This window comes from Indibacter alkaliphilus LW1 (genome assembly GCF_000295935.2).
GTDB lineage: Bacteria > Bacteroidota > Bacteroidia > Cytophagales > Cyclobacteriaceae > Indibacter > Indibacter alkaliphilus.
Genome location: NZ_ALWO02000052.1, coordinates 288357 through 519042, shown reverse-complemented (window position 1 = coordinate 519042; position 230686 = coordinate 288357). Strand labels below are relative to the sequence as shown.

Below are 230686 nucleotides of genomic sequence, written 5' to 3'. Positions count from 1 at the left end.
TCACTGGGGATTTGAGGCCCAAAAATATTGGTCTGAAAAAATCCTCCTCCAAAATACCCTGTATGGGAGTCTGATGCAGCCCTTTGCATTCTTGCCTCAAAGCCGGTTTTTACCCATTCTCCCTGTGCAAAGTTATATTCCCATATAAAATCCGTGGATTGGTTGCCACTATCTCTTCCCATTCCTGCAAAAAACCTTTCTCCTTGCTGGAAATAAATATTTTCCACAATTGACAGCCCCTCTAAAGCATTTGCATCCAATAGGTTGAATTTTCCCACTGCATACCTGAAGGGAGTTTCCACTTCCAATTCAATCCCTCTCGTAACTACTCTGATTTGCTCAGAAATACTCGAAGCGATGGGAGGCACAGTCACACGTACCTGAAACCCGAATATCACCTCTCTTACCTCCGCCTCTCTGTCACCAAAAAACACCCTAGTATCATCCGCCAGATTGATTCCTGTAATGATAACTTCACCCCCACCAAACTGAACAAGAGGTTCATACCTTAATATGGACGGGTTTAAAGTTTCAAAGCTCAAGGTATTAGCAAAAATCATTTCTCCTGCTCTGACCACAAAAGCTTTAACAAAATAATTTTTTCCTAATTGCAGCCCACTCACTTCACCGACAAATCTCCCAGGTCTTTCAGTTGCACCAAGAGAAATGATGATGGGATCTAAAAAGCTCTCCTCTTCTGCAAAATAAAACCCATGATCCTCTACCGGAATATTTTCAAAAGCAATAATTCTACCCAGGACAACAGCGCGCTCTCCACTGACATTGACTATTTCTTCTGTCAAAAGATTCAGCGTACCTACTTCTTCGATTTCACAGGAAAAAGTAAACAAAAGCAATTTCAGAAAAAGAATTTTTGTAAAACGTCCTTTCATAAGCAACAATTTAAGGTTATCTGTTGGGATTCCAATCTGCCGGAGGAATCTGAGGATCATTTGGCCTGACAATTCCTATTCCCACCACATAGGCCCTGCAGTCAGTCGGGAATAAGGTTTGAGGCCTAAAAACAAACTCAAGTCTTTCTGGATGAATGTAGGTTTCCAATGGAATCTCATCAGAAGCAAAGAAATATCCCAATGGTGTATCCTCCGGATCATCCAAATTGATCAGATTCCCTCTGATATTGGCTGGGGGCGGATCAAATACACTACCTGTAAGTCCCACTTGTTGTCCTATCAATGTTAAATGCCTGTAAGCATTTTGGGAAACAGAAAGGTGCTGAATTTTTGCTTTGTAAATTCCTTTGAATCTTAATCCATTGTCCCGGATATAGGCGATTGGTATATTTTGGTAAAGGCCATTGAAATCCGAATCTTCCGCTGTATTGACATTTGGTGGACTCGGTCTTTCGCTGAAATAGCATATTCTGCAGCACTCCAGAGGGTTTGGACAGCGGGGACATGTTGGGTGAAAAGGGCTGTTCAAATTCAATTCCGGTTCCGCTACCAATTGAAAATCAGACGGAAGCATATTCCAGAAATAATAATTTTGCTGATCTGGAGGATCTTGAAAATGGGCAAATATCCTCACCCCAACTTCATCTATAAATGAATTTTCAGAAGCCGTCCTAACCGCTCTGTAGCTCAATGAATCCACCAAAGGAGCAGGAGCTACTGTTTCAGGCCTTGAAATAAAGCGACGGCCATCATTAAGGATTATTTCAAGATTGTAGGTTTTGCCTACTTTAGCTGCAAAATTTTCTTGTGTCAAGTAGACCCCTGCGGTGGATTCGGTCAAAACCTCCACATTCCCTAGGTTGTCCTTAATGAGAACCTTGGCTAAGGTCTCAGGTCGATTGAGCCCATTAAAATCAGGAGAAAACCTATCCGCTCGGGATAGACGGATGCGATGCACTTTTGGAATGGTTGTGATATACCCTTCTAATGCAAGGATAGGCTCAGGCCTTTCATTTTCGAAAGGAAAAACATCTATACAGGCATAAATCAAGAACAAAGAAAACAAGATCAATATGTAGGACGAAAGCTTTTTCATCAGTTCCTTGGTGGATTCCAATCGGAAGGCGGTGTGGTAGGAACCAAAGGAGCCACATAGCCTGTCCTAGGATCTTGATAAAGAAAATGAATGCAGCATCGGGGAACAATTGTTTGGGGTCTTCTAAAAAACTCCAATTTGCTTTTTTGAATGTAAACTTGAACTTGTTCCATATCCACTGCAAAAAACTGCCCCAAAACCAACTCATCTGGATCATCCAAACTGATCATGTTACCTCTAATATTCGCTGGTGGAGGGTCAAAAACAGAGCCTGTCAACCTAAGTTGTTGATCTATTAATTGAAGATAACGCTGTGTTTCCTGGGTCACGGACATGTGCTGCAACTCTAATCTATAAGTATCTTTGAACCGTAACCCGTTATCCTCAACAAATGCTATAACCCTGCTTTGGTACAAACCATCAAATTCAGTGTCATCTACAGTAAAAATGTTTCCTGGTTTAGGAAGGTCTTTGTGGTAACAAATTTTTTCACAACATGGAGGACAGGGGGGAAGTCCAGCGGGACCACCACCAATATTTTCTAAATCCGGTTCTGCTATTAACACAAAATCTGATTCCATAGTCCTCCAAAAATAATAATTATCTTGTCCTTTGGGATCTTGAAAATGCCCCAATACCTGAACACCATAATCATCATTTAGCAGGTCAGTACTAGGTATTCTTACAGCCCTATAAGTTACTGAATCAAGCTTTGGTACTTCCCTTACCAACTCGGCTTTTGAAATGTAGCGTTTTTTATTTTGTGTAATAATTTCCAGATTATAGCTTCTACCTATCTCTGCGGCAAATATTTCTTCTGTAAGGTATAGGCCTCTCTGCTCCTGCTCCACCAATCGTGTCACCCTTCCCAAGTCATCTTTGATGAGAACTGTAGCCAAACCTTCAGGCCTATTGACTCCTATGTAGTCAGGGCCGAAGACTTCTGCCCTTCTCAATCTTATTTCTTGATGGCCAGGAATGGTTGTAATATATCCTTCAACAGCAAGTGCCTGCTCACCTAATTCTGCATTGAAGCCATAAGGGTCAATGCAAGTGCTCAAAAGCACAAGCAATACAAACGGAAAAAAAAATCTTTTCATCTAAACTAAGTCACTTCCGAAAAGCAATATAATTTTTTTACACACAAACTACCTCATCAAATCAAATAAATCACTGATTACCATACAATGTCCTTTGGATAAGACTACAAGTTGAATTTAAACTTTTCCAAAGTTGGATTAAAAGTAAAACAAACATTGTTTACAAATCTGAACTTTGGAAAAGTTAAACTAAACGACATTGGATTACCATATATCATTAGCTTTTCAATGTAAGAAAAAATGGTTTGAAGGATCTCAAAATGTTAAAAATTGCAACATATACGAAAAAAATCGTACAAATATTTGGTTTGAAATCAAGCTTTTATAATTTTGTACGAAATGAATCGTACTAAAACATATGAACACTAAGCCTACTGAATCCGAACTGGAAATTTTGTCCCTCCTCTGGCAGCTAAAAAAAGCCACAGTCAGGGAGATCCACGAAAAGCTTGCAGAATCAAAAGACACAGGCTACACCACCACCCTCAAGCTCATGCAGATCATGCATGCTAAGGGGCTGGTTTCACGGGATGATGCCAGCAGAACACATATTTATTTTCCATCAGTAGATGAAAAGGCAACGCAAATGGGCTTAGTCAACAATTTCATGCATGCTGCATTCGGTGGCTCTGCCAAAAACCTGGTCATGCAGGCTTTGGGTCAGGGCAACCCTTCCAAGGAAGAAATAGAAGAAATCCGTGCTTTTCTGGATCAACTTGAAAATGAAAAATAATGGAATGGCTTAACCAACTACTTTCTGAAAAGTACCTTTTTGCTTTGGGCTGGGTACTGATTCATGCACTATGGCAGATCGCTGGCATTGGCATATTGCTTTGGGCTTTACTCAAAATCCAACACAGCAAAACTGCTGCCTACAAATACAAGCTCAGCATGTTTGCCCTTTTGATGATCCCCCTTCTAGCCATGCTCACATTCTCTTATGAGCTAGCTTATCAGCAGGATGCTTTTATAGCATCGGGTTCAACAGAAGTAGAGCAGAGTCAATTGATGTTTTTGTTGCAATCAGATGAACAAAGTCCGCTGTCTGCAGATTGGAAGACTAAACTTCAACCCTATATTCCTCAATTGGTCAATTTATGGTTTGTAGGTGCCATACTATTTTTGATTAGATTGGCAGCAGGTCTATCTGACATCAACCAACTAAGAAGAAAAAACCATACAGCACTATCAGATGAGTTTCAGAATTTTCTAACTGAGAAAGCCATACAGCTAGACATCAAAAGACCTGTAAGCTTGCTTCACTCCATTCATGTGGATATGCCAATCACTTTCGGAACCTGGAAACCAATCATCCTCATTCCCACAAGCTTGCTTTTGCAAATCAGTCCTGCACAGCTCGAAGCCATTATCAGCCATGAATTGGCCCATATCAAAAGGCATGACTACATCTTCAATATGATCCAACGTTACCTTGAGGTCCTCTACTTCTTTCATCCCGTATTTTGGTGGATCAATAATGAAATCAGAAAATTCCGTGAAATGGCCTGTGACGAAATGGCTCTTCATCATGGAACCGAGCCCAAAGCTTTGGCTTATGGATTGGCCAATGTGCTCAATCATGCTAAAAATAGCAGTCCGGAATTGGCTTTGGCGGCTGCCAGAAAAGACCACCCTACACTCATGAGAATCAAAAGAATCATGGGCATTCAATCGGAATATTCACAACCAACTATATTAACCAGCATCACCATGATTCTAACACTATTGATCGGCGCCACCTTGATGGTCAGTGCAGAAAAAGAAACACCTGCCCAACCAGAGGAGATACAACCACAAATCAGCCTTTCTGACACTACAAAAAATGAAAAAACCATCATTACGGATGAAGGCATAATCTTTCGGTTAGATAAAAATACTAACCTTACCATCATAGATACGACCAGGATAAAGGGCAGTAAAAAACTCTATTTGGATTCACTATTCGCAGAAAAGCACCAATTGACCCCTGAAGAACTGGAAAGAATTCAAAAAAGCTTCAAATCTGAAGGAGACTGGTTCATTCCTTTCAAGGATCTAGATTTTGAAGCGGAATTTTTTAGCAATATGCCAAGATTGAAACTGGAAGACCTTCCAAAACTTGAGTTGGGAGAGATGCCTCATTTTGACTTTGATGAAGAGGCATTTGAAAAAATGCTTCCAGGTCCTGATTTTTATGACAAAATGCCCAGAATAGTAATCCCAAGAGATTCTGCAATGAGGTTTTACCGCATGCCTACTTGGCCATTTGAAGGAGATACTACGAAGATGGATAGGGAACAATTGGAGCAATTCAAAAAGGAAGTTCGTGAAAAAACAGCCGCGCTTCGCCTAGCTATTCAAGCCCAAAATGAAGAGCGCAAAGCCAAAATTGAAGAATGGAAAAGTGAGCATCAGGAAGAGTTGGCTGAATGGAGAGAGAAACAGCAAGAGTGGCGGGAAAAGCAGCAAGAATGGCGTGAACAAAACCTCGCTCAAGTAAGAGTGTGGAAAGATCAAAACCAGCCTATGTTGGAGAAGTACAAAATCGAAATTAAAAAATGGGAAGAAGAAAATGGTCCACAATTGGAAGCTTATAAAAAAGAAATGGAAGCGTGGAGAAAGAATTATGAAACCGAAATGCTGGAACTCAAAAAACAACTCAAGGAAATGCAAATGAAGCTCAAAGAGCAATCAGAGAATCAGTAAAACCATATTGATTTTTAAAACAAAAACGGCCCGATTCTCTGAACAGGCCGTTTTTGCTGGTTTTAGACCTGTCAGATTTTGAAAATCTGAAAGGTCTAATCTTATTGTTATGATAATTTCTTTAACAAGTACTCCTTAAACTGACCATAATCATTGCCTAGGGAATCAGCATTTTTCTCCCCTTTCATAAACTCCTTCAACCTCTCTGGCAATTCCAAGTCAATTCCCAAAATCTGATCTACGGTGGACTTAAATTTGCCGGGATGGGCTGTCTCCAAAAATACTCCTACATATTCGCCAGGAAACATCCTCATCAGATTTCTAAGGCCCAAATAGCCTACTGCACCATGAGGATCCATGATATAGGTTGTTTGGTCTTTTATACTCCGCATTACCCTTGCCGTATCGGCATCATCAAAATAAAATCCCTTGACCTTTTGCCTAAATACAGCTTCGTCATTTCCGTACAATGCCAGCAACCTGTAAAAATTACTTGGATTGCCTACATCCATAGAATTGCTGATCGTAGAAACAGAAGCCTTGGCCTGAAATGCATTCCCATGAAGAAAATCCGGGACTACTTTATTGACATTGGTACTCGCCACAAAAATATCTATAGGCAAACCCATCCTCTCCGCTAAAATACCGGCGCCCAAATTACCGAAATTTCCACTTGGAACGGAAAAAGCCAGTTTTTTATCACTTTTCGGAAGTCTGGAATAGGCATAAAAATAATACAGACACTGCGGAATCCATCTGGCTATATTGATGGAGTTGGCAGAAGTGAGCAGCATTTTATCATTAAGTTCTTCATCTAAAAAAGCCTGTTTTACCAAACTTTGGCAATCGTCAAAGACACCATCCACCTCAAGGCAACTGATGTTTTCACCCAAAGTTGTAAACTGCTTCTCCTGCAATTCTGACACTTTCCCCTTTGGATACAAAATCACAACCTCCACACCTGGCACTTTATAAAAGCCATTGGCAACCGCAGAACCTGTATCACCTGAAGTAGCTACCAATACCCTCACCTTTCTTTTTTCCCCTTCCATCAACATAGACATCAGCTTGGAACAAAACCTGGCTCCAAAATCCTTAAATGCCAAAGTAGGTCCATGAAATAGCTCAAGGCTATAGATATTCTTCTCTAATTCGACCAAAGGTGCATCAAAAGTTAGGGTATGATCTACCAATTGATTGATCTGCTGAGATGTCAATGTCTTTCCAAAAAGTGCACCGATGACTTGATAGCCAATTTCCCGAAAAGACAGACTAGGAAGTTCTTCGAAAAACTCATGAGGCAGTTTTGGTATTTCTACCGGCATGTAGAGACCTTGGTCGGAGGCCAGTCCTTTGATTACTGCCTCTTTGAGGTTTACGATGTGTTCAGGATTGTTGGTACTGTAAAAATTCATAATTGCTTAATTAAATTTTTTCCTCTTTCAGATATGCTCCATTGTTGTTGATTTCGGAAATGTATACATCAAGTCCAAGCCCGATTTTACCAAAAACATCTTCAGAAACTTTACCGGCCATAATTGCAATTTCTTTATCAGGAGACAAAACAAATATGGTGGGGCCGGAGCCTGAAATACCGGAACCCAGAGCTCCAATGGCTTTAATGTTTTCCCTTAATTCATAAAACCCTGGGATCAACAAGGCACGGGAAGGTTCAGCAACAACATCCCTCAAAGAACGGCTGATTAATTGGAAATCACTGAGAAAGAGCCCCGAAATCAACCCAGCAATATTCCCTGACTGAATTGTAGAGTCCTTAAGAGAAATCTGTTTCCTAAGCACGGACCTTGAATCAGATGTGTTGAGCTCTAGGTGAGGGTGCAACAAGGTACAATGCAATCCTGCCGGAACAGGCAGCTTGACCAAATCCAGTGGTTGGTAATCCCTGATCAAAACAAAGCCGCCCAAAATCGAAGGAGCTACATTATCTGCATGTGCAGCACCACAGGCTACCCGTTCTGCCTCCATCGCAAAAGGAACCAGTTCTTTTTTTGTAAAAGGCTCATTCAACAAAGCGTTGGCGGCAACCAATGCAGCTGCTGCACTTGCTGCCGAGGAGCCCATGCCAGAACCTAGCGGTAAGCCTTTTTCCAAGATAATTTCCATTCCTTGGGCTATCCCAAGTTGATCCAACATGGCCTGAATAGCAACCGAGCAGGTGTTCCTTTCTGCTTCATAGGGTAGCTTGCCCCCATCACCGCTTATTGCAGTAACTTTCAATCCAGGGCTATCGGATCGCATAACAGTCACTTGATCTCCCAATTCGTCAATGGCAAAACCAAGGATATCAAATCCACAGGATACATTGGCCACAGTAGCCGGTGCAAAAGCAGTAACCTTTTTCATGTTATCTGGAGAAATTACCCAAACGAATCACATCAGCAAATACTCCAGCTGCTGTAACGTCAGCACCTGCACCTGGCCCCCTGATAATCATAGGAAAATCATGATACCGCTCTGTAGTAAATAGGATCATGTTATCGCTTCCTTTTAAAGTATAAAAAGGATGACTTGAGTCCAGGGAATTAAGTCCTACTTTAGCTTTCCCATTTTCCAAAGTTGCCATAAACCGCAGTTTTTCACCTTTTTGCTTGGCTTCTTCCAGTAGCTTTTCAAATTCTTTGTCATGAGTTTTCAGCTTATCAAAGAACTCCTGCACGTCCTTGATATCCACGCAGTCTTCAGGCACCATACTCTGAATACTGATATCTTCAAAATGAAGCTCCTGCTCTGCTTCTCTTCCCAGTATCAGAATTTTCCTTCCTACATCCATGCCGCTCAAGTCGTCCCTTGGATCGGGTTCAGTATAGCCTTTTTCTTTGGCTTGCTTGACTACCTCAGAGAAAGGAAGTCCATTTTCAAATTCAGAAAAAATATAATTCATAGAGCCGCTTAAGACGGCCTCAATCCGAATCACTTTATCCCCGCTCAACATCAAGTCTTGCAAGGTACTGATGACCGGAAGACCTGCAGCCACATTGGTTTCATAGAGAAATTTAACTCCACGCTTATAGGCCAACCTTTTTAACTCTCTGTATTTTTCCAAGGATCCCGAATTTGCCTTTTTGTTAGGCGTCACTATGGCAATCTTTGCCTCTAATACCCTTTCATAGATCTCCGCCACGTCCTGACTTGCTGTACAGTCCACAAAGACTGTATTGGAAAAATTCATTTCATCCATTTGGGAGATAAACTTATCAAGGTTCATTTTTTGTGCATCAGAAGCATCTTCGGGAGCAGGGCAATTACTCAAATCAAACCCATCTTCATGAAATGCCATATAGCGGGAGTTGGCAATCCCGTGGATTTGAATATCCAAATCATTGTCCCTTTGCAGTTTTTCGCTCTGAATGGCAATCATTTTGATCAGGGCTTTTCCGATAAGGCCTACTCCTACCAAAAATAGATGTAGCACTTTATTGTCAGAGAGGAAGAAAGCTTCGTGAAGTGCATTCAATGCTTTTTGTAAATCTGCCTTGGAGACCACAGCTGAAATATTCAACTCAGAGCTTCCCTGCGCAATGGCAAAAACATTGACATTATTTTGTCCCAATGCCTGAAACATCCTGCCGCTTGCTCCGGGGTTTCGCTTCATATTTTCTCCTACTGCGGCCACTACAGCCATATCTTTCATCACTTGGACAAGGTCCATTTCTCCATTTTTGATTTCATAGAGAAATTCCTTTTCTATTGCTTCTTTGGCAAGGAAGGCTTCAGTAGACCTTACTGCGACACAAATGCTATGTTCTGAAGAAGCTTGGCTGATTAGAATTACATTGACAGAAGCCTCAGCCAAAGACCCAAACACTCTCCTGCTCACTCCTACCACTTCGATCAGCCCTGCCCCCTGAATATTCAATAGTGAAATATCAGAAATAGAAGATATCCCCTTGATGAGTTTACCATTGGGAGGATCATTATTGATCAAAGTCCCAACGTCCTCCGGCTCAAAGGTATTCTTAATATAAACAGGAATACCTTTTTTCATTGCCGGCTGCATGGTGGCAGGAAAGATTACTTTTGCGCCAAAATGAGACAGCTCCATGGCCTCTGAATAGCTGAGCTGGGGAATGGTAAAAGCTGAATAAACCAACCTTGGATCAGAAGTCATTACCCCCGAAACGTCAGTCCAGATCTCAAGCGCGTCGGCATTCAGGGCTGATGCAAAAATAGCTGCTGTATAATCTGACCCGCTCCTTCCCAGTGTGGTGGTCTCTCCCTTTTCTGTAGAAGCAATAAAACCTGTGATCACTTTTAGACCTGGGTTTTGATGGAAAAAATCCTGAATCAGGTCATTACTTATTGAAAAATCAACTTTTGCATTCCCAAAGCGGTCATTGGTTCTGATTACCTTTCTGGCATCCAGGTAGACCGCTGGAAAACCTTCCAGTTTCAACAATTCTGTCAAAATATAAGCCGAAAGCCTTTCTCCAAAGCTCCCGACATAATCCAAAGTCCTTGGCGAACATTCCTTGATCAAAAAGATTCCATGGAAGAGATCTTCAAGTTCATTGAACCTGAGCTTGATATATGTCAAAACTGGAGATTGCAGCTGAACAGGCATCATGGTTTTAACGATTTCAAAATGCCTTTCTTCCTGGAATTTGATATCATCCAAATAGGTTTTATCTCCCGTTTTTGCCTTTTGGGCAGATTGCAACAACACTTCTGTGACTCCTCCAAAAGCAGAAAAAACAACTGCAAAATCACCCTGACTGTTTTTTTGATGCAGTATTTCAAAAACCTTCTTGATATTTGTCTGATTGGCTACAGATGAGCCTCCGAACTTGATTATTTTCATAGTTGAATGTTGAGGATTTAAAGTATGGTTCAATGATTTTTAAAGTCCATAACAATGGACCTTTGATGACCGGGCTATATGGATTTTAAATACGGGATTACCCCGTAATGGTAGTTGCTGTGGTAAAAAAGAAAAACAATAGCACACACATAGAAGTCCCGCGCCAAACAACTGATTGAGCCATGGATTTGAGGTGTCTATGTGATTTAAAAGAATTCATCATTTGAAAATTGACTTGACAATCTTAATCACAAAATATCATAATCCAAAAGGGATTTGCTGTTTTTTTAAAATACTCGGAGTTTTATTGATACTTTAACAACAAATAGAGCCATAGATTATATAGAAAGTAAGGTTTATGCCAATATTTTATTCTGGATGGAACTACTGAGTTATTGAAATTTATTCCTCAGGGATAAAAAAAGCCGGTCGAAATGGACCGACTTTTTATTTCAAATGGCTAACAGCCAGTTTTTCTCCTTGTATCTATTATATAAGTGATTTTCCATTGACCTCCAGTTTTGATCAACTGAAAAGAATTTACACCGCAATGGCTAAATCCATCATTGACATAAAATTCATAGGGTGTCCATGCGGAAGCCATATCCCCATCTACCTTAATTTGAAAATCCAGAATTCTCTCGTCCAATATAGTGGTATCGGGAGTCGTAGCAATTCTGTTCACAAAATCAGCAACTGAATTACCTCCCAAAATAGAACCTTCTTCCCCTGTAGCCACTGTATGCATGATAGCCTCTGGGTGAAATGCATCTTGAATTAGACCTGGGTCTTTTGTTTTCATGCCTTCAAATAATGATGCAATCAAATTCTGAACTTTTTGCTCCTCTTGGGCTGAGGCAGATACTGCAAACAAAAAGAATAACGCCGAAAATAGAATTACTTTTATCATCTCTTTTGAACACTTCCTCCTGTACTTGTTTTCACTTCCATAGAGCTCGGCCTTCCTCCATAATAAATCTTAGCTGCCGTAGCAGCTGAACCTACAATACTTCCACCGGTATTGAAATGTACAGTTGCTGCTGTATTGGCTACTACGTCTACATCATTTGCGTCTAGTTTTTTGCCGTCTATCTCAGCATTGGTGTAAGCCTTGATATTCAACTCATCCACTTCTCCTTCCACGACTATTCGGGAATTGGTCGCAGCTTCTAAATGCAAAACATCAGAAATCACATCAGCTTCTATATAACCATTGGTAGCTGCAAAAAGGTAAGCCTCGGCAGCTTCAATCTGGTTTTTGGCCACTACACTTGCACTTGTGGTCGCCTCTATCCCTTGAATATCCTTATAGGTAATAACTACATTGACGGAGTGATTTCTGAAATTCCCTCTACCTAATTTTACCTCAAGTGTTCTATCCGAAACTTCAGTCACAATCTTGTCCAGTTCTATCCCTGTGACATTGATTTCTATTTTGTTTTCATCTCCCTGTACCAATTCTGCTTTTATGGAAGTGCTTACCTTCACTGCATTGAAGTTGTTCAATCGCCTTGTTTCAGAGTTGGTTTGAGCCTCAAGCGTGCCTAAGCTCAATAAAAAAATCAGGACAGTAAGTAGTTTGCTATATTTTTTCATATGAATGATTTATTTGGTTTATACGCCTCCATAGAGCTTGAAGGTCATATTACGAAGTGCCGGATTATTTACGGCATAGTGCATAGCCTCTGCAATTTCTGAGGGGGCCACCCAGTCGGCAAAATTAGCATCAGGCATTGCTTCTCGGTTTTCAGGAGTGTCAATAATACTTGGCACAAACACATGCGACCTGACATGGCTGTCTTTTGCCTCCTCTGCTACGTAATCTGCAAGCTCAATCACCATTCTTTTACTCAAAGCATATGCCACAACTCCTTGCCCATCAGAAGGCTGCAATGCAGGCCTTGCTCCGACAAATAAAAAACAACCCGAATTTGCCTTTTTAAGCATTGGAAGAAAGCTTTTGACCATATTATATGCCGAATAAAAATTAAGATTTATCATTTTATGGATTTGATCCAAGCTGGTTTCCTCAATGGTCCCCATGGCAAAACCGCCCACCAATAGTCCGATAGCGTCCACTTCTCCATATTGTAACTGATACTCTTTGGCAAATTCCACTACGGATTTTTCATCAGTCACATCGACTTCATACACCGCTTCAACCCCCTCTACCTCCTCCTCGGAGTCCGGCAAAATCGTTGCAATCACTCTATATCCTTCCCTTTTGAATTTTTCAACCACTGCTTGGCCTAAATTTCCGGCCGCACCTGTTACAATTATATTTCTTTCCATATTTACATTTATTTAATTTTATATTTAATTCCTGTTTGAATCTAGTACACCCGTCATGCCCCAAGCTAAATCTGTATTACGTATATCCGAAAACCGCAAATTGCGGCTTTTTATTGTTAAGCTATTTCTATTCGGTATATTATTTTACCTCCATAAGGTGTCCGTACCTTTTAGTCTTTGGGCTGAAAACATCTCGGGTCTTCCCAGTATTTTGGGTGCTTTGTTATTTCTCCTAGGAGGCAACATTCTGATTTCCCTAGCCCGAATGCTGACTGCCCGCATATACATGCGTAAGCAAAAAGACGAAGATTTTCAGATTAATTTCCTTCTCGGCATTACATGGATTTCCAATATACTAAATTCAATTGTATTCCTCAGCGCACTGATAATGGCATTTGGAATCCGCCCTTTTGAATTTCTGACCAGCTTAACCATCGTTGCGGCTGCCATTGCAATCATATCAAAAGAATATATCACCAATACCATCAATGGACTGATTATCATGTTTACAGATCAGTTTTCATTAGGCGATACGATCAAAATCAATGAACAAAAAGGCATCATCAAAGATATAACATTACTCAACACCGTTCTAAAAAGAGATGACGGATTGACTATGATGATTCCCAATAACCTGATGCTTAGCACACATGTGATCAATTATAGATTTACAGACCGAAAAGATGTAGAGTTTATATTTGAAGTACCTGTGGAAACCAAAATGAGCCTCAAAGAAATAAGAGAAAAAATTGAACCAAAATTAGCCAAAAGACTGGAATCCAAAGAAATCTCTAAATTCATTGTTGGGCTCAGTGGCATCTATAAAGAAAAAATAGCCATTAAAATTATCGTGGGAATAGCCCCAGAAAAAGAACCTGAAATCCGGGAGGAATTTGATGAAATCTTATTGGAATTGATGTATGAAAAACAGTAAAACAAATCATTTTGACCTGGTTTACCAGGTTGTAAGACTGATACCTCGGGGAAAAGTAACCTCATATGGGGCCATTGCAAATTACCTCGGATTAAAAAGTGGGGCAAGGATGGTCGGTTATGCCATGAATGCTTCCCATACTGTCCCGGATATTCCCGCACATAGAGTAGTAAACCGAAACGGTGTCCTAACAGGAAAACATCACTTTGGCCACCCAGAAGAAATGCAACAACTGTTGGAAGCCGAGGGATTGAAGATCATACAAGATCAGATCCAAGATTTCAAAACATATTTTTGGGATCCAAATGAGCTGGAAGCACGACTTTAAATACCATTTTTAAGTTATTTTTTTACAAAATCAATCTTTTTTGACTTTTTTTATGCGAGTTTGGGTAAATGTGTATGCTTTTTGCAAAGATTATATCCAAACAGTAAAACATATGGATACAGCCCTAAAAAGTCACATAGCAGAAAACCTCAGAAAACACAGAGTATTAAGAGGTTACACACAGGAATACATTGCAGAATATTTAGGAAAAAAGGATTATACAGCCTATTCAAGATATGAGCAGGGTAGATCCAATCTGAAAATGGAAGATGCGATCAGACTTGCTGAACTTTATGAAGTAGATGTCCAGGAATTGATATCTATTGCACCAAGTGTAAACCACTCCTATGATTTTTCTAAAAAAGTAAATGGTAATGGCCAAAGTGGTCAAATATCTGTCCTTGTGGACCTAGATGGGTCTAGCAGTAATTTAGAAAACAGCATTTCCAGACTTAAAAAAATCAATGACCTGATCGCCAGACACGAACTCTGATCAAGCCTTTTTTCTTAAAAGATAAAGTCCGGCAAACATCAAAAGTCCATTCAATATCAATACTTCAAATCCAAACTGGTAGCCCCATAGTAATTTTTGGGAATTTTGGCTTATAATAAAAGCCAACACAGGAGCAGCTACAGCAATGTAGGGGACGAATTTGTCCCTGACTTTCCATGAAGTAAATAATCCAAATGAATACAGCCCCAACAAAGGGCCATAGGTATAGCCTGCAATGATGAATACTGCGTTGATTACAGATTGGTCATTGATCCAGCGAAACATAAGGATTACAAAAAACATCAATGCCGTAAAGAACAAGTGGACTTTCTTTCTGACTTTAACCTGATCTTGTTTTTGATACTTCTTTTCTATTTCCAGAAAATCATAACAAAAAGAAGTAGTCAAAGCAGTCAGAGTGGAGTCGGCACTGGAATAAGCTGCGGCAGTGATCCCGAGAACAAACACGATCCCTGCAAATGCTGAGAATTCCGTAGTTGCCAATAAAGGGTAAAGGTCATCGGTTCTGACAGGAATTTGAATACCTTTTGCCTCAGAGTATAGGTAAAGTAGCACTCCCAAAGACAAAAAAAGCAGGTTTACAAATACCAGGATGGTAGTAAACCAGAACATGTTTTTTTGAGCATCACCTATGTTCCTGCAGGTCAGGTTTTTTTGCATCATATCCTGATCCAAGCCCGTCATTACTATGGTAATAAATGCACCGGAGGCAAATTGCTTGAAGAAATTAGTTCCTGATTTCCAATCCCAGTTGAAAATTTCAGATCTGGAATCATTAGATACAGTGCTCACAAAATCTGTAACATTGAGAATCCCTAGATCTTTACAAACCAGATAAATACTGACCACCACGGCCAGCAACATAAAAAAAGTCTGTAAAGTATCCGTCCATACCACAGTCTTGATTCCTCCTCTATGGGTATATAGCCAAATAAGAGATACCGTTATCAATACAGACACCCAAAATGGGATACCCCACTGATCAAATAAGATCAATTGAAGCACGCCTGCCACCAGAAAGACGCGTATCGAGGACCCTAAGGTTCTGGAAAGGATAAAAAAGAAAGCCCCTGTTTTATAGGACCAAAAGCCAAACCTGTCTTCCAGGTAGGCGTAAATAGAAACGAGGTTTAGCCGGTAATAAAGCGGCAAAAGAACTTTGGCAATAACAAAATATCCAAGTGTGTAGCCCAATACAACTTGGAAATAATGAAAACTGCTATTGCCCACCTCTCCAGGTACTGAAATAAAAGTCACCCCTGAAAGAGATGCGCCAATCATTCCAAAAGCAACCAAAAACCAAGGCGATTGCCTATCTCCAGTGAAAAAAGTGTCCTTGGAAACATTTCTGGAGGTAAGCCAGCTGATCAAAAACAGCAGGACAAAATATGATGTTATTACAATTAAAACTAAATTTGAATTCATAAGGAGCTATGGAACAATTCGCTAAATTGTCAATATTAATTAAATTTGCAAAATGAATCACCATACACAAGCTTACCCCGCAGTAGAAGAGGCCGAAGTGTTGTTGGAAGAGTTGATAGATACTGATGAGTGTGAACTGGTCGTATTCAACGATGATATCAACACATTTGACCATGTCTCAAAAATCCTGATTAAAGTCTGTCATCATTCTCCTGAACAGGCTGAACAATGTACATTGATCATTCACTATAAGGGTAAATGCACCGTCAAAAAAGGAAGCAGAAACAAACTTAAACCTATGTGTGAGGCCATCCTTGACGCAGGAATTCAGGCTGCTATCGTATAATCCCGTTTTCTGTGAACTTCCCTTCCAAACTTATAGAAGATGCTGTCAATGAAATCAGCAGACTACCTGGTATAGGTAAAAAAACCGCATTAAGATTGGTATTGCATCTTCTCAAGCAAAAAGAAAATGTGACTGAAGACCTAAGCCAGGCACTTCTGGCTTTGAGAAAGGATATCAAATACTGCAGTAAATGCCACAACGTATCAGACGAAACTGTCTGTTCGATATGTAAAGGGCTAAAAAGAGACAAATCAATCATTTGCGTAGTAGAGGATATTCCTGATGTTCTTGCCATAGAAAACACTTCCCAGTATCAAGGTCTTTATCATGTATTGGGAGGGGTGATTTCGCCCATGCAAGGTATAGGACCGGATGAATTAAAGATAGAATCACTTTTTGAAAGGGTCAGAATTGCCCCAGACGATGAAAAAGTCCAAGAAGTCATTTTGGCTTTACCTGCCACAATGGAAGGTGACACTACGGCATTTTACATTACCAGGCAATTGAAAGATCTTGGTGTGAAGGTCAGCACCATTGCCAGAGGTATTCCTGTGGGCGGAGAATTGGAATACACAGATGAAGTCACATTAGGAAGAAGTATACTCACTCGGGTAAATTATTCTGCAGATTGAAAAAAAGATTTGTCCAATTAGAATCCCTTTCTATATTTGCAGACCCAAAGGGGGATTAGCTCAGCTGGCTAGAGCGTCCCGACACAGGTCGGGATGGTCAACGGTTCGACTCCTCCAAAATATAAATAGTGTTGGAGATAGGCTCCACTAAAATGTAATACCGGGGGATTAGCTCAGCTGGCTAGAGCGCTACACTGGCAGTGTAGAGGTCATCGGTTCGACTCCGTTATCCTCCACCAAGGTTTGCAAATAATTGCAAACCTTTTTTAATTTTAGATATGTATACTGTTTACATTCTATATTCCTCCAAAACAAGTAAATACTATATTGGGTCAACAAATGACATTCAAGCTAGACTAAGACATCATAATTGTGGAGCAACTCCCTCAACTAAATCAGGAGCCCCTTTTTTGGTGATTAAATATACCGAAATACAACCTGATAAAAGTTCCGCAAGAAAAAGAGAGTTGGAAATAAAGAATAAAAAATCACGAAAGTATATTGAATTTCTGATCAACTCAGCTGGCTAGAGCGTCCCGACAAAGGTCGGGATGGTCATCGGTTCGACTCCGTTATCCTTCACCAAGGTTTGCAAATAATTGCAAACCTTTTTTAATTTTAGATATGTATACTGTTTACATTCTATATTCCTCCAAAACAAGTAAATACTATATTGGGTCAACAAATGACATTCAAGCTAGACTAAGACATCATAATTGTGGAGCAACTCCCTCAACTAAATCAGGAGCCCCTTTTTGGGTGATTAAATATACCGAAATACAACCTGATAAAAGTTCCGCAAGAAAAAGAGAGTTGGAAATAAAGAATAAAAAATCACGAAAGTATATTGAGTTTCTGATCAACTCAGCTGGCTAGAGCGTCCCGACAAAGGTCGGGATGGTCATCGGTTCGACTCCAGGCCCAGCCGGACAGACTATCAGTTCGACTCCCTACCTAACAGCAGGCAGGCATTATCAACCACAATAAATTTAAGACTTGCAAATTTGCAGGCCTTTTTTTTGACATCTTTGCTCGGATCTTATTTCTCAAATCTTTCACATTTCATTTCTGAAACCTGATTTTTATCAGTTTTTGATCAGATTGCCATCATATTTTTTGATCCAAATCCTTCTGAAATTTGAGTTTAAATTCAAATGGCATGCAAAACTCAAAGGCTTCTCTCATAGAAAAATACAATATCCCTGCTCCAAGGTATACCTCATACCCTACAGTTCCTCTTTGGGCAAATGACCTGAAACAACAAAATTGGACTTCATTTGTCAAGCAAGCTTTTGATGACTTTGGAGAAAAGGAAGGCGTTACACTCTATATTCACTTGCCTTATTGTGAAAGCCTTTGTACCTATTGTGGTTGCAATAAAAGGATTACCAAAAACCATAAAGTAGAAACCCCATACATTGAATCCATTATTTTGGAATGGAAAAAGTATCTGGAAATATTTGAAGGCATCCCCAAACTAGCTGGCATACACCTAGGTGGTGGAACACCAACATTCTTTTCGGCAGATTCCCTCAAAGAAATGCTGGGATTTATTCTGAAGCATGCTCAGGTCATGGACAATGCGGAATTCAGTTTTGAAGGTCACCCAAACAACACCACTAGAGAACACCTTCAAACACTTTATGATTTAGGATTCAGAAGAGTTTCCTATGGCATACAGGATTTTGATCCATTGGTTCAAAAAACCATTCACAGAATCCAGCCTTTTGAAAGGGTAAAAGAAGCCACAGAAGTAGCAAGAGAGATAGGCTATACTTCTATTAATTTTGATTTGATATATGGATTGCCGCACCAGTCTCTGGAAACTATTACAGATACTTTTGAAAAAGTATCTCTGCTCAAGCCTGATAGGATAGCCTACTATAGCTACGCACATTTGCCTAGTGTATTCAAAGCACAAAGGAGTTTTGAAGAATTTCTTCCAAACGAACAGCAAAAGAGAAGCTTCTATGAAAAAGGCAAAGAGATACTTTCGGAAATGGGATATTTTGAAATAGGGATGGATCACTTTTCCTTAGAAAAAGACCCTCTCTATCAAGCCAAAACCCAGAGAGGGCTTCACAGAAACTTCATGGGCTACACGACATCTCCCTCCAAGATCCTTTTGGGACTGGGCAATAGCTCAATCTCCGATGTCTATTATGCCTATGCACAAAATGACAAAAATATAGAGTCTTACAAAGCACAGATCAATGACTTTGGAATTGCTATCCAAAAAGGGCACATCATGTCTGAGGAAGATTTACAAACCAGAGACCTGATACTGAAACTTATTTGTAACCATAAAGCAGATTGGAACGCTGAATTCTATCAAGGGCTTGAAGCCAAACATCTTTCAAAACTTAGACAGTTTCAAGCAGAAGGGTTATTGGAGTATGATGGCAAAGGCATAAAAATTAAAGCAGAAGGAATCCCGTTTATCAGGATCATTTGCATGACTTTCGATAAAAGGATGCAGGCCAAAGAAGAAATGCAGTATGGATTCAGCAAAGCGATTTAACCCAAATAACCCTTTTTGAATACGGCCCCGCAAGGGGCTTTTTCTATTGACACATAGTCATCTCAATACTTTCGGCCCCATAATCAAAAACCTGCAGTTTAGGGCTGACATAATGAATCCCCAAGCCCAGGCCTCTTACAATGAAAAGTATACCGATGAACATGGCAAAGTAGGGCAGCATCTTATTGATCTTCACTCTGAGGTTGATGGACAACATTTTTCCTGACAGCATTACTGCCAAAAGCATGGGAATCGTCCCTATCCCAAAAAAGAACATATAGATTGCTCCCTGCAGGGGATCCTGTAAGGCCAAGGAAGCAATCAGCGCAATATATACCATACCACAGGGCAACAATCCATTGAGAACACCGGAAGCAAAAAATGCCTTGCTCCCTCCTTTTTTGAGAAAGTATCCTAAGGAGGATTTAAGACGATAAACCAGGCCAAAAAGCCCCGATTTGGTAATCAATTTTTCAGAACTTTTGTAAAAAAATGCCATGATCAAAATCAATACCCCCATCCCTATGGAAAGCCATTGTTGAATTCCTGCCAAAGCTAAAGTAAAACCGAGCAAGCCAACCATTCCTCCCAATACTGTATAAGTCATGGCCCGCCCAAAATTGTACAGCATTTTATTGGCCAAATATTTGGAATTATCCTTGCTTGAGACAGCCATGGCAATTGGGCCACACATTCCCAAACAATGGAATGAACCAAGAAAACCTAATAAAAATGCAGTCCAAAGCATGGTTTAAATATTTATTTTTTTCTCCACATAATAATCCTTCCCTCCTTCAGTCCAGGTAAGTTTAACTCTCCAGTAACCAGCTTTGAGACTTGTTACATCAACAGCATTGGCCTGCAAATCAGTAATATCAAATTCTATTTTCTGATCTAATCTGGCATCTGACGGACGAAAAAGATGGAGAGTTCCCTTAGATCCAATATTGAGGTTCAATGTCAACAATTTTTGAAATTCATTGTAGACCAAGGCATCTGAGGAAAGGTCACTAGCATTGATCATCCTGTCAATCTGCTCCTGATATTTGATTTCCTGTTCGTAATAATCCTGTGTCACCAAATGGATATCATCCTGTTTTACACAGATGACTACCATACTTATCATAATCGTAGCAAAAGCTACCAATGTCAAAACAATTCCTTTTCCCCAATCCATATTTTTTAATTTAAAGTTTTGTTATTTCTGAGCTAAAGGCCCCATAAAATTAGTCTCAATTTTATCAATCACTTTCCCATTCTGAGTCAAAAGTAAAGTGACTTTTTCCTGAACAGCAGTGATTTCCTCAGCTCCTTTGACAAGGAAAAACCGTCCTTCAAATTTCGCCTGTTCTTCCAATGTCCAATTCTGATCTCCAACAACTTCTAACCTGTAAGCAGGGTTCTCAGGCTCAAGCTTGACCTCCTGTTTTTCAAATGTTTTATTGATAAAAGTCACCTCATAGAGGTTACTGATGTCGCCCGTATCTCTTGCCTGATAAGTCATTCCCCTAAACCTTGTCACCGTGGCTGCCAAATCATCTCTTGTAGCCAATAAAGCTACAAATGCACCTACCAAAACCAGTAACAAAAAAGAATAAAGCTTGACTCTAGGAGTTATTAACTTCTGAGTTTGCTGCATCACGCTATTATCTGAAGCATAGCGGATAAGTCCTGTGGGCCGATCCACTTTCAGCATTACCTCATCGCAGGCATCAATACAAGCAGTACAGTTGACACATTCCATCTGCACTCCATTTCTGATATCAATTCCTGTAGGACAAACCTGCACACATAAAGTACAATCCACACAATCCCCTTTGGGCTCTTTCTCAATTTTATTCTTCCGAATAGGTGCTCTAGGCTCTCCTCTGACGTGGTCGTAGGTCACATTGATGGAATTGGCATCCAACAAAACACCTTGTAATCTGCCATAGGGGCAAACGACAATACAAGCTTGTTCTCTAAACCACGAGAATACAAACAGGAAGATTCCGGTAAAGGCCATCAAGCCCACAAAGCCAGCCAAATGCTCAGAGGGAGGTTGACTTACAATTTCCACAACCTGATCAACACCAATCAAATACGCCATTACCAAATGTGAAATTATCAGTGAGATCAAAACGAAAATGGACATTTTAGTGACTTTTTTTCTCACCTTCTCCCCATTCCACTGCATGGAATTCAGCTTCCTCTGCTGATTGGCATCTCCTTCTATCCAGTATTCAATTTTCCGGAAGACCATTTCCATAAATAAGGTTTGCGGACATGCCCATCCACAAAACACCCTCCCGAAAACAGCTGTGAAAAGAATGATAAACACAAAAAAGATCAAAAGTAGGAATATCAGTAAATGGGTATCCTGCGGCCAAAAAGCTGCTCCGAATATGATGAATTTTCTTTCGAAAATATTGAATAGCATATACGGTCGCCCATTGACTTCAATAAAAGGCCCAATAAACAGTATAGCCAATAAGACCCAAGACAAGTAGGTCCTCCACTTGTAAAATTTACCGTTAACTTTTTTAGGGTAAATCCAATTTCGTTTACCGTCTTCTTGGACTGTACCTAAGGAATCCCTAAAATTCTGCGGCGATGTATTTGAGTTTTTACCGGCCATACTATTGCATTTTAAATGCAGAGTCTGAAATGATTCCCAAACTCTGCAAAATTTTAATTATTGCTCTGCTTCCTCTACACCCAATTCTTCTTCAGTCAAAGCATCGATTGGCTCTTCTATAGCAGGCTCGTATTTGTCACCCTGAGGCTCTTTAGGATTTGCTGGAGTAGTATTGGTCAGCGTCATGATATAACTGGATACCTGCTGCATTTCTTCGGGACTCAATTGATCCTGCCAAGGTATCATACCTTTTTCCACTACCCCATATTTGACGATTTTGAAGATATCTTCAATACTTCCTCCATGGATCCAGTATTCATCCGTTAGGTTCGGTCCTACACCACCTCCTCCATCAGAAGCATGACAGGCAGCACAATTGGCATCATAGATGTTTTTCCCTGATGTGAGAGCTTCTCGTGTTGCATCAAAAACCACATTGGTTTCATCAATTGAACTTGCAGCTTTGGATTTATACTCTTCGATTTGAATGGCTGCAATACGCAATTCTTCCTCATATTCTTCCAACTGGGTTTTTCCCAATCCCAAAACAGAATAATAGGTAAAGTAAGCCACAGCAAAAGCAATGGTTATGTAAAACACATTGGCAAGCCATGGTGGCATATGGTTATCCAATTCCACTATTCCGTCATAACTGTGATCGAGTTGAAGATCTTTTTCCTCCTTACTTCCAACAGGTTTCATCCTACCCACAATATAGTTGAGCTTAAACTCTTCCCACCAACTAGGCTGGTCGGCAAGCTCTGGATTTTGTTTTTTAAATACCTCTGCCATAAATGACATCAGGTACACCATCAGGAGCAATAAGATCAAAATCACTCCCAAAATGATCCCTAAAATCACCAGTAAAGTAAGCTGCGAGCTGTCCATCTGCTGGAGATTTTCTACCCATTGCAATTCGCTGCTTTGGGCAAATGTGGGAATGCACATCAACATCCCCATCAATATCAATACAAAGGCTTTAAACTTTTTCATAGTTGCTGTCATTTTGCGTCTCATCTTCGAAAGGAAGGCCCTTCATACGATTGATGTAATTTTTATCTGCTCTGACTACCCATATAAACATCCCGAGGAAGAAGATCACAAAGATCAGCAGGGATATGATAGGATAGATTTCTATGTTCTCTATGGAACTTAAAATGTCCTTTTTCATTGATTTAAGATTTATGGGTTAGTAGCGGTGGTCTTTTTGATATCGGTACCCAGGCGCTGCAGATATGCGATCAATGCAACAATTTCAGAATCCGGCATTACTTCAACCCCTGATGATTTCAGGTTGGCAACAATCTGATTGGCCTGGGTTTCCAAATCGGCATTGGCCTGTGCATCATACCCTTCGGGATAAGGCACCCCAAGTTTTTGAAGAGTTCTGATTTTGGCAGGTAGATCTTTATGATCCATAATATTGGTTGCCATCCAAGGATATGGAGGCATTAATGAGCCTGGGGACATACTGCGTGGATCTACCATGTGGTGGTAATGCCAGCTATCAGGATATTTCCCTCCAACTCTATGCAAATCCGGACCAGTACGTTTGGATCCCCAAAGGAATGGCCTGTCATACACAAACTCTCCAGCTTTGGAATATTCTCCATAGCGTTCTGTTTCGGATCTGAAAGGTCGGATCATTTGGGAATGACAGCCCACACAGCCATGGGAAATGTAAAGGTCCCTACCTTGCAACTCAAGCGGTGAATAAGGTTGTACACTACTAATTGTAGGCACGTTAGACTTCACAAGTAATGTAGGGATGATCTCTACAGCACCGCCTATTGCAATTGCTATTGTAGCCAAAATGGTAAAGAAGACAGGCTTTCTTTCCCATGCCCTGTGCCAGAATTCACCTTTTTCACTTACATGAGCCTTAAATGCCGGAGCTTCATCGGCTTCCTCTTCCATGAACTTACCTTGCTTGGCAGTCTTTACCATATTGTATACCATCAAGAATGCACCTGATAAGTATAACAAGCCACCAAATGCCCTTAGCATATACATCGGAACAATTTGGATCACAGTCTCCAGGAAGTTAGGGTATGCCAATCTTCCAGCTTCAGAGAATTCTTTCCACATCAATGACTGGGTCAAAGCAGCCACATACATAGGCAAAGCATAGAACAAGATGCCGATAGTACCCATCCAAAAGTGCGTATTAGCCAATTTGGTAGAGTAAAGCTTGGTTTTCCACATCTTTGGCCACAACCAGTACAGCATAGCAAAAGTAAAGAATCCATTCCATCCCAATCCCCCAATATGCACATGAGCTACGATCCAGTCAGTATAGTGCGCTATTGCATTGACATTTTTCAAAGAAAGCAATGGCCCTTCAAAAGTTGCCATACCATAGGCTGTCACAGCGACCACCATAAATTTCAAAACCGGATCTACACGGACCTTATCCCAAGCTCCTCTCAATGTCAACAAGCCATTGACCATACCACCCCAAGACGGAGCAATCAACATAACGGAGAATACCACACCCAATACCTGAGCCCATTCCGGCAAAGCAGTGTATAGTAAATGGTGAGGTCCGGCCCAAATGTATAAGAAGATCAAAGACCAAAAGTGAATAATCGAGAGCTTATAGGAATAAACAGGTCTATTGGCGGCTTTAGGCAAATAATAATACATCAAGCCCAAGAATGGAGTAGTCAGGAAAAATGCCACAGCATTGTGACCGTACCACCATTGTACCAATGCATCCTGCACACCTGCATAGGCTGAGTAACTTTTGAAGAAAGATACCGGTAACGCCAATGAGTTGAAAATATGCAATACTGCTACTGTGACAAAAGAAGCCAAATAAAACCAAATGGCTACATACATGTGCTTCTCTCTTCTTTTGATGAGTGTCCCGATCATGTTGGCTCCAAAGGCCACCCAGACCAGGGCAATCAAAATATCAATTGGCCATTCCAGTTCGGCATACTCCTTGGAAGAGGTAAGACCTAATGGCAGTGTAATCACTGCCAACAAGATAATGAGTTGCCAACCCCAGAAATTGATCCAACTGAGGGTTTTGTTCCACATAGGCGCTTTAAGCAACCTTGGCATTGAATAATAGATACCCGCAAAAATTGCATTCCCTACAAAAGCAAAGATCACTGCATTGGTATGCAAAGGCCTGATCCGTCCAAATGTAGTGTAGGGGTTTCCCAAATTTGCTTCCGGTAGAAAGAGCTGGGTAGCTGCAATCACACCTACCAGCATTCCGATGATGCCCCATGCTATGGTGGCGACACCGAAGTACTTTACGATCTTATTGTCGTAAGCGAACTTTTCCAGAGTTGTTCCTGACATTTTACTTTGATTTAGGTGTTGGTATTTTTTTCTTTTTTGATTGTTGATTTTCGAATAGTATCCTAATGGCAGGCGTGTGACTGTCCTCAAACTGACCGTCTTTCATTGCCCTGAAAAACAGGAATAAAAAAGAGCCTGCCAGAATTAAACTGATTGCGATGAGTACAAATATTACTTCCATGCTTATAGGATTTTATCTTTGAGCCCCCGCTTATAGGCGAGGTAATTGGTTGTTAATGTGGTGAATATCACCACTGAAATGCTGCTGATCGGCATAAGTATAGCGCAAAACACGGGACTTACAAGTCCCTGTACTGCGAAGAATACTCCTACTGAATTATATGTAAAGCTTAGACCAAAGCTGGCTTTGATGATTTTTCTACTTGTTTTGGCAAATTTCAGAAATGCCGGAAGCCTGTTGATGACAGAGGCATCCATGATACCATCTGAAGCTGGAGAAAAATTGGTGACTTTGTCTGTAATAGCAATACCCACATGACTCTCCTGCAAAGCACCGGCATCATTCAACCCATCCCCAACCATCAATGTCTTGGATCCATTGTCATTAAGGTTTTTCAGATAAGTCAATTTATCTTTTGGACTTTGATTGAAATTCATCTCCAGAACATCTCCGAAAAGCTTTTTTAGGTAATTTCTTTCGTGATCCTGATCCCCAGAAAGCAAGTGAACTGACCTATCTCTGGATATTTCAGAGACGATTTCTGCAACATTTTCCCTTAATCCACTTTGAATAAAAAAGTACCCCAAAACATTCCCTTCTACTGAAAAGAAAACCAAATTACCTCCTTCAGGCAGATCAGAAAGAGAGGAAGCTACAAATTCTGCAGAGCCAAGCTTCACTTCCTGACCTTTGTAAAATGCTTTAAGTCCTTTTCCCTGAATCTCCTCAATTTGATCCAAGGAGAAAGTCTTAACCCCTGCCAAGTATGAGTTGATTCTATTACTCAGTGCATGAGTAGATTGGCTGACCATTCCTTTGATGATCGCTTGGGATTCTTCAGATAGCAATTCTCCAAAATATTGAACTTTGGCTTTTGCTGGAGCTGTAAGCGTGCCTGTCTTGTCAAAAACCACTGTATCAGTTTTTGCTAGCTTTTCTATAACATGGGCATTTTTGAGGTAAAACTTCCCTTGGCCCATCACCCTGAGTGTATTCCCCAATGTAAAAGGTGTAGACATGGCAAGTGCGCATGGACAGGTTATGATCAAAACAGAGGTGAAAGCCAATACCCCTAATGAAATCTGGCCCTGGTAAACCCAGAACGCAAGTGCGGCAAATGCTATACCTAGAACTGTAAGCGTGAATTTTCCCGAAATTCTGTTAGCAAGTGACTCTAATCCTTTACTTTTCTCTTTTTCAAAAGCATCATTATTCCACAAATCGGTAAGGTAGCCTTGAGAAGGCGATTTCTGCACTGCTAGGGTAATAGCTCTGCCCTTTTGTCTTCCTCCTGCATAAATCAGCTCGCCTCTTTTCTTGATAACAGGCACCTCTTCCCCAGTCACAAAACTGTAATCTATCGCTGCATCGCCTTCCAATAGGATACTATCCGATGGAATCAGTTCTTCGTTTCTGACTTTGATGACATCACCTACATTGAGCTTGACCAATGGAATTACATCTTCTCTCTCCCCTACCAATTTGGTCACGGCTACCGGGAAATAAGATTTATAATCGCGATCAAAGGAAAGCGTGTCGTATGTTTTTTGTTGGTAATATTTCCCTATCAAAAGGAAAAAAAGCAACCCCCCTAGTGTGTCCATATAGCCCTCATTGCCAAGAGCAAAGATGTCATAGAGGCTATAACTGAAAAGCGTCACAATCCCAATTGCAATAGGCACATCCATATTGACCGCCTTATTGCGAAGAGAAATCCAAGCTGATCTATAATAGTCTGTAGCAGCATAGAAAAATACTGGTAATGCCAACAATACATTGAGGTAGTTGAATGTCTTTTTGAAACCGTTTCCCAATAATTCTGCTTCTGCAAAATATTCAGGAAGGCTAAACAGCATCATGTTACCGAAGCAAAAGCCTGCAACGGCCAGTTTATAAATCAGCTTTTTATCTGTTTTTGATACAGCTTTTTTCTCTACGTCAGCCAGATTGATACTAGGTTCATACCCGATTTTTGAAAGCAAAATGACCAAATCCCTAAGGCTGATATTATTTTGCCTGAATTTGATTTGCACCTTCTTTTTGATGAAATCCACTCTCCCGGAAATAACACCTGAATCAAGTTTATGTAGATTTTCCAAAAGCCAAATACAGGAAGCACAGTGTATGAGAGGAATTGTAAAAGTGATATGGGACTCTTCTTCATTTTGAAAATCCACCAATTTTCTGATAATATCCGCATCATCCAGATAGTCAAACCGGTTGTCTCTCTTGGAGGCATCTTTTTGACTGGAGCCTGGTTTTTCTGCTATATCGTAATAATTGCAAAGGTCATTTTCACTGAGCACTTCATATACAAGCTTACAGCCTGTACAACAAAATTCCTTCTCTTCGAAATGAAGGAGTTCATCTTTGCATGGCTCGCCGCAATGGTAGCATGTAGATGTTTGTGTAGCTTGCTTGGTATGTAAAGGCTTACTCATTGAATGGAAGAATAAAAGATTCTAAAATGACAGGTAAAAGGAAAGCCTGTTGTACCACATCCCTCCTTTGTAAAAATGAAATAATACTTTCGCCAGATCTGCCTGGTAATTTTTGGTCGTTACTAGAAGTGTGCACTTATGCTTTACTGCATAAGACCAAAAATCTCCGATTCTATTGAAATTGAACTTTATAAAGGAAGTTTCAGCCGTTTTAGATGTCAAAAGCTGTACGATTTCCTGTTCCTCCCTTTGTTTGGATTTGGGAATAAAGCAGGGTGAAATAATAGTCGCCTTGCTGTTGGATATGTTGTCTTCAAACAATTCCACAAAATTTCTGATCAGCCTCGCAGAAGCCGGTGTACCATCATAATGGAATAGTAATTTTTCCATGGATACCTCTTTATCGTAGAGTAGGACGGGAATATTACAAGGGTCTTTTTCCAAAGGAAGGGGCTTTTCCAGTTCATGGAGCCAATCCAAAACCTTTGGCAAATGCGCAGTGTATAGGGTAGGGCCTTTTTCAGGACTGCATTGAATTCCTACTCCCTCTTCATTCAAGTGCTCTGTAAACCCCTCAGGAAGCCTTCCACAATAATGTGAGGAGACGATTTTTTCCGGAAAGGTGAAACCGTGTCGATTTTCTACTTTAGCCACCATGACATTCAAAATGATTTATACAAAACTAGACAGCTTACCTAGGGAATGCAGTGACATTTAGAAGGTGTAAACATGATAAAAATCATGTTTTGACCCATTGCTTTTATGTGGATTTCTACTTGTGGGAGATTTCGCCAAATTCATTTAAAAAACTACTGGTTGCTTTTATCCCATTGGCTTTCAGACATTTCAAAACATGAGTAAAAAAGCTTCGAAAAAAAATTTTCCAAGAATTTACAGGATAGTACTCCTCTTGAATACAAAACATGTAATCTCAAAAAAGGGCTGTAACCTGCATCCTACCAATATGAACCAGTCTTCCCAGTCCCTCAGAATTCCTGCCCTCGTAAACCATATTCATCTGTAGCCCTTCTCCGATTTTTTGAAGCCAGTTAAATGTCCAGGTAACATTACTCCCAACAGTAAGGGCCTGTAGCATTTCATAACCTGCGGGAGAATTGGGCACCCCGTTGTAATTGATGAAAATGTATCGAAAATTAGCATTGACAGTGGTTTTGATAGCTTTTGCATACCTAAAATCCAGACCTGTCTGATGCAAGTTAGCCCTCTCCTCCAGTTCGGTATTGGCAATATTCAACTTATCCGTATAGTTGTAAGAAACTGTAGTCCTAAAGATACTGCTTGGCTGCCAAGCCAATTCCGGTCCCATCCCAAATTGCTCGACATTATAATTTCTATTATCCAAAAAATCAGAATTTGCAATTCTGGCACCCGTTTGTGCAATTAGTCTGAGGTTAAGGTTTGGGTTGAAGTTATAGCGAGTATTCAGCCGAAGATCCTTTTGTATCAGGTCATCAAAACCCCCTGCCAACAACTGCTTATTTTGGCTGTCGAAAACAGAAAAATCAAAACCGTATTTAGCAGAGGACCTATTAAAGAAAAAAGAAGACCTAATCACCTGTCTCACCGAAATCAGATCCTCATCAGCAAAACCACCTACAAAGGGGTTGATCCGGTCCCAAAATTCGTTGGAAGTGATTTTTTTCTCAATACTCACGCTACTCGTATTGGAGAAGCGCTGAAGGAATTGCCTGAACCCACCTTCTTTTCTCCAGGCATCCGGAAATTTGGCATTGAGCCTATAATTGAAAATTGTAGTAAATGCCTGCACAAAATCAGTGGTGGGAACAAATACTTTGATGAAGTTTTTTTCTTCAGGATTGATCGCTATGTAAAACTCATTCAGCTGCTGAATCCCATCTCCATTGTCATCTCTCCAAGCATGGGTGCCTTCTCCGGTAGGCACTGGCAAAAAAACAAATTCCCTTCTAAATTCCCGACCATTCCCAAGTGCATAGCTGAGCTCATTTCTTACATTTCCTTTCCACATTGTCCCCAGGTAATCCACTTTACCCAAAACAGTCGTCTCTTTTTCTTGATCTGTTCTCAAAAACTCCAATTCCCGGTAAGTAAATGTTGCACTCAGGTCATGGCCTTTAAACCTGCGCTTTAAGCCAAACATGGTCTGAAAAGCCTCTGTGTCAGGAGTCAGCTCTCCCAAAAGCGGGAATTTATCTTCTCTTACCGTTGCATTGACAAAGAAAGAGTAGGGAAGAGTATCATTACTATTCAAATAAACCATGTGTTCAAGGAAGTTCATTGCCGTGCTGACAACAGAATCCCGATCTGTATCTCTCACTGCATTCCTGTCCAGCATTACCCTGTAACCTGGCACCAAGACCTTGGATCTGTACTGCAGGTCCCCGGTGTACCTTATCCAAGAAGAATTAAAATCCCTTACATCTGAATCCAACAGAAAAAAATCATTCTTGACAAAAAAGCGTTTACCAATCTGCTGATTCCATTTGGCCATATGCTGCGTTCCCGACAGGATATTGCCCCGGTTTCTAAAGTTAAATCTATATGTCGCAAGGTTATTCAGGTCTTTTTGAAATTCCAGCTGTGTATTAAAAATCCGCTCATGACCAGCCGTTGCAGCATCTTCGGGAGTCAAACTCCAATCCCGATCAAATTCTATATACCGCAAGCGATCAATGAAACTGAAATTACTGGAGTTATATTCAAATTCAGTCAGTGCATTGAATTTGTACCCTTTTAACTTATCAAAAGTCCGATTTTCGGAAATAACTCCTGACTTGATACCAAAACCCTGATTGGTTTCATTATCCAATTCGGAAAAGAGGTTGTCATCCCTATTTGAAAATGCCAATTCTGTGTAGGCTTCTTCAAAAGCTGACAGCTTTACTCTTGCTCCTGTTGTAAACATCTGCCTTTTGTTGGGGGCAGGCAAAGGAGATAAGATCGAGTAATTCCCTTGTTGCACGCCATTGACTCTTGGTCTAAATGAAAAAACAGGACCATTGGCAATTTGCCTATCCCTGACATAATCTCCATTTCCCTGCCCTACCTCACTAAAAGCTACCGCAAAATGTGCCTCTTCAGGATTAGTACTGTATTCATAATACACTATAGGCAGACCTTGGTCATCTACATCCTGCACCCTTCTGTACAACACCCTATTGGTATCAAATGCAACACTATCTACCCTTGGAACGGATGCTGCATCCAGATCATTCCCGACCGAAGCCAATAGCCTCTTATCTGCATCTGAAAATTCAAAAAATAAAGGCCTGTTTCTATTATCCTGTTCCCTATAAAAATTCATATACAGAGTGATATTATCTGTTTCCTGTATATGATTGGCTGTGAGGATGGACCTGGAAAAATTTCGCTCTGCATATTCAAAGTCTACCCTTACCCTAGAATATTGGGTAATCAGTACATTGGGTGTAAAAGTGATTTCCCCTTGGTTGTAATCAATGACGTAATCATAATTAAACCCCCTCTGTAATTGCTTTCCATCCAAAAATACCCGCTCAGAATTAGCCATGATAATAACAAAGCGCTCATTTTGGGGTCCAGGAATTCTATAAGGGCCCAGTGTGCCTTCACTGATTTCAAGTATGATAGAAGCGAATTTACCTTTTGCTACGGAAGCTGATCCTTGGGAAGACGCTCTCCATTTTTCACCAATGGTATAATTGGAGGTTAGCTGGGCTCCTTGGACATTTTTGTAATACCTTAAAAACTCAGATTTCCTTTGTTGAAGCACAACATCTCCTGCGGCAAGGTTGATTTTGTCATTATAAAGCTCCACCAGCACATTATCGAAATCCTGAAGTTGCTGAGTATTACCCTCGGGCTGGAAGGGAACGTTTTGGTCGGTAATACTTGCCCGGATATTCAGGTTATCAGAAAGCTGTCCATTCATTTGAAGGTTCAGTGAGCTATTGACAAAAAGATTCTGGGTATTTCCAAAGGACACACCTCTGGTAAGGTTCCCAGACTTATTCAGATTGGTGCTTGGAAAGAGCTCCTCTCGAAAATCAAAGGCAGGAGCGGCTTGAACTCTATTGTCCTTAAACATAGCCATTGAGTCATAATCGACCATGAGTGTACGCTTGGCCGACCCTTGGTGAAAGGCATATGGGAAAGTCCTGTAGCAAAGCAATAATGAATCAGGGCCTGCTTCTTCAAGCTTAATTTTGATCTCGCCTGTGCTTAAAGAGTATTCAAATGAAAAAGTCTCGCCATTACTATCTGAGATTTTGATGGATTCTTGCTGGACACTAAGCGAGTCCAGTAAAAATGAGTCTTTTGCTTCAGAAAGGGGCAGCCACCTGCAAGTCTCAGACTGGCCATTTGCCCCGGCAACAATCCCGCAAAAAGCCAGCACCAGAAATCCAAGAAAGTACCCTAACCTTATCATAATCACACGCAAAGCACTCGCTAAGGTAATATTTTAAGTGAAAAAAAATCAAGCACTTGCTTTTAATCAGCTATTTGACCTTTCACCAAGTCAAAAGCTAGATAAAAACTGGTACCTACCCCTTCTTTAGTTTCAAACCAAATCTTTCCTCCAGCTGTCTCAACACCTCTTTTTGCAATGGCCAGCCCTAATCCAGACCCCTCAGACTTAGTACTAAAATTTGGAATAAATATCTTATCCTTTAAGCTTTCAGGTATCCCCTTTCCATTATCTTTTATTTCCAGCAAAACCTGGCCTCCCAAGGTTCTTAAGTAAACATCTACAATAGGCTTTTTCCTTCCATCTACAGCTTGTATACCATTGATGATCAAATTGGAAATCACTCTTCCAAAAAGCTGATCATCTCCCATCACATATAAAGGCATGTCTTCCGTAAAGTCCTCAAAAGTCAGCATACCTCTTTCTCTGTTTTTGAATAATTCAAGTGTACCTTTTACGACCTCCCTAATATCCATCTGTTCATTTTTGGGAAGTGGCATTTTAGCAAAAGTAGAAAATGAGGTGGCGATATCGCTGAGAGTGTCTACCTGAGTAATCAAAGTTTCTACAGGCTTTTTAAGCTTTTGAGGATCATCAAGTTTTCCTTCAGCCTGTAAACGAAGTAAGTGTTGAAGGGTAAGCTTCATAGGGGTAAGTGGGTTTTTGATTTCATGCGCCACCTGTTTGGCCATTTCTCTCCATGCAGTTTCCTTCTCTGTACTTGCCAATACATTTTTACTGGCTTCCAGCTTATAAAGCATGTTGTTGTATTCATTGACTAACAAACCGATTTCATCCTTGGAAGGCCAAAACATGGGTTCATTGTTTTCCAAATCTGTAGCTTTCAGTTTTTGGGTCAGTAGTTTGAATGGAAAAGTCAGGTTTTTGGACACAAAATAGGATACAAAAAGGAAGATAATAAAAACAAGGACGAAAATATTCAGAATATTGCTGAGCACATCTGCAATTAATACATCAAGCTCACTTTCGGACTCAAAAAAAGGAATGGAAATAATGGCCTGAATGGATTGTCCATCCGAGGACCTGATCGCTGAATAAACGGCCTTATAATTCAGCTGCCCAATATTTTCTTCCAATAAAGTCAGGTTGTTTTGAAACTCAACCAACTCTGAAATAGCTCTGGGGTTAATACGTCTGGTCACAATTCTTTTGTCAAAAATATTAGGTTGTGAACTGATTAATAGATATCCCGAATTGTCAAACACATTGATTTCTATGTTGGCAGTTCCCGCTAGGTTATTAACCTCTTCAAAAAAATCATCCCTATCCACTACTCCAGCACTTTGTTTTTCCATCATTGCTGAAAGGTTGTCTTTTACCAAAGTAGCCTTTTGGAAATATTGTCTGTGAAGTTCGTCTTGGTACGAGTTGGCCAGAAGTCCCAAAATGATTGCGGAGATAATGAGAATAGGAAAAAAGAAAGCAAAATTCAAATACATCTGCAGCTTGGTAGCGTAATTGAAGTTGAAGTTTTTCAGCCCCTTCAAAAGTGCATAAATCACCATGCTCAGCAAGGTCAATAAAATGTAAAAAAGAAAGAAAAGTGAAATGTCGGCTAGAATATAGTAGACAGAATAAATAGGGGAGGAAACGATCACCACTTTTTCCTCATTCTGCACACCAAGGTGATGATATTGCTTCTTGTAAATCCCTGTGGTAAAAAGACTGTTGTTTTCCAGGGAATTATAAAGATCGGAAGCTCTGTAGTTGAATACACCTACACCATACTGTAACTCTCCATCCTGGTATATTGCAAAATCGTAATTTCTGTCATTCAAGGAAGCCTGATAGTTTTGATCCATCAGAAGTTTGGGGAAAACCGAACCTGGCAATACTCTGATTTGGTTTAATTCAAGAAAAACGGTTCCCAAAAAAACATCATCCCTGTAAAGAGGAATAAATGCAAAATATTGGTTACTCCCTATTTCTTCTGTACCCTTTAAGAAATAAAGGTCTTTGACTGAAGTTATGTAATCGCTTTTTACATAATTAACTCTCAGGTCTTGCAGTTTTTCCTCATCATTCCTCTGAAGAACATTATCCCCAGAGGGATTGAATACTCTTATTCTAAGCGCATACTGATCAAAATAATTAGTCATGTGAATCCTTCTGATTTTTCTTTCAATTGGTTCCTTAGACTGCAAAGGGTCAGTGAGCGCATTTTTGATAAATATATCCTCAGAAATTCTGTTCATGATGTCAGAGAGAAAAAATTCAGCCATCACGTCGTTTTCTACCAACTGTTGATTGGCAAATCTCAATTTGGATTGGATCTGCCTCTCCAAGTAAACCTGATGTGCAGCAATTCCGGTTACGATTGCAGAAATTAGGCACCCAAAGAAAAAAGTAAGGAAGGTATTGAGTCCAAGCCGGAATATATTTTTATGCAATTCAAAACTGATAATTGAAATTAGAAATATCAAATGGGTCAGATAAACCAGTAGGTATATCCAGTTTATGATGGATAACCCAATTACAATTGGAAGAGAAAACAGCACCAATACTTTGAGTGCGTAGCCCTTGCTAAATGGCTGATTTTCGAGAACAAGACTCAGGGCAATTATGGAAAAAAGCAGGTATCCCGCACTCCCTAAAAACACCATCAATAAACTGATCCCTTTAAAATAATCAAATGAAGGAATACTCAGAATATTCAAATCCCACTGTGCGTTGCTGAGAATATTGATATAAAGCGAGAAAAATCCAACCAGAAGAACTGTAGAAACTAAGTAAGCCAATACAAAAAAATGCCACCTTTTGTATTTAAGACTGAAATTTTGAAATCTTTGTGTGAAAGATTTCCCCAAAAGGATCGCCAAAACCATGGAAAATGGCACTATCAGGCAGATCATATTGAGCATCAGATCACCTAAGCTAGGGTTAAGCAAAGAAGATGCATACCTGCTGGAGTCGAAAAGGTTGAAGTCAAAGTAATCTTGAGGAAACCCAAAAAAGAGCATAAATCCCCTAATGGAGAAGAGGATCAAAGTTGCGTAAAAAGTAGCTATAAATTTTTGGCCCTTCTTCCAGATAGTCTTTACGAAATCATATCCTGAAATAAGAATCAAAAACAACAGAGAAAAGAAGAATACCATCAATGGGACATTGTTGGTCTGGCCTATAGCCTGATAACCTTGCTCAAAATCTATGGAAAAGAGGTACTCTCCTTTTTGTCCTTGGACATCAACGAAATTTGTTCGTCTTTCGGGACTAAGGACCAACATGTCATTGCCAAAAACCGATTTATTGAAGCCAGACTGTAAATACTCGTTTTGAATTTCCCTGTTATGGTAAAGTGGAAAGGTATGAACTAACCAATAGCTCCTCTCATTTCTATTAAACCTCCTGACCTTGGTAAAATATATACCCGCCCTATCTTCCAGAATTCTTTGATTTTCCTGCGTTCTTATATTTTCAAAATCCGGAACATGAGTAAAATCAGACCAATAAATCAATTCACCGGATTCATCAAAAAGATAATACGAGTGGTTAGAATCCAGATTGAGATTGGCAAATGTAAAAGGCTCGTCTGGCCTATTTCGCATCAGGACTTCAATGTAATCCAAATCAAATTCTGCCTCTACCTGATTGATCTTTTGGGTAATTGGCTTTAAGAATTTTTCATCTCCCTGCCTGCTGCTCAGAAAAAAATTCATGGCAAGCAAAATCCCAATTCCTAGGATTGCCATTAGGAGAATAAATCGCTTTTTCTTTAGCATAGGTGGAATAAAAGTAAAAAAGCAAAGTTTATATTCAAACTTTGCTTTTCAATTCAGAACTTCTCTCCTTGAAAGAGAAACTTGGATTTCCTTTTTTTAGCATTTCTATACCACATATACCCAATTACCATTGCAATCAAATACGGCATGATAAATAAATAAAGTATCCCTGTATTCAATCCTGCTCCAACAGTAGTCTCACCTGTACTCAGGTTGTTTTCTACGGTGGCCCGGCACATGGCACATTGTGCCCAAGAATTGGCTTGGACAAGAAAAAACAAGAAGAATACAGCTATGGTATTTTTTAATCCTTTCATATCAAAACAACGTCTCCTTTTCAAAATTAGTTTAGAAGTTATAGTAAGGACTGATCATCAGGTAAACCAATACTCCGGAAACAGTAACATACAACCAAATTGGATAAGCAAACTTCACCACTTTTTTATGTTTTTGTCTTTGGTCAGTATATCCATAATAATATGCCAGAAGAATCGGAAATAATGCTACAGCTGCCAAAATAATATGGGTAATCAGAATAAAATAATAGATTGACTTGATCAAACCTTCGCCGCCAAAAGAAGTGCTTTCAGCAGAAGCATGATAGATGACATAAGAAACCAAAAATATTGCCCCTAACCCAAATGCTGCTGTCATGGAGGCTCTGTGAAGTATGATGTTTTTTTGTTTGATAAAAATCAAACCCATAATCAATGCTACAGTAGCTGCGGAATTGATTACTGCATTGAGATGAGGTAAGAAATAAACCCACTCAGTTGCCAAATCCAATTTTGCCGGCATAAATAAGAGTACGGCCACGACAACAGGAACTGCTATGGCAATACCTGTTATCCACTTGATAATTCCCTTATCCTGAGAATTTTCCATCAGATGATTACTTTCCATATAACAATATTTTTGTCTCCAAAATCAACCTATCTACTTCATCTCTATTGGTCCCACTGTAGTAACCTCTAATCCTGCCCTGATCATCTATGAGGACAAATTTATCACTATGAATAAATTCCTCAGGGTCACCATAGCCATCAAAAGTAGGAAGAATAAATCCACACCTGGCAAGATTATAAATATCACCTTTATCTCCGGTCAGGAAAAACCACTTATCCGGATTAGCATTGTGCCTTTCGGCATATTCTGCCAATACCTCAGGGGTATCATATTCCGGATCTATGGATATTGAATAAATCTGCACTTCATCATCATTTCGAAATGCATCATCTACTCTTTCCATTTCAGTGGACATTACCGGACAAATACTTGGACAAGAAGTAAAGAAGAAATCTACAATGGTAATCTTACCTCCCATTTCTGCTCTACCACGCTCTTGCTCTAAGTGAGTAGTCAACCTAAACTCAGGGATATAGTGCTGTCCATTTTCTTCCACATCGCATTCCTGAAAGGGGTTTTCAACTCCATTCTCAAAAAGAATAGGAATATCATAATGATTGGTCCCGAAAGATTTGAGAAACACTATAATCAGGACAGGCACCAGAAGTACACTCAATAACACAAAGCCCTGCAAAATTCTAAGTCCCTTCATTTTCTTTTTTTGATTAAACAAAAAAGTAGGTTGAAGTGTCTCACCCCAACCTACTTTTTTTAATAATATTTTATGGTTTTACCATCTGATCATGAAGATATCACTACCCTCTCTCATCAGCGCGATCACTAACCATACCAGAAATATCAAAGGAACGATAATGGAATAAAACAATGGCTTGGCTTCTTCACCAAGGTGCATAAATTCCATCATGATATATTTAGCTTTCCAAATTGTCAATCCAATAAAGATCGCGTAAAGCAAAAGACCTCGGGGCAAGGTAAATGCAAATACGAATTCAATGGAAGTAAGTACCAAAAGGATACCTGCTGTTTTCCAGATCTTCTTTATTTTTTCTTCATTTCTTGGAATAACTTCCAATGTAGATTTATTCTCTTCAGCTGCCATAATGCTTTATTTTTATAAATATTTTAAATCAAATAGAAGAATGTAAATACAAACACCCAAACAAGGTCTACAAAGTGCCAATAAAGACCAATTTTTTCAACCATTTCATAATGACCTCTTCTCTCATATACTCCCACGGCTGCTTGATAGAAAGCCAAAAAGAGCAAGAAAACACCTATTGTAACGTGAAATCCATGGAATCCAGTTATGAAGAAAAACAACTGGGCAAATGCCGCCGGACCATATTCATTCACTGCAAGGTTTGCGCCATATACGGTTTCAGAAACTACCTGGCCTAATTTATTGACATAGGTAATCATAGATCCACCATCTGTTCCGTGGATAAAGTGAGACCATTCCCAAGCTTGACAGCTAAGGAAAGTAATTCCCCCTAATAAGGTCCAAAGCAACCATTTTACAACGTCAGGTCTGTCATTTCTATGTCCGGCTTCTACAGCCAGTACCATAGTAACTGAACTCATAATCAAAATGAAGGTCATCAAACCTACAAAAGCAAGTGGAATATGAGCGCCATGGAAAAACGGTATGGCATCAAAAACCATCTCTGGAACAGGCCAATATTCATTTGATCCTACAAAAACATCTTCAGGACCAGCGTATCCAGGATACGATACTCTAATTGCAGCATATGCTGTCAAAAAGGCGGCAAAGGTAAAGATATCTGAAAGAAGGAAAAACCACATCATCAGTTTTCCATAGCTGGCCTTCAGTGGTTCGTTACCACCTCCCCAGATTCCTCTTTTGGAGCTTACTCCAACAGCAGTCGCAGTCGTTGACATATGAATTAAAATTTACTTTATTTTTAATGATTCAGTAACAAGAACATAAACAGGTACAACCAAAGCCCTCCAAGGAAGTGCCAGTAAGTGACACACATTTCCATGGTGTCCATACTCTGGGAGTGTACCTTGTATCTAAAGGACGAAATTAACACAATAATTAGAAATATCACACCGCTCACTAAGTGTAATCCGTGTAATCCAGTGAAAACATAAAGAAATGAACCTGCAGGATTACCTACAAAAAACACATCTCTATCTACTAAAGCTATCCAGCTATACCATTGACCAATTAAGAAAACAATAGCCAAAACTGCAGTCAAACCCATTCCAAGCCTCAATTTGGGTAAGTCGTCTTTTTTAGCTGAAATATAGGCAAAATGCAAGGTAATACTACTCAGCACTATGATTCCAGAAGTATAATAGAAAATATCCGGCAAATCAAATTCAAGCCAGTTTCCTTCAGCTTGGCGAACTATATAAGCACTTGTAAGAGAGGCAAATATCATCACCACAGTCACTATAAAGAGCCAAAGGGCAAACTTCTTTGGGTGCATGGAGATAGGTTGTTCTGCCCCTTCTATATAAGCAAATTTTTCTTCCATGATTTAGATTTTATCTAGTAAATATGCAATCTGAACTATTGGAAGATAAAGAAATGATCCAAACATGATTTTAAGCGCTGATTTTCTCGAACAGTCTCTCATTAACGAGAATGTCTGAGCCAAAAACAATACACCACAAATAGTAACTACAACAGCAGAATTAATTCCGGTCAAACCAAAATACATAGGTAAAAGACCCAAAGGAATCAAAAACAATGTATAAATCATAATTTGAATAGCCGTGTTAAGATCTTTTTTCCCACCGCTTGGCAATAATTTGAATCCTGCTCTCTTGTAATCTTCATCACTTACCCAAGCAATCGCCCAAAAGTGAGGAAACTGCCAAATAAATTGGATTCCGAATATGATCAAAGCTTCAACACCTATGTTTCCAGTCGCAGCAGTCCAGCCCAATAATGGAGGCATAGCTCCAGGGATCGCACCTACGAATACCGCTACAGGCCCTACTCTCTTAAGTGGAGTATACACAAAAATGTATAGCACCATACTCAATATACCAAGTAAGGTTGTAAGGGGATTAGTGAAAATCCAAAGAATAGCTATTCCTAGAGTACCAATAATCAGAGTAAACCAGTACGCTTCAGAAACCGAGATCTGCTTTAAAGGTAAAGGACGGTTTTCTGTCCTTTTCATCAGTTTATCGTATTCTCTTTCAAGAATCTCATTAGCCGCTCCGGAAGCTCCGGTAATCAGAAAACCTCCTATCATCAAAGCAAAGAAAGCTCCCCACGAAAATATGGCACCTGTATCCCCCAAAATAAACCCAAACACAGCAGAGAATGTAACCAATGCTGATAACCTTAACTTGATCAATTCAAGATAAGCTTTACCTCTAAATGCCAAGGCATCTAGAAAAGATTGCTCTGAAATATTAATAGTTCTCATGAACTGCTTTTTCTATTTGTATTTTTTTTTGATCATTCAATTGCAACAGAAGTACAAATTGAATCCCGATAATTAAAGAGCCAAAGAGAAGATGCAAAGGTTGCAGAAAAGCAGGAATAGCAAAGTAGGCCATCCCAATTCCTGTCGCAATCTCAAGACCTATGATAAGTATCAGAATCAAAGACCAATTGTACAGCATTGTTTTCCTCATAGAAAACTTAAACACCTTATAAATAAAGAGAAGATGAATCCCTAATAGAACCAGAGAATACGATCTGTGAATTAGAAAAGGAAAACCCAATTTATCAATCCATTCAGATCTCAATAAGTATCCAAATTCAAATGCAACTTTATCAATTTCTTCCCTGACCTGTGTTCCTAATACGATCTGTATTAACATCAAGACAAATCCAACAATTAAGATATTGAATAGCCTATTTGGTTTTTCAGTAGCAAACTTTGTTCTGATGGCAAGTCTATATGACCTGTAATAAGTATACAGCAAAAGACATACGATCAACAAAGCCAATACCATGTGAAGCGTAATCATCCAAGGAAGCAAATTGGTAGAGACCACTATTGAACCAATCCAAGCTTGAAACAAAACAAGCAATAAGTTGAATACAGCAATTATGGTAATTACCTTATCTTCTTTCCAAAGCGGTAGGGAACTATAAACGGTAATCAAAACCAAAATTCCAATAACTGCTCCAACTAACCTATTAAGATATTCAATCCATGTTTTGACAGGATTAAACTCCTCTTCTATTAAGATGGATTTATCATTCTTAATTTTTTCAGCCTTTGTTCGAAATCCAAGTTGTTCTAATTGAGCAACAAACTTCTCATTCTTCTCAACCCTTTTGGCTAAGTATATGTCCTGATAATCGTTTGGGAGCTGATCCACGCTAGTTGGCGGAATCAAACTCCCAAAGCATTTTGGCCAATCGGGACAGCCCATTCCGGAACCTGTGCTCCTGACTATCCCTCCGACTAATATCAGAAAGTAAACAGCAATCACAGTAATCAAACTGATACTGCGAAAGCTGTTAATAGATTTAAGATTTACTTGATTCATTAGCGACTAATACAGCCTCTTCTTCTGCAATAATTTCCTTCTCCAATTTTACGAGTTCCTGCTCATGAGGAAGATTGGACTCAGGAGTAGCAGACAATGGAACAGTTTGAGGAATGAAATCCTCTGCTGCACCTGGCTTGGAATAGTCATAAGGCCATCTGTAAACAGCAGGAATTTCTCCCGGCCAGTTGCCATGTTGAGGATGCAATGGCGTAGTCCATTCCAAGGTAGTTGATCTCCATGGATTGAGAGAAGCTACACGTCCTCTATACATAGAATAGAAGAAATTGAACAAGAAAATCAACTGTGCACCGAAAGTAAGAATTGCCGCAACAGATACAAACATATTCAAATCTGTATACATATTGGAGAATTCAAACCCTGTCCAAGAATAGTACCTTCTTGGGAATCCAGCAATCCCTATATAATGCATTGGGAAGAACACCAAATAAACCCCGATGAAGGTTGCCCAGAAGTGAATATACCCTAATCTTGCATCCATCATTCTTCCAAACATCTTGGGGAACCAGTGATAAACACCTGCCATCAATCCGAAGAAAGAAGCCGATCCCATTACTAAGTGGAAGTGAGCCACGACAAAATATGTATCATGCAATTGAATATCAATAGCCGAATTTCCAAGGAAAATACCTGTCAATCCACCAGAGATAAAGAATGATACCAAACCTATGGAGAATAACATCCCAGGCGTGAAAATCAAATTACCTCTCCAAAGCGTAGTGAGATAGTTGAAAACCTTCACAGCAGATGGAATAGCAATAATTAATGTTAAGAACATGAAGATAGATCCCAAGAAAGGATTCATACCTGATACAAACATGTGGTGAGCCCATACAACAAATGACAGTATAGTAATACCCAGCATTGAAATGATCATCGCTTTGTATCCAAATATCGGTTTTCTGGAGTTGGTAGCAATTACCTCTGAAGTGATACCTAGTGCTGGCAACAATACAATATATACTTCAGGGTGTCCCAAGAACCAGAACAAATGTTGATACAATACAGGACTTCCTCCAGTATTTGGCAATGCTTCTCCACCAATATATATGTCAGCTAAATAAAAACTAGTACCGAAACTTCTGTCAAATACAAGTAGCAAAGCGGCTGAAAATAATACAGGAAATGATAGCAAACCAATAACTGCAGTCAAGAAAAATGCCCAGATGGTCAGGGGAAGCCTTGAAAAAGACATACCTTTTGTTCTAAGGTTGATCACAGTCGTAATATAGTTGATACCTCCAAGTAAGGATGAAGCAATAAAGAAGGTCATTGAAACCAACCATAAAGTCATACCCAGTCCTGAGCCAGGAATAGCTTGCTCTAGAGCAGACAATGGGGGATATACCACCCAGCCACCTCCGGCAGGTCCAGTTTCTATAAATAGTGATATGAACATGATAACACCGGATACAAAGAAGAACCAGTATGACAGCATATTCATAAAACCTGAAGCCATATCTCTAGCACCGATTTGTAGAGGTATCAAGAAATTAGAGAATGTTCCTGAAAGACCAGCGGTCAATACAAAGAATACCATAATAGTACCGTGCATTGTAACCAAGGCGAGGTAAAATTCAGGATCTAATTTTCCATCAGGAGTAATCCATCCACCAAGGATAGGTCGAAGCCACTCCAGATCCATATCAGGAAAACCAAGCTGAAGCCTGAAAATCAATGACAGGAGCCCTCCAATGATCGCCCAAAAAATACCGGTAACAAGAAATTGTTTACCAATCATTTTATGGTCAGTACTGAAAATGTACTTAGTAATAAAATTGTCGTGATGCTCATGATCGTGGTGATCATGCGCCGCATCACTGTGTGAAGCTACACTAGCTGTTGCCATAATAATTATTATTTAATTACTTATACTCGCTGATGGTAATTTCAGCCAACTCTTTCAATTCTTCTGGTAAATCTGAAACCAATGCAGGATTGTTAACAATGTATGGTTTTTGATCTGCCATCCATTTTCTAAATTCCTCTGGCTCAACTACTCGAATTTCTTTCCTCATTGCATTGTGACCTCTTCCGCAGATTTCAGTACAAGCAATTTCATATACAAATTCATCATTACCAGTCTCCCTCCTCATTTCGTCTGTTGTCTTGGTTGCGGTAAACCAAAAACGAGTAGGCATACCTGGCACTGCATCCATTTTCAACCTCATATGGGGTGCAAATACTGAATGCAATACGTCTCTAGCTCTGATTTTAAATAAGACAGGCTCTCCTTTGGGAATTACAACCACCGGAGAAGTAAAATCATCAAGTGAGTTTTTATCTGTAAAATCAACACCAGAAACATTTGTTGCAGATGTTAACCTATAGTCATGCTCACCCAGCGTATTATCCATACCTGGATATCGAACTTCCCAAGCAAACTGATAACCTAATATTTCAACTACATGTGAGTTTTCAGGAGCGGGAGCAGTGATATCTGACCAAGCTTTCCAGCCACCAATAACTAGCACCGTAAGCGCAATTGCAGGCACTATAGTCCAAATAACCTCCAATTTGTTATTATCCGGATAGAAAGCAGCCTTCCTTTTTTCATCATACTGATATTTGTAAGGAAACCAGAATAAAAGGACATGGGTAATAAGAAATACAACACCGGTCACTGCCATAGTAATCCAAAACAACCTGTCAGTTACCTCACCATGTTCGGAAGCGATGGGTAGTTGGTAATTGTCAAATTCTTTAATAGAGTACCAAAACATTAGAATAGTTGCTCCCACAAGAAAGAGAACAAACATCAAAGCATTGATTTTGTTGCTTCCGGAGGCAATCTTTTTGTCACTTCCTTTGACAACTGATACAAGTGTTTGGATCCTGTAGACCATCCAAATGATGGACATCAATAACAGAACACCAACAGCAATAAGAAATCCGTACATAATTTTTAACTTTTCGGATAATTAAATATGATGATGATAACTCTCCTCTAACATTGGATGGTTCTTAGCAACAAGTGGTTTCTTCGCTAATGCTCCCATTACTACTAAAGTAACTGCTGAAGCATACACCAACAACATTCCTATTTCCATCAAACCAAAACCTCCGTTTTGCCCAAGTGTTCCTGGCTGGACCATTAAGAAGAAATCAAACCAGTGACCAAGGATAATAAGTGAACAAACTACCTTCAAGAAGATTGCATGTCTTTTAGCATCTCTCGTCATAAGAACAAGGAATGGCAGGAAGAAGTTTAGCACTAGATTTACAAAAATGAACGGGCTGTACACGTCGCTTTCCAATCTTTCGACAAAGTAAACAGACTCCTCAGGAATATTGGCATAATAGATCAAAAGGAACTGAGAAAACCAGATGTAAGTCCAGAATATAGAAAAGGCAAAAACAAACTTTCCCATGTCATGGATATGGTTTTCATTTACCATTTCCAAATATCCTTTATCTTTCAGGAAAACTACTACTAATGTAATTGCAGATAGTCCTGCTACAAACCAAGAGGCAAAAACATACCATCCAAACATTGTAGAGAACCAGTGGGTGTCAATTGACATAACCCAATCCCAAGCGGAAATAGAAGAAGAAACTGCAAAGAAGATCAAAAACAAAGCCGACCAAGTCCTAATCTTTTTCCAGTAATCAGTTCCGCCATGAATATCCTCTTCATATGACAAGTTTTTAAGTTTGTTGAAAAAGAATACCCAAAAACCAAAGAAAACAACTAATCTGATCACAAAAAAGATTGGAAAACTTCCCTTCTCCATAGGCCAATAAAAATATCCGCCTTTTCCATCAATGATCTTATCATAATGAGAATCATTTGGATCAAATAGATCACTGTGTGTCCAATGGAAAATATCATGGTTGACAACAAAGAAACTTACTATCATCAAACCAGCTGCAAATGGCAACCAGTAACCAAAAGAAAGCATTACTCTCAGGATTCCAGCTGACCAACCTGCCTGAGCAGCATATTGTATAGCAAAGAAGAATACACCTATTATGGCAATCCCCGTAAAGTAAACATTGTTGATCCAGATATTGGCAAATAGCCTTTGATACCAATGATAAGCATGATCTCCACCTTCGGCATGATCATGACCACCCATCATGGCTGTAATAATACCTATGGCTAAAACCACGGCACCAATAACAAGTACCGTCATGATTGACTTCTTCAGCGCTGCTGTGAACTCAAATTTTTGATCCAAATTGTAGTTTGTAGTGCTATGAGCCATGATTATTGTTTCTGAATTTCTTGTTTAACATAGTGAACAATTTTCCAAATTCTCTCTTGTGGAATTTGAGAACCGTGAGCACCCATACGACCTTTACCTTTCATGATGACATGGAAAATATGGCCCTCAGGAAGATCTATGTAGGCACCACCTTTTAGGTTGGCAACACCACCGACAACTTCACCTGCTTTTCCATCTCCTTCACCACCTGCGCCGTGACAGGTTGCACAGTATTGCTGATAAAGAACTCTACCTGCTGCGATAACTTCGTCGGTTGCTTCTATTGGGCTTTTTAACTCAGCTGCTTTTTCTAGCTCAAATGCTTTAAGTCTATAAGGCAAATAGCCATTATTGTTTCTTGGAACAGTATTTTCTACAGGCTCCCTCATATTCATTCCATGAGGATTGTTAGGGTTACTGTTGAAAAACTCACCTTTACCGTCTTCACGGCTGGAAAGCCACTGTCCTTCGTCCTCATTTTTGATTTGGGTAAGAGGCTCATAAGCTACTGAATTATACATCTGGGGAGCGTATTCATATCCTGGATGATCTCCGGAAGCTCCACAGGATACAATTCCAAAGGCCAAACCGGCCAAAGCGATTGTATTTATGTAATGTCTGATTTTCATAACTTCTATTTACCTATTCAAAACTTTTTTTATTGACTTCAGTAGCACCTGAATCTTTAAGAACTTCTGCAAGCCTTTCTTCTCCTAATCCTGCATTGGTAGCTAAATCAATAGCCATTACATGTTTGTCATCAGTAATTCTATTGTCAAATATTCTGGCTTGTCCCCAAGGCTTAAGGTTACTAGAAACCATAAATACACCAACCATTCCGAAGGCTGCCAATAGTACCGTCAATTCGAAGGTTACTGGGATAAAAGCTGGAAAAGCAGCATGGTCTTTACCACCAATGATCATAGGCCAATCGATTTTCATCATGTAAAACTGCATAGTCAAAGCTAGGGTAGTTCCCAAAAGCCCGAACAAGAACGCAGCTATTGGAAGCCTGCTTCTTTTGTAACCTAAGACTTCATCCAATCCGTGAACAGGAAATGGTGAATATACTTCGTGGATTTTAACACCACTTTTTCTAATTCTGGTTACTGCGTCTAGCAATACATCCTCATCGTCAAACACCCCGAGGATGAAATTTTTATCTCTTTCCATGCTTATTTTGATTCTTTAGTGGATGAAGATTTAATGATAGATTTGATTTCGAACATGTTGATTACGGGGAAGAACTTCGCAAATAGGAAGAAAAGTGTAAAGAACAATCCGAAAGTGAAAAGGTAAACACCCACATCCGCCCATGTTGGATAAAACATTGCCCAAGATGATGGAAGGAAGTCTCTGTGTAGAGAGGTTACGATAATTACAAATCTCTCAAACCACATTCCTATGTTTACTATCAGGGATAGTATAAAGGTAAGTACTATTGAGGTTCTGATTTTCTTGATCCAGAACAACTGTGGAGAAATCACATTACAAGTCATCATAGACCAATATGCCCACCAATAGGGTCCAAACGCCCTATTGACAAAAGCGTACTGTTCTGCAGCAACTCCTGAATACCAAGCAATGAAGAACTCAGTAATATAGGCTATACCTACAATTGAACCTGTAATGATGATTACAATATTCATCAATTCTATGTGACCAATTGTGATATAATCTTCAAGTTTGAAAACTTTCCTGGTTACAATCATCAATGTCAACACCATAGCAAAACCCGAGAATATAGCCCCCGCCACAAAGTAGGGAGGGAAAATCGTGGTATGCCATCCTGGAATTACTGATGTCGCAAAGTCAAAAGATACAATGGTGTGTACAGAAAGTACCAATGGAGTTGCCAAACCGGCAAGAATCAAAGATACTGTCTCAAACCTGCTCCATGTTTTGGCGGCACCATCCCAGCCAAATGCCAACGCACTGTAAATGGTTTTTCTCAAACCTGTGGCCCTGTCTCGGATAGTAGCAAAATCGGGAATCAAAGCGATGTACCAGAATACCAACGAAACAGAGAAGTATGTAGAGATTGCAAACACGTCCCAAAGCAGCGGTGAGTTGAAATTAACCCATAGCGATCCGAATGTATTTGGAAGCGGAAGTGCCCAATAAGCTCCCAACCATGGACGCCCCATGTGTATGATAGGGAACATCGCAGCGCAGATCACAGCAAAAATTGTCATCGCCTCTGCAGCTCTGTTGATGGCCATTCTCCATTTCTGTCTGAAAAGCAACAAAACGGCTGAGATCAAAGTACCGGCGTGACCAATACCAACCCACCAGACGAAGTTGGTAATATCCCAAGCCCAACCGATGGTTTTGTTAAGACCCCACATACCTATACCTTCCCAAAGAGTAGCTGCCAAAGCAATAAATCCAAGACCTAAAGCACCTACTGAAACAAGAAGAGCCAAAAGCCATAACATACTTGGCTTTCCTTCTACCTGCCTGGAGATATCGTGGGTGACGTCTTTGAGGGTCTTCCCGCCGGTAATCAGCGGCTCACGTACGGATGAAGTAACTTGCATATCTTATAAAATTATTATTACGCTTCTGTTTTTTCCTTATTTCTGATTTTGGTAAAATACCAAACGTTTGGACTCACATTGATTTCCTCCAATACGTGATATGCTCTCTCTTCATTCACTTCCTTCAAGGCAGAAGTAGTGTTTTCTTCGATTTTAAGCATTTCGGTAATTTTACTGTTTGGATCATTCATGTCACCGAATACGATCGCATCAGTCGGACATGCTGTAGCACAAGCTGTGTTGATTTCTCCATCCTTGACTTTTCTAGCTTCACGCTTGGCGGTCAATTTACCGGATTGGATTCTCTGTACACACATAGAGCATTTCTCAATGACTCCTCTTGCTCTTACAGTTACATCAGGGTTCAAAACCATTTTACCTAAATCATCATTCTGAGCTACGTTCACAGCTGAGAAATCCTTATTGTCATGGTATTTGAACCAGTTAAATCTTCTTACTTTATAAGGACAGTTGTTGGCACAATACCTCGTACCGATACATCTGTTATAAGTCATTTGATTAAGACCTTCAGAAGAGTGCGTGGTGGCAGCAACAGGACATACAGTCTCACAAGGAGCGTTGTTACAATGCTGGCACATCATGGGCTGGAAAGTAACTTCAGGATTATCAGCAGCTCTTTCCAATTCGCTGTTTGAACTTGAACCTTCGGGAGAGCTGTAATAACGATCAATCCTGATCCATGCCATCTCTCTTCTGTTCAACACTTCCTGCTTTCCTACTACAGCAACATTGTTCTCTACTTGACAGGCTACCGTACAAGCACCGCAACCAATGCAAGAATTCATATCAATTGCCAATCCCCAGTGGTGTTGGCTGTATTTATGTCCTTTCCACAAAGAAACTTTTGAAGGTTTCATAAACTCACCTTCTTTATAAATTTGTGGTTTGTACCTACCAGCAGATGCATCTTCTTTGTAATCTGCTAATGTTGCTTCCTGAATCACAAACTCTCTGCCCATGTAAGTTTGATGGGTCTGTGTCTGAGCAATTTTATAGGAATCAGAAGTGATTTCAACAGTAACTCCTTCAGTGATATCGTAATTGGTAAAGCCTTTTGAGGCATCCAATAACGCGTAGGCATTTACACCAACACCGTCTGCAACCCTGCCGGACTTGGTTCTTCCATAGCCTAAGGCCAAACCTACAGTTCCGTCTGCCTGACCTGGCTGTACTAATACCGGTACGGTAAGAGATTTATCTCCAATGGTGATTTTAGCTTTCTTTGTAGCGCCTTCGACCATTTTCACTCCATTGTCTTTGGCCCATTTTTGAGAAACTGTCAGATAGTTATCCCAAGTTGCTTTGGAGATAGGATCAGACATTTCCTGCAACCAAGGGTTGTTGGAAAATGCTCCGCTACCAATTCCCACTTTGGTATAGATAGCTAATTCAGTACCTGGGTTATCAGCTTTGTAGGTTCTTCCTATCGCTGTAGCAGCGCTAGAAATATCTAAGTCTCCGCTGACACTCGAGCTTTCTGAATTTACAGAGTACACACCATTGTACAATGATCTGTCCCAGAACTCCTGAAAGTCGGAAGTTTCAGATTGATTCTCAAAAAGTGAAGTTCTCCAGTTATCCTGAAGGAAATCATAATAATTGCTGTCATCTCCAGCCCAAGCTAAGAAAGAATCTTGAGCCTGTCTGGTATCAAAAAGTGGTGAAATTGTCGGTTGAGATAAACTGTATTCGCCACTCCTTGGATTGAAGTCATTCCATGACTCCAAGTAATGGTGATCAGGAGCAATATATTGAACCTTGGAAGCCGTCTCATCCATAGAACCATTAGTAGCTACGGAAACTTTTGCTTTAGCTATTCCTTCCTCGATTTCTTCTCCTCTGGCAAAATCATAAACAGGATTACAGTTGTAGAAAACAACTCCTCCAACTCTACCAGCTTTTAGATCAGCGACAAATTTATTCATTTTATCGTCATCACCTTTTCTAAAGTAAGATGGCCTGGAGAAATCAACAGTAGCACCATTGTTATTTAATAGATCATTGATTGCGTTGATGACTATCTGAACATTTGGATCATTAGAACCGGAAACCACAATTGATTTCCCTCTATTAGCCCAAAGTTCATTTGCAGCCTGATCCAAGTGTGCTACTTCTACAGCAGCTCCGGAAGCAGATGCAGCACCCGCTTTTTTGGCAATAGCATTGTACAACGCCAAAACAGCCAAACCAGATTGTGAGGGCTTGACCGGAGTTCTATAATCAGCATTCGCACCAGTCAATGACAGATTAGATTCAAACTGAAAATGTCTTGACATGGTAGGACTTTCTTTGCTGATCTTTCTTCCTTTACCATATTGTCTGGCATATTCTATAGGTGAAATCCAAGTTCCTAAGAAATCAGCACCAAAGCTGACAATCACATTTGCTTTGTCAAAATGGTAAGTAGGAAGTCCCTGAACTCCGTAGGAAGTTTCAGCAGCCTTACGGATACCATAATTAGAAACAGGATCATAGGTAATGATTTCAGCGCCTCCAAAAGACTCAGCGAAAAGGTCTAAAGCTTTTTGTGTGGAAGGTGAAAGTACTGTATTGGTCACTATTTTTACAGTACCTGCTGAAGCAAGCTTTGATTTCACTTCAGAATCAAGGCTTGACCAATCAGCTTTTTCGCCGTTGATGTAAGGACCAGTCAATCTTTGTTTGTCATAAAGAGACAAAACTGAAGCTTCAACTATGGCGCTCACACCTTTACCATTGATTGGAGAAAGGTCATTACCGTCAATTTTTATAGGTCTACCTTCTCTTGTCTTTACAACAATGGAAGCATAATCACCACCTGAAGCAAAAGTAGATGCATAATAATTTGGTATAGAGGGATTGATGTCAACTGGTTTGTTGACATATGGGATAGCCTTTCTGACTGGAGCTTCGCAAGCCGCCAATGAAGCTGCTGCTAAACTGAATCCCATCAATTTGAGGAAATCTCTCCTAGAAGAACCTTCTTCACCACCAAGTACTGAGGGGGCTTCAGGAAATTCTCTTTCCGCATTTTTTACAAACTCAGGATCATTTGTAAGTTCCTCTAACCCTTTCCAATAGGTCTTTTTATTTTCCTTCATTTTATATTCAAGAAAAGTAAGTTCTGAATTTATTTAAATTAATAATGGCACTTCGCACATTCCAAGCCACCGATATCTTTCACTTTCAGTGCAGCTTTGGAATCACTATGTAATTGTACCAACTTATCGTAATATTCATTTCCGGCAGCTCGGATGTCTGTCTGTCTATGACAGTCAATACACCATCCCATAGTCAGGGAGCTGTGCTGATAGACTACTTCCATCTCTTCGATAGGGCCATGACAAGTCTGACATTCAACCCCACCTACAGCCACGTGCTGTGCATGATTGAAGTAGGACAGATCAGGAAGGTTGTGAACCCTTACCCACTCAATCGGCTGGTTGTTGTCAACAGCATTATAAATCTTCTGAATTTCAGGGGAAATACCATCCTTTCCATCGACATTTTGGATGTGCATGTGGCAATTCATACAAATATTTGCTGAGGGAATATTGGCTGATTTACCCAACTCTACACCCGTATGGCAATACTGACATTGCATTTCATATTGGCCTGCGTGAAGCTCATGGGAAAATGCAATAGGTTGCTTTGGAGCATATCCTTGCTGAACGCCGATAGTATAAAGTTCATCAATTGCTGTTTTGGCAACCAATGCTATCACAATGGTGGTAACTATTATAATAAATGCATCGGATTTGAAGATCTTGGCAAATTCAAATTTTTGATTGATGAACTGTTCATCGTCCTCTTCAAGCTTTTGCGTATTGAGATATTTGGTCAGAATAGAAATGATCAGTCCCAATACCACAAGAATTAGGAAAAGTACCAAAACCAATACCCCTAATATGATGGTAAGGTATTCACTTGGTACACCTGAACCACCAGCAGCAGCACCTTCGCCACTACCTCCATCAGCAGCCGCGGCGGAAGCATCTACTTTATCTCCATATTCTATGTATGCAAGGAGATTCATCAAGTCATCATCACCCAAAAACTCATGGGCAGGCATAGCCAATTGATTATACTCGTTGTAGATGGCGACTGCTTCGGCATCACCTGAAGCTATCAGAGCCTGGGAGTTTCTGATAAATCTTTTTGTCCAATCTATAGAATGACGGTCAGTAACACCTCTCAATGCCGGTCCGACATTTTTCTGGTCTAATCTGTGACATGTTCTACAGTTGGCGTTGAAAATCGACTTACCTGCTGCAACTGCTTCTTCAGCATCAGAAACATCAGGGTTAGCCGCAAAGACTTGTGTTCCTACACTCAGGAAAAATAGCATCACCAGGGTGCTAATTCTCAATGGAACACTTGATAACGAGCGTTTGATCGACATATTTATACTTAATTAAACAGTTTAATGCACGGTTTTTGAATAAACATTGCAAATGTACTACCCCAATTCTATTTTTCAAACTTGGATGTAATGCAAGCAAGTTTACTGTAAATATGCGCATTATTATTGTAAGTCTTTGTTTTACAGTTTTTTATAACTGTTGAATTTTACCTAAAATCAATTTAGAATCATTATAAATAAATCTATATTTGGTGATTGGTCGCCAAAGCTTATGACCTGTAAGAAAAACCGTATCACATTGGATTTTCTGATTTTTCTTTTTTGAAGAAAATCAGGCGATAAACATAATTTTTTAGTCTACTTTTGTATTAAAGGCGAATATCCATACATTTGCATTCCAATTAATCAAGGTCGCGTGGCCGAGTGGCTAGGCAGAGGTCTGCAAAACCTTGTACAGCGGTTCGAATCCGCTCGCGACCTCCAATTCAAAGCATCTCCTTTAGGGGATGCTTTTCTTTTTTCCTTACTTCAGGCAAGTTGCCAAAGAGCAGGATTTTTTCACTAAAACTGCCCCACCATTAACAGATAAAAGTACTTGGCTGAGGCTTGACACAGTAGTTAGGATCACACAATTAATAATCCGTAAAGCCTAATCACTCAATTGCAGGCTTTTAAGACAGATATATTGGTTAATTTTCATCTAGACTTAATGATCTGGACAATGAAAAAACTGGCCTTTACCATTTCAATATTATTTATTTTCACATCCTGTGAACTTGTAGAGGAATTGTTAAACACTTCCTATTCGACAACGTTCAAAGAATCTTTTGATGTCCAGATACCTGCTGGAGATTACACAGAGGATTCTCCGTTTTTGATACTGAAAGAGGAGGATATAGATTTAACTGACGATGAATTCCCTCAAGAAGTCAGAACAGGTGTTTCTGAGTTGCTGGACATCCAATTCCGTTCCGTTTTGCTGCTTTTTGAAGGGCAGTTGACATCAGAAAATGAAAAATTATTGGAAAATCAAGGAGTAATCAGTGGAACAATCCTTTTTTCAAATCCTGAAGACCCAACACAAAACGTAGAGGTCGTGGTACCTCCTGTTTCTTCATTGAATACGGAACCCGTAAGTCTTCCACTTCCTGATAATGTGGCCAATTCCATTACGCAACTGTTTTTGGAAAGCCCACGAATACAGTTCATCATGAATCTCAGGTATGTAGGCCCTGCTCCATTTGAAGGAGAAGTAATCATGGAAATTCCCATGGATATTTCCATAGGCTTGATTTGATAAGTTTTTTATGCTAATGGTCAAAAGTTAAGCCCATCCGTACTAAACCTTTTGGATACCGCCTTGATAATCCCTAATTTATCAAGAGACTAATTTGACCTATCATGGCAATCAAACTAAAAGTCAATGGTGTATCCCTAACCATTGAAGCAGATCCTGAAGAGCCTCTTTTGTACATTTTAAGAGAGGAATTTGGATTTAATGGAGCCAAATTCGGTTGTGGACTACAACAGTGTGGCACGTGTATGGTCTTGGCAGATGGTGAAGCACTAGCTACATGTGTTCAGCCCTGCCAAAACTTTGAAGGGATGGAAATAATCACCATTGAAGGGCTTTCCGAAGGAGACAAGTCCCACCCGCTTCAAGAGACTTTTTATTCAGAACAGGCTGCACAGTGCGGTTATTGTGTCAATGGCATGCTCATCGCAGCACTGGCACTACTCCGAAAAAACCCAAAACCCAATGATGAAGAAATCAGGCTTTCATTAGACAAAGTAATTTGTCGATGTGGCACGCACAGCAGATTTATCAGTGCTGTGAAAAAAGCTGCTGACCAAAACTCAAGATTTTAGGCCATGGAACCCTTAAAAACAAACAGAAGAGGATTCATCAAAGCAACAGGGCAACTTTTGATAGGCTTCAATTTATTCCCCCTTACTTTTTGTGGGACAAAAGAAGGAGATGGCTACGCAATTTCCCCATATCAAGGAATACCGGAAAGGCCGCATGTAGACCGAAGCCTGATTGATTCTTGGATTCGCTTGGATGCAGAAGGTCATGTTACCATTCTTACAGGAAAACAGGAGCTTGGACAGGGTATACGGACTGCACTTATGCAAATTGCAGCAGAAGAGCTAGATGTAAATATGGATATCTGCCATATTATCAATGGAGATACGGGACAAACAGCCAATGAGGGCTACACAGCAGGAAGCAACTCTGTGGAAGGAAGCGGAAAAGCCATCAGGGAGGCTGCTGCTGAGGCAAGAGAATTTTTGGTCAAAAAAGCAGCTTCTGATTGGGGTACTAAAGTCAATGAAATAAATGTACAGAACGGAATAATTTACGGCCCGAATGACCAGAAAACAAGTTATTGGGAATTGGTGGATGGGAATTTCTATGAAGCAAAAGTATCTGGAAAAGCAAAAGAAAAAGAACCTAAAGACCATCAAATTGTAGGTAAAGCAATACCTCGGGAAGACATTAAAAACCTGGTAAAAGGAGTTGCTCATTTTGTACATGATCTCAGACTGCCTGGCATGGTGCATGCACGCGTGCTTCACCCGCCCTCCTATTCATCTCAAATCATCAAAACAGACCTTTCTTCTGTTAATGAAATGCCAGGTGTCCTGAAGGTAATTCAAAACGGTAATTTTCTGGCTGTAATCGCCACAAGAGAATATCAAGCAGTCAAAGCTTGGCAAAAGCTCAGAGAAGTAACTGACTGGGAGGCAAAAAATATTAATATTCTTCCCGAACAGCTTTTTGACGACATGATAAAAAGCTCTGAAAAAGCTGAGCTAATTGAGGACAGTCCCGGTATAACTCAACAAATCCGGCAATCTCTGCAAAAGCTAAAGTCTACATACATGAGACCCTATCACATGCACGGTTCTACAGGTCCTTCTTGTGCACTTGCCAAATGGGAAAACAACCAGCTTACAGTCTGGTCGCCGACTCAGGGTGTATATCCGCTTCAGGTCACCTTAGCGGATCTTTTTGATTTGGAAACAGAAAATATCAGATGCATAGGAATGCCCGGATCGGGATGCTATGGGCACAACGGTGCAGATGATGTATCGGCAGAGGCCGCTCTGGTTGCCAAAGCCTATCCTAAGGCTCCTGTCAGGCTCCAATGGATGCGGGAAGATGAGCATATGTGGGAGCCTTATGGCTCTGCTATGCGGATAGAGCTTGAAGCCGGTATAGATCAAGAAGGCTTGGTTACAGCTTGGGATACACAAATCTGGTCTGACACCCACAGCACCCGTCCCAGAGGTGATGCCGGGCATTATATTTCTGCCAGGCACTTGGAAGAACCCTTTGAATTTAAAAAAGGGAATTTCTCAGGTGGGGCCTACAGGAATGCCACACCTTTATATAACATATCATCGAAAAGGTTACGCTTGTATAACTATGATGGGCCTTTGCGCACATCAGCATTAAGAGGACTTGGGGCCTATGGAAACATATTCGCATTGGAATCATTTATGGACGAAATGGCGAACCTTGCAGCAGTGGATCCATTGGAATTCCGAAAAAACAATCTGGACGACCCACGTGCAATTGCAGTATTGGACAGATTGGCCAAGGAAAGCAATTACCATAACCGAATCCAACAAAGCAATACAGGTTACGGATTAGCCTTTGCCAAATATAAAAATTCCGCTGCCTACTTTGCTGTGCTGGCAGAGGTAGAAATCAACCAGGAAAATAAGAGCTTTCACCTCCAAAAACTAACCGGAGTTATTGACGCAGGCCAGTGCATCAACCCTGATGGGCTGATCAATCAAACTGAGGGCGGAATGATACAATCTGCCAGTTGGACATTATTGGAAGAAGTAAAATATGATGAAAAAGGAGTCTTGAGTAAAGACTGGATCACCTATCCAATCTTGCGCAGCAAAGAGACCCCCGAAGTAATAGTCCATATCATCAACCGTCCTGAGGAAAAACCACTTGGAGCTGGGGAGGCAGCCCAAGGTCCGGTTGCGGCGGCTATTGCCAATGCTGTTTTTGACGGAACAGGAACAAGGGTGAGGGACTTGCCAATTAAGGCTGAGAAGATTGATTGGTAAAAAACTGAATCTTTCTCTTTAGAGATCAGCCCACAAATGATTGGACCTTTGTTATTCCACTTTTCAAAAACCCATTCATTTTCTTTGCAAGTGCAACTTATAAAAAGTGATGTAATCCTGTTCTTCTCCAAGAAAATCATCATCACGGACCGCATAAAAGGGTTTATCCCAAGCTTCAATGTTAAGGATCGCCCCAATTTTATAAGGCACTACTATTTCATTTGAAAGTGTAGAATCCTGAAGAACTATTTTCATAACCTTATTCTGGAAATTACATATTATCCCCCAAAAACGCCCTACATAGTTCTTTTTTATCATGTTTTGAATTTATCCTTTTTAGTAAAATCAATCAGGTAAAAAAATAATCCTTCGATGTTTCTAAATCCTCATAGGATATATGAAAAGACACAAAAAAAGTGGCCGCCTTTCAGCAGCCACTTTTGTCATATACTACTTAACTCATCTTGTTTCTTGAGTCTAGTATCTTGCTTCTAGAATTTTATTTCTTTCCGCCTTCCATCTTCTCCTTCAACTCAGCAAGAGCGTCAAGATCTCCAAGGGTTGATTTCTCTTCCGGAGTGCTTTCTGCTTTCTTCTTAGGAGTTGCTTTCTTAGGAGCTGGAGCTACTTTCGCTTCTTCCTTGAACATTGCTGTATGAGAAAGTACAATTCTCTTGTCTTCTTTAGAGAATTCAGTTACTCTAAAGTCCAAAGATTCACCTACTTCTACAGAAGATCCGTCTTCTTTCTCAAGGTTTTTGTTGGTTGCGAAACCTTCCAAACCATAAGGAAGCTCAAGAACTGCTCCTTTGTCATTTTTGGAAACAACAGTACACTTATGTACAGAACCTACAGGGAATACGGATTCGAAAGTATCCCAAGGATTTTCTTCCAATTGCTTATGACCCAAGGCAAGTCTTCTGTTGTCTACATCAAGTTCCAATACAGCTACATCCAACTCATCACCTACTTTCACAAACTCAGAAGGGTGTTTGATTTTCTTAGTCCAAGAAAGGTCAGATACGTGAACCAAACCATCTATACCCTCTTCCAATTCAAGGAAAAGACCGAAGTTGGTCAAGTTTCTTACCACACCTTTGTGCTTGGTTCCCACAGCGTACTTAGCGGCCATGTCACCTTTTGTCCAAGGATCTTCAGTTAGTTGTTTGATACCTAGAGACATTTTTCTTTCGTCTTTGTCCAAGGTCAATACAACTGCTTCGATTTCGTCACCTACTTTTACAAAGTCAGCTGGGTTTCTCAAGTGCTGAGACCAGCTCATTTCAGAAACGTGAATCAAGCCTTCCACACCAGGAGCAAGCTCAAGGAATGCACCATAATCTGCTACATTGACGATCTTACCTTGTACTTTGGAACCAACTTCAAGGTCAGCAGACAAAGCATCCCAAGGATGAGCTGTCAATTGCTTCATACCCAAAGAAATTCTCTTCTTGTCATCATCAAAATCAAGAACAACAATCTGAACTTTGTCATCAAGATTAAGTACTTCTTCCGGATGGTTGATTCTGCCCCAAGAGATATCAGTAATGTGAAGCAAACCATCAACACCACCCAAATCGATAAATACACCAAAGTTGGTCATGTTTTTGATCACACCTTCAAGTACTTGACCTTTCTCAAGGTTGTTCAAGATCTCAGCTTTTTGCTTCTCAAGATCTTTCTCGATCAAGACTTTGTGAGAGACTACTACGTTATCGTTAGAGTGGTTGATTTTCACCACTTTCACTTCCATTTTCTTACCCACATAGATATCAAAATCTCTGATAGGCTTCACATCAATCTGGGATCCTGGCAAAAATGCTTCTACGCCGTAGATGTCCACTATCAAACCACCTTTGGTTCTCCTTTTCACAAGACCTTCGATGATGTTATCATGTTCTAGGGCATCTTCGATATCCTGCCATGCGCGTACCATTCTGGCTTTCTTTCTGGAAAGCACCAACTGGCCCAATGCATTCTCCTGCTCTTCGATAAACAATTCCACTTCATCACCGATCTTAAGATCAGGAAGGTCACGGAATTCAGAAACAGGAACCAATCCATCAGATTTGAAGCCGATATTGATGATCACATCTTTGTCATTGATACCTACTACAGTACCTTTGATGACTTCTTTTTCTGTGATTTCATTCAGAGTACCTTCGTAAAGGGCCTCCATTTCAGCTCTTTTTTCCTTGGAATAGCCTTCACCAAATCCTTTGGTGTCGAAATCGTCCCAGTTAAAATCTTTTTGATTTGACATAATATTTTACAACTCTGACTTTCAACAATCCTAGAGTCATCGGATTGAGGTTTTTGTTTTTAGATAAAGTCCCTGATTTTCAAGCGCAAGGACCCCGTTCACCCGAACGGATTGCAAAGGTAGGAATTTTTATCAAAAATAGAATTTACAGTAGCAAAAATCGCAAGGGACTTCCAAGCTTTTTCCCGATATTCAAACAAGATTTCTAACTTGGTTTGGAAACTAATCTTATTGAGGTCAAAAGTAAAATGAAGTAATTTGAAAGTTTACAAAACCCCAAGACCTATGAAAGCCTTTTTAACTCTTTCAATTATCTTCTTATTAAGTACGGAGCTTTCCGGTCAACAATGGGGCTTAGGTTTTCAAAGTAACCTGGGATTTCCTGTTGGTAAGCTTAAGGAGGGTTCGCCGGGAATTGTTATCCCCGAATTCAGCACTGTTGGATATTATGAATTCTGGAACCTTCCTATCAATCTTGGACTGAGTATTGGCTATGGAATCTATGGCACTGAGCTCGAAAAAAGAAGGGATTTATATGCAGGATTCAATGACCAATTGAGGCTAAGGAGAAATAATAATTCTCTTACTATCATGGCCTTGTTTAGGTACTTACCGGAAGTCAGTTGGAAGCTCAAACCATTTGTAGAGTTACAAGGTGGAACAAACTACCTTTATACCAGATATAAAATCTCAGAAAGCAGATTTGAAGAGCCTATAGAAGAAGGGAGGGATCACGCAGACTGGATTGGTGCTCTAAGATTTGGAGGAGGGTTTAAAATCCCCTTTAAAAATCCTGAATTTGGTTTTTTTGAATTTAAAGTGATCTACCAGGAAACTAAGCCAGTTGAATATCTTCGCAGGGGAGATGTAGAATTTGTACCGGATCGAGATGGCGGTCAATTCAACTTTCAAGTCAGAAAATCAAATTTTAATTTTATCCAACCGGGAATTGGGTTCGTCCTCTATTTTCATGAAGAATTTTAGAATAAATGGTTCATTGGCACAGTACTTGATCAATTTCTAAGTACTAAACCAACTATTAATTCATAAAAAAAGGACTGTGGCCTAGGCCGCAGTCCTTTTCTTTTTTTTAGATCAATAAACATTATCTGGCAAAAAGACCTAAAATCAAGTAGGTAGTCAAGTTTGTTGTGCTCAGATCCTGTGTTGGGTCATGCACTACAAAGAAACCTTCGTAATTTCTGGTCAATTCATTGAAAGAAATCTCTAAATCATTGCTTGCAGAAACAGTACCTCCATTCCCTGTAAGCATAGCTGCAAATATATCACCATTAGGCGTCTCATCGTATGGAGTACCGTTAGGAGTAGTGGAAGGATCAGCTGCATCATGAGAGTGTACCGGATACATTTCCCCATCCAAAGTGTTGTCCAATGTAACTGTTACTCTTGAGGTACCATCAACTCTCTCCTCTACAGTTATCTTAGCCATCAAGTCTCTAGGGTGCTCACCTTGATAGGCAATGTCAGGGTTATCTAAAACCTGACCTTCATTAAAGGCATAATCGAATTCAACGGTTCTAAGTGTAGGCGTAGCTTCAGGCAGATCCTGAGCAAAAATACCCAAGACCAGGTATGTGGTCAAATCAGTAGTACTGATTGCCTGAGTAGGGTCGTGTACAACAAAGAAACCTTCGTATTCATTGATCAGAAAATCATAGCTCACGTTCGTTTCTACAGACCTACTTCCAGACCCATTGGATATTGTGATCATACCTGCAAAAACATCACCATTTGGAGTCTCATTATAAGGAGTCCCATTTGGTGTAGTAGATGGATCAGCAGCATCATGGGCATGCACTGCATATTCCAATCCGTTAATTCCATTTTCCAAAGTTACTGTTACTCTAGCCATTCCGTTTTCCATTTCCTCGATGTCGAGTCTGGCCGAAAGGTTTCTTGGATGGTCACCATCTCCATCGCCATCGTATGCTGTTCCCGGATTGTCAAGCAACTGACCTTCATTGAATCCGTATTCAAAGGACTCCATTCCCGGCATACTTGGCATTGGTTCCATTTCATCATCATTACAAGATGAAAAAGCAAAACTTGCTGCGGCAATAAAAAGGGCCGTTGCAAATCTGTTTAGTTTTGTTAAATTTTTCATAAGACTTAATAGTTGGTTTTAACTTATTTGAAAAGAGCTACGACCATCAAAGCCTTATTGGATTGACTGATTTAATATTTTTTTATAAAAAATGACCTTTTGGCTTAAATTCCGGAAATATGAAAAAGCATTGCTTTAGATTGAAAAGTCAAATTATGCCCAATGACAGAAGAGCATTCCTCAAACTTACTGCCCTGACCGGACTAGCCATGACATTAAAACCCAATCTTTCCTATTCCTATTCTAATGACTTAATAATTGGTCATGGGGATTTCAAATATAAAGTAGATCCTTCCTGGGGAAATTTAGATCCGGCCAAAACTCCTGTTCAAAACTGTCACGAAATGGTTATGGACAAAAAGGGCCGGCTATTTATGGTGACTGATGAACCCAAAAACAACATCATCATCTACAACCAGTCAGGTAGATTATTGAGCACCTGGACACTGAATTTACCTGCAGCCCATGGCTTAAGCATGGTCAATGAAGGAGGTGAAGAATTTTTATGGATTGTGGACAATGGAGGCAGGGTGATCAAGACTGACCTGAATGGCAAAATCATCACTGAAATTACCTCTCCACATAAAGAGGGGATCTATAAAGAAAAAATGCCATGGGTTCCTACCGAAACCTGCGTTGCCCCAAATGGCGATTTATACATTTCGGATGGCTACGGTTCTCAATTTATATTGCAGTATGACCCAAAAGGCAAATTTATCCGAAAATTTGGCGGTGATGGACATGGCGATGCACAGTTCAAAACAGTTCACGGAATCGCAATTGACCAACGCAAAGGCGCTAACCCGACCTTACTCTGTACTTCCCGTGGACACAATTCTTTCAAAAGATTTACCCTGAATGGAAAATACTTGGAAACCCTATTTTTACCAGGTGCATTTGTATGCAGACCTGTCTTACATGGAAACAACCTGTATGCTGGAGTCTGTTGGTCCCGCTCCAAGTATCTTGAGCAAATGGACAATTCAGGTTTTGTCACCATACTGGATGAAAATAATAAAGTCGTATCCAATCCCGGGGGTACTGAGCCAAAGTACCTTGATGGAGAATTACAGTTGATGGTCCAAAAAGAACCTGTTTTCAAACATTGTCATGATGTGTGCATAGACCAGGATGAAAACCTCTATGTCTGCCAATGGAATGCTTCTAAAACATACCCCATAAAACTCAACAGAATATAAATCTACTTCAGAACTATAAGCCATATCATCGGGATAAACGCTAGGCTCCTACGTATTCTCATCCAATTCTGCATTTTCAATATCTGCTTGTTGATTTCCTGTGATATTTTTTAATTTAGAAAAAAAGACCTTAATCCTGGTTTGTTAGGTTAGAAAATGAATGAAAAATGAGTTTTAAAAAAGCTGACATTTTGAATCTCTTGGCGCTGTATGTTTTTCTGAGCTTGACTGGAAATCTTTGTGCTCAGGATACCCAAGTTGAAATGGAAGACATGTTGGAAAAAGCCGATATTGACGGTTTATCCAAAATCTTTGTTATTGTGAGTCCTTTAAGTGGATTTCCTGAAATGCAATCTTACCAAAGCCTGAACTATGCAACAGAAATCAGGAAGATAGAAGATGGAAGAGTGGAAATCATCAATACATTGGCAAATCAAATGCCGAACCCTAAAGATGCATTTCCATTGAGAAACATTCCAAACTCTCTGGACAAACGCTACCTTTCCCCAAGTCCAAAAATAGAAAGTAAAGATCCCAGGATCCAAAGTCTTGCTGAGGAAATACTCACCAGACTCGATGACCCTAACACCAAAGATGTTGTTTATGAGGTCTTGAGGTGGAATAGAGGACATCTTTTCTGGGGTAACCCAAACGAAGTACCTTCTGCCATTGAATCCTTTGAAAATCAAACGGTGAATTGTATAGGATTTACTCATTTACCAGCTGCCATCTTGAGACACCTTGGGATACCCGCTAGAACCGTACGTACATTTATTGCACGGCCTGATCAAAACAGACTGATTCCACATTATTTATTGGAAGTCTATTTCCCTTCCCTTGAAGGATGGATTACATATGAACCACAGGGCCCTGGGATGCCATTTATTGAAAATATTGTACTGTATACCCATCACGATTGGGATGTAGAGGGCCAAAAAATATTTAGGCCTCTCTCAAGGGACATGAATATTACTGTATCTGGAGGAGTGGACGCCAGTATTCCCAATCCTGACCTTAGCCCACCTGAATTGATTTCTCTTGATTTTTCACCTTCCCATTTTGATCGGGACCAAGGACATGAACAAGTCTTGGTAACGCTTAATGCCCGAGATTTAGAATCTGGTGTCGATGAAATCAGAATTGATATGCAAGCCCCTGACTTTTCAGGCCCTGGTAAATCACTCTTTTTCCACCTGAAGGATGGAGATGAATTTGAGGGCACCTTTACTGCACAACTGGGTTGGAACATGCAGACTGCCAACCACGCCCGGGAATACCGAGTCAGCAGAATGAGGATGTCCGACAACCTTGGCAATGTCAGAGAATATCAAGCCAAACACTTGGAGGAGAAGGGATTCCCTACTGGAGTAACTTTGGAGACCTGGACTGCCTTGGACGACGCTCCCCCTGAACCAGTTTATATTTCTCCTTTTTTCCCGGAAAGAGTCCCCGCAGCTCCCAATGGCCTCCATTATACCTTCTTTTATACTGTTTCGAAAACTTCCAGCAATGCAGAGGGCGGAATCAGCACGACAACGGACTTTGTTCATAATGAGGGGGTACAAGTAAGGGCTTCTTCTACAGGAAGCTTTAGGAGTGGACAATACTTTATTGGTTTCCATTACCCCCAATATGTTCCTCCTCACCATCCTTATGGCAAATACCAAATGAATTCCTATTATCTCCGTGGACCCAATGACCGTCAGTTCAATATATTGCCGAGAAACTTCAATCAAGAGTTGATGAACTATAGCTTTGAACTGGTAAAGGATGTGCCCATGTACTCTGGGCCGGTAGAGATCGAATCAATTATCATTTTTTCACAGAAAGACGGTCAGCTCAGCAGCAATCAAGACATGGTGTTGATACAAACTTCCGGGGCAATTTCTCCCTTGAATGAAAAACCACAGGAAACTGACCAATCTTTTCGGATGTTTTTTGAAACCATGGATGGAAAAAAAGTCAACAATAGGAGATCAGTGTGTAGCAGAAGGTTTGGATCTCACCACTTGCTTTTCAGGTCAAATGGGCCAAGAGATACTCCTGTGAGAATTGAGCGGATTGAATTGGATGACAAGGAGGGAAACACACATGTATTCTACATGAAAGATCTCCAAAACAAAATTCTTAAAACCATTCCGGAATATATGGTACTTGACTGAAGTTTTCACCCCAATAAGGCCAAAGCCTTTCTTATCGCTTTCATGTTAGTCTGAAGGGCTGGGGCATCATCCATTTGATTCAATTCCTGATTGAATGGCTCAGTGCGGACAGGACCATCATAACCAATGTCTACCAATCCCTGCAAAAAGCTTTTGAGATCAATTACTCCTGTGGCAAGGGGCAGCTCTCGCTTACCATCCACCTGGGTTTCTCTGGTAAAACCTGATCTTGCGTCATTGATATCTACCACGACGACTTCAGAGGGACTGAGGCTTCGGATATCTTCAATATTTTCATTGGCACAATACCAATGGAAAGAATCCAGAACAAAGCCCACATTTTGCTGTCCCGTGGTAGCAATAAGGTCTCTACACTCTTCCATGGTGGAAATAAAAGGATACCGATTTTGATTGAGCATGGTGCGCATCCCGAGATATTCCAACCCAAACTTGATTCCATGATCTTGCATTACTTGGGCACATTCTCCCAGCCTTTTAGGATTTTAATGAAAACTATAGACCAAGCTCTTCTATGTTTACTTCCTTAATATTTTTTATGCTAAAATCCTTCAAAGGCAAAATCTCCTTCTCAGGATAGACAAAGCCATTATCTGTAAGTGGGTAAAGTAAGGGTGCGAGATTTTGAACAGCCGCTTTGCAGCCTTGAACCACAGCCCCCAAGTTTCCTGTTTGTTTGGAAAGTTTAGCTTCATTTTCTATTTCAAAAGGTCCGGCAAAATTCCTTTCTTTTAACGTATCCACAAACTTTCTCCAATCCATACTATCTCCAAGACCGAAGCCAGGGAGCGTGGCTTCATAATGATGTCTGTCCCATTCATTGGTACTGTAAGGAATACCTGATTTTTCTGCCCACTCCGGTTTCACTTTTTGCATAGGATACATATTCCCCCAATATGGATCCGAATTATTTCTGGTTGATTTTACGTGTACCCTTTTGAGCCTTGCCATTTCAGTATGTTCAATGACCGAAACTGGGTCTGTTTGCTGCCAGATATCATGGGATGGATCATATATTTCCCCGTGATTTGGACTTGGAATAAGTTCGTACATGATTTTTCTTGCAGCCAGTACACCTGGGAGGTTGTTATAAGTGGTGCTATAACCCGAAGACCTCCATCCTTCCATGGGACAGTTTTCATAAAGAATACTGACTCCAAGATCTTCTGCATACTTTATTATAGGTGTAAATACTCTTTGATATTCTTCCAGGTTTTTTTCAAAACCATTTTCTTGAATACCCAGTTCGTGATTGTAGCCTACAAATGTCCCGACTTTGACATCATTTTCATCCCCACCTAGCAGATATGCCATTCTTATCAATTTGAGCAGGTGATTTTGATTTTTTACTCTATGCTCAGGATCTCCTCCAATTAAATTGTCAAAAGCCCCAATGGAAAGTCTAAGCTTGGCTACATTGAATTTGTCCAGAATTACCTTTGCCTCCTCAGGTCCAAAGTTTTCATAATCCAAATGAGTAGCAACAAAATCATCCCTTGTCCCATCTCTTCTGAAAACACAAAGGTCTAAACCTTGAACACCTATTTCTTTAGCCTTTTCAATGGTCTGATCAAGATTGAGTTGATCAAAAGCAGAGGTCATGATCCAAATTTGGTTGTTCATAAATATTCTTGTTTATTAATTTCATTTTTGGGTTAACTGCAATTTACTTTCTTTTGGCAGCAATTGCTCACCGCCCGTAAAATGCTCAAAACATTTGACCAAAAAATTGATTAAGTTTGAAGGTAAATCATCAGAAACTCTATGAAAAACTTAAAGAATCTATCTTTTATTTTGGCAGGAGCGCTATCAATAAGCTTGCTTTCCTGTCAAGAAAACGGCAATTCATCAAACAATAATCCAACAGCTGAAGCAGACCCATTTGCAATATCTACTGAGAAAATGAAAATCAAGGTAGACACGCTTTACACAGATTTCGAAAACCCTTGGGGTATGACTTGGTTGCCTGACGGAAGAATGCTGGTAACTGAAAGAAAAGGTGAGATTCTCATTTTTGAAAATGACGTCTACACCGGTGAAAAAATCAGTAATATGCCTACAGTAAAAGAGGTAAATCAGGCAGGCCTGCTCGATATCGCCCTGCACCCAAATTATGAAAGCAATGGCTGGCTTTATCTCTCTTACTCCAGAGAAGAAGGAGATGGAGAGGTATTAGTGATATCAAGAGCCAAACTCAACGGAAATGCACTTACTGACCTTGAAGAAATCTTTGTAAACGGCCCTACTTGGAAGGGCGGTCGTCACTTTGGAAATAGAATAATTTTTGACAATGACGGATACTTGTATTTCTCCAACGGGGACAAAGGTTCCAGACCTCAGAATGCACAAGAATTGAACAATGACCACGGGAAAATCCATAGAATCAATGACGATGGCAGTATCCCTTCTGACAATCCCTTTGTGGATAAAGATGGTGCAAATGCTTCGATCTGGACATATGGAAACAGAAATCCTCAGGGGATGATTTATGACTCCGAAAATGACAGGATTTGGTCTGTAGAGCATGGTCCCAAGGGCGGGGATGAACTCAACCTCATCAAAAAAGGAAAAAACTACGGTTGGCCTGAAGTCACCTATGGCATAGATTATGACGGCTCAATCATCTCTGAAGAAACACAGAAAGAAGGAGTAGAAGATCCAGTTACGTATTGGGTACCTTCGATTGCAACATGCGGAATGACCTTGGTTACCTCTGATAAATATCCGGCATGGAAAGGCAATATTTTAGTAGCAGGATTGGCCGGTCAACAAATTGCCAGAGTTGAACTTGACGGAACCGAATATGTTACCGAAGAAACATTACTGCAAGATATAGGTAGAGTAAGACAAGTATCTCAAAGCCCGGATGGGTATATCTATGCCGTGACTGAAGCTACTGGCCTGATGATCAAATTGATTCCTCAAGACTGATCCAACCAATAATAGAATTAAGGTTGAGTGAAAGTTAATTTTTGAAACTTTTTTTCTAATCAATAAAAAAGGAGGGCATCTACATGATGTCCTCCTTTTTTATTGAAAGTGCAGATAGAGGGTGATTGACTTTCTTCTGATTTCAGAAATGGCATCACGGAATGCGGGATCTGTCTCCTCAGGTCTATAAAGGTTAACTAGACCATGTGAGAACCTAATTTCAGGTGAAAATTTGAAGTATTTGAAATAAAGATCAAAACCCATCCCAATGTCCAAAGTAAAATCTCTCCCTGTGGTGACCAAAGCTTCCAGGTCAGCTTCTTCCTGATCCTTAGTCCTCCACAGCACACTTCCTCCTCCGGTAAAAAACATCCTGTTGTTATTAAAGCGTTGTGCCTTGTATTTGAAGATTAAAGGAAGCTCAATCATGGTAGACTCTGTCACTACACTTCTTGTTCCGGATTGCTGTAAACTCTCATTTACAGGAATATCAGGATTTGTCTGAACAAGACTTGGGTCAAGGTTTTGCGGATCTCCAAAGAAGTTAATATCAGTCCGAAATTCATAAAACCCGATTTTGGGGGTCAACATAATATTGAACTGATCATGAACTCTGAATACAGCCAAAAAGCCCAAAGAAAATCCAGGTGAATATACGGGCACCACACTTCTCACCCGGGATGTTTGGACATTGCCTGGGTCCATAAAAGCTTCAGAATACTTGAGCTGATAATAATTGGTATGTCCTGCAAGAAAAAAGCCGTAAGACAGGAGTTTTTCATCTTGGCCGGCTTTACTTATCGCATTAAACCTGGCCTGTGCAGAAAGTTCCTGATTGCAAAAAAGGAAACCCAGACAAAGCAGGACTATTTTTCCCCAATGTATATGGAGCTGATACCGAATGTTAGTGGTTTGCATTGTGTGTTTTTAAAGCCAACTTTCTCCAAGATTGCAAGAAAATCCGTTCCATCAGGAAATACCTGAACAGATTCTGGAAGATAAGTATAAGCAGAATTATCTTTGGAAACCAATTTACCGATTTGAGGCAAAATATATTTGAAATAAAAATTATATCCTTGCTTCATCGGAAATTTCTTAGGTTTAGAAAACTCCACAATAACTGTTTTACCTCCTGGTCTGAGGACTCTATGCATATCGGCTAGTCCTTTTTCAAGATTTTCAAAGTTTCTAACTCCAAAAGAAACGATGACTGCATCAAACTTATTATCTTCAAATAATAACTTCTCAGAATCGCCAAGCTGCATATCTATGATATGATCCAGTTTGCGCTTCTTCATTTTTTTCCGACCTTCATTCAGCATACCTTCAGAGATATCCACTCCAATCACCTTATCAGGGTTCAGGGCCAAGGCTTCAATGGCAAAATCACCTGTACCGGTGGCAATGTCCAATATCAGTTTGGGCTGGTCTTTTTTGAGAAGTTTGATGGCTTTTTTCCTCCAGATGATATCTATTCCTAGGCTGAGCAAATGATTCAAAAAATCATATTTTTTGCTGATGTTGTTAAACATTTCAGCTACCTGCTCCTTCTTCCCTTCCTGCTTGTCTTTGTATGGTACTACTGACATCTGTCTCTATTAATTTTGTGCAATATTACTAAGTAAACCCGAGCATATGAAAAATGTTGATAAGTAATCAGAAAAAGGAGAAGGTACAGTCTTGAGGTTTATAATTAAAATTAGGTAAAATTCTACTTTCGGGTAAATTGAACAAAAGACTTACCTTTGCAAAAAAGTATCACCATGATCAAAAATGCCCAATTCGTCATCAGTAATACGGACTACAAAAAATGTCCGGAGCCTACCAAGCCTGAATTTGCCTTTATCGGCAGGTCCAATGTGGGTAAAAGCTCCCTGATCAATATGCTGACCAATAACAAAAACCTGGCAAAAACTTCAGGCAAACCTGGTAAAACACAGTTGATCAATCATTTTGTCATCAATGGCAATTGGTATATGGTCGATCTTCCAGGTTATGGGTTTGCCAAAGTAAGCAAAGGTATAAAGTCCACCTGGGAAAAAATGATCAGCAACTACCTGACCAATAGGGATAATCTTGTAGCTCTGTGCGTCTTGGTGGACAGTAGGCTTGAACCACAAAAAATTGACTTGGAATTCATTACTTGGTGTGGGGAAAATGACATTCCTTTTATCTTGATTTTTACCAAATCAGACAAACAGGCTAAATCCAAGACGCAGCAAAATATCCAGAAATTTTTGAATGAGTGCGTGAAAATTTTTGGAGAAGATCCTCAATTCTTTGTTACTTCTGCTCAATCATCTGAAGGCAAAGAAGATGTCTTGACTTTTTTCGATGAAGAAGTAAAGGAATATTACGATAGCCTCAAGTAAGGCTTGGGCATTGTCAGACATGTTCTATATTTGTACCCTCAAAACCGTATAGTTTATGAATTTTAACGAAATCGCAACAGTTTCCGGAAAACCCGGACTTTACAAAATATTAAAGCCAACTAAAGGTGGGGTAATATTAGAAAGCATGGACGAAAAAAAATCCAAGCTTGTAGTAGGTGCTAGCCATAGAGTAAGCATTCTCGCCGAAATCTCCATCTATACCATGAATGAAGAAGGGGCCACACCTCTTCAGGATGTGATGAAAAACATTGAAAAAGAGTTTGAAGGTGACCTTGGACTTGAAAATGGTGCTGACGCTGACGAATTAAGAGCTTTCCTAAAGCATGTGCTACCTGACTACGACGAAAGTAAAGTCTACCCTTCTGATATCAAGAAACTGGTTGCTTGGTATAAAATCATCAGAAACAATGTTCCTGAAGCCCTCAAGGAAGAAGACACTTCCGAAGAAGGTGAAAATACAGCCGAATAGCCTCTAAATTATCAAAGCTTTGTAGAGCTGTCAGTTGATTCTGGCAGCTTTTTTGATTTGTCAAAGTTTTACTTCATCTTTTGTTTTCCCATAGGTTTTTCAAATACCTTTCACCATGGAATTATTGGAAGAAATCACTCAGTCCCTACAAAGGGAATTTGAATTAAGTGTTCAAAAAGATCACATTGATGAAAAACAATTGACAGAGGTGCTGTCCAAGGCAATTTCCAGATTACTGGATAGGGATTTTGAGCGCTTATTGCAAATTTGCTACCGGATAGATATTGGTGAGAAAGACCTGAAAAGAATTCTTAATGAATCTAAGCCTGAAAATATTTCAAGAGACCTTGCTCAGGCATTTATTGCCCGACAAAGAAAAAAAATCGAAATCCGAAGGAAATACAGCTCACTATAAATGGGTCGCCAGGATGTCTGGCGACCCTTCTTGTTAAATAACTGAGTGAACCTTTACTTTTTGAAACCGCTCTACTTCATCCACCATTTTGGAAGATCCAATATACAATGGGGTCCTCTGATGTAAGGAAGTCGGTTCGATTTCCAAAATCCTCTGTTTTCCATCAGTGGCTTTTGCACCAGCCTGTTCTGCTATAAACGCCAAAGCATTTGCCTCATAGAGCAATCTAAGTTTTCCATTTGGTGCTTTGGATGTAGCCGGGTAGATGTAAATTCCGCCTTTGAGAAGATTCCGGTGAAAATCAGCCACTAAACTTCCAATATATCTTGCACTATACTCTCTATTTTTACATTCCTCGATATAAGACTTCAAGCCCTTATCGAAATGATTGAAAGTACCCTCATTGATACTGTAAATTTTACCATCACGTGGAGCCTTCATGTCAGGATGAGAAAGGAAAAACTCACCTAAAGATGGCTCATAAGTAAAGCCATTCACACCATGCCCAGTAGTGTAAACCATCATTGTAGAAGAACCATATAACACATACCCTGAGGCTACTTGATTACACCCTGGCTGCATTACATCTTCAATCTGAATCGGGCTCCCAATAGGTGTCACTCTTCTGTAAATTGAAAAAATAGTACCTATAGAAATGTTCACATCAATATTGGATGAACCATCAAGCGGGTCTATGGCCACTACATATTTCCCGGATTTATTCTGTAAATCTATGACCTCATCGTCCTCTTCTGACACAATGGCACTTACTTCTCCACCTTTGGACAAAGCCCTCATAAAACGGATATTCGCAATGACGTCCAGCTTTTGCTGCTCCTCACCTTGCACATTGGTCTGCCCGAAAGCTCCCCCAATATTGGCCAGTCCTGCACGATTGGTTTCCCGATTTACTATCTTTGACGCCAGTGCAATATCTCTGAGCAACTGGGACAATTCTCCCGATGCAAAAGGAAAATCTTCTTGTTTGATCTTGATGAATCTGTCCAATGTGACACCTACAGAATAAGCGAGGCCAGATTGGTCTGGAGTATAATGTTTAATTTTCATAAATATTAGAAAAATTATATTTAGGGTTTATATCTTTCGAAAATTACAAATAAATTTTAATGGCAAAAACATTTGTTTTCAAATTTGGCGGCGCTTCGATAAAAGATGCGAATTCTATCATAAACCTTTCCAAAATTTTGCACAATCGATTGCGAAATCACACTGTAATCGTGGTTTCGGCAATGGGAAAGACAACAAATGCTTTGGAAGTCATTATTTCCAAAAAAATGGATATGAAAGAGTATTCTTCAAATATTACAATTTTAAAAAATTATCACTTAGACATTTGTCAAACCATTTTCCCGGAAAATCATCCCATTTTCCCGACTCTTGAAAATCAATTTTTAAAACTCTCAAATGCACTTGACTATTCGCTTAGCAAAGAAAATTACGATGAATTCTATGACAGCATCATCTGTTTTGGAGAATTGGTCGCTTCAAGAATAGTGCACGAATACCTTTGTTTGAAAAACATCTTTTGCCTTTGGCAAGATGCCAGAGATTTGATTGAAACCAATGAAGACTTTCGATTTGCCAAAGTAAACTGGGAAAAAAGTAAGAAGAATATCAAAAAGCAACTTCTCCCCAAATTGGAACAATTCCCTGTTTTGACTCAGGGATTTATATCAGGCGCTGCGTCCGGAAAGACCACAACATTAGGTAGAGAAGGCTCTGATTTTACCGCAGCCATTTTAGCTGCCTGTCTAGGTGCAGCGTCTGTTACGATATGGAAAGATGTGCCGGGAGTCCTCAATGCTGACCCAAAAAGGTTTGAAAAAACTGTAAAGTTCGATGAGCTGGATTACCGGGAAGCAGCAGAGTTGACCTACTATGGAGCATCTGTCATTCATCCCAAAACAATTAAACCACTTGCCAATCAAAACATCCCATTGTTTGTGAAATCCTTTTTGGACCCTGATGCCGCAGGGACAAAAATACACGGCGTAAAACAACCGAATACTGTTCCTTGTATTGTTGTAAAAGACCAACAGATTTTGGTCAGCTTTAAGGTGACTGATTTCACATTTATCAGTGAGGCCCATCTACATCAGATCTATGGGGAGCTTGAAAAGTTGAAACTACGGGTAAACCTGCTTCAAACTTCTGCAATCAGTATTTCATTGGTCATGGACAACCAAATATTTAAATTGGAAAAGCTTACAGAAAAGTTAAAGGCAGTTTATGAAATCAAATACAATTCAGGTTTACAGCTGCTTACCATCAAAAATCATAATGCTGCCTTGGTCAAGGAAATTTTGGGAGAGCAGCCTTTACTATTGGAACAGATAACAAGAGCCACTTTCCAAGCAGTCATTCAGCCTTCAGCCCAATAGCTTATCTACAGTTTTTTTGATACCTGATAAGTAGCTTTTTCCAAAAAGAAGCAAATGTACCAATAAAGGATAAAGATTGTAAACAGGTATCCGTGCCTGAAAATCAGGCTCTAAAGGGAAAAGCGTATGATAGGCCTCATAAAATTCCTCGTCAAAGCCTCCAAACAATCTGGAGAAAGCAAGATCCATTTCTCTATGCCCATAATAAACTGCGGGATCAATCAGCACTGGAGTTCCATCTGTCCCAGACATGATATTTCCTGACCAAAGATCCCCATGAATCAAAGCCGGTCTCTCTTTGGGAAATATCTTCTCCATCAAAGGGTAGGTCTTTTGAAACCGTTTATAAAACTCCAGATCTACCAGCCCTTCGTAATAAGCTTTGCCAATCATGGGCTCTAAGCGATTCTCTACAAAAAAATCAGCCCACGTCCCCTTCGAGCTGTTCTGCTGATCTAGAGAAGCTATGTAATTGTCTGTTTCAAAGCCAAAGTCTGCTTGGCTGGCCATATGCATTTGTGCCAAACCTAAACCTAACTCCTTCCAATAAGAGCCATTGCCACGTCCGGATTGAATCCATTCCATCAGCAGATAGTTCTGATCACCTATTTTGCCAAACCCAAAAACTTCCGGGACTTGAAGTGGCGTATTTTTTTTCAGGACTTTAAGCCCTTCGGATTCTTTTTCAAAAATATCAGATTTTGGCTGGAAATTGAGTTTAAGAAAAAAATTCCCGTCTGAAGTTTCTATAAAAATGCCTTGATTGATAGTTCCTGCTGCGATGAGTTTGGCCTGGGCAATTGGAATCTGCCTACCAAGACTCCGAAAAATCACTTTATTGAACAGTTCAAGGTTATCAAACATATGCTTGATGCTCCACCTTGAGATGTTCGAGAAATTTATCTATGGATTTGTCTAATATCTGATAAACATTTTCAAAACCATCTTCTCCCCCATAATAAGGATCCGGAACATCGAGATGATTTGCATCAGGCTGAAACTCCCGAATCAGGTATAATTGCTCATGTTGAAGGTTGCATTTTTGAATAAGCTCAAGAATATTTTGCTTATTAGACTGATCCATAGCCAGAATGTAATCAAACTCTCTGATGTCTACCCGATTGAGCTGCCTTGCCCGGTGATTGATTGGAATTTGATGTCTCTTGGCGCAGGCGATCGTCCTTTCATCAGGCAACTCTCCAATATGATAATCAGAAGTACCACAACTATCGCTTTGAAATTTTTGCACTAAACCAAGATTATGGAGCTTATGATTGAATATGGCTTCTGCCAGTGGTGACCTACAGATATTACCTAAACAAACGAACAAAACTTTAATCATGAGGACTTTAAAGTATACGGGCGATCATTATTAAGCCTACAATTTAATAAAAAGAATTACAGAATCCCCTCCTGTACTACAAAACTTACTTACGCAATTCCCGGAAATCTCTTATGAAACACTTGACATGGGCTTACTAATTAAAATATAGATTCGATAATAATAACAAATCAAAATATAATTTTATTATATAATCTTTTCGCAATCGATTACGAAATATTATTCTATTTTTTAATTGAAAATACAAAGAGTAATAACTATCTTTGAGCAACAATTTCCAAATGAGAATTATTCTCAACAAAAATAATGGATTCAGAAATTATCAAAACCCGAATTACAGAAAGCGGATTGAAGTTCACCCACCAAAGATGGGCGATCTACGATTCACTGTATCAGATGGAAGGACATCCTACAGCTGAGCAGGTTTTTGAAAAAATCACTGATGCCAATCCTAGTATTTCTTTGGGAACTGTGTACAAAACGCTTGACAGTTTCGTCCAAAACGGTCTGATACAAAAATTCATGGACCAGAATGGGGTCATGAGGTTCGATGCCATCATTGATGCACATTGCCACATTTATTGCAAAGATACCCATGAAATCAAAGATTATCGGAATGAAAAACTTGAATCAGCTATTCAAAAAATCATTGCTGAACAAATGATTGAAGATTTTGAAGTGGATGAAATATCAATTGTATTTAAAGGAAGAAAAAGTAATAAAAATTTTAATCAAAAATAAACCAATTAAATTATGTCACTAGTAGGAAAAAAAGCCCCTTTATTTTCAGCTCCAGCTGTAATCAACGGAGAAGAGATTGTAGAAGGATTTTCTCTTGATCAATACATCGGCAACAAGGAAGTGGTATTCTTCTTTTACCCAAAAGATTTCACTTTTGTATGTCCGACTGAAATCCTTGCATTTCAAGAGAAGCTTGCTGAGTTCGAAAAAAGAGGTGTAGCAGTAGTAGGTGCTTCCACCGATACTGAAGAAACACACCTTGCTTGGTTGATGACCCCAAAAGCAAACGGTGGCATCGAAGGCGTTACTTATCCTCTTGTAGCTGATCCGGCTAAAACTATCGCCCACAACTTTGGCGTATTGGCAGGAGAGTGGAACTACGACGAAGAAGGTAACTTGACTTATGAAGGAGCGCCTGTTGCTTTCAGAGGTTCATTCTTGATCGATAAAGCTGGTGTAGTAAGACACGAGACCATCAATGACCTTCCATTGGGAAGAAACATTGACGAAATGATCAGATTGGTAGATGCACTTCAGCACGTTGAAAAGTTCGGTGAAGTATGTCCAGCTAACTGGGAAGAAGGCAAAGAAGCTATGTCTGCTACCAGAGAAGGTGTTGCTGAATATTTGAGCAAAAACTAATTCTAAAAATTATTAATAAAAGCTCCGGATTTAAGATTCGGGGCTTTTTTTATGACCAATCCGACCGAAAGAAATAAATCCTGCCCTATCCAATAAGCTGAACCAGGTTTCAAAAAATGCTTATTTAGGGCTACATTTGTTGACTAAAGCACTAAGAATTAATGCCTGCAGACTATACTAATCCCAATAAAAAGATCGCTGCGATCACCATGGCAAGAAATGATGATTTCTTTTTGACCCGTTGGATTGAATATTATGGGAAAGAACTTGGTGAGGAAAATTTATATATCTATCTGGACGGAGAAGATCAACCGATTCCTCCAAATGCAGGAAAGGTTAATGTACATCATGAGAAAAGGGTTGTTGAGCATGTAGTTTCCGCTGAAAAAAGAAGGCTTGCCTTTTTGTCAAGCGTCGCAAAAAATCTGTTGGAAACTTATGATATTATCATTGGAGTAGATGCTGATGAGTTTTTACTGGTCGATCCCAATTGCGGAAAATCTCTCGTTCAATATTTAAGTGAAATCCCTATAGAGCCATCAGTCTCAGGACTTGGGGTTGATGTGGGACAGGATTTAAATGAAGAGGCTACACTGGACAAATCCGCTTCCTTTCTCGAACAAAGGTCCTATGCCTTGATTTCCTCCAGATATACCAAACCTTCTGTAATCGCAAAGCCTGTGAGCTGGGGATCAGGCTTCCATCGGGTAAAAGGACATAATTTCAGAATAGATCCAAACCTATATTTGTTCCACTTCGGTTCTGTGGATTATAAGATGATTCAAGACAGATTCCTGGACAAAGACAGAATGGCGACAGGACGAGAAGGACACATCAAAAAAAGAGCAAAAACCATAGATATCATCACTCGCTCCAATCCCAAAACTGCGGAGAAGTGGTTTTCAATTGCAAGAAAACTGCAAAGCATCGCAAGACCGATATATTCATGGAATAAGCCTACCATGCTAAAATGGAAACTGGTCATTAAAATACCGGATAGATTCAAAGGAATAGTCTAACGAGTATGGCAAACCCAATCAATAAATATCCCATAGATGCCATTATCACCTGGGTGGATGGCAATGACCCCACTCATCAATCTAAAATGGATAGGGCACTCAAAGGTAAAGCCAGAAAGCATATCCCTGGAGCTGAAAAAACCAGATTTGGAAATAGCAATGAATTGCATTACAGCACACTTTCACTGTTGAAGTTTGCTCCATTTATCAGAAAAATTTTTATTGTCACAGACAATCAGAGCCCCAATCTTCAAGAACTCATTCGTTTACAATTCCCTCAGCGTGTTAATGATGTGCAGGTCATAGACCATAGGGAAATTTTTAGGGACCACTTGGAGTTTTTACCTACTTTCAATAGCCGGTCTATAGAAGCACTGTTGTGGAAAATAAAAGACCTTTCAGAAAACTTTATTTACCTCAGCGATGATATGTTTGTCATCAGACCACTGAAACCCGAGGATCTCTTCATAGATGGACGACCTGTAATTCGTGGGAAATGGCTTGGAAGACCTGTTCTTAGAAACATTTGGAATGAAATAAATATAAGCGTACAACACCAAATTTTAAAAAATACTGTATTTCAGCCAAAACCATCCTTTCATGTTGGGCAATGGAACAGCGCTAAAAACCTTGGATTTAAATGGAGATATTTTTTCTCCAGTCATACCCCTCACGCGGTCAATAAAAATACTCTCCAAAATTATTTCCACGAGAACCCTGATGTCCTTAAGCAGCAGGTCAAACATAAATTCAGACATCATTCACAATTTAACTGCGCTTCATTTTTTTACCATCTTGAGATCTTAAGCGGAAACTCAAATTTTGCAAAGCCTTCTTTTATATCTTTACATCCATTCAAAAGAGGCAATGGGTATATTGAAAAAAAACTGAGGAAATGCGAATCCGATAAAAGATTGCTCTTTATGAATATCCAAAGTCTGGAGTTGTGCAATGAAAAACAAAAGGAGCAATTAATAGATTGGCTTTCGGATACCCTTGAGCTTCAATGAATGTTGGATAATCAAAAGTACATTCAATATCCGAACCATAGCGCATACATAAAACTATCAGTTCAATAATACAATAGATTAGACCAACTGAAAACCAAAGATACAAAGATGCAAGGAAGAGTCATCAAATCCACAGGGAGCTGGTACGCTGTTCAGACAGCAGCAGGTCTCAAGAATGCCCGGTTAAGGGGCAAATTCAAGCAGGAAGACCTCAAACTGACAAATCCTATAGCAGTAGGTGACTGGGTGCTTTTATCCAATGAGGAAGACCAGGAGTCTACCGTAATCATAGACATCCTTCCACGAGAAAACTACATCATCCGCAAATCCACTCGCAAAGCGCATCATTCGCACATCATCGCTTCCAATATTGATCAGGCTTTTTTGATCATTACTTTACGAAATCCAAGAACTTCTCTTGGTTTTATTGACAGGTTTTTGGTAAGTACAGAAAGCTTCAGGATACCGGCCACTATCATTGTGAACAAAATGGATATGGAATACAAGGAAAAAGACCTTGACTTTCTGCAGGACATCCATGAAATATATGAACCGCTGGGATATCCCGTTATTGAAATATCAGCATTGGATCAAAACAGTTTTGAAAAACAATTTTCAAAGCTTCTTGAAGGCAAAACAACCCTGCTATCCGGACATTCTGGAGTTGGAAAATCTACTTTGCTCAACAAATTAGTCCCTTCGGCCCAACAGACCACCAAAGAAATCTCAAAGTTCAGCTCCAAAGGAGTGCACACCACCACCTTTGCCGAGATGTTTGAACTACCATCAGGAGGCTACCTCATTGATACTCCTGGCATCAAGGAATTTGGGATATTGGACATTGATGACTTTGAGCTTTCTCATTATTTTGTGGAAATGAGGCAGTACTTGGGGCAATGTAAATACAATAATTGCAAACACCTCAATGAACCTGGCTGCATGGTCTTACAAAAACTTGAGGAAGCTTACATACACCCTTACCGATATGACAGCTATGTGAATATTCTCCATGAAGAGGATGATCACAGGTAAGCAAAGAAGTTTGGACTTGTAGACTTTGAATCCACTTGCAATTCACTTAATTTCCCCCTTCCAAAAATAAGATCAGCCAATAAGCGCATGAGCAATACCAAAACCTTGGTTCTGGACCAAAAGAAAATCAAGCAGAAAATCACCCGGATGGCTTTCGAAATCTATGAAAGAAATGCTGCTGAAGAGGTCATCCTTTTTGCAGGAATTACTGGCATGGGATATAAGCTCGCGGAATTTTTGGCCTCCTCATTAGAGTCCATATCTCCTATCCAAACCAAAGTAATTGAAATCAACTTGGATAAGTCTGATGTCTATAGAGGGGAGGTCAAGCTTTCAGAAAACACTGACCTAACCGGAAAATGCGTCATCATTGTGGATGATGTACTCAACACCGGCAAAACCCTGGTATATGCCCTGAAGCCATTTTTGGACCTGCCTATCAAAAAAATGGAGGTAGCTGTTCTGGTCAATAGAAGTCATAAGCTTTTCCCTGTCACTCCGGATTATACCGGTTTGGAATTGGCCACCACGCTCAATGAGCATATTACCGTAGATCTTACGCCCGAAAACCAAACTGTACACCTTCACTGATCACCCATGTCTATCCATCAATCCTCCAATATCAAAAGAATCACGACACACATTCTTCAGGAAATGAAAAACCGTGGAGAAAAGATATCCATGCTCACTGCTTATGACTTTTCCATGGCAGGCATCGTAGATGCTGCGGGGACTGACATCATCTTGGTAGGTGATTCCGCCTCCAATGTGATGGCAGGACATGAAACTACCCTTCCCATTACCTTAGACCAGATGATCTATCACGCCACCTCCGTAGTACGTGCTGTAAAAAGAGCCTTTGTGGTAGTTGATATTCCTTTTGGTTCTTATCAAGGTAACTCCTCAGAAGCACTCCGCTCAGCCATCCGAATCATGAAGGAGTCAGGCGCGCATGCTGTTAAGGTAGAAGGTGGGTCGGAGATCAAAGAATCCGTGGTCAGAATACTCAGTGCAGGCGTACCGGTGATGGGACACCTAGGACTTACTCCACAGTCCATTTACAAATTCGGGACTTATACGGTGAGGGCAAAAGAAGAGGCCGAAGCCCAAAAATTGCTGGAAGATGCCAAGCTTTTGGAAGCCTGCGGTTGCTTTGCCATTATCCTCGAAAAAATCCCAGCCACTCTTGCCAAGAAAGTAGCTGAATCAGTAACTATCCCAGTAATAGGTATCGGAGCCGGAGGGGATGTGGACGGACAGGTTTTGGTAGTACATGACATGCTGGGCATCAATCAGGAATTCAAGCCGAGATTTTTGAGACAATATGCCAACCTTCAGGAAGTCATGACCGGGGCAGTCCAAAATTATATCTCAGATGTAAAAAGCAGGTCTTTTCCAAATGAAAATGAGAGCTATTGATAGCTTAAGCTCCATTTTTCCAGGTCAGCACTTACCTTCTGTTTTTTATTTTAATTTTTTAACCAAAAAATATCATATTTAACTATTTTAATGGAAAATATGGTCAAATGAAATATTTTCTGCCGTTTTTAATCCTAATCTCTTTATTTATTCTTGATGCGAAGTCGCAAAACTTGGCTTCACTACTGGACTCTGCCCTAAGTTCAGAAAATGAGGCTGAATCAATTTTTGAATTCGTAAAATCAAAGATTTCCAGTGAGGAAGAGCTTAAAGATTTTTGGATTGCCAAACACAAACACTATAGCAGGATAAACGACCGCGAAAAAATGATGCTGGTAGAAAAAGAATTGCTACCCATCTTAACCGAATTAAATGACCATAAAGAGCTTACAGATTTTCACTACAGAATCTCTTATTATTATGAAGTGGCAGGTTTGTATGACCAAGCCATTGCTTTTTCATTCAAAGCACTTGATCATGCCAAAAAAGCAGGGAACCCCGGCCTCATTAGCTCAATTTATAAATCCCTTTCCCAAAACCATAGGCTTTTCCATGATTTTGATAAAGCAATAGAGTACGGGAAACTTACATTTCTTAGCGCCGAAGAAGCAGGAGAAAAATATATAAATGAGCAGGTTCTGGGACTAAATATTACAGGAGCCGCTTTCAGCGAAATTAATGAACCCGACAGCGCTATTTATTATTACGATAAAGTTTTGACCTTATTGCCATTATTGGACTCCATGACTGTAGCTCCTACCATTGGCAATATAGCCTACGCTTATTTACTTGCTGGAGACATTGAAAAATCAAGAAAATACAACTTGGCAGCTCTTGATCTTTTTCTCAAGACTGATAATTACTACGCGATAGCGGTGGTGTATATCAATGCTGCCATGACCGAAAATCAAGATAAAAAATATGATCAGGCACTCATCTATTTGGATTCCGGAATTGTATACACTCAAAAATCGCAATATGCCGAAATGTATAAATGGATCTATGATGAACAGCACAAAATCCATAAAGCTATGGGGAATTACCCTGAAGCGTTAAACAGTCTGGGCAACTTGCTCACCATCAAAGATTCTCTCTTTAATACTGAAAGGGCTGAAATAGCCAAAGACCTGGAAATTCAGTACCAAACCTCACTTAAAGACCAAGAAATTGCGGCGCAAAGGCTTAGTCTCCTGGAAAGGGAAAAATCCTTACAACGCAGTATTTTTGCCTTGCTGATCCTAGTATTGGCAATAGCTGCCCTATTGGTCATTTATTTTTTAGCAAAAAGCCGCCAGGCCAAAGAAAAACAACTCTTACTTCAGCAGAAAGCTTTAGAGGTCAAGGAAGCATATATCAATGCCGCTTTGGAGTCACAGGAAAACGAAAGAAAGAGATTTGCTCAAGATCTTCACGATGGCTTTGGGCAGTTGATCTCTGCTCTTAGATTGAACATTTCCCGACTGAATGAAACTGATAATATCCAGAATAAAATTGGGGTTGTGGAAAAAAGCGAATCCATTCTCAAGGAGATGCATACTGAAATCCGGAACATCGCATTTAATCTCATGCCGGCTACCTTGATCCAATACGGGCTGAAAGAAGCTATCCGGGAATTTGCCCAAAGAATCAACAGCAGTGGTAAAGTCCAAATCGACATTGACATCCATGGCCTGGAAGAGCGCTTGAATGAACTTCAGGAAATTTCGCTTTATAGGGTCATTCAGGAATGGATAAACAATATCCTCAAATATGCAGAAGCTCAAAAAATCCAAATTCAACTTGTAAAACACGAAAATGAAATCAGTGTGATGATAGAAGATGATGGAATGGGCTTCGATCAAAAGCTATTAAAAAATAGCAAAGGAAACGGATGGAGAAATATTCAATCCCGCTTAAACCGCATCAATGCAAGTCTGGATTTGGATACTTCCCCAAATAGAAAGGGAAATAGCTTAATTATAGAAATGCCTCTAAGCTATAAAAATCAAAATGTATAAGCCCATGCGCATAGCTATCAAAACACACGAATCTTACATTTAACCTAAGGTATTAACAATCAGATATAAAAAAAGGATTATGAAAGTCTTCCTAGTCGACGACCATGCTATTCTACTGGATGGGATCAAAAGCCTGCTTTCCAAAGAGGCATCACTTGAAGTTTGCGGTGAAGCCCACTCCGCTGAAGATGCTTTGGATTTTTTGAAAAAAAACGCAGTTGACCTTCTGATTACAGACTTCAACCTTCCAAACATGGATGGACTAAGCCTGGTAAGGCTTGTCAAAAAAATCAGCCCTGACACTAAGATTCTTATGCTCAGCATGCATGATGAAACCCACCTCGTAAAAGAAATCCTCAAAGAAGGTGTCTCCGGATATGTGCTGAAAAATGATTCCCACCGGGAACTCTTACAAGCCATTGAAACAATCAAGAACGGGAAAATCTACCTCTCCAATGACATCAACAGAATCATCATCAACAGTCTTCAGTTTCCTGATGAAGAACGTCTCCTGACAGACAGGGAGAGAGAAATCCTAAAATTGATCGCCAAGGAATTTTCCAACAAAGACATTGCAGAGCAATTATTCATTTCGGAAAGGACGGTAGAAACCCATAGAAAAAACATTTTCAGGAAAACCAAAACCAATACATTGGTCGGTCTGATCAAATTTGCCTATGCCAATAATCTGATCTGATTTTTAATGATTTGGACAAAAACTGAAAGATATACCACGCAAAACCCAAGAGCTGCGACTGGTGTATTAATTAGAGAAAATCATTAACTTATAAAAAAAGCCGGAGCTTTCACCCCGGCTTGGTAGAGTAAGTTTCCTTACTTTCCCCTGGCCCCAACGACCAATGTGTTGGCAAAAGCTTGACTGTACTGGGTAAAAAGATCCCTTGCTGCTGCCATATAGTCCTCCCTTGATATTTCTACAATTCTCGGATCAAAATCCACATCAGGTCTTGACTTTAATGAAAACCATTTACTGAAAAGGCTTTCTGCCTTCGCCTTATCCGAATAAATATTCGCCTTATATTCCTTGTTGGAAACAAACTCAGAAGACATCGAAGCAGGAGCTGAATTTGGCCCTCCTTTGGGACCAATAAAATCAAAGGTATTATAAGAAATCCTCATTTTAGGTAGGACTTTCATTTCGGCACTGGTTGTCTTCCCTCTTCTACCAGCATCCAATTCCACATCCAGTTCCACTGTGGAAAAATCCACATTGATATTCTGCAAAATCATAGTGGCATTTGTTTCTTTATGTGCTTTTTTGATCATTCCATAAAAAGCAGGCCCTCCCCCTTTCATCAATGATTTTTCGTCAAACATAAAAATCGTGTGATCCGGCATCACCTTCACCGTACCGGCTCCTATGTCATCAGAAGAGGCTTTACCTTGCTTTTTATCGGTTTTCCCATCAAACTTCTCTTTGATCTTTCCGAAGCTTTCCAATTGATCCACTTCTGACATTTTCAGAACCCGAAATCCTGATTTTTCAATTTCATTTTCCAAGATGCTTTGGAAGTCATTGGCCAAAGCCTGAAAATCCTCCAAGCTCAACCCTGCATCCAAAATAGTGGTCACTTTGGCGGATCCTTTCTGTCCTCCGGCATATTGCCCCCCTTTGCTATGCGCTTCAAATGTATTCTGAAGCTTGCTGAGCTTTCCTTCCTGGACCACCTGGGCTGTTTCCGAATAAGTTTCGAAACCGATCTGAAACTGGGGGATGTAAAAAGCATCCTGTCCTTTGAGGGTCTTGTTGTAGTAGCCTTTGGCACCTACTCCTGTAAACAACTCCTGTGCTGCAAGGCTCCCGGATAGAAGCATAGCAACAGCTAATGTTAAAATTTGCTTTTTCATCATTGTATTGGTTTTGTTGGGACTTTATTTGATAGGATAAAATTGGACTATCCTTTAGTCAGATAAAATCCCCTCAAACCGGTAATTCCTTATCCGTACCAGTACGGATAGTTACAAAAATCAAGGACGTACAATCAGTTTTCGGACTATTTTCCTATTGGACGCTGTCCTGAAATCCAAAATATAAATACCGGGCTGCAAAAATGAAAAGTCATAGGAATTGACTCTATTGGCATCCACAGGCAAATCCTCCGCAATGACCTGCCCCAAGGTATTGACAATCCTTAGGCTCAGGGCGGAGGAACTCAAAACAGAAAACACTCCCTGAGAAGGGTTTGGAAAAACATTCACTTGAACTCCTTCCACAGGAGGAGCCACTGTACTTTCATTGCGCAGCACTTCAATACCGCCTCCCGGTGCACCTAGGATCAAATCCCTCCTGTTTTCAAAAGGCAAGCCCATACTGGAAAGAGGCGTGATTCTACCAAATCTCCCAAGGATGAAATCTTCCTCAGCCCTTACTTGTACTTGCTCTCTTTCTGCCTGATTCATAAAATCAGGGATAAAATTCAAAATCCCCCTTTGGTCAATGGCATAAAGAGAAGGCTGTGAACCAGCTATTACATGAACCTGTAAGTTTCTGTTGGCAGGGTTATCGGCAAAACCCAAAAACTGCCTTTCCTCTATTTCAAAAGCATCCAGTTCATCATTTGCAGATAACAGGATCAACTCCCCAAGCTGTCTTGATAGCAAGAGGTAATTTTTTCCTTCATAGGCAAAAAACTCTATTTGATCCAAAGGCATCAGTTGAAGGGAAGAGATGCTCACCTCGGTTCTTTGCTCCAAGTCAGGTGAATTACTTTTGAAAACCCTTCTTGACAAAGAAAGGTCTACTGTATCCGTTCCGATCAGCCAATAGCTTCGACTACCTCCCTGACTCTGATATTCCAGGTACTGCAGATCAAGCAAACCCAATTCCGATAAGCCTTTATAATCGGAATCTTTCAACTGCCAGTTGTCTCCTTCTACCCCGATCAAACTGGCTTTGCCTACCACTTTTCCTTCGACAAAAGCATTGGAGGTGACAATAAGCTCCCCTTCGTTGGCAAAGCCCCGAAAGAAAGGCCTGCTATTTTCTCCCAAATCCAACAACTGATCCTGAAGAAATGGTGCGAAACCGGTGCTTTCTGACGATGATTGAAAAATATTGCTGCTATAATCTGCCTGAAAAGCAGCTGATGAACCAGAGGCCAGAGAACTGACTATAAGCCGCTCTTTCCAAAGTGCCGCCGCATGAAAAACAGGGAATTCAGGAAGCGTTCCGAAGCCGGGCACACTCAATTGGAATTCATCGAAAATGGGATTGCTGCTGCTTCCCTTGTTGGGCAGGTAGTATAAAGTATTGCATTCATCCTGCCCCATCAAAAGGTCCTTGACCCCATCTCCATCAAAGTCGGAATAAAGCAGAGAATGCCCTCCTGCATGTAGTATCCGGCCGACAGGAAGTTCCTCATCCACGGATCCTATGGGCATCCCTGAACAGGTAACGCCAAAGCTGAAGCTCCCGCAATCACAAAATTCAAAACCTCCCCACCTGGCTTCTGGAAAAGCAAAGCCATCAATATCCGGGCTGCCTTTTCGCTCCATACTGGTGTTTCTATAGAATTCTATATAGTCCCCAATGGCAAAATTGAAGGTCAGAATATCCAAATCTCCATCCCCATCAATGTCCGCGATCAAAGGAGTGTCCAGATTGTTGGCTGTGACATTGGATCCATTATCCAGGCGGAGAAAATTCTGGGCAACTTCCCATTGGGGAAAAGCGCTGCCCGGAGAACTCACATTCCTGTATGCCTTGATTCCAAAAGGACTTGAGGTAAAAAGATCCTTTCTCCCATCCGAATCAAAATCTACCAAAACTAAAAACCCATTGACATCAGAAGGGAAGTAAAAACCCATCTCAGGAAGATAATTCCATCCACCGTCTTCGTCCACGGCAAAGACCAATATCCTCCTGGAATTGATGTCCCAAATGACCATTTCCTCCACTCCATCACCATTGGTATCCATTTCATTGATCTGTGCAGCATTGATCCCCGGAGAAAAAGGCACATTGACCATGCCTTCAGGGCCTGAAATGGAAATAGACTGGTCAAAAGTGAAATTTTGTTGTCCCAATGACAAAAAGCTCAAAAACATAAACAAAATTGCGGTGAAATACTTCATCAGGACACTTTACTGTAGAAACCTAAAATTAAACGATTCCAAATGATATAGGATATCAGTATTACGTTAATTTTAAGGATTTAATTGCAATTATGGATATTCAGCTACTTTATCAACACTTCAGAAATAGCAGCGGCGTAAGCACCGACACCCGACACATCTCAAAGGGCAATATCTTTTTTGCCCTCAAAGGCCCCAACTTCAACGCCAATGAATTTGCACCAAAAGCCTTGGAAGCTGGCGCAAGCCTTGTCGTCATCGATGAGGAAAAGTTTGCCGTTGCCGGAGACGAACGCTATTTTTTGGTGGATGATGCCCTGACAGCTTTGCAGCAATTGGCTAACTATAGAAGAAAGCAGCTCTCCATCCCAATCATAGGATTGACAGGAAGTAACGGGAAAACCACTTCCAAGGAACTGCTTCATGCCGTACTGAAAACCAAATACAGGACTGCAGCAACAGTGGGCAACCTCAATAACCACATCGGTGTGCCCCTGACTTTATTGGCCATTCCGGATGATACTGAGATCGCCATTATAGAAATGGGAGCCAACAAACAGGGGGATATCAAAGAGCTTTGCGACATTGCAGATCCCACGCATGGATTTATAACCAACATCGGCAAGGCCCATTTGGAAGGAATGGGCGGACCAGAGGGAGTATTGAAAACAAAGACTGAACTTTTTCAGCATCTTCGGGAAAACAAGGGTACTGTATTCATCAATTCCCAAGACCCTATCCTATCCAATATGGCGAAGCGTTTTGAAAATCCGGTCTTGTATCCCACCAAGGGCGATTTCTGTGAAGTGGTTTTTGAAGATGCCAATCCTTTTGTGCAATTCAGGGTGGAAGGCGATTCCACGATCCATACAACACATTTGATCGGGGCATACAATTTTGGCAATATTGCCAATGCCCTGACAATAGGTAAGTTTTTCGGTGTGTCTATGCAAGAAGCAGTAGAGGCCGTCAAAGCGTACAATCCTTCCAATATGCGCTCCCAATTGGTAGAAAAGCGCAGCAACCTGATCATCCTGGATGCCTACAATGCCAACCCTTCCAGCATGGAAGTGGCAATAGATACTTTCGGGAAAATGACCGGAAAAAAACACAAAATGATCATATTGGGTGACATGTATGAACTGGGAGACAGCACTGAGGAAGAACATGCCAAGCTGGGAGAACTGGTCTCCAAATATGAATTCGATAAAATCTGTTTTACCGGGAAATATGTACAGGCAGCATTATCCAAGGCACCTATGAGGTCTCTCTATTTTCCCGATCCCTTTTCATTTCGCAACTGGCTTCAGGATTCCAAATTCGAAGATCACCTGATCCTGATCAAAGGAAGTAGGGGCATGAAGCTGGAGGGCTTGGTGGATTTTATTTAGTATGGTAATTTTGTCGGATGACAGATGACAGATGCTGCCATCTTTCTAACTTTTGACCATGATTCGTTTTATATTTGAAGCTTACTTGCCAGAAAGCCTACATACAATATTTAAAGGTAGTTTTCAGCTAAAAATCCTGACAAGTATGCCTTATCACTAAAGATAAGCCTTCCTGGCAGGATTTATAATTTTAGATTAAACCAATTTAATCTAATTTTCTCTGTTTTTCTTTTTTAAAAGCCACCCAAGTCTAAACTCAAATTCTATCGGCCAAATAGCCCCATTACCTATATCATCAAAAATATAAGCTGGCCCGATATTAAAATAATAATGAATGACCCCTTCATTTCTTTGAAGCCCCCAATGCGGGCCAATTTTGAATGTATGAGGAGAATACCTGACAAAACTGGCCGTAATTTCCGGACTTATATATTGAGCTCTAAGAGTCAGGTAATTTCCATTGTTGTTCTCTATGGACTTCCCCTTTGCTTTTCTCTTTTCAAAATTATAGTACCAGCGTGATTGTATGTCGTAAAAGGGAGCCAGTTGTAGGAGAATTCCAGTTCCGATAGATGGCTCAGTCAAAGGAGGATAACTTCCGGTGTAGGTAATTCCAGCCTTTTGGGCCAATGTATTCCTAGGACCTATACTTTTTTCAAACTCCAAACTTGGAGTAAACAAATTGAGTTTCCATAGGTCCTCAGTTTGCGCAAATATATTCTCCTGAAAAAGCCAAAGACTAAAAATTATTAAAACTATTTTTTTCATTATTAAAACTATTCTTTTCATTATTAAAACTAATTTGCAAAAATATCACTTATACAAGCATGAGCAAAAACTACCTGTCATTTTTATCCCAACTCGCCAAAAACAACCACAAAGAATGGATGGACGAAAACAGGGTCTGGTACCAGGAGGTAAGGGCTGAATTTATTGAAGACTTAGCTGAGCTTTTGGCAGGTATCAGCACTTGGGAGCCAGACTTAAGTGCTTTCAAACCCAAAGATTGTGTCTTCAGACAAAACAGAGATGTGCGCTTTTCAGCAAATAAAGATCCATACAAAACAAATTTGGCCGCTTATTTTTCAATTGGGGGTAAAAAATCAAATGGTCCTGGCTATTATCTCCATATTCAGCCCGGAGGGAGTTTTATCGCTGGAGGTATCTGGATGCCTCCAAGTGAGGTGCTGAAAAATATCCGACAGGAAATTGACTATTCCGGCAATGAACTTGAAAATATTTTGACTGAACCAAAGTTCGAGGAAGCCTTTGGAGGAATGGAAGGTGAAAAACTCAAGACCAGTCCCCGGGATTATGATGCAGAACATCCCTACATCGAATTGTTGAGGCACAAAAGCTTCATTGTTTCTACGGCACTCAGCGATGAAGAAATCAAATCGGGAAATTATAAAGAAAAGGCCATCCATCATTTTCAATTGATGAAGCCATTCCATGAATTTTTATCCAGGGCAATAGAGGACGCTGAAGGAGGAGAAGGGTTGCTGTAACATTAACAATTAAAAATCATACAACTTCAAGTCTTCAAATATCCCAGATACAAATCCAAAACCCAAGAGCATGAAGAATAAAATCACTACACCCAAACCGACCAGATACCAGATCAATTTAGCCTTAGCCCAGTTAGCTTTGCTGGGGTTCCCCTCTTTGTCGAAAGCCCATACAATCAGCATAATGAAGCCAATCAATGGAATATTGGTTATCAATATGGTAATAAACCAATCTCCTGTATTTACCGGAGCAGGATGTTTAAAACTTTGATCAAAATTCATGGCGTAGGTTTTTCGTTGTTTAACAAATCTTTGACTTCAAAATTATATTCATTCATTGCGAAATTATCCGGGTTGACTGGATCTGACTGAATGAAAACGATCTGAATTTCTTGATAACTTTTGATTTTGCTGTATTCTTTGGCATAGAGCTCGGCACAGCGTAGGGCAATGTTTTCCTGATTGTATTGAAGGGCTGGATTTTGGCCATTATAAAACCTGAGCTCCACAAAACTCTTGTTCTCTCCATTCACCTTACTCCTGTTCATATTGACTTCTACTCGTTCAAAGTCACCGAATTCCAAAATCTCATCAGATGGAAAGTATCCCTCACCTACCATCTTATTAAATCCCCACATAGCCCCTTTGATAAGACTTTCGGGCTCGCAGGAACATGACTCTAAGCCAAATAAAATCAGTATTAAGAATAAGGCTTTCTTCATTATTTTGCTGCTACAGCTTCTATTTCTATCAGCAATTCAGGATTAGCCAAAGCATATACTGCAATAGTCGATCTCGCCACCTTATTAGGATTTTCATCGTTGTTGAAATACTCTCCATATGCTTTGAACCAGGCATCCCAGTCAATTTTACCATCTTTGTCGGGTGCAAGATACACTCTGAGGAAATACACATCTTCCATCCCAAATCCCGCCTCAGCAATGGTTTCTTTGATCCTTTCCAAGGTTCCCACACTCTGCTCATAAGTATTGCCATACCTTCCATAGGTTCCTGGAGTAGCGTTCTCATCCTTTACAGGTGCGACCAGTCCAGAAGTATAAAAGTATTCCTTTCCTTTTGGGATGTAAACACCCCTCAAAATACTTGCATCGGGTCGGTCATAGCGGACTATAAATTCCTCTTTTTCTTCTTCTCTTATCTCAGTGATTACAGAGGGATTGTTTGTACAGGAAATCAACAAACAGACTAGCATCAAATAAGTCAGTGATAGATATTTCATAATCTCAGTATTCATTTAGGTCAAAAAGGGGCTTGCAGATCATACAAGCCCCTCATTTTTGTTTACAAATTTATGATTACCCATTTTTCAACCAATAATCTATTCAGTATTAAACATTACTTTCAAACCAATATCAAGTGTCTTATATCAATTAATACCGATCTTGAACAATCCAGTTTAATGTTGACATTATAGATATTCAAATCAAGCTACACCTTGAATTTCTTTTTCCTTTCTGCTAACCCTGATGATAAAATCACTCAACACATTCATGTAATTGATAAATGCATCATAAGGCGTTTCATAGGGACTGAAATAAGCATGCACAGCTCCATCAGAAAAGAACTTTGTACTCATATAGTAGAAATGATCAGAGGTCTGTAGGTAATTCCAATCCCTCTGAATTTCAGGATCATCAATTTTATTTACTCTGGACTCTAGGTCGTAAAGCTTGGTAAAGGCCTCATTTTGAAGGTCATTGCCAAGCCATGCTGTCAAATCACGCTCTTCATCAGCCCAGGAGATTGGGATTGGAACTTGGATTTTTGCTATTGGATTGGCCTGCCCCAAGACTTCAGAAGGAGTGGAAAAAGTAAAATCAGTATGATTCAGAATAGCAGTGGGAAGCACCCTCATAAATTCGAAAATGCCGGTTTCAGCCCATTGATGCTCTCCAAACGTCTCATAATCCATAAAAAGGTTGACAACTTGATGCTCTTTAGGCACATTATTGACCCAAGCCGTAAACTTTTCGATAGTCAAAGGATGCTCGGACCAAGACTTATCGCTAAACCTGAAGGCGATATCATCACTCAACTGGAAGTTCTTCAATAAAATTTTGAAATCAGGATTGATGGAATTTTGATACACAAAGTTGGGCGACTTCCAGCCCAAAATATGTTTGGCGCCTTCTGTCAACATACCCATATACCCCATCTCAGCTACCATTTCACCTATTTTATCAGAATACACCAATTCGGTATTTCTGAAAACCTTCGGTTCATAGCCATTGAAAAGCCTCTTTATTTTTGCCCTATGTGTTTCTACCATCCGCTTGAATTCAGATTTACTCCTCAAAGAACACAGCGCATGCGCGTCTGTTTCGTTCAAAAGCTCTACCTGCCCAGTTGCGACAAGTCTTTGAAAGCTTTCCAGTACATCAGGCGCATAAGCCTCAAACTGATCCAGGCAAACTCCTGAAATTGAAAAAGCCACTTTGAACTTCCCTTGATGTTTTTGGATCAATTCAAGCAAAAGCTCATTCATTGGCAGATAGCACTTTTGGGCTACTTTTCTAATAACAGATTTATTGAGGTAATCATCCCAGTAATAGTGATCTTCGCCCATGTCAAAAAAACGATATGGCTTTATCCTAAAAGGTTGATGTACTTGAAAGTAAAAACAGATGGTTCTCATGGTTGTTTCTGGTGTAATTTTTCGTAAACAGTTACAAGTTTGGCAGCCACATGCTCCCATTTTAATTTTTTCAGCTCCTGACTTCCGAGTTCTTTGAACATCCTGGAGATGCTTTCATAATGCAAAAGGGCAAATATGGCATCTGCCATTGCGTCCACATCCCAAAAATCAATTTTGATGGCATTTCTAAGCACCTCTCCTACCCCGGACTGTTTGGAAATGATTACAGGCGTGTTGTGCCTTACAGCCTCTAAGGGCGCAATACCAAAAGGTTCGGAAACTGATGGCATTACATACACATCCGACATGGCATACATATCATCTACATCCTGACCCTTGAGGAATCCTGTAAAATGGAATTTGGTCCCCATTCCGAGCTCGGCTACCCTTTCGACCATTCTATTGAGCAAGTCTCCACTCCCCGCCATGACAAATCTCACATTTGGATCTCTGTCCAAGACTTTTTTGGCCGCTTCCACAAAATATTCCGGCCCTTTTTGGTATGTAATCCTTCCTAAGAAAGTAACGATTTTCTCCGGTACTTTTTTCTTGATTTTGGACTCAATGATACTTGCATCCAGTACGGCATTGTGCAAGACACTGACTTTATCCGGGTGAACACCGTACTTTTCTATTACAATCTTTCGGGTCAGATGGCTGACTGCCACCACATGGTCAGCAGCTAAAAGACCAGCTTTTTCCATTTCATAAACCGGCCCCTGATCTCCACCTTTTCCAGCTCTATCGTATTGCGTGGCATGGATATGCGCCACCAGTGGTTTTCCACTGATTTCTTTGGCAGCAATCCCAGCGGGATAAGCGAGCCAGTCATGGGCATGAATCACGTCATGATCTTTCATCCTGGCCACTTGCGTAGCTACCAAAGCATACCTTGCTACTTCTTCCATCAGGTTTTTGCCATATTTGCCCGAAAATTGGTATTTATTGGAAAAAACAGTTTCATCTATGTCTGAGCGATGATGCAAAGTATAATCCGTGTATTTTTCAAATTCCTCAGGTCCAAGATAAGGCACCAGATAACTATTGATTTCAAGGTAGGTGAGATTCTGCCAAGTATCGATAAACTTCTTTTCCCTGTAGTCAACCTCCACATCACTGGCGTTGACAAAATCTGCCAAAGGCTCTTCATCCCCCCATAATTTGGGAACAACAAAAATCACTTCCTGATTATGATGGTTCAATCCTTTGATCAAACCATAACAGGCTGTGCCCAAACCTCCAGAAATGTGAGGAGGAAACTCCCACCCAAACATTAAAACCTTCATAAAAATTTTTTTAAACTTTATTTACTAAATACATCATCCTCAACAATTCCCCTATACTCCATGCTTGCGAAATAGAGCCCTTTGGTCTATGTGGGGCGTCCCCATCATATATTTCTGCTACCGTTCCAACCCCATATTGTGTCATCACACCATCAAAATTCTGAATAATCTTATTTACAAAGTGCTTTCCAGACTTTCCATGAAGTTTGAGATAGCCTTCCACAAAATGACCCAATAACCAAACCCAAACGGTACCATTGTGGTAAGCAATATCCCTGAAATACTGATTTCCTTGATAATAACCCTTATATCCGGGATCTTCAGGAGAAAGAGACCGAAGACCTCTATTGGTCAGCAGTTTGGATTTAACTATCTCTAATATAGATTCCATTTGGTTTTCTTCCAAAGGAGAATAAGGCAAAGAAGTGGCAAACAGCATGTTGGGACGTACTGACCAGTCCTTGTAAAATCCATCCACATAATCCGCAAGGTAGCCTCTTTCATTGTCCCAGAAATGCTCCACAAATGAAGACTTCACTTTCTCTGAAAGTTTTTTGGAATCCTCATCTCCAGTAAGTTCAGCATAAAAACATAAGGCATTATACCACAAAGCATTTATTTCCACAGGGCAACCAATCCGCGGGGTAACTGGTCCATCAGAGTTCACAGCATCCATCCAAGTCAGGGCCAATCCCTCTTCACCTCCATAGATCAATCCGTTTTCCAACATGTGGATATTGTAATCTGTACCCTTCTGATAGCCATCAATGATCCCTTTCATTTTTTCAAGGTACTTTTTCTTAATTGTCTTAGAGTCACCTGTAAATTCTATGTATTGTTGCAAGGACCAAAAAAACCATAAAGGCGCATCCATTGAGGCTAAGTTTCTCATCACTCCACTACCAACATTTGGGAAAAGCGGCCCGTGAAGATCTGCCACCATAGTGTCTATGATTTCCAGAAAAGTGTCCTTATCACCTTGAGTGAGGGTAAGTCCCGGTGTAGCCACAAAAGTGTCTCTGCCCCACCAGCCAAACCATGGATAACCTGCAATCACATGGGTTTTCCCATCTCTTCTCTGTATAAATTGGCCAGCGGAATTTTTAAGACAATTCTCAAAATTATTTCTGGGTATTCTTCTTGCTATTTCCTTTTCAAAAGCCTTTTGCCTTGTACTTGGGTCTGCTTCAATCAAGCCTGCAGAGAAAATAACAGACTCGCCTTTTTCAATATCAAATTCAAAATAACCAGGAACCAACAGGTCTTCCTGATATTCATAGCCCCTTTCCCTTTCCATGATATACTCTATGTTGTAATACCACTCTGGCTTAGGCACAAATTTACTCTTCTTGGAAATCTGAAGATAAAGTGGGTTATACTGTGGGTAAAGTTGAAATTTACCACCATTTGGCACCTTTTCAAATGCAGTGTTGGCCTCAGGGTTTGCTTTAGAAAGCTTGTGATACCCCCTAAACGCTAAAAATGGATTGATTCTGATTTTGGTAGGCGAATGGGCTTCCAGCAAAGTATACCTGATCATCAACCTGTCTCTGTTGGTATCCAAGATGAGTTCCTTTTGCAATAGCACTCCACCAACTCTGTATGTCAGCTTCGGAATAGGTTCAGAATCAAAATCCTCAAGATATTTATGACCTCTTGGGGAGTAATTTCCGGGATATTTACTAATCCCCAAATTAAAACTGGCTCCTCTTTGAATTACAGTTTCATGAACAGTACTGAGCATAACATGCAGTTGTTCATCAATTTGCGGTTGTGGAGCTACCAAAAGCCCATGGTATTTTCTTGTATTGCATCCAATAATGGTGGTACTAGTGTAGCAACCTCCACGGTTGGTACGGATAATTTCTCTATCGAGCGAATAATTCAGGTTGATTAGTTGGGTCTTGTCAAAATGGATATAACTCATAGGTTAAAAGTTATTTAGATTTGCATAAAAATACCCTTTTGAGCCTGAAAGAAAAATAATATAGGACAAAAATAAAGGTTATATTTCTATAACCTTTTGATTTCCTCAAGAACGGGAAGTAATTCTTTCTTTCTGTATTTCCTCAAAATTCCGGATTGACTCCTCAAACTTACTGAGGTATAGTTGAACGGTCCTGATATCTATTCTTTTGATTTGAGGAAACCTCGGTGAAGGTTTATATAATGTGAACATACCTCTGGATTTTTTTAAACAATTGACAAATTTTATGCCATTTGGGTTCATTGCAAAGAATCTGAAATAATAAAACCCCTCTCAAAGAGAGGGGCTTATGGGTGAAAGACCGGGTTCGAACCGGCGACCTCTGGTGCCACAAACCAGCGCTCTAACCAGCTGAGCTACAATCACCATTTTTGATCTTTATTCAGAACTTTGTCTGAATGGAGTGCAAATGTAATATTCCACTTTTTACTACACAAATATACCTACTGTATTTTTCTGGAAAATTTTAAACGCTTCCCTTTCTTTTCTTCATTGAATACCCCGTTTTCGTACACCAAATGTCCGGAAACTATAGTGTGGGTGACTTGGCTTTTAAACTCATGCCCTTCAAATGGTGACCAGCCACATTTTGCCAATATATTTTCCTTCTCTACCTTCCATGGCAAATTGAGATCCACTATGGCTAAATCTGCATGGTACCCCGGTCTGATGTAACCTCTTTTTTCTATTTCAAATAAAATAGCTGGGTTATGACACATCTTCTCAGCTATTTGTTCAAGCCTGATTTTACCCTGATGATACAGATCAAGTACAGCTACCAGGCTATGTTGGATCAATGGCCCTCCTGACGGCGCTGAAGTATATGGATTGTCCTTTTCTTCCAAAGTATGCGGAGCATGGTCTGTGGCTATGACATCAATCCTTCCATCAATTACCCCTTTAAGAATAGCATCTCTGTCACCGGAAGTTTTCACCGCTGGGTTCCATTTGATCAAAGTACCTTTTTCTTCATAATCCTCTTCTGAAAACCAAAGGTGATGAACACATGCTTCGGCTGTAATTCTTTTTTCTTCCAAAGGAATTCTATCATCAAAAAGCATTACTTCCTTGCCGGTACTGATATGAAGGACGTGGAGTTTGGTCCCGTATTTTCTTGCCATATCCACAACTTTTTTGGAGGCATCATAACAAGCTTCCTCAGACCTGATTTTTGGGTGGTACTTCATGGGTATGTCATCGCCATACTCTTTTTTGTACTTCTCCAAATTTTCTTTGATGATATCATCATTTTCACTGTGGGTTGCTATCAATAGTTTACACTCTCTAAAAATTCTTTCCAGACTTTCCTGATTATCTACAAGCATATTCCCTGTCGAAGACCCCTGAAAGACCTTGATCCCACAGACATTTTCCGGATCTACTTTGAGAATCTCTTCTATATTGTCGTTGGTAGCTCCAAAGAAAAAAGAGTAGTTGGCAAGTGACTTTTCTGCGGCCAGGCTATATTTTTCTTCCAATAGCTCAATTGTAACTGACTGTGGAACTGTATTGGGCATCTCCATGTAGGAAGTGACCCCACCGGCTACTGCTGCTTTGCTTTCAGTGTAGATATCTGCTTTGTGGGTCAACCCCGGCTCTCTGAAATGGACCTGATCATCAATCACACCAGGAAAAACATGCTTTCCGGAAGCATCTATAGTCATATCAGCCTCAAATTCTGAAAGATCTTTTCCAACATTGAAAATAATCCCATCCTTAATCAAAATATCCGAAGGTGTAATCTTACCCTCATTTACTATATTTGCACCAGTGATAAGTATGCTTTTCATAAAAACTCAGTTTTTTGATGTGTGTATATTTATTGATAAAAACTTAATACAGACAAGGCTGTCATCTAAATGAACCCATTTATACTCCTTCCGGTTTCATTTATTCCTCATCCGGGTTTTCTCAAAAATAACAAATCATGCCTGAAGCAATTCAATCTTTTGAAAATTTTAAACTAAATAAGCAACTTTTAAATGCTGTGGAAGATTCGGGGTACACCAAACCCACTCCCATTCAGGAAAAAGCAATCCCATTGACACTAGCTGGACATGATGTTTTGGGCATTGCTCAGACTGGAACAGGGAAAACAGCAGCTTATGTACTTCCCATTCTGATGAAAATCAAGTATGCTCAAGGCAGTCATCCAAGAGTTCTGATTTTAGCACCGACACGTGAACTTGTGATGCAGATTGAAGAAGCTGTGATCACTTTTGGGAAGTACACTGACCTTAGATTCGTCAGCCTTTATGGTGGCTTAGGCCCAAAAACCCAGATCGAAAACATCCAAGCAGGTGTTGATATCATAATTTCCACGCCCGGTAGATTTTTGGACCTTTACAAAAAGGGTGAATTATTTACCAAGGAAATCAAAACCATGGTTTTGGATGAGGCTGATAAAATGCTGGATATGGGTTTTATGCCCCAGATCAGATCAATCTTGGAGATCATCCCCACTAAGCGACAAAACCTGCTCTTTTCCGCAACTTTTGGCCCAAAAGTAGACAAGTTTTCCCAAGAGTTTTTGGAATTCCCCGAGAGGGTCGAAGTAGCACCCCAGGCTACCACTGCTGAAACCATCCATCAGGTCAAGTATGAGGTACCTAATATCAAAACCAAGATCAATCTCTTGGAACACCTCCTGATCGATGAAACCCTGAACAGGATTATTGTATTTACCAAGTCCCGAAAAAATGCAGAATCTGTTTACAGTTATCTGGAAAGAAAAAAATTAGGTGAAATCCGTGTAATCCATGCCAATAAGGGACAAAACACACGAATCAATTCCATGGAGGATTTCAAAGCCGGTACTGTCAGGATCCTTGTAGCTACAGATGTGGCAGCAAGGGGGCTGGATATCAGTATGGTCAGCCATGTGATCAATTTCGACGTACCTCTGATTTATGAGGACTATGTCCACAGGATTGGACGGACAGGCAGAGCCGAAAATGATGGAATTGCCATTACTTTTGTCAACCCTGCTGAAATTTACCATTTCGGAAAAATTGAAGAAATCATCCGAATGCAGGTACCAGTGGTACAGATCCCTTCTGAGGTCAGCGTTCCTGACACACCTTTTGAAGAAAAGCAAGCTTATGAAAGAGAGCTTGACAACCAAAAGAAAAAGGAAAACCCTGATTTTAAAGGTGGCTTCCATGAGAAAAAGGCAAGACCCAAACCCAATCCTTTTCAAAAAGAAAAGAAAAGAGGCAACAAGAATTCCAAGGCTAAAAAAAATAGAAATCAGATGAAGACCAAAGGGAAGTGGAAGAATAAGTAATGACTTTTAGGTTGCAAGGTTTGTATTAGAGTCTCCCAGAGGGATATTATTGTACCAAAACTTGTCACTTAATCAGGAAATTTCCAAAAGGAAACAAAAAGTGTATCCCTCCACTTAGCCATTGAACTTCAAGCTATACTCTTTGTTGCTCGCTTCACGTCTCCAATCTCTCTTCTTTAATAAATTCGAGGTCAAAAAAGACCTCAAAGGTCACCCCCTCTCTTGTTTCTTTTTTTCTCACATCTCATGTCTCATTTCTAATATTTAATCTCTCGGTGGATTGATCATTATATGAGCCCTATGGGTTCCAGGGTCCATGATCCAAGGCATAGCCGGTCCGGATGGCCTCAAAGGCAAGCCAGTACTTTCGGAAGTAGCCCAAGGGATATAGACTACATACCTTAGATATGAATTCTGAACTTCCCCGATTTCTTTGTTGTAATCTTCCTCTTCAGCAGTAAGCACAAAAAGTGTGGCCCCATCCTTGATTTTGAGTTTACCACTTTTGACTTCTTCCTCTCTGATATCAAAAATCTCCTTAGCATTTTTCCCTTCCTTCCTGAGCTGCCTACCCCTTTCCATAAACTCATCCAATTCCTTGTGGTAGCAGGAAGCATTGAAGCCGGAATTATGGGGGTCATCGGCCAAGCAAATCAGATCGTTACTTCCTTTGCGTAAGACCACAAATTCGCCTTTTTCATTGTAGCCGTACACCATAGCGCCTTCCTTCAGTTCTTCAGGTGCTGCAAGGAGTGCCGTTTTGATTTGAATGTCTTTAGAAGGAATATGCTGTGCAAGTACTTGGCTGCACAATAGCATGAAAAAGAACAAGGAAATTTGAAGTTTCATAATTGCTTGATTTGGGTCGTGTTGAATTTAACATTTTTATCCCAAAGCAAAAAAGACCTGCCAGGCAAATTTCCCAACAGGTCTATTTTTCTAAAAACGTATTTTTTATTATCTCTCTCCCCTAGTATTCGAACCATCCACAGGAGTTCTCTCTTCTCTATTAGCCAAATCCCAAGCTGTATGGAAAATCAACTTGGTTCGTTTGGTCATCAGAGGGAACTCAATCTTGTCCACGGTATCAGTATGCTGATGGTAATCATCATGAACTCCATTAAAAAAGAATATCACAGGGATATTGTGTTTTGCGAAATTATAATGATCTGATCTGTAATAAAATCTATTTGGATCATCTTCCGCATCATACCTGTAATCAAGCTTCAAATTCGTATAAGTTATATTATTATATTCATTGATTATTTTTAGGTGGGAAGAAAGCATTTCAGACCCTATCACATAAATATATTCTTGGTCTTCGGCATCCTGATACTCATAATCTATCCTGCCGACCATGTCAATATTCAAGTTATTGACTGTATTTTCCAAAGGAAAGATTGGGTTATCAGAATAGTATTCAGAGCCCAAAAGCCCTTTCTCCTCTCCTGTTACATTTAAAAAGAGAACACTTCTTCTCGGCTTATGCCCATCCTTGGCAGCTAGGGCAAAAGCTTCTGCAATTTCCATTACAGCCACAGTTCCAGATCCATCGTCATCTGCTCCGTTATTGACTCTCCCCTGGCTATCAATACCGGTATGGTCATAATGTGAGGAAATCACCAAAACCTCCTCTTTTTTGTCAGTTCCTTCAAGGAAAGCCAAAACGTTTTCTGTAGGTACAAGTTTGGTATTTTTCTTTACCTGATAATTTACTTTTTGAGACTTTATTGATTCAGGATTATTTTTGGCAGCTTCTTTCAGAATTTCTACCGGAGTGTCAAACAGTTTTGACATCATATCAGAGCTCACCAAAAAGATCGGCTCCTGCTTGGTAGCCTGCTCAAAGCCTAATCTTCCCCTGCCGCTTAGCGACTTATACCAATTAGCCATTCTGTCAAAATTAGCCTGACCTTCCATAGTCACTATGATGATTCCAGCAGCTCCTGCTTCCATCACCTCCGGCACGACAGTCTGTGCTCTGCTTCCTATTGCCCAAAGTCCAACAAGCTTCCCTTTGATGTCTACCTTACTGAGGTTTTCCTCATTGGCCAAACCTAAAAATACCAAGTCTGTTTTTGCGGCCTTGGACATATCAGCATCTCCAATAAAAATAAAATCTTCATTATTCGCCAGTTTCTGCTTGCCAACTGCTAGGTTTACCTGAGGGTAAGAAACAGACGATAGGTTGAATTCCTGAAAGAAACTCCCATCAACAGGACCTGTCAATCCAAGCCCCTCATAAAATTCAGCAAGGTATTCGGCTGCCAATTTCTGACCTTTCTCTCCGGTATCTCTCCCTTCCAATTCATCTGAAGCAAGGTAAGTAAGATGTTTTTCAAGGTCTGCAGCAGTTATGGTAGATGCATATTTTAAAGCCTTTTCGTCCTGAGCACTAACTTGAAAAGCCATTGCAAATCCTATCGCTCCGGCTATCCAAAATCTCTTTTTCATAAATTATATTTTAGATTGTATATATACAGACCTCAAACTTATAAAAATATTCTAAATCCTATTGAACCGTTTATAAATTTGAATGTTACACAGATATATTTCTTTGGGTTAAAAAAAATGATATCATCCAATAATTTATACATTTGCACAACCTTACAAAAAGGTGAGAATATAACCCGAAATCAGTCATTTACCGCATCAAAAAATGAAGATTAATCTGACCCCCTCCACCAAGTTTGAACAAAGACACAACGGCCCATCTCCGCAAGAAATCACTGAGATGCTGGACCAGATTCAGGCAGCATCCATCGATGAGCTTATTGATCAAACTATCCCAAAAGCGATTCAACTTGAAAAACCTTTGGATCTTCCAAAATCCAAGACTGAAGCTTCCTTTCTAAAGGAGTTTAAAAAACTTGCCTCTAAAAATAAAATTTATAAATCTTTCATCGGACTGGGGTATTATGATACCATAGTTCCGGGTGTGATTCTGAGAAATATCCTTGAAAACCCAGGATGGTATACAGCATATACTCCGTATCAGGCTGAGATTGCTCAGGGTAGGTTAGAGGCCTTGATTAACTTCCAAACCATGGTCATGGACCTCACTGGCATGGAAATGGCAAATGCTTCTTTGCTGGATGAAGCCACTGCTGCCGCTGAAGCCATGACCATGTTGTTTGCTTCCAAGCCAAGAGATAAGAAAAATGCCTCCAAGTTTTTTGTGGATGAAAAAATCTTCCCACAGACCAAGGATCTACTGATTACGCGTGCGGCCCCAATTGGAATTGAGCTTGTCATTGCACCACTTTCAGAGCTTGACCTGACCGATGTAGATTTGTTTGGCATTTTACTTCAATATCCAAACCTGGATGGAGAAGTAATTGACCATAAACAATTGGTGGCGTCAGCAAAAGAAAATAATGTCTTGACCGCTTTCGCATCAGATTTACTAAGCCTTACCTTACTGACATCTCCAGGTGAAATGGGAGCAGATGTAGTCGTAGGTACCAGTCAAAGATTCGGAGTTCCAATGGGTTATGGAGGTCCACATGCAGCTTTCTTTGCTACAAAAGAAGCTTATAAAAGACAAATCCCCGGAAGAATCATCGGAGTTTCTGTAGATAAAGAGGGAAATAGAGCCTATAGAATGGCTCTTCAAACCCGCGAGCAACATATCAAAAGAGAAAAGGCTACTTCTAACATCTGTACTGCCCAGGTTTTGCTTGCGGTGATGGCCGGAATGTATGCTGTATATCACGGCCCAAAAAGCCTGAAAGAAATTGCAGCAAGAACGCATGGCTTGGCTCAATTAACCGCTAAAGCCTTGAAAATGATCGGATATGAGCAGTTGAACAAAAACTTTTTTGATACCATTAAAATTAAAACAGACCCTGTTCAGCAATCCAAAATCAAGGCCTTTGCTTTGTCAGCTGAAATGAACTTCAGGTATGAGGAGGGCGCAGTGGTCTTGGCTTTTGACCAGGCCAAAACAATCAGCGATGTAAAAGCGGTAGTTGAGGTATTTTCCAAATCTGTAAACCATAGAGTTGAATTTGATTGGGCAAAAATGGTATCCGAATTGGAGCTTTCATATCCTGAAGGCCTGATGAGAACCTCTGAATACCTGACACATCCGGTGTTCAACCAATTTCATTCAGAGCATGAAATGCTCAGATACATCAAGCGATTGGAAAACAAAGACCTTTCTTTGGTACATTCCATGATCTCTCTGGGTTCTTGCACCATGAAGTTGAATGCGACTACAGAAATGATCCCTGTAACTTGGCCTGAATTCGGTCAATTGCACCCTTTTGCTCCACAAGACCAAGCTGCAGGATATTATGAACTGTTCCAAAATCTAAGAAATTGGCTGAGTGAAATCACCGGCTTTGCAGACACTTCTCTTCAGCCCAATTCCGGAGCTCAGGGAGAATATGCCGGATTAATGGTCATTCGTGCATACCACCAAAGCAGGGGAGATCACCATAGAAATATCGCATTGATTCCAACTTCAGCTCATGGGACCAATCCTGCTTCCGCTGTGATGGCAGGTATGAAGGTTGTATTGGTCAAATGTGACGAAAGCGGGAACATTGATGTGGAAGATTTAAGAGCCAAAGCTGAATCTCATAAAGAAAATCTTGCATCTTTGATGGTAACTTATCCATCAACCCACGGTGTATTCGAAGAGGCAATTCAGGAAATCTGCCAGATTATCCATGACAATGGCGGTCAAGTATATATGGATGGAGCCAACATGAATGCACAGGTAGGCTTGACAAGCCCTGGAAGAATCGGTGCTGATGTTTGCCACTTAAACCTTCACAAAACATTCTGTATCCCTCACGGAGGTGGAGGTCCAGGCATGGGACCAATTTGTGTTGCAGAACATTTAGTACCGTTTTTACCTGGCAACCCTTTAATCGAAACTGGTGGAACCTCTGCCATTTCTTCAATTTCTGCTGCCCCTTATGGTAGTGCCAGTATCTTACCTATTTCTTACGCTTACATAGCCATGATGGGGGGAGATGGACTGACCAATGCAACCAAAATCGCTATTTTGAATGCCAATTACATCAAATCAAGACTGGAAACGCACTATCCGATCCTCTACACAGGAAAAGAGGGTAGAGCTGCACATGAAATGATTTTGGACTGCAGGGCTTTCAAAGAAATCGGTATCGAGGTAGAAGATATCGCCAAGCGTTTGATGGATTATGGTTTCCATGCTCCAACAGTCTCTTTCCCAGTGGCAGGGACCTTGATGGTAGAACCAACCGAATCTGAAACCAAAGCTGAATTGGATAGATTCTGTGATGCTATGATTGCGATAAGAGCAGAAATACAAGAAGTGTATGAAGGAAAAGCAGATAAAGAAAATAATGTGTTGAAGAATGCACCTCACACTGCGCAGCTTGCCCTTGCTGACAACTGGGACTTCCCTTACAGCAGAGAAAAAGCAGTTTATCCTTTACCATTTGTAAAAGGAAATAAATTCTGGCCTTCCGTAAGAAGGGTAGATTCTGCCTATGGAGATAGAAACTTAATGTGCAGCTGTATTCCGGTAGAGGAATATGCAGATGCGGAAGTTGAGGCTTAATTGAAGATTGAAGATTGAAGATTGTAGATTGGCCTTTCGGGAAACCGGAAGGCTTTTTTTCCTTTTATCCATGAGCTGGCTAATTGATCCATTTCCCTTTGTCATTATTCCGGATTTTTAGCAAGAATTTAAAAAATTAAATCCAGTGAGAAGTTTATGTAAAATTCAATTTTTCTGGACGTGATTGCTCTTCTCGTTTCCTTGCACCTCAACTGGCTTATGACTAATTTGGTCAAAACTATTTGTCAAAATCATGAGTAGATTCGGCGAAAAAATCAGAATGCTCCGACTGGAAAAAGAGTTTCCTGACAACAAATAACCTTCTATATTGAAAGCAATGAAAAAAACTACCCTTCTCCTATCATTCCTCCTGATTTCTATCAGCTCTTTTTCCCAAATCCAAAAAAACTGGGCCTGGGGAGGTCCATTGGATCCATTGCAGGAAAAATATCAGGTCCTTCATTATCAGCTGGAGTTGGAAATCTTTCCTGAAAGTCAGGAAATCAAGGGAAAAAACAAAGTGACTTTTGATAGCAAAGAAAAGCTAGACACCTTAAGGCTTAATCTGATCGAGGAATACACCGTCAGCAAAGTCATCATGGATGGCAAAGAAATTACATTTAGGCACTTTGGTGATACCTTGGATATTTTCCCCATAGACTGCACCTGTGAAGATGTGGAAATCTATTATGGAGGACAGACCCCCATCGCTATCAATCCGCCTTGGACCGGTGGCTTCACTTGGGAAATTGATGAGCTGGACAATCACTGGATGGGACTCTCTTCCCAAAATGAGGGGGCAAAAATCTTTATGCCTTGTTTGGATCATCCCTCAAGCGAACCTCTGAATGGCGTAGATCTTATTTTCACTGCCCCAAAGCCTTATTTTGTCGCATCCAATGGCCGCCTGATCGATACTGTTGAAAAGAATGGTAAAATCTCTTACCATTGGACTACCCAGTACCCGATCAACAATTATAACATCAATTTCACATTGGGTGTATTTCATGAAGAAAATACAGATTTTATGAGCATTGATGGGAAAACCATCCCTATGAAAGTCTATGTCCTGCAACAAAACAGGAGCAAAGCAAAAGAGCTTCTACAGGTTTTGAAAACTTCGGCTCAGACGCATGAAAAGTACTTTGGCCCATATCCATTTCCGGATGATAAAATCGCCGTGGTGGAAACTCCTTATTTGGGGATGGAGCATCAGACCATCAATGCGTATGGCAACAATTTTCAATTTGAAAAAATTGGCGATGCCACTGCGGATTGGCTATTACACCATGAACTGGGCCATGAATGGTTTGGGAACAAAGTTTCTGTAGGAGATTGGGCCGATTTTTGGATTCATGAGGGCTTGACTGCTTATGGTGATTGGCTTTTCTACCTAGAACATGGAGGAGATGAAGCCTATCATGAAAAAGTAGGATCTGTCAGAAAATCTATTGCCCATGCCAGGCCGGTAGTAAGTCCCAGAAATTCTACCTCAGACTATGCCTACCATCCTGAAATCTACACCAAAGGAGCATTCATTATTCATTCATTAAGGTATTTTCTGGGAGATGAAGTATTTTTCCCTATGCTCAAAGCTTTCACATCAGATGAGCGATTTATCTATGAAAATCTTGTTGAGACTTCGGATTTCACTGAATTTGTACAAAAATATTCAGGAGCAGATTTACAGGGATTTTTTGATATGTATCTCAAAACCATTCATGTACCCAAAGTGAAAGTTAAAAAGAAAGGCAAAAAAGGCTATCAGGTCAGCCTTCCGAACATCGACTTCAAGATGCCTGTGGAAATCAAAACCTCCAATGGATTTGAGCGCCATGTTTTATCTTCAAACTCAGCATTGGTACGAAGCGAAACACCAATTGAAGTGGATCCAAAAGGTTGGTATTTATTGAAAAAAGACTGATGAAAAAAATAATCCTACTTTTATTGCCGCTTTCCTTTTGGTTGCCATACCTAAGCTATGCACAAAACCTAAGGGGCAAAATCCAATCTGATAAAATCATTGTGTGCAGCCATCGAGCGGCCATGTCACCTGAGACCCCTGAAAACAGCCTTTACTCCATGAAAAGGTCAAAATCAGCCGGTCTGGATATGCAAGAAATTGATCTAGCGGAAAGTAAAGATGGTGTCCTATATCTTTTGCATGACAAAACTTTGGACAGAACCACCGAAAGCATAGGATTGATCTCTGATAAACACAGCGAGGAATTGGACAAAATTAGGCTCAGGGGGCTGGAAGAGCCCCTTCCTAGATTTGAGCATGCTTTGGAATTTGCCAAAGAAAACCGGATTTTTTTAATGCTTGATATCAAGGAAGCTCCACTAGAAAAGGTTATTTCCATGGTAGATCAATTCGGCATGCTGGACCAGGTGATGGTTTTGACCTTCAGTTCCGAAAGAGCAGAAGAGGCCTTGGGTTTACAAAAACGATTCCTCTTGTCTGTTCTGATTACACAAGAGGAAGACTTGGATTTTTATCTCTGCAAAACAAATGATCCCTACCATCTGATTGCATACATCAATCAGAATGCCTCTACTTCTCTCTTTCAAAAAACAAGAGATTTGGGCTTGCCAATAGTGACTGATGTCATGGGGAAAATTGATCAGGAAGCACAATATCCTGAAAATCAAAGCTACACCAAATTTGTTGCGCTTAGAAAACCGAATATTCTGGTTTCAGACTACCCGCTATTATTGAGGTCTGCCTTGGAAAATTGATTTTTAGCAAAAAGTATAGCCATTTAAGAATATTTGACCAAATTAGCTAAGCAAGTCATTTATCTACTTAAAAAAACAACCATGAGTCCAAAGGTTCTCATCAGGCTTTCGCTGATTGTCAATTATATGGTCTTTGCGGTATTGCTCAACTCTGTTGGTGCAGTTATCCTTCAAGTTCAGCGAACTTTCGACGTCAGTAAAGCTGATGCATCAGTCTTGGAGGGCTTTAAAGATTTGCCCATTGCCGTATTTTCATTTATTGTAGCTTCACTACTCCCTAAAGTAGGACTGAAAAAAGGCATGCTCAGCGCTCTTTTTTTGGTAGCGGCAATTTGTTTTATCATGCCGGTGATGGCTGATCAGTTTTGGTATTTCAAACTCCTGTTCGCTGCAGTAGGCATTTCCTTCGCTGTCATCAAAGTGTCTGTATTTGCCATGATAGGACTGGTTACAAACAGTACAAAAGAGCACTCCAGTCTAATGAGTACTATAGAGGGCTTCTTTATGGTAGGAGTATTGGTAGGAAATGTTTTCTTCAGCCTTTTCGTCAATGACGCTGATCCTAGTTCAAGATATTGGCTGAATATCTATTGGTATCTGGGAGCGATGACATTGGCGGCTGCCCTTTTGCTGTTTTTTGCCAAAATCAATGAATCTGAATCCAAAAGAGACGGAACGAAAGCCTGGGATGAGTTTCTTGATATGCTCCAGCTTGTTATCAAACCATTGGTATTGGTATTTGCCGCCTCCGCATTTCTTTTTGTATTGATCGAACAAAGCTTCATGACATGGACACCTACTTTTTATCAAGACGTCTTGAGGGTCCCGGCAAGTATGGGAATTCAAGCAGGAGCTGTATTGGCCGGGGCATTGGCTATAGGAAGACTCCTTGCAGGGATAATCCTTAAACGAATTCATTGGCTTACATTCACACTTTCATGTACAGTCTTGGTGGGCGTATGTGTTTTGCTCACCTTGCCATTGACAGCCAATCTCCCAGAAGCAACGGAAGCAATTACCTGGTTTAATGCGCCTTTTGTAGTCTATCTATTCCCGATATTGGGGTTGTTTCTTGCGCCCATTTATCCTACAATCAACTCGGTAGTTCTCAGTGCGCTGCCAAAATACATGCAGAGCTCCATGTCTGGGCTAATTGTTGTGTTTTCAGCCTTAGGGGGTACTACTGGATCCATCATCACCGGTCATATATTTGAAGCCTATGGCGGAACCAATGCCTTTTATTTCTCTTTGGCTCCTATTGCAGCACTTTGCCTGATTTTGATTCTATTAAATAAACAAGTCAAAAAAAATGTATCATAATAAATTCATCCCACCGGAAGAAATTTACTGGGAACTCTTCGATGCGGTCCAGCTAAATGGTGTATTTCCTGACTCTAAAACCTTTGTGGACTGCATTCCGCGCAAGCCTGCCAGAGAAATCTTATCTGATTTTGTTAAAGAGGCCGATGAGGAAGGCTTTAATCTTGTTGAATTTGTCCATAGAAACTTCATTGTACCTGAAACACCAAAAACACTTGAAATCCCACAAGGATTGACACTAGAGGAAAGACTCCACCGACAATGGGATGTACTTAGAAGAGATCCCGATGAGGATATTCCCGAATCCAGCTTGCTGGAACTGCCTCATCCATATATAGTTCCTGGAGGAAGGTTCAGGGAAATTTATTATTGGGACTCCTATTTTACCATGTTAGGACTGAAAACTTCAGGCAAAACTGATCTGATAGAATCCATGATCGATAATTTTGCCTATTTGATCAATACTGTGGGACATATTCCAAATGGTAACAGGTCGTATTTTTTGAGCCGGTCACAGCCTCCTTTTTTTGCAAAAATGGTAGAGCTTTTGTCAGAGATAAAGCAAAATAAAGCAATCATCAGGGAATACCTTCCTGAGATTCATATGGAATATGCCTTTTGGACTGAGGGACAAGCAGAAGTACACCTTCCTGGAAAGCGTTACAAAAGAGTGGTTATGCAGGATGAGGATTCCTTTCTCAACAGGTACTGGGATGACGATGATTCACCCAGGCCTGAGTCATTTTTGGAAGACGTAGAGCTCTCAGAACAAACAAGGAGATTCCCTGATAAGCTTTTCAAAAATCTTAGGGCTGCCTGCGAATCCGGGTGGGATTTCAGTTCAAGGTGGCTTTATGAGCCGGAAAACCTCAAATCTGTACAGACAATTGCTTTGATACCAATTGATCTCAATGTACTCTTATCCGAAATGGAGAGGATATTGGCATTGGGGTATGAATTAGAAGGTGATGAAAAGCTCACAGCGAAATTCACAAAAATCAGAAAAAATAGAATTGAGGCAATTAACAGATACTGTTGGAATGAAAATCGGGGAATTTACCTTGATTATCATATCAAGTTTAAAGAACAGATGGACCGGCCTTCTCTGGCCATGTTATACCCTTTGTGGGCAGGGATAGTAGATGCAGCACAAGCCATGAAGGTAATTGAATATGTGGAAAAAAATTTCTTTAAACCTGGTGGCTTGGTCACAACCAATTTCAACACAGGTCAGCAATGGGACTCTCCCAATGGCTGGGCACCTTTACAGTGGATAGGCTTTGAGGCCTTTAGAAAATACGGGCGCGAAGATTTAGCAATGCAGCTTGCTCAAAGGTGGACTATCCTCAATGAACAGGTTTTTGAAAGAACCGGTAAAATGATGGAAAAATATAATGTGGAAGACCTCAGCCTTGAAGCAGGTGGAGGAGAGTACCCTGTTCAAGATGGTTTTGGTTGGACAAATGGAGTATATTTAGCAATGAAAGAGATCATGAGACAAAACCAAAGCCCAAAATCATAAAATATCAATCAGAAAAAGATGAAAATAAAGACAACATACCACCTGCTTTTAATAGGGTTCATTTTTGCTATCCCTGAACTATTTGCACAAAACTCCCCCCATGCATTTTACCTCACTTGGACTGAGGATCCCACAAGTTCCATGGACGTTGATTGGCATACCGATAGCTCAGAGCCTTTAAATCTTTATTTGAGAAGAAAAGGTACAGCTGATTGGAGAAGTCTGGTAAGTGCTGTTTTACCATACCCCTTTTCGGAGAGGCACGTTCATCGAGTAGCGGTCAGAGGCTTAAGACCAGATACGGCCTATGAACTCCGTTTTGTAGAAAATGGGACTGTATATTATTTCAAAACCATGCCGGAGGACCTAAACAAAGGAAGCTTAAAAATAGCAATTGGGGGAGACTCTATGCATCAGAAGGAGTGGTTTGAGAAAACCAATGGGGTAGTCGCTTCTTACGAGCCTGATTTCATCATCATCGGTGGAGATATGGCCTATGAAAATGGAAGTGCTGACAATATTCAGAGAATTTATGACTGGTTTGATGCTTATGCGACTACACTTGTAACAGATGACAATAGGATTTTACCTTGTATTGTTGCAGCTGGTAATCACGAAGTGGTGGGTGGGTATTACAGAAATCAGGATGGATACAAGCAGAATGATGATTTCAGAAGACGACTTGCACCTTATTTTTATGGCCTGTTTTCATTTCCGGGTCAGCCAGGTTACAATGTGCTGGATTTTGGCAAATACCTAAGCCTGATCATCCTGGATTCCGAACATAGCAATCCCATAAAAGGGGATCAAACCAAATGGCTCAACAAAACATTTAAGGATAGAAAAGATGTGCTTCATAAGATCCCTATTTATCATGTCCCCGGTTTCCCCTCAGTGAGAAATTATGATGACATGGTCCAAACACTGGTCAGAGAAGAGTGGACCCCACTGTTTGAAAAAAATGGGGTGAAAATCGCATTTGAGAATCATGATCATGCATATAAGAGAACATACCCAATTAAAGATATGGCTATAGACCAATCTGGAGTCATATATGTAGGTGATGGTTCTTGGGGCGTTGGCCCTAGGGATATCCACGATGTAGAAGAAACATGGTATTTGAAAAAGGCGCAATCGGTAAGAGCATTTACCTTACTGACTTTGGAAGGAAGTCATTTCAGTTTTATTTCCATAGATGAAGATGGAAACATCATCGATAGTTTTCCTGAAAATCCCTTGGCTCCTTTACAATAAGTCCAAAAAGAAAACCAACAAGAATAATAGCCATTGTACCCAGTACTATGGCTAAATTTTTATGGACAGGAAGATAACCCCAACTGACTAAACCTATATGCAATACACCTGCTATGACTCCCAGAAGGGCAGAAATCTTAGTTAGGGTAGGTCTGAAAAGACCCAAAAGAAATAATCCCAAAATCCCCCCGCTGAAGATAGAAGCCAATGCCCACCATGTCTCCAATGCGCTCACCACTCCATTGAATGCCAACCCAACCCCAATGCTTATGGAACCCATTACAAAAGATGAAATATAAAGTATTCGCAAGGAGGTTCTCTCATTAGGATTTTTCAAAATGTATTTTTTAAAATGGTCTTCCAAAATCACCGTTGCCGAACTGTTGACACTGGTGGAAATTGTGCTCATCCCGGCTGCAAAAATAGCTGCTACCATCAGCCCGGTGAGGCCACTTGGCAGAGTTGATACTATAAAATAAGGGAAGACCTTATCCGCACTTTCAAAGGCTCCTAATTCTGCTGGAAGCAACTCATCATAAACCTGAAAATACACGAACAGAGCTGTCCCAATCATAAAGAACAATAATGATACTGGAATATAGAGGAGGCTCCCAAGCCAAATGGATTTACTGGCTTCCTTATCAGATTTGGCCCCAAGATAGCGTTGGATATAACTCTGATCCACACCAAAATTCTGGAGGTTGATAAATAAACCGTAAACCAAAATTACCCAAAATGTGCTTTCGCTCAGACTTAAGCCAAAACTACCCAAAGAAAACTTCCCCTGTTCCAATGCAACGCTTTGCGCTTGTAACCATCCGCCAGGCAACTGGTTAAGGATTGTGATCAAGCAGCCTAGAGCGCCAATTATCAAAATCACACCTTGAATGGCATCGGTCCAGACTACTGCTTTGATTCCTCCCAGCATGGAGTAGCATATTACTGCCAAACCTGTAAATAGAATTATCCATGGAATACTCCATCCAAAAAAAGCTTCCATAGGCAAAGCCAATAAATACATAATCGCCCCCATTCTCGCCAATTGAGTGAGCAAATAGCAAATAGAGGCATAAACCCTTGCCCACAATCCAAACCTTTGCTCCAGGTAAGCATAAGCAGAAGGGCTGTTTATTTTTCTATAAATCGGCATAAAAAAACGTACTGCAATCCAGGCCGCTATAGGAATGGAGAGACTAAAAACAAAGCCATTCCAATTGGATTGATAAGAAGCTCCGGGTAATGCCAAAAAACTGATACTACTGACATAGGTCGCAAAAATAGACATCCCTAAAACCCATGAAGGTATTTTTCCAGAGCCTGTGATATAATCAGAAGTACTTTGCTTTCGGAAATAAAAAGACACACCAAAACCAACTGTGCCAATAACATAAATCAGGAACACAATCAGGTCAAGATTTGAAAAATCCATAAGCCTTATTATCCCAGGGTCTTGATCTTAAATATGATCTTCTCCAGATTATGCCTGATCTGTTCCTTGGTGGCATTGTCCACCGAAAGCATAGGGAGACAGATATTGGATTCGCAGATTCCTAAATAGTAAAGGCTTTCTTTGATGCCTGACAGGTAACTGGAACTTTTACCGCTACAGGCATAAATTTTCCGGGAAATTTCCATAATGATCGGCTGGATGCGATTGATCTTTTCCTTATCTCCTGCAATCACTGCTTCATACAGCTTCACATACAAACTGGGGAAAATATTGGCTCCTCCGGCCACAGCCCCATCAGCACCTGAATATACAGACTGTACCAAAAGTTCCTCAGGGCCCACAAACACGTTAAATTCAGGATTCGCTCTTTTTATCGAAAGTAAGTTTTGAAAATAAACTCCATTTCCTGAGCTGTCTTTGATTCCCACTATATTGGAATGCTTGCTCAGCTCCTCCACAGTATCAGGCTCAATGCTGCATTTGGTCATTGCCGGAAAATTGTACAAAAACAAAGGAAGTGGGCTGAGATCTGCTAACCTTGTGTAATAAGCCAATATATCCTGCTGATCCAAAGGAAAGAAAAAAGGTGGAGCCGAGACTACATAATCCGCCCCGTTTTCTTTTGCTACTTTGGCAAACTTCAAGCTGGAATCCAAGGCAGTATGGGTAATCCCTACGATAACAGGCACAGCCCTATCTACCAGGCGGCAGGTGAGACTTATAAGTTCCTTTTTAATGGAAGGCTTTAAACTGGAAATTTCACCGGTCGTACCTAAGATAAAAAACCCATGCACACCCCCATCAAGCAAATGCTTCGTAAGCCTTTCAGTAGCTTTTTTGTCCAACTCTCCATTTGAAAGCAGAGGAGTGACTGTAGGAGGGATAATTCCTTTCAAATTACCTGACATTTCTACTTTGTTGATTTCGTATTCTCCCATCAAAAATTCTGTTTGAAATTCAATTTAAAAAATTATCTCATGACTTGTGAAAAAAACTGACTTTGTATTTCGTCACAAAACTTTGACATTGATCCCAAAACTATTTTTTGAAACATTTCAGCATGTACTTTTGTGAAAAACAACAAGAAAATGCGTAGATACGACTTGGATTGGCTCAGGGTAATCGTCTTTGGTTTGCTTATATTTTATCATGTTGGGATGTTTTTTGTCCCTTGGGGATTTCATATCAAAAATAACATCATCTATCCTGACATCCGGTGGCCCATGCTTTTCGTCAACCAATGGAGACTGCCGATTTTATTTGTTATTTCAGGGATGGGAACCTACTATGCTTTATCCAAAAGGAACGTTTGGCAGTTTTCCGGCGAAAGGATCAAAAGACTGCTCTTGCCTTTATTGGTGGGAATGTCGCTTATAGTACCTCCACAAGTTTATTTTGAACGGATAGCAAATGGGCAATTTTCAGGTTCTTATTTCGATTTTTGGCCTGCCTTTGCCTTTGATGGGGTGTATCCCGAAGGCAACATTTCTTGGCATCACCTTTGGTTTTTGCCTTACCTCTTGATTTTTTCCTTGGTCCTTTTACCACTTTTCGTTTATCTGCGCAGACATCCAACATCCCCACTGCTAAAAACAATGAACACTTTGGCAAAGAAGCCTTTTGGACTTTTTTGCCTTATAATCCCACTATACTTATGGGAATCACTTTTGGAACCATTTTTCCCTTCCACACATGCACTATGGGGAGATTGGTTCAATGTGGTCAATTACCTTACCTTATTTCTTTTCGGTTTCCTACTTATCTCGGTAAAGGATTCTTTTTGGAATACTGTATTGGAAAATAGGCGCAAGTACCTTTATGCTGGAGCGGTAGGCTTTACCCTTCTCATAGGCTTAAGGATCCTTTTTGAGGATTCCACCCTCATTCATTTTATTGAAGCAGGGTTTAAAGTATTTAATCTTTGGGCCTGGATTTTGGCACTATTTGGATATGCCGCTGCCTACCTGAACAAACCTAGCAAGGTACTTTCCTACGCCAATGAGTCAGTTTACCCATTTTACATCTTGCATCAGACCATCACCATAGCCATTGGCTTTTATCTTATGGATTTGACTTGGGGGTTTTGGTCTAAATTTATCCTGATGTCTGTGGGAACTTTTGCCGGTTCATGGCTTATCTATGAATTGGGCATACGAAGGTGGAGGCTGATCCGGCCCCTTTTTGGGCTGAAACCCAAAGCTGCACGGCAAACTTTACAATCCGGTAACCTCGCACCCTAATAATTGCCGTCTTCTTCTTTCCCTTTCAAAATGACTCCCACATCGGCTTGGAGAATCCAACCCTTCTCCAAGGCCTTTTCGGCAGCTTCAATAGTATCTTTGACCAAAAGCAATTCGACCCCAAGTGTCTCCATTTCCTCGGCTATCTTTTGAACTGATTTTTCCCTTTCAGGCGCTACATGCCTGATAAAAACTTTCTTGACCCGACCAGGAAAATCCTTGATCGCCTGCAGGTATATCTCAGGGTCTTCCTGTCCTGAATCACCCACCAAGATAAATTGAAGCTGCTTTTCTACTTCGAAGATTTTTTCCACCTGCAATAGCTTATGGGCCGAATGACTGCCAGCGATAAACTGCTCTCTAGATAACCCAATATCCCTCAACATCAGTGGACCTTTGGGAATGCCATGGACTTCCAAAAACTCCGTCAAAAAATCATAAATATTCCAGGGTGAACTGGAAACATAAAAGAATGGATTACTTTCAATCCCATCAGTTCCCTTTTCCATTGCTTTATAAAATTCCGCAACACCGGCAAAGGGCAATCTGGTATGGGCATTCCCAAGAAAAGTGGTCTTGAGCATTTCCCATAGCCTAGTAGCTCCGGTTGGGACAATGGTATCATCAATATCCGATATCACACCATATTCTACATTTCCAGAAGGAATAAACACCTTACCTACCACCTTGACCTCCCCCTGATTTTTGACTATCCTATCCAATAGAGTAAGTTCTACCTCCTGCCATGGCTGATTGATTTCAAACGGAGTATTGCTTTTCATATTGATTTCAAAATACCCCTCCTCATCGGTAATCACTTCCTGTTCTAGTCCCTGAAAACTTGCCTTTACTTTGACATTTGGGATTTCCCAGGACATAAACCGCTTATACATCTTTTTGAAATTCCGCCACCTGCTATCTTCCAGGTTGGAAATCCCTATACCACGATCTCTTAAAACCCTACCCAAAAGATAGATCTCTTGACTATTCCCAAAACCCTTATAGGGTTGTATCATGACCGTTTTTACCAAGCCAGTTTTGATACCTGTCCAAAGTTTGGCTTTGGAAAAGGTTTTTTTGATGGGATAAAGTATTGGCAACACGTACTTTTTTGAAAAACTGTTTTTACCGCTGCTCATTTTTATAAAAGTTTTTTATGAAAGCTTGGAAGCACTTCATAACGTATTTTTTCTCTTCCATTAAACCTAATAAATTCAATTAAGAAGGGCAAACGAAGGGGATTTATTCAAAAAATTAAGACCCCTGAATTTTGAAGTTTATTCATTGAAAAACTATTACATTAAAACTTCATGAAATTAAGATGTGAAAGAAGAATTAATTATTTTGGAGCTTTGGTTTGAATAAGCATAAAACAATAGAAAAAGTGTATGTAAGTTCCTTCTTGTTTAAAAACCTCACCACCAACTCAGACATTGAATGGATAAAATCCATTTCTGAGATAGACCAGCAGCTGTACAAAATGTACAAGTTGAGCCCAGAGGAAGTGGCGTTTATAGAAAGTATGATTAAGCCGATGAATTAATGGTTAATGATTAATTGTTAATTGTCAATTATGAATTACGAATTATGAAAAGAGATAACCCAATAAAGGATAAGAGTTTTGCATTTGCGGTTAGAGTTGTGAGGGTTTATAAATTCTTGATTTCGGAGAAGAAAGAGTTTGTTTTGTCAAAACAATTTTTACGTTCAGGTACAAGCGTGGGTGCTATGGTAAAAGAAGCAGAACATGCAGAAACCAAAAAAGATTTTATTCATAAAATGGCTATTGCCCAAAAAGAAATAAACGAAAGCATGTATTGGTTGGAATTACTCATGGAAACAGATTATTTAACTCAAGACGAATTTGAAAGTCTAAGTATGGATGCATTAGAAATCATGAAGTTGCTTACCAGCATAATAAAATCAACCAAAGCTAACATTAACCATTAACCATTATAAATTGAGCATTAACAAAATGAACGAATTTATCATCTTCAAAACAGAGGATGAGCAAGTTTCGGTTGATGTACGATTGGAAGAAGAAACCGTTTGGCTTACGCAAGACCAAATCGCATCCCTTTTTGGTGTGGAGCGTCCGGGCATTACACAACACATTAAAAACATTTTTGCCGAAGGCGAATTGCAGGAAGAGTCAGTTAGTAAGAAATTCTTACGAACTGCCGCAGATGGTAAAAATTATAATACCAAACACTATAACCTGGATATGATTATTTCGCTTGGCTATCGTGTAAATTCTAAAATTGCTACACAGTTTCGGATATGGGCTACCAAACGATTGAATGAATATATCCGTAAAGGCTTTACCATGGACGATGAGCGCTTAAAAAACCTCGGAGGTGGCGGGTATTGGAAAGAACTGCTGCTACGAATCAGGGACATCCGTGCATCGGAAAAAGTCTTTTATCGCCAAGTCTTAGATATATATGCAACCAGTATAGATTACGACCCCAAAGCAGAGGTATCTATTGCCTTTTTTAAGAAAGTGCAAAACAAAATTCACTATGCCGTTCATGGTCAAACAGCAGCAGAAGTGATTTTTAATCGAGCTGATGCAGAAAAAGAGTTTATGGGTTTAATGACCTTTCCCGGTAAGCGCCCTTACTTAAAAGATGCGGTTATTGCAAAGAATTATTTAGACGAAAAGGAACTGCGGGCTTTGGGGCAAATCGTTTCAGGATATTTAGATTTTGCAGAACGGCAAGCAGAACGAGAACAAGAGATGACAATGCAAGATTGGGCAGAACATCTAGACCGTATTTTAACCATGAGTGGCGAAAATTTATTGCTAGATGCCGGCAAGGTTAGCCACCAAAAGGCCGTTGAAAAGGCAACTTCGGAATACAAAAAGTATCAAGCCAAAACATTGAGCGAGGCTGAGAGAAATTATCTTGAAAGCTTGAAGGCCATAGAAGCGGGAGTTAAAAAGAAAAAATAACCATACCAAAACCATATCAGACGCCATTCTTAAAACTGTACAGGAAAATTGGGCAGCTTACAATGACACCCAAAAACGGATATTATAGATATCCATTAAACCAATAAGGTAAATCTCCACTCAGAGAATAAGCTCATTTTCCCTACCTTTGCAAGATGGAAAGTGCAAAAAGAGACATCAGAAAATTAAGTCTGGAGCAGTTGGAAGAGTTTTTTGTCTCTCAAGGTGATAAAAAATTCAGGGCCAAACAGGTCTATGACTGGCTGTGGAATAAATCCCTGAAAAACTTTGACGACATGAGCAATATCTCCAAAGAAACCAGAGAGATGCTCAAAGCCAACTTTTCCATCAACCATGTCAAAGTGGACCTTATGCAGCACTCCAATGACGGTACCATCAAAAATGCCGTCAAGTTATTTGACAACAAAATAGTAGAATCCGTTCTTATCCCCACCACCAAAAGAATCACAGCTTGCGTCTCTTCGCAGGTGGGTTGTAGCCTGGACTGTAATTTCTGTGCAACAGCTCGGCTGAAACGTATGCGTAACCTGAATCCTGATGAAATTTATGATCAGGTGGTAGCCATAAAAGAAGAAGCTGAAACCTATTTCCAGAGACCTTTGACCAATATCGTCTTTATGGGGATGGGAGAACCTCTTTTGAATTACAACAATGTCATCGACGCCATAGACAAAATTACCTCTCCAGAAGGATTGGGCATGGCTCCCAGAAGGATCACGCTGTCCACCGTAGGCATTCCTAAAATGATCAAAAAAATGGCAGATGATGAAGTCCGCTTCAACTTGGCCGTTTCCCTCCATTCTGCTATCGATGAAACCAGAAGCAGGCTTATGCCCATCAATGATGTCAACCCGCTTGAAGACCTCGCCGAAGCGCTGAAATACTGGTATCAAAAAACCAAAAGAAAAGTCACTTATGAATATGTGATCTGGGACGGAATCAACGATGACGAACGCCACGCAAAAGCCCTGGCCAAGTTTTGTAAAATCATCCCTTCCAAAGTCAACATCATCCAGTACAATCCCATCGATGAAGGCGAGTTCAGACAGGCATCTCAAGAAGCAGTGGACATGTATGTAAGGATACTTGAAAGCAACGGTATAATTGCCAAAGTCAGAAAATCCAGGGGTCAGGATATTGATGCTGCCTGCGGTCAATTGGCCAATAAAAATGAGGTAGCACAAATCCAATAAGAGTAAATCACATATTTACTTCCAGAAGTTTGGAAAAATATTTTTTCTATAAAAATCGTTAAAAATAAACTTATTATTTACATATATTGATTTTTTAGTTATTATTGCTTCAAGTTAACTAATTCTTAGAGTTTCCGTAGTTCCAAAGCAGCAGGTTAAGTTTGATACTTCTGATCTTCCTGAAGTGTCAGGAAAAAGAAAACAGCATTCTAGGTGATCCACTGATTTTTGGGTAAGAAAAAGCTGGCTTAATTTGAAAGTAACTCTATAGCTGACTGACAAAACTTCATTTGATAAAAGCACAAAAGCTATTAAACAATTCCTATAAAAATGAAAAAAATCCTGATTACGCTTCCTTTTTTATTGATCCCTGTATTCTATTTTCTCAGTTCTTTTAAAAATAAGCCAGGCATAACAGAGCTCACAGAAAAAATCATTTCCATGATGGAAATTTATGTAGATGAAATTCCGGAAGAAAAGGTCTTTGTCCATTTGGACAAAAGCCTCTACGCATCTGGGGATAACATCTGGTTTTCAGTTTATCTGACCGCAGGAAGTCCTGATATCCCTTCCCCGCTGAGTAAAGTGGTCTATGTAGACCTCCTCGATAATGAAGGAAATCTGATCCAGCAAAAAACAATAAAGATTGAGAATGGTCATGGTTTTGGGGATTTTAGACTTGACGGATTTACAAAGGAAGGGGATTATAGAATCAAAGCCTATTCTTACTGGCTGAGGGGTTTTGGAGATGAGGCAGTTTTTGAGACAGATATCCAGATTTTGGATCCTTACAACATGAAGTTTCAGCCAACTGTAACTATTGAAAAAGAGGAAATTGGTAATCTGGTGAAGTACTCGGCCAAGATCACGGCTCTGGATAATACGCTCAGTGCTTTGGCCGGAAAAGAATTATCATTTCAAGTCGCAAACAGAGAGCAGCAACTAAAATCCGGAATCATTCAGCTTGATGCTCAAGGCAAATCAGAGTTGAGTTTTGAAATCCCATCAGAAAAAATGAATCTCCCCACAGCATTGAGCTTGGTGTTGGAAGAAAACGAAGAGTATGAAATTTCAAGAAAATTCCTGCTCCCTTTTCCTATGACAGCTTTGGATGTACAGTTCCTCCCAGAAGGAGGAGACCTTATTTCCGGTTTTAACAATAAAGTAGCGGTAAGAGCCATATTTCCTGATGGATCACCGGCCAAGGTCACCGGAAAAATCAAAAACGATTCTGAAGAAATCTCCTTTCAAACCAATAGTTCAGGATTGGCGGCATTTAACATAACACCACAGTCCAGAGAAAAAATAGAAGTCCAGCTTGAAACCGAAACTGGCAAAATGAATCTGCATCTACCTGAAGTAAAAGACCAGGGAATTAATTTGGCTGTGAATAGCTCCCAGGGCAACTTGGTGAATATTTTGATCCAAAGTAAAGCATTTCAAAATATCTCTCCATCCAGTGAGGCACTCATGGTCGTCCATGCTAGAGGGAGAATAGGTCACATGCAGGTCATCAACTTGCAGCAGGGTGTTTCCGGTGCTAGAATCAATAAAAGCCAGCTCGCTCCGGGCATCAATCAGATTACGATTTTTGAACCTGAGGGAACTCCATTAGCCGAGCGCATGGTATTTATTCCATTTGAAAGTGAGTTAAAGCTGAAACTGGAAGCCAATGCTGTCAATACCAAACCAAGAGAGAAAAACACCTGGACATTAACTATGGAAGGGGAAAATTTCGAAGGTGGTATATACTCCGCTGCCATTGTGGATGCCAATGAGTCGCCTTTCCAAAGTTCATCAAGTATCAATTCTTATCTAAAACTTGAATCTGAATTACGGGGTAAAATTCATAACCCAAAAAAACTGCTCGGAGAAAATAAGGATGATGAAGGGATTGACCTGATCATGCTGACTCATGGTTGGAAGAGGTTTGATTGGGAAAAAGTACTGGAGGGAAATTTTGAAAACCAGAATTTCATTGAACAGGGTATCAACATCACTGGAAGTGTAAGCCCCTCCTCTGGAAGAAGAGGGCTCTCAGGAGGCATGCTCAATGTTTTTTCCAAAGGAAAATCAGAAGATTTTATTTCAGTCGAATTCAATGAAAGTGGCAAATTCATTATTGATGAGCTGGACTTTCAGGACACAACCTTGTTGACTATTTCAGCCAATGACAAAAGACACAAAGAGTACGTAAAGTTGGAATTGGACCCTCCATTGGCCAAGTATGCTCAATGGGAAGGTTTTAGGACAATCATCCAGGATTTTCAGATTTCAGAAACAGCCAGAAAATTTCTTGAATCTGCCGATAAGAGATTCAGGGCACAGGCGGCATTTGGAGAAATACAAGATATCACAATTGATGAGTTTGTGATTCAGGCCGACAAATACGAACCTACTGAAGAAGAAATCAATAGAATGTATGGCAAAGGTGACGCTTCCCTGAAGCCCGAAGAAATAGGTGGCTTTGAAGGTTACAGGGACATCTGGGAATTGTTGCAGGGAAGAATCCCGGGAGTTAGGATTATCCCCGATCTGATGGGAAACCCTACCATTAGAATCAGGGGAGTGGGGTCTATACAAGCTGGAGGAGATCCATTGATCTTACTGGACAATGTCCCTGTAGATGTAAGTTTTGCAAGTTCCATTTCCCCAAGAGATCTGGCTTCCGTAGAAGTTTTCAAAGATGCTGCCTCCTTGGCTATTTTCGGTGCCGGCGGAGGAAGTGGAGCTATTGCTCTGTACACAAAAAGGGCTGCGGGAATAGGGGAAACCGGAGAGGGAGTATTTAATTTACGCTTTCCCGGATACTCAGTGGCCAGCGAATATTATATGCCAAAATATGGTCAGGAAAAATCAGCAGCTCCGGACTATAGGTCAACTTTATACTGGAATCCAAAACTGGAATGGACAGGAAATACTGCCAAGTTGGAGTTTTTCAACAATGATATCGTCCAGTCTTACAAAGTAGTAGTACAAGGAATGGATAAGTTTGGAAGGCTATCTTATATGGAAAAAGATTTATAGGCATAAATCGGCATTTCACCATTTAAAAAGCCCCTACATTGGGGTTTTTTACATTTATTCCTATCTTGATCGTATGAAAAGAGTACTTTTGATTATTATTTTTATCTCCACTATGGGAATTGCTCATGCCCAAGAGCAGGGAGATCTCAGGCTTCAACTGGGAGCCGACTATAGATTACGGATCAACGAAGTTGGTGCCAACGCAGGTCTGGAGTACCTATTCGCTGATAATTTTGCAATCGCTCCCAATTTCTCTTATTACTTCCCCGACTTTGGACGTATCATGAATCTGAATGTAGACTTGCGGTATTACCTGACGCAAGGAGTTTCGCAAGTATATATCCTTGGTGGATACAATAATTATTGGGAGAATTTCCAGCCTGGCCTCCCCGGACAATCAAGAACCCGCCCAGGTGGAAACTTTGGCGCAGGGGCCTTTTTTGATGTAGGAGAGACCCTTGGCTTTATCACAGAATTCAAGTGGCAAAGTCAAAATACCAGACTACCGGTTTTGAGATTGGGGGTGATTCTGACTATCGGAGGGCAATATTAGAAGGGAAAAAAATGCTGGGATTGAAAGCAAATCTACAATCTCAGCTGATTATTTTTTGGAGAATTCGAAAAGCTTCCTCTTTTCATCTTTAGATAAGGCCTCATAACCTCGCTCCGCTATTTTATCCAATATCTTGTCTATTTCTTCTTGGGTAGGCTCACCTACTTTGGCGCTGGATGTAGGCTTTGGATTTTCAGTTGAGGTATAATTTGGGGATGAAGTGTAAGTTTTCTTTTTGCGATAGGAAACCTTTACGCTAGGTTTCTTTTCAAATAATTTCTCGAAGAAAATCCCAATCACCTGAATGGGTATACCCCAATCATTACCTTTTTGCAATTGACGGATGTACATAAATCCCATTGCAGCTCCTCCTAAATGAGCAAGCTCTCCTCCTGCGTTACTTCCGGCAGAATTCACAAATGCAATGACCACATAAAAAATCGCAATATATTTTATTTTCACAGGTCCCAGCAAAATCAGCTGGAAGGTAGTATTGGGCGCTAAAGTAGCCGCTCCTACAACTATGGCATAAACACCCGCACTTGCACCCAGCATCCTGCTCTGCGCAAGCACGTCAGAAAAATAGGGGCTGATATTGTACATAATCACATATAGAACTGCCCCTGCCAAGCCGCCCAGTATATATAAATTAGCAAGTTTTCTACTTCCCAAATACTCATTGACCAAAAGACCAAACCAATACAGGAAGAGCATATTGAAAAGGATATGAAAGATCCCCTCGTGGAAAAACATGTAACTGAGAATGGACCAAGGCTGAACGATATAGGCACTCAAATCAGCAGGCATCATCAGATAAGCTCTGAGAGACTGGTATATGCCTCCAGCTCCGGAAAAAGTAAAAAACACGCGGACAACCACCATCACAAAAAATACAATGATATTAATGGCCAACAGCTTGTACAAACTGTTGTTGCTCTGCTTAAAAGCATTCTTCAGGTTATCCCAAAATCCTCCGTACATATTAATAGAAATTAGTTCTATCTTTTTTCCAAATGTAAATTAACACAAAGCCGACCACAGCACCAAAAACGTGCGCCATATGTGCAATGTTGTCATATCCTGCCCTCATAAATTCAGAGTAAAGAGAATACAGAATATAAACAGAAACAAAGTACTTTGCCTTTATCGGTACTGGTAAGAACAATAAAAACAGCTCAGTGTTGGGGAAAAGCATGGCAAATGCAACCAAAAGTCCAAATAAGGCCCCAGAAGCTCCTATCATGGATGACCTTTTGATGTTATTGACCAGTGTAGCTCCTAAAGAAGTAACAATTTTTGCTGAGGTATCCTGAAGTTGACTATCTTCCGGATTCTCCCTAAACACATCCCTGAAATCCAAATGCTTATCATCAAAATACGGCCTGTAATCTTTGATGTATTTGGCAAAGTCCGATGGGTTGGGATTATTTGCATAGGAGCTGACTTTACTATTGATAATCCCCACCTGAACAGCATTGTAACCTGAGTACAAAATCCCTGCCCCTATACCTGCTACCATCCAAAGTATCAAAAACCTTTTGGAACCTAAGAACTGCTCCAGCAAAGGTCCAAAAATAAAAAGACCAAACATGTTGCCGAACAAATGCCAAAAATCAGCATGCATAAACATGTAGGTAAAGATCTGGAAAGGCATAAACTGAGGGGTCCCCAAATAGTAAAGAGCAGCATATGCCTTTAGCATGGGAACAAAATAAGCCGTTACAAAAAACAACCCTATATTGGCAATAAGAAGGTTTTTGGCGATTGGCGTGAGATTTCTAAACATATCTTATTTGGTAAAAAAACCTTGTATCTTTTGTAAATCGAGTTTGACGAAGGTTTTGTTCCCTGACAAACCATAATTTGGGTTTTGACAGGAAAACAATTGTCCTACTATGGCTTCCATCTCCGAAGGATCAAGTCTGATGCCCTTTTTGATGGCAGATTTTCTTGCTAAGGACCTTGCCAGATTTTCTCTTTTGTCCAAAGACAGCTCTGACTTGAAGTGTTTGAATTGTTCTAAAAGGCCTTCAAACAATGCCTTCTCATTATTAACCTGAATATCAGCCGGCACGCCTTGAATCAAGATGGTATCTTTTCCAAATTCCACAACCACAAAGCCAAGACTATGGAGTTCTTCCTTAATATCCATCACCAAAGCAAAGTCAGATTGACTGAGCTGTATATGAGGAGGGAAAAGACATTGCTGGGAAGCTCCTGATGCCTGCGATAGTTGCCGGATATATCGTTCGTACAAGATGCGCTCATGTGCTGTCTGTTGTTCTATGATCAAAAGCCCCGAAGACATTTGAGCTACTATATAACTCAACTCCACTTGAAAAGTGGTTCCGGAAACCTGCCTGTCTTCCAAATTTTTGGGTGAAATCTGTCCCTGTTCATTGGCCCTGCTGGAAAAGGTCAGGATGTCATTATCCTCGTCCTTCTCAATGTCGCTTAAAGAATCTTTTTGTTGCTGAGCTTCTGCTCCTTCAAAAAGCTTTTCCCATCCGCTGACAGATTGTTTTTTTAGCCCAGGACTATTGAAAGATTTGTAGGCATTTTCCCTGTTTACCACATCTTGCCCCAAAGTATTCTCTTTGGTAGCCTCCACCGAATGAGAATGGTCCTGATTCCAGTTTTCAGAGAAATTTACATCCATTGAAAAATCCAAAGTCGGAACGACAAGGTGTGCTCCCAAGGCCTGTTTGACTGCCGATCGTATCACTGCGTAAACAGTCCTTTCATCATCAAACTTTATTTCTGTTTTGGTGGGATGCACATTGATATCAATGTGGGTTGGGTCGATTTCCAGAAAAAGCACATAGAAAGGATTCATATCAGCAGACATCAACCCTTCGTAGGCGTGGGTCACTGCATGATGTAGGTAATTGCTTTTGATATACCTGTTGTTGACAAAGAAATATTGCTCCCCACGGGTCTTTTTGGCATTCTCCGGCTTTCCGATATACCCTTTGATATTGAGATGTGGAGAATCTTCCTGACAGGCGACCAATTGGCCTTGGTAGGATTTTCCAAATATGCCTACAATCCTTTGACTGAGTTTTCCCGGACTCAAATTGAAAAGCTCCATATCGTTTTGGATCATGGTAAACCCAATTTCCGGGTATGAAAGTGCCACCCTTTGAAACTCATCCACAAGATGTCTCATTTCAACGGGGTTGGATTTAAGAAAATTCCTCCTTGCCGGCACATTGAAAAACAGATTTTTCATTGAAATGCAAGTTCCTTCTGGGCAAGCCGCCGGTTCTTGCTTTTTCACTTCTGAGCCTTCCACTTGGATAATTGTACCCAGCTCCTCCCCTTTCTGCCTGGTTTTCATCTCAACTTGCGCTACAGCAGCTATAGAGGCCAAGGCCTCACCCCGAAATCCAAATGTCCGAATGGAAAACAGATCATCGGAGTTTTTGATTTTAGAGGTAGCATGTCTTTCAAAGCTCATTCGTGCATCAGTCATGCTCATCCCTTTACCATCATCGATTACCTGAATAAGGGCTTTCCCTGCATCTTTGACCAAAACCTGTACTTTACTGGCCCCTGCATCTATGGCATTTTCCAAAAGCTCTTTCAATGCTGAAGCAGGTCGCTGAACCACTTCACCGGCAGCTATCTGATTGGCTATAGCGTCAGGCAGTAGATGTATTACATCACTCATCTGCGCTTGGTATTGGATCGGAGTCGAAAAAATAATACCACCAATGCAATCCCGCCAACAATATATAACATGGCATAGATAGCATCAGGTCCTAAGTAAACATACGCTATCAAGGCTCCAATAAGTATTACAAAAATAATCAGCCTGAGCAATCCCGCGCTGTTCAGGGGAGAACTTTGCCTTCCTTTAATCGGGCTGCCTGAGGTAAATGCTCCTCTAAGGCTTGATCCATAATCCCTATGGATGGATTCAGCATCTTCATCACCCATTGGCAAAACCCCATCTGCCTGAAGTTCTCTTTTGATTTTTTCTGTCCTATGATTTATTTCTTCTTTAACAGGATCATAATACCGTGGCTTGATGTCAAAGCGCATGGGTTTGGCAGTTCTGAAAATGGAGGGAAATTTCATGTGGAATTCAAATCAAATGGATTGTCTCTCGTTATTGTAAAAACTCAACCTTTGGAGAAAACTTGACCCTTGAGGTTGGTTTTTTTCGTGTATGTTTGTACGAAACGACGTATATTCATACAAAGTTATTTTAAAATTTAAGCAATAAAAATTAAACAGAAGCATGCGGATAAAAGTTTGGGCCATTTTGATTGGTGTGTTGGTAGTTTTTCAGGCGGATGCTGTCTTGGGACTGGAAAAAGCAGGGGATGACAAAAGAAGGGAAGACCGGGACCCGCTTGTGACCAAGGACCAAAGAAAACAGCGTGCCTGGGTGGACAGCGTTTTTCAAAACAGCAGTTTTGAAGAAAGGCTGGGTCAACTTTTTATGGTAGCGGCTTATTCCAATAAGGATCAAAAGCACAAAGCGGAAATTGCCAAACTGATTGAGGAAGAAAACTTGGGTGGACTTATATTTTTTCAGGGAGGTCCGGTCAGGCAAGCCCAACTTACCAATTATTATCAGTCCCTTTCCAAAGTACCTCTTTTTATCGCCATGGATGCCGAATGGGGAATCAGTATGCGGCTTGATTCTGTGCTGCACTTTCCCAAGGCCATGACTTTAGGTGCCCTTCCTAGTGAAGAACTGATTTATGACATGGGCAAAGAAATGGCGCGTCAATTCAAAGAATTGGGCATGCACATCAATTTTGCTCCTGTGGTGGATGTCAATTCCAACCCAAACAATCCTGTAATTGGTTATAGAGCTTTTGGAGAAGAAAAAAGGCTGGTGGCCAAAAAGTCCCTAGCCTACATGAAAGGGCTCCAAGACCATGGGGTCATCGCCAATGCCAAGCATTTTCCAGGACATGGAGATACTGAGTCTGACTCACATTATACATTGCCTGTGATCCGGCATTCCGAAAACCGCATCAAAGACATTGACCTTTATCCTTATAGGGAATTGATTGACAATGACCTCATGAGTGTCATGGTGGCCCACCTGCATATCCCGAGCTTAGATTCTGAAAAAAACAAGGCCACTACCCTTTCCAAATACGTGGTGACTGACCTTCTGAAAAAACAAATGAATTTCAACGGCTTGGTCTTTACTGATGCCCTGAACATGAGAGGAGTAGCTAATTTTTACAAACCAGGAGAAGTAGATGTGCTGGCACTTTTGGCTGGGAATGACATTCTCCTTTATTCTCAAGATGTTCCCAAGGCCAAGTCAATGATTCTCCAAGCAATTGCAGAAGGAAAGATCTCCCAACAGGAAGTTGAGGATAGGATAAGAAAAATCCTTAAAGCAAAATATTGGGCCGGAGCTCATGAGCACAAACCCATTGACACCAGAAATCTACTTCAAAGGCTAAACAATCCAGAAACAGAACTTTTGGTGGAGAACCTCCATGCTCAGTCAATCACGGTTACCTCCAACAAAAACAACTTTCTTCCGATCAAATACCTTGACCTGCAGGAAATGGCTTCCTTGACAATTGGAGGGGATGGCAAAGAATTTCAGAGAAAACTCTCCAAGTACAACAAATTCAACCATTATGAAATTCAAAAGGGGGCTGATGCAGCTACATTATCTGCCACTGAAAAAAAACTGAACCCTTACAATACAGTGGTTGTAGGCATCATGGGAGTAACAAATAGCCCTTCCCGAGGATTTGGCATCAATCCGTCGGATATCAATTTCATCAAAAAACTTAGCAAAGAGAAAACTGTCATCACCGTACTTTTCGGCAATGCTTATGCGGCCAAATATATCAATGACCTTCCTTATAATATACTGACTTTTGAAAACAATGAATATACGCAGGGACTGGTTCCTGAAATTATCTTTGGAGCAAGAGATGCCAATGGTATTCTTCCTGTTTCAGTGAGTGAAGATCTTAGGATTGGCTCCGGAGGGTATATGAAAGGAATGGGAAGACTCTCCTACAGCATTCCAGAAAGCCAAGGGATGAACAGTTCCAAGCTTGCTGAAATTGACCTGATCATGGAAAAAAGCATTGCTAAAAAAGCTTTCCCAGGAGGAGTGGTATTGGTAGCCAAAAACGGTCAGGTGGTATTTGAAAAAGCCTATGGTTACCATGATTTTAAAAATTCCCAAAAAGTAACCACAGAAACAATCTATGACCTGGCCTCTATTACGAAAGTTTTGGCTACAACACAGGCAGTCATGTTTTTGGCAAGTAGAAACCTGATCGACATGGACAGGCCAATCTCACAATACTTGCCCGAACTGAAAAGTACCAACAAAGGCAATCTGATTCTTAAGGACATTCTTGCCCATGAAGCTGGCTTGGTGGCATTTATTCCTCATTATGCAAAGACTGTAGAAGCTGGTCAATGGAAACGCGAATACTACCGGGACAAGCCTGAGCTGGGGTACAGCCTTCCTGTATCCAATGATATGTATGCCAAAGAATCCCTAAGAGACAGTATTTGGCATTGGACTATAAAGTCTGACCTGAGAAAGAAAGAACCTGGAAGGGCTAAATATGGCTACGTTTATTCAGATTTGACCATGTACTTGTTACAAGAGCTGGTAGAAAAAGTTACCAACCAACCTTTAGACGAGTTTGTAAGTCAGAACTTCTATGAACCCTTGGGAATTTACACCATGTCCTTCAATCCCACCCAAAAGTACCCCATACAGTGGATAGCACCTACTGAAGATGATATCACTTTCAGAAAAAGGCTGGTGCATGGTTATGTGCATGATCCCGGAGCGGCCATGTACGGCGGTGTTGCAGGCCATGCAGGTTTGTTTGGAAAAGCCAACGATCTTGCAGTCATGATGCAGTTGATGCTAAATGGAGGTAAATATGGAGATGTAGAAATATTAGATCAAAAAACAATTACAGAATTTACAAAAAGGCAATCCACCCAAAGTAGAAGAGGATGGGGCTGGGACAAACCAGAGCCTGAAAAAGGTAAAGGAGGGAGTGCAGGGGTTTTAGCTTCTAAAAGTACCTTTGGCCATACCGGCTTCACCGGAACTTGCGTCTGGGCAGATCCTGAAAATGATCTGATTTATGTGTTTTTATCAAATCGTGTCCATCCCAATGCCAACAATAACATCCTTCTCAAAGATGGCATTCGGACAGAAATCCATGATATCATTTACAATTCCATCATTAAATCCTGATTCGATATTTCTCCAAAAATCAAAATGTCATTCAATATTTGAACAAATCCGGCCAAGATGGGTGTTACCAAGTCTGAACATAAGAAATCTAAAATAACCAATATGAAAATCGGTATAGTCTGTTACCCGACCTTTGGAGGTAGTGGGGTAGTAGCCACTGAATTAGGTAAAGCCTTAGCCAAAGAGGGTCATCAGGTACATTTTATCACCTACAGACAACCTACAAGATTGGATTTTTTCAGCGCCAACCTCTTTTACCATGAGGTTGACATCAAGAGCTACCCGCTTTTTGAACATGCTCCCTATGAACTAGCCCTTGCCAGTAAAATGGTAAATGTCGTGAAATATGAACAGCTTGATGTTCTGCATGTACACTATGCTATCCCTCATGCTTCAGCCGCTTACATGGCCAAACAAATTCTAAAAGAGGAAGGCATTCACATCCCTATTGTGACTACACTCCATGGTACCGATATCACGTTAGTGGGAAAAGATCCCAGCTATGAACCTGTAGTCACTTTCAGCATCAACCATTCCGATGGAGTTACGGCAGTATCTGAAGATTTGAAAAAGGCAACTTTTGATCATTTTGATATCAAAACCGATATCAAGGTGATCCCCAATTTCATAGATTTAGAGCGTTTTAAAAAACAGAAAAAAGAGCATTTCAAGCTTGCCATTTGTCCTCATGGAGAAAAATTACTGGTACACACTTCCAATTTCCGAAAAGTCAAAAGAGTGGAAGATGTAATCAGGGTTTTCTTTGAAGTGAGAAAGGTAATGCCTGCAAAGTTGCTCTTGGTAGGAGATGGCCCTGAGCGGGACAGGATGGAAAGACTCTGCAGGGAATTAGGAACTTGTGATGATATCCGCTTTTTAGGCAAGCTGGAAGCGGTAGAGGAAGTGCTTTCAGTGGCGGATCTTTTTCTGATGCCTTCCGAAAAAGAATCATTTGGACTTGCTGCCCTGGAAGCGATGGCCTGTGAAGTACCTGTGCTTTCGTCCAATGCCGGAGGCATACCTGAGTTGAATATCAATGGAGTCACAGGTTTTGCCTGTGAAGTGGGCAATATTGAAGAAATGACCAGAAGAGCAATGGAGATTCTTGATGACAACAACTTGGCACGTTTCAAAGCCAATGCTTTGGCCAGGGCTAAGGAATTGGATGTCAGCAGAATCCTCCCTTTGTATGAAGAATTTTACAAAGAGACTATAGAGAAAGCCAGTGCCAAAATGGTTGATTTATGATATAAATCAGCTAAAATTAATTAAAAGGATATCGGATTTTGACCAACCAAATTGATTTAATACCGTTATTCTAAGATAATTGTTGAAAAATTAATACTTTAGCTATTGGCTAGTATAAAATTGTTTAAAAAAAATTTAGGCATGAAAGCGACTACCACCACATTGAAAAAAATAGGAAGGCTGGACCGGCCTGACAATAATGGCTCTGCTCAGATGTTTGATAACCCCGTCTTGGAAAGGTTGTCAAGAACACATATCAGTATTCCAATTGTTATGTTTTTCTCAATCTCTGCAATTTCTTTATATTTTGCGGTTACCAGTACGGGAATATCTTTAGGAATCGGACTATTGGTAATTCTGGCAGGTTTGTTAGCCTTTACTTTTGTAGAATACATGATGCACAAGCATTTTTTCCACATGGAGCCTGACAACAGTATCAAAGACAAATTACAGTATTCAGTGCATGGAGTTCATCATGATTACCCTAGAGATAAAGACAGACTGGCCATGCCGCCCTTTGTGAGCGCATTCTATGCATTTATATTTTATGTTGTTTTCACATTTATTATGGGCGATTTTGCACTCTATTTCTTACCTGGATTTCTTTTTGGATATGCAGCATATCTGGGTGTTCACTATGCTGTGCATGCTTTTCAGCCTCCAAAAAATTTCCTTAAAATTCTTTGGGTAAATCACGCTGTGCACCATTACAAGGATCCGGATGTGGCTTTTGGTGTCAGTTCCCCATTATGGGATTATATCTTGGGGACAATGCCTAGAAAGGACAAATAATTTTTAATGCCTGCTTAAAGAAAGTAGGCATTTTTTATTCAGGTTTTTGTTTGGGGTTCCTAGCTATAAAATCCTGTCTAAACCTATAATATTCTGTAGAGTCCTTGGAACTTTTGAAAAAATCAATATCCAGATCAAGCCTCCTAAACTGATGCACTTCAAGGGTGTCGGAAATCACTATAGTGGTATCTGTCAGCGTGTCAAGATTCCAAACCCTTTCAAAAAAAAGTGGAGTAGTCGTAATCAATTTATTGCCATCTTTTTCATAAACATATTCAGCAATCCCAAGCTTTTCATGATTGAGCACAATTACAGTATCCCCAATATACAGTTCGTAGTAGGTGGAATCTGTATCAAACCCAAACCAATTGCCCAAAAGCAAATTGTCAGATTTATCTGGCTTGCAGGCTACAATTATCAGAATTGCAGCTAAGAATATGTATGACTTTAATCTCATAATTCGAAAATAAATACCTCAAAGGGTTAAAAGGTTGCCAAAATTATTCCAATTCCGTTCCTTTCCCCTTAAATTACTGAATTTATAGCTTTAAAAAACAAATATTCATGCATACAATTTCAATTCTTGGCTTAGGTTGGCTTGGCGAACCATTAGGAGAAAAACTTCAGCAAATGGGCTACCAAGTCAAAGGTAGCACCACCAACGAAGAGAAGCTTGAAAGACTTCAAAAAAAAGAGCTCAACCCGAGTTTGTTACAATTCTGCCCACACCCTCAGGGAGAGCGCTATCAAGGACTTTTTGAGACTGATATTCTCTTTGTCAACCTCCCCCCAAGAACCAGAAGACTGCCGGATACTTTTCATCCGGAACAGATTAAGTTCATCAAAGAAATGGCCACTCAGGCCGGAGTAAAAAAATTGATTTATGTTTCTGCCACCTCTGTCTACCCTGATCAAAATCAAACAGCTTTTGAAAATGATCATCTGGACCTGGAAAATACTGGAAACAAAGCGCTTTTGAATGCAGAAAACATCCTCAGATCGGGGAAGAGTTTTGACTTGACCATTATCCGGTATGGGGGACTCTTGGGTGTAGACCGGATTCCAGGCCGGTATTTTTCGGGCAAGGAAGATGTACAGGGAGATACACCTGTCAATTACATTCATAGAGATGACGCGGTAAATCTTGCAGCCTGGATCATAAGTCAAGCGCTTTGGAATGAAATCTTCAACGGTGTAGCTCCTGAGCACCCGGTACGCAGAGAAATTTATGAGAAAAACGCAAAGGACCTGGGGTTCGCTCCTCCAAAAAACTATTCTAAAGAGATTATCCCTTATAAAGTGATTTCTCCAGAAAAAATCATCAAAACAGGCTATGAATTCAAAATACCCAATCCTTTGGACTTTTGGTATGAGAAAAAAAAACAATAAATAACCCGTCAAATATCTCCAATGGTGGATTTATACTTCCTTCCCTGCTGAATTATTTTTAGATTGGACACATGGAAAAGAAAATTGCTTTGGTCACCGGAGCTACTTCCGGAATAGGGTGGGCTACTGCTATATCCCTAGCAAAATTGGGATTTGCCATCATTGCTACGGGGAGAAGAAAGGAAAGGCTGGAGCAGCTCAAAAAAGAGTTGGAAAAAGATGGTTCAGAAGCATTGATCCTAGCTTTTGATGTAAGAGATAAAAACGAAGTGAAAAAATCACTTTCTGCCCTCCCCACCTCCTGGAAAGAGGTTGATGTATTGATCAATAATGCAGGCAATGCCCACGGCATGGACCCTATAGATAAAGGCAGCCTCGAAGACTGGGACGCAATGATTGATATAAATGTCAAAGGACTTCTCTACGTCTCTAAAGAAATTATTCCAGGCATGGTGGAGAGGAAAGCAGGAACAATTGTCAATGTAGGCTCTATTGCAGGAAAAGAAGTATACCCTAACGGTAATGTGTACTGCGCTTCCAAACATGCAGTGGATGCAATTACCAATGGAATGAGGCAGGACCTCAATCCACATGGAATCCGCGTCACCGGAGTACACCCTGGGCTGGTAGAAACTGAATTTTCTTTGGTCAGATTTAAAGGTGACGAAGAGCGATCCAGTTCAGTGTATAAAGGCTTTTTACCCTTGACTGCTGAAGATATAGCAGATACCATCGCCTTTGCGGTAAGCCGTCCAGCCCATGTAGTTTTGGCAGATATTATTATGCTACCCACAGCTCAGGCCTCCGCCACTATAGTCAACAAAACCAATCAATAAATGAAAAATAAAATCTATACTTTACTTTTTGCTCTCCATATCCTTTTTTCCTGTGAAACCAAGAATAATTCACAAGCCGAGGTAGATTTACCTGAAGAAAGCATAGAAACTCCGCAGAGGCAGGATTGGGTAATTGACGATGAAGATTTTGAAATAGATAATGAATATGGTGAACTTGAACAAAGCCTCATCGATGCAGGACTTGTAGACGTAGAAGATATCATATCCGGTATTTTTGTAGACTTAAAGTATTCCACCACAGATAATTTTTTTGGGAAAGATGTTTATGGCGATCTCTACAGATGCTATGTTCAGCCTGAAGTAGCAGAGATGCTCAAAAAAGCCCATGATAAATTACAAGAGGAGCATCCCGGACTTACCTTTTTGATTTACGACGGCGTAAGGCCTCAAAGTGTACAGCAAATCCTTTGGGATGAATTGGACAAGCCTGATAGTATCAAACCATTGTATGTGGCTGATCCAAAAGTTGGCGGTTTGCACAACTTTGGTGTGGCCGTGGATCTGACTTTGGCAGATGCAGGAACAGGAGAAGCTTTGGACATGGGAACCCCCTTCGATTTCTTTGGGTATCCTGCCTATCCAGATAGAGAAAAACAGATGCTCCGGGAAGGTAAAATAAATCAGGAACATGTGAAAAACAGGGAAATTCTCAGAAAAGTCATGAAGTATGGTGGTTTTACGGGAATTGGCTCAGAGTGGTGGCATTTCAATGCATTCACTAGAAAAGAAGCCGTAGAAAAGTACGGTATTGTAAAATAAAATTTCAATAATAAAACCTATAACTATGAACTCAAAAACCTATTGGACAGGTCTATTGATGGCCTTTATCATCTTATTTGCAACTCAGGTTGAAAGCTCAGCCCAAGCGCAATTCAAAGCATTGGTGTTTAGCAAAACCAAAGGATTCAGACATCAATCCATACCTGATGGTGTGGTAGCTCTGAAGAAGCTTGCAAGAGATCATCAGTTTTCTATTTACGCTACGGAAGATGCTGATATATTTACTGATGAAAAACTCAAAGAATACGATGTCATTATCCTGATGAGTACTACAGGAACGATTTTTAATGAAGATCAAAAAGCTGCCTTCCAGAGATTTGTACAAAGTGGCAAGGGAGTAGTGGGCATCCACAGCGCTACCGATACAGAATACGAGTGGCCATGGTACACCAAACTCATCGGGGCACAGTTCATGAATCATCCTTATATCCAATCTGTAAGACTCAATGTAGTGGACAGGAAGCACCCTGCGACTTACCACCTTCCTGAGAAATGGCTATGGACTGACGAGTTGTATGCTTTCAAAAATTTCAATGAAAATGTAAGGGTCCTGATCACTGCTGATGAAACTTCCTACGACACCAATTTCTCCTGGAAGCCTACTGAGGGCATGGGTGACTTTCACCCTATGGCTTGGACCCACGAATATGATGGAGGCAGGATCTTTTATACTGCTTTAGGACATACAGATTGGTCATTCTTGAATGAAAATTTCCTACAACATATCTATGGAGGCATTTGGTATGCAGCCAAAGGGTTCCCTATAGAAGATTAAAGAAATATGTATATCCGTTATGATATGATTAATGATTTAAAAAACCTATTTGTATGACAATTCGATATTGATTGATATTGGATATTTAGATATTGCTCTAGGACAATCATTAATCCTTGTAATTGAGATCACATTCAAGAAAGCGGATAATCAAATAAAAAAATGAAATTAAACTTCAAGAAAACCGGCTCAGGAGAGCCACTGATCATACTTCACGGTCTTTTTGGCTCTGCTGACAACTGGTTCAGCATAGCCAAAGAGCTCGAAGATGAGTTTACCCTTTACCTTGTTGACCAAAGAAATCATGGAGATTCGCCCAAAAGTGAAGAATGGAATTACCAAGTGATGGCGGAAGACTTAAATGCCTTTATGGAATCCGAAGGACTAAAAGAGGCAAACCTGCTGGGGCATTCCATGGGAGGCAAAACAGTGATGAAATTTGCGCTTACTTTTCCCGAAAAAATAAAAAAACTGATTGTCGCGGATATTGCACCTAGGTACTACCCCATTCATCACGAAACTATACTGGAAGGATTGAATGCTGTGCCAATCGATAAGATCAAAAACAGAAAAGAGGCCGATGATGCCCTTTCAGAGTATATCAATAATCCAGGAATCAAACAGTTTTTGCTCAAGAACCTGGCGAGAACAGAAAGTGGATTTAAATGGAAAATGAACCTCCCGGTCATTACCAAAAAAATTGAAAACGTGGGAGAGGAAATCAAATCTGAAAAACCATTTGAGAAACCTACCCTATTTATGGGAGGTGAAAACTCAGACTATATCCAAGATAAAGACAAGGAAGATATTGAAAGACTTTTCCCTAACCATCATCTAATTTATATCAAAAAGGCAGGTCATTGGCTACATGCCGAACAACCCCAAGCTGTTGTGGAAACGGTGAGGACGTTTTTGAAGAGGTAAGAAAGATTAACGTAAATATATGTGTAATTATTTTATGCTTTTTGTATATCCTCAATTAGATCACCAACCAAATTAAGTTCGGGCCTAGATCAACCAGATAGCAATAGATAACTGCCTGCCGCAGGCAAGTTGGATCCGCCACTTCGGACAAGTTATTCATTAATTTAATTTGTTTTTGAAAAACCAGTAAGCTGCTTAATCCAGCTTATTGGCTTTTAACTTAGGAATTGTTCGGAATCAGAAAATACAGTTAATCAATTAAACGGTTACACAATTTATCAACTCTCAACTACTGGATTAGACTTGAATCTCTTATTTCACCCTCTTCCCATGCTTGATAACCATATCGACATTTTGTAATAGACTGATGTATCTCAAAACATCACCTTTGACAGCAATGATATCGGCATACTTTCCTTCGCTGATAGTCCCATAATCCTGATCCACCTTCATGGAAACTGCCGGCCAGTAAGTAGCAGCCTTTATGGTCAACATAGGATCAAATCCAAACTCATTCACCCATACATCCAGTTCATTCCAGGTGCTTTGGCTATGGAATTTCATCGGTATTCCGCTGTCTGTTCCTATCATCATAACTACTCCTGCATCTTTGAGTTGATTGATTTTCCGCTCTAAAGTAGGCTTTCTTACAGGTGTCAGCTGGAAATAGGGCATTCTACCTGGAAAGCGCAAAGACGCTCTTATATCCCTGATTATGGAATCGGGAAGGTCAAGGTGCCAATCCGGGTCATCCAACTTTTCGGGATTATTGCGCATATATTCATAATTGTAGAGTCCTTCCACCGTGGGCGTCCAGAAAAGCGGCCCCATGTTCATTTTTGCAGTTCTTTCCTTGATCATGGCAATGATATCTTCGGGATACTCTGGCGCCGAAGCCAAGCCTGTATGTTCGAAACAATCCACGCCAATCTGCAAACCAATTCTGATTTCATCCGGTCTATGGGAATGCGAAATGACAGGAATACCATACTTATGTGCCTCATCCACAACCGCTTTCGCTTCTTCAAAAGTCATCTCATCGTGATCGATCAACTTGATCACATCTACGCCTGCATCCACCAACTTCTTGACTTTTGCCCTTGCATCCGCCGGGCCATTTACTCCCCATCGGAAGGCCTTGGTACCAGGATAGGGTTCTTTTTGAATAAAAGGACCGGAAACATAAATAGTAGGTCCGGGAATTTCTCCCTTATTGATTCTGTCTCTGACATTAATACTGGCCTCTAAGGGTGCACCTAAGTCCCTTGCACTTGTCACACCCGCCCGAAGCAACTGATGTGCTGAGGATGGCATGATAACCGGCTCCAAAATATCAATATAGGTGGTATCCCAATGGGTGTAATTGGAATGGCCGTTGAGCATCAAGTGCACATGCATGTCCCAAAGGCCTGGAAGAACAGACATGCCCTCAGTAGAAATCACTTCGGCCCCTTCAGGAATTGGCAAAAATCCAACCTGTCCGATTTCCTTTATCCGCTCATTTTCGATAATGATTACAGAATTACGCAGTGGAGGGCCACCAAATCCATCGATCATGGTTCCTCCGACCAAGGCTTTGATCTCTTGTGCATAGAGTAGCTGAGGAATGCTTGTCAAGACGATAAACAGACAGAAACAAAAGGTATATGATTTTTTCATAAAGGTTAAGGTGATTTCAAGCTAAAATTTAGAGAAAATTACCGAAACCATCTGTCCAATAGTGTAATTCATTTGAATCAGCTGGCCATCAATCAGTGTAGAATCTTTGCTTTACATTTTTTTAAGCATCTTTGTAGTTTATTAATCAGATTATGGCAAAAGGCAAACTCTATCTTATACCCAACGTGCTTGCAGAAAATACCACGGATGTTATCAGTCCGCAGGTAAAAGAAGTTATCTCTCAAACCCAATATTTCTTGGTTGAAAATGTCAGGACTGCCAGAAGATACATCAGTAGCCTAAGGTTGGGACTTACCATTGAGAACCTGAACTTTGAAATTTTGGATAAAAAGACCAAGCCGGTAGAACTGGAAAAAATCATGCAGCCCATTTTTGAAGGAAAAGATATAGGAGTAATTTCTGAAGCAGGTTGCCCCGGTATTGCAGATCCGGGTTCCCTAGCGGTGACATTTGCACATCAGCATGACATTCAGGTAGTGCCACTGAGCGGACCGAGCTCCATGTTTTTGGCATTGATGGGATCGGGTTTCAATGGGCAGTCTTTTGCATTTCATGGTTACCTGCCCATTCAAAAGAAAGAAAGGATACAGGCGATCAAAACCCTAGAGGCTGAGTCTCTGAAAAACCGCATGACCCAGATTTTTATGGAGACGCCTTTTCGTAACAATCACCTTCTTACTGACTTGGTAGACACTTTAAGACCGGATACCCAATTGTGCATTGCCAAAAACCTGACAGGCTCAGACGAAATGATCCAGACCAAATCAGTACAGGATTGGAAAAGGGTGAAAATCGATTTACATAAGATCCCGACAGTTTTTGTATTGTATTCGGCGTAAAAAAACTCCCCTAATCACAGGGGAGCTCAAATGGATTAAAGAAAAGTATAAGGGTTTTCTCCAATCAGACCCAACACTAATAGAAAGGTCATTTTTGGAAATTCAGATACTGATTGATATTAGAAATTTATTGATATTGGCTTGAAATCATAGGTTTATATCACTATTAAGGTTCTACTGGTAAGAAAGCTGAAAATCATGAAAGAAAAAATGTTTTTTCAGGACCAACGCTAAAGCTCCCGTCCCTACTATATTTCTATTTATTCCGAATCGCTCTGCTCTCAGGACCTTCGCTAAAGCTCTGGTTTCACTCATATTTCTACTGTACTTCAATCAAATATCCACCAATATCACAAAGTGAATATCCATCACTATCAAATAATTTACGGTTCGATCAACACCCTATAGGAATCATACAGAATCATAATATCATCCACATAATTGACAGCCAAATGGCCTTTTGCAAAGCCTAGGTTTACCACTGGATCTTTATAATATTCAGGGTCTGATTTGAGTTTGAGAAAATGGGCTATACTCTCCCAATTCTGCGGATTCTTACCATACTTGATGGCAAGTTTCCAGGCATCCTCCACATGACCATGGCCAATATTGTATGAGGCTAATATTACTTTGATTCGCTCATTGGTCTCAGGAATCCTTTCCCTCCAAAACTTATCTAAATACCTGAGGTAATTAACTCCACCCATTAGGCTTTGCAAAGGATCATGGGGGTCTTCCACACCAAATCTCTCCAAGGTCACGGGCATCAGCTGAAGTAATCCAACTGCCCCGGCATAAGAAGTGGCAGTGGTATCAAATCTTGATTCCTTATAAACCAAGGATGCCAATAACCTCCAATCCCAGCCCAATGATTCTGCGCCTTTTTGTATCAGACCGTCAAATGGAGAAATATTGTTTCCCCCCACAGAAGAAAAAGGACTATTACTTCTGAAATAACTGTTTTTGGAATTTTGGAAATACTTAGCATAGAGCATGTTAATATAGCCCGTCTTGTTTTTCTGAGCTAACCAATCATTGATGGTGGATTGCAAGTCCAATGCGTTTGTTCTTACAGCCCAGGCCACGTCTGATTTAGGACTGACTTCTAGGGAAACGTCCAAATCTTCGTAATAGGTAGCGTTGACCAAGCCTACTACTCTGTCCACCACAGTGAAGTCTATCTCATTTTTGACAACCTTATTGACAAAATATTCACTATCTCCTTTTTCTTCTATAATAGCCAGAGAAATCCCCTGTTCCTTTTGAAGCGCGCATAATTGAGCTTTGTATACTGCGTCTTTTCGGATATGTATTATTTTGTTATCCAGATCCTTAAAATCAGTAACCCTGCTGTTTCTGTTCTTTTGAACGAGCACCGTTCCCATTTGCCCTAAAGGTTCCGTAAAAGCAGCGTATTGCTTCCTTTCCTCGGTCACCTCCAGATTCATGGCTATAATATCCGCTTTGCCTCTATTCAAAAGATAAAAAGCCTCATTGATGTCAGATTTTACGATCAAGTGTAACCTTACTCCGAGGCTTGAAGCTAGGTTTCTGAGCATTTCAAACTCATAACCCATTCTTCTTCCTCTGTAGATATAATAACTGGTGGAGGAATTATCGACAACTGCTCTGATATAGCCTCTTTTTACAATCTCATCCAGGTCAAAGCTTACAGGATTTTCCCAAAAATTCTCCTTCTTGATCTCTCTTTCAAAAAAAGTACACTGTACTCCGAAGATTGTGAAAATCAATAAATATGTAATCGTGAAAAGGGTTTTCCTCATGCATTTGTATCCGAAATTACGGATTTGATGATCCAAGGGACTCCTTTAACAAATTATATACCAAAGTCTTACAGGAACAGATTTAAATAAAAATACGAGGAATTTGAATCTGCGCAGAACTTGTCCTGATGATAGGTAGGGATCGTCACTCTGAGTGAAGCGAAAGCCTGCCCCAATTGTTTCGGGGAGTCTCTTTGCCTTGAGTGCAGGAGATGCCCCGCAATGCTGCGGGACAGGCTTTCGACTCCGCAAGCTCCGCTACCCTTGACAGAAACGTACATCACTCTGACGAAGGGAGAGTCTCCCAAAATAGAGGAGATCCTTCACCTCCGCAAGCTCCGGTTCAGGATGACGTACACCAACTGTCATTTCCTTTCTGTAAATACCAATTTTAGTAACTCAGAATGACGGGTCTGCAGATGTCACTCCCTTTCGTTAAATGTCAGTTTCAAAATCTCAGAATGACGCAAAACCACATCATGCATCTCCGCCGAGGCGGAGAAGCTTCAAATTCCCTTTGCGAGCCTTGGCCTCTTAGCTTTGTGTAGACCTAATCACTTTAAATTCAGAGAAAACTGTTCTGATCCGTTTTGATAAAAAATTCTACCCGACAACCTCATCAGTTCGATTTCCATTTCTTTGATATTATAAAGAGCTGTAATCAACCTGTCTTGAGCAGTCAACAAGTTCACCTGGGCATCTCTGAACTGCAGGTAATCTGCAATCCCCAATCTGAACCTTTCCAAAGCGATATCTGCACTCTCCGTTGCTACTTGATAGTTGGCAAACTCAATATCAAGTAATTGCATGTTGGTATTGTAAATATTATATGCCCTTTGAATGTCCGAAGCCAACTGTATTTCAAACTGCTGAACAGCATATTCCGCATTCACTCTTTGTACTTTGGCATTTTGAATCCGTCTATTGAGAGCAAATCCATTGAAAACATTGAATCCTGCTGTCAATCCGTAATTGAAACCTTCCCTCTGATTGAAAAGAAGAATACCGGCCTGCGCTTCCAATCTGCTGTTATTATAACTTGCATTGAAATTAATAAAAGGCAATCTTGACGCTTGAGTTTCTCTCAATGTCAGGTAGGCAACATTTTTATTTCTCTGGGCTATAAGAAACTGCTTATTGTTGATATAAGCATTTTCTACCAGGTCATCCAAGACAAGGTTATTCTGCACTATGATGGTATCGTTCACCTCGAGATTGGTTCCTGGTGAAAGGGCCAATAACTCATTGAAATTGATTCTGGCATTTTTAATCGCCAGTTCCTGATTTACCAATAAAGATTTATCTGCGTTGTAATCCACTTGAGCAGTTAGAAAATCCCTTCTTCCTGCCCCACCAAGTTCGTAACGGGCCTGAGCAATATCCAGTCGTGACTGAGAAAGTTCCAAAGTGGTTTCAAGGACCTTTTGCCGCTGAATTTCCAAAACCAAGCGATAATAAGCAGTTGCGATACCCGCAACGGTATTTTCCACCATTACTTTGGCTTCCAACTCACTCACTTCCGCCAGCTTACCCATGATTTTCATCGTGTAAATTGCCTCCGGTCTTAAACCATAGCCTGCAATTAGAGCATAATTTTCATTATTTGATGTCGCGTTGGGAATGAAATTAGGTTGTTCAGAATTTGCAAATTGCTGAGTTACATCGTCAATAGTATACGATCTTAAGAAAGTAGCATCAATTATAGGCATCAAGAGACTTCCCCTGGTAATTCTAGCTTCTCTTTCTGCAATGACCTGATCATTTCTGGCAATCTTCACTCCGAAGTTATTGTCAAGACCAATCAAGATCGCTTCTTCCAGATCAATGTTACCAGAATCCTGCGCATGCGCTACATGAAAGCACAGGCATAATAAGGAAAGTAAACCAATTATTTTTTTCATTGTACTCTAGCTAGTCTTCCTTTTTTGGAGGTTAAAAATGTGTAAATCGCCGGAATCACGAATAGTGTCAGGATAGTGGAGAATGCCAGACCACCTATTACGGCAACGCCCATCGGAACACGGCTTTCGGCACCGGCACCTAAAGCCAAGGCAATAGGAAGGATCCCGAGAATAGTGGACAAACTGGTCATCAGGATAGGTCTAAACCTCGCTGCCGCCGCTCCTTCAATTGCTTCGTCAATACTCATACCCTGGGCTTTACGTTGATTGGCAAATTCCACGATCAGGATACCGTTTTTGGTTACCAATCCTATGAGCATGATGATCCCGATCTGGGAGAAAATATTCAATGTAAAGTCAAAGAGCCAAAGTGAGAACAAGGCTCCAAACAATGCCAATGGCACTGTAAACATAATAGTCAATGGGTCCAAGAAACTTTCAAACTGTGCTGAAAGAACCAAGTAAATCAGGATGAGGGCAAATAGGAATGCAAATATCAAAGAGTTTGAACTGTCCCTAAATTCCTTGGAAAGGCCCGCCAAATCAGTACTGAATGATTCATCCAGTACTTCCGCTGCTATTCTGTCCATTTCATCCAATCCTGCTCCAATGGTATAACCAGGAGCAAGTGAAGCAGAAACTGTCGCACTTACAAATCTATTGAATCTATACAACTGAGGCGGAGTACTTTTTTCCCTGATCGTAACCAGATTATCCATCTGGATTAACTCCCCATTTTCAGCTCTGACATAAAGCATTCTCAGGTTGATAGGTTCATTTCTATCTTCCAACTGCATCTCTCCGATTACTTCATATTGCTTTCCATTCATGATGAAGTAACCGAATCTTTGCCCTGAATATGAAAGCTGCAGGGTTCTAGCAATCTCCTGAACAGATACGCCAATGTTTCTTGCTTTTTCCCTGTCTATTTCCACTTCAATTTCTGGCTTTGTAAACTTCAGGTTGATATCTGCAAAACTGAAGATTTCACTTTGATTTGCCTTCTCCATAAATTCAGGAATCACATCCTTAAGTTTCTCAATAGTAGGAGCCTGAAGCACATACTGTACCGGAAGACCCGCTCTTCTATCTCCAATGGAAGGTGGCTGTGTGGCAAAAGCCCTGACAGAAGTATAATTTCTCAACATTCCCTGAACCTGATCAAAGATCTGCTGTTGGGTTCTATCTCTTTCAGATCCGTCTTTTAAGATCAGCCTTAAAAATCCTGAATTGGTACTTGCTGTCCCGAATCCGGGAGAAGTCACCGTAATGATACCTTCTCTTTCCTCTTCAGGAATTTTCTCCATAAAATCCTGGGTCATTTCGTCAAGAACCCTATCCATGTATCCAAAGGTCGCTCCTTCCGGACCGGTAAGATTTACCCGCATCTCACCCCTATCTTCAATGGGCGAAAGCTCGGTTGGGATGATGTTGAACAGCTGATAAATACCAAAGCCCATCACGGCTATAATCACAAAGGCCAACCATCTGATCTGCATAAAACCTGCAAGCAGGTTATTGTACTTTTCATTGAGCCATACAAAGACCGGTTCAGTGAAATTGTAAAAAGCATTTTGCTTTTCCCTTCTCTTCAGCAGTTTTGAACTCAACATTGGAGTCATGGTCAAAGCTACAAAAGAGGAAATTATTACAGCTCCTGCTACCACGATACCAAACTCCCTAAACAGCCTACCTGTTGTTCCGGTAAGGAAAATTACCGGGAGGAATACTGCGGCCAATGCTACCGTAGTCGCTATTACGGCAAAGAAGATTTCTTCGGCACCTTTTTCAGCTGCCTTATCCGGATTTTCACCCTTTTCAATCCGGGCATAAATATTTTCCAATACCACAATGGCATCATCCACCACCAAACCGATAGAAAGTACGATACCCAATAGCGTCAGTACATTGATGGAAAAATCCATCACATACATAATGAAAAACACACCTACCAAAGAGATCGGTATAGTCAAAACAGGAATAAATGTGGTTCTCCAGTCTCTCAGGAACAAGAAAATAATGGAAACTACCAAGAGGAAGGCAATAAGAATAGTTTCTTGTACTTCAGAGATTGAACTTCTGATAAACTTGGTCGAATCAAAACCTATCCCAAGTTGAATATCTTCTGGGATATCTTTTTTGATGGTTTCTAGTCTCTTGTAGAATTCATCAACGATTTCAATATTATTGGAACCCGGAAGGGGAACCAAAACCACGCCGACCATAGGAATCCCATCTCTTTTGAGAACTGTTCTTTCATTTAGTGCGGCCAGCTCGGCCTTCCCTATATCCTGAAACCGGACAATATTATTCTGGTCCTCTTTGATGATCAGGTCATTGAACTCCTGCGGTGAATTCAGCCTACTTTTTGTTCTGACCGAGAGTTCGATAGTAGACCCCTCTATCCTTCCAGAAGGCAATTCCACGTTTTCAGTCTGTACTTTGCTCAGAACATCCGTAGGCGTGATGCCGTAAGAGGCCATCTTCAAAGGGTCAATCCTTAAACGGATCGCATATCTTTTTTCGCCCCATATCTGTACAGTACTTACACCTGGGATGGTTTGCAGTCTTTCTTTAAAAATATTATTCGCGATATCGGAAAGCTCCAGAAGACTCCTCCTATCGCTTTGTACATTGAGGAAAACAATCGGCTGAGAATCAGCATCTGCTTTGGAAACCACAGGAGGCTCAGTGTCGGGAGGAAGTCTTCTGACAGCACCGGAAACTTTATCTCTCACGTCATTGGCAGCTGCCTCCAAATCTGCACCCACATCAAATTCCACAGTGATATTACTCGTACCATCATTACTGGTAGAGGTCAAAGACCGAATTCCGGCAATTCCGTTGATAGCCTCTTCCAGAGGCTCGGTGATTTGTGCTTCAATCACATCCGCATTTGCACCTACGTAAGTGGTCCTCACATTGATGATAGGAGGGTCAACACTTGGAAATTCCCTTACCCCTAAAAGACTGATACCTATTGCACCAAACAATAGGATGACCAGGGACATCACCATAGCCAAAACCGGTCTTCTTATACTGATGGTAGATAAACTCGCCATAATCAGTTGATTTTATTATAATTGACAGTCATTCCTGTCCTTACCTGCAACACACCGGTGGTCAATACGAGATCACCTTCTTTCAATCCATCCACTATCTGTACTTGCGTTTCGGTACGGGTACCGATGGATACCTGTTTTTCTTCTACTACTCCTTCAGCATTGCTGACAAACACCTTATAACCATTCAGTTCCGGTACAACAGACTCAGCAGGCACTAAAAAAGCATTTTCTTCAACGCCTAGCACAAACTTTATCCTGACGAACATTCCTGGAAGGAATTTCCTATCTCTATTCGGACTGGTCGCTCTTAACCTAAGCGTTCTCGTCCCACTGTCAATGGTAGGTTCAAACGCATAGACCGTCCCTTCAACCTGCTGCCCCCCGGCCTCACTGGAGAAAAAGATCTTAGATCCCAGCTCCACCATACCGGCATAGCGCTCAGGAATAGAAAATTCAATTTTGATAGGATCAATATTGACTATACTCGCGATGACATCGGTAGTGCTGATTACACTGCCCTCAGATACCTGTCGTAACCCCAAGATACCATCAAATGGCGCCCTTACTACTGTTTTATTCAGTTGCGCTTCGATCAGGTTCATATCTGACAGGTTGGTATTGAACTGATTGAGGACAATGTCGTATTCTTCCTGCGAGATGGCTTCCTTTTCCAACAATTGCTTTTGTCTGTTCTCCTGACTTTCGAAGAGCTTTTTGGTATACTCCAACCTTTGATATTGTGCGCGGAGTTCGTCGTCATTGAGGTAAACCAAAGGCGTACCTTTTTTGACAAATTCTCCCTCACGGAAAGCAATTTTGGTAACCAAACCAGAAATCTCAGGCCTGAGATTTACTGTTTCATTAGGAAGAACTGTTCCTGTGACGCTAAGATTATTTTCTAGCCTTTCCGGTCTTAGCTCAACTACATTGACGGGCAGCACCTGTCCGGCCCCTGCGGTACCACCTGTCGGAGAAGATGAACCTTGAGATGCGTTTCCAAAAATTTGGTCCTTTCTAGGATAAATAAAAATAACCGCGACCACTGCGATGATAGCGACTGTAAGAAGTATTTTCGTTTGCTTTTTCATTCTAGGCTGATACAAAGAATTTATTATGAGTGATTTTGGTTCTTAAGAAATTGTAAAGATAGCTGATTAAACACATCAGGCTGCTCTACATTTACAACATGACCACATTCTTTGACAATATTTAAGATAGAAAGTTTATGTTCTTTTACAATTTTTTTGACAGGTTCCAAAAACATGATGTCTTCATCTCCCATTACATAAAGAGTAGGAATCGCTAAATCCTTCTCTTTGAAATACTTAAGAAGTGGATTAACATCTTTGGTCAATTTGAACCATTTGATAAATTCCTTTTGACAAAGTCTCTTTGCTTCTCTGATAAACAAATTTCTTGACTCTGAGTGATGTCTCCTGGGCATGATAATCCATGCGAAAAGACTGTATAGCCACATGTAAGGGACCACACTTTTGAAGGTATTTCCCAAAAAAACCAATATCCTGGAAGTGAAATTCAATCTAGTGATCGCCCCTGCCATCACCATGGACTTTACCCTTTGAGGCTCCATTTCGGCCAACTGCCTGATCAGAATAGTTCCTAGAGAGACACCCATGAAATGAGCTGGAGGAATACTTAAATGATCCAGCACATCTATAATATCTTTGGTAACCACCGGGAAAGTATATTCGTCTTTCCAGATGTTTTTGATAGACTTGGCTGACTTACCATGGCCTCTAAGATCTATCAAAAGTAGGTTGAAGTCTTCTCTGAACTCCCTGATTTGCTTGTACCAAATGGAGGAAGAGCCACCTGCCCCATGAATAAATACTACCCATTCCTTACTGGAAGAATGTTTGTACGTTTTATAATACAACATGCCTTTAGTGTTTGTGCTGAGCATATAACTGGATAGGGACATAGATAGTTATTCAACCGAAAGCTAAGGCCTTTCGTTCTTCATTGAAAAGAAATAAACACAGGTGGCTATAGTTGATTTTTAGCGGTGAATTTAGAACAGTTCTAATTAACTATCTTATCGAGTCAGTGTGTAATAATTACACATTGACATGCTGTGTTTAAAAAACCGGGTATCAATTTAGAGGCAAACTACCCCAGAAAATATTCAAAATCTAGATTATTTGGCGAAAATCTGAGACTCATCTTGGAATGCTTTAAATTCAAGTGCATTCCCAGAAGGATCCAAGAAAAACATGGTAGCCTGCTCCCCTACCTCACCTTTGAAGCGTATATAAGGCTCAATAATAAATTCAATTCCTTTGGATTTAAGCTTTTCAGCTAACTCATGCCATTCTTCCCAGGGAAGAATGGCTCCAAAATGCCTTACCGGAACATTTTTACCGTCTACTTGATTTGCTTTAGCCTGCGCCAATTCCTCAGGCTTGACATGGGCAGAGAGCTGATGTCCGAAAAAGTTAAAATCTATCCATTTTTCTGTAGACCTGCCGATATCACAGCCTAAGAGATCTCCATAGAAAGTTCTTGTTTCTTCAATATCCTTGATAGGAAAAGCTAAATGAAAAGGTTTAAATTGGCTCATAATAACTAATTTCGTAAAGTAAATTTGGGTTCAATTTTCGGAATTAAAAAATCAATTTTATAGATGGCCAAGAAAACTGTTTCATTGGTACTCTCCAGCGGAGGAGCAAGAGGTATGGCGCACATCGGCGCCATTGAAGCCTTGGAAGAATCAGGTTACGAAATCGTATCTATTGCAGGATCTTCTGCCGGCGCTTTGATTGGAGGCATATATTCCACAGGCCAGCTGGACACATTCAAAAACTGGATATGCAACCTGGACAAAATCGATGTCTTTTCTCTGATGGATTTCACCATTTCAAGAAAAGGCTTTATCAAAGGCGAGAAGGTATTCAATGCCTTAAAAAGTCTGATTGAAGACTGTGAAATTGAAAAATTAAAAATCCCATTTGCCTGCAATGCTGTTAAAATCCCCAGCGGGGAAGAAAAAATATTCACATCGGGCAGTTTATACGAAGCCATCCGCGCTTCAATTTCCATCCCTACTGTTCTTACCCCTTCTAAAATCGGTGAAGATGAATACATAGATGGAGGAATCATCAATCCCTTGCCTTTCAACTTAATCAAACCCACTGAAAGGGGTAATCTTCTTGTAGTTGTAGACCTCAATGGTCCAAAATCTGCTTTTGAGTCTCCATCGGAAAAAGAGAAAAAGGAAAGCAATCTTAAGTTGCCAATGTGGCTCTCAGATTATCAAAAGAAATTTTCCAATTACTTTTACACAGAACAGAAAGAGGAAAAGCCTAAGGGACTGAGTTCTGTGGAACTACTCAACTATTCCTTTGACCTAATACAGGACAAGCTTTCAGAAATGATTATCAGACAACATGATATAGACCTGCTTGTGGAGGTTTCGAGGGAGCAGGCCGGAACGCTGGAGTTTCACCGGGCAGCTGAACTGATTGAGATTGGAAAGAAAAAAATGGGAAAAGCCATTAAAAAATTTGAAAGTGGGAATAAAAGACCTCAATAACCTTCTGGGTAATATTGACATTTACCTCCTTGACCAAATTCTCAAGGGAAGATTTTCCAAAGAAATGAAAATCCTTGACGCAGGGTGTGGAGAAGGGAGAAATTGCATCTTTTTTCTAAATGCAGGATATCAGATTTTTGGGGTAGATGCAGACCCTATTGCTGTTCAGATGGCCAAAACATTCGCCCATACCATAGACAGAAAATATGACTTGTATCGCTTTCAGCGGGCCATGGTCCAGGACATGCCTTTTCATACATCTGCTTTTGATGCATTGATCAGTTCAGCTGTGCTTCATTTTGCCAAAAGCGAGGCAGATTTTTTCAAAATGATGGATGAAATGATGCGGGTCTTAAAACCAGGAGGCATTTTCTTTTTGAGAACCTGTACTGACCGGGATGAAATTTTAAAATACACGCCTCATTTGGGTGAGGGTGTATATTTACTCCCTGATCATTCTGAGAGATTTGTGCTGACAGCCCAGTTAGAGGAAAAAATGCTGAATCGCTATGATTTAAAATACTTGGAACATCCCAAAAGCGTAGCTGTACATGGACAAAGATCAATGGGAGTTTATATTTTTTCAAAAGCAGAAAAACATTAGCGCTAAGCTCACTGAACCATCTCGGTCATGATTTTTGCGGAAAGCAGGCAAAGAGGAATCCCTCCTCCGGGATGAACACTCCCCCCACAGAAATATAGATTTTTGATATCAGAGCTAAAATTGGCATGCCTGAGGAAAGCCGCATACCTGTTGTTGGAGCTGTTGCCATACAAAGCCCCTTGAGCACTGGAAGTTTTGGATTCGATGGTTCTGGGTTCTAGAATTTCTTCCAGTTCAATGAAGGGTTCAATATCAGTTTTCAAGGTGCGGTTGATTTTGGTAATAATGTGTCTCCTTGCCTCCTTTATCAATACATCCCAATCTTGGCCCTGATTGTTGGGCACATTGATCATGGTAAACCAATTCATGCAGCCCTCAGGCGCATCATCTTTTTTGTACACAGATGTGATGTTGATATAAACTGTAGGGTCCTCGTAGATACTCCCCAGATTGAATATATGGTCAAATTCTTTTTTGTAATCATTAGAAAAAAGGATGTTATGGAGGTCCAATTCCGGAAACTCCTTTTTGATTCCCCAATAAAAAATCAAAGCCGAACTGGACTTAGGCTGTTCCAATAATTTTTTAGGTTGTTTCTGCTTACTTAAGATGGATTTATAAGCATTGACCATGTCCATATTATTGACAATTAGCTCTGCTTTGAATAGCTCTCCGGTGACTTTTACAGCAGAGGCCTTTCCATTTTCTACTATTACTTCGTCTACCTTTGCTCCAAAATTGAACTCGACACCCAGATCCTTCGCAAGTTTAAAAAGGGAATTGGTAATGTCATGCATTCCTTTCTTAGGGAAAAAAGCCCCTATATTAAATTCAAGGTGGGGAATGATATTGAGTGTAGCGGGAGTCTGATAAGGGTCGGAACCATTGTAAGTGGCATACCTATTGAACAACTGAACCAATTTGGGATGTTTGAAAGACTTCACATTGGCTGCATTCATGGTATTGAAAATCCCTAGTTTGCCCATTTTCAAATAAGACTTTAAGGCTAGGGAGTTGGTCCATGTTCCAAGCTTGTGCAAAGACCTGTGCATAAACAATGGTGAGAGATGCCTGTAAATGTAATCAGATTGCTTGAGTGCCTTTCTGATGTTTGAAGCAGGTTCTCCCAGCTTGACTTCTACCTCTTCAGCAAATAAATTAATATCCGAATAAGCTTTGAGCGACTTTCCATCTTCCCAAAAATAATGACAGGTAACCGGCAGCTTGATATACTCAAAATGATCTTTGGGATTCTGCCCACTGATTTTAAATAACTCTTCTACCTGTTCGGGCAAAGTAAACAAAGAAGGGCCTGCGTCAAATCTATATCCCCCGATTTTTATTTCCGATAATTTTCCACCAGGATAGGAATTGGCCTCAAATACCTGTACTTCATAGCCCTTTACTTTGAGCCTGATGGCAGCAGCAAGGCCAGCTATGCCTGCGCCTATGATAATGGCCTTTTTTGTCATTGTTGATTAACCCAATCGGGACTTAGAAAGTTTGGAATGGAAAGATAAGTAAGAATCAGGCAAAGCAATGCCAGATCATGGACAAACTTTGTCATTAGGAGTGAAACTTAATTTTTAAATAACTGGTTTGCAATGATTTATGTCATTTTTTTTCATTTTTCCCCATAGTTTTTATTTATTATTTAAAATAGATAAAAATCAACAAAAGAAGATACTTCCAAAAAATTCAAAGTAAAAAATAAACATTCAATTATTAACAGCATTTTATCAAATATTCAAATGAAAATATTTTTTTTATATGTAAAATACATTTTCATGTTATTTTTATTACATTGGTATCACTATTTAACTTATATCAACCAAAACAATTCAATTATGAGGATAAGCCCTTATGCCAAAAAATCCGCCGGAGCGTGGATATTGGCGACTTTTATGATTCTATTTTCTTGTCAGGAACTTGAGGTACCTGATATGACAGCTGACGAAGTTGCTGCAGCTGCGGAGCGTTTGGGACAGGATGGGCCCAACGGATTGATTTTCGGTTCTGAAGCACCAGGCGAAGCCTCGTCTCCTACGTCCGCCGGTGGCGTCATGCCCTATATCATTGCTGGAGCGAATGCAGGTGGTAATAGAACCTGTGCCGAAGTATCGAGTGCTTTCAATGTTTCATTTGAATCTTCAACCGGAAAAGATGATTATGGCTCAGAAGCCCAGTACGATTTAGGTCCCTTCACTATAAAAATGACAGGAGGCACTTTTATAGAATGGACCTTCAATGGAAGTGAGGATGAATGTCTAGATGAAGTAGCATTTATCGTAAAAGGGGGTAATGCCGCAAACGTATATGTTTATAGTGGAGGTTTTACTACAGACAGCGGATTAGCTTCTCCGCCTAATTCCTCTGACGAATCTGCTGGATTGAGCAACTTAACCATTTGCTACACTGTCACTACAAAGCCTGATGCCCCAACCGTATCAGTTGAATCCGTAGAGGAATGTTATGAGGAAGGAGTAACCGAATCCTTGAACGCTAATGATTACATCACCTCAACTGATCCAGTAAAATGGTTCACGACTGAAGAGGGGGACGAGGAAGCAAACCCTATTATTACAGAGCTTGATGTTGCCGTAACCCTTTGGGCTGAAGCCTACAACGGCAACTGTGTGAGCAGCAGCAGAACTCCAATCACCCTTCTTCTTGAAGACTGTGATGATACTGTTATAGAAGAAGACCCATGCACTGATTGGTTTGGAGAAACAGCTTGGGCTGATGGTCCTCAATATCCCAACATAGCCAACTGGTTCACATACACCCCATATAACGGAGAGGAAAATACTGTTACCTTATACGCAGGCCAAACATTAGAAGCAGGACAAGTAACCCTATCAGCTCCTTCAGATGGTAAAGTAACTATTACCATTATCCTGAATGAAGGCTGGAGATTCGCCAGGGTAAAAGACAACGTGAAAATCCAAGGCTATTCCTCAACACCTCAGTGGAATAGTCCAAGGTTAGGACGGTTTGCTAACAAACAATCAGTTCCGCTGTCAGAAAATTCAGTAACCGTTGAAGTGAATACTGCCAATTTCTATGGCATCCATGTGGATGTTGAGGAAGAAAGGGAAGTAGAATGTCCTGACGAAGAAGACTAACCTCAGCATATGTTTCTTTTAAAAAAAGGCCGCTTTTTAAGTGGCCTTTTTTTATGATAAAACCCAAGAGAAGATAAAGTCAGGAGTCATTTAAAAAAAAACTCTATCTCCGAAAATAATTTTTCCCGTTTTTTAAAAATTTATTTTCACATAATTTTAATATTTATTGTTGAATAAAATTTACTAATGGTTGTAAAAATCAAAATTCAATATTTACACCCATTTATTCATAATTAATAATAATGCCCTAATTTTTGTTTGAATTATTTTTTATGCATTTCATATACAAGTAATTGTTTTTTGATTTATGTTTGCATCGTTGTTATACAACAAAAAGGATTCAACCCCATCAAACAAAAATCTTATGAAATCAATCACTACACTCAAGTGGTCTTCCTTGGTGATGACCCTAGCCACTTTGGCTTTCCTGTCCAGCTGCAGTCAGATAGACAGTGACGTAAATCCAGCAACACTGGAAGAAACAACTATCTCTCAAAACAGCATCAACATGACGGCCATGCAACCTGGTGTCACTTCCTATATCTGGGAAATGATGAGAGGACCTGTAAACGGAGGAAACCTAAGCTGTTCAGACCTTGGAGAATTTGAGTTCTCCACAGGCAGAAATAGTGTTGAAAACGGAGAGTTTGTAAACAGCTGGCCATCTGAGATTGAAGTGGATGTTGTCGACGGAAAATTTGTAAGCTGGTCTTATGTGGGCGCTATTCCTACAGGGAAATGTCTGGTAATGTCTGTAATCGTAAAAGGAGGACCTAATCACACAGTGGCTACTTATGAAGCTGGCATCAATTCAGGTTCTGGAATTGCTGCCCCTAATGTTGGAAGAGGCAATATTCCAGATGTATCCAACCTTACTTTCTGCTGGAACTTTGTGGATTGTGATGATGACACTGATTTGGAAGAAGAATGTGAAGGAAAAGAACAAACCGCTTATGCAGGTACACTGGGAAGTGGAAGTGCTTGGTGGTTCTATATAGATACCCAATCTGGTGAAACTGAGTTCCCTATCTATGCTGGTCAAAAATTAACAGACGGAACAGTAACAGTAATTAATGACAAAATCACTATCAACCTTGGGAGCTGGTCTCTTCAAGATGATGACGAGGCGGTTAAAGTGTTGGCATACAACACACTTCCAACTTCAAGACCTCCAAGTGGAGGAGGGCCTGGCTCTCCAAGAATATATGCTGGAAAAGATCTTGAGATAACTGGAAATGGATCAAGATACTACGTAGTTCACTTAGATTCCTTTGGATGTGTATTCCTGGAAAATGAAGACTAAGCATTAATCAACCAATAAAAAAAGGGACACCCACCGGGCGTCCCTTTTTTATTTTAACCTCAACCAAACCTATATCTAATCCGCCCTATGCGCAATAGGATCGGGCGTATTGTCCTTGTCATTTTTGATATGCCCATCAGCTCGGATATTCCCTAATAGCCGAAGTCCTGCCACATGGGGAGCTGCCATGGAAGTACCACTCTTATTCCCATATCCACCTCTCAAAATAGTAGATTTTATACCTACTCCCGGAGCAGCCCAGTCAATTGGAGGATTGCCATAGTTTGAAGAATTGGCCATCACATCTCGGCTATCCATAGAAGAAACCGTCTGCAAGAAAGGACCGTTTGCCCTTGCAGGGGAATAGTTGTTGGCATCCGCAGCATTGTTGCCCGCAGAAGTCACAAACCAGATTCCTTTATTGGAGGCATTGATCACCGCATTGTCAAAAGTAGTATTGGCAGAAGCTCCTATGCTCAAGTTGGCCACATCACCGGGCTTACCCACAGAAGCTACGTAATCTACTCCAGCGATAGCCCAAGAAACTCTTCCTCTTCCATCATCACCCATGATCTTCACAGGCACCACCTGCACGCCGGCAGCAACCCCCACCACACCAAAGTGATTGTCGATCGCACCGATAATTCCTGCCACATGGGTACCATGACTATGAAGGTCAGAAAGCGTAGTACTGATATCATCAGGAACGATCTTTCTCCCCAACTCCACATTCACATTCAGATCAGGATGATCCAATTCTATACCAGTATCCAATACAAATGCTACATTATTACCTGTATATCTTTTAAATCCGCCAACTCTTTGAATTCCCCAAGGCACTTCCTGAGTGGAAGGACCTGAATAGGGCTCCTCTTCCACTGGCTCTTCACTTACAGGGTCTTCGGACTTTGGCTCATCTGCCGGCTCTTCTTTTGGCTCATCTGCTGGTTCCTCAGGAGCTTCCGGATTGTCAGGATCTGAAGGAGCTGGCTCATCTGCCGGCTCTTCGGGTGCAGGAGCAGGCTCTGAGGGTGTTTGATTTTTTGGGCCACCACCACGGGTACCACCATTACCACCACCGTTTCCATTGCCTCGATTGTGGGCAATGACCTCATCTTGGTGAATACTTTTTACTCTTGGATCCCTTCGCATCATCTCCAACTCTTTTTCATTCAACTTTACTGAAAAGCCATCTACAGCTGTTCCGAATACATTCCTTAGGTTTTCATCTCCTATTCTATATTCAGCCAATAAGCTTTCAGACAACTCTCTCATGAAAACTTGAGTTTCCTCGTAATCACCACCTCTTCTAAAATTGATAGTGGCAGGCTGCAACTCTATAATGTACTCTCCTGGTACAAATTCTGCAGCTGCAAAAGATTCCATTTCGAACTCAGGCTCCTGAATTATTTCCATATCCTGTTGACAAGCAAAGGCCAAAACGGCCAGAGCCAACAGCAATACACTTCCCATTTTCCTTTGAAACATTACATAGGGCTTCATTTTTCCTCCTTTTTTTATGGTTAATTTTAAATCGGTAATTTTCCTCGTTGTCAGACAGATAAATGCACTTCGTATAAAGGCATAAAAAAAGCCGCCCTAACAGGCGGCTTTTGGTGTTTGCTTTTCAGTGGATTTATCCTTTTCCGGCTTGACCTTCCATTGTGTATAAGGGTATAAGATTCCAGGAAACTTTTGGTGATTAAGCTCCTTCACTGAAGATTGTACGGATGTAAGCACAGGGGTCATAAGCTGCTAGAATTCAATTATTTCTGTTCAAAATTGCAGGATAAAAAAGTAAAAACCAAAACAATGAAAATCAGAAAAACGGACTGTTTAAAGATAATTTTCTAGCAAAAAAAGCATATTAAAAAATAATCCAACAAATTCCGTATTGTAAAAAATCACTTTTTATCAGACCAAATATTTCGTTTTTAACCAAATATTTTTTTGACTTTTTTTACAAAACATATTATAAATTTTGATCTTCATTTTTGTAGTGATGAAATTTCAACAAAATCGAAAAATGAAACTTTACGTTATTTTTGCTAGCTCCGAAATGATTACAAAGTTTAAAAATAGATCTTAAAAAACATATTTGTATCCTATAGTATTTTTGTAATAACTCAATCCTTGCATAGAGATCCTTAAAACCCATTTATGGTTTGGAAGGATTTTCCCCATTTTCACAGGTTATTTTTCAAGTATCACTTTACAAAAAAAAGAGCAAGCCATAAATAGCTTGCTCATTTTTTTAATCTTCGAATTATTTAATTCTAAACTCTCTCAAACACCCTTCTAAAACTGCAAGCCTCGGCCAGCCTGCCATGCAAATCCGCAATGGCAACCCGTTCTTGCTCTGTAGTATCTCTGTGCCTGATGGTCACAGTATTGTCCTCCAAAGTCTGATGGTCTACCGCAATACAGAAAGGAGTACCAATCAAATCCTGTCTGGTATATCTCTTCCCAATGGAAGCCGCTTCTTCATAGATGATATTGAAATCATACTTCAAGGCCTCTACGATTTCATGAGCTTTTTCTGGCAAACCATCCTTTTTGGTCAAAGGCAAGATCGCAGCTTTTACGGGGGCAATCGCAGGATGGAACTTCAAGTACGTCCTTTGCTTGCCTTCGACCTCTTCATCTACATATGCATTGCATAAGGTCATCAAAAACAAGCGGTCAGCTCCTATGGAAGTCTCTATCACATACGGGATATAGTTTTGGTTGATCTCCGGATCAAAGTACTGTTGCTTCTTCTTCGAGAACTCCTGATGGCTCTTCAGGTCAAAATCAGTTCTTGAGTGGATGCCTTCTACCTCTTTGAAGCCAAAAGGAAACTGATATTCTATATCCATTGCAGCGTTGGCGTAGTGCGCCAACTTTTCGTGGTCATGTCTTCTGAGCTTTTCCTCTGGGATACCCAGTGCCTTGTGCCATTTCATTCTGGTTTCAGCCCATTGCTTGTACCAATCCAGTTCAGTGCCTGGACGCACAAAAAACTGCATCTCCATCTGTTCGAACTCCCTCATCCTGAAAATAAACTGACGTGCCACAATTTCATTTCGGAAAGCCTTTCCAATTTGGGCTATACCGAAAGGAACTTTCATCCTAGCTGTCTTTTGCACATTGAGAAAATTGACAAAAATACCCTGAGCAGTCTCAGGTCTGAGGTAAATGGTAGAGGCATCCTCCGCCACAGATCCCACTTGGGTCGAAAACATCAGGTTAAACTGACGCACATCTGTCCAATTGCTTGTCCCAGAAATCGGACATTTGATAGCCTCATTGACAATCAGATCCCTTACACCAGCCAAGTCTTCTGCTTCCAATAGTCTTCCCATTGCATTTAGCAATTCCTGAGCCCTTTCTTTGTCCCCAGCATTTTCATAAGCAGCGGCTTTATCTTCTATCAGCACATCTGCCCTATATCTTTTTTTGGAATCCTTATTATCAATCATCGGATCATTGAAGCTATCCACGTGACCGGAGGCCTTCCAAGTAGTGGGATGCATAAATATAGCCGCATCAATTCCAACAATATTCTCATTGAGTCTGGTCATGGTCTCCCACCACAATCTTTTGAGGTTGTTTTTAAGCTCTACCCCATAAGCTCCGTAATCGTACACTGCCTGAAGGCCGTCATAAATTTCCGATGAGGGATACACAAAACCATATTCCTTGGCATGTGCTATAATATCTTTCAATTGTGCGTTTTCCGCATTCTGTTCATTTTTTGCCATAGCCCGCAAAATTAAATAAAATGAGGGAATAGCAAGTGATAATCCTGAAAACTAAGCCTATTCTTTCTTTGCTTGAAAAGATGATTGCCATTGTAGTTCCATTCTCAGGTTGTTTTACTTAGATTTTGCCATAAAACCAAAACAGCCCTGACAGTCAATTCTGCCAGGGCTGAATTTATTGATCAATGATTATTCGCAATTTGAATTTACACTTTACCTAAATGTATACTTCAATCCAATCCCTGCTCTAAAGAAATTCCTTCTTTCTGTGGGGAAAATGGGGCTGGCCTCCATCAAAAATCCAAAATTTTTAGAAGCAAAAGGCTTGACTAAAACACCCAACGGCACACCTAAATAAAACCCAGGGTCTCCACCATCAGTCCCTAAGTGGAATCCAGAGTAAAAATTCACTTCGTCCCTTCTCACGAAGTTATACCCAAAAGTACCTTCTATACCCACATTTCGTCCTGTGGACACCCTTGCTTCTCCAAACATCTGATTGTCGGGATCGGTACCTATCGAAGCAAAAGTAGCTGAAGACAACCTGTATACTCCCGCTGAAATCTGTGCTTGAGATTCTAATACGGCCATAAAAAACATGACCATGGAAAATAGAACAATCTTTTTCATTATAATTAAATAGTTGGTTTCCCTTCATTTTACAAAGACTCTGCCAAAACAGAATTAAATCAGTTGATAATACAGGATTTCCATTGATCATTTTTAAGGCTCATAATCCTCCAATCCCCACAATATCCTTAACTTTGTTTCTCATATAACCATCCAAATTACTCCCCATGAACGAAAGGTATATGCAACGTGGCGTATCCGCGTCCAAAGAAGATGTTCACCAAGCCATTTCTAATTTAGATAAAGGTCTTTTTCCAAAAGCCTTTTGCAAAATTGTAGCCGATACACTTGGCAATGACCCTGAGTATTGTAACATCATGCACGCTGATGGTGCAGGTACAAAATCCTCCCTGGCATATATGTACTGGAAAGAAACAGGGGATTTGAGTGTTTGGAAGGGAATCGCTCAAGACGCAATCATCATGAACACAGATGATCTGCTTTGTGTAGGCGCTGTCAATAATATTTTGGTATCTTCTACCATTGGGCGAAATAAAAATTTGATTCCTGGGGAAGTGGTTTCAGCAATCATCAACGGTACGGAAGAAGTGCTTCAGATGCTCAGAGATCATGGGGTCAATATAATTTTGACAGGAGGAGAAACGGCCGATGTAGGTGATTTGGTGAGAACCGTCATTGTAGACAGTACCGTCACTTGCAGAATGCGGAGAGATGAAGTCGTCTCCAACAACAATATCCGTCCAGGGGATGTAGTAGTAGGACTTTCTTCATTTGGCCAAGCTACCTATGAGGATTTTTACAATGGAGGTATGGGCAGCAATGGTCTAACTTCAGCAAGACATGATATCTTTAATAAATTGTTGAAAACCAAGTATCCCGAAAGCTTTGACCCTGCTGTACCGGAAGAATTGGTTTATTCCGGAAAATATAATCTTACTGATCCAGCCCCAGGCTTACCTTTAGATATTGGCAAATTGGTACTGTCCCCTACACGGACCTACGCTCCCATATTGATCGACGTGCTGAAGTACTTAAGAGAAAAAGTACACGGGATCGTCCATTGCAGTGGTGGCGCCCAGACCAAAGTTTTGCATTTTGTAGACAATGTGCACGTAGTCAAAGACAACATGTTTGAAACTCCTACACTCTTCAAACTTATTCAGGAAGAAAGCGGAACAGATTGGAAAGAAATGTATAAGGTTTTCAATATGGGCCACAGAATGGAAGTTTACCTGGAAGAAAGGTATGCTGAGGAAGTAATAGACATAGCCGAAAACTTAGGGGTAGAAGCTAAAATCATTGGTCGCGTATTGCCTTATGAAGGCAAAAAAGTAACCATTCAAAGTCCACATGGAACATTCGAATATTAATTGTTGAAGGAAAATGCAAAAAACTAAACTCCAAAAATTCTTTAGGGCCATAGCCTGGATTCTTGGAGTTTTGCTTTTTTTAGTCCTGGCACTTTTTACCCGGGTAGACAGAACTGATTTTAGAGAGATGGAATACTATTCCAAAACACTCCATATACTTGATACCCTTTCTCTATCTTCAAGTCAAGGAGAAAATTGGCTCACCGGCTGGTCAAAAGTAAACAGCACCCCAGAATCACCGGTAAACCTGGTCGGATACAAGCCTCGAGGAAAATACGATTTTGTTCAGGACAGTACTTTTATCAGGACTTTAACAATCAGTAATGGACACAACACAGTCGTTTTTCTCAATTACGAATTGATGATCATTCATCCAGTGCTATACAATAGGATCAAAGAAGCAATTAAAAGAAATTACCCTCAAATAGATTTTGTCTATTTCACGGCGACCCATACTCATTCAGGTATGGGTGGCTACATGCCAGGGTTAGCAGGTAGTCTTGCGTTTGGGGGCTATGATGAAGATATCATGCAGCTTTTGGAAAAAAGGTCTTTACTGGGTATCCGGGAATCCCTTTCATCCTTAGACACTACTACACTTTTTTATCAGGTTGCAAATACCCAAAACCTTGTTGGAAACAGGCTCAAAGTAGACGACCCGGTTGACCCTTTTATCAGAAAGCTGATCTTAGAAAAGAAAAATGGGGAGAAGGGTATTTTTCTCAGCTATGCTGCCCACTCTACTATTCACGACTCCAAATTCAAAGGGCTTTCAGGTGATTATCCACATTATTTGATGGATAAGCTAGAGCAAGGGGATTATGACTTTTCCATGTTTGCTGCAGGAACAGTAGGCAGCCACAGGCCTCTGGCAGGCGGAAAGACCATCGAGCATGTAAAGACCTATGCAGATAGCCTTTATTTACAAATGGGAAAAGGCATCAAGGTCAGTGATAAAATCAATGAACATCAAATCTCTTTCACGAACTTTCCCTTACATCTCAGAAAACCACATTATAGAATTGCAAAAAATGTCAGACTAAGACCCTATATTTTTAATAGCCTTTTCGGGGAAACCAATGCCCACTTTGATGTCATACTGTTAGGGGATCTTTTATTGATAAGCTCCAGTGGGGAAATTTCAGGAGTATTCATGCAGGCATGGGAAAAATACGCACAGGAGCAAGGTTTATATTTAATCATTTCCTGCTTCAACGGAGGGTATATCGGGTACATTACACCCGACGAATACTATGATGGCCCTTATTATGAGGCAAGGGATATGAATTGGTTTGGGCCGTACAATGGCGCTTATTTTGATGAAATTGTAAGAAAAATCATAGATAAAGCCTCAAATTAATAGGGTCAGGCACTATTTTATAGCCTTATTACGTACATTAAGTGTACATAACTAAACCCTTTTAACCATGAAAAACATTTTTAAAACATTTTCAGGCGTCAAATCACTTATCCAAAACCTAGACATTGAAAAAATAAACACACTTTCCCAAAAAGTAGATCTGAATGAAATGATTGGAATTGTTTCCAAGATGAGCGAGGAGGATTTGGGGAAAATGATGAAAATGATGAAAGGTGGTGGCGGTCAAAAAGAGATCCCTCCCATCAATGGGGATTTTTATGAATTGGGGAAAACACTTCCTCCCCATGAAAGGGAAATCCAACTGCGTGTTAGGGAATTTATGGAAAGTGAAATCCGGCCAATTGCCAACGATTGTTGGAACAAGGCAAAATTCCCCATGGAAATTATCCCAAAGATGGCTGAATTGAATATTGCAGGACTCACCTATAGTGGCTATGGATGCCCTGGCCATTCAGCTTTGTTGGAAGGTTTTATAGCAATGGAAATGGCACGGATTGATACTTCCATATCGACTTTTTTTGGAGTCCAAAGTGGACTTGCTATGGGTTCTATCTACCTATGCGGATCAGAAGAACAAAAGCATCAATGGCTGTCAAAAATGCAAAAACTGGAAACTATTGGGGCATTTGGTCTGACCGAGCCTGAAGTTGGTTCTGCCGTAGCCGGAGGACTCACCACCACTTGCAAAAGAGAAGGAGATGAATGGGTGATCAATGGCCAGAAAAAATGGATAGGAAATGCTACATTTTCTGATATTACCGTCATCTGGGCAAGAGATTTGGATGATCAACAAGTCAAAGGTTTTATTGTCAGAAAAGATAATCCGGGATTCCAAGCCGAAAAAATTGAAAACAAAATGGCTTTGCGTACGGTGCAAAACGCACTGATTACGATGAAAGATTGCATTGTGCCAGAATCTGACAGACTTCAAAATGCCAATTCTTTCAAAGATACAGCAGCAGTACTTAGAATGACTCGAGCAGGTGTAGCCTGGCAGGCTGTAGGCTGCTCAAGAGGTGCTTATGAAGTTGCCCTGAAATACACTAATGAAAGAAAGCAGTTTGGAAGGCCAATCGCCTCTTTCCAATTAGTGCAAGACCTTTTGGTAACCATGTTGGGTGACCTTACGGCAATGCAAAGTATGGTGTATAGACTTTCCCAAATGCAGGACAATGACGAGCTGCTGGACGAACATGCTTCCTTGGCCAAAGTATTCTGTACTTTAAGAATGAGGGATATTGTGGACCATGCCAGAGAGTTGTTTGGAGGAAACGGGATCTTATTGGAGTATGATATTGCAAGATTTGTGGCAGATGCGGAAGCTATTTATTCTTATGAAGGTACCAAAGAAATCAACTCCCTCATTGTTGGTAGGGCCATTACAGGCCACAGCGCATTTGTCTAAAAAGCTAAAAGTATAAAAGGCAGTAAAAAAGAGGCTTCCAGCTTGATGCGGGTTGTCTCTTTTTTTTGACCCTTTCTAAAAAATTCCAAAAGATGAAAAGCCGCTATCAACATGAAAACACTTGCGTAGATACTATAATAAGAAGGGAAAAAGAATAGCAATCCAAGTCCTGCAACAACAAGAAAAAAGCCAATCAAAATGATCAAAAGTTTTAAATTCTCCCTACTTAGCACTGTCAATACAGAACCAAAGCCCAATTCTTTATCTTCACCTTCATCCAGATAGGATAGTATTAACAAGTTGAGCAGAGCGAGAAAAAAATATACAGTAACAAATACCCAGAAAAAATGATCAAGATTTTCCTTTCCGCTTAGAACTATTGGTGCAAGACTGATTCCAGCGACATAAACAAAAGCCGTTGAAACTTCCTTAAGCCAGCTGCTTTGAAGACTAGTCTTGTGTAAAATAAAAAACCAAATTACCACCACTCCTGCCAATGTACCTCCAGGCATTCTCAAACTTTTGGTACTTTCTGAAAATACGAGCAATAAGACCCCCAAAAAAACAAAAAGTGCAACTGCAAGAAGGATACTTTTGAAATACTTTTGATGAAAGCTATGCCTGGCACTCACTTCTTTGTCACCTTTTATTTTTCTGCTATCAAGCAAATGATCAATACTGTAAATACACCAAACAGCTATTCCCAATAAGGTATATACCTCAAAAGGGGTCGAAGTATTCAGTAAATCTGAAAAGAAAAGCATACCAGCTACTGCCCCAAGTACCACATCCAAGGACAGTAGATTCATTCTTAAATAAAAGGTTCGAATTCTTTTCACTTAGGCAAATATAAAAGCTGAACTCATCAAAAATGCATAAAAAAGAAATAGCTTAGGATTCTAAATTTGAATAATCTCTAAACTCCTTTATCACATGGAAAAATTAATATTAACACTGTACTTCTGCCTTTTTTTTGGAAGCCTGACTTTTTCCCAATCAAAGACCAAAATAGCCTGCATAGGGGACAGCATCACCGAAGGTCCTGGAAGAGAAAGCCCTGCCAGTTATCCTTTACAACTGGGAGAAATTTTGGGAGATGCCTATGAGGTAAAAAATTTTGGAGTCAGTGGTAGGACATTACTCAAAAGGGGTGATTTCCCATTTTGGAATGAGCCACAATTTGAAGAAGCCAAAGCATATACTGCTGACATCCTTCTGATCAAGCTGGGAACAAATGACACGAAGCCTCAAAACTGGAAGTACAAAGATGATTTTAAAAAAGATTACATAGCACTGATCAATGAAATGAGGAAGGCTATGCCCGAAGGTGGACAGATTTATCTTATAAATCCTGTACCTGTTTTTCAGGACAATTTCAACATCAATGCCCAGGTAATGGATGAGGAGATAAGGCCTCTGCTTATCAAAATTGCAGCTGAAACTGATGTAGAAATATTAGACTTGTATTCACCTTTATTGCCATACTCAGAATTATTCCCAGATGGAATTCACCCAAATACCGAAGGCTTGTCCTTAATGGCAAAAGCTTTGTCCCAAAAAATCATTAAATAAAATATTTAACCCGGATTTTGTATTAGAATTTTGGTTTTTAAAACTGATTTATTGAAAACCCGGAAAACAAAAAAGCTACCATCTCTGGTAGCTTCTTGGGTTTCATTGTTAGAAAACCTTTTATCAGGTACCTTCAAGGGCATTGGCACCAGCGACAATCTCGAGGATTTCGTTGGTGATAGCAGCCTGTCTGGTTCTATTGTATTGTAATTTCAATTCTTTCAATAGGTCATTGGCATTTTCGGTAGCCTTATCCATTGAAGTCATTCTCGCACCATGCTCAGAAGCATTACTCTCTAGCACAGCTTTGTAAAATTGAGTTTTCAAGGCTTTTGGAACCAATTCTTCAATGACATACTCCTTGGATGGTTCCAAGATATAATCAGATTCGGCTTTCTCCTCTACCTTGGAGTTTGCTACTACATCTCCTCCCATTGGTAAAAATTGCTCAGCTACGACTTCCTGTGTGGCAACATTCTTAAAGTGATTGTACACCAATACAACTTTATCAAATTTCTTGGCCACAAAAGCGTCCATCACATATTCAGAGATAACCCTCACACTGTCATAATTGACATCCATGAATATTTCAGAGAATTCAGGAATAAGCTTGAAGTTTCTCTTCCGGAAATTATCCAATGCCTTCTTGCCTAAAGGAAGCACAGTAATATTTACATCTTTATATTTATTTTCCAACAAGTAATTGGAAGCCTTAATCACATTGGCATTGAACGCACCACAAAGACCTTTATCTGAAGTCATTGCTACGACCAATACATTTTGTACAGGTCTTTGCTCTCCATATACGATATCCAACTCACCTCCCATAGAAGCCACAACATCGTCTAGGATGGCAGTCAACTTTTGAGAATATGGACGCATTTTAAGAATTTTGTCCTGAGCTTTTCTCAACTTAGCAGCTGCCACCATCTTCATGGCCTTGGTTATTTGCTGCGTTGAGGTTACTGAGGTAATCCTCTGTTTTACTTCCTTAAGGTTAGGCATAAGTTTTTCTTTTCAGAAAATATTGGAAAAACTCCAGCACTTAGAGAATCCCAAGTCCTGGAGTTGAATGATTTAATTAATTTTTGGCGTATTTGGCAGAAAGGTCCTTAGCAGCCTGCTCAAGTATCTTTCCAGCATCGTCAATCTTATTCTTAAGGATAAGCTCCAATGCTTCAGGGTAGTTAGACTTCAACAAGTTGTAAAACTCTCTCTCAAACTGTCTGGCCTTTTCTACCGGAATGGTATCCATAAAGCCTTTGGTAGAAACATAAATGATTGCTACCTGAAGTTCAACAGCCACTGGGGAATACTGAGGTTGTTTCAATATTTCTTGGTTTCTTCTACCTCTTTCGATTGTTCTTTTGGTAGAGGCATCCAAGTCAGATCCAAATTTGGAGAAAGCTTCCAATTCACGGAACTGCGCTTGATCCAGCTTCAAAGTACCCGCTACTTTTTTCATGGATTTGATCTGAGCACTACCTCCAACTCGGGAAACGGAGATACCAACGTTGATGGCAGGTCGGATACCGGAGTTGAACAAGTTAGTCTCCAAGAAAATCTGACCATCTGTAATGGAAATCACATTTGTAGGAATATATGCAGAAACGTCACCTGCCTGAGTTTCGATAATAGGAAGTGCAGTCAAAGAACCACCACCTTTCACCTTATCTTTCAGGGATTCAGGAAGATCATTCATTTGCTTGGCTATATCATCAGAAGCATTGATCTTAGCTGCTCTTTCCAACAATCTCGAGTGAAGGTAGAAAACATCACCTGGATATGCTTCACGTCCTGGAGGTCTTCTCAATAGAAGGGACACCTCACGGTAAGCAACCGCCTGCTTGGACAAATCATCATAAATTACCAAGGCAGGACGTCCAGTGTCTCTAAAGTACTCACCTATACAAGCACCCGTAAATGGAGCAAAGAACTGCATCGGAGCTGGATCTGAAGCTGCAGCAGAAACTACAACTGAATAAGGTAGCGCGCCTCCTTTTTCCAAGGCAGCTACGATTCCGGCAACTGTTGATGCCTTTTGACCGATCGCTACATAGATACAGAATACAGGCTCCCCTCTTTCGTAAAATTCCTTTTGGTTTAGAATCGTATCAATGGCTACAGCGGTTTTACCAGTCTGACGATCACCGATAATCAATTCTCGCTGACCTCTTCCGATTGGAATCATGGAGTCAATCGCTTTTATACCTGTCTGAAGTGGCTCATTTACAGGCTGACGGTAAATTACCCCAGGAGCTTTACGCTCAAGTGGCATTTCATAAAGATCCCCTTCAATAGGGCCTTTTCCGTCTATAGGATTACCTAGGGTATCTACTACCCTTCCAAGCATCCCTTCTCCTACTTTGATAGAAGCAATACTCTTGGTTCTCTTTACATTGTCGCCTTCTTTGACCAACTTGGAATCACCGAACAATACGGCACCCACATTGTCTTCTTCAAGGTTAAGAACCATCGCTCTAAGACCATTGTCAAACTCAAGTAGTTCTCCAGCCTGTGCTTTGCTAAGTCCATATATACGGGCAACCCCGTCACCGACTTGGAGAACGGTACCCACTTCTTCAAGTTCGGCTTCAGTCTTGACATTGGAAAGTTGCTCTCTCAATATCGCTGAAACTTCATCAGGTCTAACTTGTGCCATTATATTTTTTATTAAATGTTATGCGAATATTTTAGTATAATTTGACGAAATACCTTTGGGCAAATTTCAGTCTTAATGTTCTAAGCTTATTGCTGATTGAATCATCCAACAATTTATCGTTTACTTTTAGGATAAAACCTCCGATAATTTCCGGATTGATTTTCTCTACAAGCTCTACAGTTTTCAGTCCTGAAATTTCCTTTACTATTTCAACCACTGATTTTTTCAAATCGTCGGTCAGCTTAAAAGTAGTGGTAATTTCAGCCACTTGAATTCCTTTTTGAAGATTGTATTGCTTCTGGAATTCTTTAGCGGTAGCCAACAATACCTCTGATCTGTTTTTTCTGGTAATAATTCCAAAAAAGCTCATGGTAATGTTACTTGCAGTTTTGGAGAATAAACGATCCAAAACATTGAATTTTTTATCTGTATTGACAATAGGGCTTTCTAGCATGAGAACAAAGTCCCTGTTTTCTGAAGCAATTGTCAACAATAGTTTGACATCCTTTGCCACTTCTTCCAATTGTTCTTTCTCTACAGCAAGTTCCAAAAGGGCTTTAGCGTATCGGGATGCTACTTTTATATCTGACATAATCAGTTCAACTTAAGGTCTTTGATCAACTCTTCCACCAAAGCTTTTTGCTTGGCATCATCAGCAAGGTTATTTCTCAGTACTTTTTCTGCGATAGAGAGAGAAAGCGCGGCAACCTGAACTTTAACATCTTCAAGAGCAGCCTGCTTTTCAGTTTCAATTGCTTTTTTGGCTGCTTCCAGCATTTTTGCACCTTCAGTTTGAGCTGCTCCTTTAGCATCTTCTACAATCTGCTTGGCAGTTTCGGTAGCTTTCAAAAGCATTTCATCCCTTTCAAGCTTGGCTTCATGGATGATTTTTTCATTTTCTGCCTTAAGGTTGGCCATTTCATTTCTGGCTGTTTCAGCAGATTTGAGGGCATCTTCTATACTTTTTTCTCGCTCATCAAGAGCAGAAAGAATAGGCTTCCAAGCAAACTTAGCAAGGATAAACAGTAATATGGAAAATCCAATGATTTGCCATATGATCAAGCCGGAACCGGGAATAATAAGATCCATATATAGATTTTTTAGCTTATTGTCACTTTTTGTTCAATTGGAATAAAAGGGATTGGCCTAGCGCCAATCCCTGATCTTTGTCTTAGAAAGTGTAATCACCCAATGCAATAAGTAGACAAACTACTACCGCAAATAGGGAAACCACCTCAATAAGAGCCGCGATGATCAACATGGCAGTTTGGATTTTTCCAGCTGCTTCAGGCTGACGAGCGATGCCCTCCATTGCTTGACCACCGATTCTACCGATACCCAGACCTGCGCCTATCGCTACAATTCCGGCACCGATACCAGCACCCATTAGTGCGAAACCGGCAGTTAATAAGATTGAAGTTAACATACTTGTTAGGTTTTATAAATTGAACAAAGAAATTACTAATTAATGATGCTCGTGCTCCGCTACTGCCTGACCAATATACATGGCAGAGAAAAGCGTAAATACATAAGCCTGGATGGTAGCTACCAACAATTCAATCATGTTGATAAAGACTACCATGATCGTACTTGCCAATCCTACAGCATAAGATTCAAATACGAATATCAATCCGATGAAGCTCAAAATCACAATGTGACCAGCAGTGATCGCTACAAATAGTCGGACCATCAGGGCAAATGGCTTGGTAAACAGACCAATGATCTCAACAGGTACAATGATCAACAGCAATGGCACCGGAACGCCTGGAGTAGCCACTACGTGCTTCCAGTAATCCTTATTACCGTTCAGGTTTGTCACAAAGAAAGTGAAAATAGCCAAAGTAGCTGTTACAGCAATGTTACCCGTCAAGTTGGCTGCTCCAGGAAACAAGCCCAATAAGTTACCAAACCAAATGAAAAAGAAAATTGTCAAAAGATATGGTGTGAAGTTTTTGTATTTGTGGTGCCCAATATTTGGAAGAGCGATTTCGTCCCTCACAAAGACCACAATCGGCTCGATAAAAGAAGCCGCACCTTTGGGGGCTGTACCTGGATTTTTCTTGTAATGACTAGCCGCAGATAAAATTATCCAAAGTACAATCGCCAAAACTATGAACAACATGGCCACATTTTTAGTGATAGACAAGTCTATAAAAGACCTACCATCAACTGATTGCAGGTGATCATGTTCATCAATGAAGTACCCATTATATGCGTACGCTTCACCAAAAAGATGCGTCTCTGGATTTTGAAATTGACTTGATTTGTAAATCTCCAATCCTCTATCTGAAGAATAAATAATTACTGGCAATGGCAATGTCAGGTGCGTATGTCCAAAAGTTGCAAAATGCCATTCATGCGAGTCCTTTACGTGGTGCATGATAAAGCCGGTTTTATCATCTTCATCTCCTGCTGCTACAGCTACATTTGGACTTGCAATCCAAAATACTGATAATAAAACACTTAGGTAAAGAAATTTACGGACCATTAAACGATTTTTTAGAGCCTATTTCGAATTCGGGCGCAAATTAGCTATTACCCCGTATATATCAAACAATAAGTAAAAGAAATAAATGATAAAGAAATTGACCACAAACCAAATAATATTTTCGACTTTCAATACCAACATGATGGCCACAAAACCTATACTTGCCAAAAGACGGATGCCTATAGCTCCCAATAAAATATTGACGGAATTTTCTTTGCTGATTTCCATCAAATACTGAGTAAACATTCCTGTCATCCAAGTCAGCAAAACAAAAAATGATAAGATAATCCATACCTTTTCATGAATCCAATAAGGATCTAACAAGTATTCTAAAAGGAATATGAGGGCTGCCAAAATGAGTGACATTAAAAACAACCTGAAAGTTAAAATTTTAATAGCTTGCATTCCTACAAATTTGAACTTGCAAAGCTATTGATTTTTATGTTTCTCCTCCCGCTTTTGATCGTTTTTCATCTGGACAAATAATTGATAAAAAGCAACTATCACCCCTAAAAATGAAAATAACAGGAGCCAAATCGGAAATTTCATCTGGCTTTGTTGCTGAATATACCAACCTAATAGCGTACCGAGTCCTATCACAGCAAAGAGCTGGAAGGACAGGCCTATATATTTTAAAAAAGTTTGGAGGTTATCCTGCGGCAAATTGTTTTTTCCCTGGCTCATCCTTCTTGTCTTCTGACTTGGAAACTGTCAACGAATTGGTATTCATCTGACATTTACCGTTGAAAACAGCGCCATTTTCGACTACCAGTTTTTGCGTGGTGATATTTCCATTGACTACTGCAGACCTTTTCAGAAATAGCAAGTCTGTACAAATAACTTCACCATCTACCTTACCGGCAATCTCAGCTTCGGCGGAACTGATGTTCCCCTGAATCACTGCCGATTCACCGATTACTACTTTGGTTTTGGATTTTACCATACCCTCTACAGTCCCTTCAATTCTGATATTACCTTGCGCTGTAATATCACCTGTGATATGGGTCTCGTTGGAAATCACATTGCTGGAGTTTACCATGTCTACCACTGATTTTCTTTCTTCTGGTTTACTGAACATAATTAATCAAAGGAAATGAATTCTTGAGGATTTAGAGCTGAGCCTTGATACCAAAGCTCAAAATGAAGATGTGGTCCTGTACTGAGTTCGCCTGTATTGCCGATAATTGAAATTATCTCTCCGCTACGGACCAATTCTCCTACATTCTTCAATATTACCGAATTATGTTTATAAATGGAAATCAACTCATTAGAATGCTGAACTGCCACTACATATCCGGTAGCTAAGGTCCATGAACTGAACACGACTGTTCCGTCAAGGACACATTTCACCGCCTCATTTTCCTTTGCAACAATATCCACACCAAAGTGATCATTCTGAGGATCAAATACTGCTGTCAGTATTCCCTGAACTGGAGGAAACAAATAAATATTATTCATAGGAGTGCCTGTTCCGGAAAACTGAAAATTATTTTCAAAGGGCATTCCGCCCAACTCCTCAATGATTGCTTGTGTCCCTGCACTTGGCTGAAACCTATCCAATTCATTTCTTGCCCTTCCTGATTCGTATGGTACTGTATCCTGATCTTTGATGACGTCTTCCTCATTTTCCAGTACGTCCCCGGCAATAATTCTCTGAATGTTTTGCACATAGCCTTCCCTTTTTTCCAGCTCCAATACCAAGGAGTCTACCCTGTCTGATAGCTGAATAAAAAGCTCTGTACTTTCAGTTGCGGAAAGTGTAGGGTCAAACCATGCTTTGAGTACAGTTCTAGCCAAAAATAAAGAAGCCCCAAAAACCAGGATAAAAAAAAGCAAAAGAATAAGCGTTATCTTCTGGGCATTGATACTGAATGAAGTAAGCACAGAAAAATCCTTTTCTTTTCTGATTACAAAAAGATATTTGGAGCTGATGAGCTTTTTAAGTTTGTGTTTTAGGCCAATCATGTAAACTAATCCGACACTCAAAAATATAATAATAAATGATAGCGTTTATTAATTTGAACCAAATCCACTATTTTGGAGCTTTATCTGTAGGTCTGAAATGCGTAACCCCCTCATTTACATAAAAGTTTTCATTTTGATTATCCTTTTGGGCTGTTCTTCTACGAAAAACACCTTCACCAATAGGATGTATCACAATACCACATCAAGGTATAATGCCTACTTCTATGCCTATAACAATGTTCTCGAACTTGAAAAAGCTATTAAAGAAAATCACAGGGAAGATTACTCTCAAGTCTTACCTGTGTATTATCCTATAGACAGCGCCATTGTCGAACAAAATGAAGAACTACTTAACGAAATCCGGGATTTCTCTTCCAAAGCCATAGAATGGCACCGCATTTCCAAATGGGTAGACGACAACTATCTATTGCTCGGATTAGCTGATTACTATGAAGCCAAGTTTGATGATGCTTCCAATACCTTTAGGTATATCAATGTCAATAGCAAGAAAAAAAACGTTAGGCACAAAGCGCTGATTCACCTTTTGAAACAATTTATTGATCTCAAAAATTATGATGATGCTACCTATGTCATCGATTATCTCTCCAAGGAGTCTAGAATCAGTAAAGAGAATAGGTTTTTACTTTATAAAACCTTGGCTTATTACTATGAAACAAGGGAAGACATCAATGGAAAAATCGGCGCTTTGGACAAAGCTTTGGATTATACCAAAGACAGGGAAGAAAGGTCCAGGATTAACTTCATATTGGCACAAATGTACCAAAGAGAAGAGCTCGATGCATTGGCTTACAGCTATTATCAAGAAGCTGATAAAGGCAGTCCTCCTTATGAAAGAAGCTTTTTCTCCCAACTTTTTGCTCAGCAAGTTGCTGAAATCAATAAAAGTAAGGATGTAAGAAGAGTCAGAAGTTTTTATGACGATCTCTATAAAGACAGCAAAAACCGGGAGCTGCGTGATGTAATCCTGTATGAAAAGGCTCTTTTTGAACTCAAGCAGGAAGATCTTGAGGAGGCGGAGAATTTACTCATAAAAGCTGCAAAAGAAGAAGGGAAAAATGAAATCCAAAAAGGATATATATACCAAAAGCTAGCTGAAATCAGTCTTGATATCAAAAAAGATTTCAGGGCTACGAAGTTTTACTTAGATTCTGCCATTGCCAACTTCAGACCGTCGCACTCCTCATATCAGGAGATCATTGCGAAGAAATCAATTTTTGATGATTATGTCACGCAATACGACATTATCAACAACAATGATAGCCTTATCAGACTGGCACAATTAAGCCCGGAAGAGCAGGAACTGATAGCCGAACAGTATATCGCTCAAGAGGAGGACCGCTTGATGAGAGAGGCCGAAGCAAAAGAAAAACAAAAATCGAGTGGGAATATTTTTGACAATTTGCTGGCATTTGGAGGAAGAGGATCGGGGCAGTCATTTTATTTTGACAATGCTGTAGCCATGCAACAAGGGACCATAGATTTTTACAGAAACTGGGGCAGCAGGCCTTTGGAGGATAATTGGAGAAGAAATGTCCAAAGTTTTCAAGCTTCCGGAAGTGTGTCAGAAGATGATGAGCCTGTAGAGGCGACTCCCGAAGAGGAAGAAGAAGAGACCAATATTTTCGCTGATATCCCAGACAAGGAATCCCTATTGGCCAATATTCCCAAGACAGAAGCTCAAATCAACTCGCTGAAAGAAGAATTGGAAACTGCATATTTTGAACTCGGAAAGCTGATGTTTTTTGATTTCAAGGAAGCTGAAATCGCAAAAGAAAATCTGGAAATCTTAATTACCTCATATCCCAATTCTTCCAAAAAAGCTGAGGCCTATTACATCTTATTCTTGGCGGCAAGGGAGCTGAACGAAAATGAAACACTATATACTGAGAGGTTGAATAGGGAGTTTCCAGACTCGCCCTTTACATATTATGTCAACAATCCCAGCGCAATGACAGGCAATCAAGCCTTTTTGGAGTCTTCAAAAAATTATAAGGAAGCCTACGATTTGTATTATCAAAGGCAGTATCAGGCTGCAAGAGGAAAGGTAAGAAGCACCTTGGAAAACTATCCCCTGACCAAAAATACAGACAGGCTGATGCTATTGGATATTATGGTTTCGGGAAAAATAGATGATACCGAAAGGTATAAATCCAGACTGGAAAATTATATTCAAACCACAGAAGATCCTGACTTGGTGAAAATGGCAAGAAATATGCTTAATGCACTTACAGGTGAAAAGAACCTTGCCCAGGCAAATACTGGAGAAGACGAGTCAGAAGAAGGAGAGTCAGAAAGTTCCGAAGAAGAGGCAATTGGAGAAGATGAGGAGGAAGAAGAATCTCCATACAAAGAAAATCCTAACCAAACTCATATATTTGTCATCGCTTTGGAACCGGAGAAAGCAAAAAATGCGAAAAGCCTGCTTGGAGACTTGGAAAGCTTTCATTCCAAAAACTTTGGGAGCTCAAGGTTAAGAACTGGCAACATGAACCTCAGCAGAGAGGAATCTATTTTCATAGTGAGTCCGTTTAACAATGCCGAAAGGGCAATCACATATAGGGATAAATTTATGGAGGAGTTTGATTCAAGTTCCTTGGATAAAGAAGACAAAGAAAAATGCTTCCTGATATCTATAGAAAACTTTCAGGAGCTTAACAAAAGAAAAAATATCAACGAATACCGCCAATTCTACAAGAAGGCATATTAAATCATTCTATCAGTACATCAATAATGACCAAAAAAATCATCAAGCTCATCTGGATAGGCTTTGCGGCCGGATTCACTGGCTTCCTTCTTTTCATCTGGGGTATAAGTGTCAACTTCCTCGGACTTTTTGGAGAACTTCCAGATTTCAAGGCTTTAGAAAACCCACAATCCGAACTGGCATCTGAACTGTATTCTGCGGACGGTGTATTGCTGGGAAATTATTTTAGAGAAAACAGAAGCCCTGTTACTTATAATGAGCTATCGCCCAATTTGGTTAAAGCCCTTATCGCAACAGAGGATGTTCGCTTTGAGGACCATTCAGGGATTGACTTCCAGAGTATGGGTCGGGTTTTGTTCAAATCTTTGATCCTAAGACAGTCTGCCGGTGGAGGAAGTACTCTTAGCCAACAAACAGCCAAAAACCTTTTCAAAACCCGTAACCTTGAATCCCAGGGAGCATTGAGCAAAGTTCCGGGTCTGAGAATGTTAATCATCAAAACCAAGGAGTGGATAGTCGCGGCCAAGCTAGAAAAAGCATATACCAAAAATGAAATATTGACCATGTATCTCAATACTTCAGAGTTTGGTAGCAATGCTTATGGCATCAAAACGGCCTCAAAGACTTTTTTTAATAAATCACCGAATGAGCTTAATGTTCAGGAATCAGCTACCCTGGTTGGCTTATTCAAAGCACCTACTTATTACAGCCCGGTATTCAATCCTGAAAACTCGCTCAGAAGAAGAAATACGGTTTTGGGTCAGATGGAGAAATATGATTTCATTACCAAAGAAGAGAGAGACTCACTTCGAGCCATGCCAATAGAATTGGATTACAAAGTTGAGAACCAAAACCAAGGCATAGCGACTTACTTCCGGGAAATAATCAAATCTGACTTGATTCGATGGACAAAAGAGAATTTAAAACCAGATGGAACTCCTTATGATCTGTTTGGAGATGGCCTCAGAATTTTCACAACTATTGACAGCAGGATGCAAAGGTATGCTGAAGAAGCTGTTGCCGAACACATGGTAGAGCTACAGAAGAAATTTGAAAATGAAATGGGGAACAGAGACCCTTGGATAGATAATACTGGAAGAGTAATTCCAAATTTTCTTGAAAATGCTGTGAAAAGAACTGATGCCTACAGAAATCTGGTAAGAAGGTACGGTGCTGGAGCTGACTCTATAGATATCAAACTGAATGAAAAGAAAAAAATGAAAGTGTTCTCTTGGACAAAAGGAGAAGTGGATACCTTGATGAGCACTATGGATTCCTTGAGACATTACAAAAAACACCTTCAGACTGGCTTCATGTCTATGGATCCTCATACCGGACACATCAAAGCTTGGGTAGGTGGAGTCAATCATAAGCATTTCAAGTATGATCATGTCAAGCAAGGAAGAAGACAGCCAGGTTCTACTTTCAAACCTTTCGTCTATGCTGCAGCCATTGAGAATGGATACAGCCCTTGTTATACGGTCATTGACCAGCCTATTGAAATCAATATTCCAGGACAACCGTCATGGACTCCTAAAAACGCTGATGGAAAGTTTTCTTACGAAAAAATGACCATCAGGCGGGCTATGGCACAGTCCATAAACTCGGTGACAGCTTACATGATGAAAAAACTTAGCCCGAGGGTAGTAGTTGAAACAGCACATAGAATAGGCATCACAAGTGATTTGGAAGAGGTACCTGCTCTGGCATTAGGTACAAGTGATGTGTCCATCTATGAAATGGTGGGAGCCATGGGAACATTTGTAAATAAAGGTGAACATATAGTTCCTTTTTATATAGATCGAATTGAAGATAAAAACGGCAATCTCCTACAGCAGTTTACTCCTAAGAAAAGACCGGCAATGAGTGAAGAGCATGCTTACTTGATGCTTTATATGATGAGAGGCGGTTTTGAAGAATCCAGAGGTACAAGTCAGGGAGTTCCCTGGGCTTTACGAGATGAAGGAAACGAACTGGGAGGAAAGACAGGAACCACACAAAACGCATCTGATGGATGGTATATGGGAATGAGTAAAGATCTTGTGTCAGGAGTGTGGGTAGGCGGAGATGACCGTGCTATTCACTTTAGAAGCTGGATTAGTGGACAAGGTGGACAAACCGCAAGACCAATTTGGGTAAAATATATGGCTAAAGTATATGCCGATCAGAGTCTTGGTATCACCAAAGGTCCTTTCCCTAGACCGGAAAGGCCATTGAGCATTGAGATAGATTGTGACCTCTATGAAATGGAAAGCAATAGATTCAGTGATTTTGATTTTGACCCTAGGAGGGATGATTTTTAATAAAAACCATAAAGCATTCAAGTAGCCCCTTTAACAGGGGCTGTTTTTTTATATTTTTGTCTTATGCAGTCTTCATTTTATACTGTTGAAGAATACAACAATATGCCGGATCATCCCGGGGTGTATAAGTATTACAACGAAGCATCTGAATTGATATATGTTGGTAAAGCCAAAAGCTTAAAAAAGCGGGTGTCTTCCTATTTTGTAAAAGGAACTGGACTGAACCACAAGACAAGAAAAATGGTCAAGGAGATCCGAAAAATTGAAATCGCTTTGGTCAATTCTGAATTTGACGCCTTGCTTTTGGAAAATAACCTGATCAAGCAAAACCAACCTCGCTACAATATACTTCTTCGGGATGACAAGACTTACCCCTATTTGCTTTTGACCGATGAACATTTCCCACAAATCTACCCAACCAGGAGAATGGTTGCCGGAAAAGGCACCTATTTTGGGCCTTTCGCTTCAGTCAAGGCCATGAACAATGTTTTGGATCTAATCAGGTCAGTCTTTACAGTAAGAACCTGTAGACTGGATTTGAGCCCAGAAAAAATTAAAGAAAAGAAATATAAAGTATGTCTGGAATATCATATCGGGAATTGCCTTGGCCCTTGTGAAGGGTTACAGAAAGAAGATGATTATTTAAAAGACATAGAACAGGCGAAGCATATTCTTAAAGGAAATATGGCTGTTGCCAAAAACTTTTTCAAGGAAAAAATGCAAACTGAAGCAGAAAACCTTGCCTTTGAAAAAGCCCAATATTTTAAGGAAAAATTAGATCTTCTTGAAAAATACCAAGCCAAATCGCTGATTGCTAATCCATCAATTAAAGACCTGGATGTATTTGCAATTGTCAGCGATGAGAAATTCTCTTATGTGAATTACCTGAAAATCATAAACGGCGCTGTGATCATCACCAAAACCGTTGAATTAAAGAAAAAACTAGATGAATCAGAATCGGAATTGCTACTTACTGCCATCATCAGGCTGAGGGATCAATTCAAAAGTGACGCCCCTGAAATTATAGTTAATATTCACTTTGAGGAGGAGTTTGAGGGGTTAAATATTTATGTGCCCAAAATTGGTGATAAGAAAAAACTGGTAGACCTTTCACTCAAAAACGCTAAATACTATAAACAAGAAAAACTACTCACCTCTGGTGAGGTAAAAGACAAAAAATTCAGAGTTCTCAAGCAACTTCAGTCTGACCTTTCTCTAAAAGAAATGCCTGATCACATTGAATGCTTCGATAACTCCAATATACAGGGGAGCAATCCAGTCGCCAGTATGGTCTGTTTTCTGAACGGTAAGCCTGCAATTAAAGAGTATAGACATTATCATATCAAAACCGTGGAAGGACCTAATGATTTCGCAAGTATGACAGAAGTGGTAGGGAGACGGTATAAGAGGCTGATAGAAGAAGAAAAACCACTGCCTAAACTGATTGTCATAGATGGAGGCAAAGGACAATTATCCTCCTCGGTGGAAGCTTTGAAAAACCTTGGTATATATGGAAAAATACCAATCATTGGAATTGCAAAACGCTTGGAAGAAATCTATTTTCCAGAGGATCAATTCCCCTTACATATAGATAAAAAATCAGAGTCCCTAAGACTTCTTCAACGAATAAGGGATGAAGCACACAGATTTGCGATCACTTTTCACAGACAGGTCCGTAGTAAAAAAGCATTTGGTTCAGAGCTGACAGAAATAGAGGGGATTGGCAAGTTGATGGCTGAAAAGCTATTGAAACATTTCAAATCTATCAAAAAAATCAAAGAAGCCAGTCAAGCTGAACTTGAAGAAGTAATAGGAAGAGCCAAAACAGAAAAACTAATGGCATGGCTAGAAAACAAAAAAAGCGGGTAAAACCCGCTCTTTTAATTTTACTACCATTCCCAGAGGCCGTTTTCGTACTCAAGCAATTTGTATTCAAATTCAAGTGCATCTAAGAAAGCTTGGAGCTCAGCATTTGGATTGTCAGGATTAACTTTATCTGCAATCAATGCCTCATCTGAGTTGGTAAACCTTCTCACAATAGCTCTAAACAATCTTAAATCAAAAGCTTGGTCATAAGTTAAATTTTTAGAGGTATTTTGGAAATTCAGCCATTTCGCATCAGGATGATCCTTGAAGTGATTGTAAAAGTCTTTATACCTGATAAAACCAATGGTTTTTTGTCCTGCATTCGCATTAGTGGGGGACGGCATTACCATCTCGATATATTTAATATCAAATTTCACTTGCGAGTGATGTTTATCAAATAGAAAATCCTCTTTGAAATCCAAGTAATACAACTGCTTTACAAAGATACTATCACCGTTTGCTGAGATCCAGAAATTATCCTGAAATTCTGCAATAGACAAAGGCTGCTTAAATTCATCATCTGCAAATACCTCAAAGGCATTGTCCTCCACAATAGCTTTGTAAATATTATTGATAATACCGTTGTTTTTGGTATCACCTGAACCATACAAAGGCACATTGTATTTTTCCCTAAGATCAATTCTTCTCCAAACAGCTATTTGATAGAATTTATCATCTTCACGGATTGGACGGGCAGAATACACTGTATCCATCTGAAACTTTCGGTCTCCATTATTGGATGGACTTACGCTTGTAGCGCCCTGACCAAAAGCGTCAATTCCCAGAAATAAACCCATTAGGGTAAATGCTCCGAATATTTTAGCCTTGAAATTCATAACCAATTTTATTTAAAACCTCAGATAACCAACGAGGTTTGGTTTATTTAATTGCCATCCTGATAATTTCAGGCTGGTTATTTTTTATTTTGTTGCCTCTAAAGTTGGTTCTAGTTACCTCAGTAACTCTAACAACCAAAGCATCTCCACTTCTTGCTGCAGCAAGCAAATTTCTAATTGCTACATTCTCACCGGAGATTTGTACCCTCTCCCTAGGAACTTCATTCCTTAGTAGAATAACTTCTCCACCAGTAACTTCGAAATTTGAATCTCTGGCCATAGTTCTAGCGAAAGTAGGTTCAGGCACCGCCCTTACCGCCAGAGAAGCTGGTCCTGGTGCAGGATATGCTACACTCAAGTCAATCTGACCTCTGCCATCGAAAAGTCTAATGGTCGGAGCAGGAACTGGCTTGATGTCATACTCCACATTTCCGATTTTATTTCCGCCACTGCTTACTCCGATGACAACTTTTCCAGAGTTACCTGGAATCACTGTTACCTGACCTGGGCTTTGCCCTTTGATGATATTACCATTAGTAATGGTAAAATCAGGAGCATAAGCATTTCCTAAAGCAGGAACATCGATAGAAAGGTCGTTAGCACAATCAGCGTAAAGTTGGTTCACAACTTCAGATGTCACTTTGATAACAGGCTGTGCGACAAAGTATTCATAATCTACAGCAAGAACAGAGTCCTTCCCTGCAATATTAACTGTGATTTCACCTTTCAAGACTTGTCTCGCAAGACCTCTGTCATCATATTGTCCAGCAGGTGGGACGGTAAAGCTAATCTCTCCAAAACCATCGACTACTGGTACTTCTCTACCGTTCACAGTCATCTTTGGCTGTGCAGATGATGAAGAAGAAGCTATGAATAAGTTTCCTTCAAATTTAGTACCTGCAGCAACTACATTGGAATTAGCGGCCACACTTGCCTTAAATACATCTGACTTAAAGTAGAAAGTACCAATTGAACCTGTAATGGCTGAAAGCGCTTCACCTTCGATATTCAATACTTCGTTTTGATACTGGGAAATAAGGGCCATTACAGCACCAACCGGAGATTTCACAAAATTAAGATTCACGAAGTTTTTGTTTCTAGCTTCTGAATCATTTTTGAAAATCTCAATATCCTTAGCGTCTTTTGCTATGTCCTGAAATTGAAGCTCAATTCCAATTCCTGATAAAATACTCGTAATTTGCTCTGGATAGGCATTTAACCTGTCCTGCATTTCGAAGCCTTTTCTTTGGTTATTGAAGATCTGTCCAGGAACATCTACGTTTTTTAGAGCTGAGGTCTTATACATTCCCTGATCATCCTTCGCATTGGACTCTGTGATCAGTTCCTGCTTCAGACTTTCCAGATAGGTATAGACTTCAGCACTAGCTTTTCTTACTTCACGGGCTGCGGCCACTTTTGGCACGTCCCTTTCATTATTTCCCTGCTGTTCAACTGTCCCAGCAATTGATGAAACAGTGAATTCATTTTTTTCTATAAAGTTTTTGGATGTTCTTTCCAGACCATCGTTCAACAATACAAATTTTTGTAGGATTTGGTTACTTACCTGCAAAGCCAGCAAAGCTGTCAGTACCAGGTACATCATACCAATCATCCGTTGTCTTGGTGTCTCTTTAGCTCCTGCCATTTTACAATTCTAAAAGATTAAACATTTATAAATAATTGGCTTAACCTTTCATGGCTGTTAGCATACCGCCATAGATTTTATTCAATGAACTTACATTTTGATTCAATTTTGCCAGCTCATTCTTGAATGCTTCTGTTTCCTTTCCTGCTTCTGAAAGTCCTTCCATGGCAGAAGTAACATTAGAGTAGAATTTGTTCAGTGCTTTCACATGGCTTTGTGCATCCTGCAGCTCCATTTCATACACATTATTCAAGGCTGATAGGTTTTTGGTAACTTCCAGCACCTGTCCATGATATGCTTTTGCATCCTCAGAAGCTGAGGACAATTCTGTTAGAGCTGCTGCTGTTTTACCGTAAGACTGGTTGATATCGGTAATGGTTTTAGATGCAGATTTTACATTTTCAGCATATTCACTAGTAGCTACCGCAGCATCAGAAATATTACCCATTTTTTCAGCTGAAGATGCAAGGTTTTGGATTCCTTTTCCTAGGCTATCGAATAGCTCTGGACCAATTTTAGCGTTGGTAAGCATTTCATCAAACTTCTGGGTAAGCCCATCAGATGAAGCTGCTTTTGCCGGTCTCTTTGGAGCAGGTTCATTTCCTGCAAGTTCAGGATATACCTTAGACCAGTCAATCTCTTCTTGTTTAGGTTCAAATGCAGAAAGGAAAAAAATCAAAGCTTCTGTGGTAAGTCCTACTCCAATCATCAAGCTGGCTCCCTGCCAGTCTAGAATTTTGAACATGGCACCTAAAATTACGATTGAAGCACCTATACCGTAAATTTTCGGCATAATATCGCCGTAAAACTTGTATTTGAATGAATTGTTCTTTGCCATTTTGATATTAATGTGAGGGATTGAGTGATTGTTTTTGTGTTTTTTTTAATATGTGGTTTTAAAATTATCTTCTTCTTCTCCTGTTGTTATTTACATCCATTGATCCTGATCTACCTATGAAAGTCATCGCAGTTCTGAAACCGATATGCGCAGTTTTCATGTCTTGGTATTCATATGTTCTTGTACTGGTTTCCAGGTAGTGGGCAATATCCTTCCAAGATCCTCCTCTGACAACTTTTCTCTTTTCGTTAGGGTCATCATATACCGGGTCAAGATCCCACGTAATTGCACTGGCTACTGGATTGTATGCATCCAAAACCCATTCAGCTACGTTACCTGACATGTTGTAAAGACCAAAACCATTTGGAGAAAATACATCGACAGGTGCAGTATAAGCAAACCCATCATCTATATAATTGCCTCTACCAGGTTTAAAGTTTGCCATCAGGCAGCCTCTTTTGTTCTTAATGTAAGGGCCTCCCCAAGGATATTTAGCAACATCTTTACCTCCTTTGGCTGCATATTCCCATTCAGCCTCAGATGGAAGTCTGAATCCAGGCATGTCAAAGTCAGAGCGATCATTGGCGCGCATGTGATAGGTTCTCCATTCACAATACATCTGGGCTTGTTCCCAGCTGATTCCTACTACAGGATAGTTATCAAACGCAGGGTGATCAAAGTAGAATTCCATCAATGGATCTCCGTAGTGGTAAGAAAAACTCGTAGACCAAACAGTAGTATCTGGTAAAACTTCATCCAGATTGAATGATGGTGGTTCCTTTAAAGTGGTAGGAGTACCATAATCATACTCTCCTAATCTCACAGCTTCCAAAAATTGTCTGTATTTATTGTTGGACACTTCGTACTTGTCCATGTAAAATTCAGAAATTGTTATCTGCTTGTTGAAGGAAGATTGGGTATACCCTATATCCTCATCAGCTTGCCCCATCCAAAAAGTCCCGGCTTTGATGGCCACCATGTCGATGGGTAGGTTTTGCTGCCAGTTGGCCCTTTTCGGGACACCTGTAACTTCACCTCTCCGATTATCTTTTTCACTTGCGCTACCCTTCTTACCAAAAAGGCCGCAACCCTGAAGAATTCCGGCCATCAGAATAGCCGTAATTAGAGGGAAAATCCGAGAATTCATTTTATTATACATAAAATACACTTATTAAGTTATGTAGATAACTACACATAATTGTTTGTCTACGAAAGCGAAATTTAAAGGAAAATATAAGAATTACACAAGCTAATTATCATATTTCCTATAATATTTTTAAAATCTAAATCTTGGTGTCCTTTGAATGACTCTCTCAAATTCCCTACTGATAGGCACCAGATTATATGTCAACATAAACTCATGACTTGTAGGCGATTTTGCTTCCAATCCTCCTACTACTAAGTCAAAGGCATAACCTATTCTTAGTGAATTGTCTCTCAAGATGCTGTAGCCTAACAATAATGATACCGATTCTTCTCCTCTGTAGGCTAAACCACCACTTATTTTTTGATTATGTGTCGCTATAACGCTGACATCGTAGGAAAAATTATTAAAAGAAACTGTTTTTAATAAAAAACTGGGTTCAAATTCCCACATCGCAAAAGTCTTGATTCTGTAACCTGCCAAAAGATAGGAGTGGTTTTTCAATTGATTGTCAAAACCCGGTTCATCTACCCCAAAGTCAAATCCGGGCTCATTCAAATGCCTGCTGCTTAAACCCACATAATAATTCCCTCTATCATATATGGCACCTAATCCAAAATTAAAATTTATTTGAGTATCTCTTCCTTCGGTAGGCAAGTTGGGATCAGGGACAACCGTTCGCAATTCGTCATATTTCAGAGTGCTTGAAAAAACACCTCCAGACGCACCTATACTTAGGACACCTCTCCTCAGAGTCCTGTGGTAGGCAAGGGAAATATTAACTTCCTGATTGTTTGTAGGACCTATATTATCATTGATAAAAGTAAGACCGTATCCTATATTGTATTCCTCGAGGACTCCAGAAGCAGTAATCAGCTGCGTAATCGGAGCGGGACCTCCTGACCCAGAATAATTCAACCATTGGGTTCTATGCAATGCCGCAAATCTATATCCGGCATCCTTACCTGCAAAAGCTGGATTGTAAAACAATCCGTTGTACATATATTGTGTGAACTGTGGGTCTTGTTGGCCAAATGACTTTTTCGAAATAAAAATTCCGATTAAAAATACGATCAAGACACAAATCTTTAGAGACCTCAGCTTATCCATGCATGCATAGTTCTTTATGAAAATACTATTCTACATATTAAAACTGAAAAAGACCACAAAAGATTATTAATCTCCTAAATTATTTGCCTTTTTGATGTAAAGTTCAAGAGCTCCGGTCATACTTGGTGCATTTGGCATAGGGGCTTCAATGTCCAAAATAAGGTTTTGGTCTCTCACTTCGCTTGCGGTGGTAGGCCCAAAAGCAGCAATTCTGGTTTCATTTTGTTTGAAATCAGGGAAATTATGCTTGAGAGATTTGATTCCGGAAGGGCTAAAAAAGGCCAAGACATCATACTTAATATCTCTCAGGTCAGATAGATCTGCCGCCACAGTATGATAAATTACTGCTTCAGTAAAATCTATCCCAACTTTGCTCAGGTAATTGGGTATATCATCTTTACGGATATCAGAACATGGGAAGAGATACTTTTCTGATTTGTGCTTTTTGAAATAATCAAATAAATCAGACGCAGTCTTTTGGCCTACAAAAAGTTTTCTTTTCCTGATGACAATATATTTCTGCAAATAATGAGCTGTCTGATCCGAAATACAGAAATACTTCATATCTGCAGGCATTTCGATCTTTAAGTCCTTGCAGATGGTAAAGAAATGATCGATGGCATTTCTACTTGTAAAAATTATTGCAGTATGTTTGAGAATATCAATTTTCTGCTTTCGGAAATCCTTGATAGATAAAGGTTGAACTTCAATAAATTGCCTGAAATCAATCTTTAAATTGTACTTCTCCGCAAGCTGAAAATAGGGTGAATTGGGATCATTGGGCTTTGGTTGGGAAACCAGAATGCTTTTTACCGGATTAAGTCTGTCTTTGGTACCTTTACTCATGTTCTTAATCTTCTCCTTTTTTAAATTTACTTGAACACCTATCCAATGACCATTTTGGAAATAATCAAAAACGGAATCAGTTCTGCGGTGCAAATGTAAGCAAATAAATGGTAATTTTTAAAGGGAACCCTATTTACCATAATTACAAATAGGGCTAAAACACCAACTAAATACACCCAGAAGAAAGCCCAAAGCGCATACTTAACAACCTCAAGCATAAGGCTTTGATTATTGAGATAAAAATAGGTCAAACAAAGAGAAATCAGAAATAATGCAATTGAAAGTAATCTCAACAAATAGAAAAAGTGAGGAAACTCATATTTTCCTAAATCAAATACAGATACTAGGATCTTTAAAAAGATAAACTTCAAGATAAAACCCAAGACAATGACGACTGAACCCAGAGTCCAATAAAAAAACAAACTGTTAAGATCTCCATTTACAATGTCTTTGAATATAGGAGTTTCAAATACTTTTCCGAATATCATGATGTTCAACATCAACAACATACTCAACATCAATAAATAAAAGAGCACATCAATAGAGAAAAACTTTTGAAAAGCCCCTGTATCCGAAAAATCCTCCGCCGTCACCAAAGTCCTCAATGAGGTGAAATAAGTCAATAAGAGCGGGAATATGACTTTGAAGACAGCTGCAAGGAAAAGTACAATTACAATTCCTGTCAAATAAAAGTCACTGAAATCGGACCTGCTTCTCCTTTGAAGGTCAAAAACCACTACTTGATTACCGTCGGTCTGATTTACTGTTTCGGCAAAAAAACCCTTTTTGATCGATAATTTATCAAGATTATTACCTTCATTTAAGGCTGTAAACTCCAGATCATTTACGCCCCTATTTGCAAAAAGACTTTTCAATTCGCTGGTCAATAATTCTTTTACAGTATCCTGCTCGCTATAAAACCAAAGCTTATCATTCATGAAAATCGTAGTTCCGGCTGGAATTACAAACCTGAAGCTACTTTTAGGGAAATTCCCTACATCCAAAGTGACCCCAGAGGTAAAGGTAGACCTGAGCCAGCCTCTGCTATGATTTTCACGGATTTTAGAGTCATAGTTTTCTATCACCTGAGCCTGCACACCTGCAAAAACAAAAAATAAGGTAAGTAAAAGTACAGTTCTCTTCATCTTATATCATCAATCAAAACCTCCCGGTGTACCCAAAGTGGATTTTTGACAAATTGAGTGCAAAATCCTGAACGTTGGAACCTCCTAAGGCATAAATAAAATTAAATATTCCATTTCCAGTCTCCAGACTGAAGCCAATGCCTGCAGCAAAGGGAAAATCAACCGGTAAGTTTTGGACTGAATTTTCCAACCTTCCGACATCGGCAAAAATCATAAAATATGAATAGGTATCAAAGTAATATCTGGGTTCAAAATTCAAATAAACATAATTGTTAGCAAAAAAGAAGTTTTCATTAAAACCACGAAAGGTCCGTAATCCCCCAAGTCTGAACAAGTCATTGGCAAATAGATTGGGGTTTTCCATCAACCCTCCTACCAAGCGGCTGTAAACACCCCAGTTTAAATTTTTATAAAAATACTTCTCAATAGATCCTTTGAGATAATATTGAAGCGTACGCATTTCCAAATCATCATAAAGCTCTTCCGGTATGGCTGTATTTACTAAGACATTCTTGTTTCCAATGGCGAACTCAAGCTTTGCCAATGCGCCTCTTCTTGGAAAAAACACATCATCCAACCAAGACTTATCAAATCCCAGCCCGTAATTATTGAACCTGAAATCTCCTACCTCCGGAAACCTCAAGGCTTCTTCCAACCCACTTACCTGCAACAAATCTCCAGCTTGTCTTCTGGTGAAGAACTTCAGGTAAGAACCTTCTTCTAGCCTGTATCCAAAGTCCAGCCTAAAATCCCTTGTGAGAAAGGTACTGTCTTCTTTTAAAAGTGAAAAGGAAGCTTGTATATCCAGGTTAGAGCCCAAAACCAGCGGTTCCAGAGCTGAGACCATTAAACTTTGGGATGTCTGATTAAACCTTTGCCAATGCAACTCATAATTCCTGCCACGACCAGCTACATTATAAAGCATCAAATCAAACTGGCCTGTTATCAAAAGCCCACTCCCTTGGAGTTCATTGGGAAGAAAACCTATTATACCATCAATTGAATTGATTTTCCTATCATCCAATGGCAGATAAAGTGTCGCCTCCTCATTCTGAAAACTAAGTTCCGGCTCCCCGCTCCATTTTAAATAGGGAAGTTCATTGAGCTTTCGGATACTATTATTGATTTTTCTTTGGGAAAAGGGGTCTTTTGGTCTGATCTGCAAAAAGTTTGACAGAAATTGTTTATTGATTTTTGAATCTCCTGAAACTTTCAGAGTGTCAAACGTAATCAAAGGGCCAGGTTCATACAGTAAGACGGCGGAAATTTTGTTCTCCTTTTCTGAAATACTATCCAGTCGCATGGAAGCAAAGGGAAAGCCCTCATTTTCGGAAGTAGTCAAGACACTCTCAAAAATCCTACTTAGTTCTGTATAGCGGAATGCCTGTTTTTGAAAGATTTTTAAATCTACTCCTGCTTTCACCAATATTGGATCAGGCAAGTTTCCTTGTTTGAGATCTAACCACTCAAACTTGACACCTGAATCAATTACAAGGCTTATAGAATCTTCTCCGATCGGATGCTGAGAAATTTCAGGTAAAAGATAGCCTTGCTGATGGATTTCTGAAATCAGATCCTCTTTAAAACTATGCAATTCAGACATATCGGGAAATACGAGGCTGTCCTGTTGCCTAATATCACCAGTGATTTCGTACTTCAGCCATTGCCTATGCTGAGCTTGTAATGAAAACTGTATGGAGACCAGTAATATGGTAAGGAATCTTTTCAAGGCAAACTTTGTACTTTCTTGTATCTTTGAGGCCTAAAAGTAATCAATTTGTCCGGCATCTATATCCATATTCCCTTTTGTAAACAAGCTTGCCATTACTGCGATTTCCATTTCAGCACCAATCTATCTTTGGTTGAAAAAATGGTTGCAATGATCTGTAAAGAATTGGAATTGAGAAAAAACTTTCTTCCGGCGGGAGCTCCCATTCAAACCATTTACTTTGGTGGCGGAACACCTTCCATTCTCAAGGCTAGCCATTTGGATCAAATCCTCCATACTATTTACAAATTTTACAATACTGATATCAAGGAACTGACCCTAGAAGCAAATCCGGATGATTTATCTTCTGAAAAACTACTGGACTGGAAATCCATGGATTTTGACAGGTTAAGCATTGGCGTACAGAGTTTTGATCAAAAAATTCTAGCGTATTACAATAGAGCACATAATGCATTGGAATCTTTTCAGGCCATAGATAAAGCCAAAAAGGCTGATTTTGAAAAGCTTTCGATTGATTTAATTTATGGCTTTCCTTCTGAAGATCACGGGATTTGGGAAAAAGACCTTTTTACAGCACTTGAAATGGATCCAGGGCATATCAGCAGCTATGCACTGACCGTAGAACCAAAAACCGCTTTGGGAAAATGGACTCAATTAGGAGAGTTCAAGGAAGCAGATGAAGATTACGTAGCTGAGCAATTTGAACATCTCATGGAATCCTGTCAGCAATCAGGATATATCCAATACGAAATTTCTAATTTTGGAAAACCAGGCCATTTTGCCCTTCACAACACCAATTATTGGAAAAACACTGCTTATTTGGGAATAGGCCCAGGGGCACATTCTTATGACGGAAAGCATCGAGGTTCGAATATTTCCAATAATGTGGCTTATATCAAAAAAATGTCAGAGAATACCCCTCCTTATCATATAGAGGAAATGTCAGGCTTGGACATTTGCAATGAATATATTCTAACCTCTCTGCGAACTATTTGGGGAACAGATTTAAAATACATAGAAAAAACTTTTCAGGTATCCCTAGATCAGATTCACAGGCAAATGATGGATAGTCTGCTACAGGAAAAAATGGTTCAAATAAAGGAAGGCTTCCTGTTCTTAGAACCTAAAGGAAAATTACTCGCAGACAGTATTGCGGCTTCCCTCTTTGTTCATTGATTTGATTACCTTTACCACATGCAGGACAAATACCGTGATTTCAGTAGCCGTAAAAAAGAAGTAGCCCCCTTGGAAGAGGCTTTTGAAGAGCTATTGAAAACCTACCGCCTCAAGGATACATTCGACCAGAAAAAATTAATTCAAGAATGGCCCGAACTGATGGGCAAAACTGTTGCATCACGCACCAGCTCACTTTTTATCAAAGAGAAAAAGCTTTTCGTGAAAATCAACTCAGGTCCTGTCAAGCAGGAACTGTCCATGAATAGGTCAAAAGTCCTAGACATTATAGAAAAGCGATTTGGAAAGAAAGTCGTAGAAGAAATTGTCTTTCTCTAATCAATCTTGTGCCGCAAAGACCCTTCTCATCAATGCAGAAGTTCTTTCAAGGGGATTTTCTCTGATATTCTTTTCCTCCTCTGCTATCAACAGGAATAAGCCATCTATAGCTCTATCAGTAACATAAGTATTGAGATCCGGGTCAATTCTCCTGTTGGTAAGCGGAATGGCATTATAAGTATTTGCAATATCCCCATAATACCTCGTGGCCCCCACCTGATTGAGGGATTCCTCAATTTTTGGCTGAAACAATTCTATCAATTGGTTTTCAGTAGTTCTCCTTAGAAAAGAAGTTGCCGCATTGGGTTCGCCCTGTAGAATATTGAAAGCGTCCTGAATAGTCAGTTGCCGGATAGCATTGATAAAAATCGGTTTGGCTTCCTTGGCTGCACTTTCTGCTCCCCTATTGATCGCCAGTAATGCCCTATCCACTTCAGAGCCCAAGCCCATTTGTCTCAATGTATTCTCTACCCTCCTTGCATCTTCAGGAAGAAGGATCCTGATCATGTCATTTCTGAAAAAACCATCTGTCTCAGAAGCTTTATCAGCACCTTTGCTGATACCTTGGATCAAAGCCTCTTTCAAACCTTGGGAAACTTCCTGCTGTGTCAATGGGGATGAACCGCCGGCTGCTTGAAGAATTCTGTTGATATCAGCAGATGAACAGCCAAGAATAATAAATAAGGTAAATAAACAAAAAACACTTGCTAGCCGCATATTAGATTTTTAAAGATTTTAACATTGGTTTATTCTTAATCCTGTAAACGCCATCAGGATAATTAAGTTAGTTTTGGTATTATTGTGACTCTTAATTGTAGATGATCAAACTTCCAAATCCAAATATCGGAAAAGTCAGCTTATTGGTTGCTATCCTTACCTGGCTAGCCTTACTTTTTGTTGACATTACGAGAATATTCAGTTCTATCAATCAAATGGAATCGGATGTGCTCCCGGAAATTTCATTTATACTGGAAATCATATTTTTCATCACAGTCTATTTATTTTACAATTATCAGATTTCAAAAAGTGAAAACAATGATTTTCTGAATTTAATTTGGAGAGGAGCGTCCACTGGGTTGATCGCTTCCGGAGTGTCGCTTTTGATCAGTTTTTTTTATACACTTTTAGGAGACTCCAAACTGGCAAGCGATCAACTGCTCTTAAATTTTTTCTACCATGTCAATTTTGCATTGATTACGCTCTTTCTAATTTCCTGCAGTCTACTCTGGAAACACCTTATATTATATCAAAAGTCAAAAAACATTGTCAAACAATGGCAACTCTTTGAAATATTGATGCTCATCAGCATGTTTTTTATATTTTTCAACAAAAACTCATTAGACTACAGTTTCCTTTTCGGGTTGGTCATCATCACTATTTTTTCGATATCCCTGTCTTTTAATCTCAAGTGGATACCTTATCTTACATTCAAAGAGAAATGGAAGTCAATTCTCTTTTTGGTAATTATTATCATTGCGGCTTCTTATTTATTCGGACAGCTACTTTCTTACAGCGAGAGCAGTCTTATCCTGATCAACCTTACGGACAATCTGTTTTTGATTGGACTTTTTTCCTTTGTTTTTATCTACTCTATTTTCAGCTTTCTGGTCACATTATTCAACCTTCCTACCTCTTCTGTTTTTGAACAAAAATTGGTTGAGGCGATCAATTTCCAAAGGCTAAGTCAATCAATCAAACCAGGGCAGAATGAAAATCAGGTTCTGGATATCTTGATTGACTCGAGCATGAGCGCAGCCTATGCCGATGCCGGATGGTTGGAAATGTTGGATGATGAAGGCAAATCCATCTTCATTCACGAAAGGTTTATCGACAAAGAGGAGGTCTCAAAACTGCATCAGCACATCAATGGACTGAAGCCCTTTTCAAATTTTGATTGGGAAAAGCCCTATAATGAAAATAAAGTTTTCCAGGGAAAAATTGATTTTGCACCTTATAAGTCTGCTTTGGTTGTCCCCCTTACCACCAACCAGACCACGGTTGGAAGGCTATACCTGGTCAAAGAAGTAAAAGACGCTTTCAATAAAGAAATGATCAACATTATTTCCACTTTTGTCGGTCAGGCCTGTATTTCTGTGGAGAATTATAGGCTTTTGAATGAAGCAATAAAAAATGAAAGGTATAAGGAAGAGCTTAAAATTGCGCAAAGGGTACAAAGAAGCCTGCTTCCTGACACTCTACACCATGATCAGAGCTTCGATATTGCAGCATTTTCGGTGGCAGCTGATGAAGTCGGAGGTGATTATTATGAAACTTATCCTCTTGAAGAGCGTAAGTTTGCAGTAATCATCGGGGATGTTTCCGGCAAAGGGACTTCAGCGGCTTTCAATATGTCCCAAATGAAAGGCATCTTTCACAGTTTGGTACAGTTGAAACCTTCACCTTCTGAATTTATCAAAAAAGCAAATGTTGCTTTAGGACTTTGTCTCGAAAAAAACCACTTTATCACCACCTCCTTTTACATCATCGATACAATCCATAAAAACATCACTTACAGCAGAGCGGGTCATTGCCCTACCCTTTATTTCAAAAACTCAAATCAGGAATGCGATTACCTGAGTATCGATGGAATGGGTTTAGGTATTCTTAGATCGGCGTTGTTTGAACAATATGTTCATGAAAAGTCCTTCAAATATGAAAAAGATGATGTCATGCTTCTTTTCACAGACGGGATCATTGAAGCCAAAAATGATGATGGGATAGAGTTTGGCTATGAGAGATTAAAAAACACATTGAAAAAAAATGCAGGACTTTCTCCCAAACAAATTCAGGAAAAAATCATTGAGGAGGTGTACAGTTTTATTGGACAGACCACGGCCATGGATGATGATTATTCATTAGTTGTGATCAAATTCAATTAGGAACCAAAGCAATTATAAAGCGTATATTTTAACATGCTGGACATAAAGAATATCAAGGAAGCAAATTACTCGACCCTTCAGCTTGAGGGGGAAGTAGATGCAAGCAATTCAGTAGAGTTGGACGGTGCCATTCAGAGCGTATTGGATGAAGGGATTGACCGCATTTTGGTAGATGCCAGGCAGCTTGACTACATTTCCTCTGCCGGTCTAGGCGTATTTATGTCTTATTTGGAAGAATTTCAGGAAAAAAATATAAAACTGGTCATCTATGGCTTACAGGAAAAGGTCTACCAAGTTTTTGTTATTCTTGGTTTGGACAAATTAATGGCCATCAAAAGCTCCGAGGAAGAAGCCATAGAAGAATTGAAATGAATAAAGAGTTAAGGCTATATTGCGATACGGATCAGCTGGCCCATTTAAGGCAATTTCTGGATTCCAGGCTTAAAGAAACCTCACTTTCTGAAGTGGATAGTTTACAGGTGATTTTGGCGGTGGAAGAAGTTTGTGCCAATCTCATTATCCATTCACATGAATGTAATCCTTCCGAATACATAGAACTCAATGTCAACAATAATGGGAACTCGCTGATTTTTGAAATCAAAGATTACGGCAGAGGCTTCAATATACTCGAATACCAAGAACCTAATATCACCCATGTCATCAAAGCCAAAAGAAAAGGTGGATTAGGCATCATGCTTGTCAAAAGAATCATGGACAAAATCGAGTTTGAATCAAACGGCACCAAAAATATCTGTAGATTGTTTAAAAATGTAGTATCCAAATAATTGTTAATTATTGGTTGAATATCAGTTTGAGCCCGTTATTCTTCATTTAAATTTGTAACATTGCAGTATAAATTTGGCAAGCCTTTCTATATGAATAAAAAGTCCTTATGGTATTCTCTATTAATTCTCGTTTTTTCCTGTAGTCCAAAGACAACAGTAATTACTGAGGAGAATCAAGTAGAATCACCATCTGCCCTGCTCACCATTGAAGGTGAGGAAATCTACCCCTCAGAGTTTCTGTATCTGCTCTCCAAAAACAGGGAATTTCAACAAAATGAAGCCAGTATATCAGAAAAAGACTTTGAGGAAAATTTTGACCTTTTTGTCAATTACAAGCTCAAGGTAAAGGAAGCGGAAAGACTTGGTCTGGATACCCTTGAAGATTTCAGAAAAGAGTTTGAAATGTTCAAAGAAGACCTGATCAAACCCTATTTGGTCAGAAATTCGCTTCAAGAAGGAGAGCTGATGAAAGCTTACAACAGAATGGGGGAAGTACTCAAGGCCAGCCATATTCTTTTACAGTTTCCGACTAACGCTGGAAGGGAAGACAGTGTGGCTGTCTTAAGAATGGCCCTTAAGCTCAAAGAGGAAGCTGAAGCTGGTGCAGATTTCAATCAATTGGCTTTGGAACATTCTGATGACCCTTCAGCAAAAGATAACCAAGGCAGTTTGGGTTATTTCAGTGCTTTGCAAATGGTCTATCAGTTTGAAGATGCAGCCTATGGACTTGAGATTGGTGAAATATCTGACCCGGTATTAACCAATTTTGGATATCATATCATCAAATTGGAAGACAGAAAACCCAACCCTGGAGAAATCAGGGTATCCCATATTCTTGTAAGATCCCAGTCCGGAGATCCTGTGTCTGAGGAAAGAGCCCTCAGGAAAATCGGGGATATTTATTCAGAACTTCAAAAGCCTGAAAGCTTATGGGAGGACATCTGTAAAATGTACTCTGAGGACTTGGGAAGCAAGGATTCAGGAGGTAAGTTGCCATGGATAGGATTGGGATCAGTAATCCCGGAATTTGAACGTGTGGCTTTCAACCTGAATGAGATCGGTGAAATATCAAGCCCTGTTAAGACAGCATACGGTTACCATATTATACGATTGGAGGACAGAAAACCACTTGCTGAATTTGAGGAAATGGAAGCCCAGATAAAATCCCGGATTTTGAGGGATAGTAGGGCTTCATTGATTCAGTCCCAAGTCACAGCCATCCAAAAATCCAGGTATGGGTTCAATGAAAATGAAGCATTAACTGCTGAGTTAAGAAATATATTTGACAAGGGAAATAGAGAAGCCGCTTCAGCACTCGAAAAAGGTGGCTTTTTGGATAGCGTCTTATTTGAGACCAATCATGGTAAAAACACAGTCGCTGATTTTCTGGAATTTATTGGCTCAGAAAGAAGCCCGGTAAGAGTTGGTAACAATAATTACTTTGAAACATGGTTTGATAAGTATATAGAGGTTACGCTTAATGAAACAGAGGTAAAGGACCTTACTGCCAATAACGAAGATTACAGAATGCTTTTAAATGAATATAGAGACGGCATTCTTTTATTTTCTCTGATGAATGAAAGGGTTTGGCAAAAAGCCTTGGAAGACAGTCTGGGACAGATTGAATTTTACGAAGAGAATAAAGAAAGGTATCAGTGGAAACAAAGAGCCAAGGCTGTAATCGTGCAGATGGGGCAAGAGGAGAAGACCCCAGCTGTAAGGAGATTCTTAACCGGCAAAGAATACAAAACTGATTTATCAGATAGATTGGAGAACACATTCCTTCTAGACGACCCATTGTCTTTTACCATGAGTGAGGGAGAGTTTGAAGTTGAGACGCACCCTGTTCTCAGCAAGGCTGACTTAAGCAAGAAGTTTCAGGAAATGAAACACAACGGAAAGACAACTTTCCTCGTCTTGGGTGACAAAATCCCCCCTGGGGTCAAAAAGTTTACTGAGACAAGAGGCAAGGTAATTCAGGATTACCAGGAATTCTTAGATAAGCAAATGATATCATCGCTCAAGGAAAGCTATCTCGTCCAAATCAATGAGGATGAAAAAAAGAAAATTTACGAATCTTTGGTGGATAGGTAAGATTACTTTGATCTTATCTCTATTCATCTTGAATTCCTGTGATCTTTTCAAAATCAAAGGCACAGATGAAGATGAAGAAGAAAACCCAACGGTAGCAGAAGTAGATGGACAAAAACTGAAGAAGTCAGAACTTGAATCACTTCCTACCAAAGGCCTTAGCAAGGCCGACAGTTCTGGAATCATCAACAGGTATATCCAATCCTGGATTAAAAAACAACTGATGATCAGAGAGGCCGGTAAATCAATGTCCTTTGATGAAGCTGAGCTGAACCGAAAACTGCTGGATTACAAATATGCACTGATGGTTTATGAATTCGAGAAGGCATATTTGGAAGACAACATAAAGGATTCTATTCCATTTGAAGAGATTCAAAAATACTATGAAGCGAATAAGGAAAATTTTGGATTGAAAGAAATTATAGTTCGCTGTAATTTTCTGAAAATGGATAAAAGCAGCAACCAAAACCCAACTTTGGAAAGGTTGTTAACGAGACCTGAAGGGGCTGAAAAAGAAAACATCAACGAAATTGCCCTGAAATTTGCGAGTAATTTCTATTTAGAGGATTCCACTTGGGTGAGGTTTGGAGACATCATCTTAAACACTCCACTTGCAGATCACCCGAATAAAGTGGGGTTGGTCAGAAATAACAAGCTAATTAAGGTAGATGACGAGAGATACATTTACTACTTTCGGATACTGGAATATAAATTGCAGGATCAGATTCCTCCAGTGGAATTTGTGAAAAATGAAATTTCTAAAATCCTGCTGAATAAGAAAAGAGTAACACTGATAGAAGAGCTCCAAAAAGAAATTTATAATCGTGCACTTGAAAATAATGAGTTTAAAATATATGAGTAGCTTAAAAAACCTTGTTTTGTCTTTTGTTCTATTTGCTGCATCCTCAATGGCACATGCGCAAACTGCCGAAGCAGAAAACAGCAGTCCGGCCACACCTACCTCGGGTCAAGTTCTGGACAAAATCGTAGCCAAGGTCAACAATTACATTGTACTGGAATCAGATGTACAGCAAGCTTACCTAGAGGCTATTGCCCAATCCCAACAGGGTTTTGAGGCACCCACTAGGTGTGAGGTATTTGAGTCATTGCTGATCAATAAACTTATGGTTGCCAAAGCTGAACTTGACTCCATCACAGTTACTGATGCTGAAGTTATGTTCCAGGCAGATCAGCGGCTATCCATGGTTATGCAGCAGTTTGGAGGAGATGAAGAAATTCTTGCCGAGATATACGGCAAAACGGCCGATCAGCTGAAATCCGAAATCGAAGAACAATTGAAAGAACAGCTTACTGTTCAAAAGATGCAGCAAAAAATTACGCAGGGATTGACTATCTCTCCTTCTGAAGTCAGAAAATTTTACACAAGTATCCCAAGAGATTCATTGCCATTTTTCTCTGCTGAAGTGACAGTAGGTCAGATTGTCAAAAAACCTGATGTCTCCCAAAGTGTAAAAGATGGTATCATTGCCAAAATGAGAGGATTCAAAGAACAGATTCAAAGTGGAGAATCAGATTTTCAGACTTTGGCTACCACTTTTTCAGAAGATCCTGGTTCTGCTGCTCAAGGTGGTGAACTGGGTTTTTTCAGAAGAGGTGAGTTGGCGCCTGAGTTTGAGGCGACGGCTCTAGGGCTAAGACCTGGAGAAATCAGTGAGCCGGTAGAAACCGCTTTTGGTTTTCACTTAATACAGCTTTTGGAAAGAAGAGGTAACACTTTCAACTCTAGGCATATACTTTTACGCCCATTGCCTTCTGAAGACGATATCAAAAAAGCTGAAAGGTATCTGGACAGCTTGAGACAGGAAATTGTAGACAATAAAATAGAATTTGCAAAGGCTGCCAAACAACATTCCGATGACAGACCTACCTCAGATAATGGGGGTTATTTTTCAGATCCCCAAAATCAATCCAATAGGCTGACCTTACGTACCCTTGAAGATCCGGTGCTTTACTTTACACTAGATTCCATGGAAGTAGGGACCATTACCAGACCAATGAGATTCGAAGATGAAAGAGAAGGCACCAAGGTAAGGATACTTTATTACAAAGAAAGATATCCAGCCCACAGAGCCAATATGGATGATGATTACGAAAAACTAAAGCAAGCTGCTAGAAGGAAAAAAGAAGATGGGATCTTGAGCAGGTGGTTTGTCGGAGCCAAAGAGGATGTATTTATCGATATAGATCCTGCTTATGACAGATGCGAAGTGCTCAAATAATCCTTGATGTAGATTTAATAAAAGCCGCAACTGTTTTTCAGTTGCGGCTTTTTTATTTTGGATGAAATCCAGAGAATTAACTTTGGACATTAATGAGGGACTCTCTTCTTCTCATTTTACCGGCAGGTAATCCATACATCATTTTGAATCTTCTACAGAAATAAGCTGTGTCTTTATAGCCCACTTCTTTCCCTATATCTCTAATACTTTTCTTGGAAGTCCTTAACAGCTCAACTGCAGCTTCCATTCTTTGATACTCAATATAATCCTGTGGATTGATGCCTGTAAGCATTTTGAAATATTGACCCACATAATCTTCCGATACATTGGCCACTTTTGCCAGTACCTTATTGGAAAGGTCTCCCCCAATATTTTTCTTGATATAATTGAAAAGCTCGATCAATCTCGGGTCTTTGAAATAAGTGCTGTTTGTGGAAAGTTCTTCCATAAACAGTCTGTTTTTCAGGATATGCCTTACTATCTCAATCACCAACAATTCGGTATGTATCTTCATCACCCTTTCTTTTCCGGGCGTGCTTTGCTCTGTTTCCTTCACCATATCCTCAGTGATAGTCGCAATCCTGTCATTGAACCTGATCGCAAAGGGAGGTATTCCTAAAGAATTGAAAAAATTGACCACATCAAAAACCTTGGCTTCGAAGGTGACGATAGTCACACAGTCTTCGTCCATATTTTTGATATCCTTAAAGCTTATTGTTTGAAGATACTTTCTCTTGTTGTCCAAAAAGGCTTCATTGATTACTTCATTTTTTTTGGAAGTGGTTCCAAATGAAACTGAAGTTTTTCTTGCTGCCGGAATGAACAAGATTTCTCCTTCATTGACCAGTTCCTGCTCATCTCCAAATTTCAGGCTTCCTTGATGAAGCAATATCAATGTATTCTCAGAATCTTGGTAATCCAGAACGGAAACAGGCTTCTCAATTCTGTAGTTATTTCCCCTTAAAAAGCGGACTCCAACTGATTCAATGACTTTATTGTAATATTCCATGATATAGGCTGTATAGGGTTTTTTTCCAAAACTATAATAATTTTCTATATCTGAGCAGAATTATTAAATAAAAAATCAAAAAAAATAAAAATAGGGCATAAAATCATGTTATTATGCCCTATGAATAAAAGAAGTTTGGTTTATCTTAAAATGCTTCTTGATATGACTATTTTTTGAATCTCACTGGTACCTTCATAAATCTGGGTGATTTTAGCATCGCGCATTAATCTTTCCACATGGTATTCTTTGACATATCCATAGCCTCCGTGAACTTGAACTGCCTCCACGGTAACATTCATCGCTACTTCTGAAGCATATAACTTTGCCATTGCACTGGCATCTGCATAGTCTTTCCCTTGGTCTTTCAACCAGGCAGATTTCAATACCAATAACCTAGCTGCCTCTATCTGGGTAGCCATATCGGCCAATTTAAATTGAATGGCTTGATGCTGACTGATAGGTTTTCCAAATGCCTTCCTTTCTTTGGAATAGGCCAAGGACAATTCATAAGCTCCGGATGCGATCCCCAAAGCCTGCGCAGCTATTCCAATACGCCCTCCATTGAGGGTTTCCATCGCAAACCTAAACCCAAAACCTTCTTCACCTATCCTGTTTTCTACGGGGACCTTGACATCAGTAAACATCAAAGAATGCGTATCAGAGCCCCTTATACCTAGTTTGTCTTCTTTTTTACCGACCACAAATCCTTCCCACTCTCTTTCAACAATAAATGCTGAAATGCCTTTGTGACCTTTTGCAGGATCTGTTTGTGCTATCACCAGGTAAATACTGGCTGTATTGCCGTTGGTAATCCAGTTTTTGGTTCCATTCAATAAATAATAGTTTCCATCCAACTCTGCAGTGGTTTTTTGCGAAGTGGCATCAGACCCTGCTTCTGGTTCAGAAAGGCAGAATGCTCCGATTACTTCGCCTGTTGCAAGCTTCTTGAGATATTTTTCTTTTTGTGCTTCTGTGCCATATTTTTCCAGCCCCCAGCAGACCAGAGAGTTGTTGACTGACATGGAAACAGAGGCCGAAGCATCTATCTTTGAAATTTCTTCCATGGCAAGTACATAGGACACAGTATCCATACCTCCGCCATTATACTTAGGATCTACCATCATTCCCATAAATCCAAGCTCTCCCATTTTCTTGATCTGCTCATAAGGGAATTTTGCCTCAGTATCTCTTTCGATTACTCCATCTAACAGCTCTGTCTGGGCAAAGTCTCTAGCTGCATCCCGCACTGCCAAGTGCTCCTCCGAATATTGAAAATTCATATTGATATTTGGGTTAATTGATTTTGGTTTGGAATATAAGTACAAAAAAAATAAGGGACAATTTCTTGCCCCTTAAAGTAAACTCATTTGTGGAAATTGAGTTTCCGAATTTTTAATCTCTATTTCCAAAGAAGATCATTATATAGTAAGCCAATGTAGCCAATGCTGCTAAAGCTGCTACTACATAGGTCATTGCAGCCCACTTCAGAGCGTCTTTTGACATGCCATATTCCTCAGGAGTCACCACATTACGTTCCTTTACCCAAGCCAAAGCCCTGGCACTTGCGTCAAATTCTACTGGCAGAGTTACCAGAGTAAATAAAGTCATGATACCATATGCGCCAACTATAATGAATCCGATGATTTCATAAGGAAGTCCTATAAAAGCCCCACCAAATAAAGAAGCTATTAAAACGATATTCAAAATCTTACCACTTGCATTCTGGACAGGCACCATCGCCGAACGGAGGTTGAGCCAAGTATATGCAGTGGCGTGTTGAATAGCGTGACCACATTCGTGAGCAGCTACAGCAGCTGCAGCTGCATTTCGTCCGTAATATACATCAGGACTAAGGTTTACGGTTTTGTTAGCCGGATTATAGTGGTCTGTTAGTTGGCCTTCTACCGAAAGTACTCTCACATCCGAAACATTGTTATCAGCCAACATCAGCTCTGCTATCTCTTTGCCTGAAAGATTCGCCTTGAGCGAGGTCTGTGAATACTTTTTGAATTTACTTTTTAGCTTTCTGCTCACAATGAAACCCAGAGCAGCGAACACAATCACAATTAGAATAATCATAGCTTTATTTTTTTGCTTTATCTGTTACGAATTTATAAAGATTTGGATGCCTTTACAGCAGTTATTTTAAAGAAAACCCCCAAACTGATCAATCCAAATCCAACTATAGTCAAAACCTGACTACTGTGGATTATTACGGCAAATATCTTACCCTCTTCATCACTCAGTCCATAAGCCATCAAAATAAAGGCCACCAGGGCATGAAAAGTGCCAATTCCTCCTTGTACTGGAGCAACCATGCCAATACTTCCCATTACCATCACCATCAATACTGAGCTCAATGACAAACTGGCAGTGGAAGGGATTGCCAATGCCACCAATAGCATGGTGAGATAATACGTAATCCATATGGCTGTTGAACTGGACCAAAAACCAAGTTGGTTTTTCACGTCTTTAAGGCTGAGTAAGCCAGTGAGCATATCCCTGATAAAATGCCTGATTTTTTTGACGATCCCTGCATCTCTGTATTTCTGAAAAACCAAGTATATAAAGATCACAAAAACTGAAAACCCTCCAATCAATAAAGGAATCAATCCTGAGACTTTTTGATAAAGGGTTTCCAAAGAAATCAATTCCGACAGCAAACGTGAAAACAATTCTCTTTCCAATACGAAAGCCAGAAAAACAGTAAGCAACATAAAAAAAAGATCAAAGGTCCTTTCAAGCAGAACAGTCCCAAACAGTTTTCCCATTTGACTATTCTCGGTTTTGGCCAAAACCCCACAGCGTGCCACCTCCCCCGCCCTTGGCACCAGAAGGTTGGCAAGATAACCAATCATCAATGCTACGAATGTTCTTCCTGTACTGACAGAAGCATTTTCACTGGCCTCAATCAACAACTTCCATCTCCATGCTCTGAGATAAAACCCTAATAAGGAAACCAAAATAGACAGACCTATCAGTGTAAAGGAAGTCTCTCTCAATGCATCCAGAAGACTTTGGAACTTGACATCCTTGTATAAAAACCAAAAGATCCAGACCGCAACCCCTAGAGAAAGCAGTACTTGAATCCATTGTTTTTTGTTAAGCCTCACCTAATTAATACAGTAAATTGTGATCATCTGGGAATACCACCACCGGTTTGTAATTTTTGGCTGCTTCAAATTCCATAGATGCATAAGATATTATAATAACTATATCCCCTACCTGTGCCTTTCTAGCAGCTGGCCCATTGAGACAGATCATGCCGCTTCCCCTTTCACCCTTGATCACATAGGTTTCCAATCTTTCTCCATTGTTAATATTCACAATCTGCACCTTCTCATTCTCAATGATGTTCGCAGCATCCATCAGATCTTCATCCACAGTAATACTACCTACATAGTGAAGTTCTGCTTGAGTAATCTTGACTCTGTGAATCTTGGATTTTAATACTTGTATATGCATGGGTTACTATAAATTTTTTTATTAATCTTCTTGTACTGGCATGTTATCAATCAACCGTACTTGGCCTACATAGGCAGCTGTACAAACAGAGGACGGTACAGCACTTTCAATTTTTACTAATTTTTCCAGCGTATTGGTGTTTACAAATTCAAAATACTCGAGTTCCACTCCTTGAGACTTAAATCTATCTGTTACCTCTGTCCGGATGCCAAACCAATCTTTACCCTTCAAAAGTTCATCTCTTGCAAAAATCAAACTCCGGAACAAGACCAATGCGCTTTCTTTTTCTTCTGGACTCAATCTTAGGTTTCTTGAAGACATGGCCAAGCCACTCTTTTCTCTGACAGTCGGCAAGGTCACAATCTCAACATCCATAGACAAGTCAGCAACCAGCTGTTTGATGATGGCCACTTGTTGTAAATCCTTCTGACCGAAGTAAGCTTTTTGAGGCTTAACAATATTTAACAATTTTAAAACTACAATCCCGACCCCATTGAAATGCCCGGGCCTGAACTCCCCCTCCAAAATATCATCTAACCCCTCGAAACGCATAGAAACTTTAGGTTTATGAGGATAAATCACCTGAATATTAGGAACAAAAACGTAATCAGTCTTTATTTTATCTAATAATTCCAAGTCTTTGTCCAAAGTATGTGGATATTTCTCAAAGTCCTCAGAATTATTGAATTGTGTAGGATTGACAAAAATAGACACCAATACCACACCGGAAGATTCTTTGGCATTTCTGACCAAATCCAAATGTCCTTCGTGTAACGCACCCATGGTAGGCACCAGTCCAACTGAAATTTGTTTATTTTGAAGAAGACGGAGTTCCAGATCAACTTCTTTTTTGGTTCGGAGGATTTTCACCCTGTTGTATTTTTGGAATGTAAAATAGAGGCAAAACTATATTATAATTCAGAATTACAATGGCTTTACCACATTTTTTTTGTACCTTTGTACGTATTTTATTCCATAACAAAAATCAACAAGATATGTCCAAACTCCGTATCCTCTACGTTGCAAGTGAAATCAATCCCTTTCTCGAAACCTCTGAAGTAGCTAACTTTGTGAGGGCATTGCCGCAAGCCATGCAGGAAAAAGGAATGGAAATCCGTATTCTTGTCCCGAGATTTGGATTAATTAACGAAAGAAAAAACAGACTTCATGAGGTAGTCAGACTTTCTGGGATTAATATTGCAGTCGGAGAGGAAGAGAAACCATTAATTATAAAAGTGGCATCTATTCCTAACGCCAAGCTTCAGGTATACTTCATAGACAATGAAGACTATTTCCAGAGAAAAAGCGTTTTCCACGACAAGCAACAAAAATTCTACGAAGACAATGACGAAAGAGCCATTTTCTTCTGTAAGGGGGTCATAGAAACAGTGAAAAAATTGGGCTGGGCCCCTGATGTGGTACATTGTAATGATTGGATGACAAGTTTGATCCCAATGTATCTCAAAACTACTTACAAAAACGAACCGCTATTTAAGGACACCAAATCTGTATTTGCAATTTACAACACAGGTTTTACCCATAAATTCGGTGACGATTTGTTGGAAAAAGTAAAAATGGTAGATATCGATGATGCCATTCTTGCCCCACTCAAATCAAAGGATTACGAAGGATTCCTCAAATTAGGAATTGAATATGCTGACGTAGTCATCAAGAGCGACGAAATATCCGAAAACCTAAGCAAACTCATCGAAGAGTGCTCTAAAGACAAGAAGTGTGAGATTAACAGCGAAGAAGACGAACAACTTTTTGAAAGTTACTACAACATCTATACTGACCTGGCCGGCTAAGCTGGTTTTAGGTCTGTTCATTTCATTTACCATTGCAAGTTCCTGTTCGGACCCATCCACAATTGGATTGGAGTTGGATCCAAACAACAATCAGATAGGGGTCTCTTTTATAGAGATCCCTCTTTCTGCTTCTGTTGTTTTGCAGGACTCATTCAGGACCACAAATACCAATAATCTGGTTTTTGGAAGTGATGAGAGCGATTTTTTCGGAAATACTGAAGCTACGGCTTACACAAGACTTTTCTTTAACAGAGAATTACCACGCCCTTCACCAAATGCTGTACTTGATTCAGTAAAATTCAATTTTAACATAAGATCCGTCTTGGCTGATGAATTCAGTTCTGAAAAAACAATAAGAGTTCATCCCTTGAAAGAGCAAATACGTGATATTGTCTACTACAGCTTCAATCATTTAAATTACGAGGAGACTCCTTTTCTTGAAGCCAAAATTGACGTTTCAGCAAGACAAGACACCATTATAAGTGTTAAGGCTGACAGTGACTTCACCACAAAAATTTTCACGGACCTCAAAGAAGGCACCTCCTTTCAGGATATATTTACTTTTCGGGAATATCTCCCTGGATTAGTATTTACAGGAAGTCCTGAGGAAAATGTATCCATGACCCTTAGACCTGGAAACAACACCGGAATCATATTTTTCTACAGAAATGAAGAAGATACAGTATCTCGCGCCTACCCTCTTGCAACAGGTGTAAACAACAACGTAGCAAGACATTTTAATCAAATAGAAAGAAATCCTGAAGGAAGCAATACAGAAATACTGAGAGAACCGTGGGTTTCCTATGAACTAGATGGTAAAGCAGGATCCATGAATAATACGGGGATTTTAGTTAAAATTGATATGAGTCCTTTAGATGATTTCTTAGATACGATCCAAAATGTTACTTTCAATCAAGCCATTCTAGAACTTGGCCCCATATTGAATGTAACTGATACAAGGAGACCTCCTCAACTTCATACTATGTATTTCACAAATGAAACCAATAGAGTTTTGTTAAGGGATGATGGAAGACCAATGGCAGTTCACCCAGACAACTTCCCACAAATCGATCAGGAGACAGGCGAGCCCATATTCTCAGAGACACCAGCTTATTTGGCATTCAATTCAGAAACAAATAAATACAGACAGACTATCACTTCGCATATCAATGCGATTTACAGAAGGCAAATAGAAAGAAGAGATTTTCTGCTATATCCCATTGTGAGCAATAACGACGAATACAGGCAGTCCTTGAGAAGCTATGTCTTCAACTCCAATGAAGTCAAAATCAGGATTTTTTATTCTACTGCAAGAGTATTCTAAAAATTGCACTTTATTTATAAAAGACCCACAGTCCGAAATCCAAATTTTAAAAAAGTGGATTTATCGGACTGTTTTTTGTTAGGTTAAATAAAAAAACTTTAGATTTGATTTTCAAAATTTTTACTTATGTGTGGAATCGTTGCATACGTCGGGCAGCAAGATGCTTTGCCCATTATCATTAAAGGTTTAAAAAGACTGGAGTACCGCGGTTATGACAGTGCTGGTGTAGCTTTGCTTAGTCCTGACGGACTTGGCGTGTACAAAAAGAAAGGTAAAGTCTCAGAACTGGAAAACCATCTCCTAACACAGCTCAATCTCGAGTCCAAGATTGGAATCGGTCATACGCGTTGGGCAACCCATGGTGAGCCCAATGATGTCAATGCCCATCCCCATTATTCTTCCAATGAAAAATTTGCCATGATACATAATGGCATCATTGAAAATTATGATGTGCTGAAGACTGATTTGATCAATAAGGGATATGTGTTTCATTCTGAAACCGACTCTGAGGTTTTCATCAAATTCATTGAAGACATCTATACCAATAACTACTGCAGCTTGGAAGAAGCCGTTAGACTGGCACTTCACAAAGTTGTAGGGGCATATGCTATAGTATTGATGAATAAGGAGGAACCCGATACTTTGATCGCCGCCAGGAAGGGCTCTCCACTGGTCATTGGAGTTGGTGAAGACGAATACTTCCTGGCATCAGACGCTACCCCCATCATTGAATACACCAATCAGGTGGTATACTTGGATGATTATGAAATTGCAGTAATCAGAAACAACAAGCTACAGATCAAAACTATTGAGAATGTAGAAACCAACCCCTATATCAATCAATTGGAAATGGAGCTGGAAGCCATCGAGAAAGGTGGTTACGAACATTTCATGTTGAAGGAGATCAATGAACAGCCTAGATCCATAGCTGATTGTATGCGTGGAAGACTGGATGCCAAAAACGGGCGCTTGGTCTTAGGAGGTCTCCGGGATTACATGAACAAATTCCAAAATGCCGACCGGATCATCATCACTGCCTGTGGTACTTCTTGGCATGCTGGACTGGTAGCAGAATATTTATTTGAAGAATTTGCAAGAATCCCTGTAGAAGTGGAATACGCTTCTGAGTTCCGGTACAGAAATCCGGTATTAAGTGACAAAGATTTTATCATCGCCATATCTCAATCCGGTGAAACAGCAGATACCTTGGCTGCCATTGAACTGGCCAAGTCCAAAGGAGCAACCATCTTCGGTGTCTGCAATGTGGTGGGCTCATCCATTCCAAGAACTACACATGCGGGATCATATACTCACGCTGGACCGGAAATAGGTGTAGCCTCTACCAAGGCTTTTACAGCCCAGATTTCCGTTTTGACCATGATGGCATTGAAGCTGGGATATAAAAGAGGTACTTTACCTGAAAACAGGTACATGCAACTTTTGAGCGAGCTGGAAACCATTCCATCCAAGGTAGAAAAAGCACTGAAGATGAATGATAAAATCCATGAAATTGCCAAAGAGTACAAGGATGCCAGAAACTTCCTATATCTAGGCCGTGGATACAATTTCCCTGTAGCACTTGAAGGAGCATTGAAATTAAAGGAGATTTCATACATCCATGCAGAAGGATACCCTGCCGCAGAGATGAAGCATGGCCCTATCGCTTTGATAGATGAGGAAATGCCAGTGGTCTTTATTGCTACCAAAGACTCTTCCTATGAAAAGGTAGTTTCCAACATTCAGGAAGTCAAAGCAAGAAAAGGTAAAATCATCGCTGTAGTCACTGAAGGGGATACAGTAGTCAAAAACATGGCGGATCATGTCATTGAAATCCCTGCTACAGAAGAAGCCTTCGTACCATTGATTTCCGTGGTGCCTTTACAGCAACTATCCTATCATATTGCAGTCATGAGGGGCTGTAATGTAGATCAACCAAGGAACTTGGCCAAGTCAGTCACAGTGGAGTAAATATTTACCACGAAAAGAATATTCTTTCACCACAAAGGCACGGAGTACACAGAGTTTTTATTTGTGTTCTTCGTGCCTCTGTGGTTTATCTTTTTTTACCACAAAGACACAGAGTGCACAGAGGAAAGATAGAAATCGGATTTTATTCCGTCACAAATACTCAGCGTTTTTCTTTGTGTCCTTGGTGCCTCTGTGGTTTATCTTTTTTTACCACAAAAGCAAGGTGTTGATCACAAATAACCATTGATTACTCGATTCACCCCACCCATTACTTTTATATTATTAAAGTTTATCAGAAACCCAAGTTTTTACACAAGGGGTATTGGGCTTTAAACACTTCTTGAGCAATTTGTGCTTCAATTCTTTTCTTCCAATCTTAAACTCATCCCTATGAAAAGACAGCTAGCCCTATTGCTTTGCTTTTTGACCAGTCTAAATTTTGTTTTTGCCCAGACTAGCCCAAAAAGCACAACAGATATTCCATTGTCTTACTATATGCCTTCAGGCTTTAATTATGACAGTGCTATTCCTGAACCTAAGGACTTCTTTGGTTTTCAGGTTGGTGAATGGAATGCCGGATATGATCAAATTCTCCGATACTTTGAAAAACTTGCTGAAATTTCCCCAAAGGCCCATTTTGAAATTATCGGCCACAGTTATGAAAAAAGACCTCAGGTCATACTTACAATCTCTTCTCCGGAGAATATCGCAAACCTTGACCAAATCAAAGCTGATAGGAAAAAATTAAGAGACCCTGATTCCAATATAGATTACGCTAACACACCTTTGGTCATGGCCGCAGGATATTCGGTTCATGGCAACGAAGCAAGCGCTATCAACTCCTCTATTTTGGCTGCATACCATTTCGTGGCTGCACAGGAAATTGAAGATGATCTGGACAAGATTATCATCATGATCGATCCTGCACTCAACCCGGATGGCTACAGCCGCTATTCTTCATGGGTGAATTCACATAGGTCTTACAACCTCAATGGGGACAAAGAAAACAGGGAGCTTTCTGAAGCCTGGCCAGGAGGCCGTGGCAATCATTATTGGTTTGACCTCAACAGAGACTGGCTTCTTGTCCAACACCCAGAGTCGCAAAATAGAGTCGCGGTATTCCAGGAATGGCTTCCCAACATCTATTTGGATTATCATGAGATGGGCACCAATTCTACATTTTTCTTTCAACCTGGGATTCCCAGCAGAGATCATCCGCTTACGCCCAAGAAAAATATGGAGCTGACCGAAAAGATGGGGAATTACCACGCCAAGGAACTGGATGATATCGGGTCCCTTTACCACACCAAAGAGAGTTTTGATGAGTATTATTTCGGGTACGGCTCTACTTATCCGGATATACAGGGGTCTATTGGGATTCTATTTGAGCAGGCTTCATCAAGGGGTCACTTACAGGAAAGTGATTATGGACCTTTACCTTTTTCTTTTACCATCAAAAATCAATTCAGAACCAGCCTTAGCTCTTTCAAAGCCGCTGTGGAGCTGCGGGAAGAAATTGTCAAATTTATGCATGACTATTACAAAGAGTCTATCCGTGAAGCTGGAAATGACAGCAATCAAGCCTATATTTTTGGTAGTAAAGACGATGCTGCTAGGAGTTACCACCTGGCAGAAATGATCCTTCAACATGACATTGAAGTCTACAGTCTCAATGAAGACATCACCATCAATAGCGTGGATTTTCAAAAAGAAAAATCATATATCGTCCCGCTTAAGCAAGCTCAGTACAACCTGATCAAGGCTATTTTCGAAACAAGAACAGACTTTCAAGACAGCCTTTTTTACGATGTCTCTGCGTGGACTATGCCTATGTCGTTCAATTTGGATTATATGGCCATGAGTAGCCGGATCCTTAATGTAGCCAATGTTACCAAATTGGAAAATAAGGGAAATCCTAAAAACGGAGCAATGATGGGAGAGGAAAATGATTTGGCTTTTGCTTTTCAATGGAGTGACTACTATGCACCCAAGCTGGTCTACCAATTGCTCAAAGATGATCACCTCGTAAGAGTTGCTCACGAGCCTTTTACACTGGGAGACGGTACCGAAATGCAAAGAGGAAGCATTATCGTCAGTACCAAAAGAGATGCGAAAGATGAGGCCAAAACAAAACTTTTTCAGGATCTAAAAAAATTGGCAGCAGAAAATGCACTGAAAGTATATGGCATTTCCAGTGGACTGACAGGTGGAATCAACATGGGTTCACCCAATATTGATGTGCTCCAAGAACCTAAGGTAGCACTATTGGTAAGCACAGGTGTCAACAGCCTGGAAGCTGGAGAAATCTGGCATCTGTTGGATCAAAGAATGGATATGCCGATCACGCTTTTGCCAACTGAAAGAGTCAGTTCAGCAGACCTGAGTAAATACACCGTCATAGCCATGCCCAATGGGAATTATTCCAGTCTTGGCGAAAAAGATTTTAATTCCATAAAAGCCTGGATTCGGGCAGGAGGTACGCTTATCGCTAGGGGTGGAGCACTATCGGTATTAGATAAAAATGAAGTCGTTTCTTTTGAGTTTAGAAAAGAAGATGAGGGTGCAAAGAAAGAATTGGAACCTTATGAATCCTTCGTGAAAAACACAGGAGCCAGGTTAACCCGGGGAACTATCTTCCATGCCCGAATAGACAACAGCCACCCTTTGGGTTATGGCTATTCTAAGCCGGAGATTTACAGTTTTAGAAACGATAATCAATTCCTAGAACCCTCTAAGAATCAATATTCCAATCCCCTGATGTATACTGAAAACCCATTGGCGAGTGGTTATATACATCCTGAAAATCTGGAGTTTGCAAAAAATTCTGCAGCATTACAGGTCAAATCACTGGGACAAGGTAAAGTGATTGCTTTTGTAGACAGCCCAAACTTCCGTGCAATTTGGTATGGCACCAATAAAATGTACCTTAATGCCATTTTCTTCGGCAACCTAATCAAATCCGGAACCGCTGATTAAATCCTTGCCACAAAGCCTCGAAGGCAAAAAGTTTTCACAAATTCCTTTGCCTCGGTTAGTATCATCACTAACCGAGGTTTAGCTTTGTGCTCTAATGGGTTTTGGCCAAGAAAAAATTTTTTTGTTTTCTTCATCTATTGGGATCTATATGGTAAAATCAAAACTTGACAATCAAGCATTTGTCAACTAAAAGTATTCAGGTAATCTTTCTTATACTCCATTGGAGTCACCCCCATTCTTTCCTTGAACTGTCTATTGAAATTCGATAAAGTCTGAAAACCACTTTCATAGCAAATCTCACTTACATTGGCTTCTACTTCTTGCAGAAGCTTACAGGCATGGCCAATTCGTACATCGGAAAGGAATTCAGAAAAAGGTTTGTTCATTCTAGATGTAAAGTATCTACTAAAAGCACTCTCGGTCATATTGGCCAGGGCAGCTACTTCAGCTAAAAATATTTTTTGCTTGAAATTTTCCATTACATATTCATAGACTTGGTTCATCCTGTCTTTTTCTGACTCCTTATTGGTATTGATATACCCCGCATGGGTGATGGGCTCACAATCCTTAGAATGGGCAAGGATATGTAGGATTTCCAAAAGACCAATGATACGCGCTCCTCCTTTTTTGAATACCAAAGTTTGAAGCATTTCCCTCAATTTCAAATTTGTCTTACCACTAATTTCCAGTCCACGCCGGGATTTCAAGAGCAGGTTTTTGACATCTTCAAACTCCTCTTTTTCCCACAAAGAACCTCCTAGAAAATCTTCTGGGAAATACACCACTATCCCATGTGTATTCAGCCTGGAGTTTTTTTGAAAATATTCTTGATCATTTCTCCAAAGATGTGGAAGGTTAGGTCCAGTCAAAATCATATCCCCTTCCCTGAATGGCTTCATTTGATCTCCAATAAATCTTGTTCCTCTTCCCTCCAATACCCAAAACAGTTGGTATTCAGAATGAAAGTGCCAGTTCTTATCAAAATAAGGGGCTTTTAGCTCTTTTACCACAAAGGCCTTAGAATCTGGAATCCGTGATTTTTGAAGTGCTTGTTTCATACACTAGCGAATTTTGTCTCAAAATACAAAACATAAGCTTTTTTATATCAAGAAACAGTCAGAATCCATCAAAAAACAGTGAGAAATCCACTGCAAAATCCACCATATTAGTTACTCCTAACTTAAATGTAATATCCCAAAATGACTGACCTCCTCAGATCCACGCTTTATACCCTATTAGCTATGTTGGCTTTAGTCAGCTGTAGCCAGCAAAAAAAAGAGAGTTTTCTAAAAGATGAGCCTCGCAGGGCAGAGATTCTTTTCCTAGGCCACGACAGCAAACACCATGATTCGGAAAAATTACTTCCCTACCTAGCACGGCCTCTTTTTCCAAAAGGGATCAATTTCACATACACTTCAGACCCAAATGACCTGAATGATGACAACCTGATGCATTATGACGGATTGGCCATCTATGCAAACCACGATGAAATCACTGCAGAGCAGGAAGCTGCACTGAAAAAATTTGTTGAAAGTGGAAAAGGGCTGATCCCCATCCATTCAGCTTCTTTTTGTTTTCGAAACTCAGATTGGTTTGTAAAAGCAGTAGGGGGACAATTCAAATCTCATGGAACAGGTGATTTTACGGTGGACATTATCGCCCCCGAGCACCCTATCATGGAAGGTGTGGAAGTTTTTGAAACCTGGGATGAAACCTACTTACACTCTCAAATCAATCCTGATATGACTGTTTTGATGGAAAGAGAGGAAAATGGACACAGAGAACCTTGGACCTGGATCAGAAACCAAGGTGAAGGCAGGGTATTTTACACAGCTTATGGGCATGACGAACGTACTTGGTCCAAACCGAAATTTCATACCCTCATGGCAAACGGAATTCTCTGGGCCATCGGAGACAAGGCTGCTGATTTGGTGGCCTCATTTGATATCCCTCAACCGGAATTCAGAGATGCAGAAATCCCCAATTATGAAAGACGGGACCCTGCTCCTCGGTATCAATTACCGCTTTCTCCGAAAGAATCGATGAAACTTGTTCAGGTGCCTGTAGGCTTTGAATTGCAATTGTTTGCTTCCGAACCGGATATTGTCAACCCTATGGCTATGTGTTGGGACGAAAAAGGCAGGCTTTATGTAGTGGAGACTGAAGATTATCCCAATGAAGTCCGTCAGGAAGGCGGAAATGACCGTATCAAAGTTCTGGAAGACACCAATGGAGATGGAAAAGCTGATAAAGTCACTGTTTTTGCTGAAGGCCTCAATATTCCTACCAGTCTGGTCGCAGTCAATGGTGGCATTCTCATCTCCATGGCACCTGACTTTATTTTTCTCAAAGATACCAATGGGGACGGCAAAGCAGATCTGAGAGAAACAGTCATTACTGGCTGGGGAAAAAGCGATACCCATGCCGGCCCATCCAATCTGAAATATGGATTTGACAATAAGATTTGGGGCGTCCTGGGTTATGCAGGTTTCAAAGGCGAAGTAGGTGGTAAAGAATTCAGTTTTTCGCAAGGCGTCTATCGTTTTGACCCAGACTGGACCAATTTTGAGTTTTTAGGTTCAACCAGTAACAATACCTGGGGACTTGGTTTTTCGGAAGATTTCAATGTTTTTATCTCCACAGCCAATGGGCAGCATAGTGCTTACTTGGCCATGAGTAATGAATATGTTAAAAGACCTATCAGTGGTGGTATGAATAATGCTGTATTTGGTATAGACAGCCATGTAGACATGCCTCACCTCACACCTGCCCTTAGGCAAGTCGATTACCATGGGGGTTATACTGCGGCAGCTGGACATAATTTTTATACGGCTCGTAATTTTCCCAAGCCATATTGGAACAGAATAGCCTTCGTAGCTGAGCCTACCGGAAGGGTACTGCATAATGCCATCATAGAAAAGGATGGCTCTGGTTTCAAAGAGAAAAACGGTTTCAATATACTGGCAAGTTCAGATGAATGGTTTTCACCTGTGCATGCAGAAGTGGGTCCAGATGGGGCGCTTTGGGTCGCAGATTGGTACAATTTCATCATTCAGCACAACCCTACACCACGGGGTTTTGAAAACGGACCTGGCAATGCCTATATCAATCCGCTCCGGGATGCAAAGCATGGCAGAATTTATCGTTTGGTGTACAAAGGCAATAATGATTACAAGACCATGTCAATCGATTCTGATAAAAACAGAGATCTGATTGCAGGATTGAAAAGCGACAACATGTTCTGGAGGCTTACTGCCCAGAGGCTTATCGTCGAAAACAACAACACTTCTATTATCAAAGATCTATACAAATTGATTGATGATAGAAAAACAGATGAAATGGGACTCAATACCTCAGCCATACATGCCTTGTGGGCACTTCATGGACTAGGGAAATTAGATGGCTCTGACAGAGGAAGCCTACAAATCGCACAAAAAGCCCTCAACCACCCCTCAGCGGGAGTCAGAAAAGCTGCAGTTGAAGTCCTTCCTACCACAGAGGAGAGTGTACAGAAAATAGAAGCTTCAAAAATCCACCAGGATTCGGACCTCAATGTAAGAAAAGCGGCATTTCAAAAAGTGGCTTTGGTCAAAGATTCAAGAACAACATCCAGCTTCCTTTTTACAGCAAGTCAGGATGATTCCAACGCAAAGGACAATTATATCCGTCAGGTAATATTTGCAGGCGTCCTTAACAACCCTTCTTATTTTGACGAAAGATTGGCTGAATTGATACCCAAAGGTAAAGCAGACTCCGTTCTCAACCTTACAGATAGGATTGCAAAGAGCCTTGTCGAGGAAGAATACAATTTAGACAGGCGGGCACCTATTGCTTTCCCCCCGAGTATCAAAGGAAAGGAAATCAAAATCAGGGCTGAATTGGCAAAAGGACCCGATGGAATCGAGGGCGTGATTGTCGCACAAGGAGATAAACAAAACGGCTATGTACTCTTTGCAAAAGATGATATTTTAAATTGGGTAGTCAAGCAAAATGGCAAAGCCTATAAAATATCTAGCCCGAAAGGACTTCAAAATGGTCTTTTTGAAGTCAATGCCAGCCTTTTGGAAGACGGAAAAATGCAGCTCTTCATTGCCGGAAATAAAATCGGCGAAGTAATGACACCTGGTCTATTTGCCGAAGATATTACACCTGCCAATGTAAGAGTGGGAAATGATTATGGCGGTGAAAATCAGGTAGGAGACTATGAAGGGGCATCTTGGTTAAGAGGTAGAATGGGAAGAGAAAGCTTTATCAGCTTCAGGAATCCAGCATTGGAAATTGACCAAGTAATTACAGAGGATACCTCCGATGATATTCCCAAAATCACTAGGGAAAATGCCACAATAGTCAAGGTGGGTGTCATCCCTCACGAAATGAAATACGATGTCAGTACCATCAAAGTCAGCGCAGGACAACCTGTGATCATCGATTTTGAAAACAAAGACTTTATGCAACATAACCTGATCATCGGAAAAGTAGGTTCTTTGGAAAAACTTGGTCAGGCAGCAGATGCCATGGCGAGGGATCCAAAAGGGATGGAAAAGCAATATATTCCTGAGATTCCTGAAATCATTGTGGCTTCCAAATTGGTTGATCCTGACAACCTGGAATCCATCATGTTTATCGCTCCTTCCCAACCCGGTGAATATCCATTTGTCTGTACCGTTCCAGGTCATTGGCGCATTATGAACGGAAAAATGATCGTTGAATAAAACCAAAAATTATATGTCATTAAATATAAGCTTCGGAGTCAGCACCTGGCTTTGGACTTCCCCTTTCAATACTTCTACTTTGGACCTTTTTCCTAAAATCAAATCCATGGGATTCGATGTGGTGGAGATACCTGTAGAAGATCCTGCTCTGATTGATTCAAAAACATTGAGCAAAGCCTTAGAAGCAAATGGGCTTCAGCCTGTGATCTGTGGAGCATTTGGTCCGACCAGAGATTTAACTCATGACGACCCTTCTTTCCATCAGACATGCTTCGAATACCTCAGAGCTTGTTTTGAAATCAGCAATGCCTTAGGAGCAAACTTTGTAGCAGGACCTATGTATTCCGCTGTAGGAAAAGCCCGAAAAGTATCCGAAGACCAGAAGAAAAAAGAATGGGAAAGGGCTGTCAATAACCTCCACAAGGTATGTCAAATGGCAGAAGCGACAGGACAAAAGATTGCCCTTGAATCTCTCAACCGTTTTGAGACGGATCTGATCAATACCACAGAGGAGTTATTGAAATTGATTGAAGATATCAACCATCCTTCAGCCCATGTATTGATGGATGGATTTCATCTGAGTATAGAAGAAAAAAACCTGGAAGAGGCCATCAGAGCAGTGGGGCAAAAATTGATACATGTACAGGTTTCGGAAAATCACCGTGGAATTCCAGGCACAGGTATGACAGATTGGGTTTCTTTCCGAAAAGGCCTGGAAGCAGTCCAATACAAAGGTGCGGTATCTATTGAAAGTTTTACCCCCCATGTTCAGGAGCTGGCAGACGCCGTTTGTATCTGGAAACCTTTGGCTAAAGATCAGGATTATTTCGCCACTGAGGGAATCAAATTTCTCAAAGAATGGGCAAGTCAATAATTGAAACTTAAACTAACCATAATAAAATGAGCAAGAAAAAAATCAATATAGCCATCATAGGGTTAGGCTTTGGAGCTGAATTTATTCCTATTTATCAAAAGCACCCAAATGCCAATATGTATGCAATCTGCCAAAGAAATGAGCAGAAACTCAATGAAATCGGAGATGCTTTCGGCGTAGAAAATAGATATACGGATTACGATGAATTGTTGAAAGATCCCAATATTGATGCAGTGCACATCAATACGCCCATACAGGCACATGCCGAACAGTCTCTCAAAGCTCTTCGGGCCGGAAAACATGTAGCCTGCACAGTACCAATGGCTACCACCGTAGAAGAATGCCGCCAGATTGTAGAAGCCTGTCAGGAAACCGGCCTCACCTACATGATGATGGAAACTGTGGTGTACAGCCGTGAATTCCTATTTGTAAAAGAGATGTACGAAAAAGATGAACTTGGCAAACTTCAGTTCCTGAGAGGAAGCCATCAACAGGAAATGGCAGGTTGGCCAGGCTATTGGGAAGGCTTGCCCCCTATGCATTACGCCACACATTGTGTTGGCCCTGTTTTGGCCCTGCCAAAAGCAAAAGCAGAATACGTCTCTTGCTTTGGCTCGGGAAGGATTGACGAAAACCTTATTGAAAAATACGGGTCTCCATTTGCGATTGAAACCTGCCATATCAAGCTAAAGGACTCTGACCTATCAGCTGAAGTCACACGCTCTTTGTTCAATACAGCGAGACAATACAGAGAGAGTTTTGATGTCTACGGTTCCAAAAAATCATTTGAATGGACTTTGATCGAACATGAAGAACCGGTCATCCATACCGGCGAAACTCCTGAGCGTGTTTCTGTTCCTGACTATGCCCATCTATTACCCAAAGAAATTGCTTCATTTACCACAGCTGGAGTATATGACTCAGATGACAATCAGCATCTTTCATTCATTCAGGGTGCAGGTCATGGTGGTTCACATCCACACTTGGTGCATGAGTTTTTGACGGCACTGGTAGAAGGAAGAGAGCCTTATCCAAATGCCAAGGAATCAGCCAACATCACTTGTGTAGGAATTCTGGCCCATGAATCTGCCATGGAGGGAGGCAAGATCATTCCTTTGCCTGATTTTACATTTTAAAACCTTACCTAAGCCGCTAATATTAAATCCATTCAATTTGTAAAAAAAATTGGTTTTGATTTAGTCCAATTGTGTCTTCGGGTCTTATAAAATAAAAAGTTAAGGCTCGAAGGTACAATTTTCATCAATAATCTGACTTCTATATTTCCAAGAGATCGTCCAACAATTCATCCACTCCATTACTGGCTCTTCTACTTCTATTTTCAACAATATTCCCATGCCTGTCCACTATCAAAGCATGTGGTAGTGACTGGATATCAAACTGAATTTTCAGCTTTTTAGTCCATACATCATTGGCAAAATAGTTTTCCATTTTAAGACCAAAACGATCTATATACTCCTCCCATTTTTCCAATGGGGTTTCTATACAGATATTGATGATTTTAACCAGTTTGTCCCGATATTTTTCCACAAGCTGATTTTCATAGGGAAATTCTTCTATACAGGGTTTACACCAAGAGGCCCAAAAATTAATCAATAAAACATTTCCCAAAAAATCTGGTGCTTCCACATATTCTCCCTCTCGATCCACTAAAATAAAATACAGTATATTAATGCGAAGTCCAAGTAATCTTGTAGACATCTGAAAAAAGCTTTAACAAACAGAATGAAAAGCCCCGCAAATGGAATTTTCAGGGCTTTTCATTTTTATGATCCCTAACTACCTGGCAGTTCCTGAATTGATAGTTTGTCCAAAAAATACTGCATTTAAAAACAGCTTATTGGTACCAAACCAGAAAGCGCGGAAATTTGGGTTGTCCACAAATCCGATCACTTTACCTCTGCCTTGTGCTGCTACCCTTATGGCTCCGGTATCCTTCATTTCTTCCAAATTAGTAGGGTGTACATAGCCACTGGCCAAAGGTGAAGAAGAATAGATCAAAGGATTGGCATAGGCATTTTCCGAAGGCTCCATAAAGAGGTTACTGTTTCTAAAGGAATACATTTCGGGTCTTGTATAGCCATAACCTAGGGGATGGGTAGTATCCAGCTTGACATGAAATATCGCTCCTCCGGTCACCTTAGCCCCTGTTTCACGGCTGTAATCCGCGTAACTCTTCTGAACTTCCTCATCATCATTTTTAGGACTTTTAAATTTGAAAGAACCGACACCATTATTGTCCAGCCATTGAAGTGCATAGCCTCTGGCAATCAAAGTCCCCCCAGCATTTACCCAATCTTTCAATTTTTCCGCACCTGATTTTCCGAGGGAATTGTAATTACCATTGGACATCACAATGACATTATATCTGCTCAGATCCACAGAAGACATCCTATCTAATGGAAGTAAAGTTGCAGGAATCCCAAATCTCTGGTCAAGCAAATGCCAGGTTTCACCGGCTTCAGCACTGCTTACTCCTCCTTCCACAAAAACGGCAATTTTGGGTATTTCCAACACATCAATAGAAGGTGAACCAATATTCACTCCTTTCGTGTACCCGGTGCTGACTGCATAAATATCCACGCCGCTTGATTTAGCTGCTTTTTGAAGATCTTCGAAAAACTCTTCATCTGAGCTTTTTGCCTGTCCCTTACTTATCAGGATACTTCCTCTTGGCATTTTCACTCCTTCAGGAGTCGTGATTTCTTCATGAGCTACCCGGGTCAGATAACCCTTATCCATTAAGGAATAAAGCGCTTTTGGAGCATAATACTCTCCCCAGGCAAAAATGTAACTGTATGCCCCTGATTCTCCTATTACCTGTCCCTCTTTCAGGCTCAGATCTTTCGATACCTGCTCTACACTGGCAAGGTTTAGGATTCTACTGCTCAAGGCCATGTAATCCAAGTTGAAAGCCATGGGCATAGTCCATGCGGAGACATCATAGAATAAGCTGTCTTCAAATGTAGTCCTTGTCTCAAAAACAGATTTAATCAATCTGTACTGAGGCTGGTTGAGCGGTACGATATAAGCCTTTTCTTTTTTGAATTCAACACCATTGACAGTAATATCTTCTTGAAGACTAAACACCTCAACGTCATGCTGTAGAATCATATCTGCAAGATGAAAAGTTCTGCCCCCATCCTCTTGAGCTCCAAAAATATAGGCCTTATTGGAATCCTCGTCATACTCAGATTTGACTTGGGTGTAAAACTCCTTCATGTAGGTATTCAGCTCGACCCGCATTTCTTTGGCTGCCTCAAATGAAGACAGAGTCGTGGTAAACTGATTCCTTATGGTAAATGCAAAGGTCAGTGGCCCGTAGATACTTTCCTGAACATGACCTCTGGAAGAGGCTTGTTCAAATAATATTCCGATAGAACCTTGAACATCCGGATAGGTAGAGCCTTTTCCATAATAGAAATCATCAAAACTCTCCTGTGTGTAATAAAGGGAACCGATTTTATCTAAAAACCTTGCATGATATTGTCCTATTTTTTCGGTCAGCGTAAAGTTCTTTTTCGGAGTCAAAGGGTGATTTCTTGCCGGAATACCTGGCTGAAAAAAGAATGTAGAGTTAGTCCCCATTTCATGATGATCCAATTGAATATTGGGAAGCCATTCCTGAAACTTGGAAACACGGTTTCTAGACTCCGGATGCTGAACGGGAAGCCAATCTCTATTCAGATCAAACCAATAATGGTTTGTTCTTCCTCTTGGCCAAGCTTCATTGAATTCCCTGCTGTTAGGGTCTGAATTTAGCGTGTAGCTTTTGTGCGTATTCACCCAAGAGGCAAAGCGGTTGACGCCATCTGGATTCATTGCTGGATCGAGCAAAATAACAATATTTTCCAGGTCATCGGCAACTTCATTGGCTGCTGCAAAATGATATGCAGCCAAAAGCGCCGCATTAACAGCACTGGGCTCATTTCCATGAACGGAATATCCTGCCCAGATGACCAGAGGTATATTATCCAAGTCCACTTGGCCAGATGGATCTCTCAACTTCTTTCTTTCCTCCTTGATTTCCTCCAATCTACCATGATTCCTTGGTGAAGTAATGGTCAATATAGTCTGAGGCCTCAATTCATAGGTTCTTCCAATCACTTCGAAACTTACCCGATCTGAAGCTTCCGCCATGGCTTTCATGTAGCTGACTACCTGATCGTGGGATGCATGCCAATCTCCTACTTCAAAACCCAATATATCTTTGGGTGTGGGAATGGTTGAGTCATAGGTATAACCTTCTGGCAAATAATAATTCAGCTCATTCTGTGCCTTTGCCTGACTTATCAATAGCAAGGTCACGGCAATAAAGGAAAGTAATTTTCTGTTCATGGTTTTCTATTCAATTTGACTATAATCCATTCTAAATAAAAAAAATTAGTTATTTTCGAATGATTGCTAAAATAGCAGGAATTTGATTAGATGCATAATTCAAATATGACAATGGGCCTAGAATTGATATTGGCAGTACTTTACGGGATTCTTTCCTTTTGGGCAATTTGGGATTTATCTTTAAAAAGAAATCTTACCAAATCCAATAAAATGATCTGGCTGGCCTTAATTCTCTTTTTCCATCCTATTGGGCCATTTTTGTATTTCCATGAAGCTAATAAGCAAAAAAGAAAATCTATCTTTCAAAGACACTAAAACCTCAATAATATGTTCGGACTAGGAATCGTTGGACTTTTAATATATGCTTACACAATCTATGACGTGCTTACCAGTAATTTTGGTCCAGGTAATGACAAAATTGTCTGGATTCTTGTCGTGATTTTTTTGCCTTTGTTGGGAACACTACTTTGGTTCTTATTCGGCAAGAGATCCGCGAGATGAGGATTTATCTTCACCCTGAAGATAAATCTTATTTAAAGCTTCCTCCAAGCTAGGATACCTGAATTGAAATCCTGATTCAAGGATTTTATTTGCTGAGACTTTGTTCCCTCCCAAGACCATTTGTGCCATTTCTCCTAGAATGATTTTTAATCCAAAACCGGGAACACCAAAATTGACGAATATTTTCCCTTTCTTTTTGGCAACCTTTTCTGTCAGCTCCGAATTCGTTGAAGGATTTGGCCCTACGGCATTATAAATACCTTTGACTTGATTATTTTCGAGGGCATAAAAAAACATTCTAGCTAAGTCATCCACCTGAATCCAGCTCATCCACTGTTGGCCAGAACCCAAGGGGGCCGCTACGGGAGGCTTCATCATTTCTACCAAAGCTCCGCCATCTTTTGCCAAAACAATGCCGATCCGAAGCATCACAGTCCGCAAACCCAATCCCTCTATTTTTCCAACCTCATCCTCCCAAGCAGTCACCACTTGAGCCAAAAAATCATCTCCCCTTGGGCTATTTTCATCTACTAAGGTATCCCCCGTATTAAAGCCGTAGTACCCCACAGCCGAAGCAGAAACAAATACTGATGGTTTATTTGCAGACTTTTCAATACACTTTCTTAATAAGGAAGTCGACATCGTTCGGCTTTGAAGAATTGCTTTTTTCCTCTCCGCGGTCCACCTTTTGTCAGCCACTCCAGCACCGGCCAAATGAATGACCCCATCTGCCCAATTGATAGCCTCTTCATCCATTTCCTGTTTTTCAATATTCCATTGGAAAGCCCTTTGACCTTTCCCTTCAGCACTCCTGCTAAGCCAAGCCACTTCGTACCCTTTCCTCTCCAATAGGTAGGTAATCTTCTTTCCAATCAAGCCAGAGCCTCCTGTTATCAATATATGCTTCATACTTTTCTTCATAATATTACAATCCTTAAGTTATAGCTTTGTTTGTTAAAGAATAATATTCTGTTGAAAATTTATGGTTTTTACCAATAAAGGCTATTTTTGTCAAACTTAAGGTGATGGGGTTCCGCCTAAAACCGCTTTTCTTGAAAGCTGATGACTCCTACTTCAACACATTTATAATGCTGGCATTAGCCATATCTAAAACCTAATCTTTTATGTTGAAGAGGATATCTGATGAATTGAAAACGAAAAGTTTTTTCCAAAAAGAACTCTTTCCAAGTCTAATATTTACCCTTAAATGGCTATTGATCGCTGGAATCGTTGGATTTCTGGCAGGGTCAGCGTCGGCATTTTTTCTTGTAGCATTGGAATTTGTCACCAATTTCAGGGAATCAAACCTCTGGATTATCGCTTTGCTACCTTTAGGTGGTCTTATAATAGGCTGGACTTACCATAAGTTTGGAGAATCCGTTGTCAAAGGCAATAACCAATTACTCGAGGAGTTTTACAACCCCCAAAAAACCATTCCACTTAGGATGGCCCCTCTGGTACTTTTTGGAACTATAGCCACACATTTATTTGGAGGATCAGCCGGCAGAGAGGGCACAGCTGTGCAAATGGGAGGTGCCATTGCTGACCAGTTCACCAAATGGCTCAAACTGACCAAAGAAGACCGTAAAATTTTGATCACAATTGGAGTTGCGGCAGGGTTTGCCTCGGTTTTCGGTACACCATTAGCAGGAGCGGTATTTGCCTTGGAATGGTTAGTTGTGGGCAGGATACGTTATGAATCGATTTTACCTGCATTTCTAGGGGCTTATGTTGCGGATTATGCATGCGCTGAATTTTGGCAGGTGCACCATACCCATTATGAAATCTCTATTGTGCCAGCCATAAACATCCCTACACTGCTCTGGATCATACCGGCAGGTATCTGTTTTGGATTGGCTGGAAGAATCTTTGCCAAGGCTACTCATCTTTGGTCAAAAGCCTTTAAGAGTTCAATTGCCTATCCCCCGTTGCGTCCCTTGATAGGCGGTGTGATGGTTGCGCTTTTGGTTTTGGCAATGGGAACTACCAAATATATAGGCTTGGGAATTCCCACCATTGTGGATTCATTTTCAGATAACCTACCCTGGTACGATTCATTGGTAAAGATTTTTATGACTTCCCTGACCTTGGGAGCAGGCTTTAAAGGTGGGGAAGTGACCCCTCTATTTTATACTGGAGCTACCCTTGGCAATGCACTTTCAGGAGTGATTCCACTACCTATGGCACTATTGGCAGGAATGGGTTTCGTGGGCGTTTTTTCCGGTGCTACCAATACCCCATTGGCTTGTACTTTGATGGGAATCGAACTATTTGGAGCTGAACCGGGAATATTTATAGGAGTAGCCTGCGTAGTGGCCTATATTTTCAGCGGCCATGCAGGAATATACAATTCCCAAGTGATCGGCAGTCCAAAAACCTTCAAAGCCAAAACCAGCAAGGGACGGAAAATTGGGGAGCTCTAGCATTTTCTGAAAATTAAAACAGCATATTTAGCATTTGATTTATCAGGTTGAATTCTTAGTTTAACAGATTCAATAAGATTTTTCTATGGAATACATTGATACCAATCCCGTCAATTGGAATACGGATAATTTCCGCTAAATCAAACTTATGCAAAAAATATACTATCATTTCCCCACCTTCCTACTTCTATTACTTCCCTTTTTTGCTTTTCCTCAATCAGACCTCTCCCAAAAAGTCCCTTTGGACCCCAGAGTCAAAATAGGCACCTTGGAAAATGGCCTGGTATATTACGTTCAACAAAACCCCAAACCAGAAAATAAAGTAGAACTCCGTCTTGTAGTAAATGCTGGCTCTGTTTTAGAAAATGAAGACCAACGAGGTCTTGCACACTTCACCGAACACATGGCTTTTAATGGTTCGGAAAACTTCGAAAAAAACGAACTTATTTCCTATCTACAATCCATAGGGGTTTCTTTTGGAGCTGACCTTAATGCCTACACTGGGTTTGACGAAACGGTCTACATTCTTCCAATCCCATCAGATGATGAGGAAAAGTTAAGAAGCGGTTTTCAGGTTTTGCGGGATTGGGCAGGTGGATTATCCCTGCGCGAAGAAGATATTGACGCCGAAAGAAGCATCATCTTGGAAGAGTGGCGTACCGGTCAGGGCTACAGCCAAAGAACGCGTGATCAATACTTACCCAAACTTCTCTACCAAAGCCAATATGCTGAAAGACTACCTATTGGTGACATGGATGTAATCCAGAATTTTGAATATGAGACGCTCCGCCAATTTTACAGAGATTGGTACAGGCCTAACAATATGGCCATTATTGCCGTGGGCGATGCAGATCCTGCGGAATTGGAAAAACTGGTAATCGCCTATTTCAATGACTTGAAAAACCCGGATAATTACCCTGAAAGAAGAAGTTTTGAAGTACCGGATCATGAAGAAACTTTTGTCAGTATTGTAACAGATGAAGAAGCCCCGGGCATTCAGATTCAGTTATTTTATAAGCACCCCCCTTTGCCTTTCCAAACAAAAGCAGATTACAAAGCCTACCTGATCAGAACCATGTATGCTGGTATGCTTACGCAAAGACTGGATGAAATCAGACAGCAACCTAATGCTCCATTTATTTTCGCAGGAACGGGATATGGGAATTTTGTCAGGAGTATGGATTATTTCACAGCCTCTGGGGTAGTTTCACCAGAAAAAGTCAAAGAAGGGATTTTCTCTTTAATCGTAGAAAACAAGAGAGTGGCGACTCATGGCTTTACACAGCCAGAACTTGACCGTGTCAAACGCGCATTGCTTAACAGCGCAGGACGATCTTTCAAGGAAATGGATAAAACAGAATCCAGAGCTATAGTAGGCCGATATGTAAATCATTTTTTGAAAGGTAATTTTGCAGAAGGTGAACAATGGAAATATGAATTTTATCAGGAAATTTTTCCCGAGATCAGCCTAAGCGATATCAATGCCCTGGCTGATGAATTGATAACAGAGCACAACCGGGTAATTATCATTACCGCGCCTGAAGAGGAAAAGGACAAACTGCCTTCTGAAAAAGAAGTTTTGGAATTTTTTGAAAAAGCTTCCCATGTGGATTTGGAGCCTTATGATGAGAAAGAATTGGGTGAAAATCTGATCAGCAACCCTCCTTCCCCAGTCAGTATCCTGGATCAAAAGGAGGTAGAATCAGTGGGAATCTATGAGTTTGACTTAGCTAATGGTGCCAAAGTTTTTGTCAAACCCACGGATTTCAAAAACGATGAAATTGTTTTTACAATTACAGGAAAAGGTGGAGTATCCATTTACCCTGATGAGGACCACTATTCTGCCAGTTATGCCGGGGTGATGGTCAATGTGATGGGTGTAGGAGATTTTTCTCCCAGTGATCTGAGAAAATTCCTGGCAGGGAAAACTGTTTCTGTTACACCAAACATAGGCACCTACGATCAAAATATATCAGGCTCATTCTCTCCGAATCAGGCTGAAACAGCTTTGCAATTGATTCACCTGTATTTTACGAATCCAAGAGAAGACAAAGAGTTGTTTGATATATATTTCAACAACCAAAAAACCCAACTTGCAAGCGCACAGGCCAACCCTGATTACCAGCTATCCAAACAGTTGAATAAAATCATTGCCAATGGTAACAAAAGGGCTTTGGGGATCTTTGATCCTGAAGAATTGGACATGATTTCAGTAGATAGGGGAATGGAAATATTTAGGGAAGCCTTCTCAAACGCCGCTGATTTTGAATTTTACTTTTCCGGAAATATAGAATTGGAAAGCTTTATTCCACTGATGGAAACTTACCTTGCAACCCTACCAGCTGAACCTGATAACTTGAAAACTTTTGAGGACCTTGGCATCAGACCACCAAGAGGACGTGCTGAAGTGATAGAGATAGGTACAGACGAAAAAAGCCAGGTCATTCTGTTTTTCTCCAGCGAGACCAGCTACAGCAGAGATCGGGCAAGGGATATAACCTATCTTGGTGAAATTCTCACCATCAAATTGATAGAAAGCCTAAGAGAGGAAATTGGCGGAGTCTATGGGGTTGGCGCTAGGGGAAGCATGGTTAATAAGCCCGTGGATCAGTTTACATTCTCAGTGAGTTTTCCATGTAGCCCTGACAGGGTGGATGAACTGATCGCTGCAGTTTGGAAAGAAATCAAAAAAATCCAGGACCATGGGCCGGAAGAAACTGACCTTCAAAAAGTAAAGGAAAAAAGAAAAATAGCATTGGAAGAAAATCTTAAGAGAAACAATTACTGGGTAGCACAAATGAGCGCAATCCGAGAATACGGGTTGGATTGGGAAATAGTATTACGTGCAAAAGACCGGATTGACGCCATCAGTGTTGACAACATTAAGGATGCAGCCAGGGAATTTTTGACAGAGGAAAACCTTCTCGAAATCAGAAAGTACCCTAAAAGGATTTTGGAATCCGGAAATGGGGCAGAAATTCCATAACACAACTTGAAGCCAGAAAAGCAAGGAACTTTTTTGATGGATTAGTAATCCTTATTTTCCAATTTGGCAATTTCTGCTTTTCTTCGCTATATGGATTTTTCTTGGATTTGGATCGGCATCAAAGAAGGACTTGCCGAAATGACTTGGCTGGAAGCTGTAGCTGTGTTTTTTGGAATAGCCAGCGTCATCTATTCTATCAAAAAGAATATTCTGGTCTTTCCTACAGGAATGGTCAGCACATTGATCTATGTGTATATCTGCTTGCAATACAAGTTATATGCAGACATGGGGATCAATGCTTATTATTTTGCAATGTCAGTTTATGGTTGGTACTTATGGAGCAGGCCTCCTGGAGAAAAAGAAGAACTTCCTGTGACCTGGCTGAATAAAAAAGGGATCATTCAATCTATCCTGTTATTAATTGGCTCCTATGCTGTTTTGTATTTTGTGCTGGCAAATTTTACCGACAGTGATGTCCCCTATTGGGATTCATTCACTACTGCTTCGGCCTTTGTAGGCATGTGGCTGATGGCCAAGAAAAAGGTTGAAAACTGGATTGCCTGGATTATTACTGATATAGTTTCTGTACCTCTTTATTTCTACAAGGGGCTGACACTTACCTCATTTCAATTTTTGTTTTTCACAATATTGGCAACAATAGGTTTGATAGAATGGATCAAAGCTGCAAAAAAAGAAAATAAGGCTTATGCTTAAAAAAGTGGTGATACTAGGGCCTGAATCAACCGGAAAAAGTACTTTGGCAGAAGCTTTGGCAAAGCATTTTGATTGTCCTTGGGTGCCGGAGTTTGCAAGAGAATATGTAGCAAAACTTACTAGGCCATATACTTTTGATGACTTGGAAGAAATAGCGAGAGGCCAAATCCGATTAGAAGACCTAACCGCTTTGAGTACTGAACAATTATTGATTTGTGATACAGACCTTCTTGTCCTCAAAGTTTGGAGCCAACACAAATATGGAACGGTTTCACCTTGGATTGAGGAGCAGATTGGCAAAAGAAAATATGACCTTTATCTGGTGACAGATATAGACATTCCTTGGTCAGCTGACCCTCAAAGGGAGTATCCTGAGCCAGAGATGAGACAGTATTTTTTTGACTGGTACAAAAAACTGGCTGCAGAAAGTGGAGTGCCTTACAGAATAATTTCGGGAAAAGAAAAAGAAAGAAAAGCTTTAGCCGTTCAAATTATTCAAGAACAATTAATAAAAATTAACTGAGGGGTAATCAAAGCAAAGTATGGAGAATTAAAATTAACAAGAATTAATCATTATCTTTGAAGAGAATGTCGGACGATCACCCAGCTTGTTTTCCATTCATATTTACTTAATTATCAAATTACTATTCCAATCAAGATGCGTCCGCCTAGATTCAATGCCGCATCCTCCTTTCATTCAGATTTAAAAGGGAGGGTCAAAAATTATTTCTCACAAAAAAACATCAGCCCCACCGGAAACTCCAAACTTTATTTCAAAGCCTCCTTGATGGTTGTGCTTTATATTGCTGTATTCATTCACCTTGTTTTTTTCACACCTTTCTGGGCAATCGCTCTGCTTGAAGCTATTCTCCTTGGAGCACTAGCTGCAGGAATAGGTTTCAATGTCATGCATGATGGGGCACACGGCAGCTTTTCAAACAAATCCTGGGTCAATGAACTGGCAGGAGTCACTATCAACTTTTTGGGTGCAAATGTATTCATGTGGAAAACCAAACACAATGTTGTCCATCATTCTTTCACCAATGTAGATGAAGTGGACGACGACATGAACGCCAGACCTCTTTTGAGACTTTGCCCCAATCAGAAAAAGTACGCCATTCATAAGTATCAACACAAGTATTTTCTTTTGGTCTATTCTATCCTTTATATTTATTGGGTATTCTTTACTGACTACAAAAAATATATCACCAAAAAAGTAGGACAAACACCTATTGCAAAAATGAATGTGAAAGAACACTTTATTTTTTGGGGATTTAAGGTTTTACACTTGGCATTATTTGTTGCATTGCCAATATATACCGTAGGGTTTCTGCCTTGGTTGGTAGGTTTTCTTACTTATGGAATTGCAACTGGTATTTGCTTGAGTGTTGTCTTTCAGCTTGCGCATTCCTTGGAGGAGACAGAATTCCCAATGCCTGATCAGGCTACTAACAAATTGGAAAATGACTGGGCCGTGCATCAACTAAAGACTACTGCTAACTTTGCGACCAACAATAAAATTCTTTCATGGATGATAGGTGGGTTAAACTTCCAGATTGAGCATCACCTTTTTCCAAACATATCCCATATTCATTATCCTGCAATCAGCAAAATCATCAGAGAGACTTGCGAGGAATATCAGATCAGGTACATAGAACATCCAAAAATGCGTTTGGCTTTTAGTTCTCATGTCAGGCATCTAAAATATTTGGGAGAAAATTAATTGAAATTATATCTGATCAAACCGAAGACCAAAAATCTTCGGTTTTTTTATGCCTCAAAGTGTAAAGTAATAAAAGGATTTATAAAAGCTAGATACTTTGCTTCATAAGCTTTTCAAGCTACCTTTGTGATAAGATCATTATAGGGGTGCCTTAAAATATCGGGCTGAGATCATACCCACAATACCTGATCCGGGTAGTGCCGGCGAAGGGAAATGAGTAACCGAAGATAGAGAATTGCAAAGACCTAGGTCATAGGAGCGAAAGCACCTATACAAGCATGCAAAATTGTAATTCCTAAACTTGGGTAGAGGGTAAACAGTTAAATGAAAATCACCCCCTTGGTTTTCTGATGTTTAACCAAATTTTCCGAGGAATCGGATTTAAAGATTATCATGAAAAATTTATTTTGCATACTTGCTTTTTGGCTAGTTGCGATGACTTCAGAAGCTCAATCAAGCTTAAGGGGAGTCGTTCAGAGTAATACCGGTGAAGAACTTGTAGGAGCTAATGTCATTTTGAGTGGAACAGGTAGAGGATCTACCACTGACCTGAGTGGAAAATTCCAAATCAGGAACATTCCCGATGGCACCTATATCCTCAGAGTTACTTATTTGGGCTATGAGCCCTTTACCAGGGAAATTACACTCCCTAATAGTGAGGAGCTGGACATCACCATGAATTCAAGCAGTCTGCTCACGGAAGAGTTTATCGTCTATGCTACCAGAGCTACCGATAAGACTCCAACTACCTTTACCAATGTGGATAAATCAGACATTGCAAAGCTCAACCTGGGACAGGATATTCCTATTCTTCTAAACTTTACCCCATCTGTAGTCAGCTTTTCAGATGCAGGAGCCGGGGTTGGCTATACAGGTTTGAGGATCCGAGGCTCTGATCAGACCCGAATTAATGTTACTGTCAACGGAATTCCGCTCAATGACGCGGAATCACATGGCGTTTTTTGGGTAAATATGCCAGATTTCGCTTCATCGGTAGACAATATCCAGATCCAAAGAGGTGTGGGAACATCCACCAACGGTGCTGCTACTTTTGGTGCCAGCCTCAATATTCAGACAGACACGCGACAGGAAGAAGCTTACGGTGAAGTGGACAATTCATTTGGTTCATTCAATACCAGAAGACACATGGTAAAGGTGGGTTCAGGTCTTATCAATGAAAGGTGGGCTTTTGACGCCAGACTTTCACAGATCAGTTCAGATGGTTACATAGACCGGGCTTCTTCAGATTTGAGATCATACTTTCTTTCAGGTGGATATTATGGAGAAAACCATGTAGTGAAACTCAATATCTTTTCCGGTGCTGAAGTAACCTATCAAGCATGGGAGGGCGTTCCCGAAGCCCTTTTGGAAACGAATAGGACTTTCAATCCCTATACTTATGACAACCAAGTAGACAATTACAGACAGACCCATAATCAATTGATCTATACAGGTCAGTTTGGTGGAAACTGGAAAGCCAACGCCGCTCTTCATTACACCTATGGACGGGGCTTTTTTGAGCAATTCAGAAGCAATGACAGACTTCGAAATTATGCATTGCAGCCAGTAGTCATCGGTGGTGAAAGTATTGAGCGGATGGATTTGATAAGAAGAAGATGGCTGGATAATGACTTTTATGGAGCCGTATTTTCACTTAACTATCTTTCTGATAATGGAAGACTTGATGCCATTGTTGGTGGTGGAGCAAACAGGTACGATGGGGATCATTTTGGGGAATTGATTTGGATGCAATTTGCCGGAGATGTAAATATCAGAGACAGGTATTATGACAACAGAGCCATCAAAGACGACTTCAACATCTATACAAAGGCAACCTATGAAGCTAGCGAGGGCCTTTACCTTTTTGGAGACCTTCAATACAGAAGAATTGACTACAGCTTTGACGGAATCAACAACGATCTTAGAGATATCTCAGGGGAGGTCAATTACAACTTCTTCAATCCAAAATTCGGCTTCTCTTTTCAGCCCGATCCAAGTAAAAGCTGGTATGCTTCCTATGCTGTAGCTAATAGAGAACCTGTAAGAAGGGACTTTACAGACAGTCCCATAGTCGACCGGGCTCCCCAGTCTGAAAACCTCCAAAATATAGAAGCAGGATACAAAAGACAAGGATCGGGATTCAGCTATAGCGCCAACATTTATTACATGAAATACAGGGATCAATTGGTACTTACCGGTCAATTGAATGACGTAGGGGCATATATCCGTGACAATGTGGATAATTCATACCGAGCCGGTATTGAATTAGATGCCGCTTACCAGGTCTCCAGTAAATTTACAGTTGGAGGTAATGTCGCATTGAGCAGAAATAAAATAGAGGAATTTAGAGAGTTTGTTGATGACTATGCTGCTGCTGAATTCCGTCAGGAAGTTATTGTTCATAACAATACTGACATCGCATTCTCGCCTAATGTAGTGGCTGCGGCAATCTTTGATTTCAGACCCATCAAAAATTTTGAAATCAGTCTCCTCAACAAATATGTAGGCAGTCAGTTCTTGGACAATACCCAAAATGAAAATAGAATGTTGGACGCTTTTTGGACCTCTGATCTGAGGTTCAAT

Annotated in this window: 198 protein-coding genes, 3 tRNA genes and 2 riboswitches (2 of these 203 only partly in view); of the genes, 91 read left to right on the top strand and 110 right to left on the bottom strand. The window is 40.2% G+C overall.

What is annotated here, in order from left to right:
• The 3 genes in view from A33Q_RS20615 to A33Q_RS20605 are tightly spaced (at most 16 nt apart) and all read right to left on the bottom strand, a layout consistent with a single transcriptional unit that may run on beyond the window.
• Positions 1–893, bottom strand: partial view of an IPT/TIG domain-containing protein gene (locus tag A33Q_RS20615; RefSeq protein WP_009032774.1) — the 5' portion only. The gene continues 580 nt to the left of window position 1, outside the view; the window shows 893 of its 1473 coding nt (coding positions 1–893); it begins with the start codon at positions 891–893; the stop codon falls past the left edge of the window.
• A gap of 16 nt (positions 894–909) precedes the next feature.
• Complete coding sequence (locus A33Q_RS20610; RefSeq protein WP_016255660.1) at positions 910–2010, bottom strand: DUF4249 domain-containing protein; 1101 nt, start codon at positions 2008–2010, stop codon at positions 910–912.
• Positions 2010–3110, bottom strand: a complete 1101-nt coding sequence (locus A33Q_RS20605) for a DUF4249 domain-containing protein (protein WP_009032776.1) — start codon at positions 3108–3110, stop codon at positions 2010–2012. Before A33Q_RS20605 ends, A33Q_RS20610 begins: the two co-directional genes overlap by 1 nt.
• Before the next feature lie 358 nt (positions 3111–3468).
• Here A33Q_RS20605 and A33Q_RS20600 point away from each other — a divergent pair, with 358 nt between their 5' ends.
• Positions 3469–3843: a BlaI/MecI/CopY family transcriptional regulator gene (locus A33Q_RS20600; protein ID WP_009032777.1), complete on the top strand. Its 375-nt coding sequence runs from the start codon at positions 3469–3471 to the stop codon at positions 3841–3843.
• Positions 3843–5795 carry a M56 family metallopeptidase gene (locus A33Q_RS20595; RefSeq protein ID WP_009032778.1) on the top strand — a complete coding sequence of 651 codons (1953 nt, stop codon included), beginning with the start codon at positions 3843–3845 and terminating at the stop codon, positions 5793–5795. The genes A33Q_RS20600 and A33Q_RS20595 overlap by 1 nt, the downstream gene beginning before the upstream one ends.
• 107 nt (positions 5796–5902) lie before the next feature.
• Here A33Q_RS20595 and thrC read toward each other — a convergent pair whose 3' ends face one another.
• The 6 genes from thrC to A33Q_RS20565 all read right to left on the bottom strand — a co-directional run bounded on the left by thrC (position 5903) and on the right by A33Q_RS20565 (position 12906).
• On the bottom strand, positions 5903–7210 hold the full coding sequence (gene thrC, locus A33Q_RS20590) for a threonine synthase (RefSeq protein ID WP_009032779.1): 1308 nt from the start codon (positions 7208–7210) through the stop codon (positions 5903–5905).
• A gap of 10 nt (positions 7211–7220) precedes the next feature.
• Complete coding sequence (locus A33Q_RS20585) at positions 7221–8159, bottom strand: homoserine kinase (RefSeq protein WP_009032780.1); 939 nt, start codon at positions 8157–8159, stop codon at positions 7221–7223.
• A 1-nt stretch (position 8160) separates the two neighbouring features.
• Positions 8161–10614: a bifunctional aspartate kinase/homoserine dehydrogenase I gene (thrA, locus tag A33Q_RS20580; RefSeq protein ID WP_009032781.1), complete on the bottom strand. Its 2454-nt coding sequence runs from the start codon at positions 10612–10614 to the stop codon at positions 8161–8163.
• A 460-nt stretch (positions 10615–11074) separates the two neighbouring features.
• Positions 11075–11524, bottom strand: coding sequence for a nuclear transport factor 2 family protein (locus A33Q_RS20575; RefSeq protein ID WP_009032782.1), 450 nt, complete (start codon positions 11522–11524; stop codon positions 11075–11077).
• Positions 11521–12210, bottom strand: a complete 690-nt coding sequence (locus A33Q_RS20570) for a head GIN domain-containing protein (protein WP_009032783.1) — start codon at positions 12208–12210, stop codon at positions 11521–11523. The genes A33Q_RS20575 and A33Q_RS20570 overlap by 4 nt, the downstream gene beginning before the upstream one ends.
• 18 nt (positions 12211–12228) lie before the next feature.
• Positions 12229–12906 carry an SDR family NAD(P)-dependent oxidoreductase gene (locus A33Q_RS20565; RefSeq protein WP_009032784.1) on the bottom strand — a complete coding sequence of 226 codons (678 nt, stop codon included), beginning with the start codon at positions 12904–12906 and terminating at the stop codon, positions 12229–12231.
• A gap of 157 nt (positions 12907–13063) precedes the next feature.
• Between A33Q_RS20565 and A33Q_RS20560 the strand changes: the two genes are divergently transcribed.
• From A33Q_RS20560 to A33Q_RS20550, 3 genes are all read left to right on the top strand, one after another.
• The gene (locus A33Q_RS20560; RefSeq protein WP_235062822.1) at positions 13064–13840 is read left to right on the top strand and encodes a mechanosensitive ion channel family protein; all 777 of its coding nucleotides are present in this window, start codon (positions 13064–13066) and stop codon (positions 13838–13840) included.
• Positions 13827–14168: an MGMT family protein gene (locus tag A33Q_RS20555; protein WP_009032786.1), complete on the top strand. Its 342-nt coding sequence runs from the start codon at positions 13827–13829 to the stop codon at positions 14166–14168. Before A33Q_RS20560 ends, A33Q_RS20555 begins: the two co-directional genes overlap by 14 nt.
• Positions 14169–14280: 112 nt before the next feature.
• Positions 14281–14661, top strand: a complete 381-nt coding sequence (locus tag A33Q_RS20550; protein ID WP_016255656.1) for a helix-turn-helix domain-containing protein — start codon at positions 14281–14283, stop codon at positions 14659–14661.
• Here A33Q_RS20550 and A33Q_RS20545 read toward each other — a convergent pair whose 3' ends face one another.
• Entirely contained in the window at positions 14662–16107 is a 1446-nt protein-coding gene (locus A33Q_RS20545; RefSeq protein ID WP_009032788.1) for a sodium:solute symporter, read from the bottom strand. It lies immediately after the preceding gene.
• A 52-nt stretch (positions 16108–16159) separates the two neighbouring features.
• Between A33Q_RS20545 and A33Q_RS20540 the strand changes: the two genes are divergently transcribed.
• The 6 genes from A33Q_RS20540 (at position 16160) to hemN (ending at position 19606) form a co-directional block, all read left to right on the top strand.
• Positions 16160–16453, top strand: coding sequence for an ATP-dependent Clp protease adaptor ClpS (locus tag A33Q_RS20540; RefSeq protein ID WP_009032789.1), 294 nt, complete (start codon positions 16160–16162; stop codon positions 16451–16453).
• Between the two features lie 11 nt (positions 16454–16464).
• Complete coding sequence (gene recR, locus A33Q_RS20535; RefSeq protein WP_009032790.1) at positions 16465–17085, top strand: recombination mediator RecR; 621 nt, start codon at positions 16465–16467, stop codon at positions 17083–17085.
• Positions 17086–17247: 162 nt separating this feature from the next.
• Positions 17248–17324: transfer RNA gene (locus tag A33Q_RS20530), tRNA-Ala, on the top strand.
• Positions 17325–17363: 39 nt separating this feature from the next.
• Positions 17364–17615, top strand: coding sequence for a GIY-YIG nuclease family protein (locus tag A33Q_RS20525; protein WP_040490743.1), 252 nt, complete (start codon positions 17364–17366; stop codon positions 17613–17615).
• 94 nt (positions 17616–17709) lie between these two features.
• Positions 17710–17961 (top strand): GIY-YIG nuclease family protein, encoded by a 252-nt coding sequence (locus tag A33Q_RS20520; RefSeq protein ID WP_040490742.1) that lies wholly within the window; start codon positions 17710–17712, stop codon positions 17959–17961.
• A 283-nt stretch (positions 17962–18244) separates the two neighbouring features.
• A complete protein-coding gene (gene hemN / locus A33Q_RS20515; protein WP_009032791.1) occupies positions 18245–19606 on the top strand; it encodes an oxygen-independent coproporphyrinogen III oxidase in 1362 nt (453 codons plus the stop codon).
• A gap of 43 nt (positions 19607–19649) precedes the next feature.
• On the opposite strand, the gene A33Q_RS20510 is transcribed toward hemN, so the two are convergent.
• The 27 genes from A33Q_RS20510 to A33Q_RS20385 all read right to left on the bottom strand — a co-directional run bounded on the left by A33Q_RS20510 (position 19650) and on the right by A33Q_RS20385 (position 52873).
• Positions 19650–20354 (bottom strand): sulfite exporter TauE/SafE family protein, encoded by a 705-nt coding sequence (locus A33Q_RS20510; protein WP_009032792.1) that lies wholly within the window; start codon positions 20352–20354, stop codon positions 19650–19652.
• A 3-nt stretch (positions 20355–20357) separates the two neighbouring features.
• The gene (locus A33Q_RS20505; protein WP_009032793.1) at positions 20358–20783 is read right to left on the bottom strand and encodes a FixH family protein; all 426 of its coding nucleotides are present in this window, start codon (positions 20781–20783) and stop codon (positions 20358–20360) included.
• Between the two features lie 21 nt (positions 20784–20804).
• Positions 20805–22223 carry a cytochrome c oxidase accessory protein CcoG gene (gene ccoG, locus A33Q_RS20500; protein WP_009032794.1) on the bottom strand — a complete coding sequence of 473 codons (1419 nt, stop codon included), beginning with the start codon at positions 22221–22223 and terminating at the stop codon, positions 20805–20807.
• A gap of 57 nt (positions 22224–22280) precedes the next feature.
• Positions 22281–23216 (bottom strand): cbb3-type cytochrome c oxidase N-terminal domain-containing protein, encoded by a 936-nt coding sequence (locus A33Q_RS20495; protein WP_009032795.1) that lies wholly within the window; start codon positions 23214–23216, stop codon positions 22281–22283.
• Entirely contained in the window at positions 23203–23394 is a 192-nt protein-coding gene (locus A33Q_RS20490; RefSeq protein ID WP_009032796.1) for a hypothetical protein, read from the bottom strand. Before A33Q_RS20490 ends, A33Q_RS20495 begins: the two co-directional genes overlap by 14 nt.
• A gap of 11 nt (positions 23395–23405) precedes the next feature.
• Entirely contained in the window at positions 23406–25538 is a 2133-nt protein-coding gene (gene ccoN / locus A33Q_RS20485) for a cytochrome-c oxidase, cbb3-type subunit I (protein WP_009032797.1), read from the bottom strand.
• 1 nt (position 25539) lies between these two features.
• Positions 25540–25719: a cbb3-type cytochrome oxidase assembly protein CcoS gene (gene ccoS, locus A33Q_RS21905; protein WP_009032798.1), complete on the bottom strand. Its 180-nt coding sequence runs from the start codon at positions 25717–25719 to the stop codon at positions 25540–25542.
• A 2-nt stretch (positions 25720–25721) separates the two neighbouring features.
• Entirely contained in the window at positions 25722–28160 is a 2439-nt protein-coding gene (locus tag A33Q_RS20480) for a heavy metal translocating P-type ATPase (protein WP_009032799.1), read from the bottom strand.
• A 21-nt stretch (positions 28161–28181) separates the two neighbouring features.
• The gene (locus A33Q_RS20475; protein WP_009032800.1) at positions 28182–28817 is read right to left on the bottom strand and encodes a hypothetical protein; all 636 of its coding nucleotides are present in this window, start codon (positions 28815–28817) and stop codon (positions 28182–28184) included.
• 274 nt (positions 28818–29091) lie between these two features.
• On the bottom strand, positions 29092–32568 hold the full coding sequence (locus tag A33Q_RS20470) for a hypothetical protein (protein WP_009032801.1): 3477 nt from the start codon (positions 32566–32568) through the stop codon (positions 29092–29094).
• 62 nt (positions 32569–32630) lie between these two features.
• The gene (locus A33Q_RS20465; protein ID WP_040490741.1) at positions 32631–36347 is read right to left on the bottom strand and encodes an ATP-binding protein; all 3717 of its coding nucleotides are present in this window, start codon (positions 36345–36347) and stop codon (positions 32631–32633) included.
• 53 nt (positions 36348–36400) lie between these two features.
• Positions 36401–36664, bottom strand: coding sequence for a hypothetical protein (locus A33Q_RS20460; RefSeq protein WP_009032803.1), 264 nt, complete (start codon positions 36662–36664; stop codon positions 36401–36403).
• A 31-nt stretch (positions 36665–36695) separates the two neighbouring features.
• The gene (locus A33Q_RS20455; protein ID WP_009032804.1) at positions 36696–37250 is read right to left on the bottom strand and encodes a DUF420 domain-containing protein; all 555 of its coding nucleotides are present in this window, start codon (positions 37248–37250) and stop codon (positions 36696–36698) included.
• Positions 37240–37905, bottom strand: coding sequence for an SCO family protein (locus A33Q_RS20450; protein WP_009032805.1), 666 nt, complete (start codon positions 37903–37905; stop codon positions 37240–37242). The genes A33Q_RS20455 and A33Q_RS20450 overlap by 11 nt, the downstream gene beginning before the upstream one ends.
• Positions 37906–37983: 78 nt before the next feature.
• Positions 37984–38313 (bottom strand): cytochrome C oxidase subunit IV family protein, encoded by a 330-nt coding sequence (locus A33Q_RS20445; protein WP_009032806.1) that lies wholly within the window; start codon positions 38311–38313, stop codon positions 37984–37986.
• Positions 38314–38336: 23 nt separating this feature from the next.
• Entirely contained in the window at positions 38337–39113 is a 777-nt protein-coding gene (locus tag A33Q_RS20440; RefSeq protein WP_009032807.1) for a cytochrome c oxidase subunit 3, read from the bottom strand.
• A gap of 23 nt (positions 39114–39136) precedes the next feature.
• Entirely contained in the window at positions 39137–39718 is a 582-nt protein-coding gene (locus tag A33Q_RS20435) for a cytochrome c oxidase subunit 3 (RefSeq protein WP_009032808.1), read from the bottom strand.
• A 3-nt stretch (positions 39719–39721) separates the two neighbouring features.
• Entirely contained in the window at positions 39722–40624 is a 903-nt protein-coding gene (gene cyoE / locus A33Q_RS20430; RefSeq protein ID WP_009032809.1) for a heme o synthase, read from the bottom strand.
• Positions 40611–41702: a COX15/CtaA family protein gene (locus A33Q_RS20425; protein WP_009032810.1), complete on the bottom strand. Its 1092-nt coding sequence runs from the start codon at positions 41700–41702 to the stop codon at positions 40611–40613. The genes cyoE and A33Q_RS20425 overlap by 14 nt, the downstream gene beginning before the upstream one ends.
• Positions 41683–43572 carry a cytochrome c oxidase subunit I gene (locus tag A33Q_RS20420; RefSeq protein ID WP_009032811.1) on the bottom strand — a complete coding sequence of 630 codons (1890 nt, stop codon included), beginning with the start codon at positions 43570–43572 and terminating at the stop codon, positions 41683–41685. The genes A33Q_RS20425 and A33Q_RS20420 overlap by 20 nt, the downstream gene beginning before the upstream one ends.
• A 16-nt stretch (positions 43573–43588) precedes the next feature.
• Complete coding sequence (locus A33Q_RS20415) at positions 43589–44623, bottom strand: cytochrome c oxidase subunit II (RefSeq protein WP_009032812.1); 1035 nt, start codon at positions 44621–44623, stop codon at positions 43589–43591.
• A 21-nt stretch (positions 44624–44644) separates the two neighbouring features.
• Positions 44645–45931: a hypothetical protein gene (locus tag A33Q_RS20410; protein WP_016255650.1), complete on the bottom strand. Its 1287-nt coding sequence runs from the start codon at positions 45929–45931 to the stop codon at positions 44645–44647.
• Between the two features lie 2 nt (positions 45932–45933).
• Positions 45934–46560 (bottom strand): c-type cytochrome, encoded by a 627-nt coding sequence (locus tag A33Q_RS20405; RefSeq protein WP_009032813.1) that lies wholly within the window; start codon positions 46558–46560, stop codon positions 45934–45936.
• Positions 46561–46573: 13 nt separating this feature from the next.
• A complete protein-coding gene (locus tag A33Q_RS20400; protein ID WP_009032814.1) occupies positions 46574–47104 on the bottom strand; it encodes a DUF3341 domain-containing protein in 531 nt (176 codons plus the stop codon).
• A 2-nt stretch (positions 47105–47106) separates the two neighbouring features.
• A complete protein-coding gene (nrfD, locus tag A33Q_RS20395; RefSeq protein ID WP_009032815.1) occupies positions 47107–48471 on the bottom strand; it encodes an NrfD/PsrC family molybdoenzyme membrane anchor subunit in 1365 nt (454 codons plus the stop codon).
• 17 nt (positions 48472–48488) lie between these two features.
• Complete coding sequence (locus tag A33Q_RS20390; protein WP_009032816.1) at positions 48489–51572, bottom strand: TAT-variant-translocated molybdopterin oxidoreductase; 3084 nt, start codon at positions 51570–51572, stop codon at positions 48489–48491.
• 38 nt (positions 51573–51610) lie between these two features.
• Positions 51611–52873, bottom strand: coding sequence for a c-type cytochrome (locus A33Q_RS20385; protein WP_040490740.1), 1263 nt, complete (start codon positions 52871–52873; stop codon positions 51611–51613).
• Positions 52874–53243: 370 nt separating this feature from the next.
• Here A33Q_RS20385 and A33Q_RS20380 point away from each other — a divergent pair.
• The 4 genes from A33Q_RS20380 (at position 53244) to A33Q_RS20365 (ending at position 56929) form a co-directional block, all read left to right on the top strand.
• Positions 53244–53317, top strand: a tRNA-Cys gene (locus A33Q_RS20380).
• A gap of 238 nt (positions 53318–53555) precedes the next feature.
• A complete protein-coding gene (locus A33Q_RS20375; RefSeq protein ID WP_152527440.1) occupies positions 53556–54131 on the top strand; it encodes a hypothetical protein in 576 nt (191 codons plus the stop codon).
• Positions 54132–54235: 104 nt separating this feature from the next.
• Entirely contained in the window at positions 54236–54703 is a 468-nt protein-coding gene (locus A33Q_RS20370) for a (2Fe-2S)-binding protein (protein WP_009032819.1), read from the top strand.
• 3 nt (positions 54704–54706) lie between these two features.
• Entirely contained in the window at positions 54707–56929 is a 2223-nt protein-coding gene (locus A33Q_RS20365) for a xanthine dehydrogenase family protein molybdopterin-binding subunit (protein WP_009032820.1), read from the top strand.
• Positions 56930–57004: 75 nt separating this feature from the next.
• Here A33Q_RS20365 and A33Q_RS20360 read toward each other — a convergent pair whose 3' ends face one another.
• Both A33Q_RS20360 and rpsA read right to left on the bottom strand, forming a co-directional pair.
• A complete protein-coding gene (locus A33Q_RS20360) occupies positions 57005–57247 on the bottom strand; it encodes a hypothetical protein (RefSeq protein ID WP_009032821.1) in 243 nt (80 codons plus the stop codon).
• A gap of 181 nt (positions 57248–57428) precedes the next feature.
• Entirely contained in the window at positions 57429–59192 is a 1764-nt protein-coding gene (rpsA, locus tag A33Q_RS20355; RefSeq protein ID WP_009032822.1) for a 30S ribosomal protein S1, read from the bottom strand.
• A gap of 285 nt (positions 59193–59477) precedes the next feature.
• Between rpsA and A33Q_RS20350 the strand changes: the two genes are divergently transcribed.
• Positions 59478–60176: a hypothetical protein gene (locus tag A33Q_RS20350; protein ID WP_009032823.1), complete on the top strand. Its 699-nt coding sequence runs from the start codon at positions 59478–59480 to the stop codon at positions 60174–60176.
• A gap of 121 nt (positions 60177–60297) precedes the next feature.
• On the opposite strand, the gene A33Q_RS20345 is transcribed toward A33Q_RS20350, so the two are convergent.
• The gene (locus tag A33Q_RS20345; RefSeq protein ID WP_009032824.1) at positions 60298–61317 is read right to left on the bottom strand and encodes a hypothetical protein; all 1020 of its coding nucleotides are present in this window, start codon (positions 61315–61317) and stop codon (positions 60298–60300) included.
• A gap of 119 nt (positions 61318–61436) precedes the next feature.
• Between A33Q_RS20345 and A33Q_RS20340 the strand changes: the two genes are divergently transcribed.
• The gene (locus A33Q_RS20340) at positions 61437–62516 is read left to right on the top strand and encodes a 6-bladed beta-propeller (protein ID WP_009032825.1); all 1080 of its coding nucleotides are present in this window, start codon (positions 61437–61439) and stop codon (positions 62514–62516) included.
• A gap of 167 nt (positions 62517–62683) precedes the next feature.
• The gene (locus tag A33Q_RS20335; protein ID WP_009032826.1) at positions 62684–64678 is read left to right on the top strand and encodes a transglutaminase-like domain-containing protein; all 1995 of its coding nucleotides are present in this window, start codon (positions 62684–62686) and stop codon (positions 64676–64678) included.
• 5 nt (positions 64679–64683) lie between these two features.
• On the opposite strand, the gene A33Q_RS20330 is transcribed toward A33Q_RS20335, so the two are convergent.
• Both A33Q_RS20330 and A33Q_RS20325 read right to left on the bottom strand, forming a co-directional pair.
• Positions 64684–65169, bottom strand: coding sequence for a sugar phosphate isomerase/epimerase family protein (locus tag A33Q_RS20330; RefSeq protein ID WP_262489369.1), 486 nt, complete (start codon positions 65167–65169; stop codon positions 64684–64686).
• Between the two features lie 22 nt (positions 65170–65191).
• Positions 65192–66319, bottom strand: a complete 1128-nt coding sequence (locus tag A33Q_RS20325) for a sugar phosphate isomerase/epimerase family protein (protein WP_009032828.1) — start codon at positions 66317–66319, stop codon at positions 65192–65194.
• Between the two features lie 141 nt (positions 66320–66460).
• Here A33Q_RS20325 and A33Q_RS20320 point away from each other — a divergent pair, with 141 nt between their 5' ends.
• Positions 66461–67627 carry a PQQ-dependent sugar dehydrogenase gene (locus A33Q_RS20320; RefSeq protein WP_009032829.1) on the top strand — a complete coding sequence of 389 codons (1167 nt, stop codon included), beginning with the start codon at positions 66461–66463 and terminating at the stop codon, positions 67625–67627.
• A gap of 99 nt (positions 67628–67726) precedes the next feature.
• Here the strand turns inward: A33Q_RS20320 and porT are convergent, their stop codons facing one another.
• The gene (gene porT / locus A33Q_RS20315; RefSeq protein WP_009032830.1) at positions 67727–68545 is read right to left on the bottom strand and encodes a type IX secretion/gliding motility protein PorT/SprT; all 819 of its coding nucleotides are present in this window, start codon (positions 68543–68545) and stop codon (positions 67727–67729) included.
• The gene (gene ubiE / locus A33Q_RS20310) at positions 68494–69216 is read right to left on the bottom strand and encodes a bifunctional demethylmenaquinone methyltransferase/2-methoxy-6-polyprenyl-1,4-benzoquinol methylase UbiE (protein ID WP_009032831.1); all 723 of its coding nucleotides are present in this window, start codon (positions 69214–69216) and stop codon (positions 68494–68496) included. The genes porT and ubiE overlap by 52 nt, the downstream gene beginning before the upstream one ends.
• Positions 69217–69390: 174 nt before the next feature.
• Between ubiE and yihA the strand changes: the two genes are divergently transcribed.
• The 3 genes from yihA (at position 69391) to A33Q_RS20295 (ending at position 70904) form a co-directional block, all read left to right on the top strand.
• On the top strand, positions 69391–69999 hold the full coding sequence (gene yihA / locus A33Q_RS20305; protein WP_009032832.1) for a ribosome biogenesis GTP-binding protein YihA/YsxC: 609 nt from the start codon (positions 69391–69393) through the stop codon (positions 69997–69999).
• Between the two features lie 55 nt (positions 70000–70054).
• Entirely contained in the window at positions 70055–70489 is a 435-nt protein-coding gene (locus tag A33Q_RS20300; RefSeq protein ID WP_009032833.1) for a DUF5606 family protein, read from the top strand.
• Positions 70490–70604: 115 nt separating this feature from the next.
• Positions 70605–70904 (top strand): hypothetical protein, encoded by a 300-nt coding sequence (locus A33Q_RS20295; RefSeq protein ID WP_016255641.1) that lies wholly within the window; start codon positions 70605–70607, stop codon positions 70902–70904.
• 33 nt (positions 70905–70937) lie between these two features.
• Here A33Q_RS20295 and fbp read toward each other — a convergent pair whose 3' ends face one another.
• Positions 70938–71972: a class 1 fructose-bisphosphatase gene (fbp, locus tag A33Q_RS20290; RefSeq protein ID WP_009032835.1), complete on the bottom strand. Its 1035-nt coding sequence runs from the start codon at positions 71970–71972 to the stop codon at positions 70938–70940.
• A 59-nt stretch (positions 71973–72031) separates the two neighbouring features.
• Here fbp and A33Q_RS20285 point away from each other — a divergent pair, with 59 nt between their 5' ends.
• The gene (locus A33Q_RS20285; protein WP_009032836.1) at positions 72032–73306 is read left to right on the top strand and encodes an aspartate kinase; all 1275 of its coding nucleotides are present in this window, start codon (positions 72032–72034) and stop codon (positions 73304–73306) included.
• Here the strand turns inward: A33Q_RS20285 and A33Q_RS20280 are convergent.
• Together A33Q_RS20280 and A33Q_RS20275 are read right to left on the bottom strand one after the other, a co-directional pair.
• Positions 73295–74170 carry a fructosamine kinase family protein gene (locus A33Q_RS20280; protein ID WP_009032837.1) on the bottom strand — a complete coding sequence of 292 codons (876 nt, stop codon included), beginning with the start codon at positions 74168–74170 and terminating at the stop codon, positions 73295–73297. The two genes, A33Q_RS20285 and A33Q_RS20280, sit on opposite strands and share 12 nt — an antisense overlap.
• Complete coding sequence (locus A33Q_RS20275) at positions 74163–74648, bottom strand: low molecular weight protein-tyrosine-phosphatase (protein ID WP_009032838.1); 486 nt, start codon at positions 74646–74648, stop codon at positions 74163–74165. Before A33Q_RS20275 ends, A33Q_RS20280 begins: the two co-directional genes overlap by 8 nt.
• Positions 74649–74954: 306 nt before the next feature.
• On the opposite strand from A33Q_RS20275, the gene A33Q_RS20270 reads away from it, so the two are divergent.
• The 9 genes from A33Q_RS20270 (at position 74955) to A33Q_RS20230 (ending at position 83205) form a co-directional block, all read left to right on the top strand.
• On the top strand, positions 74955–75389 hold the full coding sequence (locus A33Q_RS20270) for a Fur family transcriptional regulator (RefSeq protein ID WP_009032839.1): 435 nt from the start codon (positions 74955–74957) through the stop codon (positions 75387–75389).
• Positions 75390–75401: 12 nt separating this feature from the next.
• The gene (locus A33Q_RS20265; protein WP_009032840.1) at positions 75402–76031 is read left to right on the top strand and encodes a peroxiredoxin; all 630 of its coding nucleotides are present in this window, start codon (positions 75402–75404) and stop codon (positions 76029–76031) included.
• A 161-nt stretch (positions 76032–76192) separates the two neighbouring features.
• Positions 76193–77050 (top strand): glycosyltransferase family 2 protein, encoded by an 858-nt coding sequence (locus A33Q_RS20260; protein ID WP_009032841.1) that lies wholly within the window; start codon positions 76193–76195, stop codon positions 77048–77050.
• Positions 77051–77055: 5 nt separating this feature from the next.
• Positions 77056–78060, top strand: a complete 1005-nt coding sequence (locus A33Q_RS20255; RefSeq protein WP_009032842.1) for a Stealth CR1 domain-containing protein — start codon at positions 77056–77058, stop codon at positions 78058–78060.
• Positions 78061–78168: 108 nt separating this feature from the next.
• Positions 78169–79092 (top strand): ribosome small subunit-dependent GTPase A, encoded by a 924-nt coding sequence (gene rsgA, locus A33Q_RS20250; protein ID WP_009032843.1) that lies wholly within the window; start codon positions 78169–78171, stop codon positions 79090–79092.
• 87 nt (positions 79093–79179) lie between these two features.
• Positions 79180–79683, top strand: a complete 504-nt coding sequence (locus tag A33Q_RS20245; protein WP_009032844.1) for a phosphoribosyltransferase family protein — start codon at positions 79180–79182, stop codon at positions 79681–79683.
• A gap of 6 nt (positions 79684–79689) precedes the next feature.
• On the top strand, positions 79690–80511 hold the full coding sequence (gene panB / locus A33Q_RS20240; protein ID WP_009032845.1) for a 3-methyl-2-oxobutanoate hydroxymethyltransferase: 822 nt from the start codon (positions 79690–79692) through the stop codon (positions 80509–80511).
• Positions 80512–80684: 173 nt separating this feature from the next.
• Complete coding sequence (locus A33Q_RS20235; protein ID WP_160169361.1) at positions 80685–82508, top strand: sensor histidine kinase; 1824 nt, start codon at positions 80685–80687, stop codon at positions 82506–82508.
• A gap of 79 nt (positions 82509–82587) precedes the next feature.
• Positions 82588–83205: a response regulator gene (locus A33Q_RS20230; RefSeq protein WP_009032847.1), complete on the top strand. Its 618-nt coding sequence runs from the start codon at positions 82588–82590 to the stop codon at positions 83203–83205.
• Positions 83206–83342: 137 nt separating this feature from the next.
• Here the strand turns inward: A33Q_RS20230 and A33Q_RS20225 are convergent, their stop codons facing one another.
• The gene (locus A33Q_RS20225; RefSeq protein WP_016255640.1) at positions 83343–84380 is read right to left on the bottom strand and encodes a hypothetical protein; all 1038 of its coding nucleotides are present in this window, start codon (positions 84378–84380) and stop codon (positions 83343–83345) included.
• A 117-nt stretch (positions 84381–84497) separates the two neighbouring features.
• Positions 84498–86603 (bottom strand): T9SS type A sorting domain-containing protein, encoded by a 2106-nt coding sequence (locus A33Q_RS20220; RefSeq protein WP_009032849.1) that lies wholly within the window; start codon positions 86601–86603, stop codon positions 84498–84500.
• 92 nt (positions 86604–86695) lie between these two features.
• Between A33Q_RS20220 and A33Q_RS20215 the strand changes: the two genes are divergently transcribed.
• Positions 86696–87994, top strand: coding sequence for a UDP-N-acetylmuramoyl-tripeptide--D-alanyl-D-alanine ligase (locus A33Q_RS20215; RefSeq protein WP_009032850.1), 1299 nt, complete (start codon positions 86696–86698; stop codon positions 87992–87994).
• Between the two features lie 210 nt (positions 87995–88204).
• On the opposite strand, the gene A33Q_RS20210 is transcribed toward A33Q_RS20215, so the two are convergent.
• A complete protein-coding gene (locus tag A33Q_RS20210) occupies positions 88205–88762 on the bottom strand; it encodes a hypothetical protein (RefSeq protein WP_040490739.1) in 558 nt (185 codons plus the stop codon).
• Positions 88763–88821: 59 nt separating this feature from the next.
• Between A33Q_RS20210 and A33Q_RS20205 the strand changes: the two genes are divergently transcribed.
• Entirely contained in the window at positions 88822–89502 is a 681-nt protein-coding gene (locus tag A33Q_RS20205) for a DUF2461 domain-containing protein (RefSeq protein WP_009032852.1), read from the top strand.
• A gap of 9 nt (positions 89503–89511) precedes the next feature.
• Here the strand turns inward: A33Q_RS20205 and A33Q_RS20200 are convergent, their stop codons facing one another.
• The 9 genes from A33Q_RS20200 to A33Q_RS20160 form a co-directional block, all read right to left on the bottom strand.
• Complete coding sequence (locus A33Q_RS20200; protein WP_009032853.1) at positions 89512–89784, bottom strand: hypothetical protein; 273 nt, start codon at positions 89782–89784, stop codon at positions 89512–89514.
• Entirely contained in the window at positions 89781–90224 is a 444-nt protein-coding gene (locus A33Q_RS20195) for a hypothetical protein (RefSeq protein ID WP_009032854.1), read from the bottom strand. Before A33Q_RS20195 ends, A33Q_RS20200 begins: the two co-directional genes overlap by 4 nt.
• Entirely contained in the window at positions 90224–90742 is a 519-nt protein-coding gene (locus tag A33Q_RS20190) for a RidA family protein (RefSeq protein WP_016255637.1), read from the bottom strand. Before A33Q_RS20190 ends, A33Q_RS20195 begins: the two co-directional genes overlap by 1 nt.
• Positions 90743–90946: 204 nt before the next feature.
• Positions 90947–92158, bottom strand: a complete 1212-nt coding sequence (locus tag A33Q_RS20185; protein WP_009032856.1) for a glycoside hydrolase family 57 protein — start codon at positions 92156–92158, stop codon at positions 90947–90949.
• Entirely contained in the window at positions 92155–93444 is a 1290-nt protein-coding gene (locus A33Q_RS20180) for a glycosyltransferase family 4 protein (protein WP_016255636.1), read from the bottom strand. The genes A33Q_RS20185 and A33Q_RS20180 overlap by 4 nt, the downstream gene beginning before the upstream one ends.
• A 10-nt stretch (positions 93445–93454) precedes the next feature.
• Positions 93455–95371 (bottom strand): amylo-alpha-1,6-glucosidase, encoded by a 1917-nt coding sequence (locus A33Q_RS20175; RefSeq protein ID WP_009032858.1) that lies wholly within the window; start codon positions 95369–95371, stop codon positions 93455–93457.
• Positions 95372–95476: 105 nt separating this feature from the next.
• Complete coding sequence (locus A33Q_RS22320; protein ID WP_009032859.1) at positions 95477–95623, bottom strand: hypothetical protein; 147 nt, start codon at positions 95621–95623, stop codon at positions 95477–95479.
• A 99-nt stretch (positions 95624–95722) separates the two neighbouring features.
• Positions 95723–95798, bottom strand: a tRNA-His gene (locus tag A33Q_RS20165).
• 76 nt (positions 95799–95874) lie between these two features.
• Entirely contained in the window at positions 95875–97221 is a 1347-nt protein-coding gene (locus tag A33Q_RS20160) for a dihydroorotase (protein WP_009032860.1), read from the bottom strand.
• A gap of 137 nt (positions 97222–97358) precedes the next feature.
• On the opposite strand from A33Q_RS20160, the gene A33Q_RS20155 reads away from it, so the two are divergent.
• Entirely contained in the window at positions 97359–98717 is a 1359-nt protein-coding gene (locus A33Q_RS20155) for a DEAD/DEAH box helicase (protein WP_009032861.1), read from the top strand.
• A 264-nt stretch (positions 98718–98981) separates the two neighbouring features.
• Here A33Q_RS20155 and A33Q_RS20150 read toward each other — a convergent pair whose 3' ends face one another.
• Positions 98982–99566, bottom strand: a complete 585-nt coding sequence (locus A33Q_RS20150) for a hypothetical protein (RefSeq protein ID WP_009032862.1) — start codon at positions 99564–99566, stop codon at positions 98982–98984.
• A 108-nt stretch (positions 99567–99674) separates the two neighbouring features.
• Positions 99675–101171, bottom strand: coding sequence for a M28 family peptidase (locus tag A33Q_RS20145; RefSeq protein WP_009032863.1), 1497 nt, complete (start codon positions 101169–101171; stop codon positions 99675–99677).
• Between the two features lie 205 nt (positions 101172–101376).
• On the opposite strand from A33Q_RS20145, the gene gcvP reads away from it, so the two are divergent.
• The 6 genes from gcvP (at position 101377) to A33Q_RS20115 (ending at position 111109) form a co-directional block, all read left to right on the top strand.
• Positions 101377–104274: an aminomethyl-transferring glycine dehydrogenase gene (gene gcvP, locus A33Q_RS20140; RefSeq protein ID WP_009032864.1), complete on the top strand. Its 2898-nt coding sequence runs from the start codon at positions 101377–101379 to the stop codon at positions 104272–104274.
• A 337-nt stretch (positions 104275–104611) separates the two neighbouring features.
• On the top strand, positions 104612–106198 hold the full coding sequence (locus A33Q_RS20135; RefSeq protein ID WP_009032865.1) for a M1 family metallopeptidase: 1587 nt from the start codon (positions 104612–104614) through the stop codon (positions 106196–106198).
• On the top strand, positions 106198–107013 hold the full coding sequence (locus A33Q_RS20130) for a glycerophosphodiester phosphodiesterase family protein (RefSeq protein ID WP_009032866.1): 816 nt from the start codon (positions 106198–106200) through the stop codon (positions 107011–107013). The genes A33Q_RS20135 and A33Q_RS20130 overlap by 1 nt, the downstream gene beginning before the upstream one ends.
• Before the next feature lie 81 nt (positions 107014–107094).
• Complete coding sequence (locus A33Q_RS20125) at positions 107095–108333, top strand: MFS transporter (protein WP_009032867.1); 1239 nt, start codon at positions 107095–107097, stop codon at positions 108331–108333.
• Positions 108323–109855 carry an alpha,alpha-trehalase TreF gene (treF, locus tag A33Q_RS20120; RefSeq protein ID WP_009032868.1) on the top strand — a complete coding sequence of 511 codons (1533 nt, stop codon included), beginning with the start codon at positions 108323–108325 and terminating at the stop codon, positions 109853–109855. Before A33Q_RS20125 ends, treF begins: the two co-directional genes overlap by 11 nt.
• Before the next feature lie 18 nt (positions 109856–109873).
• Positions 109874–111109, top strand: coding sequence for a purple acid phosphatase family protein (locus A33Q_RS20115; RefSeq protein ID WP_009032869.1), 1236 nt, complete (start codon positions 109874–109876; stop codon positions 111107–111109).
• Here the strand turns inward: A33Q_RS20115 and A33Q_RS20110 are convergent.
• Together A33Q_RS20110 and A33Q_RS20105 are read right to left on the bottom strand one after the other, a co-directional pair.
• The gene (locus A33Q_RS20110; protein WP_009032870.1) at positions 111066–112538 is read right to left on the bottom strand and encodes a sodium:solute symporter; all 1473 of its coding nucleotides are present in this window, start codon (positions 112536–112538) and stop codon (positions 111066–111068) included. The two genes, A33Q_RS20115 and A33Q_RS20110, sit on opposite strands and share 44 nt — an antisense overlap.
• A gap of 8 nt (positions 112539–112546) precedes the next feature.
• A complete protein-coding gene (locus A33Q_RS20105; RefSeq protein ID WP_009032871.1) occupies positions 112547–113497 on the bottom strand; it encodes a dihydrodipicolinate synthase family protein in 951 nt (316 codons plus the stop codon).
• Positions 113498–113647: 150 nt separating this feature from the next.
• Here A33Q_RS20105 and A33Q_RS20100 point away from each other — a divergent pair, with 150 nt between their 5' ends.
• The gene (locus A33Q_RS20100; protein WP_009032872.1) at positions 113648–114799 is read left to right on the top strand and encodes an acyltransferase family protein; all 1152 of its coding nucleotides are present in this window, start codon (positions 113648–113650) and stop codon (positions 114797–114799) included.
• On the opposite strand, the gene A33Q_RS20095 is transcribed toward A33Q_RS20100, so the two are convergent.
• A complete protein-coding gene (locus tag A33Q_RS20095; RefSeq protein WP_009032873.1) occupies positions 114796–115938 on the bottom strand; it encodes an App1 family protein in 1143 nt (380 codons plus the stop codon). The genes A33Q_RS20100 and A33Q_RS20095 overlap by 4 nt on opposite strands.
• 448 nt (positions 115939–116386) lie before the next feature.
• On the opposite strand from A33Q_RS20095, the gene A33Q_RS20085 reads away from it, so the two are divergent.
• From A33Q_RS20085 to A33Q_RS20065, 5 genes are all read left to right on the top strand, one after another.
• Positions 116387–116749, top strand: a complete 363-nt coding sequence (locus A33Q_RS20085) for a four helix bundle protein (protein WP_009032875.1) — start codon at positions 116387–116389, stop codon at positions 116747–116749.
• Positions 116750–116774: 25 nt separating this feature from the next.
• Positions 116775–117755 (top strand): virulence RhuM family protein, encoded by a 981-nt coding sequence (locus A33Q_RS20080; protein WP_009032876.1) that lies wholly within the window; start codon positions 116775–116777, stop codon positions 117753–117755.
• Between the two features lie 155 nt (positions 117756–117910).
• Positions 117911–118969 carry a 23S rRNA (adenine(2503)-C(2))-methyltransferase RlmN gene (gene rlmN / locus A33Q_RS20075; RefSeq protein WP_009032877.1) on the top strand — a complete coding sequence of 353 codons (1059 nt, stop codon included), beginning with the start codon at positions 117911–117913 and terminating at the stop codon, positions 118967–118969.
• Positions 118970–119299: 330 nt separating this feature from the next.
• Positions 119300–121996: a TonB-dependent receptor plug domain-containing protein gene (locus A33Q_RS20070; RefSeq protein WP_009032878.1), complete on the top strand. Its 2697-nt coding sequence runs from the start codon at positions 119300–119302 to the stop codon at positions 121994–121996.
• A gap of 73 nt (positions 121997–122069) precedes the next feature.
• Positions 122070–122549, top strand: a complete 480-nt coding sequence (locus A33Q_RS20065; RefSeq protein WP_016255630.1) for a hypothetical protein — start codon at positions 122070–122072, stop codon at positions 122547–122549.
• Positions 122550–122597: 48 nt separating this feature from the next.
• Here A33Q_RS20065 and A33Q_RS20060 read toward each other — a convergent pair whose 3' ends face one another.
• Genes A33Q_RS20060 through A33Q_RS20045 form a run of 4 tightly spaced genes read right to left on the bottom strand, consistent with a single transcriptional unit; the run spans position 122598 to position 126632 of the window.
• Complete coding sequence (locus A33Q_RS20060) at positions 122598–123530, bottom strand: rhomboid family protein (RefSeq protein ID WP_009032880.1); 933 nt, start codon at positions 123528–123530, stop codon at positions 122598–122600.
• Between the two features lies 1 nt (position 123531).
• On the bottom strand, positions 123532–124335 hold the full coding sequence (locus tag A33Q_RS20055; protein ID WP_009032881.1) for a rhomboid family intramembrane serine protease: 804 nt from the start codon (positions 124333–124335) through the stop codon (positions 123532–123534).
• Positions 124336–124338: 3 nt separating this feature from the next.
• Entirely contained in the window at positions 124339–126222 is a 1884-nt protein-coding gene (gene mutL / locus A33Q_RS20050) for a DNA mismatch repair endonuclease MutL (RefSeq protein ID WP_009032882.1), read from the bottom strand.
• Complete coding sequence (locus A33Q_RS20045) at positions 126219–126632, bottom strand: hypothetical protein (protein WP_009032883.1); 414 nt, start codon at positions 126630–126632, stop codon at positions 126219–126221. Before A33Q_RS20045 ends, mutL begins: the two co-directional genes overlap by 4 nt.
• A gap of 163 nt (positions 126633–126795) precedes the next feature.
• Here A33Q_RS20045 and A33Q_RS20040 point away from each other — a divergent pair, with 163 nt between their 5' ends.
• The 3 genes from A33Q_RS20040 (at position 126796) to A33Q_RS20030 (ending at position 131814) form a co-directional block, all read left to right on the top strand.
• Positions 126796–129774, top strand: a complete 2979-nt coding sequence (locus A33Q_RS20040; protein WP_009032884.1) for a glycoside hydrolase family 3 N-terminal domain-containing protein — start codon at positions 126796–126798, stop codon at positions 129772–129774.
• A 102-nt stretch (positions 129775–129876) separates the two neighbouring features.
• Positions 129877–131022, top strand: a complete 1146-nt coding sequence (bshA, locus tag A33Q_RS20035) for an N-acetyl-alpha-D-glucosaminyl L-malate synthase BshA (protein WP_009032885.1) — start codon at positions 129877–129879, stop codon at positions 131020–131022.
• Positions 131023–131163: 141 nt separating this feature from the next.
• Entirely contained in the window at positions 131164–131814 is a 651-nt protein-coding gene (locus tag A33Q_RS20030; RefSeq protein WP_009032886.1) for a sterol desaturase family protein, read from the top strand.
• A 34-nt stretch (positions 131815–131848) separates the two neighbouring features.
• On the opposite strand, the gene A33Q_RS20025 is transcribed toward A33Q_RS20030, so the two are convergent.
• Positions 131849–132271 carry a hypothetical protein gene (locus tag A33Q_RS20025; RefSeq protein WP_040490737.1) on the bottom strand — a complete coding sequence of 141 codons (423 nt, stop codon included), beginning with the start codon at positions 132269–132271 and terminating at the stop codon, positions 131849–131851.
• Between the two features lie 107 nt (positions 132272–132378).
• Here A33Q_RS20025 and A33Q_RS20020 point away from each other — a divergent pair, with 107 nt between their 5' ends.
• From A33Q_RS20020 to A33Q_RS20000, 5 genes are all read left to right on the top strand, one after another.
• A complete protein-coding gene (locus A33Q_RS20020; RefSeq protein ID WP_009032888.1) occupies positions 132379–133203 on the top strand; it encodes an NAD(P)H-binding protein in 825 nt (274 codons plus the stop codon).
• Positions 133204–133274: 71 nt separating this feature from the next.
• Complete coding sequence (locus tag A33Q_RS20015) at positions 133275–134039, top strand: SDR family NAD(P)-dependent oxidoreductase (RefSeq protein WP_009032889.1); 765 nt, start codon at positions 133275–133277, stop codon at positions 134037–134039.
• Complete coding sequence (locus tag A33Q_RS20010; protein WP_009032890.1) at positions 134040–134819, top strand: M15 family metallopeptidase; 780 nt, start codon at positions 134040–134042, stop codon at positions 134817–134819.
• A 25-nt stretch (positions 134820–134844) separates the two neighbouring features.
• Entirely contained in the window at positions 134845–135615 is a 771-nt protein-coding gene (locus A33Q_RS20005) for a ThuA domain-containing protein (RefSeq protein WP_009032891.1), read from the top strand.
• A 162-nt stretch (positions 135616–135777) separates the two neighbouring features.
• Positions 135778–136539, top strand: coding sequence for an alpha/beta fold hydrolase (locus tag A33Q_RS20000; protein WP_009032892.1), 762 nt, complete (start codon positions 135778–135780; stop codon positions 136537–136539).
• A 312-nt stretch (positions 136540–136851) separates the two neighbouring features.
• Here the strand turns inward: A33Q_RS20000 and A33Q_RS19995 are convergent, their stop codons facing one another.
• Positions 136852–138198 carry an amidohydrolase family protein gene (locus A33Q_RS19995; RefSeq protein WP_009032893.1) on the bottom strand — a complete coding sequence of 449 codons (1347 nt, stop codon included), beginning with the start codon at positions 138196–138198 and terminating at the stop codon, positions 136852–136854.
• 152 nt (positions 138199–138350) lie between these two features.
• Here A33Q_RS19995 and A33Q_RS19990 point away from each other — a divergent pair, with 152 nt between their 5' ends.
• Positions 138351–139058 (top strand): SAM-dependent methyltransferase, encoded by a 708-nt coding sequence (locus A33Q_RS19990; RefSeq protein WP_009032894.1) that lies wholly within the window; start codon positions 138351–138353, stop codon positions 139056–139058.
• Positions 139059–139441: 383 nt separating this feature from the next.
• Here the strand turns inward: A33Q_RS19990 and A33Q_RS19985 are convergent, their stop codons facing one another.
• A complete protein-coding gene (locus tag A33Q_RS19985; RefSeq protein ID WP_009032895.1) occupies positions 139442–140842 on the bottom strand; it encodes an MltF family protein in 1401 nt (466 codons plus the stop codon).
• Positions 140843–141054: 212 nt separating this feature from the next.
• Between A33Q_RS19985 and A33Q_RS22250 the strand changes: the two genes are divergently transcribed.
• The gene (locus A33Q_RS22250) at positions 141055–141237 is read left to right on the top strand and encodes a hypothetical protein (protein ID WP_040490736.1); all 183 of its coding nucleotides are present in this window, start codon (positions 141055–141057) and stop codon (positions 141235–141237) included.
• A 159-nt stretch (positions 141238–141396) separates the two neighbouring features.
• Here A33Q_RS22250 and A33Q_RS19975 read toward each other — a convergent pair whose 3' ends face one another.
• The 5 genes from A33Q_RS19975 to A33Q_RS19955 all read right to left on the bottom strand — a co-directional run bounded on the left by A33Q_RS19975 (position 141397) and on the right by A33Q_RS19955 (position 148389).
• A complete protein-coding gene (locus A33Q_RS19975; RefSeq protein WP_009032896.1) occupies positions 141397–142743 on the bottom strand; it encodes a TolC family protein in 1347 nt (448 codons plus the stop codon).
• Positions 142740–145805 carry an efflux RND transporter permease subunit gene (locus A33Q_RS19970; protein ID WP_009032897.1) on the bottom strand — a complete coding sequence of 1022 codons (3066 nt, stop codon included), beginning with the start codon at positions 145803–145805 and terminating at the stop codon, positions 142740–142742. Before A33Q_RS19970 ends, A33Q_RS19975 begins: the two co-directional genes overlap by 4 nt.
• A 2-nt stretch (positions 145806–145807) precedes the next feature.
• Complete coding sequence (locus tag A33Q_RS19965) at positions 145808–146896, bottom strand: efflux RND transporter periplasmic adaptor subunit (RefSeq protein WP_009032898.1); 1089 nt, start codon at positions 146894–146896, stop codon at positions 145808–145810.
• A gap of 23 nt (positions 146897–146919) precedes the next feature.
• Positions 146920–147708, bottom strand: a complete 789-nt coding sequence (locus A33Q_RS19960) for an alpha/beta fold hydrolase (protein WP_009032899.1) — start codon at positions 147706–147708, stop codon at positions 146920–146922.
• 258 nt (positions 147709–147966) lie between these two features.
• Complete coding sequence (locus tag A33Q_RS19955; protein WP_009032900.1) at positions 147967–148389, bottom strand: VOC family protein; 423 nt, start codon at positions 148387–148389, stop codon at positions 147967–147969.
• 63 nt (positions 148390–148452) lie between these two features.
• Between A33Q_RS19955 and A33Q_RS19950 the strand changes: the two genes are divergently transcribed.
• Together A33Q_RS19950 and A33Q_RS19945 are read left to right on the top strand one after the other, a co-directional pair.
• Entirely contained in the window at positions 148453–149361 is a 909-nt protein-coding gene (locus A33Q_RS19950) for a patatin-like phospholipase family protein (protein ID WP_009032901.1), read from the top strand.
• Positions 149339–149965 carry a class I SAM-dependent methyltransferase gene (locus tag A33Q_RS19945; protein ID WP_016255626.1) on the top strand — a complete coding sequence of 209 codons (627 nt, stop codon included), beginning with the start codon at positions 149339–149341 and terminating at the stop codon, positions 149963–149965. The genes A33Q_RS19950 and A33Q_RS19945 overlap by 23 nt, the downstream gene beginning before the upstream one ends.
• 8 nt (positions 149966–149973) lie before the next feature.
• Here A33Q_RS19945 and crtD read toward each other — a convergent pair whose 3' ends face one another.
• Positions 149974–151437: a 1-hydroxycarotenoid 3,4-desaturase CrtD gene (gene crtD / locus A33Q_RS19940; protein WP_009032903.1), complete on the bottom strand. Its 1464-nt coding sequence runs from the start codon at positions 151435–151437 to the stop codon at positions 149974–149976.
• A gap of 375 nt (positions 151438–151812) precedes the next feature.
• Between crtD and A33Q_RS19935 the strand changes: the two genes are divergently transcribed.
• Together A33Q_RS19935 and A33Q_RS19930 are read left to right on the top strand one after the other, a co-directional pair.
• Entirely contained in the window at positions 151813–153090 is a 1278-nt protein-coding gene (locus A33Q_RS19935; protein ID WP_009032904.1) for a hypothetical protein, read from the top strand.
• A gap of 364 nt (positions 153091–153454) precedes the next feature.
• Positions 153455–154393 carry a hypothetical protein gene (locus A33Q_RS19930; RefSeq protein WP_009032905.1) on the top strand — a complete coding sequence of 313 codons (939 nt, stop codon included), beginning with the start codon at positions 153455–153457 and terminating at the stop codon, positions 154391–154393.
• Positions 154394–154468: 75 nt separating this feature from the next.
• Here the strand turns inward: A33Q_RS19930 and A33Q_RS21700 are convergent, their stop codons facing one another.
• The 3 genes from A33Q_RS21700 to A33Q_RS19915 all read right to left on the bottom strand — a co-directional run bounded on the left by A33Q_RS21700 (position 154469) and on the right by A33Q_RS19915 (position 158766).
• The gene (locus tag A33Q_RS21700; protein ID WP_009032906.1) at positions 154469–155896 is read right to left on the bottom strand and encodes a S8 family serine peptidase; all 1428 of its coding nucleotides are present in this window, start codon (positions 155894–155896) and stop codon (positions 154469–154471) included.
• A gap of 773 nt (positions 155897–156669) precedes the next feature.
• Positions 156670–158136, bottom strand: coding sequence for a glycine--tRNA ligase (locus A33Q_RS19920; RefSeq protein WP_009032907.1), 1467 nt, complete (start codon positions 158134–158136; stop codon positions 156670–156672).
• Positions 158137–158349: 213 nt separating this feature from the next.
• Entirely contained in the window at positions 158350–158766 is a 417-nt protein-coding gene (locus A33Q_RS19915; protein ID WP_009032908.1) for a hypothetical protein, read from the bottom strand.
• Positions 158767–158933: 167 nt separating this feature from the next.
• Here A33Q_RS19915 and A33Q_RS19910 point away from each other — a divergent pair, with 167 nt between their 5' ends.
• The 3 genes from A33Q_RS19910 to A33Q_RS19900 all read left to right on the top strand — a co-directional run bounded on the left by A33Q_RS19910 (position 158934) and on the right by A33Q_RS19900 (position 162883).
• Entirely contained in the window at positions 158934–160097 is a 1164-nt protein-coding gene (locus tag A33Q_RS19910; RefSeq protein ID WP_009032909.1) for an AIR synthase related protein, read from the top strand.
• Positions 160098–160110: 13 nt separating this feature from the next.
• Positions 160111–161457: a neutral/alkaline non-lysosomal ceramidase N-terminal domain-containing protein gene (locus A33Q_RS19905; protein WP_009032910.1), complete on the top strand. Its 1347-nt coding sequence runs from the start codon at positions 160111–160113 to the stop codon at positions 161455–161457.
• Between the two features lie 67 nt (positions 161458–161524).
• Positions 161525–162883, top strand: a complete 1359-nt coding sequence (locus A33Q_RS19900; protein WP_009032911.1) for an acyl-CoA dehydrogenase family protein — start codon at positions 161525–161527, stop codon at positions 162881–162883.
• Here the strand turns inward: A33Q_RS19900 and A33Q_RS19895 are convergent.
• Positions 162880–163692: a hypothetical protein gene (locus A33Q_RS19895; RefSeq protein WP_009032912.1), complete on the bottom strand. Its 813-nt coding sequence runs from the start codon at positions 163690–163692 to the stop codon at positions 162880–162882. The two genes, A33Q_RS19900 and A33Q_RS19895, sit on opposite strands and share 4 nt — an antisense overlap.
• Positions 163693–163816: 124 nt before the next feature.
• On the opposite strand from A33Q_RS19895, the gene A33Q_RS19890 reads away from it, so the two are divergent.
• The gene (locus tag A33Q_RS19890; RefSeq protein WP_009032913.1) at positions 163817–164455 is read left to right on the top strand and encodes a GDSL-type esterase/lipase family protein; all 639 of its coding nucleotides are present in this window, start codon (positions 163817–163819) and stop codon (positions 164453–164455) included.
• Between the two features lie 123 nt (positions 164456–164578).
• Here A33Q_RS19890 and atpG read toward each other — a convergent pair whose 3' ends face one another.
• From atpG to A33Q_RS19840, 10 genes are all read right to left on the bottom strand, one after another.
• Complete coding sequence (gene atpG, locus A33Q_RS19885; protein WP_009032914.1) at positions 164579–165460, bottom strand: ATP synthase F1 subunit gamma; 882 nt, start codon at positions 165458–165460, stop codon at positions 164579–164581.
• Positions 165461–165536: 76 nt separating this feature from the next.
• Positions 165537–167117, bottom strand: coding sequence for a F0F1 ATP synthase subunit alpha (atpA, locus tag A33Q_RS19880; protein ID WP_009032915.1), 1581 nt, complete (start codon positions 167115–167117; stop codon positions 165537–165539).
• Positions 167118–167148: 31 nt separating this feature from the next.
• On the bottom strand, positions 167149–167709 hold the full coding sequence (atpH, locus tag A33Q_RS19875; RefSeq protein ID WP_009032916.1) for an ATP synthase F1 subunit delta: 561 nt from the start codon (positions 167707–167709) through the stop codon (positions 167149–167151).
• Between the two features lie 2 nt (positions 167710–167711).
• Positions 167712–168206, bottom strand: a complete 495-nt coding sequence (locus A33Q_RS19870; RefSeq protein WP_009032917.1) for a F0F1 ATP synthase subunit B — start codon at positions 168204–168206, stop codon at positions 167712–167714.
• 82 nt (positions 168207–168288) lie between these two features.
• On the bottom strand, positions 168289–168543 hold the full coding sequence (gene atpE, locus A33Q_RS19865; protein WP_009032918.1) for an ATP synthase F0 subunit C: 255 nt from the start codon (positions 168541–168543) through the stop codon (positions 168289–168291).
• A 39-nt stretch (positions 168544–168582) separates the two neighbouring features.
• A complete protein-coding gene (atpB, locus tag A33Q_RS19860) occupies positions 168583–169605 on the bottom strand; it encodes a F0F1 ATP synthase subunit A (protein ID WP_009032919.1) in 1023 nt (340 codons plus the stop codon).
• An 18-nt stretch (positions 169606–169623) separates the two neighbouring features.
• Positions 169624–170010, bottom strand: coding sequence for a hypothetical protein (locus A33Q_RS19855; RefSeq protein ID WP_009032920.1), 387 nt, complete (start codon positions 170008–170010; stop codon positions 169624–169626).
• Positions 170011–170034: 24 nt separating this feature from the next.
• The gene (locus A33Q_RS19850) at positions 170035–170289 is read right to left on the bottom strand and encodes an AtpZ/AtpI family protein (protein ID WP_040490732.1); all 255 of its coding nucleotides are present in this window, start codon (positions 170287–170289) and stop codon (positions 170035–170037) included.
• The gene (locus A33Q_RS19845) at positions 170255–170683 is read right to left on the bottom strand and encodes a bactofilin family protein (protein ID WP_009032922.1); all 429 of its coding nucleotides are present in this window, start codon (positions 170681–170683) and stop codon (positions 170255–170257) included. The genes A33Q_RS19850 and A33Q_RS19845 overlap by 35 nt, the downstream gene beginning before the upstream one ends.
• Before the next feature lie 2 nt (positions 170684–170685).
• On the bottom strand, positions 170686–171570 hold the full coding sequence (locus A33Q_RS19840) for a M23 family metallopeptidase (protein ID WP_009032923.1): 885 nt from the start codon (positions 171568–171570) through the stop codon (positions 170686–170688).
• Between the two features lie 97 nt (positions 171571–171667).
• On the opposite strand from A33Q_RS19840, the gene porW reads away from it, so the two are divergent.
• The 3 genes from porW (at position 171668) to uvrC (ending at position 178467) form a co-directional block, all read left to right on the top strand.
• Positions 171668–174298 carry a type IX secretion system periplasmic lipoprotein PorW/SprE gene (gene porW / locus A33Q_RS19835; RefSeq protein ID WP_040490731.1) on the top strand — a complete coding sequence of 877 codons (2631 nt, stop codon included), beginning with the start codon at positions 171668–171670 and terminating at the stop codon, positions 174296–174298.
• A gap of 23 nt (positions 174299–174321) precedes the next feature.
• Positions 174322–176598 carry a penicillin-binding protein 1A gene (locus A33Q_RS19830; RefSeq protein WP_009032925.1) on the top strand — a complete coding sequence of 759 codons (2277 nt, stop codon included), beginning with the start codon at positions 174322–174324 and terminating at the stop codon, positions 176596–176598.
• A gap of 63 nt (positions 176599–176661) precedes the next feature.
• Positions 176662–178467 (top strand): excinuclease ABC subunit UvrC, encoded by a 1806-nt coding sequence (gene uvrC, locus A33Q_RS19825; RefSeq protein WP_009032926.1) that lies wholly within the window; start codon positions 176662–176664, stop codon positions 178465–178467.
• Positions 178468–178487: 20 nt separating this feature from the next.
• On the opposite strand, the gene porN is transcribed toward uvrC, so the two are convergent.
• From porN to A33Q_RS19785, 8 genes are all read right to left on the bottom strand, one after another.
• The gene (gene porN / locus A33Q_RS19820; RefSeq protein ID WP_009032927.1) at positions 178488–179300 is read right to left on the bottom strand and encodes a type IX secretion system ring subunit PorN/GldN; all 813 of its coding nucleotides are present in this window, start codon (positions 179298–179300) and stop codon (positions 178488–178490) included.
• Between the two features lie 43 nt (positions 179301–179343).
• Complete coding sequence (gene porM / locus A33Q_RS19815) at positions 179344–180945, bottom strand: type IX secretion system motor protein PorM/GldM (protein WP_009032928.1); 1602 nt, start codon at positions 180943–180945, stop codon at positions 179344–179346.
• A 40-nt stretch (positions 180946–180985) separates the two neighbouring features.
• A complete protein-coding gene (gene porL / locus A33Q_RS19810; RefSeq protein WP_009032929.1) occupies positions 180986–181783 on the bottom strand; it encodes a type IX secretion system motor protein PorL/GldL in 798 nt (265 codons plus the stop codon).
• A 64-nt stretch (positions 181784–181847) separates the two neighbouring features.
• Positions 181848–182942 (bottom strand): T9SS ring complex lipoprotein PorK/GldK, encoded by a 1095-nt coding sequence (porK, locus tag A33Q_RS19805; protein WP_040490730.1) that lies wholly within the window; start codon positions 182940–182942, stop codon positions 181848–181850.
• 117 nt (positions 182943–183059) lie between these two features.
• The gene (locus tag A33Q_RS19800) at positions 183060–184037 is read right to left on the bottom strand and encodes a PorP/SprF family type IX secretion system membrane protein (protein ID WP_009032931.1); all 978 of its coding nucleotides are present in this window, start codon (positions 184035–184037) and stop codon (positions 183060–183062) included.
• A gap of 66 nt (positions 184038–184103) precedes the next feature.
• Positions 184104–184883: a uroporphyrinogen-III synthase gene (locus A33Q_RS19795; protein WP_009032932.1), complete on the bottom strand. Its 780-nt coding sequence runs from the start codon at positions 184881–184883 to the stop codon at positions 184104–184106.
• A gap of 38 nt (positions 184884–184921) precedes the next feature.
• The gene (locus A33Q_RS19790; protein ID WP_009032933.1) at positions 184922–186028 is read right to left on the bottom strand and encodes a DUF4271 domain-containing protein; all 1107 of its coding nucleotides are present in this window, start codon (positions 186026–186028) and stop codon (positions 184922–184924) included.
• A gap of 13 nt (positions 186029–186041) precedes the next feature.
• Positions 186042–187757 (bottom strand): BamA/TamA family outer membrane protein, encoded by a 1716-nt coding sequence (locus tag A33Q_RS19785; RefSeq protein WP_009032934.1) that lies wholly within the window; start codon positions 187755–187757, stop codon positions 186042–186044.
• 48 nt (positions 187758–187805) lie between these two features.
• On the opposite strand from A33Q_RS19785, the gene hemW reads away from it, so the two are divergent.
• Together hemW and A33Q_RS19775 are read left to right on the top strand one after the other, a co-directional pair.
• Positions 187806–188933, top strand: a complete 1128-nt coding sequence (gene hemW / locus A33Q_RS19780; RefSeq protein ID WP_040490729.1) for a radical SAM family heme chaperone HemW — start codon at positions 187806–187808, stop codon at positions 188931–188933.
• Positions 188934–188951: 18 nt separating this feature from the next.
• Entirely contained in the window at positions 188952–189269 is a 318-nt protein-coding gene (locus tag A33Q_RS19775; protein ID WP_009032936.1) for a DUF721 domain-containing protein, read from the top strand.
• Here the strand turns inward: A33Q_RS19775 and A33Q_RS19770 are convergent, their stop codons facing one another.
• Positions 189270–189986 carry a DUF4197 domain-containing protein gene (locus A33Q_RS19770; protein ID WP_009032937.1) on the bottom strand — a complete coding sequence of 239 codons (717 nt, stop codon included), beginning with the start codon at positions 189984–189986 and terminating at the stop codon, positions 189270–189272.
• 101 nt (positions 189987–190087) lie between these two features.
• Between A33Q_RS19770 and A33Q_RS19765 the strand changes: the two genes are divergently transcribed.
• From A33Q_RS19765 to A33Q_RS19740, 6 genes are all read left to right on the top strand, one after another.
• On the top strand, positions 190088–192148 hold the full coding sequence (locus A33Q_RS19765) for a GAF domain-containing SpoIIE family protein phosphatase (protein ID WP_009032938.1): 2061 nt from the start codon (positions 190088–190090) through the stop codon (positions 192146–192148).
• A 33-nt stretch (positions 192149–192181) separates the two neighbouring features.
• Positions 192182–192520, top strand: a complete 339-nt coding sequence (locus A33Q_RS19760) for an STAS domain-containing protein (RefSeq protein WP_009032939.1) — start codon at positions 192182–192184, stop codon at positions 192518–192520.
• Entirely contained in the window at positions 192517–192933 is a 417-nt protein-coding gene (locus A33Q_RS19755) for an ATP-binding protein (RefSeq protein ID WP_009032940.1), read from the top strand. The genes A33Q_RS19760 and A33Q_RS19755 overlap by 4 nt, the downstream gene beginning before the upstream one ends.
• Before the next feature lie 90 nt (positions 192934–193023).
• The gene (locus A33Q_RS19750; RefSeq protein WP_009032941.1) at positions 193024–195027 is read left to right on the top strand and encodes a peptidylprolyl isomerase; all 2004 of its coding nucleotides are present in this window, start codon (positions 193024–193026) and stop codon (positions 195025–195027) included.
• The gene (locus A33Q_RS19745) at positions 194987–195886 is read left to right on the top strand and encodes a hypothetical protein (protein WP_009032942.1); all 900 of its coding nucleotides are present in this window, start codon (positions 194987–194989) and stop codon (positions 195884–195886) included. Before A33Q_RS19750 ends, A33Q_RS19745 begins: the two co-directional genes overlap by 41 nt.
• On the top strand, positions 195879–197264 hold the full coding sequence (locus tag A33Q_RS19740; protein ID WP_009032943.1) for a peptidylprolyl isomerase: 1386 nt from the start codon (positions 195879–195881) through the stop codon (positions 197262–197264). Before A33Q_RS19745 ends, A33Q_RS19740 begins: the two co-directional genes overlap by 8 nt.
• Positions 197265–197340: 76 nt before the next feature.
• Here the strand turns inward: A33Q_RS19740 and A33Q_RS19735 are convergent, their stop codons facing one another.
• The 6 genes from A33Q_RS19735 to panC form a co-directional block, all read right to left on the bottom strand.
• On the bottom strand, positions 197341–198273 hold the full coding sequence (locus tag A33Q_RS19735) for a helix-turn-helix domain-containing protein (RefSeq protein ID WP_009032944.1): 933 nt from the start codon (positions 198271–198273) through the stop codon (positions 197341–197343).
• Between the two features lie 140 nt (positions 198274–198413).
• Positions 198414–199553, bottom strand: a complete 1140-nt coding sequence (locus A33Q_RS19730; protein ID WP_009032945.1) for an acyl-CoA dehydrogenase — start codon at positions 199551–199553, stop codon at positions 198414–198416.
• Between the two features lie 112 nt (positions 199554–199665).
• On the bottom strand, positions 199666–200352 hold the full coding sequence (locus A33Q_RS19725) for a zinc metallopeptidase (protein ID WP_009032946.1): 687 nt from the start codon (positions 200350–200352) through the stop codon (positions 199666–199668).
• Between the two features lie 32 nt (positions 200353–200384).
• Positions 200385–201386, bottom strand: coding sequence for a lysylphosphatidylglycerol synthase transmembrane domain-containing protein (locus tag A33Q_RS19720; RefSeq protein ID WP_009032947.1), 1002 nt, complete (start codon positions 201384–201386; stop codon positions 200385–200387).
• A 4-nt stretch (positions 201387–201390) separates the two neighbouring features.
• The gene (panD, locus tag A33Q_RS19715; protein ID WP_009032948.1) at positions 201391–201738 is read right to left on the bottom strand and encodes an aspartate 1-decarboxylase; all 348 of its coding nucleotides are present in this window, start codon (positions 201736–201738) and stop codon (positions 201391–201393) included.
• Positions 201739–201759: 21 nt separating this feature from the next.
• Positions 201760–202608, bottom strand: coding sequence for a pantoate--beta-alanine ligase (gene panC / locus A33Q_RS19710; protein WP_009032949.1), 849 nt, complete (start codon positions 202606–202608; stop codon positions 201760–201762).
• Between the two features lie 125 nt (positions 202609–202733).
• Between panC and A33Q_RS19705 the strand changes: the two genes are divergently transcribed.
• The 4 genes from A33Q_RS19705 (at position 202734) to A33Q_RS19690 (ending at position 209814) form a co-directional block, all read left to right on the top strand.
• A complete protein-coding gene (locus A33Q_RS19705; protein WP_009032950.1) occupies positions 202734–203546 on the top strand; it encodes a glycogen/starch synthase in 813 nt (270 codons plus the stop codon).
• Complete coding sequence (locus A33Q_RS19700; protein WP_009032951.1) at positions 203506–204870, top strand: DUF4270 family protein; 1365 nt, start codon at positions 203506–203508, stop codon at positions 204868–204870. The genes A33Q_RS19705 and A33Q_RS19700 overlap by 41 nt, the downstream gene beginning before the upstream one ends.
• A 126-nt stretch (positions 204871–204996) precedes the next feature.
• The gene (gene glmS, locus A33Q_RS19695; RefSeq protein WP_009032952.1) at positions 204997–206838 is read left to right on the top strand and encodes a glutamine--fructose-6-phosphate transaminase (isomerizing); all 1842 of its coding nucleotides are present in this window, start codon (positions 204997–204999) and stop codon (positions 206836–206838) included.
• A gap of 390 nt (positions 206839–207228) precedes the next feature.
• The gene (locus A33Q_RS19690; protein ID WP_009032953.1) at positions 207229–209814 is read left to right on the top strand and encodes a M14 family zinc carboxypeptidase; all 2586 of its coding nucleotides are present in this window, start codon (positions 207229–207231) and stop codon (positions 209812–209814) included.
• Between the two features lie 182 nt (positions 209815–209996).
• On the opposite strand, the gene A33Q_RS19685 is transcribed toward A33Q_RS19690, so the two are convergent.
• Positions 209997–210872, bottom strand: a complete 876-nt coding sequence (locus A33Q_RS19685; RefSeq protein ID WP_009032954.1) for an AraC family transcriptional regulator — start codon at positions 210870–210872, stop codon at positions 209997–209999.
• Positions 210873–211055: 183 nt separating this feature from the next.
• Between A33Q_RS19685 and A33Q_RS19680 the strand changes: the two genes are divergently transcribed.
• Genes A33Q_RS19680 through A33Q_RS19670 form a run of 3 tightly spaced genes read left to right on the top strand, consistent with a single transcriptional unit; the run spans position 211056 to position 216536 of the window.
• On the top strand, positions 211056–214526 hold the full coding sequence (locus A33Q_RS19680; protein ID WP_009032955.1) for a PVC-type heme-binding CxxCH protein: 3471 nt from the start codon (positions 211056–211058) through the stop codon (positions 214524–214526).
• A 13-nt stretch (positions 214527–214539) separates the two neighbouring features.
• Positions 214540–215400: a sugar phosphate isomerase/epimerase family protein gene (locus A33Q_RS19675; protein WP_009032956.1), complete on the top strand. Its 861-nt coding sequence runs from the start codon at positions 214540–214542 to the stop codon at positions 215398–215400.
• 26 nt (positions 215401–215426) lie between these two features.
• The gene (locus tag A33Q_RS19670; protein ID WP_009032957.1) at positions 215427–216536 is read left to right on the top strand and encodes a Gfo/Idh/MocA family oxidoreductase; all 1110 of its coding nucleotides are present in this window, start codon (positions 215427–215429) and stop codon (positions 216534–216536) included.
• Positions 216537–216675: 139 nt separating this feature from the next.
• On the opposite strand, the gene A33Q_RS19665 is transcribed toward A33Q_RS19670, so the two are convergent.
• Both A33Q_RS19665 and A33Q_RS19660 read right to left on the bottom strand, forming a co-directional pair.
• Entirely contained in the window at positions 216676–217119 is a 444-nt protein-coding gene (locus A33Q_RS19665; RefSeq protein ID WP_009032958.1) for a TlpA family protein disulfide reductase, read from the bottom strand.
• A 78-nt stretch (positions 217120–217197) separates the two neighbouring features.
• Entirely contained in the window at positions 217198–219756 is a 2559-nt protein-coding gene (locus A33Q_RS19660) for a M14 family metallopeptidase (RefSeq protein WP_009032959.1), read from the bottom strand.
• A gap of 90 nt (positions 219757–219846) precedes the next feature.
• Here A33Q_RS19660 and A33Q_RS22615 point away from each other — a divergent pair, with 90 nt between their 5' ends.
• Positions 219847–220071, top strand: a complete 225-nt coding sequence (locus tag A33Q_RS22615) for a PLD nuclease N-terminal domain-containing protein (RefSeq protein WP_009032960.1) — start codon at positions 219847–219849, stop codon at positions 220069–220071.
• 12 nt (positions 220072–220083) lie between these two features.
• Complete coding sequence (locus tag A33Q_RS21900; RefSeq protein WP_084328518.1) at positions 220084–220257, top strand: PLDc N-terminal domain-containing protein; 174 nt, start codon at positions 220084–220086, stop codon at positions 220255–220257.
• Here the strand turns inward: A33Q_RS21900 and A33Q_RS19650 are convergent.
• Positions 220231–221166, bottom strand: a complete 936-nt coding sequence (locus A33Q_RS19650) for a TIGR01777 family oxidoreductase (RefSeq protein ID WP_051394907.1) — start codon at positions 221164–221166, stop codon at positions 220231–220233. The genes A33Q_RS21900 and A33Q_RS19650 overlap by 27 nt on opposite strands.
• 103 nt (positions 221167–221269) lie before the next feature.
• Positions 221270–221336: riboswitch (Fluoride riboswitch) on the top strand.
• 45 nt (positions 221337–221381) lie between these two features.
• On the opposite strand from A33Q_RS19650, the gene A33Q_RS19645 reads away from it, so the two are divergent.
• From A33Q_RS19645 to A33Q_RS19620, 6 genes are all read left to right on the top strand, one after another.
• Positions 221382–222680, top strand: a complete 1299-nt coding sequence (locus tag A33Q_RS19645; protein WP_009032963.1) for a voltage-gated chloride channel family protein — start codon at positions 221382–221384, stop codon at positions 222678–222680.
• A 148-nt stretch (positions 222681–222828) separates the two neighbouring features.
• Complete coding sequence (locus A33Q_RS19640) at positions 222829–225666, top strand: M16 family metallopeptidase (protein ID WP_009032964.1); 2838 nt, start codon at positions 222829–222831, stop codon at positions 225664–225666.
• A gap of 90 nt (positions 225667–225756) precedes the next feature.
• Positions 225757–226380, top strand: coding sequence for a nicotinamide riboside transporter PnuC (gene pnuC, locus A33Q_RS19635; protein ID WP_040490726.1), 624 nt, complete (start codon positions 225757–225759; stop codon positions 226378–226380).
• Positions 226373–226903, top strand: coding sequence for an AAA family ATPase (locus A33Q_RS19630; protein WP_009032966.1), 531 nt, complete (start codon positions 226373–226375; stop codon positions 226901–226903). Before pnuC ends, A33Q_RS19630 begins: the two co-directional genes overlap by 8 nt.
• 135 nt (positions 226904–227038) lie before the next feature.
• Entirely contained in the window at positions 227039–228103 is a 1065-nt protein-coding gene (locus tag A33Q_RS19625) for a fatty acid desaturase family protein (RefSeq protein WP_009032967.1), read from the top strand.
• Positions 228104–228235: 132 nt separating this feature from the next.
• A riboswitch (TPP riboswitch) is annotated at positions 228236–228333 on the top strand.
• 163 nt (positions 228334–228496) lie between these two features.
• Positions 228497–230686: the 5' portion of a TonB-dependent receptor gene (locus A33Q_RS19620; protein WP_009032968.1), read on the top strand. 207 nt of this gene lie beyond the right edge of the window; the window shows 2190 of its 2397 coding nt (coding positions 1–2190); its start codon is at positions 228497–228499; the stop codon falls past the right edge of the window.

Excerpts from the sequence above, each read along its gene's own strand:
- A33Q_RS20610 (WP_016255660.1), bottom strand. The coding sequence starts at position 2,010 with ATGAAAAAGCTTTCGTCCTACATATTGATCTTGTTTTCTTTGTTCTTG.
- A33Q_RS20605 (WP_009032776.1), bottom strand. The coding sequence starts at position 3,110 with ATGAAAAGATTTTTTTTTCCGTTTGTATTGCTTGTGCTTTTGAGCACT.
- A33Q_RS20600 (WP_009032777.1), top strand. The coding sequence starts at position 3,469 with ATGAACACTAAGCCTACTGAATCCGAACTGGAAATTTTGTCCCTCCTC.
- A33Q_RS20595 (WP_009032778.1), top strand. The coding sequence starts at position 3,843 with ATGGAATGGCTTAACCAACTACTTTCTGAAAAGTACCTTTTTGCTTTG.
- thrC (WP_009032779.1), bottom strand. The coding sequence starts at position 7,210 with ATGAATTTTTACAGTACCAACAATCCTGAACACATCGTAAACCTCAAA.
- A33Q_RS20585 (WP_009032780.1), bottom strand. The coding sequence starts at position 8,159 with ATGAAAAAGGTTACTGCTTTTGCACCGGCTACTGTGGCCAATGTATCC.
- thrA (WP_009032781.1), bottom strand. The coding sequence starts at position 10,614 with ATGAAAATAATCAAGTTCGGAGGCTCATCTGTAGCCAATCAGACAAAT.
- A33Q_RS20575 (WP_009032782.1), bottom strand. The coding sequence starts at position 11,524 with ATGATAAAAGTAATTCTATTTTCGGCGTTATTCTTTTTGTTTGCAGTA.
- A33Q_RS20570 (WP_009032783.1), bottom strand. The coding sequence starts at position 12,210 with ATGAAAAAATATAGCAAACTACTTACTGTCCTGATTTTTTTATTGAGC.
- A33Q_RS20565 (WP_009032784.1), bottom strand. The coding sequence starts at position 12,906 with ATGGAAAGAAATATAATTGTAACAGGTGCGGCCGGAAATTTAGGCCAA.
- A33Q_RS20555 (WP_009032786.1), top strand. The coding sequence starts at position 13,827 with ATGAAAAACAGTAAAACAAATCATTTTGACCTGGTTTACCAGGTTGTA.
- A33Q_RS20550 (WP_016255656.1), top strand. The coding sequence starts at position 14,281 with ATGGATACAGCCCTAAAAAGTCACATAGCAGAAAACCTCAGAAAACAC.
- A33Q_RS20545 (WP_009032788.1), bottom strand. The coding sequence starts at position 16,107 with ATGAATTCAAATTTAGTTTTAATTGTAATAACATCATATTTTGTCCTG.
- A33Q_RS20540 (WP_009032789.1), top strand. The coding sequence starts at position 16,160 with ATGAATCACCATACACAAGCTTACCCCGCAGTAGAAGAGGCCGAAGTG.
- A33Q_RS20525 (WP_040490743.1), top strand. The coding sequence starts at position 17,364 with ATGTATACTGTTTACATTCTATATTCCTCCAAAACAAGTAAATACTAT.
- A33Q_RS20520 (WP_040490742.1), top strand. The coding sequence starts at position 17,710 with ATGTATACTGTTTACATTCTATATTCCTCCAAAACAAGTAAATACTAT.
- hemN (WP_009032791.1), top strand. The coding sequence starts at position 18,245 with ATGCAAAACTCAAAGGCTTCTCTCATAGAAAAATACAATATCCCTGCT.
- A33Q_RS20510 (WP_009032792.1), bottom strand. The coding sequence starts at position 20,354 with ATGCTTTGGACTGCATTTTTATTAGGTTTTCTTGGTTCATTCCATTGT.
- A33Q_RS20505 (WP_009032793.1), bottom strand. The coding sequence starts at position 20,783 with ATGGATTGGGGAAAAGGAATTGTTTTGACATTGGTAGCTTTTGCTACG.
- ccoG (WP_009032794.1), bottom strand. The coding sequence starts at position 22,223 with ATGGCCGGTAAAAACTCAAATACATCGCCGCAGAATTTTAGGGATTCC.
- A33Q_RS20495 (WP_009032795.1), bottom strand. The coding sequence starts at position 23,216 with ATGAAAAAGTTTAAAGCCTTTGTATTGATATTGATGGGGATGTTGATG.
- A33Q_RS20490 (WP_009032796.1), bottom strand. The coding sequence starts at position 23,394 with ATGAAAAAGGACATTTTAAGTTCCATAGAGAACATAGAAATCTATCCT.
- ccoN (WP_009032797.1), bottom strand. The coding sequence starts at position 25,538 with ATGTCAGGAACAACTCTGGAAAAGTTCGCTTACGACAATAAGATCGTA.
- ccoS (WP_009032798.1), bottom strand. The coding sequence starts at position 25,719 with ATGGAAGTAATATTTGTACTCATCGCAATCAGTTTAATTCTGGCAGGC.
- A33Q_RS20480 (WP_009032799.1), bottom strand. The coding sequence starts at position 28,160 with ATGAGTAAGCCTTTACATACCAAGCAAGCTACACAAACATCTACATGC.
- A33Q_RS20475 (WP_009032800.1), bottom strand. The coding sequence starts at position 28,817 with ATGGTGGCTAAAGTAGAAAATCGACACGGTTTCACCTTTCCGGAAAAA.
- A33Q_RS20470 (WP_009032801.1), bottom strand. The coding sequence starts at position 32,568 with ATGATAAGGTTAGGGTACTTTCTTGGATTTCTGGTGCTGGCTTTTTGC.
- A33Q_RS20465 (WP_040490741.1), bottom strand. The coding sequence starts at position 36,347 with ATGCTAAAGAAAAAGCGATTTATTCTCCTAATGGCAATCCTAGGAATT.
- A33Q_RS20460 (WP_009032803.1), bottom strand. The coding sequence starts at position 36,664 with ATGAAAGGATTAAAAAATACCATAGCTGTATTCTTCTTGTTTTTTCTT.
- A33Q_RS20455 (WP_009032804.1), bottom strand. The coding sequence starts at position 37,250 with ATGGAAAGTAATCATCTGATGGAAAATTCTCAGGATAAGGGAATTATC.
- A33Q_RS20450 (WP_009032805.1), bottom strand. The coding sequence starts at position 37,905 with ATGAAGGGACTTAGAATTTTGCAGGGCTTTGTGTTATTGAGTGTACTT.
- A33Q_RS20445 (WP_009032806.1), bottom strand. The coding sequence starts at position 38,313 with ATGGCAGCTGAAGAGAATAAATCTACATTGGAAGTTATTCCAAGAAAT.
- A33Q_RS20440 (WP_009032807.1), bottom strand. The coding sequence starts at position 39,113 with ATGTCAACGACTGCGACTGCTGTTGGAGTAAGCTCCAAAAGAGGAATC.
- A33Q_RS20435 (WP_009032808.1), bottom strand. The coding sequence starts at position 39,718 with ATGGAAGAAAAATTTGCTTATATAGAAGGGGCAGAACAACCTATCTCC.
- cyoE (WP_009032809.1), bottom strand. The coding sequence starts at position 40,624 with ATGAGAACTATTAATATTTCAGAGCAATCTTTTCTAGATGCCTTGGCA.
- A33Q_RS20425 (WP_009032810.1), bottom strand. The coding sequence starts at position 41,702 with ATGAATCAAGTAAATCTTAAATCTATTAACAGCTTTCGCAGTATCAGT.
- A33Q_RS20420 (WP_009032811.1), bottom strand. The coding sequence starts at position 43,572 with ATGGCAACAGCTAGTGTAGCTTCACACAGTGATGCGGCGCATGATCAC.
- A33Q_RS20415 (WP_009032812.1), bottom strand. The coding sequence starts at position 44,623 with ATGTACGGATTTCTTATTGCTGTTGGTGTTCTGTTATTGATGTCCATC.
- A33Q_RS20410 (WP_016255650.1), bottom strand. The coding sequence starts at position 45,931 with ATGGCTCATAGCACTACAAACTACAATTTGGATCAAAAATTTGAGTTC.
- A33Q_RS20405 (WP_009032813.1), bottom strand. The coding sequence starts at position 46,560 with ATGAAAATCAGACATTACATAAATACAATCGCTTTGGCCGGTTTGGCC.
- A33Q_RS20400 (WP_009032814.1), bottom strand. The coding sequence starts at position 47,104 with ATGGAAAGAGATAAAAATTTCATCCTCGGGGTGTTTGACGATGAGGAT.
- nrfD (WP_009032815.1), bottom strand. The coding sequence starts at position 48,471 with ATGCAAGTTACTTCATCCGTACGTGAGCCGCTGATTACCGGCGGGAAG.
- A33Q_RS20390 (WP_009032816.1), bottom strand. The coding sequence starts at position 51,572 with ATGAAGGAAAATAAAAAGACCTATTGGAAAGGGTTAGAGGAACTTACA.
- A33Q_RS20385 (WP_040490740.1), bottom strand. The coding sequence starts at position 52,873 with ATGTCGATCAAACGCTCGTTATCAAGTGTTCCATTGAGAATTAGCACC.
- A33Q_RS20375 (WP_152527440.1), top strand. The coding sequence starts at position 53,556 with ATGAAAAAACTGGCCTTTACCATTTCAATATTATTTATTTTCACATCC.
- A33Q_RS20370 (WP_009032819.1), top strand. The coding sequence starts at position 54,236 with ATGGCAATCAAACTAAAAGTCAATGGTGTATCCCTAACCATTGAAGCA.
- A33Q_RS20365 (WP_009032820.1), top strand. The coding sequence starts at position 54,707 with ATGGAACCCTTAAAAACAAACAGAAGAGGATTCATCAAAGCAACAGGG.
- A33Q_RS20360 (WP_009032821.1), bottom strand. The coding sequence starts at position 57,247 with ATGATAAAAAAGAACTATGTAGGGCGTTTTTGGGGGATAATATGTAAT.
- rpsA (WP_009032822.1), bottom strand. The coding sequence starts at position 59,192 with ATGTCAAATCAAAAAGATTTTAACTGGGACGATTTCGACACCAAAGGA.
- A33Q_RS20350 (WP_009032823.1), top strand. The coding sequence starts at position 59,478 with ATGAAAGCCTTTTTAACTCTTTCAATTATCTTCTTATTAAGTACGGAG.
- A33Q_RS20345 (WP_009032824.1), bottom strand. The coding sequence starts at position 61,317 with ATGAAAAATTTAACAAAACTAAACAGATTTGCAACGGCCCTTTTTATT.
- A33Q_RS20340 (WP_009032825.1), top strand. The coding sequence starts at position 61,437 with ATGAAAAAGCATTGCTTTAGATTGAAAAGTCAAATTATGCCCAATGAC.
- A33Q_RS20335 (WP_009032826.1), top strand. The coding sequence starts at position 62,684 with ATGAGTTTTAAAAAAGCTGACATTTTGAATCTCTTGGCGCTGTATGTT.
- A33Q_RS20325 (WP_009032828.1), bottom strand. The coding sequence starts at position 66,319 with ATGAACAACCAAATTTGGATCATGACCTCTGCTTTTGATCAACTCAAT.
- A33Q_RS20320 (WP_009032829.1), top strand. The coding sequence starts at position 66,461 with ATGAAAAACTTAAAGAATCTATCTTTTATTTTGGCAGGAGCGCTATCA.
- porT (WP_009032830.1), bottom strand. The coding sequence starts at position 68,545 with ATGCAAACCACTAACATTCGGTATCAGCTCCATATACATTGGGGAAAA.
- ubiE (WP_009032831.1), bottom strand. The coding sequence starts at position 69,216 with ATGTCAGTAGTACCATACAAAGACAAGCAGGAAGGGAAGAAGGAGCAG.
- yihA (WP_009032832.1), top strand. The coding sequence starts at position 69,391 with ATGATCAAAAATGCCCAATTCGTCATCAGTAATACGGACTACAAAAAA.
- A33Q_RS20300 (WP_009032833.1), top strand. The coding sequence starts at position 70,055 with ATGAATTTTAACGAAATCGCAACAGTTTCCGGAAAACCCGGACTTTAC.
- A33Q_RS20295 (WP_016255641.1), top strand. The coding sequence starts at position 70,605 with ATGGAATTATTGGAAGAAATCACTCAGTCCCTACAAAGGGAATTTGAA.
- fbp (WP_009032835.1), bottom strand. The coding sequence starts at position 71,972 with ATGAAAATTAAACATTATACTCCAGACCAATCTGGCCTCGCTTATTCT.
- A33Q_RS20285 (WP_009032836.1), top strand. The coding sequence starts at position 72,032 with ATGGCAAAAACATTTGTTTTCAAATTTGGCGGCGCTTCGATAAAAGAT.
- A33Q_RS20280 (WP_009032837.1), bottom strand. The coding sequence starts at position 74,170 with ATGTTTGATAACCTTGAACTGTTCAATAAAGTGATTTTTCGGAGTCTT.
- A33Q_RS20275 (WP_009032838.1), bottom strand. The coding sequence starts at position 74,648 with ATGATTAAAGTTTTGTTCGTTTGTTTAGGTAATATCTGTAGGTCACCA.
- A33Q_RS20270 (WP_009032839.1), top strand. The coding sequence starts at position 74,955 with ATGGATTCAGAAATTATCAAAACCCGAATTACAGAAAGCGGATTGAAG.
- A33Q_RS20265 (WP_009032840.1), top strand. The coding sequence starts at position 75,402 with ATGTCACTAGTAGGAAAAAAAGCCCCTTTATTTTCAGCTCCAGCTGTA.
- A33Q_RS20260 (WP_009032841.1), top strand. The coding sequence starts at position 76,193 with ATGCCTGCAGACTATACTAATCCCAATAAAAAGATCGCTGCGATCACC.
- A33Q_RS20255 (WP_009032842.1), top strand. The coding sequence starts at position 77,056 with ATGGCAAACCCAATCAATAAATATCCCATAGATGCCATTATCACCTGG.
- rsgA (WP_009032843.1), top strand. The coding sequence starts at position 78,169 with ATGCAAGGAAGAGTCATCAAATCCACAGGGAGCTGGTACGCTGTTCAG.
- A33Q_RS20245 (WP_009032844.1), top strand. The coding sequence starts at position 79,180 with ATGAGCAATACCAAAACCTTGGTTCTGGACCAAAAGAAAATCAAGCAG.
- panB (WP_009032845.1), top strand. The coding sequence starts at position 79,690 with ATGTCTATCCATCAATCCTCCAATATCAAAAGAATCACGACACACATT.
- A33Q_RS20230 (WP_009032847.1), top strand. The coding sequence starts at position 82,588 with ATGAAAGTCTTCCTAGTCGACGACCATGCTATTCTACTGGATGGGATC.
- A33Q_RS20225 (WP_016255640.1), bottom strand. The coding sequence starts at position 84,380 with ATGATGAAAAAGCAAATTTTAACATTAGCTGTTGCTATGCTTCTATCC.
- A33Q_RS20220 (WP_009032849.1), bottom strand. The coding sequence starts at position 86,603 with ATGAAGTATTTCACCGCAATTTTGTTTATGTTTTTGAGCTTTTTGTCA.
- A33Q_RS20215 (WP_009032850.1), top strand. The coding sequence starts at position 86,696 with ATGGATATTCAGCTACTTTATCAACACTTCAGAAATAGCAGCGGCGTA.
- A33Q_RS20210 (WP_040490739.1), bottom strand. The coding sequence starts at position 88,762 with ATGAAAAAAATAGTTTTAATAATTTTTAGTCTTTGGCTTTTTCAGGAG.
- A33Q_RS20205 (WP_009032852.1), top strand. The coding sequence starts at position 88,822 with ATGAGCAAAAACTACCTGTCATTTTTATCCCAACTCGCCAAAAACAAC.
- A33Q_RS20200 (WP_009032853.1), bottom strand. The coding sequence starts at position 89,784 with ATGAATTTTGATCAAAGTTTTAAACATCCTGCTCCGGTAAATACAGGA.
- A33Q_RS20195 (WP_009032854.1), bottom strand. The coding sequence starts at position 90,224 with ATGAAGAAAGCCTTATTCTTAATACTGATTTTATTTGGCTTAGAGTCA.
- A33Q_RS20190 (WP_016255637.1), bottom strand. The coding sequence starts at position 90,742 with ATGAAATATCTATCACTGACTTATTTGATGCTAGTCTGTTTGTTGATT.
- A33Q_RS20185 (WP_009032856.1), bottom strand. The coding sequence starts at position 92,158 with ATGAGAACCATCTGTTTTTACTTTCAAGTACATCAACCTTTTAGGATA.
- A33Q_RS20180 (WP_016255636.1), bottom strand. The coding sequence starts at position 93,444 with ATGAAGGTTTTAATGTTTGGGTGGGAGTTTCCTCCTCACATTTCTGGA.
- A33Q_RS20175 (WP_009032858.1), bottom strand. The coding sequence starts at position 95,371 with ATGAGTTATATCCATTTTGACAAGACCCAACTAATCAACCTGAATTAT.
- A33Q_RS22320 (WP_009032859.1), bottom strand. The coding sequence starts at position 95,623 with ATGTTCACATTATATAAACCTTCACCGAGGTTTCCTCAAATCAAAAGA.
- A33Q_RS20160 (WP_009032860.1), bottom strand. The coding sequence starts at position 97,221 with ATGAAAAGCATACTTATCACTGGTGCAAATATAGTAAATGAGGGTAAG.
- A33Q_RS20155 (WP_009032861.1), top strand. The coding sequence starts at position 97,359 with ATGCCTGAAGCAATTCAATCTTTTGAAAATTTTAAACTAAATAAGCAA.
- A33Q_RS20150 (WP_009032862.1), bottom strand. The coding sequence starts at position 99,566 with ATGAAACTTCAAATTTCCTTGTTCTTTTTCATGCTATTGTGCAGCCAA.
- A33Q_RS20145 (WP_009032863.1), bottom strand. The coding sequence starts at position 101,171 with ATGAAAAAGAGATTTTGGATAGCCGGAGCGATAGGATTTGCAATGGCT.
- gcvP (WP_009032864.1), top strand. The coding sequence starts at position 101,377 with ATGAAGATTAATCTGACCCCCTCCACCAAGTTTGAACAAAGACACAAC.
- A33Q_RS20135 (WP_009032865.1), top strand. The coding sequence starts at position 104,612 with ATGAAAAAAACTACCCTTCTCCTATCATTCCTCCTGATTTCTATCAGC.
- A33Q_RS20130 (WP_009032866.1), top strand. The coding sequence starts at position 106,198 with ATGAAAAAAATAATCCTACTTTTATTGCCGCTTTCCTTTTGGTTGCCA.
- A33Q_RS20125 (WP_009032867.1), top strand. The coding sequence starts at position 107,095 with ATGAGTCCAAAGGTTCTCATCAGGCTTTCGCTGATTGTCAATTATATG.
- treF (WP_009032868.1), top strand. The coding sequence starts at position 108,323 with ATGTATCATAATAAATTCATCCCACCGGAAGAAATTTACTGGGAACTC.
- A33Q_RS20115 (WP_009032869.1), top strand. The coding sequence starts at position 109,874 with ATGAAAATAAAGACAACATACCACCTGCTTTTAATAGGGTTCATTTTT.
- A33Q_RS20110 (WP_009032870.1), bottom strand. The coding sequence starts at position 112,538 with ATGGATTTTTCAAATCTTGACCTGATTGTGTTCCTGATTTATGTTATT.
- A33Q_RS20105 (WP_009032871.1), bottom strand. The coding sequence starts at position 113,497 with ATGGGAGAATACGAAATCAACAAAGTAGAAATGTCAGGTAATTTGAAA.
- A33Q_RS20100 (WP_009032872.1), top strand. The coding sequence starts at position 113,648 with ATGCGTAGATACGACTTGGATTGGCTCAGGGTAATCGTCTTTGGTTTG.
- A33Q_RS20095 (WP_009032873.1), bottom strand. The coding sequence starts at position 115,938 with ATGAGCAGCGGTAAAAACAGTTTTTCAAAAAAGTACGTGTTGCCAATA.
- A33Q_RS20085 (WP_009032875.1), top strand. The coding sequence starts at position 116,387 with ATGAAAAGAGATAACCCAATAAAGGATAAGAGTTTTGCATTTGCGGTT.
- A33Q_RS20080 (WP_009032876.1), top strand. The coding sequence starts at position 116,775 with ATGAACGAATTTATCATCTTCAAAACAGAGGATGAGCAAGTTTCGGTT.
- rlmN (WP_009032877.1), top strand. The coding sequence starts at position 117,911 with ATGGAAAGTGCAAAAAGAGACATCAGAAAATTAAGTCTGGAGCAGTTG.
- A33Q_RS20070 (WP_009032878.1), top strand. The coding sequence starts at position 119,300 with ATGAAAAAAATCCTGATTACGCTTCCTTTTTTATTGATCCCTGTATTC.
- A33Q_RS20065 (WP_016255630.1), top strand. The coding sequence starts at position 122,070 with ATGAAAAGAGTACTTTTGATTATTATTTTTATCTCCACTATGGGAATT.
- A33Q_RS20060 (WP_009032880.1), bottom strand. The coding sequence starts at position 123,530 with ATGTACGGAGGATTTTGGGATAACCTGAAGAATGCTTTTAAGCAGAGC.
- A33Q_RS20055 (WP_009032881.1), bottom strand. The coding sequence starts at position 124,335 with ATGTTTAGAAATCTCACGCCAATCGCCAAAAACCTTCTTATTGCCAAT.
- mutL (WP_009032882.1), bottom strand. The coding sequence starts at position 126,222 with ATGAGTGATGTAATACATCTACTGCCTGACGCTATAGCCAATCAGATA.
- A33Q_RS20045 (WP_009032883.1), bottom strand. The coding sequence starts at position 126,632 with ATGAAATTTCCCTCCATTTTCAGAACTGCCAAACCCATGCGCTTTGAC.
- A33Q_RS20040 (WP_009032884.1), top strand. The coding sequence starts at position 126,796 with ATGCGGATAAAAGTTTGGGCCATTTTGATTGGTGTGTTGGTAGTTTTT.
- bshA (WP_009032885.1), top strand. The coding sequence starts at position 129,877 with ATGAAAATCGGTATAGTCTGTTACCCGACCTTTGGAGGTAGTGGGGTA.
- A33Q_RS20030 (WP_009032886.1), top strand. The coding sequence starts at position 131,164 with ATGAAAGCGACTACCACCACATTGAAAAAAATAGGAAGGCTGGACCGG.
- A33Q_RS20025 (WP_040490737.1), bottom strand. The coding sequence starts at position 132,271 with ATGAGATTAAAGTCATACATATTCTTAGCTGCAATTCTGATAATTGTA.
- A33Q_RS20020 (WP_009032888.1), top strand. The coding sequence starts at position 132,379 with ATGCATACAATTTCAATTCTTGGCTTAGGTTGGCTTGGCGAACCATTA.
- A33Q_RS20015 (WP_009032889.1), top strand. The coding sequence starts at position 133,275 with ATGGAAAAGAAAATTGCTTTGGTCACCGGAGCTACTTCCGGAATAGGG.
- A33Q_RS20010 (WP_009032890.1), top strand. The coding sequence starts at position 134,040 with ATGAAAAATAAAATCTATACTTTACTTTTTGCTCTCCATATCCTTTTT.
- A33Q_RS20005 (WP_009032891.1), top strand. The coding sequence starts at position 134,845 with ATGAACTCAAAAACCTATTGGACAGGTCTATTGATGGCCTTTATCATC.
- A33Q_RS20000 (WP_009032892.1), top strand. The coding sequence starts at position 135,778 with ATGAAATTAAACTTCAAGAAAACCGGCTCAGGAGAGCCACTGATCATA.
- A33Q_RS19995 (WP_009032893.1), bottom strand. The coding sequence starts at position 138,198 with ATGAAAAAATCATATACCTTTTGTTTCTGTCTGTTTATCGTCTTGACA.
- A33Q_RS19990 (WP_009032894.1), top strand. The coding sequence starts at position 138,351 with ATGGCAAAAGGCAAACTCTATCTTATACCCAACGTGCTTGCAGAAAAT.
- A33Q_RS19985 (WP_009032895.1), bottom strand. The coding sequence starts at position 140,842 with ATGAGGAAAACCCTTTTCACGATTACATATTTATTGATTTTCACAATC.
- A33Q_RS22250 (WP_040490736.1), top strand. The coding sequence starts at position 141,055 with ATGCCCCGCAATGCTGCGGGACAGGCTTTCGACTCCGCAAGCTCCGCT.
- A33Q_RS19975 (WP_009032896.1), bottom strand. The coding sequence starts at position 142,743 with ATGAAAAAAATAATTGGTTTACTTTCCTTATTATGCCTGTGCTTTCAT.
- A33Q_RS19970 (WP_009032897.1), bottom strand. The coding sequence starts at position 145,805 with ATGGCGAGTTTATCTACCATCAGTATAAGAAGACCGGTTTTGGCTATG.
- A33Q_RS19965 (WP_009032898.1), bottom strand. The coding sequence starts at position 146,896 with ATGAAAAAGCAAACGAAAATACTTCTTACAGTCGCTATCATCGCAGTG.
- A33Q_RS19960 (WP_009032899.1), bottom strand. The coding sequence starts at position 147,708 with ATGTTGTATTATAAAACGTACAAACATTCTTCCAGTAAGGAATGGGTA.
- A33Q_RS19955 (WP_009032900.1), bottom strand. The coding sequence starts at position 148,389 with ATGAGCCAATTTAAACCTTTTCATTTAGCTTTTCCTATCAAGGATATT.
- A33Q_RS19950 (WP_009032901.1), top strand. The coding sequence starts at position 148,453 with ATGGCCAAGAAAACTGTTTCATTGGTACTCTCCAGCGGAGGAGCAAGA.
- crtD (WP_009032903.1), bottom strand. The coding sequence starts at position 151,437 with ATGACAAAAAAGGCCATTATCATAGGCGCAGGCATAGCTGGCCTTGCT.
- A33Q_RS19935 (WP_009032904.1), top strand. The coding sequence starts at position 151,813 with ATGAGGATAAGCCCTTATGCCAAAAAATCCGCCGGAGCGTGGATATTG.
- A33Q_RS19930 (WP_009032905.1), top strand. The coding sequence starts at position 153,455 with ATGAAATCAATCACTACACTCAAGTGGTCTTCCTTGGTGATGACCCTA.
- A33Q_RS21700 (WP_009032906.1), bottom strand. The coding sequence starts at position 155,896 with ATGAAGCCCTATGTAATGTTTCAAAGGAAAATGGGAAGTGTATTGCTG.
- A33Q_RS19920 (WP_009032907.1), bottom strand. The coding sequence starts at position 158,136 with ATGGCAAAAAATGAACAGAATGCGGAAAACGCACAATTGAAAGATATT.
- A33Q_RS19915 (WP_009032908.1), bottom strand. The coding sequence starts at position 158,766 with ATGAAAAAGATTGTTCTATTTTCCATGGTCATGTTTTTTATGGCCGTA.
- A33Q_RS19910 (WP_009032909.1), top strand. The coding sequence starts at position 158,934 with ATGAACGAAAGGTATATGCAACGTGGCGTATCCGCGTCCAAAGAAGAT.
- A33Q_RS19905 (WP_009032910.1), top strand. The coding sequence starts at position 160,111 with ATGCAAAAAACTAAACTCCAAAAATTCTTTAGGGCCATAGCCTGGATT.
- A33Q_RS19900 (WP_009032911.1), top strand. The coding sequence starts at position 161,525 with ATGAAAAACATTTTTAAAACATTTTCAGGCGTCAAATCACTTATCCAA.
- A33Q_RS19895 (WP_009032912.1), bottom strand. The coding sequence starts at position 163,692 with ATGAATCTACTGTCCTTGGATGTGGTACTTGGGGCAGTAGCTGGTATG.
- A33Q_RS19890 (WP_009032913.1), top strand. The coding sequence starts at position 163,817 with ATGGAAAAATTAATATTAACACTGTACTTCTGCCTTTTTTTTGGAAGC.
- atpG (WP_009032914.1), bottom strand. The coding sequence starts at position 165,460 with ATGCCTAACCTTAAGGAAGTAAAACAGAGGATTACCTCAGTAACCTCA.
- atpA (WP_009032915.1), bottom strand. The coding sequence starts at position 167,117 with ATGGCACAAGTTAGACCTGATGAAGTTTCAGCGATATTGAGAGAGCAA.
- atpH (WP_009032916.1), bottom strand. The coding sequence starts at position 167,709 with ATGTCAGATATAAAAGTAGCATCCCGATACGCTAAAGCCCTTTTGGAA.
- A33Q_RS19870 (WP_009032917.1), bottom strand. The coding sequence starts at position 168,206 with ATGGATCTTATTATTCCCGGTTCCGGCTTGATCATATGGCAAATCATT.
- atpE (WP_009032918.1), bottom strand. The coding sequence starts at position 168,543 with ATGTTAACTTCAATCTTATTAACTGCCGGTTTCGCACTAATGGGTGCT.
- atpB (WP_009032919.1), bottom strand. The coding sequence starts at position 169,605 with ATGGTCCGTAAATTTCTTTACCTAAGTGTTTTATTATCAGTATTTTGG.
- A33Q_RS19855 (WP_009032920.1), bottom strand. The coding sequence starts at position 170,010 with ATGCAAGCTATTAAAATTTTAACTTTCAGGTTGTTTTTAATGTCACTC.
- A33Q_RS19850 (WP_040490732.1), bottom strand. The coding sequence starts at position 170,289 with ATGAGCCAGGGAAAAAACAATTTGCCGCAGGATAACCTCCAAACTTTT.
- A33Q_RS19845 (WP_009032922.1), bottom strand. The coding sequence starts at position 170,683 with ATGTTCAGTAAACCAGAAGAAAGAAAATCAGTGGTAGACATGGTAAAC.
- A33Q_RS19840 (WP_009032923.1), bottom strand. The coding sequence starts at position 171,570 with ATGATTGGCCTAAAACACAAACTTAAAAAGCTCATCAGCTCCAAATAT.
- porW (WP_040490731.1), top strand. The coding sequence starts at position 171,668 with ATGCGTAACCCCCTCATTTACATAAAAGTTTTCATTTTGATTATCCTT.
- A33Q_RS19830 (WP_009032925.1), top strand. The coding sequence starts at position 174,322 with ATGACCAAAAAAATCATCAAGCTCATCTGGATAGGCTTTGCGGCCGGA.
- uvrC (WP_009032926.1), top strand. The coding sequence starts at position 176,662 with ATGCAGTCTTCATTTTATACTGTTGAAGAATACAACAATATGCCGGAT.
- porN (WP_009032927.1), bottom strand. The coding sequence starts at position 179,300 with ATGAATTTCAAGGCTAAAATATTCGGAGCATTTACCCTAATGGGTTTA.
- porM (WP_009032928.1), bottom strand. The coding sequence starts at position 180,945 with ATGGCAGGAGCTAAAGAGACACCAAGACAACGGATGATTGGTATGATG.
- porL (WP_009032929.1), bottom strand. The coding sequence starts at position 181,783 with ATGGCAAAGAACAATTCATTCAAATACAAGTTTTACGGCGATATTATG.
- porK (WP_040490730.1), bottom strand. The coding sequence starts at position 182,942 with ATGTATAATAAAATGAATTCTCGGATTTTCCCTCTAATTACGGCTATT.
- A33Q_RS19800 (WP_009032931.1), bottom strand. The coding sequence starts at position 184,037 with ATGGATAAGCTGAGGTCTCTAAAGATTTGTGTCTTGATCGTATTTTTA.
- A33Q_RS19795 (WP_009032932.1), bottom strand. The coding sequence starts at position 184,883 with ATGAGTAAAGGTACCAAAGACAGACTTAATCCGGTAAAAAGCATTCTG.
- A33Q_RS19790 (WP_009032933.1), bottom strand. The coding sequence starts at position 186,028 with ATGAAGAGAACTGTACTTTTACTTACCTTATTTTTTGTTTTTGCAGGT.
- A33Q_RS19775 (WP_009032936.1), top strand. The coding sequence starts at position 188,952 with ATGCAGGACAAATACCGTGATTTCAGTAGCCGTAAAAAAGAAGTAGCC.
- A33Q_RS19770 (WP_009032937.1), bottom strand. The coding sequence starts at position 189,986 with ATGCGGCTAGCAAGTGTTTTTTGTTTATTTACCTTATTTATTATTCTT.
- A33Q_RS19765 (WP_009032938.1), top strand. The coding sequence starts at position 190,088 with ATGATCAAACTTCCAAATCCAAATATCGGAAAAGTCAGCTTATTGGTT.
- A33Q_RS19760 (WP_009032939.1), top strand. The coding sequence starts at position 192,182 with ATGCTGGACATAAAGAATATCAAGGAAGCAAATTACTCGACCCTTCAG.
- A33Q_RS19755 (WP_009032940.1), top strand. The coding sequence starts at position 192,517 with ATGAATAAAGAGTTAAGGCTATATTGCGATACGGATCAGCTGGCCCAT.
- A33Q_RS19750 (WP_009032941.1), top strand. The coding sequence starts at position 193,024 with ATGAATAAAAAGTCCTTATGGTATTCTCTATTAATTCTCGTTTTTTCC.
- A33Q_RS19745 (WP_009032942.1), top strand. The coding sequence starts at position 194,987 with ATGAAAAAAAGAAAATTTACGAATCTTTGGTGGATAGGTAAGATTACT.
- A33Q_RS19740 (WP_009032943.1), top strand. The coding sequence starts at position 195,879 with ATGAGTAGCTTAAAAAACCTTGTTTTGTCTTTTGTTCTATTTGCTGCA.
- A33Q_RS19735 (WP_009032944.1), bottom strand. The coding sequence starts at position 198,273 with ATGGAATATTACAATAAAGTCATTGAATCAGTTGGAGTCCGCTTTTTA.
- A33Q_RS19730 (WP_009032945.1), bottom strand. The coding sequence starts at position 199,553 with ATGAATTTTCAATATTCGGAGGAGCACTTGGCAGTGCGGGATGCAGCT.
- A33Q_RS19725 (WP_009032946.1), bottom strand. The coding sequence starts at position 200,352 with ATGATTATTCTAATTGTGATTGTGTTCGCTGCTCTGGGTTTCATTGTG.
- panD (WP_009032948.1), bottom strand. The coding sequence starts at position 201,738 with ATGCATATACAAGTATTAAAATCCAAGATTCACAGAGTCAAGATTACT.
- A33Q_RS19705 (WP_009032950.1), top strand. The coding sequence starts at position 202,734 with ATGTCCAAACTCCGTATCCTCTACGTTGCAAGTGAAATCAATCCCTTT.
- glmS (WP_009032952.1), top strand. The coding sequence starts at position 204,997 with ATGTGTGGAATCGTTGCATACGTCGGGCAGCAAGATGCTTTGCCCATT.
- A33Q_RS19690 (WP_009032953.1), top strand. The coding sequence starts at position 207,229 with ATGAAAAGACAGCTAGCCCTATTGCTTTGCTTTTTGACCAGTCTAAAT.
- A33Q_RS19685 (WP_009032954.1), bottom strand. The coding sequence starts at position 210,872 with ATGAAACAAGCACTTCAAAAATCACGGATTCCAGATTCTAAGGCCTTT.
- A33Q_RS19680 (WP_009032955.1), top strand. The coding sequence starts at position 211,056 with ATGTTGGCTTTAGTCAGCTGTAGCCAGCAAAAAAAAGAGAGTTTTCTA.
- A33Q_RS19675 (WP_009032956.1), top strand. The coding sequence starts at position 214,540 with ATGTCATTAAATATAAGCTTCGGAGTCAGCACCTGGCTTTGGACTTCC.
- A33Q_RS19670 (WP_009032957.1), top strand. The coding sequence starts at position 215,427 with ATGAGCAAGAAAAAAATCAATATAGCCATCATAGGGTTAGGCTTTGGA.
- A33Q_RS19665 (WP_009032958.1), bottom strand. The coding sequence starts at position 217,119 with ATGTCTACAAGATTACTTGGACTTCGCATTAATATACTGTATTTTATT.
- A33Q_RS19660 (WP_009032959.1), bottom strand. The coding sequence starts at position 219,756 with ATGAACAGAAAATTACTTTCCTTTATTGCCGTGACCTTGCTATTGATA.
- A33Q_RS22615 (WP_009032960.1), top strand. The coding sequence starts at position 219,847 with ATGCATAATTCAAATATGACAATGGGCCTAGAATTGATATTGGCAGTA.
- A33Q_RS21900 (WP_084328518.1), top strand. The coding sequence starts at position 220,084 with ATGTTCGGACTAGGAATCGTTGGACTTTTAATATATGCTTACACAATC.
- A33Q_RS19650 (WP_051394907.1), bottom strand. The coding sequence starts at position 221,166 with ATGAAGCATATATTGATAACAGGAGGCTCTGGCTTGATTGGAAAGAAG.
- A33Q_RS19645 (WP_009032963.1), top strand. The coding sequence starts at position 221,382 with ATGTTGAAGAGGATATCTGATGAATTGAAAACGAAAAGTTTTTTCCAA.
- A33Q_RS19640 (WP_009032964.1), top strand. The coding sequence starts at position 222,829 with ATGCAAAAAATATACTATCATTTCCCCACCTTCCTACTTCTATTACTT.
- pnuC (WP_040490726.1), top strand. The coding sequence starts at position 225,757 with ATGGATTTTTCTTGGATTTGGATCGGCATCAAAGAAGGACTTGCCGAA.
- A33Q_RS19630 (WP_009032966.1), top strand. The coding sequence starts at position 226,373 with ATGCTTAAAAAAGTGGTGATACTAGGGCCTGAATCAACCGGAAAAAGT.
- A33Q_RS19625 (WP_009032967.1), top strand. The coding sequence starts at position 227,039 with ATGCGTCCGCCTAGATTCAATGCCGCATCCTCCTTTCATTCAGATTTA.